The following is a 230,686-nucleotide window of genomic DNA, read 5'->3' as shown; positions in this document are numbered from 1 at the left end:
TCCAGATCGCTTTGTCTCGTAGCTGGTCTACATCAGGGTCGCCTATCGCCCTGGCTTTCAGATAAGCATCAATGGCTTTGACGCAGGTATTGACCAGTTTCTGCTGCTGACCGGAATAGAGACCCAGCATAGCCCCGGCTAAACCTTTATTGCGTTGCAACGGTGTCGAATTTCCTTCGCCTGACATGGTGTTGGTCGCATAGGTCAACTCTTCGGTTAGTCTAGCTACTTCTCGTAAAGCCGCATCACTGGTAAAGTCAGTAATCGGATTACCTAATGAGTCACGTAATTCGCCTTTCGCTATTTTGTCCTGCACCTGATACTGAGCCGCTTTCCAGAAGGATAGAATAACGGCCCGGTCGCTAGCTCGTACCCAGCGCAACCCTACATCGGAAACATCGTGTATTGCTTTCCGGGCGAAGGCGATACTACCATTCAGCGGCTGTGCTTTAATATTATCCAGCGTTGGACGACCTAGATAGGCTTCATCGGCACTGGTCAATCGGTCCAGAATAGTCGCCATATACGGACTTTCTGCCATTTCATTCAGGTAGCTGGTTTCTAGTAGCTCACCCCCAAACAGGCTTTGGGTAGATGACTGTCTAGCTAGTTTATAGCTATCGACGGCCAGTTTACCCAGATCGGTGGCTGCCTGACGGAGATACTGGTTCTCAATAATCCCCATCCCATAAGCATTCAAATGGGTTAGGAGCTGCTTAGGACCGGTCGTTAGCGAGAAGGCGAACGTACTGCGGCTAAAGCGACGCATCCAGGCTCGAAGTCCTAAATCAACACCGGCTACCTCAAAGTCAAGCACCTCTTCAGTAGGCGAACTGACTCCTCCGTCATTCATATCTTTTTCAATGGTGAGCAGGTACTGCGTCATCCATTGAGGAGCCTTTTGTAACGACTCCGCATTCCGTTTCCGCCAGCGTTCCAGATTTAACTTCGTCGCACTGTTGGCAATGTAGCGATGCTCAATGTTGGTATAGCCGCTGATTCTGGCTAGTAAATCACGGCCTATCACTTTTAACGGTGGTGATTTACGTTCGCGTAAAATTCGAGATTCTTCCAGTAACGCACTACCACTCGGCACCGCATCTCGTTCTGCCAGGGAAGTCCAGGTCTGGGTGGGATAGTAAGAATCCTCCAAGAGCAAGGGCTTTCCATTTTCAATCTCAAACAGGCCCGAGACATAGTTTCTGGCTACCGGATCAGCAAACAGAGATTCCACTTTTGATACGATAGTGCCGTGTTCGGCTTGAAGAAGCTGCTCTAGTTGATTGTACGTGGTACGGTCAATGAGTAGTGTTCGAGGTGTTTCTTCACTCGGTGCAGTATACTGATACCCGTAAGTTCCTTTCTTGAGTCGGTTCTCTTTGTCAATCGCAGAGCGAGTGGTTACCAGTTGACCATTCACCACATCGGCCAAGGCGGATGAAGTGGCTTTGGCAGGATCACCTTTACCGGTTGTGGTTAGCTGGGTTTTGATCGTAAAATACAGATCCATCCAGTCACTAACAGGCAGGTCTAGCGTAGTGGCTTTGCCATCTTCCCATCCAGATAATTGATAGGTTTTTACCTGTCCTATATCCCCAATCTTACCCGAGGGCGAAGCAAACCGGGATAATCCTTTCAGATCTTCCGTTAGCTCTGAGACGATATGGTTTCGCCGGAGCCGCACTTCTGCCGCTCTGGCATGCCAGGTCCGGCGAATGTCTTTGGTAATTCGCTGCAAGGCTGAGCCTTCGCCGAGTGATAACAAGCTTCCTATCGTTTCTATATCCAGCGCATTGCCGAGTACCTTGCGCGTCAGCACTTTCTTCTGGAACTTCACAAAAGTAGGATCACTAGACTGTGTGGTGTAGACTGCAATGGCGGCTGTGGCATCCCTTTTTTCTTCGCTCAGATTCGACAGCTGATAACTACCATCCTCGGCGATAATCGCGTTTTCATTTAATAGTTCATGATAGGCCGTTAACAGATCGGGTTCAGCTTCATAGCCGTTTCGTTTCTGGAGACTTTTCGTCGCTTGACCTTCCCAGAGCAGATCACGTAGCCGCCCAACGGGTCCGTTCCCTTTGGGTTTACCAGCAGTTAGCTCGAAGGCTAAACTAGCGAGCAGCTGGTCGTTTAGTTGCCCGGTTTGCGGATCGAGGATCGTAACGCTATTCTCACGCACTCTACGTAATCGTTCCGCCACCGATGATTCCGGCGCATATTGAAGAACGGCATCAACCATTGGCTGAAATGTCTGCCGGAAGTAGTCGGCTAATTGCTGGGGCGTTTGCTGGGTCAATAGCTTCCGTTCTGGCGCTTTGGCTTTAAATGACTCCGTGAGCTGCGTTAGGATTTGTGTATCCTGATTAGTAATGGGTCTAGCAGGCTGATCATTACTAGTCGGCGCTGGCCCATAGGAGAATCTGGTTTGCAAATCTGGCTCTGCCTGTACAGAGCCACTCAATGGCCTGCTTTCCAGTAATCGGGCGGCAACCCCACCCGAAAACTCCTGCAAGTCCATATCGGCTATTTCCTGCGCCGTTCTGTTCTCGATACCTAATTTATCTTTGATTACTGTCCAGAGTCGATCTAGCCAGCCGATAAAGCCTTTTCGGGCCGCCTGCGAGACAAAGCGCTCGCCCTGATCGCCAATCGCCGTCGCTAACGCTTCTTCGGCAAAGTATTCTTCACGTGCCTTACCTGACAAACCTAGACGATCTGCCTGCTGCTGATAGAATATATCGTTAGCTATAGCCTCGTAATAAGCAGCATTAGCCTTAGCTTTTTTAATGCCCTCTTTATATAAATCAGCTCGATTTGATTTTGCCCAGCGGTTCCAGAAGTGACCGAACTCATGGATCGGCGTATTAGCATTTAAATGATCGCTATTCAAATAAACTGTATCGCTGGTCGCAAAGCCATAGACCGTACCCTTACTCCGTAGCTGCTGACCGGTTTCAATTTCGGCTAATTCAGCAATTTTGTTCGAGTCAACGATCTGTACATTATCCGCGATACCGGCAAAGGTTTCTTTTAGTCGAGCGATTAATCCTGAGTGAAATTCTGGTGATAAGGGTATTTTAGGATTATCCGAGTAGCTAAGTAATGTAGCCTGCTGAGCCGCTAGGTCGGCTACCTCGGCTAGCCTAGCTTTATTGTCCTGTAGATTTTTTATTCGGTCGTTGTTCGCCTCAATCTGATCGTAAATATCCCGTATACGACTAGCCGTTGAATCCTCGATGTTGGATACATTCGATTGATTCGGCGACTCAAAACGAACGACAGCCTTTTTGGTAATTCGCCATACATTACCAGACTTACTCAGTTCCCCTGGCTCAACCGTAACTATTGACACGTCTCCAGAAGGAGGCAATGAGTTCGCATACTCCGTAGCATCTAAGTACGAGTAAGGATCATACAAGGCCAATTCTTGCCCATTAGTCTCCGGCGTTACCCGATAGCTAGCGGTCGTAGGCGATGTTTCGACTAGCTCATAGATGGCTGCCCGGCCCGATTCCTTGCTAACAAACGACCGATCAGAAAAACCCATAGGTACATCCCGCGTGCGAAGTCGGATAACAGGCCTGCCTGCCGGATTGAATGGGAGAACTGACTGACCTTTTCCTGCTTTCAATTGCTGGCTAAGCGATTGTGCCTGCTGGGTGAGTTGGCTCGTTTGCTGTTCCAGTGATTGAATGTCAGCTTCTAGCAAACTCTGAGCGGCTACGACCTGGGCCTGCTGAGTCAGCGTTAGGGCTTCAGATCGAGTTTCGGGGGTACTATTCCCGCCTGCCGTCGGCGCTGGATCTCCCGGCTCAGATAGCCCAGTGTCTTGGCTCGCTTCGCTAGTAGAAGCTGGTTGGGATTGAGCGTCGGCATCGTCTCGGGTTGGAGTGGTTGATTCGGATTGGTTTCCATAAAATAAGTCGATCAGTTGATTATACTGTGAATTGGATAAATGTTGTTGCTGAGCGATCTGCTCCCAGGCATCGTTACTCATTTGTGCACTACTGCTTTCCAGGTTGGCGAGTGCGCTAAAGGCATCGTACTCGGCCTGGGTAATGGGTACTGGCTGAGCAATCTGATCGATTATAGTCAGTAGTTGGGATTGCAGAGCTGGATAAGTGGCAAAGAACTGGTTGTAGTCAAGCAGGTCAATAACGCCAACCCAATCTAAACCCGTTGGCTGTAGATACTGCTCACCAATAACACGGATAAGTTGATCCTGCACAGCGATAGGCACTCCTGCCTGATCCATGCCTGTCATCAACGGTACTAATGCCTCCAGGGGTGTTGCGTCTGTCGCCTGCGCAACGAATAAATCCTCCTTGCTCATCCGTTGCTCGAACTCCTGCTGTTGGTAGTCCAGTAATTGCTGTTTGGGACTACCGTTGGTAGCAAACGACTGAACCATATCGACAATAGCCTGCATAACCTGCTGCTCATCGACTTCCTCAACCGGACGACCTAACTGCTCTTCGACAATCTGACGAGCAATCGTATCCAATGACTCGGCATTTTCATCGGCGGCTGTATAGTTTAAATACGGATTGCCACCCTTCGCACCTTTCATTAAGTTAGGATCAGCGTAGCGAGCGAAGTCAGAACGCCTGATCTTACCTTTCTGATAGAAGTACTGCAAAATAGCTTCTTGTAAATCCTGTGGCTGCCGGTCAATTACTTTTGGCTCGCCTGTTCGTTTCTCAGGACGACTTACCACATTCGCCTGCCCTTCGGCTTGGGCGGCTGCTTTGGATTCAGCGTTATCGACTGCTGTTTGTTCTGGGGCAATACTACTCCTTCCGTTTTCTTGCTGACCAGTTCCCGCTTCAGGGCGGCTGTCGTTGCCGGATTCGATTGAATCAAGCGCAGCAATTGCTTCTGATTCCTGTCGTAGTGCTGTCTCAAGGTCTGCAAGTGCTGAAATAAGCTGCTGTTCGGTATCAGCGGTGAGTTCTCCGGCGTTAAGAGCCTGTTCAATTTGGTCAACGACTGCTGACCGCTCACGTACCTGCTGGGAAGCTGCTGCTGCATTCGCAAGTAATTTGCCGCGTTCTGTTGCTGCTGCAAGCTGAGCAGGTAGCTCATCCGGTCTTGTGGTATCTGATACGGTATCATTCGCTAGTTGGTTAGCTGTTTGGTAATCGCCTGTTTGTAAGGCTTCAGATATAGCCGACTGCGTATCAATAGGCAATTCACGCAGTTTATCAGGATCAATACCCGCCTGCTGCAATTCATCGCCTAAGTAGTCTGAAATCCAGTCGGGTTGTGCATAACGGGACTCAGTAGAGTCAGCGGCACGGGAAGCCATTGCCGATTTGAGCCAGTTTCGTTTACGGGCCAAGTCCTGTTTTTGCCAGTCGGGTGCATCGGCAGGCAGATTAGCTGCTTCCTGCATATAACTAGCTTCCGCCTGACGCAGACCGTCCAGTTCATTATCCTCGTAGCCCTGCGAAAGCCTAGTACGCCAGTCGGCATAATCTTCCGTTACATCCTCGTTAGCGTCAAAGGCATTCAGTAATTCGTCATGTTGGGTCTGATCGGATATGGTTCTTAGGCTCACAACCGGACGACCTTTCGAGGGTAGTTTATAGCCCCGGAACCGCTTAATCGTTGGATCGGTATCTTCAGTCACCGAGGATTGAGCGCCATCGGTTTTAGTTTCAACCCGAAATACCTCCCGGCCATTTCCCGTATCGGCCAAAGCAAACCGGCCATCGGGTGTATCCATTGTTCGGTACAATCCAGGCTGATCGGCTTCAGTGTATTGATCCGGTTTAGCGACTACTTCTGGTTCTGACTGAACACCATTCTCCCACTGATCGGCCAATCCATCTAAATCGGATTGATACGACTTTAGTGTTTGAACGCGGGTCTGCTCATTCATTAAGCCCGATACAGACTTATTGATCGTTTCGCCAATACGCTCAGCTAACTGCTGTTTCTTGGGCAAATTCTGACTAATCAGACTCGTCGCTTCGGCTAAATCCAAGGTATCAAGACCCGGCTTTGGAAACCATTCGCCCGGTGCCCGCTCATCGGCTAGTTCAGCTAAGCGCTGCATGGGCTGGGCAACCTCAGCCTGCATTCGCTGTTGCCACTGCCGCTGCTGATTATCCAGATTATACAAGGCAAATCGCATCTGCGGATCACTTTTGGTATTGGCTAACCGGGACGAGACCCGAACCATGTCGTCCAACCCTGCACGAGCCTGCTGGTACTCCTGATCCGATAACTTGCCTTCGCTCTTTAAGCGGTCTGTTAGTCGGTAAATATCTAACCCGTCTTTGTTGTTAGCTAAATCAAGATCCGGGTTGTTATTTAGCAAGTTTCGAACGTCGGAATCTAGCTTACCCCAAACCGTCTGCTGTCCCACTAGCGTCGGGGTACGGCCCAGCATTCCGCCCATTGAGCCGCCGACGATCCCGCCCATCAATACGCCGGTTACGCCGTTGATTAATGCTTCTTTGACAGTTGGGTCAAAACCTTTGCCACCCGGTGCGTCGTAGCCGTAGTACGTGTCGGCCATTTTCTGAATAGCGGATTCGGCGGCTTGTTGGGTTAGTTCTTCCAGCCCTTCGCTAATCGCCCCACCCCGAATGTTCTGAAAAATAGCGCTACGAACTTCCGGTAGTTTGAGTTTGTCAAAAAAACGCTTACCGGTTAAATTGATTACATCTTTGAATCCCTCTTCGGTAAGTTGTTTGCCAGCCATCGACTGAAACGCTTCGGCTGCCGATTCTTTACTAAGCTGCCGGACGATAGCCGACGCTTCGGCTGGTGCTAACTTAGCGGCTTTAACCAACGCATCGGCTCCGGCAAATTCAAGGGCCGCACTGGCCGTGGAGAGAATGGGGGCTATCAGTGCCGCCTGATTGCGCGTATAACCCGCTTTTAGCGCTGCTTCTTTATAGCCAGGTAGGGATTGTAAATACCCGATAGCCCCAGACTGTAATCGTGGATCAGTTAGAATCCGGGAAATTGTAGACCCCGCACTAGCGGCTTGTCCAACCCGGCCCACCTGCCCCAGTATAGGGAGCATAGTCGTCGTTAAAAAACCCAGTGTGCTTCCGGTCATACCGGCCACGGCTTTCCAGTTGATACCTGATTTATCATCCCAGACAGCGGCCTGCGCCTCGGGACTGACGTAGTATTTGGCTTTATTGAAATAGTCGTCGGTTGCTTTGTCCCACTGACGATACCAACTCGTATCACTCGGATTGGAAATAGCCGACATAGCCAGATCGACAGTCGAGGGCAAAAAGTCAGCGAGCCCCTGCGAGAGATCGATAAACGAGTTTTTGAACTGACTACCCAGATCATTCCATCCCGTCCAGCTTTCGTTGACTGGTTGTGAGGCTCTGGTTTGTAGGTAGTTTTTATCTGGTCCCTGGTAGGCCGCCACCCGGCTGGATGCATCGGTATTACGGCGGTAGAAGTCGGTAACGTTGGCCCAGGTTGTTTCGGCTTCGTTGCGAGGGAGGCCAGCCAGGCGTTGTTCTGCTGCCGACGGATCGACACCGGTTGCCTTCATACGGGCAACTACGTCAGGAGAGTAGCGAAGCTCAGGAAGGCGGGCAGGGGTTGGGCCCGGTGTATTTTGTGGTCTTGATTGCATAAGTTGGAGTCGGAAAAAATGCGGATGCTATTGACTGCTGGTTGGTAGGAAATGGGGTAGATTTTATGGCGGCTGAAGTAAGTGCTGCACTTTTCGCCAGAATTGAGCAGGCCTAGGGAAGTCTTCCTGTACGGGGAATAGCCATAAACGAAAAGTGGTTATATGATCGGCTTGCTGCTGTTGTGGCTGCCAAACCAACACATAAGACTCATCGCCCTGTAGTTCGTCGGTGAAATAGATGTCAGTGAGTGTGGAGCGATACCAGGGAGCCCAGAATAAACACGAGCGAAAACTGGTTCTGCCCGTAGCTGCAAGGTGGACATCTGGGTAAAGCTGTTTGTCTAATGGCGGCTCGAGCCTAATCTGTTCGGTTAAAAGTGGATGGGCATCCGAGCCAGCTTGGCGTACGTGAGCGCCGAAAGCGGGTGCAAATAGATAGGTGGCCTGGTAGACAGTAAGCGGTTTCATTTAGCGAGTTGGTGGGTTTTGTCGGGGTGAGCGCTGAATGCTAAGAATATGTTGGGTATGGCGATGAACGCCCTCGTAATATGGCCCTAACTCATACCATTCCCGGCTTAGGATAGCCTGCTTGATAGTGGCTAGGGCCTGGGGAATCAGATCACGAGCAGCGGGGTGATGATAGGCCAGGAAAGCCCATATTTCTCGGTCCAGCCAGTGCCATCGGGGTTGTTGATAGGCCATAGCTATACGTAGCTGAAGGTCTACGGCATCTAGTCGTTGCCATAGTTCAATCTGAATGGGATCATTAAGCCCGTCGATAAGCGCTAACGGTGTATAGGTAGCTGGCGCAAATAGATAATCCTGAATGGTCTGATTGAGAAAAGTCGGTTGGTTCCAAGGGGTGATATTGATTGGCTTGGCTGGTCCAGGTAAATGAGATGCTTGATGCTGGTTCATTACTCTAAAGGATATAGATTCCACATTAGGGTATAAATGATACTCTTGTTCAACTAGGCCCGCCGTCCGTATCAATAGACGCTGCCGGCTCTAACCCGGCAATATTGATTAGTGCAGCGGTGTTCGATCGTTTCATACGGCTTGTTTGCTTGTTTTTAGCTGGCCGGAATCCCGCCAGTGTTGAATGATTTCTCTGAGCTTATCGGCGTACACATCGGGTACACGGACATCGAAGGCTAGCTTGATAAGAGACTCTACCTCCTGTATCCACTCGCTGCGGTCATCATCCCACCGTTGCAGACAGAATAGTACTTCTTCAAACTGACTGTTACTCCAGTGAGGCAACTGTTGTAAATCGGCTAACCGGCGCTGCTGAACAATAGCGATCTGAGCTAGCTCTGTTGAGGTCGGATTGTTTATATTAATCATGATTGAGGTAGTCAGTGAGAGTTTTGATCTTGATCGTCGGCTCTGATTGTAAAGATTCACAATCCCATAGGGCGGGATAACCATCGATACTAGAAAGGGCTCGTCCAGTAGTCTCGCAGCGATGAGCCGTCAGGTAATCAGCAATATCAAGTCCCGCCTGCCGGTCTAAGGCCGATCCCTGTCCTTCGAGGACGGTGGATACTCGAACGGTATGCCCTAAACGTTTTAGCTCCTCGGCCTTGTTGCTCCACTGTTGGAAGCCGCCCAGATCAGGAAACAGGGTAATGGAGCGGCCTGCCAGCGGCTTACATTTATCCACCGATAGATTACCTAGTCCACCACAGGCTAGCCAGATGAAGCCCGGCTCAAAGGCGGTAGCAATGATGGCCGTCTTCTCGGATTCGACAATCGCAATGGGCTTATCGATAGGCTGGTTAGGGAGTTGATGAAGACCGAATAGACATTGTTCGAGGTTGAAGTCATTCATGGATAGCAGTCTATGCACCCACTCCGGTCGATCTGGCGCATCAGTATTCTTATCCTTGAATCGTTTGCCCGTTGCCCGACTGTGATACATGATCTTACCGGCGTGGACACGGCCTTGCTCATCGATCTGCCAGAATACATCACAGAATCCCCAATGGCGAGAAACACTAAAGTTGTCATACCAGGTGCCAACCCGAAATAAGGCTAGCAATTCATCAGCTACTGGATTACCAAATAGTCTACGGAGGTAGATAGCGAAGTTGTTACGCTCATAATTGCCTAAGGTACTATCTACCAAACTCTGTTCATGATAGCTGGTAGGTGGTTTAGGTGTTACAACTATAGCTGGACGCTGACGAGGTCTGGCACTATGACTCCCTGTAGACCGAGTATTACCCAAGTATCGGCTTACCAGTTGTTGCATGGCTGTTTTCCAGTCGAGGTCATGGGCTTCAGCATAAGCCGAGATCGGATACCAACGTTTAGCTTCCTGGAAGTTCTGGACATAGGGCTTGCCTCGTTCGTCGGCAGGGTAATAGGCTTCGGAAGATTTTGTAGTTTGATCGAAGAGCCGGACAGACTGACCTTTTCGGGTCAAGCTTTGCCCAGTTAACTCCTCGAATATGGTAGTGCCATAATCAACCTCGAGTCGATCAGCACTCGATCTATTTAGGCTTATCGTGGTCATCGAAAAATAAATCTTTGTTTTTGATTACCACTTTTACCACTTTCACCACGCTTGCCTAGGCAAAAGCGCTTATTTTCATTTCAAATCGTGGTGAAAGTGGTAAAAGTGAGGTTTGAGAAAACATTTTTATTTTTTTAGCTCGTTTTAACTGCCCGAACGACATAGACTACCTTCCCGACATTTTTCTCATCGACTCGGAAACCATAGCTTTCCAGTCGCTTTCTAAAGTTGAGTTTCTTGACAGGTCGATAGCCATCTTCAGCACAGAAGGACTTATACTCTCGATACAATTCCTGTAGGGTTGTATATCGATCCAGATCAGCTTGATAAGCGTTTTCATCTATAAACAGGCGAGCTGTATCCGATTGACTACGATAAACTTCTAATTGATGGCGTACCGCAGCTGGATCGGTAAAGCGTCCTTGGGCCAGTAGTCGTCGCAATCCAGCCAATACCCAGTTAAACACGCCTGGTAATTCGTTAGCAATAATTTTAGCGGCTAGTTGTTTATCCTGTTCATGATCAGGAATGGTGACGGTAAACGGTACGATCAGAAAGCGTCTGAAATAAGCATGGGAGTGCTCAGGAGCAGCTGGTAGCTCATTGGTGTTGGCCAACAGCTTCGCATAGTCAGTCATCGTAAATGCCTGCCCATACAATAGACGAGCTTCTACAGGCTCCCCTGAAGCCAGTGCCTTAAAAACCGTAGATTCTAAATTACCTGATATTTCGCTGGCGTAGTTGAGTAACTTGTTAGCAATCTGAGCCCGATAAGCAGGCTCAGTGGTCAGTTTTTCGAACGAGTAATTACTAACGTTTTCTGTTCCCAGTAAGCCCATAATAATCTCGAAGAAAACCGATTTGCCATTGGCTCCTGACCCATAGAGCAGCATGGCTTTCTCCATTTTTAGCTGTGAGGGCGATACAAACACATAGCCGATGTATTCCGCCAGGAGTTTTTGACAATCCAAGTCGGGCTGCACCTTGTTGAGGAATTTCTCAAATAATGGGGCTTTCGCATCAGCGTCGTAAGAGAATTGTAGCTGGTGGGTGAGAAAGTCAGCCGCCTGAGGTTCGCAAAGTTGCTGGCCGTCGGGACCGAATTTAAATGTCCCATTTAAGAGATTGATCTTGATTACGTCCCGACTAATGGCAGGTGCGGGCAGATAAGCGGTTTCACTGAACTGGTCGAATAGCTTTTTGGTAAAGTCCACTGATCTTGCCATCAACCATTTAATACCCATCTGTTCAGCAGCTTGCCCCAGGAACCGTCGCAAGTCATCTTTGTCCACAACGCGCCAAAAAGCCCCATTAAAGAGATAAAAAAATGCGAATCGTCGGCATAGGCTCCAGTGATTGCGCCGGGCTATTGTTAGTACCTGCTCAGCTACCAAGACAAGATGATCGCTGACTTTAAGTTTAGTCTCCTCGTCCCTAGCGTCCAGCTTTGCCAACATTCGAAAGTCAACTTCTGTGATCTGTTTGAGTAGATTGGCCATTAGCTGCTCATGTGATATAGGCTCTACTAGCTTTTCTGTCTGTTGACTCTGTTGCTGCTTTGCTTCTTTAAATGCTTGCTTAATTCCATTTAAAACATTAACCTGAGTCTGGTTGCTTAAATCTGGCTTGACATGCTGACCTTCTGACATTTTTGAATCATCTGCATAGGGAAAACGGACAGGAATCGATTGGGTACCCGTTTGGCTATCAGCCTTTAAAATCGTATCTTCGTTCGTCATAAATGGGAATTTTTACGGGTAGCTGGCGGGGGCCGACTACCCGTTTTTGTGGTAGATCAAGCGAAGGGGGCTGTTTGAAACTCTTTTTGAAACCAGTCGTAGAAGCCTTGAAAATCGCCAGCGACAAACACGGAAGCTCCTGCATTTTCGAGATCATTGATAGCCTCACGCTGCTCCTCTGAAAGGCGGTCTTTACCTACCTTGACTTCAATGAAAACAGATCGCCCATCGACTACGGCCATCACATCTGGCAGACCGCTCCGTTGTCGTGAAGGGACATATTTTTGCAAGTCGGCCCTGAAAGTGCCAGTGCTGGCTAGCCTGGTGGCGAAGAAGCCGGAGAGATTAAGATAATCGACAACCGCTGTTGTGAGATCGTTTGCGGACTTATCGGTGTAACGGGACTTAACCAGAGCAAAGCGGGGAACATTGGCGTATTTGATAGCCTTTTGCTGATCAGCCAATTGATTGAGTTCAGAAAGAGCATTACACACGACTGCCTCCTTTCTTACCTCGAGTGAAAGATGTTTTATGCTGGTCAGCTAATCCAGAAATTTCATTAGCCGTCTTTGATTTTTTTGTGGCTAACCAAAGATCAATATCAGACTGAAAAAAGATCAGCTTTTTACCCCTACGCCCGAATGGTATTTCTCTTCGCTGTACTAATCCGTAGACAGTTGTTACAGCAGGCTTATCTGGCAGATATTCACATAATTCATGAATATCAAAGTGCAGAGGTTTTAAGGTCTGATTTCCCTCAGACTGAGATCGCAGTAAATTAGATAAATCATCTAACTTTCGGCCTAATTGATATACATAGGCAGGAAGTTGTTCGAAAGTTAATGGTATACTTTCCATTGCTCAATGACATTTAATTATGTTGAGCAATGTTATAACTTTATTCTATGCAGTAATTTTAACGAGTAACCTAAGTAAATAATGGAGTAAGAAAAGTAGTAATTATTTTAACTTCCAAGTCTGGCCACTATTTTTTGACTTAGCAAAGTTCTCTTTTACTTCATCAAAAGAGAATCCTTCAAAGTTATTAATCAATAACTTTATATACTCATCTCTAATATTAGGCCGGTCGTCTATTATCTCCCTTCCAGAGGTGCACTTTTCATAGAACTCATAAAATATTCTAATAAAATTCCACTTTCCTCCATTCCCGTAATTTGCGTTTAATTTAGGGAGATCCGTATTTAAAAAGGCTCGCCTTATAAAATGGTCTATTTCATTTTCTGTCAAAATTAGCTCACCTTGTTTATTTTGTCTTTTAGATAGTTGCATAAACCATTTCTCAACATCACGCATTGGCATATTATTGAATTGATTAATAGTTGTCTCAGTCTGTAATTCTTTAATATGAATCGTTTCAGGAATCAAACGATTCATATAGCTATGTATACTATAAGCAGTAATTCTCACAAATGTCATTTTGTCAATTATATGAAATATATCCCACGAACTTCCACTATATGTTTCACGGACACATTTGGTATAATAAGCCCATCTTTCTATAAGATCTCTCAACTTAATAATCCGAGCTATTAAATCATGAATCATTAAATGAAATAACTCACGTTGCCCAATGCTATCTATATTAATATTCTTTATCCTTAATACGGTCAAAATGCTTGTATTTAATGCTAATTCCATTAATTCATCACAGCAATGAGCTTGATTAGTAGATTTATATTTAAATATTAAAGCGTCTACCTCACAGGGCATTAGCTGCTCATCTCCATCCTTCAGTTGATTTAATGTTTTATAATGTATCACTGGGCAAATAGTTAGGATATTAAGAATAGATTGCTCAGTCAAATCACTTACTTTAATCAAATATTCATCAGCTCTTTTAGAAGCATCTAACTCATAATCTTCCAACTTTCCCATTACACTTATATTTAATCTTAGTTTATAGCTTTATTTTATCAGCAGCTTCCCGTTTCGATTGGTCAATAATCTTGGCGTAAATCTGAGTGGTTTTCAACTCTCTGTGGCCAAGCATTTTGGAGACGGTATAGATATCCGTACCCAGTGATAATTGCAGCGTCGCATACGTATGGCGGAAACTATGGAAGGTAATTGGCTTGGTAATACCCGCCTCCTTTACCCACTGCTTCAGGACTTTATTCCAGTAAGCCGAATAGGTTAAGCCCGGTAAGATCAACTGACTATCCCCTAGCCGATCTCCTAATAGGCCAACCGCCTGTTCGGAGATCGGCAGTACTTCAGTCCCCTTAGTCTTTCGCTGGGTAAAATGGATATAATAGCCGTTATTTTTATCGTGCCGAATCTGATTCCAGGTCAGGGATTCAATATCCGAATACCGTAACCCAGTCAGTGCCGAGAACAAAGCAGCCTGTTTAAGCACTGGCAACTGGGGTAGATCTGTTTTGGCCAGTAATTGCAGCTCCTCCAGCGTGAGGTATTCCCGGTGCGTTTCCTGTGTCTTTATAGCCTCTACCCTGCTTCCTAAATCCGTACTGATCAAACCATCTTTGTAGGCCTGTTTAAGGGCGGCTTTGAACTTATTGAAATACCCAACTGCTGAATTGGTTGCTAATGGCTCTCCAGTACGCTGACTAGGCGCGGTAATCATATAAGCTCGAAAATCCCGACACTTTTTCAGCGTTAAATCCGATAGCTTTAGCGACCCACCGGTAAAGTCACGTAGATAATGCAGAGCACTCTCCCACCCCTCTTTGTTACTGCCGGTTCGGCTAGTAGTTAGGCTTTCACAATACGCCACAAAACAGGTATTCTGAATTTTCTTTGACAGAAACCCATACGCACCGGACTGCACCTCGATCTGCCGCTTTGCCCGAATCGTTTCTGCTAAAGCCAGCGTTTCACTATTTTGCTGTTTATCAGCTGGCGTTTTTGGTCGGTTAAACAGATACATCCCCAAAAACTCCCGCCTGGTTGACTTACCAGTATCTGGATGAGGTATAGCTGGATAGTAGTCCAGATACAGACTGGTCCGGCCATCCGTTATCGGCTTTTTTCTAAGCTTGACCTTTATCATGGTTATTCTTCAGGAGTGGCTAGTAGCTGATCAATTCGGGATTTAGGTACATAGGCATAAATACCGCTGTACTGCTTGGGAATCTCATTGCGCCTGATGAGTTCGTAGAGTGCCTTATCGGAAATGCTGTATTTCTGCTGGATCTCTTTCATGGTATAGCATTCAGCGAGTGGTACTGGCTCTACCCGCGCCTTTTCTAGTAGCTCGGCTGGGCGATCAAACAGTCGATCAATATCAGAACGTCTAATGACGGTTCTTCGATTTAATTTGACGAATGGCAGTTCCCCCCTTTCATTAAGCCGGTAAAGACTACGGCGGCTAATACGGACAAGTCTGGCTGATTCCTCAACGGTCAGGAACTCATATTGCCGCAAATCCTCGATAGGTTTCGTTTTCTCTTCCTTAACCTGATTGGTACTGATCTCAATTTTAGCGCTCCGCTGACGGGCTTTATAGGCTCGTTTCGCGCAGGCATCACTACAGGTTTTTGTCACTGTCGTGCGTGCTTCAAATTCTTTTCCGCACTGCTGACAGATGCGCATGATCCGAATATTAGAACTCATTGTGCCAATCAGATTTAGCAGTTGTCATAGAGTGCACAATCGTGTCAGTTTGTGCCATCATTTCACCTAAAAAACGGAACTCTATAGAAATTCCGCTCTTAAGGTACATCGAAGGTACAAATCTTTACGTAACAAACCAATACTATTACTTAGTAAACAGATAGTATTATGCACAAAAAAAGCCCATTTTAGGGCTTTATATACTATATTCAAGTATGTTAATATTGGGTTGTTAAGTACGATTACTTTCCGATGCAGAACTTACTGAAGATGGAGTCCAGCAGATCATCGGTGGTAATTTCTCCCGTCAGTTCCCCTAAATGCTGGAGCGCTACGCGTAAATCCATCGCCAGCCAGTCGGGCGTAACGCCCGAATCAAGCCCGTCGATGGCTTGTGCCAGGGCATTGTCGGTACCCGTCAGGTGAGCATAATGGCGGGAATTGGTCACGACCGCACTACCTGTCTGAACGGCCGCATCCAGTCGTACCCGCGCCGACAGAGCCGACTTCAGCTCGTCCAGGTGTGTATGGCGAGCGGCCGAAATCCAGACTACTTTTTCATCAGCAATCGCTTCCAGCGTTTGCCGGGTCTCGTCGCTAATCGCATCCAGCTTATTCCCCACCAGGATATAAGGCTTACCCGATGCGCGTATTTCGTTGATAGCCAGCTGAAATTCGTCGGGCTGGCTGTTACGTCCATCGAACAGATAAATCACCAGTGCAGCATCCCGCATTTTCTGCTGCGTCCGCTCGATACCAATGGCTTCGATCTGATCGGTAGCCTGCCGGAGCCCGGCCGTATCGATCAACCGAAACCGAATACCTTCGATAAATAACTCATCTTCAATCACATCGCGGGTAGTGCCGGGGATATCAGATACAATCGCTTTTTCTTCGTTCAGCAACGCATTGAGCAACGTCGATTTACCCGCATTCGGTTTACCCACAATAACCGTCGGCACACCATTTTTTATGGCATTACCCGTTGAAAAAGAGTCGATCAACGGATGAAGCACCCGCCGAATGGTCAGCATAAGCTGCCGTAGCTGATCACGGTGAGCGAACTCAACGTCTTCTTCACCAAAATCCAGCTCAAGCTCAACCAATGCCACAAAATCAATCAGTTGCTGACGTAGTTCTTTCAACTGTTTTGAAAAGCCGCCCCGTAACTGGGTTAGTGCCGCCCGGTGGCTGGCATCGGAATCGGACGCAATTAAATCGGCCACGGCTTCGGCCTGCACCAGATCGAACTGTCCGTTTAGAAATGCCCGTTGTGTGAACTCGCCCGGTCTGGCCAAACGTACGCCTTCGGCCATCAACCGACGTAGTATCTGCTGAATAATAAATTCAGAACCATGACAGGAAATTTCGACAACGTCTTCCTTCGTAAACGATTTGGGAGCCCGAAACACCGTAATCAGCACTTCGTCGATGATACTCCCATCGGCGTTACGTATGGTGCCGAAATGAGCCGTATGAGAGGCCTGCTCCGTCAGATTTTTACCGTAAAATAGTTGATTGGTAATCTCAATACTACGTTCTCCCGATACTCGGATAACAGCTATGGCTCCGATTCCTGGCGCCGTAGCCAGGGCAGCAATCGGCTCTAATTGATACGTTGTCAAGCGGATAAATCCTGTTTGGTGTCTACAGCCGCGCGTTCGCTCCGTTGAATCGGGTCAACTGTAAACGGAATTAGAAAAAATGGGCAACCGATTCAATACGTTAACAAATCGTTTTTCAACGGGAACCGGCGGAATGGCCAGCCAATCGGCGTATTGATCGCCCAGGAAGAAACGCATTTCACCCGCTGCGAGGTTCCGAACGGCCTCCGGCCGATCCGTTTTAGTCGACTTTTCGCCATTAGGTTGCTGAGCAATGGCATCCAGCAGCGCGCTGGTTAATCCTTTACCAGCATCGGAAGGCCTAAACTGACGTCGGACAATGGCCCGATCCAGCAGATAGGCCTGACGCAGATTTTGGGGCAGGAGTTCTTCTGCTATGCCGTTTAGATATCCCACTACGTTGAAATGATGCAGAAACCCTTCTTCTTGTTCCTCACTTAACGTAGTATCCAGTTTACGCAGACCACGTAAGACAATATAGGAAAACGCCAGATTGGTACCCGCCATATCTTCCTGATTGACAGGTAGTCCCCAATCATCCTGCCAGCGGCCCGAATGCTGAACAAACCAGCGCGCACAGGCATGAATTAGCCGGACGGTCAGCGTCCGTTGGATGGCTTTACCCGTTTCCCACTCGTTACGTGTACTCACACCAAACAGCCAGTCGCCGGTTTCCTGCAGCCGTCGGGCCGTATCCTTTTTTATCCGCTCGGTTAACCACAAAACCTGAGCGCCATTAGCCCCCAGGTAGCAATACGGCAATGAAAAGCAACCTAAAATCAGGCCAATTTGCCGGCCATGCTGTTGAAAAACAGCCATACCCAGTTTCATTTTTTCCCAATCGGCCCAAGTAGGTAGCTGGTTCTGCTCCACGAAAAAATGTCGAATAGCCTCCTGCTCCGCTACGTCGGTTTCTACATGGGTCGGCTTAATGAGCCAGCTCATGAGTTGACGAATGCCCCCTACTCCTTTTGTTTTAGCAATACTATCGATAACATGATCGGCGGGCGGATCTCCCTGTGTGCGAAAGCGTTGCAGCAGTTCGTCAGCGTAGGATCTGGCGGGCTTGATGGGAACGGACATATTCCAAGCGATGAGTGTACTGACGTAACGTTTTGCTTCAGCGATTGGTTTGTCGGGATAGCTCTGGCAGGTATTTACAATTGAATCCGCAACCCGTCGTAGCCAAGTCGGATATGGTCGGGAAGTTCTTTTTCAACTTCCCGGTGTAAGCCCAGTTTATGACTGATGTGGGTAAAGTACGTTCGTGGAGCACCAATCTGATTGGCCAGTGCAATGGCCTGATCCAACGTAAAATGGGAAATGTGTGGTTGGCGTTGCAAGGCATCCAGCACCAACACTTTGGTACCATAGACCTTTTCCAGCTCTTGTTCTTCAATAAAGTTCAGATCGGTCAGATACGTAAAATCGCCGACCCGGAAGCCAAATACAGGAAGCTTATGGTGCAATACGTCGATGGGCGTAAACCGGATACCCAGGACCTCAAAGGATTCATTATCAATCTCGATGGGCGTAACGCGGGGAATACCAGGGTATTTTGTTTCAGCAAAAATGTAGGCAAACTCCCGCTCCAGCTGCTTCAGTACCGGCAACCGGCCATAAATTGGCATATCCTGCCCCGACCGGAAATTGAAAGCCCGTACCTCGTCGAGACCAGCCGTATGGTCTTTATGCTCGTGAGTAAATAACACCGCATCGAGCTGCTTCAGATCAAGGCGAAGCATCTGCTGGCGAAAGTCCGGGCCCGTATCAATCACAAAGCTACGGCCCTCTATCGCAATATGTATAGACGAACGGAGTCGTTTATCACGAAAGTCCATCGATCGGCAAACATCACATTCGCAGCCAATTAATGGTACTCCCGACGACGTTCCTGTTCCGAGCAGGGTGATGAGCATACTGGTTGATGAATCGAATGACCGGACCGCCGGTGCGGTGAAGGTAGTGCCCACGGCTATTCGCTCATTCACCGCACCGGTGGTCCGGTCATTCAAGCATTATTTGTCGGTAAGTTGATTAACAACTTCAACTAACCGGTCGAAGTTGAGCGGTTTTACCAGAACATCATTAAAACCGGCGGTTTTGAATTCTTCTTCGGTATAATTCTTGGCATTGCCCGTGATCGCCACAATAGGTACATTAGCCTTTGTAGAATCTGGTAAAGCCCGAACGCGCCGGACACACTCCATACCATCCATTATTGGCATATTGATATCTAACAGCAGAATGCTGAAATCCTCTTTCTCCAGGATTTGCAGTACTTGCTCGCCATTCTTCACAGCGGTGATATCGTAGTGCTGGAACTCAAGAATTTTACGGGCCAGATTCTGGATAACGGAGCTATCTTCGGCAATCAGGACGCGTTTGGAAGCTGACATAGGGCTTGGAAATCGTGTTATGTTTAGCGTGGTGAAATTAGCATTTTATCTGCAAACGCAAAAAGAGCTTTTCCCCCGTATACTATAATAGACAAAGCTTACCTGAATATACTCACCCGGTTAGCCCTGTTAACACGAAGTTCTATCTGGAAAAATTACAGCAACATAGTATAACAATCCAAAATTTTCCGTACTTTTAATATCCATTCATTGATCAGCATCCGGATTTCGCGCTACGTTCCGTTTTAGCTCCTCTCCGTTCCCGTAAGCTAAAACGGCAATAATTTTATCTATCCGCACCAATCGCTCCATCAGATTTCTATTGTTTCACCCTCAGTTTATCTGACCTATGAAGCTGACTGGCCCCGATGGCATTTTTGAGCTGAACATTCTGGATTATGAATGTAGCGACTCGCCCTATTTTATGGATCGCAATTGGCTTATCGTGAGTTTAAAAACGAACTATGAGCAGCATGATTATGTCCGTACCGCTTCGATCCTGTCGACCTGGGAGCTTGAATTATTGCTGAAGTGGATGCGATCGGTTGCCGACAATCATGAACTATCACCGAAATTATCGTTCGTTGACCCGGCCCTTGGCTTCAGCAACATGTCGCCCGGCCAGAATGATTACCACTTCCGAATAAAACTTAGTTCTGATGCGCTCCCTAACTGGAAGCGGGATCGAACTCCGTTTTATTTCCGCGTAGCCCCCGATAAAAGCGAACTCCAAAAAGCAATCGTTGATCTGGAAAAACAGCTGAATCGCTTCCCGATTAGGGAGTGAGGGACGTTCAGAGTTTATAGTTTATAGTTTATAGTTTATAGTTTATAGTTTATAGTGGCTGACGCGTCAGTAATTATCTGGCGTCAGCCACTATAAACCATAAACTATTTTTTCACCTCCTGCAGAAAAGCATCGAACTCCTGCTCCAATGCCTGTAGAGCTTCGCCCAGGCCGCTGGTATCGTTTACTTTCAGTTTCCCTTCGGCAGTACGGGCAATATCAGCTACGCGGGCTACACCAATTGTACCGGCGCTTCCTTTGAGGGTATGCAGATGACTTTTCACCGTGGGTATATCGCCCAGTGCATACGCATCCACCGAGCCTTTCACCAGGTCAGATGCCTCCACCACAAACTCTTCCATGATACTATCGACCAGCTCCTGGCCGCCAATATCGCGCAGTTGCCCTACGATTTCCGCATCAATAACGGGAAGCGATGGCTCGGCCAACGTAGCAATGGGCTTCGGTTGCTGAGCCGCAATTGCCTGCTGCCTGGATCGGCTGGCATCAGCAATTTCCTTCACTTTCGCGATCAGACTTTGTGCCCGTATGGGCTTGGCTATATAATCGTCTAACCCCTGACTGATGAACCGTTCCCGATCTTCGCGCATGGAGTAGGCTGTCATGGCCACGATGGTCGGTAAACTTTTGCCAAACTTTTCCCGCAGGTTCCGGGTCGTTTCTACGCCGTCCATGTCCGGCATCTGAATGTCCATAAAAATGACATCAAATCCGGCAAACTCCCCGCTACGTTTACTTTCTTCCGCTTTCTCTACTTCCCGAATGGCGGCAGGTCCGCTATCGGCCGTTGTGACGACACAACCTGCTTTCCGGAGAATTTCGCTCGCGACTTTCCGGTTAACAGCATTATCATCAACGAGCAGTACGTTCGGATGGTAGTCGCTGAAGAAATTGGCCAGCGCAATCTCGGCCACTTCGGTCGTCTGGGGTGTTGGACTAATGGCTGTTTCTTTCAGTTCGATCGTAAACCAGAACGTACTGCCCGAACCAACCTCCGACTCCACACCGACCTCTCCTTTCATCAGGTGAGCGAGTTCTTTTGAAATCGCCAGACCCAGCCCCGTTCCCCCGAACGATTTCCGCGACGACGTATCAACCTGGCTGAATGAGTTGAACAACAGATTGATATTTTCGGGCGAAATGCCAATACCTGAATCCTTTACGTCGACCCGAATTCGGTTGAATTTCCCACGCTTACTAATCAGCGATGCGTTCACCTGTACCGTACCGTTTTCGGTAAACTTGATCGCATTCGATGTCAGATTCGACAGAATTTGCAGCAATCGGGTCTGATCGGCAATCACGAACGTTGGCAAGTCTGGACTAATATGATACGTTAACTGGTTATTTTTAGAATTCGCCTGCTGCCCAAATAAGGCTATGAGCTTTTCAAAGATTTCCTGAAACGCTACCGGCGACTCGTGGAGCACCATTTTCCCGGCCTCGATTTTTGACAGATCGAGAATGTCGTTCAGGATATTCAGTAGCGTTTCCGAGGAGCGTTTAATGGTTTTAACGTAACTACGTTGTTCCTCATCGAGCCGGGTGTCGTTCAGGAGGTCTATCATGCCGATAACTCCGTTCATTGGTGTCCGAATTTCGTGGCTCATATTGGCCAGGAAGCGCTCTTTCACTTTTAGCGAACGTTCCGCTTCATCGCGGGCTTTCACCAGCTCGGCCGCCTGCCGTTTTAGTTCGGTGATGTCGCGGGCCAGCACAGCCACCACCGAATACTCGCCCTGTTCATCTTTCAGCAACAGCATATTGAACATAAACTGCCGCTCCGTACCATCTTTCCGACGCATACTCACTTCGAAATTGCGCAGGCTGTGGGTACGGCCAAGCTTGAACATGGCGTGATGAATGACACTCTTATCGACAACGAACTGGATGGCATCCTGCCCCAGTACTTCTTCGGGCGTGTAGCCCATTCGTTTGAAAACCGACGGACTGACCATGGTGATACGTCCCTTTCGATCCACCCGAACATAAATATCCTGCAGGTTCTCGAATATACCCCGGAACTTCTCTTCACTCTGCCGGGTCGCAATTTCAGCCCGTTTACGGTTGGTGATATCGCGGGCTATGCCCGATACTTCCTCAATGACGCCACCCGCCAGCAAAATCGGGTTCAAATGAAACTCCAGGTACGTTTCGCCCCGAATGGTTTCAAAGTGAAGCTCAAAGTTTTGCGGGAATCCGCGAAACGCCTGCCGGTATTTTTCGGCCAGCAGTTTGCGGTTTTCCTCCCCGATCATCTGCCAGCCCAGTTTCGGAACGCTGGCCTGGATGGTAGGGCTCATATCCAGCTGATACTCAATCAGTCGGGTATAGTTTTTATTGAACGAGGTAAGCTGTAATGCCTTGTTGATCGACCAGATCAGGTACGTACTACTATCAAAAATAGCGTTCAGCCGGGCATTTTGCTTATCGAGAGCGGCCTCCGACTGCTTACGGGCAATGGCCAGTGCCACCTGTCCCGAAATAAACTCCAGAAGCTCCAGATCGCGAGGACCGTAGATATGCGGATCATCGTAGGACTTAACCCCAATGATCCCGGTAATTTCATCCCCGATTCGTAACGGTGCCGTCAGCATCACCTGTGGCTGAAGCTGACCATAGAGGTCAATCTTATGCTCTTCGGCCAGTCGACGAATGTCTTTCTCGTAAAGGAACAGGGGTTTATTGGCATGAATCGTATACTCGGTCAGCCCATTCCCGATTTTACGTTTCGTGAAACGCATATTCCCGCCGAAATACTCATCGACGTAGTACGGAAACGACAGATAGGTTTTGCTGGGGTCATAAAGCGCAATGAAGAAGTTGCGGGCATCGATGATGTTGCCCAGCTCTTCATGAATTTTATGATAAAACTCGTCCAGATTGGTCGTATTGATCGTCCAGTTGGCAATGCTGTAATAGAGTTTCTGCGATTTTTCGGCGCGAATCCGGCCGGTTGTATCGTGCAGAATGCATCGGAAAGCAGTAGGCCGACCATTATCGAATCGACAATTGACGCTTCCCGACAGGAAGATTGTCTTCCCCGCTTTGGTTCGGAAAACAGTTTCGAAATACGGCAGTTTGTCGCCATTCTGAATTCGTTGCAGCAGCGATAACGTACTGTCGGCATAATCGGGATGTAACACGTCGCGCAGGTTCAGCGCGGCAATTTCATCCGAACCATACCCCAGCGAATCGCGCCAGGCCCGGTTTACGAAAATGAATTTACCATCCAGCGTAAGCAGTTGAATCAGATCGGACGTATTATCGACCAAATCCTGCAACTGCGCATTGGTGTTCGACAGCGCCGACGCCACCCGTCTTTTGTTGGTAACATCTTCGCCAATAAGCGTAAACGACGCTACGTCCGACTGATCGGCGTTCTCTTCTGACGGATTGATAACAAACGAGTTGAGCTGAACATTACGGACAGCACCACTACGTGTCAGTAAACTGATTTCCTTTGTTTCGGGCGTTCCCCGTTTGCTAAGCGCTTCTTCGAACTCCATCTCCAGGCGGGCCCGGTCGGAGGCAGGGATAAACACATCGAAGAAATTGTTACCAACAATATCGGACGGTTGCCAGGCTGTAACGCGGTAGGTGTATGGGTTTACGTAGCTTAGCGTACCATCGTGCGCTACCGTAACCCCAATCATATTCAGTTGATCGAGCGTCTGGCGTACATCGGTATGCGACACCGCATCAGCCGTTGTGGCCCCGTCGCGTTCGTGATGCAGCCGCTGAATTTCGGCTACTAATTCATCTTTAGTTTTTGCGGACCAGCGCATAATACAAAGTCAGTGAGTGATCGATTGGCAAGATAGGCATTCACTTATCCTACTCTCTAAATTTAAAAAAATTATTGTTTTTCGACAAAGTCCGAACGCGTTGACCCGCAGGACAGGCCTATTTTTTTGACAGGATTTACAGGAATCAGTTTGTAGAATAATCCTGTTTTACCCGGTAAATCCTGTCAAAAAAAGAGGTTGCCTCTGGTTAAACAGAACATGTCCTGTATCCAAACCTCCAGACCGATTTATCAGTCAAACGGCCATCCATTCCCATAATATTGCTTAATTTGCTCTGAATCCATCGAAACTCATGATAAAACGGTCCGTTTGGGGGTTGTTGCTTCTTGTCGTAACAGGATGTGAACCTTTTGATTTAGAGCGAAAAAGCTTCCCAGTCTGTGTTAAGCCCCAGGCAGGTATTGGTTTCACATCGGATCAGCTCGATGTAACTTTTTTTCTGGAGAATCCGCAGGGCGACATTGGTGCTATTGGCTGGGATGCGGGCGATGGCAAAAGTATAAACCGCTCAGGAACGCGTGTAACCTACAATTACGACAAAGCCGGTACATATACCGTTACGCTTGTCCTTGTCAATAAATGCGACGATACGTTTAGGGTCACTCGCCAAATTACTGTCAGTAACTGATTTATTATGCGCCTGCTTCTTTCGTTCATCCTCTGCCTTTACCTGTATTTCCCCAGCTTTGGGCAGGAGCGCGTTCGTAATATTCGGTTACGAGCACTCGATTCGGCTAATCTGGAAATACGATACGACCTGGTTAACGCACGACCCGGCGATTCTATTTATTTCGATGTTCGTAGCCGCGTCCGTGGATCATTACAAATTCTGCCTCAATTTGTTCGGGGCGATGTGGGCATGCGCGTAGTGGCTGGTTCTGACCGCCGAATTATCTGGAATGCCCTTGGCAATGGCTACCCACTCAATGAAGAAATTCAGGCTATTGTCCGTGTCAAAACAGGCGTTACGCCCACCAATACGATAGCGTCATCCCCTACTCCATCTCAACCCGATACGGGATCAGACAAACCGATCCGAACGGAGTCGCCCCAACAAACACAGCCACCTCTTACGAACCCATACACTCCTCCAACGTCAACAACGCCTGTAGACCCCGCCCTTCCTTTTAGAGACCGTTATGCCGGCCCCGCCTGGGCTTTGCTGTCAGCCGTTGCCCCAGGCGTAGGCAACATTTTTGTGCAACAACCCGGACCTAAAATTGGCCTGCGTCCGTTCATTGCAGTAGGTTGTTATGGCCTGCTTGCCTACGGAATTATTGAACGGGGAAAAGCGCAGGATGCGTTTGCGATCTATGAACAACAAAAGAACGCTACGGCAGCCGAACCCTATTATGCGACTGCCAATCAGCACCACCATCGTTACTTCCTGGCCACCCGCGGTGCTTTGGTCGTGGCGGCTGCCGATGTTGTGCTGACCTTTTTAAAAGGGTTACGTAATAATCAGCTCAAAAAAGAAGCCCGACGGCTGCAATCCGTTACGGTATCGCCCGGTCTACAGTCAGGGCAGCCGACAGCCGTTTTCCGATACTCATTTTAAGAAATTACATGATGCGACTGTTATTAATAAGCGCTGCGCTGATCATGCTATCGATTAGCAGCTTAGCCCAGTCAACCCGGCGAGAACGATCGTTTATTTATTCAGTACCCAGCGAATGGCAGAAGGTTTCACTCACGCCTGCCGCTCCATCAGGCTCAACGGCGCCACGAACCACTGCCCGTCCGAATCCACAAGCCAACGTAGCGCCCCCCGAGACGGTTCAACCAACAGCCCCATCCATTCCTGCCGAATCGACGACACCCAATTCCGGCTACTCGCAACGAACACCATCCAGCGCTCCAGTAACCCGCCCTGATCCATCTTCGGCCAGAACAACGTCGCCCGATTTTCGACCTGCTTTTACCGGCGATTTTGTCACCAATCGGAACGGCTGGAAAGCGGGTAATAGTGGTGATTATCACTATCAGATTGGCCTGGGACGCTATACGATCCGCCGACGGAAAGTTTCCCACCAAATCGCCTTCAGCCACGTGGCATTACCGGCCGATATTAACCTGAATTCGGCGGATCTGTTTACGATCAAAGTAGACGTACTGGCCGATTCGGGTAAGGTACCTACGGGTGGAGTGCTGTTTGGGGTGCGCGATTCCCTGAACTTTTCGGCCTTTACCCTGAACGGCAAAGGCGAGGCTTCATTGATTCACGTTGCAAATGGACAAACGCTCGGCAACTACATGACCGGCGAATTCTTCAATCCCGGCGTACCTGTTGAACGCAACCGGAATCGCCTGACCATTCGTCGTAAGGATAATTTCCTTCACTTTTACATCAATGAACAGGAGATTCGTACTAGCCCACAACCGTTTAAACCACTGGCTGGCAACGACATCGGCGTCATTACGTCTGCCTACTGGACATCGTTCCAGAAATTTAGTGTTACGTTAGGTCCTTGGGGGAATGATGCGCCGGTTCAGTCTGCCGCTTCGGCACTCAACGATGCGCCCACACCCGACACGGCACCAATGACCAAACCTGTCGACAAGGCAGCTTCAGGCTCAACGAACTTTATTGAATCATTCGCTACTAATCAGAATCGCTGGCTAGTGGGACAAAAGAATGGCTATGACCTCGACCTCATGCAGGGGAGCTATTACATCCAGAAAACAAACCTGACGACCCCAAATCCGGCGCGGAGCTACGTAACGTTACCGCCCTCCGTCGATTTAAATAAAGCAGAGTCGTTCACTATAACGGCCGATATGATTGTTCCACCGGGCGTTCAGATTGATGGAGGCTTACTGGTGGGGGTAAAAGATGTGAATACGTTTTGTCAGTTCCGGCTGATTGGTACCAATCAGGTATCGATAAAATCACTGACGAATGGCGCTACGTTTGCCAACTACATGCCTGGCAAACCAACTCCTTCCGGCACAAGCGTCAACCGGGAACGGAATACACTGATGATCAAGAAAGAAATGAACCTGTTACACTTCTATATCAACGGGGAAGAAGTACAGGATAGCCCCCACGTTTTCCGGAAGTTCGGCGGTACTAAAATCGGATTTATTACCAGCGCCAAAACAGTCAAGTTTCAGAACTTAAAGGTTCAGACTGAAAACAAGAACTGAAAGGGTGGTTTTTGGGTGGAATGCCATATCTTGGAGATATGGCATTCCACCCAAAAACCACCCTTTCAGTTCTTGATAAACACTTATTTACTGACCAGTTCCCCTGCCCGATTGATGGTCATCAGTTTGCCATTCAGAAAAACCGACGCCGTATTACCCCGAAATGGCGTTACAGCTTCATATTCGGGCTCAATCACCCACTCGTCGAACTCATTGATAAAGCCCCAGCGACCGTGGCTGCGTGCCCGACGCCAGCCCTGCTCGTCAATGCCTAACTCCACCTTGTCATAAGGCTTATTGCCGAATGCTTCCTCATATTTGCCAGATCGGGCATCAGCAGGAGCTGATGGCTTACTGGTTTCTGGCTCACGGGGAACCTTCTCTTCTTTAGGCTTACTACTGGTGGTCTCTTCTTTTTTTTGCGTATTCGTGGCCACCGTTTCTGACGCGTTGGACTTTGGCTCCCGTTTATCGGTTGCTACGTCGGGATCAGGTTCCGACGATCTGGACTGTTTCCTATTGCCGTAGGTTGATGACGTTCTTTTACGGGTGGTTGTTTGCTCGGTTTTCGCCTTTGGTTCGGGCCTTTCGTCTTTCTCGCTCCTGGACGTATTGCCTTTGATAAACCAGTAAATAATAGCCAGCAGGGCCAGGGCAAACAAAACGCCATACACCCCGCTTCGGTCGCGTGGTATCACCTCAACTCGAACGGTACTGAGTGGATTATTATTCACATCGAAGAGTGTGTAATCCGTGGTTTTGGTAGGCTTCACCCATCCCCGATTCTGCGGAGACAGGCCCGTTCCCAGATCATCAATCGTAACCGCCAGCAAATTCTCTACCTCCCAGGATAAGGTTACGGGTTCACCCCGATAAACCCGGGCTGGCTGGGCCGTAAACGATCGAACAACAGGCTGCGGCTCGTTAATCGCCGGGACAGGTTCTGGCCGGTACGGTTCAGGCACGGGAGCCGGTTCCTGATTGGCACGGTACAATACGTTCTGCCAATCGGAAGAGACCAACCGTTCACGCAACGTATTGCCCTGGGGCTCTTTTACAGCTTTGTAAAGATTATTGACCAGATAGGAAAAGATTTCTTCGGTGACTACCGATTCATCGGCCTTGATGGTTTCCAGCAACGCACGCAACGCCCAGGACGGAATAGTGCTTTCCGACTTATACATATCCAGCCGGGAAGCAATCTGCTGCCGAACCTCTTCCCGGCTCAACACGGGATTGACAACCGGTGCCGATACGGGAGATGGAGCTGTTACAGCGGATTCGACGTCGGTTTTGGGCGGGTCGGGAATAGCAGCCAAAATAGCGGGTAGCCAACGTTGTGTCACGAACTCACGCGAGAGGGTTAGTCGCTCAGCTTCGGTAACGATTTCGTCAATATGAATGGGGTGAAGTTTCTTTTTGTCAGCTCGGGCGTATGATTCTGCCGTCGCTTTCAAGGCATTGATTTTCGGGAAAAGGCCGCCCAGCTGATAGCTTACATCATTAACCAGGCGCATAAATTCAGCAGAGGAAATACCGTCCTGCTCTGCTTCGGTAAGCAGCCCATTTCTGCGCCATTGCCATTCTTTCAGATCGCCTTCATGCAGGACAACCTCTTCTTTAATACGTTCTTTTAGCTCGGTGAGCGTCATTGTAACAGCCTCTTCTTGTAGCATTGATTGCCGGGGGAGAGGAGTATAATTGGTTGTAAAACCTGCTCCTCACCCCCGGCAATCACCTGCTAGTATAACACATCAGGCGTAGAAACTAATTTCCGCTTTTTCAATAATATGCCATTTTTCGCCCTGTAATTGCAGTTTTCCTTCCGAAATCATATGGATACGGCTGTTTACTTCGGGCCGCGACTGGTAGTTGCAGGCATCGCTCAGGTATGAATATGGATCACTGAGGGCTAGCCGTTGCGCTTCGGGGTCGTCGGTTACACGAAACGTGGCCTGCCCCGCCCCGGTTGGCGTGATCACAAATACCATCGGACGATTCGGTGTTTCAACGAGACTGCTCACACTGAAACCACCTGGCACATCAACCGTCCGGGCATATAATTTTGCCGGGGGCGTGTTGACTGGCATTGACCGCTGCGACTGGGCAGCTTGCGAAGCAACTGACTTTTGCACGACCGGCTCCGGCACCCGTGCGGCAGGCCGTTGTTCTACGGGTGGCAATTGAGGTTCCGGCGCTGGCTGGGCAACATAAGCAGGGGCAGCTTTCCGATTGTCGGCCTGTTGTTCCCGAAGTTTAGCCACCTGATTCTCCAGATCACGTATCGTTTTCACAAACGCTTTGTTGGCCTGTTCCAGCGCAGAAACGCGCCCGCTTAACTCCCGCATTCCATCAGAATTGCCAACGGCTGATCGGCGCTCAGCGTTAATTTTCTCCCAACCCGCCTGATTTCTTAACCAGAGCAAAATCAGTCCAATCAAGGCCAGCAGCGCCAATACTAATGCCAGATACGTATAAAATGTTGGTTTTGACGAAGCCTCCGTGGTGGTAACTGGCTGTGCCTGCGTGGCAATGCTGACTGTCAGCGATAGTACTAACAGCCAGCTTTTTTTTATTCGTTGCATCATTAGTCAGCTAGGACTGATTTTTAGCAATGTATTTCGACAGTTCGTATAGCGCGTTTTTGAGCGGCAGGAAGAAGAACGTTTCCGACAACCGGGCATCCGCATCGCGCTCGATAGGCAGTTTCGCCAGCATGTAGCTATCGTGCAGCACACTGCTGCGCGTTACGTCAGAACCGACCAGGAAATCGTAGTAGTCCTGCGTCCGACGAATACCGAAATCCCCCAGGAACGCCGATACGGAGCTATTTTTCAGCGTCTTTTCGAGGAAATCCCGAACGTTACGTAGCACCGAATCATGGAAATCATTTTCGTTGCCAACCGTATCGACGGTGGTTTCGTTGTACGTGAACGTAACGGGGTGCTCAGCTTCATTGCCCCAGTACGCCGTTGTCTGATTACCCCGGTATTGGTCCCGATCCGTAGCGGTCTGATACAGAACAGCACCGTTCGCGGTTGTTTCTTTCGGGTTATCGGTCAACAGAATCTGGAAGTTTGTTGGAACGGGTTTCGTTGTGTAAGCCGCAAACAACCGCTTCGTATAGTCGACCAGATCGCCCCGCGTACCGAGCAGATTCAGGTATTGGCTTCCCCGTCCGGTAAACGTCAGGAAGCGGGGCAGATCGAGCGTAGTACCACCCTGCTTTTCCTGCGATTCAATCAGCTGCACCAGGTGGTAAATGATCGATGCGTAGTGCAGATACAATACAACCAGCAAGGCAGGCTGCTGATTTTGAATCGCTTTGGTAAACTGAAAATGGTCGTCGTACTTAAACAACAAACTCACGATGTCTTCTGGCGACATCCGGCGTTTTGGATCTAAAAACGCGTCCAGTGTCTGATCAGCCCCCGTTTTATGGCTCGATGGGTTGTTGCTACGGTACGTCAGGAAATTCGAAACGAATCCGTTATCCAATCGACCCGAAGGCGCGCCCGTTTCGTCGAGTCCCCCACCCCAGATGTCGTTAGCCGCAAACCGGAACGACGTATTGAAATAAAGCCGCTGACTCTGCGCAAAGAACATCAAATCGGACGTACCGCCACCAATATCCACGTTAACGGCATTGGCCGTGGGCAAAACGCCCTGACGCTGCAGGTAGAAATAAGGAGCCAGTGATTCCAGAATGGGTTCGTCCTGGAAATACGAGGTCGTGCCAAATACCTCCTGCATGGCTTTGTTCCACTCCGCCGTCAACCGGTTCCGCGTACGACGGGTCATGCTCGATGGAGCCAGCCACACAATTTTTGTCAGTGCTACGTCACCTTTATTCTGAACCACTTTGTGACGAATCAATAACAGCAGCGTTTCGAAGAAGGCACGCACGCGCAGATCGTTCAACGTATCGTTGGGCTTGTTTTCAAACAGCCATTTCAGAGTCGATACGTAGCGGTTATTATCGCCAACCGTAACCTGTTCAAGGTCAATGTTGAAGCCTAAATTGAGTTTCGAGAACAGATAATCGCCCCCCTGAGTGAGCCCTTCCCGCTCATAAACAGTTGTCCGTAGCGGAAAGGCGAATGGTGTTCCCAAACGCGGATTCCGACCAATCAAAGAAGGTACAAACTCACGACGTACCAACGGTTCCAACTGCTCAAAGGCACCGAAACTGCTTCGGGTACTGTATCGATCGTAGTCCCGGCTGATACCCGGACCCGAGTAGGGTTTATTGAGCAGTACCATCTGGATGTCTTCGTCCGTAACGGTCAAAGCCTCGGGATCAGGCTTGGCCCCTCCCTGATCTTTGACCAGATACGCTACGTGCGTATTCGACGTACCGAAATCGATCGCAAACGTAAACTCTTCATAGCCCCGATTTGGAATCGTCGTAAACTCAGGCACGACGATACCTCTGTATGGAATATCGTTGTTAGATAACTGAATCTCAACCAGATCGAACGCTTCGTTGACCTTGTAATAATACGACGCCGGGCGCTCGCCTACTTTGGGGCTCCGTGGCTGTGGTTTGCCGCTGGTCAGGGCGTGGCGGTTCACTACGTCTGGGAAACGGTAAAAATTAGCCTGCGTTCCCTGCGATGTGGTTCCGTCGGCCAGCAACACCGTGTACCGATTCATTATCTGCTGATCCGGGATCGTGAGTCGGTAGAATGGGAAGAATCCCATGCCAATGGGCAAATCAAGGACTTTTTCCGGCTCGTTCAATTCGTAGGTTTTCCGGAACTCGACGACCCGAACGCTTTGCCCGCGAACCGGCACTTTCAGGATTGCCGTTACGCGCTGATCGCTGATGTCGAGTGTCAGGTAATTCCGAAGATCATCCAGTGTGAAGAAGTTGAAATACTCCTTACGTACTGGCAGCAGGAAGTCGCAATCGGCCCGATTTTGCGTTCCGGTAAAGAACCGCTCGTTATTTACCTTGAACGGCATTCGAATGAGAAAATCCTCCAGAAAGTCGTCCGTCGACACAAACGGATATTGTACGTTATCAACACCCGGCAACCGACGATCGGCCAGCAATCCGCCCGCGCCTAGGTCGTTCAGCAGCGACGAGGGAATAACCGTGCGCGAATCCCACTCCGTGTTTTTGACGTAGCGGCCCCGCACGTCCATCCGCGAAGCCAGCGCCAACGGCGGCTTCACGTTGGTTTTTACGCCATTTTTGTTGGTTTCTTCTTTGTAATACGATACCGTTGGCAACATCACAAAATCGCTGTTACTTTCGACCTCTTTCAGTACGTCGTCGGCCCGAACGCTGAACAACGGTAACCCCGTAACCACCTGCAACGTACTGAACCCTTCGATACCAGTACGGATTGGGTCAAAATCGTTGAGCGTCTTGCTGGCATCAACGGGTAACGGATACGGATTGTCGCGGAATAGTTTATCCAGAAACTTCGTCAGACCGCTATTTTCGGGCAACAGGCTTTTGTACTGCTCAAACAATCGGCTCAGATACGTAACGAACGTCCGGTCTCGGCTTTCCAGCGGTACGTAATCCTGCTGAAACAGCACCCGCCCCGTACTGCTCTTGGGCGGATCGAGGAATTTATTTTGCCGCTCCTGCTCCCAGTTTGGCGACGTAAACACCAGGGTTAGTGGCGACGTACCGCCCAGCAACGCGCCTTTGTAATAGATCAGCGTAAAGGTCTGCAGGTTGGCCAAATCGTGCCGCATGTCCAACTCCAGCGCTTTGGCCAGAACCCGGTGTGGGTGCCGCCGATTAGGTGCGTTGGGCAATGGTGCTTTCTGGTTCAGGGCGCCCAGCCGGTCGGCCCGATTCCAGACCCGATACGTCAGGTCGGGGCTTCCACCGGCCTGAAATAATAGTTCAAGCAGATCGAGGCAGTGTGATACCAACACATGATACATGGTCGGCTGCGCGGGTCGCAGATCGTTCATCACGAGCCGAAAAGCGGCATCGAAAAGATACAATCGAGCAAACGGCGACGGAATCGACGTACCGGCTTTAGCAGCCAGTCCCGCCTGATTCAGCAACGTATCGGGAATATGTTCAATCCGGTTTCCAACCAGCCCAACGGTACCGCCCGTCCAGCCGAGGTGATTTTGTTCGACCACATTCGGGTCATTGTCAATGCGAAGGATATGGGGCATACTGAATAGTTTTCAGTTTTCTACTTGGAAGTTGTTTCAACGTTTACATTACGACCCTTTTTGTTATGACTCAATTCTAGAGAGTTGAAACGGTTTCATACGATGATTTTACGTCAAACACAGGAATATCAGGCAACCTGCCTACAACGTCAAACACTAAAAACTTACACCAATTGCCGGTTCAGGTCGCCGAGTTTTTGCATGCATTTGTCGGCAACGGTCATCAGCAGATGCATCAGGCGTGTTTCTGGCTGAGGATATTGAGCCAACAGTTTTGGTTCAGCATCGCCTGCTTCGTTGAGCAGGAAATTCTCGTTAATCCCTTTATCACCAAAGCCCATGAATGTTTTGGGCTCAATCTGTTTGGCACGTACCATTCCGTTGAAATCGGTCTGGAAGTTGAACGGATCGAATTTCCGGTCATTGTCCGCCATTTCACCCAGCCATTTCCGAAAGGCTTCGCCCATGAATTTGGTCAGCGCTACGAAATACGTGCTGCTGCCCAACTGCTGCTGTAGTCCCAGACTCTTGGCAAACGATTCGCGCAGATTGGCCGGTACGTATTCCGTATAAAACTTACTGGCGTAGGCAAAGCGTACCAGCGGCAACATTACGTTCCGATACGTAGTGTCGGCAAAATGAACGAAATCGAGCTGGCGATCGTCGCGCCGGAGTCCGTATTCATAGAACGTCTTCGCGCCTGCAAACTCACCTGCCCCCCGATTGGCAAAATCCAGTACCGTTTCAGCAGCCAGCAATTCCACTACGTGTGCATTGTTAGCCTGCTTGGCCCCACCCTCTACGTTGGCGTAGAGTTTCGCGCCCGGTTTATCGCCGATGTAGTACAACGAATCGAGATGAATCTGATTCTGGTAGTACGACAAAGCCGCTTTCGTTTTTGAATTGAACCGATTCTGGTCAATAGCGCTCTGTCCGTTTTCTTCCAGAGCGAAATACGGCATTACCGTAACGGCACCTTTTCGGGCGTTACGTATCGGCATTTTCTGGCTCGGCTCCTGCAATAGTTTTACCAGTTGCGGAAATCCAGAGGAACCCGTTCCACCGAAGATGGAGCTGATGATAAAAATCCGATCCGTTTCGTTGTTGAACGCGCCAACGAAGTATTTATAGAGTGCTGAATCTTCGAGCGCGTTGAAAACCACACTACCAATGTTCGGATTGCCCTTGAAACCAACCGACAAATCGAGTTTCAGCTCGGCGCTGGTTGGTTTGGCTGAATTATCGTAAAGCACTTTGAGCAACTCACGGTCGATATCGTCCATCGTGCTCACGTTCAGAAACTCTTCGAAGGTGCCCTGATGCTCGGTCAGCTGAGGCAGAAACGAATCGCCGATACGCTCCTGCGTGGTTTCACTCTGCAGCGTCCCCAGCGACTGAATCAATGTCGAAAAGAACGCTCGGGGCGCGTCGGCCTGAGTGGCAGGCGCTACTCCGTTCGGATAAGCCGCCGTTCGGATGGTGCGGTATAACTCAACCGTATTGAGCGCACGAGCTGTATCGCCATTCTGCATGTCCATATCCAGCAGGATGGGAACGATGGTAAGGTTGTCGGGCACTTTAGCCCCGGCGGCCAGCAGCATGGTTAGCGAACGTAACACCCGCGCCCCTGTACCACCGATAGCAAAAACAAAAAGCTTCATTGTCTGGAGTTTTCAGTTTTCAGTTTTCAGTTTAGAGTGGCTGACGCAGGACCGCTTCGCGCACTGAAAACTATAAACTGAAAACTATTTTTAACTGAACTTAAAACGGAGTATAACGGGCGAATTTGGAACCGCGCCGGAATAGTAGAGAAAAGCCGAAAAACAGCAATCCGGCCAGAATCAGGTTCACCCCGCCGAAACCCATCATATAGCTATCGGCCTCGGGTTCGCCGGTGGCATCTTTTGCGTAGCTAACGGCCAGCGAAAAAGCAATAACCAACGCCACCACCAACGTAACAACCCAATGGCTGGTCCGATGAAAAACGGCTTTCCAACGACCCAGCAGCAGATAGAACGTAGCGGCAAGGCCAAGCATAATAACCAGCGTCAGTAGTCCGACGGGTGTAAAAACGGTGTTGCGATAGGTAGGGTCCGGGTTTTTGCCAATTAGCAATTCATACAGAGCTGTGAACATGGAGCTGTTTATTGTTCGAGGGTGATGGTAAGGTTTATAAATGATTTATCAGAGCCGGAGCCGGTTTCATACGCATCGCGGACACCATTCATCAGATGCTGGAGCGCAAAGGTCTTACCTTCCCGGCCAGCCGCTGTTCGGTCGTCCATGGTCGATTGGTCGAGATACCACGTATCGTAGCGTACTGGCAGTTTGACCGTAACCGGCGTTTGGTTCTCGAAAAGCTGGGTTACTTTAAAGGTCAGTATATGCGTTGATTCGCTCAGCATTCTGGACTCGTTGGTTTTTAGCTTTTCGGTCGCTTTTGCGTCTACTTTATCTTTGGGCTGAATGGTTAGCAGCTTCACACCTGCATTACCGGCCATAACCGTCAGATTTTTGGTCAGGTACGCTTCTGTTTGCGCATACGAAGGCAGTCCGCTCAGATTCAGCCCAATAGAAAACTCGGCCGGACGATCGGCCCGAACACCTTTCAGATTCGTGATTCGCTGACCATCGGCATTCCAGTTTTCGCCTTGGCGGTTCAGCGTAAAAAACAGGTTATAATCCGTAATGGTACTGCCTCCGCCAAAAGAAAGCTGTTTATCGGGCTTGGTTGTCAGGCTTGCCTGCAACTTCTGATTAAACAGATTCAGCACCCGTTGTTTCCCGATAATCCAGATATAAAACGGACGTTGTTCGCCGTTTAGCTTCTGTTTTTTATTCTGGTAATCGTAATACGTACCATTGAAGGCCGACGAATAGGCATAGACCGTAGCGTTGATGGTATCTTTACTCAGCATGGCAAACTGCCGATTGATCTCGTTTTTCAGCACGCTCGACGCATCCGTTACGTTGATCTGCGGATTCTTCTTAATGTCTTCATCGGGGAATGACAGAATACAGTCCGACACCAGAATGGCGACGTTGCCGTTACGTGCTTTTTCGCCCACCTGCTTGAAAATGCTATGCAGTTCGGAACTACGGGCATTAGCTAGCGGCACCGTGGCCAGACTCGTCACAAACCGGTCGACACCGCCCTCGTAGGGCTGAGCTTCCTGGCTGATCGTATAAATAGCCAGCGGTTTACGAACCGGTTCGATCTGACTAAGTTTATTGGCAAATTCAGACACTATATCCTTAAATGCAGTGCCTCCACTCAGATAGCCGCCCATGCTGGCCGACGTTTCCAGAAAGAAATTGATCTGATTGATTGTATCGGCTTTGACCGTGGGGGTTTCTTCTTCTTTGGGCGCTAGATTACAGCTTTGCAGAACGCCAGCCAGAAAAAGGCCCGGAAGAATGGAATACCAATTTATTTTTGCGCGGACCATGAATTAAATTTTCGTCATTACGGGTTTGTGTGATGGGCAAAAGTACCAAACTACCCTATTCTCTGCCTGCCATTAGGACAGAGAGTTTTAATTTTTCTTAAAATTCTACTTAAGGTAACGAACCAGCCAGCCATTTTATGTCAGCCGGTACAGTTTAACGATGAACGGACGTTTATCTTTGTAGCCTGATTACATCCAACATGACGTTCCGCCATTTTATAATACTTTTTCTATTATCGCTTCCGATTCTTCTTCAAAACTGTGCTCAGGTTGCTCAGCCGCCCGGTGGAAAGAAAGATACACTTGCCCCCAAACTGGTTAGCAGTATGCCTACCGCCCGTCAGTTAAACTATACTGGTAAAACGGTCGAGCTGGAATTTAACGAATACGTAAACGTTGAAAATATCCAACAGAAAATAACCATTACGCCCCAGGATAGTAATACGTTCGTTGTTAAAGCCCTCCCGCTTGGCCTCCGTCTGACGTTCGCCCGACCGTTGCAAAAAAACACTACGTATACCATTAACTTCTCCGATGGTATAAAAGATATTACGGAACGAAATATTGCCAAGGATGCCAAAATTGTTTTCAGTACCGGCCCCGTCATTGACTCGCTTTATCTGAGCGGGAACGTAGTGGACGACGAGAGTCGCCAGCCAATACTCAATTTTGTAGTGGGGCTCTTTGCACCAACCGATACCCTTCCTATTAACCGGAAACGCCCAGCTTATTACGCCCGAACCGATAGTAGTGGCAACTACCGGATTGAGAACGTCAAAGCGGGTCAGTATAAAGTATATGGCTTTGATGACAAGGACTTAAATCTGGTCAATAATACCCCCGGCGAACGGGTTGCCTTTCGCGACAGCGTAGTGAATCTGAACCAAAACCGGACTAATATCGATATGGTTGCCTTTCGGGGGTATGGAAAACCACGGATCAGCCGACGCGAACGTACCGACGAAACGCTCGGACTAGAACTGAGCAGTGGCATTGCCAGCTACAAAATACGGTTCGGCAAAATGATATCTACGACGGCTGTTTCCACGACGGCTGTTTCCACATCAGCAGTGTCTACTACCGCTACATCCACGTCGGCCGCTTCCACGTCGGCCGCTTCCACGTCGGCCGTATCCACGTCGGCCACCTCTACGACGTTTGTTCCGTCGGGCGATACATTGGTTTCGTTTCTGGAAAGTCCGAAAATGATTCGGCTGTTTCGGGCGGCTAATAAAGCCGCCAGCGATACCATCAATACGGTTATTATGGCCGAAGATTCAGTCGGCAACGTAACGGAATTGCGGGAACGAATCTATTTTTCGCCGATTAAATCACGGGCCAAAGATCGTAAGCCGCTGAATGTACAGATTACTCCACCAGCCAGCGAACAAATCGATAATAATCTGGACTTTACGCTGAAATTCTCCAAGCCTGTTTTCCGATACGACACCACGTTGATCATCATCGGCTCCGACAGTACCAAACCCTTCATCTTCAAACCCGACGAATTTGTCTGGAGCAATAGCTTTAGTCAACTCAACATCAAACGAAAGACAAACCTGACGGATTCGCTCATTTTCAGACTACAGAAAGGGGCCTTCATCAGTGTTCAGGGGGATACACTGGCCCGCTACAATGCCAAATACACCTTTGCCTCCGAAGATAGTTATGGCTTAATTGCCGGGCATGTGAATCGACCCGACAATAAGTTTATCGTTGAGTTACTGGACGATAAATATACCGTTGTCCGCAGTTCGTACGGTACGCCGAACTACAGTTTCGCCCGGCTGAAACCGGGCCGCTATCGGGTTCGACTGATTATTGATGCGAATGGCAATCGAAAACGCGATATCGGGAACGTGCAGAAGGGTATTCAACCCGAAACCATTATTTACCACCCAGGCGCTGAAGAGGGCGGTCTCATTCCACTCAAACAGAATTTCGAGCTAACCGACATCGATTTTTGACTACGTTACGTAGTAGTTGACGTTATTACGTATCCTTACAGTTGGTAGACATTCCTGAATAAGCGCCAATTATTCGGCCAATGCCCCGTACCTTTGTCGTAAACCGCCGAATCAATAAACTCACCGTTGGTGTTACGCTCCCGCCGGAGATTTCGTCAGCCATTGACAATCTTATATCGTGTACGTTAAGCCTAAAAAAGAGCTTGGTCAGCATTTCTTAACCGACCTCAGTATTTCCCAACAGATCGCTGGTCTGCTGACCGGACACGGCGGCTATAAGAAGGTGCTCGAAATTGGACCGGGAATGGGCGTACTGACCCAATATCTACTAGCCGATACCCGATTTGAAACCTATGTCATCGAAATTGACCGGGAATCTGTCGATTATTTAAAACAGCATTTTCCCGCGCTGGATGGCCGTATTCTGGCGTCTGACTTTCTGAATATCCGGCCCGATCTGCTTCCCGATAAACAGCCCGACAGCACCGAGCCTTTTGCCGTAATTGGTAATTTTCCGTACAATATTTCATCGCAGATATTATTCAAAGTACTGGATATGCGGAACCGCGTGCCGGAGGTTGTCGGTATGTTTCAGCGCGAAGTGGCCCAACGGGTAGCTTCGGGTCCGGGCAATAAAGACTATGGTATCCTGAGCGTATTTCTGCAAGCCTGGTACGACATCAAGTACGAATTTACCGTACCACCCGACGTATTTAATCCCCCGCCTAAAGTGTATTCGGGTGTTCTGTCGCTACGTCGGAACGGCAAAACCGAGCTGGGTTGCGATGAACGAAAATTTACACAGGTAGTCAAACATGGCTTCAGCCAACGTCGGAAAACGCTACGTAATGCCCTGAAACCGCTCAATCCTTCCGAAGCCGCGCTTGCCAGCCGCTTTATGGATAAGCGGGCGGAGCAACTGAGCGTTGCCGAATTTGTGGAGCTGACCCAATTAATGATGAATCACGAATAATAAATGATCGATTGAACCCGGCCTCTTCATCTATCCGTACTCATTTATAATTCTTCGTCGATACCGTGACTTTTGAACTCACACAGGACTATCTTGATCATATTCAGCAACTCATCGATACGAGCGACGATACTACGTTACGTGCCGAAATGGATGAGTTATACCCTGCCGATATTTCAGGGATTTTGTATGAGTTAGAACCCGAACCCGCCCATTACCTGCTGAGTCTGCTCGATAAATCGGTTGGCGCTGAAATCCTGGCCAATCTCGACCCTACCGACCGAACCAGTTTACTGAAAACCTTTACATCGGAAGGCTTAGCGCCATTCATCAATCAGATGGATTCCGACGATGCGGTAGATTTGCTGAACGAGCAGCCGATTCAGGTCCGGGAAGAGGTGATTGGGTTACTCGAAGACCGCGAACAGGCCCGTTTCATTCTCGATCTGCTGCATTACGACGACAGTGTGGCGGGTGGGCTGATGCAGAAAGAGCTGATCAAGATCAACGTAAATCTGACGGTCAATGCCTGTATCGAAGAAATACGCCAGCAAGCCGAAGATGTTGAAAACGTTTATGCCGTTTATGTTGTCGACGATATTGGTAAGTTGCTGGGCCTGGTTTCGCTCAAGAAAATTGTGCTGGCCCGGAAGAACGCTAAAATTGCCGATATCTACGACGAAGACGTCGTTTTTGTGGAGACGTATCGGCCGGTTGCGGAGGTTGCCGAAGTAATGCGAAAATACGACCTGGATGCCATTCCGGTTGTTAATATCCAGCAGCGATTACTGGGCCGGATCACCATTGATGACGTCGTAGACGTTATTACCGAACAGGCCGAAGAAGACATTCAGGTTATTTCGGGTTTGTCGGGGGAAGTAGAAGATGACGACAACATCTGGCAACGTTCGAAAGTACAGCTTCCCTGGCTCGTGGCCGGTGCCGTTGGCAGCCTGCTGGCCGCAACTGTCATCAACGGCTTTCAGAGCGAACTTGGTAAGGTAGCCGCTCTGGCTGCCTTTATCCCCATTATCGGGTCGACGGGCGGCAATGTTGGGATTCAAACCTCATCGCTGATACTGCAAAGCCTGACCGATACATCGGGGATCAGCATGACCATGGCCAAACGGCTGTTACGTACTTTATTGGTTGCCATTATTAACGGGCTGGTGGTGGGCCTCATAGCGGGAACATATACCTTTATTATTGGCGAACCCCGGCTATTTTTTGTGGTTGCTACGTCGTTGCTGGCCGTTGTACTGCTGGCCTCTTTTATGGGAACCATAACACCCTTGCTCCTGAATCGGATTGGCATTAACCCAGCGGTTGCATCGGGCCCGTTCATTACGACGGCCAATGATCTGATCGGGATTGGGGTTTATTTTTTAATTGCCCAATGGCTACTTGCAGAGGTTTGATTATCTTGCCATTACCATGACTATCCGCTTTGCCAAACTCACCGATGCCCCGGCTATTCTCGGCATTTATGCTCCGTATATAACCGATACGTCCGTTACGTTCGAGTATATCGTGCCTACGCTGAGCGAATTTTCGGAACGAATTGACTTAATCCAGCAACAATTTCCTTATCTGGTAGCCGAGGAAGATGGGAAAATTCTGGGGTATGCCTACGCGTCGCGGCATCGCGATCGAATCGCCTACCAATGGTCGGTTGAAGCATCGGTGTATATCCACCCCAGCGGCCACCGACGAGGAATTGCCCGCACACTATACATTACGCTGTTCGATTTGTTACGTAAACAGGGTTATTTTAATGTGTATGCCGGAATAACCATGCCCAATGAGCCAAGCGAAGCGTTTCATCAGGCTATGGGTTTTAGTCTGATCGGGGTTTATCCGAATATTGGCTATAAACAAGGCAAATGGCACGACGTATGCTGGTATCAGCTAGCTCTGCAAAATCATGAGGATGTACCCGCTAAACCAAGCCCGATCCGCCGGATTTCTTTATAACCCCCAGCGGGCGTAGGCTCTTTATTTGACGCGTCATGACCGATATATACATCCGCCAATCCTAAAAAACCGTTAGTTTGCATGGTCATTCGCTACGATTAACTGATTTTCTCAACGCTGTTCTTTTGCATTAGCCAGTCTACTTCGTATATGCCAGGCTTTACTTTTCTGTTTTTACGTGTTTTTACCCCCTGCTTTTTGGCAAGCTATCTGATCGGCTGCGACGTAAACCTGCCTGGTCAGGAAAATACGTCGCCATCGTCGGGCCGGCAAGTCACGAACCTCCCTCCTATCTCGGCTCCATTTGTATACACCGTTCCCAGCGAGGAAACGCCCTGGCCGATCTACAATGGCTCCCTTATTTTTGATAAAATGATAGGTCCGGCTCACGTACAGGAATCTAGTTTTTTAAATCTGGAAGTACGTAAAGACTATGGAGCCTCTATTCAGATTTATGATAAAGTCACCAAACAAAACCTGATAAATTTCCGGGATCATGGACGCGAATCAGGCATGGGGTCGTATGGCGGTCCACGCGAATTTGCCGACGATTCGCCCAATTGGAAAGGAATCGGTTATAATCCTCTGCAGGCCGGAGACGATGGTGGAAACCCATCAATTATGCTTTTTCATGGCGTTATCAATGGCTGGATTTATACAAAAGCGCAGTGTCTGTCGTGGGCTCATAAAGACGCCCGGAAGTTGCCATTTTTCTATGAACAGTGGGTACGTCTGGATGAAAACAAGGTTCATGTTAAAGTTCGTCTGACTCATCAGCGAGCCGATAAAACCTTTTATGAACCCGAGGCTCAGGAGTGGCCGTTTATGTTTGTCAATGGAACCCGGCGTGTTCTTTTTTACCACGGTTCCAGCCCTTACACCTACGACAAAACAACCCTGAATGATGGTATTGAGAGTGAAAGCACTAAAAATATTGTTTACCGGGGTACGCCTTTTGGGATAACAGAGCCCTGGCAGGCCGTCGAAATTGCACCCAATCGCTACATTGGCATCTACGCTCCCGATTATTTCCAGGTCAATTTTCATATCGATAATATTGCCGCCAACGAAAGCTGGGAAGGCGGCAATACCATGACGTATGTTGCCCATGCTCCCGTAGTTCATCTGGACAGTGATAACGTATGGTATAAAGAATACACCTACATTGTTGGCACAGAACAGGAAATTCGCGATTACGTTTATGCCCAACCCCGCTCTCCCAAGCCCGATTTCTTCTTTAATGCTTTCAATGGCCGAAGTGGATGGTATATTTTTGATGGCGGTTACGACCAGAAAGAGCCATTTATGAGCGACAACTGGCAGGTAACCCTGACAGGAAAAAATCAGAACGCCTACAACGCGAAAATATCCTCTCCCTACGGCAACTGGAAAGCCAGCGATTTCAATGAAGTGTATGTCCGTATGGCTTATACGGGTGCCCCTGGTGCAGGTGCACAGGTTCCTTTACGTCTAACGTGGCTTATTAATCGGCAGGCTGCCGAAGGGATCGACCCGACTCATCCTGTTCAGACTGGGGTTCGCTTTCCAGATGGCTCGCGTAACCGATCTGAACAAAGCATACCGTTTATGGCCATTAACGATGGCAAATTCCATACCTACAAATTCAGTTTCGCCAATCAGCCAAAATGGACGGGAGTTATTCAGCAGTTTGAAATTGCGCACCCGTTTTCTCCTACCTACGTAACACCCGGCGAGAAGATGACTTTACAGTATTTTGGCGTTAGAAACCCAGGCAATTAAGCCATTTTAACTCCCTGATTTGGTGTTGGGCGTAACGATTGGTTACTACTTAATCAGCTACGGGCCCGATAAGGAACTGAACAAAAATCAGGCTATTAACCCCTATGTATCTGATTAGAGTTATTTATTAAATAATTTTCATATAAGTGCCCAAAATCAATATATACTAAATTACAATTTTCATTCACTATAATTATAATATCATAAGTTAATACAACAAAAAAGACAATGACTGAAACTTAACGATAATGTTGGCACTCTTTTTGTCACCTATTAGTTGGTTAATAGACCCAACTTATGAAAAAAAGAGAAACATTTACGTTAATAAAATTAACCAAGAAGACAGTTAATGTCTTAATTTGTTTATTACTTCTTCATTTTAAATACACTTTTACCTCTGCCCAGAATAATTCCCCCTGTGTAGGTTGCGCCGAAATAAATTTTCAACGGTACGCTAGCCGCCCAACAGATCCTAATACGAATCCGCCCGATGGACCTTTTAATTATCCAGTCCCAGCCAATCAAACAGACTGGCCAGGCTATAATTCCAAGATAATTTCGGGGAAACCGGTTGGCCCAGTCGAGGTGCAGGAATCCGGTGTACTACGTCTGGAAGTTCGAAAAGAATACGGTGGATCGATTCAAATTTATGATAAGATTACGCAGCAAAACCTGATTAACTTTCAGGATTTAGGCCGGGAGTCTGGTTTGAGTTCCTATAGCGGTCCCGATAGTTTCTCCGACGATGCCCCCTACTGGAAAACGGGCTACAATCCACTACAGGCCGGTGATGCCGGTGACCACCCCGCCAAATTACTGTTTCATGGCAATATCGATGGTTACGTCTACACTAAATACCAGTGTAATAGCTGGTCACACATCGATAACCGTTTACTTGAGTTTTACTACGAACAATGGGTAAAGCTAGACGGTAATAAAGTCCACGTAAAAACACGGCTAACCCATCAACGGCCCGACAAAACATTCTACCGGGCCTATTCGCAGGAATGGCCGTTTGCTATGATTGCGGGCGTTCGTTCGGTACGTTTCTATAATGGTTCACGACCATTTACAATGGATCAAACCAGCGCTTCGAATGGTGTAGAACGCATTGTGAACGGTACGTATATCGTTCACCAGCTTACGCCTTTCCAGATAACTGAGCCCTGGATCGGCACCATTATTGGAGCGAACCCCGGTGGTGGAGAGCGACTGATTGCGATGACCTGCTCTGATTTCTACCATACTACGTACAATATTAACGCCATTCATTCCTATGATTTCTCGGAAGATGGACCTACCGTAACGTACTCTTCTAATGCCCCCCAATATCACCTGGACTCCGACAATACCTGGTACAGAGACTATTCGTATATAGTCGACAACGAAAAAGAAATCCGTACGTATGTTTATTCGCAGGCTCGTAAAGACAAACCTGATTTTGCCTTTACGAAAAAGAATGGACGTAATGGATGGTATATTGTTGATGGCGGCCATGATCAGAAGGAGCCATTCCAGCGCGACAACTGGACCGTTACGTATGATGGCAAAGCCGACCCTGGCCAGCCTATTAGCGCCCGTGGAACCAAACTTTTGTCGCCCTGGGGCAGCTGGAAATCATCTGACTTTAATACTGTTTACCTAAAAATGCGGTACTCGGGTCCGGAAAAGCAGCTACGGGTCAACTGGTTGCTCGATGGCCAGGCCGCTAATGGAGTCGATAGTAATTACCCGAATCAGAATGCTGTTCGTTTCCCGCGTGGCGTCCGTAATATTTCTCAGCAATCATTGCCATTCAATGTTATCAACGACGGGCAGATGCATACCTACAAACTGACATTCGGCGGTAATCCCTTATGGCAGGGCGTGATTCAGCAATTTGAATTAACTCATAATTTTGAAGGTCCAGTCATTGCTCCGGGCGAAATAGTTGAAATGGTTTATTTCGGCGTCAATAACCCTGATAATCAATAAGCAAATTCGCGTTAAAAAGCTAATGGGCCAGCAGAGATCGATCTCTGCTGGCCCATTAGCTTTTTAACGGAGTACTACCGTAAAGTACTCTGTAATACAGGCTTTACCAGAATCATAAATTGCACTTTCCAGGCATAGACTGCAACGAATTTTCGGCAGGCTGCGTAGAGACGAATAAGCCCTATTGATTGCAATTTTCCAAGAAAAACACAGCTTGTCGTCTGATTCCTGGATTTTATATAATTTTTCAATTTTTAGTAAACCTTGTTGATTAAACATCTGTTTAAAACAAATGATGTACTCCTACATTCCCACTAAATGACTTTACTAGTACGGTCCTTCGCTCTATTCAGCCTTCTACTCGTTGGATGGCCAGTGGCGATTATGGCCCAAACCTCCTACACCATTAGCGGCCGGGTAACCGACGCAGCCACTGGCGAAGGTATTCCTTTTGCCAGTATTGCCTTAAAAGGATTAACAAATGGTGCTACGTCCGACGTTGATGGTCACTACGTATTACGTACCAAACAGCTTGCCGACTCGATTCTGGTTCTGAGTCTTGGCTACCAGACCCGTTCTTTTGCTACAGCATCGATTGCGAATCAAACGATTGACGCTCAGCTGGTATCAGCAGCTACCAAACTTCAGGAAGTTAGGGTCTACGCTAAAGGGGGCGATCCGGCCTACCGGGTTTTGCGCGAAGCCGTGCGTAGACGCGACCAATACAATCCAGCCGAACTATCAGGGTATCAGTACGATAGTTACACTAAAATCGAGGGATACATCAATAACTTTAGCAAGCAGCGGAAGAAAAACCGCAAACCGGGACCTATCAATCGGCTCCTGGGCAAATTGCCCGCTATAACCGATGAGAACGGTTTACCGGCAGTACCAGTCTTCATTTCCGAAACGTTTTCTAATTTCTTTTCCCGGAACAACCCTCAAAAAGTAAAGGAACGAGTGCTGAAATCGCAGGTAACGGGGGTTGGCGTTAGCGATGGTGGCCTCATTTCTCAGCTGACCGGTGCTTCTTTCCAACAATATAACTTTTACAGGAACTCAGTATTTCTTCTACAAAAAGACATTCCGTCGCCAGTGGGTGCCCAGTGGGAAACCGTTTATACCTTCCGACTAAAAGATACCGTTCTGGTCAACGAAGCCGTTTGTTACGAAATTGAGTTAACGCCCAAACGTCCCACCGACCTGGCCTTTACCGGTACAGTGTGGATTGATACCTTAAAAATGGCCCTGGCTCAGGTCGACGTAAAAGTCGACAAACGCGCCAATATCAATTTCGTTGACGAGCTTCATATTGAGCAAAGCTGGGAAACGTTAGAATCGGGTGTTCGTTTTCCCGTACAGACACAGGTTAGCATCGACACCGACCAACCCGCTCCCCGTGCGCCCGGTGCACTTATCCGTTTTTTCACGACGGCCCGTAATATTGTTGTCAACGAGCCCAAAGATGTTGGCTTTTATAGCCCCGCTATCGAGTTAGCCGACGATTATAAGGTAACAGACCCAACCTACTGGAAAAGCGTTCGGCCCGATGACCTCTCGCCTTCCGAATGGCGGGCCATGCAGGTTGTTGATTCGGTACGTAACGTGCCTATCATCAAAGTGGCCGGTGAAATCATAAAACTTGGCGTATTAGGCTATAAACCAATCGACAAACTCCATATCGATGTTGGTCCTCTTTTGTATTCATACGCTAACAACGATATTGAAGGCAATCGATTTAGGCTGGGGCTTCGGACCAACACGGGCTTTAGTAAAAAATGGCTGCTGAGCGGCTATCTGGCTTATGGCACGCAGGACCAGACGTTTAAATATGGCGGCACCATCGAGTATATCCTGAGTCGAAAACCCTGGACTGTGATTGGTGCCCGCCATACCTATGATCTGGAACGGGTTGGTGTATCGGCCGATAATATTGGCAACAACTCCATTTTTGCCGCTTACTCCCGATTTGGTACTATCCGGCGCCCCTACTTCCAGGAAGAAAACCTGGTATACTTCCGACGCGAACTGGGCCGTGGATTTACTCAGACAGTAGCCATGCGTAACCGCACGTTTGAGCCGCTATTTCCGTTTGCCTTTCAGCCCCAGATACGCGATCAGGACCAGTCGATACGTAGTAACTACCGGGTTACGGAGTTGATTTCGGAAACTCGCTTTGCACCCGATGAGATTATGCTTCAGAACGACAACGTACGAATTAGCGCCGGGGCCGTTCGCAAACCAATTTTCACGCTACGGTATACGCTGGGTATCCGCGAAGCCTTGGGGGGCGACTTTACGTACCACCAGATTGCGTTCAACATGAAACATTCGTTCCGGATGGGAATTCTGGGAAGGTCTTATTATTCGCTTGGCGCTGGTATTATTCCGTCTACGGTTCCTTACCCGCTGCTGTATACGCCGTTGGGGAACGAGTCGATTTTCTACGTAGGCAATGCCTATAACCTGATGAATTATTTTGAGTTTATTGCCGACCGATGGGCAACGGCTCAATTTGAACATAACTTCGGTGGGCTACTTTTTAACCGGCTGCCTTTATTACGTCAGCTTAAATGGCGGGAATTCGTTACGGCAAAAGTTTTCGTCGGCAGCGTATCGTCAGCCAATATGGCTATGATTCCGGCTACCGACAGCCAGGGCCAGACCGTAGAAGGCTTTAGTTCGTTGAACCGTACACCCTATATTGAAGTAGGCTATGGCATCGACAATATTTTCAAAGTGCTACGTGTCGATGCCATTCACCGGCTAACCTATCGCGACAATGTCAGCAGAACCGGCATTCCTGTAACACCATTCGCCATTAAAGTATCAGGTTGGCTGGCGTTTTAATGGCGGCATAATACCCCGCAGCTGCGGGGTATCTCCTACTACTTCTTCGTATCCAGATTAGGCAAGAAGGCCGTCAGAATACCTAGCAACGGCAGAAATGCACAAACGTCAAACACATATGTAATGCTGGTATAATCGGCCAGTTTACCCAGTAAAGCCGAGCCGAGCCCACCCATTCCGAAAGCGAATCCGAAAAATAAGCCAGCAATCATGCCCACTTTACCGGGAACCAGTTCCTGCGCATAGACGATAATTGCCGAAAATGCCGACGAAATAAGTAAGCCTGTACAGATCGAGAGAATCGTTGTCCAGAACAGGTTAGCATGCGGCATTAGCAGCGTGAAGGGAGCCGCGCCCAGAATCGATATCCAGATAATGTATTTCCGCCCAAATCGATCCCCCAGCGGTCCACCAGCCAACGTACCAACGGCAATGGCCGCCAGAAAGATAAATAGGTGAATCTGAGCACTTTTTACGCCTAGCTGAAATTTATCCATCAGGTAAAACGTGAAATAGCTCGTCATCCCGGCTAAATAGAAATACTTGGAAAAAATCAGTACGAGCAGAATCAACAGCGACAGGATAACCCGGCGCTGGCTCAATCCTGACGAAGCCGACTCAACTGTTTTATTCACTTTTGGCAAAGCGACTGTTTTATACCACTTCCCAATTCGAGTCAGCAAAATAATCCCAATAAGAGCTGCTACACCAAACCACATCACGCTACGTTGCCCATACGAAACAACCAGCAATGCGGCCAACAATGGCCCTAGCGCACTTCCGGCATTGCCGCCCAACTGAAAAATTGACTGCGCTAATCCACGCTTGCCACCCGAAGCCAGATAAGCAACGCGCGATGAATCGGGGTGGAAAATAGATGAGCCAATACCAATCAGACCTACGGAAGCCAGAATCCAGAAAAAACTAGGCGAAAGGGCCAAACTGACTAAGCCCAACAGCGAAATACCCATACCAATTGCCAGCGAGAACGGCTTTGGATGCCGGTCGGTATACAATCCTACAAAAGGTTGCAAAATGGAAGCCGTTAGCTGATACGTTAGCGTCACCAGACCAATGTCGGTGAAATCGAGGTGAAAGTCTTCCTTTATAATTGGGTAAATTGCTGGAATGACTGCCTGAAGCATATCATTCAACAGGTGAGCAAAGCTAATAGCGTACAGAACGGAATAAGCCGTTTGTTGTACCATTTGTTTCGGTTCTGCTTGCAACGTTGGTTTACTCATCATATCATCTGATGACTTAAAGTAAAAAATTAATGGTTCAAGATCTGGGTTGCGTACAAGAGTGTTTTTTCTTCGTCGCGTTCGCTGATGCTCTGAAACAGAGATTTATGCAGCTCATTCGTTTGAATAAACGATTGAGTATCTGGATAAATCTGTAAAAACCAATCCTTCAGTTGCGACGAGAAAGCCTGGTATAGATCGATCAGAATATCGTTGCCGGAGGCTTTCGCGATGCTCAGGTGAAAATTAATATCGGCCTGTACACACTCTTCCAGCAAACCCGCCTGCGCTGCCTTGCCGCGCTGAACAAGAAATTCTTCAATTATAGCCAGCTGCTCTTCCGTACGATTAACAGCCGCTTTTTGCGCAATCTTGACTTCTATTAACTGCCGTACTTCATCAATATCACGGGCCTTCGCTCGCTTCAGCCGTTGCTGCAACGTTTCATTATTAGCCGAATATTCCTCAACAAATGTCCCTACGCCTTGCTGTACACGTAGCATTCCTGAATTAGCCAGCATCCGGATTGCTTCACGTATTGACGAGCGGCCAACGCCAAACTGTTTCATGAGTTCAGGTTCGGTTGGCAACTTTTGATTCACTACGTAGTGTCCCGATTGGATGTAAGCACTAATCAGACTAGCAACCTCGTCCGCTAATGATCGTTTTTGTATGGGCGTATTCATCATATCATCTGATGATCTCAAACAAAGGTAAGTCGTTTTTTTATAACGACAACACCTCTTATACGTATTGGGTTTTTTAATTACGCAGCAGCCAGACTCAGCGTGTAGTTTCGGCTTTGTTTAATACGTCCGCTACTGTCAGATTTTCCAGCGAAGGAGCAATCAGATCGGCCTGCGTCAATACGTCAGGCGAACCAAGGCCCACTACAAACATACCGCCCCGTTTACCGGCTTCAACGCCTGCCACGGCATCTTCGAACACCACGCACTCATCGGGGTTGACGCCCAGCTCGGCCGCACCTTTGGTAAACACTTCCGGATCAGGTTTGCCTTTGGAAATTTTCGTACCGTCGATAATTACGTCAAAAGCTTCCGACATACCAATTCGCTCCAGAATCAGCGGAGCATTCTTACTGACAGAACCCAGCGCCGTCAGCAGGTTGGCTTTGCGAACCTGAGAAAAGAAATTGGCCACGCCCGGCAGAATATCGTCGGACGTCATACGGCTCACCAGTTCGAGATACCACTGATTTTTCTCTGCTGCCAACTCATTTTTTTTCTCTTCCGGCAAGGTCAGACCGCCATGCTCCAGAATAATATCTAACGACTCCATGCGGCTTACGCCTTTCAATCGTTCGTTAAACTCTTCCGATATATCAAACCCCAGTTCGTTGGCCAGGCGTTTCCAGGCCTGATAATGATAAATGGCTGTATCAACAATGACCCCATCGAGGTCAAAAAGAAAGGCTTTAATAACACTCATAAAACTAATTTCGCACAGGTTGTCTACAAAGGTAGATGTTTTTTGATGCGTAAAACCTACGTTTGTTTACTTCGCTAGCTCCAGCACCAGCGCCGTTTTGGCGGGCAATTTTATCAGTTTAAGGTCCTGAATTACCTCATCGGTCAGGACATTACGGGCCGACGAGAAGCCTTTCATACGCTCTGTAAAGCGAACGGTATCGAGCGAAATTTCCTTGTCGTTGGTGTTCGTAGCGACCATTACCGTTTTATTGCCATCGTATCGGAAGTAAACATACGTACCATCCTGCGGCAGAAACTGCATCAGCTTTCCGGTATGCATAACCGGGTTATCCCTCCGGTACGTAGCCAGTTTTCGAACAAATTGAAACGCAGCCTTTTCGCGGTCGTTACGTCCCGAAGTTTCGAACTTATTTTCTTTGTCGCCAGGAAAACCGCCCGGAAAATCCCGACGCACTTCGGCATCGGACGGGTCTTTAAAATTCTTCATCAGGATTTCGGTTCCGTAATACATTGACGGAATGCCCCGCGTCGTAAGCAGCCACGTAAGTCCGATTTTATACTTGTCGAAATCGTCGCCGATGACCGATAAATAGCGGTCGGTATCGTGGTTATCCAGGAACGTCACCAACGTTGAAGGGTCCTGATAAACAGCATCCTGCGCCAAAGCCTGATAGAATCGATTAACGCCATCGTCCCAACTGAATTTCTGTTTCAATGCGTCCAGCATGGCTGTGTACACCACAAAATCGAGCCCGCCCGGCTGGTTTGATTTAAAGGCGAAATCAATTTTGTTACGTGTGTAATACGCCTGATCCACTACGTTATTCACCCACGATTCGCCAAAAATATGAATCTTAGGATACTCATCCATCAACGCCTGATTGCAGCGATTCATAAACGGCTGATCGTTATACATATACGTATCGACCCGCCAGGCATCTACGCCAAAATTTTCGACCGACCAGATGGCGTGCTGGATTAAAAAATTAGCTACAAACGGATTACTCTGGTTTAAATCGGGCAGGAAAGGCACAAACCAGCCATCCAGCATAACCCGGCGGTCGCTCTCAGCTCCGTACGGATCGGTAACGGATTGATATTTATAGGACGTATTCGTATAGGTCGGCCACTGGTGAAGCCAGCTTTTCATCGGCGCATCTTTCAAAAACCAGTGATTAATCCCAACATGATTATAGACCGCATCCTGCACCACTTTCAGACCCATAGCATGGGCTTTTTTGACGAACGCTTTGTAGGCATCATTCCCACCTAACCGCCGATCAACGGCGTAGTGATCCGTAAACCCGTAGCCATGATAGGCCGAACGCATAGCCCCCCCTTCGTTGGTCAAGGGCTGGTTATTTTCCAGAACCGGCGTAAACCAGATGGCTGTTACGCCCAGATCTTTCAGGTAGTCGAGATGCTGACCAGCTCCGGCCAGATCTCCCCCGTGCCGATAAAACGGATTCGAGCGGTCGGCATTCGGGTCGGCCATATCGGCAAACTTGTCGTTGCTTTCGTCGCCATTGGCAAATCGATCGGGCATGGCCAGATAAATAAAATCGGCGGCCGTTACGCCCTGCCCTTTCGGCGCTTTATCACGCACCTTCAACTCGAACGATTGGTTGATCGTTTGCGCCCCCCGCTTGCCAACGATACGTAGCGTACCGGGTTTAGCTGTCGACGAAATGGTCAGATCCAAGAAGGCGTAATTTGGATTTTCGACCGTATGCGTCTTCAGCAGTTTTACGCCGGGATAGGTAATTGTATAGGCTAACGTCCCGGCATTCGGACCATAGACCAGCAACTGTAGGTTCGGGTTTTTCATACCTACCCACCAGTTCGTCGGATTGATCCGCTGGATAGCAGGCGACTGACCCAGGCAGGTTACAGCAATTGGAATAAAAATGAGGAGATACAGAATAGGTCGTTTCATAGGTCAGCTATAGTATACAAGTCGTTTTTCCGGGGCATATCAGAGAATAATGCAACAAGAACGCAAAAATAACCCAAGTTTTTCGCCGAAAAAGGCCATAATTTTGTATGTCAATTCCGTCAATCACCCGTAACGCACTTCTCCCGGCGCTATGAATACTACGTCTGTTGTTCCAGTAATGGACAAACTGATTATTTACCAGATTTTTACGCGCCTGTTTGGCAATCAGAATACAACCAACCGATTCAACGGTAGTATCGAGGAGAACGGCTCCGGCAAATTCAACGACATCAACGATGATGCCTTACGGGCTATCAAACAGTTTGGCGCATCGCACGTGTGGTATACGGGTGTTATCGAACACGCAACCCAAACCGACTATTCAGCTTACGGCATTCTTCCCGACGATCCATCGGTTGTAAAAGGACGGGCTGGCTCACCCTATGCCATCAAGGATTACTATGACGTTGATCCCGATCTGGCGGTTAACGTACCCAATCGGATGGCCGAATTTGAAGCACTGGTTGAACGCACGCACGTACACGGCCTGAAGGTACTGATCGACTTCGTGCCGAACCACGTAGCACGTCAGTATAAGTCCGATGCGAAGCCCGCTAACGTAGTGGATTTGGGCGCGAATGACGATACGTCTGTCCGATTTTCCATCGAGAATAACTTTTACTATCTGCCGGGCGAAACGTTTGTTTCACCCGAAAAAAGTCAGGAAGCAACCACTAACGCGCTACACGAATTTCCGGCTAAAGTGACTGGCAGTGGCTCCATCACCGCTTCGCCTGATATAAACGATTGGTACGAAACCATAAAGCTAAACTACGGCTTTAATATTTTTGAGGGTGGCCAACAGTTCGAGCCCGTTCCGGCAACCTGGAAACAAATGCTCGACATTCTGCTTTTCTGGGCCAACAAAGGCGTCGACGGGTTCCGATGCGATATGGCTCACTACGTACCAATTCCGTTCTGGAAATGGGCCATTTCTCGGGTGAAGCAACAGTTTCCACGCATTCTCTTCATTGCCGAAATTTACGACCCGAACCTATATCGTCCCTTTATCTTTGACGGAGGATTCGACTATCTGTACGATAAAGTAGGCTTATACGATACCCTCCGGGAACTGATGGAGGGACACGGTTCATGCTATAACATTACTCGGGTCTGGCAACAGGAATCCGGTGAATACGCTCAGCATATGCTACGTTTCCTGGAAAATCACGACGAACAACGGATCGCTTCCCGGTTTTTCGCCAATGATCTCTGGTCCGCTGTTCCCGCCATGACCCTATCGGCCACGATGCATACGGGCCCTTACATGCTTTATTTCGGCCAGGAAACTGGCGTTCGGCCTGAAGAAGCGGAAGGGTTCAGTGGTGACGATGGCCGTACTACGATTTTCGATTATTGGGGAATTTCTGACTGGCAGGGCTGGATCAATAAAGGTCGTTATGATGGGCTGGGCCTATCGGACGAACAGCAACGGCTGCGGTCTTTTTACCAGCAGTTAAATTACCTTGTCAATGGTTCCGATGCTATCCAGAATGGCTATTTCTATGATCTGCAATATGCCAATGACAACGGGCAGAGCCCTGGTTATGACGCCCAACGACTCTACAGTTATTTACGCCATACTGACCGACAGAAGCTACTGATTGTCTGCAACTTCTCGATCAATACGACGTACGAAACCACCATCAGGATTCCGGGTCATGCATTCGAGGTAATGGGTCTTTCGCCGTCCCGGACGTTTACATTCACCGATATTTTCCTGACCAATTCGGAAATAGACGCTGTGGGTACTATGGGCGTACCGGTAGTTTTACCACCACGTAGTGTGCGCGTTTTAGAAATTAAGTAACATTTCGCTACTTTTTGTCTTCTTCACCGTCTCTACTGCATTAACCTAGACGATTACCGGTAATGGTAAAACTATTTACAGCCGTTTTTCTGCTATTCTCGTCATCGGCTATCCTGGCCCAGGAGCTAGCGCCTACTGATTTAAAAGCTGTCACGGTTAATGGCGGTAAGACTCCCGCCGAAACGGCTATCAACATTGGCAAACAGCTGATGGGACGCCCATACCGGCCACACACGCTCGACGAAAATCCAACGGAACAGTTGGTGGTGAATCTGCGTGAATTTGACTGTACAACGTACCTGGAAACGGTTCTGGCATTATCGCTTGCCTGGCACGACTTACCCGCGTCTGACAAGAACAATCAGGTATTGCTCGATCAAACGTTTCGTAAGTTCCTGACCAAGCTTCGGTATCGCGACGGACGTATTGATGGCTATGCCAGTCGGCTGCATTATTTTTCGGAATGGCTGCTGGACAATGAACGCAAAGGGTTACTGACCGACGTAACGCGCGACATAGCTGGCAGTTTATCGGTATCGAAACCGCTGTCTTACATGACAACGGCAACGTATAAGTATCCTCGTTTAACCGACCCTGCCATTTACAAACAGGTTGCTCTGGCCGAATCGGCGCTGAGTCAGCAATCCTTTTATTTCATTCCCAAAAAGAACATACGCCAGGCCGAAGCTAGCCTTCGGGAAGGGGATATTGTGATGTTGACGGCCGCCCGGCCCGGCCTCGATATGCGACATGTGGGTCTGGCTGTTCGTCAGGCGAACGGACGAATGCATCTGCTCCATGCGTCGTCCGATCAGGGCGAAGTGGTTATTACGTCGTATCCACTGAGTGACTACGTACTGTGGCACAAACCCTTGTCGGGCATCAGAGTAGCCCGACTTCGTCCGGCAACCCTCCTGACCACAGCAGCCGTAAACGGCGACGAATAAACTACGATAACTGATTGTTTTTAAACAGGCCGATCGTCCAGAACGACTCGGCTACGTGTGCGTTTACGCCGACTCAATATGACGTTTCGAAGCTCGTAATGAATACCCTGCACCCTGGCCGTTTCCCGATAATCCTGTAGCATGTTATAAATATCGTGATCGATAAAAGGGGCCTTCGTTCCATCAATGAGCACTTCATCGCCGGGCTGAAGCAGTCCGAGTGCTTCTTTCAACTGCGGCTTGCTCAGGAAATACAAATCTTTCTCGAACTCAATGAGCACTTTCCGACCATCTCTAAACACGCTGAACGTCGACTGAAAGTTGGTATAGAGTACAAACAAAATACCAATCACTGTTCCCAACGCAATCCCAATCAGCAGATCGGTGAAAACAATTCCTAAAACGGTGATGATAAAGGGAAGAAACTGGCTCCAGCCGTCGTGATATGTTTTTTTGAAAATAGCCGGGCTAGCCAGTTTATAACCAACCATGATCAGCACAGCCGCCAGGCACGACAGCGGAATAAGATTCAGGATGGGCCCACCCAAAAATACGGCCGTTACTAAAAAAAGGCCGTGTAAAACAGTTGACATGCGTGTTTTGGCACCACCGTATATGTTTGCCGATGTACGTACCACTACGGACGTAACGGGTAAACCGCCAACCATCCCCGACAATACGTTCCCGATGCCCTGCGCAATCAATTCCTGATTGGTCGATGATACGCGTTTGGCGGAATCAAGTCGGTCCGAAGCCTCTAAATTCAGTAATGTTTCCAGACTGGCAACGAGCGCAATCGTGGCCGCAATGCCATAAATTTTCGGATTGGTTAAAACACTGAAATCAGGAAAATCAAAGATCGAAAAAATGGGTTGACCAGGTGCAATCGTGGGTATCTGCACCATATGCTGATGCGCTTTGGTGCCCATATACCAGTCGGGTACTGACACGCGAAAAAACTCGTTCAGTCCAATACCGATAAACACCACAACCAGCGCCGAAGGAAAGTTCTTAAAGAACGTTTTTGTGCTGCGGCTCGCTATACGTCCCCAACCAATCAGAAAGATCAGCGATACCAAACTAATAACGACTGCTCCTGTGCTGGCGGTTTCAATAGCTCTGTAGATCTCCGAAATCGTGTTTTCGCCGTCGGCCAGCTGCTGAAACTCAAATTCCCCCTCATAGTCGTTATCCCGGCCAAGCGCATGCGGAATCTGTTTCAGAATAATGACGATCCCAATCGCAACCAGCATACCTTTGATGACACTATCGGGGAAAAAACTGCTGAATCGACCTGCCTTGATCAACCCGAGCAGAAATTGCATTACACCCGCCAGCACTACGGCTGTCAGAAATGCGTCGTAAGCGCCTACTTTTGCAATAGCATCGGCCACAATCACGGCTAAACCCGCAGCTGGCCCGCTTACACTGACTTCTGAACCCGATAACAATCCAATGACAATTCCTCCGATTACCCCAGCAACCAACCCTGAGAAAAGAGGAGCACCAGAAGCCAGGGCAATACCCAGGCATAATGGCAAAGCAACCAGGAATACCGACAGCCCCGACGGCAAATCCTGCCGGAACAAATTCAGGTTATAGGTCCTTAAAGTTCTAACAGGCGAAACGCGTTGCATGAGAAAAAGTGTTTCTGTAGGGATTTGATCGTAGAAACTACTTAAGCAGTACGGCAGCCTAATTTCTCATAGAAACCAGAATTTGTTCAGATAACAGGCAAGCAAACGCACTGTAATCGTTTTGTCTCTGGAAGAAATAAGCAAATCTGAAGCTGCGAAACTACCTAAAAGATCATACTCAATTAAAACAGAGTTAAAAGCGAATTAAAACCGTATTAATACTCATTGCTTTGATAAATTTTTCATCCACCGAACTGGCATTCATTCAGGCACATCTTAACGATGATGTTCGTCAGCTTTTGCTACGTCCGGGTGCCAATCCGACTAAGCTGGATCTTCCTAAACTAGCAGCCCAAATAGCGGCCCGACAAAAAGCCAAAGAGAAGTTACCGACCTGGTATGCGGATGAATCGCTGGCTTTTCCACCTGCATTATCCGTAGAACAGGCTTCTTCAGAATTAACAGCGCACTATAAAGCCTCACTGGTTGGTGGCGATCTGCTGGCTGATCTGACGGGCGGTATGGGCGTTGATACGTGGGCATTTGCCAAACAGGTTGAGCGGGTAGTCTATGTCGAACAACAAGCTAATCTGGCCGAACTGGCTGCCTATAACCTTCCCCGACTAGGCACAAAAAACGTAACGGTATTGACCGGCGATGGACTGGCAAGTATTATCGACTATCCATCACCAATCAGTTGGGTGTATCTGGACCCGCACCGACGTAACGACCAGGGCGGAAAGGTAGTCCAATTGAGCGATTGTGAACCCGACATTTCCAATCCAGACATGCTTAACCACATCCTGGCAAAGACGGAGCGAATTTTAGTGAAGACTTCGCCGTTACTTGACATAGATTCGACCGTCCGAAAACTTAATCAGGTCAACTCAGTCCATATCGTAGCGGTGCAGGGAGAAGTTAAAGAAGTGTTGCTGGAAATAGGTCGCCATATCATCGATACAGATGCGGTTACGGTCACGGCGGTCAATCTGGCGGCTGGAGGTAACGTAGCGTTCCAGTTCAGCAAGGGCGACGAACGTACTGCCGCTGTTAAGCTGAGCGATCCTTTACAGTATATCTACGAACCAAATGCTGCCATCTTAAAAGCGGGCGCTTTTCGGCTGGTCGCATCGCGCTATGGCTTGTCAAAGCTAGCTCCTAACAGTCATTTATATACGAGCCATACGGTAGTGCCTGATTTTCCAGGCCGGATTTTCATACTGGACACACTCGTTAAGACGGATCGAAAAGCGTTACAGGAACATATTCCGACCATGAAAGCGAATCTTACCACCCGAAATTTCCCTCAGTCAGTGGCTGATTTACGTAAAAAACTGAGACTTAAAGAAGGTGGCGATACGTATGTTCTGGCAACAACTCTTCAGAATGGCGATAAACGTCTGCTAGTAACCAGAAAAGCCCTTTAACCCCAATACAACTATATACTAATAACAGAAAAATACCCCAAACACTATACAACCATGAAACATGTACTTCGCGTAACACTGGCGTTTTTTTTCGTAACTCTAGTCAGTTCGGCTCAGGCACAAACGGTTTATGCCGGAGAAACCACCGTCGATAAAGCTAAATTAGCTGGCCTTTACTTAACCGTCCAGGGAGATGGTAAACAGATCGAAAAAGATTGGGAAGAAAAACTGAAAACATTCGGTCGTCTGAGTGCTTCGCGCGGTACGTATCGCGTAACCAACGCCGACATTCCGGCCATTTCGCCCGAACCAATCAATCTGGTTAGCACCGTGAAATCGGCCAAGACCTCGGCCACTATTTTTACGTCGTTCGATCTGGGGAGCGGTAATTTTGTGACGACCGGCAGTAATGGCTACTCGGCCGCCGAAAGTCTTCTGAAAGATTTTGCCACCAAAAGCTCGTTTAACCAGGAAGTTCGACTGGTTGAGGGAAGTTTTGACGAAGCCCAGAAAAATCACCAGAAAATGGTCAAAAAGGGAGAGCAGCTTCAGCGGTCTATCGAACAGAATGCCAAAGAAAAAGAACGCCTGCTGAAACGAATCGACGAAAACGCCAAAGAACTCGAACAGCTTCAGAAAGACGTTGAAACCAACAAGATAGACCAGACCAACGCGCTTACGGAGCTGGAAAATCGGAAGAAGAACGTAGAAGCAGTAAAAGCGAAACAACCGTAATCCGTAGCTACTAGAGCCAAAAGCACAGGTCTTGCTATTGAATAGACTTCTATTCAATAGCAAGACCTGTGCTTTTGTTATCAGTTTCCTTCCTTATAAAAAACCCGCTTCACCCGCTCGCTGACCCCGGTCAGTATCTCGTACGGAATAGTGCCTATCTGCTGAGCCAATTCGGTGATCCGTAGTTCGTTACCGAAAATAATGACATCGTCGCCCTCGGCCGCCGACGCGTTCGTTACGTTGATCATCGTCATATCCATACAAATATTCCCTACCGTTGGGCAACGGGTTCCATTGACCCACACCGAACCAACGCCATTGCCCAGTCGGCGATCAAAACCATCGGCATACCCAATAGCCAGCGTAGCGATTCGGGCGTCATGATCCAGCACACCCCGCCGACTATAGCCGACTGATTCGCCCGCTGGAATCGTCTTAATCTGGCTAATCACTGTATGCAACGTACCCACCGACCGAACGGCGTCTTTTTCGATCTGGCTGGATTCGACCCCGTAAAGGCCAATGCCCAAACGAACCATATCGAGTCTATAATCCGGGAAACGCACAATGCCCGCCGAATTGAGTAGGTGCCGAATTGGTTTGTAGCCTAAGCCCGCTTCGAGCACTGCCGTAGCCCGCAGAAACGTATCATACTGGTGCACAGAGAACGCATTGAACTGCGCATCGTCAGCGCCTACCAGGTGACTGAAAACGGTTGCCACTCGTACCTGTGGATACCCTTTCAGATACTCCACTACGGCCGGAATTTCGTCTTCCAGGAAGCCAAGCCGATGCATACCGGTATCGACTTTCAGATGAAAGGGGTATGGATTTTCCGCGCTACGTTGTCCATTCTTGTCAATAAAATCAGACCATTCGCGTAATAACCGCATGCTATATAATTCTGGCTCAAGACCAAACTCAACCAACGTAGCAAACGTCTCGGGAGCCGGATTCATCACCATAATCGGCAAGTCGATTCCATTCTGACGTAGCGAAACACCTTCATCAGCATAGGCAACGGCCAGATAATCAACCCGATGAAATTGCAACAATTGAGCCACTTCGGCGCTCCCACTCCCATAGGCAAACGCCTTCACCATCACCATCAGTTTAGTATCCGCCCCTACCCGTTCCCGGTAATAATTCAGGTTATGAGTCAGCGCATCGAGATTGATTTCCAGGACCGTACCATGCACTTTCCGCTGCAACCGATTCACAATTCGCTCGAACGAAAACGGTCGGGCTCCTTTCACCAACACATCACTATCGTGTAGGCTGTTGATTGGAAAATTGGTCAGAAACTCATCAGTAGTCGCGAAAAACTGGCTCGTACTGGCGAAGAAATGACGATTATGGCTCAAGACCGGCCCAATTCCGATAAACTGGTCAATATCATTGGCTTGCAACAACCTGGCCACCTGTTCATACAGATCGGCCTCACGCTGGCCCGACTGAAGCACATCAGACAATATCACAACGCGTTTGTCGCGGGAGCTTTGCTGGTTCAGGAAACGTAGTGCAAGCTGTAAACCAACCACATCGTTGTTGTACGAATCATCGATCAGTACGCAATTATTGATGCCTTCTTTCAGTTCCAGACGCATCGAAACCGGACGTAGTCGATTCAGGCGGCTTTGTAACGTATCAGCATCGTAGGCCCGAATCGTCAGCATCGTTACCAGACAATGAATCAGATTGTCAACCGAAGCCGGATCAGTAAAAGGCAATGTCAACGTAACAGTAGTAGCCGGGCCGCGAAGCGTAAGCCTATCCTGTTGCCGTTCAACCTGATAAACCGCTTTCTTGCCCGTTAACGACCACGTAATAAACCGCATATCGGCATTAACCGCTTTCAACAGCAGATTAGCTTCCTCGTCTATTTCGGCGTAGTCGTTGCAGTAGATAAGCGTATTGGCATGAATAAACAGCCGTAGCTTTTCGGCAATTTTCTGTTTTCGGGTCCGAAAGCCTTCGTCATGGGCCGTTCCGATAGTTGTAAAAATACCAATGGTGGGCCGGATAATAGCTTCCAGCGCCTGCATCTCATGCGGTCTGGAAATACCCGCTTCGAAGATGCCCAGCGTATGCGTATCATTTAATTCGTGAACCGACAGCGGTACGCCCAGTTGCGAATTATAACTCTTAGGGCTTTTTACTACCGCAAAGTCATCGGCCAGCAACTGCGCCAGCCACTCTTTCACAATGGTTTTACCATTGCTCCCCGTAATACCAACAACCGGAATACGAAACAGCCGTCGGTGTGCTGCTGCCAGCTCCTGAAGCGTTTGTAAACTGCTGTCGACCTCCACAAACTGCGCATCGGGATAATTCAGTAAGTCGGCTCGACGATTGGGCGTTAGGGCCGTTCGTTCGACCACAAAATGACGGATTCCCTTCCGATATAACTCGCCAATAAACTCATGCCCGTCGTGATGCTCGCCCTGAATGGCAAAAAAAACAGACTGATCAGCCGGGGCATTGGTCGCATTGCCAATCACCTGCCTGGAATCAGTAATCCACTGAAAATTATCTAATTGAAGTACTTGCGTTGTCATAATTCTCCAGTAACCCTATTGGCCACTTTGCACCGCTTAATGGCTATCACATCCAGCCTCGTCGTTTGAAATAAATCACTTCACCCACGGCAATAACAAGCATGGCCAATAAAACCCAAAAGTACCCGGTTCTGGTGTGAAGTTCGGGCATATTATCGAAGTTCATGCCATAGATTCCGGCAATGAATGTTAACGGAATAAAAATAGCCGACACGATGGTTAACGTTTTCATGACCGAATTCATGCGGTTATTCACAATGGAATAATACACGTCCATCAGTCCGGAAATAAGTTCGCGGTAGGCATCGAGTGTTTCAATAATCTGATTGATATGATCGGCCAGATCGCGTAGATAAGGTAACGTAGCGTGTTTGATCAGCGTCGACTCTTCTCGAAGTAAAACGCCGACCACATCGCGCAGCGGGTAGACAGTCCGCCGAATAAAGGCCAGTTCACGTTTGAGTTTATAAAGCGTAGCCAGCGTTTGCTGATTAGCCTGCTGATTCACAATGTGCTCCTCCAGTTCGTCCATTTTTTCGCCGATGCGTTCCGTAATCAGAAAATAATGATCTACAATAACATCCATCAGCGCATAGAGCAGATAATCGGCATCGTTTCGGCGCGTCTTACCCGACGATGCTTTGATGCGTTCGATAACGGGCTCAAAAATATCTTTCGTGCGCTCCTCCTGAAACGAAATCAGATAATGTTGACCCAGAATTAAACTCACGTGCTCCACATCAAGCTCCTGCTGCTGGCGATTATGGTGCAGCATCTTGAGCGTAACAAACACAACCGTATCGTCGTAAAGATCGATTTTCGGTTTTTGCTCGGTATTCATTACGTCTTCCAGAATCAGCGGATGCAGATGGTACTGCTGCCCAATGGCTGACACGACCTGAGGTTCATGAATACCGTCCACATCAAGCCAGTTTACGTAAGGCGTTCCCGGTATCGGGAGCGTACAGGAACTTAGCTTCGTACCGTCTTTTATGTGATATTCCCGTTCATTATATTCAATTTTCTTGATTTCGGTCTGATGCTCAATTTCCTGCCCAACGTAGGTGAGCGTTCCGGGCGACGTTCCGAGCGTTTTTTCAGCCGAACGATAGTGTCGGTGTTTCGACATAGACAGTTTTACGAAAGAGTTTTCCGGTTTGCGATTGAACCGGTACCAGTGTCAGAAATAGCGCTGACGAACCAGTAAATAAATAGGATGCAACCCTCTTCTTTTTTCTGGAATCAAAGATAAACCAACTACCCGGTGCTTTGTCTAATGTTCTAAAAATCTACCTGCAACATCCTCATGTTTCGCCTTTCTCTACTCCTCGTTATTCTCCCATTGCTCATCGGAGCATGTAGCAGTGGGCAAACGGCCCTAAATCGGGGCAATTATGATTTGGCGGTAAAAAAAGCCTCTCAACGACTTAATCAGTGGCGCGGCCTCAGCAAACGCGGTTACACCAAAGCACCACTGGTCCTGAAACAGGCGTTTGTTCGGGCCTATGAACAACATCAGAACACCATTCGCAAGCTATCGGCTTCGGCACCACCCGACGCTTTTCGCTGGGAAACCGTCCACAAAGAATACGAACAATTACAGACCCTAACCGACAACGCCCGTAGCTGCGAAGCCTGTGCCGACTGGTTAGCGGCCTACCCCGCTTCTTATGCTGACCGCAAGGACGAAACACGTCAACTGGCCGCTGCCGATCGGTATGAGGTGGCCGAACAGGCGTTTGCTTATCGGGAAGAGAATCGACTGGCAGCCAGGGATGCCTTTGTTAATTATCAGAAAGCGCTCGAATGGGTTCCCGGTTTCCGCCAGGCCAATGCCAAATCGCAGGATGCGTTGCCCTTCGCCATTCTGCGCGTGGTTGTTGAACCGCTGGCTCCCACCAATGAGATCAGCCAGCGGGATAACCACGAATTAGAAGACATGATACTACGTCAAATCCGGTCCGATGAAGCGCCTTCCCGTTTTGTTCGGCTCTATCAGCCCAACGAATACGCTGGCGATGGTTTCCCAATTCATCAGGCCGTTCAGATGCAGGTGACTGACTACGTTCCCTACAGCGATAACACATCGTCGTCGACCACAACTGTCTATAGTAATCAAACCTACAAGGTTGGCGAAAAGAAAATTAACGACTCTACTAAAGTCGACATCATGGAACGGGTTAGCGGTCAGTTGACCACGTACCAACGGACCATCCGCGCCGAACTGACGCTACGTATGCGTTCTATTGATACCCAGACTGGTAAATCCGTTTGGGAAGACTCCGTCTGGGAAACCCGCAACTGGCAAACTCAATGGCAAACCTTTACCGGCGACGATCGGGCATTGAATGGGAGTTCACTGGCCAGCGCCAGCCTGTTTGCTCCTTCCCGCTGGAGTCTGTACGACAGTATGCGTGACGAACTGGCCAGCGATGTTGTCCGACGAATTCGTTCCAACTACGCTAAGGATCAATAAGGCTCCAGAACGTAACGGGTCCAAGTAATCCCGATGGACGGGCCTCCCAGCGACTGGCGTCATATGGCTTGTAACGGATATCGACAATATTAATGTCGTAAAACTTTTTCCAGCCCGGATTCTGTCGATCATACAGCCGCATGTAGTTGGCCGATACGTTCGTTACGTCAATTTCCAGCTGATTTCCGGTTGCTTTCAACAGGCGGGCCGGTATTGACAGGCGGTAGGGCAAGCACCAGGCCGTTCCGACCGACTGGCCGTTTACGCGAACCTCGGCAACTTCCCGTACATCGCCCAAATCCAGTACGTAGGAAGTCGTAGCCGACTGACTAGCCGGAAAATCGAAGGTAGTGCTATACCGGGCCGTTCCCCAGAAATACCTAGCCGAATCAGACAAACTCGTCCAGGAGGTCAGTTTAGGCAATGTAGCCGACGTACGAAGATCGGGTCGGCCCGACAAAAACTGGATCGTCCATGAATTGGGCAGTCGTAGTAGTTCCGTCGATTTACCAGTAGTTTGCGGGCTACGTCCACTAGTTATGGCCGGTGCGCCCGGCATAACGGAAATGAAACAGGATTGTCCTGGTTCCAGCGCCAGCCACACCTCATTTTTGCCGTCTTTACCGTTCCGAATGGGCAACGTAGTAGTTTGATCCGTTAAAGCATCATACCGGCTTGCCAGACCGAGTACCGATAATGGAATCCAGCCCTGCCGAAATTTATTAGCCAGATTCGCGATGAAATACTGGGTTGTATCGCCCCGTCGCTTTCTAATAAACGCCAGTCCTTGCTCCGCCCAGCTTTCTACCCGAGTAGTAGATTGACGTAGCGTCGTAAACACATCGTTGCTGACTTGTACGGACTTCAGTTGTTGAAGGGCTTTACCAATACGGACCAAATTGGCCGAGCGTTCGTCATGTTTGTGGAAACCCGGTACTTGTTGTGGCATAGCACCGTCAAAAATAATGCGTGCCCCTTGCCGGGCGAGTCGGTCCAGTTGCTGAAGTGTTTGTTCGGGTAGATACGTAGCGTGGGGAATAAGAATACACTGAAATACGGCACCGCCTGGGCTCAGAATACCACCCTTCGTTACGGATAGTTTCCTGAGCAGGTCGTCCGATACGTAGTCAAACGAATAGCCGCGCTGTTGCAACTGTTCGCACAATTTTCCAAATGGCTGGGGCAGTAACCATTGCTCCACGTGATGCACTTCTAACTGGTGAATTCCTCCAGCAGAACGGGTCCGAGTAGCCCACAAATCATGAATGGGAAAGTAGACGAGCAGATCGTTATCGGGTTTACTCGCCTGAAGCCGCGTCTGACAGCGCTCAATATATCGGTTCAGCAGGGGCAGATGAGGCCAGAAATGCGACGAAGGACCATAGTTGGTCGACGCATAAAATACCCATCCGGGCCAGGGCTCGGCGGGTGGTGAATAGGGCGTTCCGTGGTAGAAAATATGGTTGATGCCAGCCGTAAACAATTCGTCAACCTGGGGTTTTATCTGCGACAGCGCCACCTGAAAATGATTTGCCAGCCACGTAGTCGTTTCAGAGCTTACCAGCGGCTTTCCCAGCACATGCGCAGCCGACGACGCGAATTTCATGGCCAACGTATTGGGCATTCCAAAACGATCGACCTCATAATCCGGATCGACCCGAAGGCCCGGAATGGGGAATTGGCTGGACCCAAACGACTCGGTTTCCGGAATATCGGCTTCGGCATACAGATCGATCAGATTGCCGGGTGATCCGTGCGCCTGATTTCTACTCAGGAATTTGTGGTTGCGAGCCCAGCCAGTCCAGGTAGTTGTAAACCCATCATGCAGCAATTCGGCCAATGTCTGGTGGTAATCCTGATGAACCAGTATACTCGCTTTCGACTGCGTTGTGTCCAGAAAAGCGCTTAATTGAGTAGTCAGATCGTAGCCACGGCGCTTGTTGAACTCATCCAGAAAATTGGCCGACCAGTTGGCCCCAAATACCTCATACGAATCATTATAGACCGCTCGCGGTCCGTCCGCAAGGGTAATCAACGTAGAGTCGAACCGTTTCACGTACTGGTCCATCGCCCGCTTACTGAAATAATCCAGAACCAGTCCTTCGCCACCCGGTGCCGCCCGCTTGACCTGTTGTTTGGTGAGTTCTGTAACGAGTTTTCCATTATCGACTTTCCAGCGTTTGGCCGCTATTTCAGACGTAACATTCGGGCCACCAAAAGGCCAGCCAGTACCCAGTGTCAGATCAACGCCCATACCCAGCCGTCTGCCCGCCCGAACGGTATGCGCCAGCATGGCCAGCCAGCGATCGCTCAGAAACGGAATAAACTGCTTCTCGTATCCCTTAACACCATAAATCGGAATGATATGGACGCCACCCAATCCAGCCTGCGCAAATTGCTCTAGCTGATAGGTAATGTCTTTTTCGTTGGCGGCACTCCCCATCCACCACCAATACGTCCAGGGTTTTGCGGTTTGAGGGGTTGTTTTTACCTGCCCGGTTGCGATACCGAACGATCCAAAAACAATACCTAGAACAACAGCCAGTACCAGATGTCGCATAAATAAAGAGGAGCAGTTAATGATGGGGATAGTCAACGGGCTATCTCCCCCTAAAACCGACAAAACGAACAGCTCTACTTATCGGCAGGAAACAGTAGCGCGTCTTGTCAGCAACAATCAGCCCATAGCTTCGACATGGTCGTAGACCGTGACCAATTCATAATGTTGCTACCAATAAACTTACACTGCCCCGTAGTATACAACTACAGCCATTTTACGCTCCATTTATACAGATTATCACAAATCAATGTTCTGAGCGATTAAGTCTTTGGATACTTAAAAATAAAATAACTACCCAACAAAACATACTACAATCATTTATGATTAATACCTATTAAAAATTTTATATTAAATGATTTCTTTTAATTAATTTCAATGTTTTAATAGTAACAACTAATGACTTTTCATTGTAAACAGTAAAAAATGAAGAAACTTCTATATGTCACTTATGCAATAGCTTTAACGTCTATCGGATCGTTTGTTACGTTGACCAACGATTCGTATGTAAGCCGCATAATTCAATCCACACTACAGACAACAAACAGCCTGCCAGGACGTATTGAAGCCGAAAACTATACCGCCATCCAGGGTGTACAGACGGAATCAACTGACGATACGGGCGGAGGACAGAACATCACCTCCATTGATACGGGCGATTGGCTGGATTACGCTGTAACGGTGCCGCACGATGGTGTTTACACGTTCCATTTTCGGGTAGCCAATGGCTACGGCGAAGGATCAAAATTCGAACTACGTAAGGCCGATGGCTCGGTTCTGAGCACCGTTGATGTACCACGAACGGGTGGTATCCAGAGTTGGCAGACAACGGGAGCTACCGCCCGCCTGTCGGCCGGAGCGCAAACACTACGTATCCACGTCGTAAAAGGCGACTGGAATCTGAACTGGTTCGACGTAACGGAAAGCCGACCATTGCCCGGCAAATTCAAGGCCGAATCCTTCGACGTAGCCACCGACGTTCGGCCCGAGCCAACCTCCGACGAAGGGGGCGGCCAAAACGTAGGTTATATCGACGACAACGACTGGATGGATTTCAATGTTAATGTAGCCTCGGCGGGCAGCTATAAATTCCAGTTTCGGGTAGCCAACAGCTACGGCCAGGGCCTGATTGAGATCCGCTCCGAGTCGGGAGCCGTACTTGGCAGTGTCGACGTACCACGGACGTACGATTATCAAAACTGGACAACCATCAGCACCACCGCTACGTTGCCAGCCGGTAGTCAGGTACTCCGACTATATGCGGTGCGCGGAGCCTGGAATCTCAACTGGTTCAGCGTGTATCAGGCCAATTCACTTCCCGGACAGGTCGAGGCAGAGAGCTACGTTGGCATGCAGGGCATTCAAACCGAAAACTCGGCCGACACCGACGCTACGCCGAACGCCACCTCCATCGATGATAACGACTGGATGGATTATAACGTAAACGTTTTACGTGACGGTGTATATACCTTCCATTTTCGGGTGGCCAACGGCTACGGTGACGGCGCTAAATTTGAACTGCGCAAAGCCGATGGTTCGGTTCTAAGCACCGTCGACGTACCACGAACGGGCGGCCTGCAAAGCTGGCAGACCATTGGCGCCATTGCTCATCTGTCAGCTGGTACGCAAACGTTACGTATCCACGTCGTGAAAGGAAACTGGAATCTGAACTGGTTCGACGCTACGGAGAGTCGGCCATTGCCCGGCAAATTCGAAGCTGAATCCTTCGACGTGGCCACCGACGTTCGGCCCGAGCCAACCTCCGACGAAGGGGGGGGCCAAAACCTCGGCCACATCGACGACAACGACTGGATGGACTTCAATGTCAACGTAGCGTCGGCGGGGCTGCATACCTTTCAGTTCCGGGTGGCTAACAGCTATGGCCAGGGTCTGATTCAGATTCGCTCCGAGTCAGGCGCCGTACTTGGCAGTGTCGACGTACCACGGACGTATGACTGGCAAAACTGGACAACCATCAGCACCACTGCTACGTTGCCAGCCGGTAGTCAGGTACTCCGGTTGTATGCGGTGCGCGGGGCCTGGAATTTCAACTGGTTCAACGTAACAAAAGGAGGCATTGAACTGGCCCCGGCAACAATCAACTTTGCATCGCTCCCCGCTAAAACCACCGACGATGGTGAGTTCACGCTGGCAGCAACGAGCAACAACACCGAAGCTCCTATTACGTTCACCTCCTCGAATCCATCGGTTGCAACAATTTCTGTTACGTCAGGCGTCTGCAAGGCCACAATTATGGGGGCTGGCACCTGTACCATTACGGCTTCACAGGCAGCGTCGTCGTCTTTCCAGGCGGCAACAGACGTAGTACGCGAACTGGTGGTCACGGCGTCATCGGTTGTTACGCCCGCCAACAAAATTCCAATTGACGGGAAGCGCTGGTATCAGCTAACCAACGCTACGTATACACTGGAAGGTTTATTCGATGGCGTAACCAACGTAAACGTCGAAACGGGCTGGGGCAAAGTCCTGTCTAAATACGATGCGTATTACCCGCTGCTGGATGGTGAATCCATGACCATCCAAAGTATAAAGCTGTACGACTTCACGGGTTCATTCCCCGACAATCCCGTAACGATTTCCGTCATTACGGATCAATGGCAACGGATTCCGATCGCTACGTTTACGGGCGAGGAATATGATACGTGGGTTGGTCCATATCCCAATAGGCATACGTCGGGTAATGCCAAATTCAACCTCGACCAGCCGGTTAGTAATGTCCGGTATCTGGTAATCAACACGGGCGGCTCGTTCCCGACAGAGATTGAGTTTTACGGTTCGTATTCGGCCGGAGCCGCTCGTACCGCAGCGCCTGCCAAGTCGGTGAAGCTCAAAGACATGTTCGGGGTCAATGCGTACGAATGGAATTTCGAGGATGGCAATACGCCCTGGCAGATCAACGAAGACAAGATGAAAATTGTCAAAAGCTTCTCCGGCGTTCGTCATTACATGGACTGGAACAAGCTCGAACAGCAGGAAGGCGATTATTCGTATAATCCTACGATGAGCGGAGGCTGGAACTACGATGCCATTTATGAACGCTGTAAAGCGGAAGGAATTGAGGTGCTGGCCTGCCTGAAAACGCTGCCCGACTGGATGGTCAATACGTATCCCGACGATCAACGCGATGCCGAAAACGTGCCAGTCCGGTACGGTAAAGACTTTGCCGACCCGCAATCGTACATCGAACAGGCGAAAGCGGCTTTTCAGTACATGGCCCGCTACGGGAGCAATACCAACATCAATCCAGCGCTACTGCATGTTAACAGTACTCCTCGCTGGACGGGCGATACGCCCAACTCCATTAAGATTGGCCTGGGGCTGATCAAATACATTGAATGTGATAACGAACGGGATAAGTGGTGGAAAGGACGCAAAGCCTATCAGACCGCACGAGAGTACGCAGCCAATCTGTCGGCCTTCTACGATGGGCATAAAAATACGATGGGCGCGGGCGTAGGTGCCAAAAATGCCGATCCAAACGTAAAAGTGGTTATTGGTGGCCTGGCGTCGGCTTCGATTGGTTCCGATTACATAAAGGGTATGATTGACTGGTGTAAGGAGTTCCGGGGGTATAAGCCCGACGGTTCGGTGAACCTTTGCTGGGATGTGATCAACTACCACATGTATTCCGACAATACGTCGTCGTCGCAAAGCGGTAACTCAACGCGGGGAGCGGCCCCTGAAGTCAGCCCTATTGACCGGATCGCTAAGGATTTCCGCCAGACTGCCCATAACCAATCGTACGACATGCCGGTTTGGGTTACCGAAGCCGGATATGATGTGCATCAGGGAAGCCCACTACGCGCTATTCCGATAGGCAACAAATCGGCGCTCGAAACGCAGGGCGACTGGGTGCTGCGAACAGCCTTATTCTATGCTCGTCAGGGAATCGAAAAAGTTTATTTCTACCAACTCTACGACGATAATCAAACGGGCGGCATGTTCGGTACGTCGGGACTGGCCAACGGCGACAACATCACTCGTCGTCCGGCGGCCGACTATCTCTACCAGACCAATAGACTCTTTGGGGAATATTCTTACAAGGAAACACTCGTTGGTAACCCCATCGTTGATCGCTACGAGCTGAATGGCAAATCGGCCTATATGCTGGTTGTACCCGACGAAGTAGGACGCACAGCTACGTATACTCTAGATCTGGGCGGGGCAGCTCAGGCGCAGATTTATCGTCCGAAAACAGGGGCTAACAATATGGATCTGGAAGTGGTAAACACAACCAACGGTCAGCTTCAGCTTACGGTTACCGAAACACCCATGTTTGTGGTAGCCGGTTCGGTAGCGCCCAACGCACGAGTAGCGGCCAATCTGGTAACCGAGCAACAAAGTCTGGAAAATTCGGTCAGTGTTTATCCCAACCCAACGACCGACGTCATTACCATCCAGATCGAACGCTCCAGCAATTCGTCTATTCATGTAAACCTGTTCGACGCTGGCACGGGCCGCATTCATCACCAGGTTAAGATTTCCAAAACGGGCGGTCAGTTCTCGTCCAGCATCGACGTAACGCACCTCCCCGTTGGTACTTATATTCTGGAGATCAAACAGGATGACGAACGGGTTATGAAGAAAGTCTTGAAATCGAACTAACTTGTTCGACACGGACAAAAACTCCTCTGAAACGTTTCAGAGGAGTTTTTTTGTCTGTTCATCTATGGTTGCATCGTGGTCGGGCCGATCCTTAAACACGCATAAACAGAATGTCGTAGTTATACTTGATCATTCGGTAAACGTGACGTAGCATCACCAACAGCTGATTTTTCGTTAGGGAGCCTAAGGACTGCTTATACGTACTGGGTTCTTCCTGCGTATTCTTCTGTCTGAAAAGCTGCTGATAGTTGGTATAAAAAAGCCCGCGTCCTTTGTGCTGAATGAACGAAACGCACATTCGGTATTCGGTTTTATCGGGTTTGATTCCTTCCACGTACCGGCCAAACTTGTCGAAAAAATTGCTCCGCCGAAGATGGGGATGATCGCTATAGTAATACACTTTGGTGTATTTACGAGCCCAGGCCGGAATATACATCTCCGAAAAATCGGCGTTGTAAGGCTTCAGATACGGATATCGGATGTACGAATAATAGCGAATAATATCGAACTCAGGGTGTTCCTTAAACAAGGTCAGCGACTCTGCAAACGTTTCCGGAAACTCAGCCACGGGTTCAAAATCCTCCTGCACATAAAGCGTATACGGCGTTTTAACCGCATCCTGCCCTTTGTTGAGATTATGGCCCAGCCCTTTGTTGTGGGGCGTGGTGATGAGTCGAAAACCATAGTTGCTCTGTAGCTCCTTCAGATGCTGACTATGTTCAGCTTTACTCCCATCGTCAGACACGACAATATCGCCGAATTGACAATTCAGCCGCTCAAAAACCGCCAGCAAATTCTCCAGCGAATGGCTGCGGTTATAGTGAGTGATTAATAACGTAACGTCCGGGAAATTATACGTTTTCATTGACTGGACTACTAGAAATCTTATGACTTAAGGCGCTCTTAGCGGACCAGCATTACCTGCCCACTGCGCGTATACTGTTTTTCCTGATTGAGCTGATCAACAACACGATAGTCAATAGTCCAGGCATATACTCCCGTCAGGCATTGCTGGTTTTTATACGTACCATCCCAGTACTGACCGGCCTGTCGGGTAGAAAATAGTACGTTCCCCCAGCGATCATAGACCCGAAAGGAATAGCTCGTAAACGTACCTGCGTGCCTGACCACTAATTGGTCGTTAACTAAATCGTTGTTAGGCGAAAAGGCATCCGGTATATATACATCGTCGATATGACAGTTCTGTGAAACGACCTCTACCGAATCACGGTACATACAGCCGTTCAAGTCGGTTTCCAGCCAGTACATACCGGGTGAGTTGATGCTTAACTGACGATTCGTGCTCCGATCCGACCAGACAAACGTAGTGCCCGACGGTAATGATCCTGGTACCGAAATCGTCTCCGTTTCGCCTTCGCAAAGCAGTATATCATCGCCCAGACTAAAGGAAGCATCAGGTCGGCCGTTCACAATCAGCACATTCGATTCCGTCGAGCATTGTGATCGTCCCACAGCATCTGCATTGATTGGCTGGGCATTCCGCAACCGATAATACGTCCGCCCCACCAGCACCGGATTAATGGTATACGTCGCCTGACCCGAACCAGGTGCCGTGGTCCAGTTCTCATTATCAATACTTTGCTGCCACAGATAGGCCGGATTAGGATACCCAGCAGCTGCGCCAACACTCAGCGCTAATCGGGTGTCGGCACAAACGGTTGTTTCGGTAGCGGATGAACCCGTAAACTGAATCGTAAGCTGCGGATGAACCGGTCGAAAACCGATATCATCGATGGCCAGATCATTACCGCAACCACCCAGTCCCTGATTGATGAGCTTCACCACTACGTCGTTCGTATTGTTCTGAATCACAAACTGCATCGACAACTGAACCCAGGTAGGCGTTGTTGTCCGTGGTACGGCGGGCTGCACAACTTCCCGGATGAGCGTACCATCGGCCTGCTCTACGCGCATGGCAATAATCGGATTCCGTAACCTGAATTCATCGCAGGGGCCGGGTTCCATAACTTTGTTGATATTCAGCACCCACAAGGAAAACTCATACGTAACGCCAGGGCACAAACCCGACGCCCGCTGGCTGTAAAACTCACTGGGCTGATAAGACGCATTGACCACAAACATATTCCCCCGTACATCGCCGGGCGTATGATCCTCTGCTACGTAGAGCCAGGCCTCTCCGTGGCAACGTGCCGATACCGTATCCATTACGTTGTATTCCCCATCGTTAGGGCAGGCAATAGCCCGATACGAAAAGTTAGTTTGCCCCTGTGGTAATGCCCCCTTTGGTCCGGCTCCAAATGTTTCGCAGATGATGGAGCCGGGGCTACACTGCCCCCACGTAACAGTAGTTGCCATCAGGAGCAGAAGCCCAGCAATAGCGCTTGTTTTCGCCGACAACGTAGCGTGGCTCGCAATGAATACTAGGCAAAAACGAGGCAACACAGACGGTTCAGGAGTTTAACGATGTTTTGGTATCGTGGGGTGGCTGCTCAACAAACATACTGCTCAGACGACGTAGCTCGATACCGATTTTCGAGAACAGCGTTTTCGAAAAACTACCATCTTTCTCAAGCGTACGGGTTCCGGTCCAGGCGCGGGCATTCGATGCTTTCACTTGTTTAACCGCTCCGTACTTCATCAGATCGAAGCACATACGCCCATCTTCACCCCGAATCTTATGCATTACGTACCCAATCTGAAGAGCCGATTCCCTCAGGTATCCAATGCTTATACCATAAGCATTCAGGTGTGGCCGTTTCATGTGCCGAACTTCGGCAATTGCATCTTTGAGCGTTTCGAGAACCGTTAATTTCCAACGCGAAAACCCAGGTGATGGAATAAACGAATAACGACCATACACGCAAACCACACCGGGTTGACGTAACACAGTCATCATTTCATTCATCCAGTCTACGGGATATAGACTGTCGGCGTCAGCCGTCAGAATATAGTTCCCTCGGGCCTCCTCCAATCCTTTCTGACGAGCAGGCCCCCACCCCTGAATTGGCTGAAAAACAGACCGTACATGAAGTTTGTCCAGCGTTTTCTGGGTCTGGTCAGTCGAGTTGTTATTAACAACCAGAATTTCAAACGGAATGTCGGTTTTTAGTTTGGCCAGCGACGCAATACTTCGCAATACGTTCACTTCTTCATTCCAGGCCGGAATCACGACGCTTACTTCAGGCTTGGAGTGATCGTATCGGTCCAGATCGCGGTTAATTGCGTCGAATACCGATTGCGGAATATCATCAAACGAATTGTATGGGAATGAGATCTGGTTAACCCAGTCTGGTGCTTTGAAGAGATTCATAGATTTTTCAGTGATAAGGGCCGGAGCCAGACGAGAATCAACCGGCCTGACAGGTAGATTTTGCTGGAGAAACAGTTCAACATAGCGATACGTAAAGACAGAAAGCAGATGCGTACAGAGCAGGCAGACAACCACAAACGTCAGTTCTCCGACGGTTGAATACGGTAATTTGACAAGCTTAAAAAGCAGCAGATCTAAAGCTGCCAGAACGACTGTATGATTCAGGTAGTAGGAGTACGACAATCGCCCTAGAAATTCCAGTCGGTCGGAGGCCAGCAGCGTCGAAAAGACGCCAGCTTCGCGCGAAAAAACGATAATTACGACCGCAAACAGAAACGGCATCAGCCAGCTTTCGGCATGCGTAAATGAGCTAACCAGAAAAATAGTCAGGCCAAAGAGCCCTACTTCCAATACCGAAAATTGCCATTTCGGTAACTGTAACGGCAACTGCCGATTTAGCTTATAAGCCAGCATCCCGATCAGAAAACTGTACAAACACCGGAAGAGGCCATAATCATAGGTATAAATAATATTGCCGTGATGGCTACCAATAAACCAGGCTAATAGAGCGAAGCTAACCGTACACATCGCCAGCAGATTTTTGCGAAACAAAACCAGAGCGAGCGCCCAGACGATGTACGTATAAAATTCGACGCTAATGCTCCAGCTGGGCCCGTTCCAGGTAACTTCATTAAATAGTCCCAACGACTGCGTTAGGGTCAGGTTGCTGATAAAGGCTGGCCACGACTTGTTCGGCGCAAAGACCGGGTTCGAGAGATGAACAACGTAGTGATCCACTACGTACCGGAAAATTTCAAACAGCAAAACCAGTATCAACGTAAACAAATGAAGCGGGTATAGCCGTTTGAACCGCCTGATCACAAACGGCTTAACGTCGCTTAACGCGTTGATTTTTTTATAGTTGCTGTGCGTCATTACAAATCCAGACAGCACAAAAAAGAAATCAACGAAAATATCGCTCTTGCTCACAAAGGCATTACCCGCCAGCAAATCCAGATGCTGCAAATGGAACAGGATTACCATGATGGCCGCCATCCCCCGAAATGAATCAACCGCTCGAAATCTCATAGCAACGATCGTTAACTAGCCCGTTCAGGCCATAGCTTTATAGACATCCAGTGTCTGATCAATCGATTTCTGAAGCGGAAAATCCGCCAGTCGTCTGGTCCCATTGGCTACCAGCTGCGTCTTAAGCGTCGGATTGTCGAGTGTTGATTCCAGCTTATCGATCAGATCGTCAACATCGGTGGGTTTGAAGTAGACAGCCGCATCGGTAGCGACCTCCCGAAAACAATCGGTATCACTCAGCAGGATAGGGCAATTGGCCTTGAACGCTTCCAGAATCGGCAAGCCAAAGCCCTCGTACAAAGACGGATACACAAACAGCTGGGCGTTCTGATACAAGTAGTTCAGCTGTTCGTCGGTAGCGTTGATATGGCGCACCCGCTCCGTCAGTCCGAGCCGGTGAATGAACTCCCGGTCGGCCACTTCCAGCTTGCCGCCCCCCGTCAGAATAACGTGCAGATCAGGTCGCCTGGCAGCAATTTTCTGAACAGCATTCATGAACAAATAGAAATTCTTGTAGCCACTCCGGTCGCCCACATACAGGAGGTATTGTTCCGGCAGATCGGCAACCGGCTGCGTCTGCAACGGTGTATCGATGTCGATACCGTGGTAGATCATAACCACTTTTGCCGGGTCAACATTGAAGCAATCCAGCAAATCGTTACGTGTTGCATTCGAAATAGTGATGATGCAATCGGCGCGATTAATATTGATACGTTTCTGCTGCGTAAGCGGGTCCTGCGACCAGAAGTATTCCGGCAACCGCTCATGGGTCATGTCATGAACCGTAACAACCAGCGGTTTTTTCAACGGCTTAATAAAATAAGGGTCGTAATACGTCGGATGGAATACGTCGAAATCTAACTTCTCCAACAACCGCTTGCAATACAATTGATTAAGTCTGTAATCGTACCGTTCATTCCGATTCAGAATCGTATCGCAGAATTTCCCTTTCATGGGCAGCGGTTCGTTTTTGATATAGTGATTTCTGGCGTGCATCACTCCCAGCTGATACGTTATATCACTCGTGTGCTTTATTCCCTGGATAATGTTGGCGAAATAGCGGCTGATCCCTCCGTATTTCTGCGTACTGAATTTCTGGTGATCAATGAATACCTTAATCATGGAACGGCAGAGGTTTGGCTGTGCTTCTTGTTTGATGGTTGTTTAGATAGCCAGCCAGGCAGCGGGTAGTAAATCTTTCGTATTCCAGGTTGGTTGTTTTTTGTACCACTGTTTAGGCGTTATAACCAGTTTGTTTTCTCTCGGATTTAACCAGGCACCCCACCAGCTAAATGAACTGTTCGCGATGATGTGGTGGTAACATCGGCTCATCAAGACCAAATCAGCGACATCACTATCGGGTCCTGAATTTTCCACGAAGACAGTATTGGTTGGCAAAACCAGGTTCTGTCGGACCCATTCCTTATCATCGCTGAATACAAAAAGCGTAGGATTATCGACCTGAGTCTGTAGCTGCTCCAGCGCCTGGGTGTAATAGTCAATGCCAACAAAGCCGAACGTTTTACTGAACTCAGGGTGATTCACATAATCGCCCCGCCGAACATGCATTGATACAGGCACGGGAGTTCCAGCAATCTGCGCGGCATAGCCGTTGAATTCTGGACTTGGTATAGTACTCAGCGTTAACTCCCGACGAATGATTTCGGCGCTACCACAGAAATAAGTCTCTGATTGCCAGAAGCCATCCAACGTAATACACCGGGCACGAGCAGTTAATACACTCTCATCAACATGAAAATGCTTTTCCTTCAAAAACAGGCAAAGTGGTGGTAAACTGCGGTTAGGCAATAGTTTCGTTGCCTTGGATAAATACTGAACAAAGGAGTCCTGCAACTCCCGATACGGAATGGAAAAATGGCTAAGTTTAAAGACTCTTGGTGTGTCTGTTTCGTACTGATAGCGGTAATAACTAAGATCCAGATACAACTCAGTATGGTTCTTCAGCGAAAGCTGTCGGGCGGCTGCATACTGAAAAAGCTGGTTGCCTAAGCCGCTGGTTATCCTACTAATAATCATATTGGCATTGCTTTTCAGTATCAATCTATTTATCAGATCTCCATCATAGTAACTACAACAATCAAAAATAAAAAATAATTAACTTATACTTAGTAGAAACTACTAAATAATAGCAAAATAAGAGCCTATTTATTGAAAAAATTAGTATTTGTCGGCCAGATAAGTTAACACTTCGGCTCGGTTACGGGCATGGAGGATTGTTGCGCCCGATAATTTTGGAAAAAGGGTAGCATATTCGTTGAAATGATGCTCCATACCCCAGTTCGGATCAGAAAGAATAATGTTGTTGCCGCCGAAACAGCTGGCTAATGCGGCCGTGCCCCCATGCATCGAAATAAAATGATTGCAATTGGCGTAGACCATTAGTTGAAGATGGTTGTAATTCCGAACCAGCGATGGGCAATACTGCTGATAGAGATCATCCATCAGAATAACACCTGGGTGGTTCTTCCGTAACCACTCGTGCTCGTTCAATTGCAGAGTCTCGCTATTATCCTGAACAATTTGCGTTGGCAACGGCCGATTGTATACAATCTGATATCTATCGCCGTATTGCTGAATAATTTGTTCGAGCGTAGGAATATCCAGAAAGTTGATGGGCGGCTGATCCCATTCAATATTGTATTTATTGGCAATCAGCAAGATGGGTTTATCGAAGACGAATACCTCATTCCGATAGTGTTCCTTGAACGGCACCGGAGCCCACTTCCGAAAACTGTAGGAATTGCTATGGGTCATGTTCGGCACATCGTAATGCGCGTACGATTCGGTCCAGACGCGTTTATCGAATCGCTCTTCGTGATTAGAGCTGAAAAAGTAAAAATCGCTGGTATTCTTCGCGCCGATTGTTTTTTGCAACGTACCGTTCAGGTGGTGCCAGTAGGCAAACGGCAATACGTAGCGCAACTCCTGATCAAACTCCCCGTGATAACTAATTACTTTATACGGTTTTTTCAGCACATAATCCTGAACAACGTAGCGCCCCTGAACCAGCTTGCAGTAATAATTATCGCGCACAAAGTATGGCAGATCTTTGCGGAGGTTAGGGTATTTCAGCCGGGCTACTACGTATAAAGACTTCAGAACCAATTGCTGTATCAAACTCATAATCAGACGTTTTTGCCAAATGTTTTCAACTCCGCCAATGGAATTTTAAAACGTAGCGTCAGGCCAATAAACAGTATCCCGCCCAGAATTATTTCGACCGCCGTATTGACTACATTTACGGAGTCGGCAAACGATTTATAGAGGGCGATGGCCCCTACCATGACCAGACAAAATACGACCGGTTTGGCAATATTCCGGCCAAAGTCAGCCAGGAATGATCCTACCAGCAAATGAACCATCCGGAAATTGATGATCAGATTCACCGCCGTAGCAATCAGAAACGCGTAGGCAATACCCGTTACTCCCCAATAGTTGCCAAAAATGTAGATAAGCGGAATTTTTACTACCAGGGTTATTACGTTCAGATAAAACAGCAATTTGGGTTTTCCTTTCGAAAAAGCCAGCGTAAACAACGGATGACTCAGGTAGGTAAAAATACTAATGAATACAAAAATTCGGATCAGCAGAATGGTGGGCTCCCAGCCTGGTCCGTAAAATAGCGGCACTACGCTATCGGCCGTAATAAACAAACCGGCCAGCAACGGCAGGTTGATAAAACTCATTAAATCCAGAATGGTCAGATACGATTTTTTTAACTCATCCGTATCATCTTTAAACTTCGCCAGAATTGGATAGGCCACCTGCAATATAATGGGGCTCAGGCGGTTGATCGGAAAAACCGCCAATTGTGACGCCAGCGTATAATAGCCCAACTGCTTCACTCCCAGCATACCACCAATCAGAATATTGTCGGAATTGGCCTGAATAAACCCCACCAATCCATCGCCAACATTGTATAGCCCGAACCGAAGATGGTCTTTAATTAAGCTAAGATCGAATTTCAGAAGCGGAGAAAACAACCGAATACCATATATCATCTGAAGAACCGATTTAGCCGTTTGCTGGGCTAACTGTCCCAAAATCAGGGCTAATTCAGCAAAGCCGTTGTAAGCCAGTAGGATCGTAACGGCCGTTCCGGCAATGGTTCCGGTGATATCGATACTCGCTACGGCTTTGAACCGTAAATCTTTCTGAAGCAAAAACAGGTAAATCTGCCCGATATAAACAATGATAAAGTAGAGTGAAGATAGCTTGATAACGTTTTCGAGTCGAGGTTCTTTGTAGTAGGCAACCACCAGCGGCCAGCTAAAAAAGACAATAATACCGATAACCAGACCAAGCCCGAGATTTAAGAGATAGATGGTTGATAGTACCAACCGATCTTCTTCCTGCTTGTAAATAATGGAATTCGAGAATCCCAGATTGGCAAAGATGTTGAAGAAAGCGATCATCAACGTACTGACGCTTACGATGCCAAAGACCGATGGCTCCAGCAAACGGGCCAGAACAGCGACCTGCCCAAATTGAAAAACGGTAGAGATGGCCGTGGATGTACTCATCCACTTGCCACCACTGATTGCCTGTTGTTTATGACTCATGTAAACTAACTATCCAGAACTTTTTCATTGGAAGAAACGCCGGGGATCACCACGTTGGGCTCAGCATAGCGTTTGGTGCGAACAAGTCCAGGCTGAATATCACCAACCGTGGGCGCATCGTCGGCTCCTCCTTCTACTTTATTCAGTGCAATTAGTACTGGATGTTTAGCTGCTTTCGTATACAATCCGAACAACTGTTTATCACGACGCCCCCATAGTGTATGTACCGTAAATACCATCAACGAAACGGCACTCCGACTCACCAGATGCAACGGAATTGGTGTGCCAACGAGGGCGGGCAATTCCAGAATAATTTTATCAAACCGAGTCGTCGACAACGTATCATCGCCATTGAGCAGATCCTCCGGCTCCCGCACATTCATAAAGTTGGGATGCAGTTCGTATGGAATGAACGAAATACCTTCCTGCTCAAATTTACGATCTTGTTCCGATAAACGAGGATAACAGTACGCTACGTTCTCGCCCGATTCGGCATAGAGCCGGGCCAAACCATGTGCAAACCAGGTTTTTCCCTGCTTTTCCCGCAAACTAAATAATGTAATCAATGGCGGACGACCCGGACTGTTCTGATGCTCGATCTCAATATTGATGGCATTACCCAACTGCTCAAACATACTAACTGCAGCCCGGCTAGCTTTTGAATTGACTGCAAATTTTTTGACTGTTGGAAACACCGCCGTTATCGGGCTGCCAATACGTTGCTCGGCCTGCTCCAGCGTATTGATGCGTTTATCGGCCCAAATTCGGATAGCCGCCAGCAATAGGGCAATAACAAAACCCGCTCCTGCTCCAATAGCCATAAACAACAACCGTTTGGCGGGCTGGGGCGAAAACGGAAAAACGGGAGGATCGAGTACCGACAAAGACCCATCGATAGCAATATCCTGCCGGTGGGTATTCGCCAGATTCAACGACTGAACCAGAGCCAGATACTCTTTTTCTGCTACGTCCATATCGCGGGTCAGTTGCCGCTGTTCAGACTCCAGGGGCGGAAACGACGATGACTCTTTCTGGTATTCATCCAGCCGTTTTTTCACTACGTCCATCCGCGCCCCCGACTCCTCAAACTCCAGCACTTTTGCCAGCCACTCATTCACCAGCTTCTGTTTAGGAACAGATTCGGCCCCGTTATCAGCAACGAAGTAGTTTTTTGCAATTTGCTTTAATTCTTCCGAAGCCTTATCAATTTTTGCCTGATACCGATCCAGCACTGGTTGGGGTTGCCCATTCGCCCGCGCATTAATCAACTGCGATTCCGCTTCGGTCAACTCAGCCTGTTTATCGGTCAGAGCCGTATTGATTTTCAATAAGCTGCCGCCCTGGGTCATCCGGTTGTTTAAGGAGTTCATCGCTACCTGCGCAGCCCGGTTCCGCATCACTTCGTCGTTATATTCAGTTACCAGTGCCTCGCGCGTGGCCGAACGGGTTTTTAGCTCATCGTCAAAGTTAAGAACGTTGTGCTGTACGTTGAACGCCCGCAGCTTGGACTCCGCATTATCAAGACGGCGTTTAGCCTCTTTGGTTTGCTGATCGTAGTACGAAACAACCGGATTCGTTTCCCGGCTCTTTAGCGACATGTAGCGTTCATTTAACTCAGACACGGCCAGATTGAGCGTTTGCTGCGCTACGGCCGGATCAGGAGCTTCGTATTCCAGGTCCAGCATATCGCTGGCACCTTTCCGCACTGCCTTTAGTTTCTTGCTGATGTAACCAGGGGAATAATACGAATCGTCTTTAAGCATTAAAGTCCGAATCGGATTGTCGGTCTGACTACTGGCCAGGCTATCCACCCGACTTACCGTAAACGCCGGATCACCTACCTTAATCAACGACTGACGTAAACCGGCCGGAACTGCCTTCTGTAATTGCAGAAAACTCTCTACCGACAGTTGCTGCGGAGTGGGCTTTGTCAGCTGTAAATGCTGGGCCAACAGCTTAACCCCTACATTTTGTAGCGTTTGATTGGAGTTGAGAGTCGTCAGAATGTTATCAAACGCATTGCTAACCCCGGAGTAATCGGTTTGAAACCCTTCCTGCGCCGAACGTAATGAATAGCCAGACGTAATACCCGTATAGATCGTAGCCTTTGTCTTATATGACTTGGCTTCGTTACGCATGAAATAATACACAGCTCCCGCTCCCAGGCACGGAAAGAGAATAAACCAGATGAGATGCTGCTTCAGGAGCCGACCAAATCCTTGGACTATCATAGGGTTAGTTGCGTTTCAGTTGGCTTATTGGCACGCCAACGGCCAATTCGAGCGCGTAGATGCTTTTAATGAAAATGGTTTTCGCCTGTTCAACCGTAGACCGGGTTTCGGCATACCGGTTACTGTTGAAAGCGTGCGTTTCGGGCGTTATTTTACCCTGCTGCAATTCTACTTCTGCAATCCGAAAAGCGGCCAGTGACGCCTGATCGTCGCGAAGGCGAACCTGCAAAATGCGCTGCGCCAGAATCAGATCCTGGTACGTATTAAAAAGCTCCTTTTTCAATTGGATTTCAGCCGAGCGTTTCCGTTCTATGGTTGCTTCATAATTCGCTTTCGCCAGCCGGATCTGCTGCGGGCGACCAAACAAGTCGTGCAGGCTAACGGCTACGTTAACCCCAACCCGGTACCCATTGGAAATCTGGCCCAGTTGATCGCTTACGTTCGTACCTGTTGACAAAATAGCCTGGTTACCAGTCGAATAGTTGGCATAACCCGTAGCGTTCTGAAGAACCTGAAGTTTAGATAACTGAAGAGCCGCCAGTTGAGAGTTTGAGACCGCCCCTTCAAATTTGACCAGCGGAGAATAGGCCAACGCCAGCTTATACATTTCCTCAAATGATACCAGTTGAACGGATATATCCTTGTTGAAATCAAACGTCATACTATCCAGCGGAGCGCCCTGTGCTGAGGCCTCAAGCGGCTGAGTAGGCCTGTTAGACGCATTCGGAGATCCCTGTCCATAAGATATAGTACAACCAAAGAAACACAATCCAAATACGATACTATTCAGATGAATTAAAAAACGAATTCGGTCTACTTTTACTCGATCCATATCCTTTTACAAGCCGAATAAAGTTATAATTAATTAATGATCACGCCAAATTGTTTACAAATTTCGATTGGTTACACAAAAACTCCAGTTACTCGTAACTGTTTGATCAGACCAACGTTCATATAACGGAGAAAAATTAGTACAATCGACGGCGATGAATGGGCAGCAATCTAAACAACCTGCCCTTGCTTCCAGGCCTTAGGAACTTGCTGGATCACAGCCTCAAACTCGTGCGCTCGTTGCTCCCAGGAGTTAGCCTGCGCCATAGCAACCCGCTGCTGAATCCGTTCTTCACTCGTATCAGACAGGGCATGGCGGAGCCCTGATGCAAAAGCTTCCGGTGTATCAGCCAGTTCAATAATTGTACCAAAATCGTCCAGAATGGAGAAGGGAGTCGATACCACGGGCAAGCCGGCCGCCAGATACTCGTTTATCTTTAGCGGATAAATAGTGTATGTATGGGCATTGCATACAAATGGAATAATACCTACGCTAAGTTTGGCCAGAATGGGGGGCAAATCAGCGGGCTGGTGTGGGGGAATAAACGTTACGTTCGCATACGTCGCCAATCGACGGGGAAGATCGGGTTCGTGGACTTCGCCAATGAACTGAAACTCAACATCGGGCATAGTACGGACGCAGTATTCCACCAGATCGATATTGATCCGATTATCGGCCGAGCCCAGATAGCCGACAATCGGCTTCTGCGGTGGTTGCTGGCTGGCCAGCTGCCGAGTTTTATTGAACAGATCAAAATTGGCCCCGTTTTTTACGCAGAATGTTTGCGGCTGTATCAGCGATTTGGCCTGCCGTAAGGTTTCCGACGTAGTAACGACGGCGTCGACCCGGCGGAGAAAGGCTTCTTCATACCGCTCGCCATGCCGGCTCATCCAGCTGCCTGCTGCGGTAATTTCATCAAAACAATAATAGATGGTGGCGCACTCATTCAGCTTTCCCAATAAAGGCAACCCAATAACCGGATTATAGGCATTGATCACCAATGGTCTATGGATAGACAATCGTCGCATCACACTCCGGAGGTTGGCAATGAGTCGGTCGGTATTCCAGTGCAGTAACTGATCGTGTGGTTTGGCGGATAACCAGTTCAGTGGAATCATTAGTGGTGGCGTCCATAGATACAAATCGCCACCGTTGGCAACCGGCATTTTTTTCAGGGGATTGTTTAGATGCATGATCTCCTTTACGGGTACATCCTGCTGGCCCATAACACCTTTCGCAAAGTCCTTCACGGTATAGAAATAATCGACAAACAACACCCGGTGTCGCGCCGACAGTTCTGTCATGAGTTGAACGACCGCTTTCTGAAAATCGCCTTTCCAGGAAGTTTGCGTAATACAGATAATGCTATCAAACTGTTTCATATCGGTCGGGCGCGGTAAGCGAATGACTTTTCGTTACTGATTCGGCTTTAACGGGCGTAGTATCCCAGCGATAACAGCTAACGACCAGCATTGTACTGATAAAAATGACACAGTTGGTTGGGAATTGTCCTAATACGGGATTGGAATACCCCATAAAGGCCAGCCCAACAAATTCGGCCAGAAATCCATACATAATCTTAATTAACCAGGGGTCTTTTAACTGCCAGACCCGACGAATCCCAATGCCCACTACGCCAATCAATATCAGGATATACAACGTAACGCCCACGCGACCTGTTTCCATCCAGAGTTGAACGTACCAGCTATCGGGAGCTATCTGGGCGGCCCAGTGCCAGGGAGAAAACCGGGTCCCCCCATCGGTGGTTGTTCCGATTCCGGCCCCAAACGGCAGGTCGCGCAGATACGTCCGCATTTTTTCCTGGTTCTGTAACCGCAGAATAAACGAGGGGTCGTTCATAGGTGTCAGCGCCGATCGCATCCGCTGAACCTGATAGTTGGAACTACCCACGCTGGTATACATCAGCAGCAGAACAAGCGGAGTAGCCACAACAACCCCAATGATTAGTTTCTTGAAGTCACGCTTTAAAAGCAGGTAGAACGGGAATCCTGCAATCAAAACAAACAGGGCGCTACGTGTTCCGGAAACGGCGTACCCCCAGAAATAAACTAACGCCAGACAGGCAAAGAACACCTTTCGTTTCAGACTTTGTTCTTCAAAAACCCAGATGACGGCTACCAGCGTTGCGCCCGCCATTTCGGCCCCAAACTGAGCCGCGTCGGAATAGAACGAAAAGCTTCGAAGCTGACCGAATAGAATATGAGTCGTAGCGTTGCCCATATCCAGCCACAATTGCTCATTAGGCGTCAGCCCAATATACTGCTGTTTAAACGCCCAAAGCGCAGCCAGAAAGGACCAGGTTAACCACGTAGTAACAAAGATTCGGATATCGTTACGTGTCAGCGGTACGACCAACACCATACAGGCAACCTGAATCCAATGCAGCGAAAAGGGGCGCACATGTAAAAACCAGGCGGGTCGATAAGGCGCTTCAGGATTGGCAAGTTCGATCACACAATACAGAAACCAGATACCGACCAGCACAAAAGCCGGGCTTCGAAGACGATGCCACTGCATTCGCTTTCCGTTCAGGAATAAACTGAACAACGTAATAAACAATACGCCGTCCACTAAAAGTCCCGTTGGAATTGCTGAAGGTATAAATCGGGAGAATCCGACAATAAAGCTTAGCTGAACGTAGACGAACAGGGAAAATCGGGGCTCTTTCAGCATTGACCCGATAATAACCAGTACGACAGGCCCCAGAATTGCCAATACGCCCCCTACTGGTCCTAATCTACTGACTAAAAAACCGACCCCAACCGTATACAGACACCCAATTAGACTATAAAGCAGAAAATGGCCTGACGATCTGTTATTGAGTAAAGTAGCCAGTGATGCCATAATACGTCGTCAGTTTTTCGGAGCCATTAACTAAGTGCGTCAACCGTATCAGCCCGGCGAACTTTTTCCCACGTTCCTGATTGATTTCCCCGCAAGTAGCGTACCAAACCAGCTAACGCGCAGACGTTCATGAAAGTAAAATAGAACGGAACGAACAGCAGTTTCCAGCGTAGCTGGCGTTTCTCCAATAAATAGCCCACCCAGGCGGCTCCATAAAACAAAATCTGGCCGGCCAGCAATACGCCCCACCCATTGTTCCAGCCATCGCGAATGACGAGTCCGGCGTTCAGCAGCAAAATCAATGGTAAACAGAGTGGCGTTACAGCCCAGCGCATAACCCGGTGAGACACGTACTCAAACGTAAGAACACCGTAGCGAAACGGATTAAGCAGTTTTTTTAACCAGACAATCGACTGAAACCCTCCGGCGGCTATTCGAATTTTGCGTTTTTGCTCATCCATGATGGAAAATGAAGGCCGTTCCAGCGCATAGGCTTCGGGTTCGTAGGCAACTCGATACCCTCGTCCGGCAATCAGGAGAGAAATCATAAAATCGTCCAGAATCGTATTAGGCGATACAGGTTCGTACAGCTCCGTCCGAACGGCAAATAGCTCCCCGGCAGCCCCCACGATCGTATGTAACTCAGCATCCCATTTTTTGAGCTGCGACTCATATTTCCAGTACAATCCTTCGCCAGACCCGGCCGCCGATTCACTATCCGTTGTTTGAATCCGTTTTTCACCAGCTACCGCCCCTACCCTGGGATCACGAAAATGACGAACAATATTGCGAACGGCATCCAGATTTAGTTGGGTATTGGCATCCGTAAAAATAACGATGGGCGTTTTGATCTGCTCCATAGCCCGGTTCATGGCGGCTACCTTACCCCGTCGTTCAGTGCCGCCCATCACCTCCACTACGTCGCCGTAGTTGGTTTGTAAATACTGATCAGACGTATCGGTTGAGCCTTCGGTGACGAACAGAAATCGGGTGTGTTCGCGCGGATAGGTTTGCGCCAATGAATTGGCCACTTTGGCAGGCAGGCAACTCGCTTCATTATAGGCCGGAACAATCAACGTAACGTCAGGCATATACTCGTCCGATACATCAGCAACGGCCGGACGTTTTGGACGCAACCGAATCAACGCCCATACCACTACGCCGTAGCCAAGGTACGTATATACGACAAGGGCTATGCAGATGATCAACAACAGTTCCATACGTGTAAAGTCATAAACCAGATCAGGCTGCCACGGCTACGGGTGCTGGCTTTTCTAATGATCGCTCTGGCTGATGAGTCAGATTCCAGACAACAGCATCTTTAATGGCCTTCAGATACGCAGGCTGCCAGCGAATCGTATGCACCAATAGCGCTTTGGGAATAGCTATTGAAAAGTAATATATATAAAAGACGAGCAACGATAAACCGGTCACATTCCGACGCATAAACCACAACCGATTTCGGGTATGGTAGTACACTTTCATAGGATTCATCTTCCCTACGCTCATCGATTCGCGATGGAAAATCAAGGCGTCGGGTTGATAGTAAATCAGAAAGCCTGACCTTCGTATTCGTGCCGACCAGTCGAGCTCTTCATAATACAGAAAAAAGCTGTTGTCCAGCGACCCAGCCCGTTCCAGTACTGCCCGGCTTACCATCATAGCCGCCCCGTGGGCAAAATAAGTTGGTCCTGGTTTATTGTATTGGCCTTTGTCGGGCTCATTCAAGCCAATCGCCCAGGTTCGTCCTGTATATTCACTTAATGGATGATAGCCCGCAAACTGAATCACCTCCGGCTGATCATAATATCGAATTTTGGGGCAAACAACCCCAATCGTTGCATCCTGACGGAAAGGCTCCAGCAGCTTTTCCAGCAAATTGGCGGTAACAATCGTATCGTTATTCAGGAGAAAAATATAATCCCCTTTGGCATACTCCAAGCCCAGGTTATTACCGCCCGAGAAGCCGAGATTGGTGGGACTGACAATTACCCGTACATGCGGGAAGTTTCTATCCAGAATTCGGTCGGTTGGGTCTTCGATCGATCCGTTATCAACAACGATAATCTCAAAATTAGGATAGGTCAATTGCCGGGTCGATTCCAGCATATCGCAGGTTACCTCCGCCTGATTGTAATTGACCGTAATTAACGAAATAAGAGGATAGTCCTCTACACGTTTTCCTTCTGCCATACCGCCTTAAGTGTTTTTAGAAGGATCAGCATATCGGTTTTAAACGAATAGGTTTTTGCGTACAACACATCGAGTTGAATACGTTCCAGATCCGACACCTTTGCCTTACCTCGCTTAGTCACTTGCCAAAGCCCTGTTAAACCAGCCGGCGCTGCAAATCTACGAGCATATCCGATAGTTGTGAGTTTTTCTGCTTCGTAGAGTGGCAAAGGCCGGTTACCCACAAACGACATGTCTCCTCTCAGAATGTTAAACAGCTGGGGTAATTCGTCGATACTGGTATTACGCAGGAACTTACCCAGGCGCGTCACACGGGGATCTTCCTTAAACTTGGAGAACATAGCTTTTGCATTCTGTTCTTCCATATACAGGACTTCGCAGATTTGTTTCTGATCCATGTATAACGGTCGCTGGCACTCCGTACCGGCCAATCGGCACGTATCGCACAGGCCATCATCCGCTTTTTTGACAGGAGCAGCATTATACATATTTTTCGACGCCATGCTCGCCAGCATCTGGTCGGCATCAGTCCGCATAGTGCGGAACTTATACATGTCGAATATTTTAAAACCAGTACCCACTCGCTTGGAGCTGTAGAAAATAGGCCCTTTCGAATCCAGTTTAATCAGAATAGCCACAATGAGTAACAAGGGCGAAATCATGAGTAAAATAAAAAACGAGAGAGCAATATCGAACAACCGTTTTCCGATGGGAATTCGGACAGATGCCGACTTATGCGTTACGTGGCTGCTGCGACTATATTCTTTTTTCTGAATCAGGTAATTCAGCCGAACGCGTAAGTCATCTTCAGAATAATTGTAGGGGAAAGCATCGATAACGTGACCGTGGTAGGGTTCTACGGACAGATCAATATCGTGCTGATTAGTCAGTAGTACAACCGGTAAATGGGCCAGATTCCGCTTCAGCGACAGGCTATTCAAAAATAGCTTACTATCTAGCGTATCGTTGTAAAGCACTAAATCAACTGACTGCTGATCAGACAAATGGGCCAGGGCGGCCTGGATGTCAGCAACCTGCACTACCTCTATTTGTGAATCAAATGCTTGCTGAAACGCCTGCACCTGCCGATTATCTTTTTCGACGTAGAGCACCCGAAACGGTTGAACACTTTTTTCTGTGGCCTGCATGGTTATAACTTTCTCAAATTGCGTCTAGGTTAGAGAGTGATCGTAATCAGGAAGCAGACCCAGGGTTATTGGCTTCTGCCCGACGTAATACGGCCATGATTTTAGCCTTTACCTCAATCGGGTTGAATGGTTTTACTACGTAGTCGTCAGCGCCAAGTTTGAGAAAATCGATTCGGGTTGCACTGTCGGAATAAGTCGACAGGATAATGATAGGCATCTTATGGAAAAGTGGACTAGCCCTTAACGTGCGTATAAGCCCTTTCCCATCCAGATGAGGCATCTGAATATCAGACAGGATAATATCAACAGGATTCCCTTCTTCCAGCCAGCTTACCGCTTCAATCCCGTTTTCCTTGGTAACTACATCGAAATCGTCCTTTAACGTCTGCCGTAAAACTTTACGAATAAACGGATCATCCTCTGCAATCAAGACGTGATAAAGTGACTTCATTTTCTATTCTTAATTAAGCTTTATTGAGCTTGGTTCTCAAAACGCATGATTGAGTCCCTTCAGGTACGTAAAGGTAATTAATTGTTTACCAATTTCTAAGTATTATCAATAAAAGCAACAACTTTATTCCTTAGAAGAAATAACAATTAAATTATCATATTAAATTAAACTAATAAAAAAACAACATAATCCTAAAACAACAAATCATCATTTGTAAATCTAATTCACTAAAAACATTAATAGTAAACTTATAATTAATATAAGTTTAACTGAAATAGCGATATAATTACTATAAATCGAGCTTATCTGGATTTTTGGGCATTAAATAAGTTCGCAGAAATATTTATCTAAAATCTATCTGTAAATAAAACGTTGTATTAACAAAGGCATTCACAACAAAGAAAACCGAGTAGAATTACCTATAGTGTCTACCTACCTATATTGGCATCCCGAAGTGGCTACTGATTGGTTAAAAAGATTATCATTTGTAATGTTTCTCGAATCGCTGAATCTTTGCACTACCAAAAGCGGCATTCTGGTTTTAGTACCATAAGCGGCTCATTTGGTATAATCAGGCTGCTTTTCCGTTTTTATTAGATTCCTGCCAGCCTGAACCCTGCTCCAATTTTCGACAAATTGGGCTAATTACTGACCGGGCAGCGTAAGAATCTGTCCGATCTCCATGCTATAACACGATTCGCTTATGTGGATGTTAATTGCCCGTGGTATTCTAAAACTGCGGTTATTCTGGCTTAGTATTCTCATTCTGATGACTATCGGAATGGCATATCTGGGCTCCCGTTTGCAGCTTTCCTATCAAATTGCCCGTGTCCTGCCTTTATCAGATAGCACTCAACAGCATTACGAAGAATTCAAACAGCGATTCGGGATCGATGGCTCTGTTATGATCGTTGGCTGGCAGGATAAACGCTGGTTTGACCTGCCCGTTTATCAGGCCTGGTATGATATGACAGAAGACGTTCGAAAGCTAACGGGCATTAAAGATGTCTTATCCACTAGTCGGTTATACACGATTGCAAAGAAAGATACGAGCTGGGGCATCAACCAGGTCGTAACTGAACGACCACGCACCCAACAAGAGGTCGGCTCGCTACAGGCCCGCATTTTATCGTTACCTTTCTATGATGGGCTATTGGTCAATCCAGAAACACAGTCAACCTTAATGGCCGTTTCGCTTGATGAGAAAAAAGTAAACACCAAGGAGCGGTTAGGCATTGTAGCTGCCATTCGGGAGCGGGGCGAAGCGTTTGCGAAACAAACCGGTATCGACGTTCACTTCTCTGGCCTTCCAGCCATTCGAACGGAAGTTACAAAGCGAGTTTCGGGCGAAATGAAGTTGTTTATGGCCCTGGCAGCCATAGTAACAGGTCTGGTTGTCTGGATTCTGTTCCGATCATTTAAGGTAGTCGTTATTTCGCTTACCGTCGTTTTGATGGGCGTCTGTTTTGCGATTGGTACGTTATCGCTGTTCGGCTACGAAATTACGATGCTGACCGGCCTGGTTCCTCCCCTATTGATTGTAATTGGCGTTCCGAACTGCGTCTTTCTGGTCAATAAATACCACGCAGAATTGGCGGAACATGGCCAAAAGCAACTCGCTTTAGAAAATGCCATCCGAGAAATCGGGCTGGCCTCCTTCCTGGCCAACGTAACAACAGCAATTGGCTTCGGCGTATTTTACTTCACAAACAGCCGACTTTTAGTCGAATTTGGCTTAGTAGCCGCTGTGTGTGTACTGGCTGTTTATGTCATTTGCCTGCTAATGGTGCCCATTATTCTCAGCTATTTACCCGCTCCTAACATTACCAATCAGGAGTCGGCAAAGACAGGTATGTGGCAACGTATCCTGGTTCGGGTTGATAGTTGGGTGCATCATAAACGACCTGTCGTATATGGTATCATTACAGCCATTACGATCATCAGCGCCATTGGTTTGCCTATGATTCGGGTTGAAGGCTTCGTGATTGACGATCTACCTAAGAACGATCCGGTCTATACCGACATGCGCTTCTTCGAAAAGGAATTTAAAGGAGCGCTCCCTTTTGAAGTAACAATCGATACGGGAAAACCCAACGGTGTTTTCTCAGGAACCGGCGAAGCGCTGTATAAAATCAGGGCGATGGAAAAAATTATCGCTCAATACCCGGAGTTTTCGAAACCTCGCTCGCTGGTCGATGCCATTCGGTTTGCGTATCAGTCTTATCGAGGAGGAGATGCCAAATACTACGTACTGCCACCAGCAATGGCGCTACGTGATCTTGCCGCCGAAGCGCCCATTGGCACTAAATCGTCGAATCTGGCCCGGTCTTACCTCGACAGCACCAAACAGGTGGCCCGGGTAAGCTATCAGATGGCCGACATTGGCTCTATCCGTATGCAGGAATTGCTGAGCCATTTGCAACCTCGTATTGACTCGCTGTTCCGTGATACCAACTACAAAGTCAACCTGACTGGTCACAGTCTGGTATTCCTGAAAAGCAACGATTACTTATTGGGTAATTTGTATGAGAGCCTGGGAATTGCCATCCTGCTCATTGCGCTGGTTGGTATGGTTCTGTTCCGCTCTGTTCCCATTATTCTCCTGTCTAAGTTACCCTGCCTGATCCCACTTTTGGTAACGGCTGGTATCATGGGCTATGCCGGTATTCCATTCAAGCCCTCCACCATCCTGATTTTTAGTATAGCCTTTGGGCTTTCTTCCGACGGGACGGTCTATTTCCTGACGAGCTACCGTCAGCAACTGGAGAAAGGACTGGCACCAGGAGCGGCCATTTCTTCGGCCATTCAGGAAACGGGCGTTAGCCTGATCTTTACGGCCCTGATTCTAGCCGGTGGCTTTTCTGTTTTTGCAGCCTCTGGTTTTGGCGGAACGGCAGCGCTGGGTGTTTTAGTAGCGACAACTGTCCTGATGGCTTGTCTGACCAACCTTATTCTTCTGCCAGCTTTGCTGCTAAGTCTGAAACGGTATCGCGTATAACAACAGCAAGATATTGGCTAATGGCTTTCAGACGTTGAATACTAGATACTGGACCAAGACCAGGCAATAGGCCAATAGCCGACCGCCTGGGAACCCATTGTTTATAAGCTCCTATTAACCTCCAGTATCGGAATCGCGCAACGCACATGGCCAAAAAGAAGATATTAATTGTTGAAGATGACCGCCGTATTGCTCAGAACATAAGTCGTGGGTTATTGGACGAAGGTTATCTGACCGAAGTAGTGTACGAGGGGTTAAACGGTCGTCAGGCTGCGTTAAACTCAGCCATCGACCTGTTGATTCTGGATCTTAATTTGCCCGGTCTGAGCGGCTTCGAAGTGTGTCGTTCCGTTCGGATGGAGCGGCCACATTTACCCATCATTATTCTGTCTGCCCTGGGGGAAATCGAAGACAAAGTGGAAGGATTAGCTTTGGGCGCTGACGACTATCTGGTAAAACCGTTCGACTTCCGGGAGTTGATTGCGCGGGTAGCAACCTGCTTTCGCCGATCAGCACTTACAAGTAATACAGTGGAAGCGGAAGAAATATGGCAGGTCGCCAATCTGACCGTCAACGCAACGACTAAAGAAGTTAGGCGGGGCGACACCCTCATCGATCTTACGGCCCGCGAATTTGCGCTGCTCGAATTCATGATCCGCAATAAAGGACGGGTTCTTCCAAAAGCCGATATTGCAGAAACGGTTTGGAGTCTTAATTTTGATCCAGGCACTAACGTCGTTGAAGTGTACATCAATTACCTGCGCCGAAAAATTGATCGAGATTTTGACCCAAAACTAATTCATACCCGTCCGGGTATGGGCTACGTTCTGAAAGAAGAGCGAGACTGATTCGTCGCTTGGCCTCCCTTAACCCTGCTCCTCTATGTCTATACGGAACCGCATAGCGCTGCAATTTTCCATAATCGTTGCCTCGATCCTGATCGTATTTTCGGTGGTTATTTACGTCGTATCGGCGACCTACCGGCGGGAAGAGTTCTACGAACGGCTCAAAAACAAAGGACGTACTACGGTTCGGTTTCTGGTTGAAGTCAATGAAGTAGACCAGAAACTGCTTAAAATTATCGACCGTAATACGTTAACCGCGCTTATCAACGAAAAAGTACTCATTTTCGACTCGCGTAACCACCTCATATACAGCAGCGTAGACGATCAGATTATTCACTATAATGCTAAACTGCTGAACGAGGTTCGTCAAAACGGAGAAGTTGAAACCTACAGTGGTGATAATGAGCTGGTGGGGCTGTTATACCGGCAAAATGGTCGTGAACTCGTAGTTCTGTCATCGGCCTACGACCGGTTTGGCAGAAGCAAAATGGAAAATCTCCGGCTTACGCTGGGCTGGGGCTTATTGGGAGGACTAAGTATTACGATTGGACTGGGGATATTCTTTGCCGGGCAATCGTTACGTCCTATCAGCCGCATCAATGAACAAGTTTCGGCCATAACGGCCCGTAACCTCCGTCAACGGCTCGATGAAGGAAACCGCCAGGACGAAATTGCCCGGCTGGCTATTAACTTTAACGACGTGCTCACCCGGCTAGAGCAAGCTTTTGAGCAACAACGTAGCTTTGTTTCGCATGCATCTCATGAATTACGTACGCCATTAGCTGCGCTTAAATCCGAAATTCAGCTGGGGCTTCGCCGTCCGCTTACCGTACCCGAGCACGAAGAGGTTCTGGCGAATCTTCTCCAGGACACCGACCGACTGATTAGCCTGACTAACAGCCTTTTATTCCTGGCCCGCACACTGGAATCCATTCAGAGTGTCCCATTCCAGATTGTTCGAATCGACGATATCGTGTTTCTGGCCAAAGATGAACTGCTCAGTGCCAAACCAACGTACCGGATTGAAATTGACTACGAAAATATCCCCAACGACGAGAACGAAACTCAGGTAACGGGGAATGAAGATCTACTCAAACAGGTTTTGCTCAATCTGTTCGACAATGCCTGTAAATATTCGCCAGATCATACGGCTCGCGTCCGTATCAGCACAGACCATCAATTCTGCCGAATTGCCGTCCATGATCAGGGCATTGGTATTTCAGAAGAAGCGCAGCAACATATTTTCGAGTCATTCTATCGAGCCAATAACGCCATGAATTACGATGGCTTCGGCATTGGTTTGTCGATTTGCGCCAAAATTATTGAGCTACACCAGGGAGAAATTTCCGTCACCAGCCAGCTACAGGCGGGCAGTACGTTTACGATATCGCTAGCGCATATCTGATGCTTGGCTATTGGCTTTTTCAACGGTCAAGAATCGGTTATTGAGAACTATAAACCATAACTAATACAGGCATCATCACTTTTCTAATCATTTTCTAATGTTTTTCTAACTCTCCCCTAAGTCACTTCTAAGTCCGCTGTAATAGCCAGAAACGAACTTTGCTACCGTATTTAATTGAATCAAATGCGATTGCGGTTCACGTTCTTCTGTTTCTTATTTATTTTTTATCATCTGAGGGGTTCCTCAGCCCCTACGCCATCCGGTATGGCGCAGGATTCGCTTACTCTCACTCTTCAGCAAGCCGATAGCCTATTTCTAAAAAATAACCTTCAGCTCCTGGCCGAACGATTTCGCATCGACGCCAGCCAGGCCCAGGTAATACAGGCCAGCCTCTACGACAATCCGACCGTCAGTGTTGAATTGAGTACGTACAACAACGAAACCAAGCGCGTACTGGACGTAGGTCGTCAGGGCCAGAAAACGGTGGCTATTGAGCAGTTGTTATATACCGCCGGGAAACGTAACAAAAGGATTGCGCTGGCAGCAGAGGCCGCTCATCTGACAGGTCTGGAGATGATGGATCTGTTACGTGGCCTTCGTTTCGACTTACGCACCCGGTTCTATTCCATTTATTTCCAGCGGCAGACGCTGGCCCGATTCGATCAGCAACTCGCTACGTTGCAAACGACTGTTTCGGCCTACGAAAAGCAATATGGGAGAAACAACGTTTCATTACGGGAACTACTTCGCCTGAAAGCTCTTCTCTTTCAGCTGAATAACGACCGGACCAGTATTATTTTTCAGCTGGCCGATGACGAGCGGGCACTACGGACGATTTTGTCGGTTGAATCGCCTATCCGTCCCATCGTCAATGAACAAACCTTAACCCGTTATCGGCTGCCCGTTCAGCCCGACGATACGTTACGCCAGATGGCACTACGTCGTCGGCCCGATCTGCTGGCGGCCGAATCGCTTACGCGTCAGGCCGAACTCAACTACAACCTCCAACGAGCCCTGGCCGTACCCGATGTGCGCGTTGGCGGAGCCTACGATCAGGCAGGAAGTTACATCAACAACTACGTCGGTCTCTCGCTGTCGACAGATATTCCGCTCTTTAATCGAAATCAGGGTGCTATTCGGGCTGCGAAAAGCCAGATCAGCTACCAGAATCAACTGCAGAAACAGCGCATCATTCAGATTAGTAATGAAGTCAGTACGTCGCTGCAAAAAGTTCGGGAGGTTGAACGGCGAGTACAGACTCTCGAACAGGAATTCAGCGAGCAGTTCGAACTGCTTAACCGGGGTGTGATTACCAACTTCCAGAAAGGTAACATTACGCTGATCGAATTCGTCGATCTGATCGAAGCCTACAATGACAGCGTACAACAACTGAATCGGCTTAAAGCTGATCGGGTTAGCGCTTACGAAGAATTGAATTACCTCATTGGCGAAGACTTATTCAAGGAATAACATGAACATCAATAAACGTCACATCCCGCTGTTGGCACTAGGCTTTCTGGCGCTTGCCTCCTGCGAACCGAAACCCGCACAAGAAGAGGAAAAAGCCTTCCGATTGTCGGACACAATGCTGAGCCGTATTAAGCTCGATAGCGTTGTTGCGCAGCCGGTACGTAACGAAATGACACTAGTAGGCAAAGTAGTGGCCGACGAAAACCGGGTTATCAAGGTTTTTCCGCTAGTGGGCGGTAGTGTGGAAGAAGTAAAAGTCGAACTGGGCGATTACGTTCGGAAGGGCCAAACACTGGCTTCGATCCGGTCGGGCGAAGTGGCCGATCTGGAACGGCAAAGCATTCAGGCCAATGCCGATCTGTTGCTGGCCGAAAAAAACCTACGGGTTGCACAGGATCTGTTCGAAACCAAACTCAACTCGCAGCGCGAGGTCATTGCGGCTCAGAAAGAAGTAGAACAGGCGCAGGCTGAAGTCAATCGAATTAAAGAAGTGTCGCGAATTTACGGCATCGGCAAATCATCCATTTATACGGTTAAAGCGCCTATTGATGGCTACGTGATCGAGAAAAATGTGAACCGCGATATGCAGCTACGTTCCGACAACGCCGACAATCTCTTCACCATCGGCCAAATCAGCGAAGTCTGGGTACTGGCCAACGTCAATGAAAGCGATATTGGCCGGGTCAAACAAGGGATGGAAGCGTCGATAAAAACGCTCAGCTATCCCGACGAGGAGTTCAAAGGGCATGTCGATAAAATCTACACGGTTCTTGATCCCAATACCAAAGCGATGACGGTACGTATTCGCCTGGATAACAAAAGCATGAAGCTAAAGCCCGAAATGCACGCAACCGTTACGCTACGGTATACGGCAGGTGGGCAACTGGCAACCGTTCCAGCTAATTCGATCATTTTCGACCGCTCAAAACGCTTCGTCCTGGTCTATAAAGGGCGTTCTGACATAGAAACGCGCGAGGTCGACGTACTGAAATCGTTAGGTAACGTTGCTTACATCAATCAGGGTGTAAAACCAGGCGAAAAAGTCATTTCCAAAGACCAACTGCTGGTCTACAATGCGCTGAATAATTAAGCGGAGGGAAACCTATGAACAAACTCATCAATAACATAGTCGGCTTTTCGCTTAAAAACCGATTTTTTGTCTTTTTCATGACCGGGGCGCTGGTAATAGCGGGTGTGTACAGTTATCTGAACACACCGCTGGAAGCCTTCCCCGATGTTACCAATACGCAGATCATTGTCGTCACCGAATGGAACGGCCGGTCGGCGGAAGAAGTCGAACGGTTTGTAACAGTACCTATCGAGGTCGCCATGAACTCCGTTCAGCGGAAAACCAACGTGCGGTCAACCACCATGTTTGGCCTGTCGGTATTGAAGGTCATTTTTGATGATGGTGTCGATGATTTTTTTGCCCGGCAGCAAGTCAATAACCTCCTGCGTAACGTATCACTTCCCGAAGGCGTTGAGCCCGAAATTCAGCCACCTTATGGCCCAACGGGCGAGATTTTCCGCTATACACTGGAAAGTAAAGATCGCGACAGCCGGGAATTGCTAACCCTGCAAAACTGGGTAATCGACCGTCAGCTACGTAGCGTACCGGGCGTTGCCGACGTAGTGGCCTTCGGTGGACGCGAAAAAATGTACGAACTACGGGTCAACCCAACCCAGCTAACGAAATACGATATTACGCCGTTGGAGGTCTATCAGGCCGTTACGCGTTCCAATATTAACGTTGGTGGCGATGTGATTGAGCGGAATGGTCAGGCTTACGTAGTGCGTGGAGTTGGGCTGCTCACGTCCATTCAGGATATTGAGAATATCATTATCGAAGAAATGGGCGGAAACCCGGTTCTGGTCAAGAACGTAGCGGAAGTGGCCGAATCGAATCTACCGCGCGTTGGCCAGGTGGGTCTGGACGCTAATGACGACGTAGTGGAAGGCATCGTTGTACAGCGAAAGGGCGAAAACCCCAGCGAAGTATTGGCACGGGTAAAAGACAAAATTGAGGAGCTAAACACGCGCATTTTACCGTCAGACGTAAAGATGGTCACCTTCTACGACCGCGATAATCTGATCGAGTTCTGTACGCATACGGTGCTGCACAATCTCACGGAAGGAATCGTTCTGGTAACGGTCATTGTCTTCCTGTTCATGGCCGACTGGCGCACAACCTTCATCGTGTCCATCATTATTCCGCTGGCGCTCCTGTTTGCATTTATGTGTCTGCGGCTGCGGGGGATGTCGGCCAATCTGTTATCGATGGGAGCCGTCGATTTCGGGATCATTATCGATGGAGCGGTGGTAATGGTAGAAGGCGTTTTTGTTACGTTAGACCATATGGCCCATCGAGTCGGCATGAGCCGGTATAATCGGATGGCCAAACTGGGACTCATTCGCAAAACGGGTGGCGAACTGGGGAAAGCCGTTTTCTTCTCCAAGCTGATTATAATTACAGCGCTGCTGCCTATTTTCTCGTTCCAGAAAGTGGAAGGCAAAATGTTTTCTCCCCTGGCCTGGACACTCGGATTTGCGTTGCTGGGCGCTCTGCTGTTTACGCTGACGCTGGTACCCGTGTTGTGCTCCATCCTGCTGAAGAAAAACGTACGGGAAAAGAACAACCCCATTGTCAATTTCTTTGAACGTATCGTTATGCGAGGATTTGGCTGGTGTTATCGGAATCGCCGGTTAAGTTTAGTAGCCGCAATTGGTTTCATGGGTGCTACGTTCTTTTCGTCAACTATGCTGGGAACGGAATTCCTGCCCCAACTAAACGAAGGAGCTCTTTGGGTTACGGCCGAGCTGCCCATGAGTATGTCGCTACCCGAAAGCGTTGCTATGTCAAAAACCATCCGGCAGGATTTAAAATCGTTTCCAGAAGTAAAACAGGTGCTTTCGCAGGTGGGTCGTTCGAACGATGGTACCGATCCTAATGGGTTCTATTTCTGTCAGTTTCAGGTCGATCTTCGCCCGAAAGATGAGTGGACACGTTCGATCACGACTGAACAGCTCACCGACGAAATGGACGCCAAGCTGCGAAACTATGCCGGTGTACTGTATAACTACTCGCAGCCGATCATCGACAACGTAGCGGAGGCCGTAGCCGGATACAAAGCCAGTAATGGTATCAAGATTTTTGGCCCCGATGTGTACGAGCTTGAAAAGTACGCCAATCAGGCGATGGAAGCGGTGAAAGACGTTGACGGCATCAAAGATTTAGGTATCATCCGTAACGTAGGGCAACCCGAGATGAGCATTTTATTTCACGACCACAAAATGGCGTTATACGGCGTGTCGACCGCCGATGCCCAGGCTGTGATCGAAATGGCCATTGGTGGCAAAACGGCCTCCATTCTGTACGAAGGCGAACGCAAATTCGATATCCGCGTTCGTTTCCTACCCGAATATCGCCAGAGCGACGATGATATTATGCGACTGATGGTACCCACCATGAGTGGCGGAAAAATTCCGCTGAAAGAGATTGCCACCATCCGTCAGGTAACAGGACCGGCCTTTATTTATCGTGACCTGAATCAGCGGTTTATCGGTGTCAAATTTTCGGTACGTGGCCGCGACCTTGGCAGTACCATTGCTGAAGCTCAGCGACGAGTAAGCGAAAAATTACAGACGGAGAAAGGGTATTCGGTTGAATGGGTTGGTGAATTCGAGAATCAGGTTCGGGCTACCGATCAGTTAGGCAAAGTGGTACCAATCAGTATTGCCGCCATTTTCGTCATCCTGTTCATTACGTTCGGAAATGCCAAAGATGCCGGGCTCGTATTACTCAACGTACCGTTTGCGCTGATTGGCGGTATTCTGGCTCTACACGTAACGGGCATGAATTTCGGTATTTCTGCCGGAGTTGGGTTCATTGCCTTGTTCGGCATATGCGTCCAAAATGGGGTTATTCTGATTACTGTTTTCAACAAAAACCGACAGGAACGTATGCCGCTGGATGAGGCTATTCGAGACGGCGTTCAGTCGCGCGTTCGTCCGGTAGTCATGACAGCCCTGATGGCCGCTATCGGTCTATTCCCCGCTGCCATTTCAACGGGTATCGGTTCCGAAACGCAGAAGCCCTTGGCGATTGTTGTGATTGGTGGTCTTATTACCGCCACCGTCCTGACATTGTTGGTTTTCCCAATCATCTACCGGCTTTTCTACCATAAAAAACGGGCAATAAAAGCAGGTACCGAAATAGCAGAAGTAGTTTGATAAATAAGAAAACCCACCCCCATATAGTAGGAGTGGGTTTTTAGAGGATGATCGTGCAACCCGCCCTTTATGAGAGCGGGTTTTGCCTTTTTACCAGCCGGGGTTCTGCTTCAGCGCCGGGTTCAGAGCGATTTCGTTGATGGGAAGCGGCCACAGATAATCTTTTGCCGGATCGAATTTGCGGAAACTAGCCTCCTGAACCAGTATGTAATTATCCGATGTCAGTCGAACGGCAGCTACTGTTCCAAATTCTGACTTGAAGAAATAGTTACCCAAAACAGGTTTTGGCAATTCTGTTTCGGCGGTTTTCCAGCGGATCAAATCCCAGTAACGGAAGCCTTCCTGAGCTAATTCCACCCGGCGTTCCCGACGGATTTCGTCCCGAATAGGTAAGCCATTGGCCGTTGCAAACGCATTGGTCAGTTTGGCTACTCCCCCACGCTGACGCAGACGATTCACGGTTAAATCGAGATCGGCATCACTGATTGAACCGTTTAATTCATAAAGAGCTTCAGCATACGTAACAAGTACTTCGGCGTAACGTAGTATGGGCCGGTCGATGGTCGATGCCTGCGTGTTCCAGTCATCAATGTTCGACGTTTTGCGGAACATAAACCCGGTTTTATTGAAAACCAGTGGCGCAATATCAAAGATCGGTTTCGTCGTCATCATGGGGTCGCCCTTCTTCATGAACGTATCGCTCATGCGCGTATCGCGATCCACAAAAACGTCGGTCGATACAACGGGCGCTTTGTATAAAGGCGACTTATTGATCGGGAGTCCATCTTTATAGAGATAAGAATCAGCCAGACTTTTGGTTGGGTTCATGTTTCCAGTCTCCAAGGTTCCCCGATAATAGCTGTGCGTGACAACTCGCTCCGTTAACGAGACACCGTATTGCCGAACGATAATGTTTTCCCGGTTTTGGCGGCCCTCGCCTGGCAATTGCCACAAGTCAAAATATGACCCGGTGTAGAGTTCATGCTGTTTACTATCAATGACAGCTTTAGCCGCATCGACTGCAGCCTTCAGGTGTTTGGTTGGCTCGCCATAGTTATGGTACTTCGAGCGTGTTCCTTCAAACAAGGCAACCCGCGCCTTAAACGCCAGTGCAGCCGTATTACTAATCCGACCATAGTCGGCTGTGCCTAAAGCCGTTGGGGTTGGCAGCTTCTGAGCTGCATAATCCAGATCCTGATAAATCTGATCGAAAATAGCAGCACGCGGACTAGCAGGTTCGTTTAACTCAGCAGATGTTTCGTCCAGGGTTTTCAGTATGAGTGGTACGTCGCCAAAGCGCTGAACCAGATTATAATAACCAAAAGCCCGAAAAAAACGAGCCTCGGCTACGTAGCGGTCGATAATTGACTGAGCCGTATTAGCAGCGGCTCTAGGCGCTTTTTCGATAAGGTTGTTAGCTGCCCGAATGAGCAGATAATTAGCCGTATAGTTAGCATCAGTAGCCGGAGCCAGACGAGACCCATCACTGATGCTATTAGATGCTAATCCAAAGGCGTCATCCGACCAAACATCCTCGCTGGCATACGTAACGTTATACGTCGTGCTATATCCCTGCGGAGTTAGTGTACCAAACGTTGGCAGATACGTATACAGGTAATTGGCTGCAAATTTGAGGTCGCCTTCCGAGCGCCAGTACGTCTGGTCGCTGATGGCCGTTTCGGGAAGCCTTTCCACTTCACAAGCTGGTAACCCTACCAACATGCCCAATGAAATAGCGGTATATTTAAGTAGTTTATTCATTGACGTTATGAATTCGTTCTTCGAATGACAATCGATTAAAAGGAGATATTTAAGCCCATTGAGGCTGTAGCAAAAAACGGATAGTCGTTCTGTACGCCATCGCGTGTCTCAGGATCATAATATCCCTGGAAGGCTTTCAGGCCCGAAATGGTGAATAAATCCTGCCCCGAGAAGAAGAGCCGGGCCTGATTGATACGTGCTTTCTGCGTCAACGTAGCAGGCAGCGTATAACCGAATTGAATGTTTTTCATCCGAATATAGCTGGCATTGAGCGTCCACTTATCCGACGCCAGGTAGTTATGCGTAGCTCCAACATATGGGCGGGGATACAATGCATTTGGGTTTTCGGGCGTCCAGTAGTCGCTGTGAATGGCTAACGCCTGTTTCCACGTAACAAGTAATGGGGCAATAGACTCTTGATTGGCCCGATAATTCCGCTGGCCTACTCCCTGTAGGAAAACGGTAAAATCAAATCCTTTCCACTGTGCACTCAACGTGAAGCCATACTGATACCGTGGGGTGGTTGTACCCAGCAACAACAGATCGCCATGATCAGCCACCGAGCCTTTACCGACCGTAATGCGACCATCCCCATTCTGATCGATGTATTTCACGTCACCAGCACCCGATCGGTTATCCTGAAAGGCCCAGTTTTTCACTTCATCAGCGGTCTGGAAATAACCAGCCGTCTGATAGCCCCAAATGGTATTAATCGGGTAGCCTTCGATCAGATTGTTAGTTCCGGCTCCCACCACCGTACGGCCCGAATAGCTTAACAGTTTATTATTGTTGTCCGACAGGTTAGCCGACACCGAGAACGTGAAGTCTTTACCGACCTGACCACGATACCGCACTTCCGTTTCCCAACCCCACGACTTTAACTCACCGTTGTTTTGTCGTGGTGTACCAATACCAATCGTACCTGGCAACTGCATGGGCGTAAGCATGTTGCGGTTATATTTTACGTAGTAATCGCCAGTAAACTGAAGTTTGTTCTGGAAAAACCCGAGGTCGATACCGATATCGCTGGTTTCAATCGTTTCCCAGGATAATACTGCCGACGGAATCGAATTCTGGTAGAGATAAGAGGCTCTGGAATCGCCCAGCACCAGGTTGGATCCACGGCTCAGTTGGCTTAGATAATCATAGTAACCAAGGTTATCTCCCAAGGCACCACCTAAACGACCCCATGATCCACGAAGCTTGAATTCAGTAAATACGGGTAATGCGCGGGCAAACCATTCTTCGCGTTGCATATTCCAGCCTGCCGATACGGATGGGAATACCTTCGTCCGTAAACCAGGTGCCAATTTAGAGCTTTCATCCTGCCGAATCGTAGCTTCAAACAGGTACTTGCCATCATAGTTATAGTTGAACCGACCAAATACGGACTGGAATGCCCGCGCTCTGACGTACTCGCTATTCGTTTTTGTTTTATCGTCGCCCAGATTCAACGTTGGCAAATCATTACTAACCAGGTTCGTCGATCTTGTTGTTACGCCTTCTTCCCGATAATCCTCCCACTGATAACCGCCCAGAATGGTAAAGTTGTTCTTTTCCCCTACTTTCCATTCATAGGTTGCCAGAAACTGCAGGTTTGTGTTCCGTACTAATTCATTGGTAACCTCATAAAAGTTGGGGTTGTTGGCATAACTCAAAATCCGTGATTTACCCCATAGTGGTACAGTGCGCGAGAATATTTGCCGATTGGCCGGCCTATATTGGACCCCGGCCACGGCACGTAGTGTTAGGCCTTTCACGAAATTGGCCGCCTGCAAATTCGCCACTCCATCAAACTGGCGTTTGTTGTACGTGTTATAGCCTCCTGATTCCAGGATACCATAGGCCGTTGCTGCCGAACCAGCTCCATTATAACGGCCTTCCGGCGTAAAGAACGGCGTTCTTGTCCGCAATCGGTAGACCTGATAAAGCAACCCCTCTCCATCAACACCAGCCGATGACTGCTGAATACGTTCGAGCGTGTAGGATAGTCGAGTATCGAGACTCAAGTGTTTGGTAAGCTGGGCACCCAGATTTAAGCGTAGATTATAGCGTTTGGCATTATCAGGACCCACTTTAAAAACACCCTGCTTATCGTAGTAGCCTGCCGATAACATAAAATTAACCTTATCAGAACCGCCCCGTGCCGTGAAGTTATGGGTCTTCATCGACGTATATTTACGTAACAACTGGTCGGACAGTGACTGCTGGTTATAATACAGATACGTACCTGTATCGGCTGGATTCACTACGTATGGAATACCATCACGGATACGTTGTAGGTCTTCGTCAGTATATTCAGGTGCGCTGCCTGAGTTTTTGCGGGCCAGGTTTGAAAACAAAGCCTCATCTAGCAAACTCATCCGGCCCGGTACGTTAATGGCCCAGTCAGTACCGTACTGCGCCAGATAATCGAACGTAACCTTTCCTGCTTTCCCTTTTTTGGTCGTGATCAAAACTACTCCGCCTGCAGCCTGCGCTCCGTAAATAGCTGCGGCAGCAGCATCCTTCAACACGCTGATATTTTCAATATCGTTTGGGTTCAGCGTATTCATGGTTTCGATGGGAACGCTCACCCCATCAAGCATCACTAACGGATCAACGTTACCGTTGGCTGACGTAACCCCCCGAATCTGAAGTCGAACTCCGCCCGCGCCCGGCTGACCACTCTGGCGGGTAACTGTCAATCCCGGTGTAACGCCTTGAAGTGCATTTGCCAACGTAGCAGTCGGTCGGTATTGCAATGCTTTCGAATCGACCGTCGAAACGGCTCCCGTCAGGTTCACTTTTTTCTGTGTACCATAACCGACCACGACCACCTCGTCCAGTGCTTTGTCGTCGCTTTGCAACTGGACATTGACCACCGAGCGGTTGTTTACGTCGATCTCCTGCCGGACGTAGCCGACAAAGCTGACAATCAGGACCGCGTTACCGTTTGGCACATTGATTTTGAACTGCCCCGTAGCGTCGGTCGTGGTGCCGCGTGTCGTTCCTTTTAAAACAACGCTAACGCCAGGCAGAGCCTCGCCTTTATCGTCTGTTATTTTCCCGGACACCAGTTGGTCAGCCATAATAGCAAAAGCAGTTCCTCCAGAAGCCATGCGCCATAGGAGCAAACTGATTATACTTAGCCTAAAGAGTAAGTAGAAATTTGTTTTTTTCATAGGATGATAAACGATTATAATAAAGCGGTTGGAAAACAGTAGGGAACAGGTCAACGGCGTACCAATCAGGACAAAACCTACTTAAGTAATAGTACTATAGAGCATTCAGTACGTGTCATGGCGAGCACACTCGATGAACTAGTATGGTATTACTTATTGAAAAAATTCAAAATATGTCCTTAGGTGGCCGTCTCCTTGCTATTAAAACATACCCCCTACAGGTCATCTACTCATCAAAAAAATAGGAATAGCTTAGATAAATATAGAAATAACACAATTTTTATACTAAAAAAATCATAAAAACCGAATGCAAACGTTGCCGCAAACGTTTGCATTCAGAAAAAAAATGTTAAAATTTTTTCGATATTTATTAAAATAGTCTTGGAATAGCGTATTTGACTCGTTGCTATACTTTGCCCAGAGCTACTACCATTTCTCTACGCTACCTCAAAAAAGTTATATTTACCTTTAAGTAAATCAACGAGAAATACTCATAAGGTGTCAGAAATTGGAGCTATCAAAAATCGATTAAGTATAAATTCTGCTACCACCTATATATCCGTCGTTCATAGGCCCGTTAGATACGATTTAGGGAGTAAGAAGTAGACTCCCAAAAGGACGATACGTTATTTTTGGAGTCTACATCGTTATTTAGTTGGCATAAGAGCCTATAATTTCTCAATCATGAAGCGTTTACAAGTATTTCTCTTTCTCTCAGTTGGACTTATGGCGTGTGAGGGCGGAGTTTTTAAGAAGAAAAACTGCAAAACCTGCGAAACCTTAACCTATAATGCACAGAATACGCAACCCAGCCGGATCGAGAATAGAGTTTGCGGTGACGAAGTCGATGCCTACATTACGTCTAACAACATCACTACCAGTAGTCTGACGGTTGTTACGACCTGCAAATAGCACCCTGTAAATCAAATTCGTCTCCCAATAGCCTGGTGCTACGTTGGGAGACGAATTTGATTTATGCCGGTACCACTTGTTACGTACTATCAGATTCTGGGTTTATTTTCCAGCAAGTTCTTTCGACACTAACTTGGTCAATACCCATTCGCCAATGTGTTCTCCCTGCCGGGTTCCCTCTTCTACCCCATCCCGAAAATGAATACCGCCATAAACCCGGCTAATCGATGCTTCCTGATACGCCTGCTCAATGGATGAAAAGCTGCGCACACCATGTCCGTATGGGTATTCAGTCGAATCGGTAAACGCTACGTTGGCGCCAACTAAATGCGCAATTACCTTTCCAGCAGCCGCCGAAATATCGCTGTGCCCGCTAACGTATTCCGGGAATGCCGGGGTTTCCAGAAACGGGCGCCAGCGAGGATCTATATTGGCATTGATGACGGTTTCAGGCCGTATGCGAACACTGCTGTACTTTTCGTCCCAACAGGCTATAAACGAATCGAACATGGCAATAGCCGACAAAGTATATAGCTGGGCCGCCTGTATCATTGTCAATTTCTGCTTACGAGCCAATGTGGTCGCAATAGCCAGCCAATGACCTGGGGGTGTCATTTTTTTACTGCCGAACATAACATGCCCTGATACGTTCGTCACGAACGCATTATCGTCCCAGAAATAAGCAATCGCCTGTTCCGTTTTATCCTGCCGTTTGCCAATCGTGTAGACCTCCTGCGTTAACTTCCAGAAAGGGCTATTATGATCCAGATCGTATTTGGCGGGAGGTGGACACCGAAACTGCTGCGCCGAATCCAGCGTAAAGGTTCGAACCGTATTCCATTGTGGCTCACAGGCATCGGCATAGGCCGGTGGCGTTGGTACCCAGGTACCTGGTTTATTCGTAACAGTATACCGAAAACCACGTGTTTCTTTATAGTGATCTTTACTGGCATAGTCCAGTACGTGTTTAGCTACCTGCTCACCGTATTGTATCGATCGCTCATAGACATCATCCGGAATGTTCAACGACTTCAGACGCGGCTGGAACTCCTTGTCGAAGTCGTCCCACATATCGGCTGAGAAGGTTAAGGCCCGGCCTACCGTCATAAACGCCTGTAAGCTAGCCAATGGAAAGCAGTACTCCTGCCCCGGTTTAGGCGCAGGCGCACTGCTCGATCCTCTGACTTTACCAAGCAACGCCGGATAGTCCGAGTAACCGGGCCGAAGTGCTTCGTAAGTCGCCAGATAGGTGTACCCATAAATCCGACTGGCAACCGGCGGCTTGAAAATATCATGAATCATAATATCGGTAAGCTTTTTCGAGCAGTCGTAGAGTAGTTGCGGATCAGAAGCCAGCGCGTTGTATTGCTCAGGCGTTGCTGTTGGCCGACAGGCAGTCAAGCCAAACAGCAGTACGATGATTGTTGATAGAAATTTCATAAAGTATAGCCTATAGTGAATCTGGGGCATTCAAGAAATGCCCAACGGGGAATAGCAAGCCAGAACCTACGCTAGAATGGCGGGTTAGCTTGACAGAAATCCAGGAAATTCAAGGCTACTTTTGTGGCGGGGGCGATGCAGGAGAATCTACCCCATTGCATAGGTCAGCATTCAGATCGGCATAGCTGATTGACCGCTCAATAACCGACACAGAGGGCAGGTCTAGTTGGCAAACAATCGGTAAAAGGTACGTTGTAAATCGATCTTTAAGCAATTTTAGCAAACGCCCTACCGGTGTTTTAGGCGATTCAGACTGATCTGTGTTATCTGTAAACTGTTGTAATTGATCAACAAGCTCAAAAAACCGTTCTTTCGCATTTTGATTGGTTTTGAGCAACGTATAAAGCGTATCATTCGCATAACGTTGATGTACAACATTGTAAAACTCATTACCGTCCTGAATCAGGCCAGCGCGTCCGTCTTCGTTTTCCCAAGGCGATACGTACGGTAATGACAATGGCAATTTGAGCAGTTTCCAATGATCATTCGTTGAAACAGGCGTTGCCGATTCGTAGGTATCCTCCAGTGTAAACACAGCCAATGGCAACCCTATCAGATGATAGAGTAATAAAACTAATAATCCGGTGGCTGTAAATGACTTCAGGGTCTACTCCAATTAACCGCAGTTGAAAAAAGCAACTCTACCACTAAACATACTTTCTCTACAGGCACATTGGTGGTAAATAGCCCTGTTTCCTACTCGTTTTCGACTTCTCGATTAAAGTCCAAGCCCTGCGGATGACGCGGCCATAAAAAAACCTGACAGCCGTATTACGGGCTGCCAGGCCGGTTAAACTACTTCGATGCTGTAAGCATGATGAAGAAGTGTACACAAATATACAACCGTCTAGTAAATATGACAATATGTTTTTCTCACATATATCAGATTTACAGACTATAAACACAGCTAAAAGAGACGGAATAGTACGTTCAGGCTACAGAAGATAGTACATTACGACTACTCGTAGGGCCAAATTTATTCCGGCTATCGTAGGCAAGTCCAAGGCCAACGCTGGAAAGTTTATTCTCATCGGCGATGGCGGCATTAGGGAATAACTGCCTGAATGCCATCTGCACGGTACGAACTTCAGTTGTGCCTCCGGTCAGAATGACCAGCTCGATGGCTTCTTTTTGAATACCTGCCTCCCGAAGACACTGCCTGGCCGACTCCATTATTTTTTCGATTTCTCCGTCAATCGATTGCTCGAATAAAGTCCGTTCGATTTCAATTGAAAAATCGGGTTCTATAAAATCAAATCGGGCATTGTAGGCTTCCTGCGTTGAGAGGGCAATTTTAGTTGCTTCGGCCGACGCTAAAAGCGAATGTCCCGTCTCATTTTCCAGCACCGACACCAGCCGTTGAAACCGCTTTTTGTCATGCGACTGGTGTAGAATCTGACGCATTTGCATGATCAGCTTTGGTGTATAGAGAAAGTTAACTTTACTCCATTCGGCCAAATCCTGATAGGGCTTTATGGGCACGTCGAGTTGCTTTTCACCATACGTACTCCGGTAACCAAGTTCAGGCATAATGGCGGTCATACTTAATTCTTTATCGAAATCGTTCCCTCCCACCCGAACGCCGGTATTCGCCAGAATATCTGACGAGCGATCGGTTTTCCGGCCCGACTGTCTGGAGAGTCTGATTACTGTAAAGTCGGACGTACCACCACCCAAATCGGCTACAATAGCCAGTTTTTCGCCCGTTACGTTTGCTTCATGCGCAAATGCTGCCGCAATGGGTTCGAACTGAAAATCAATGTATTTAAAGCCAATACGCTGGGCAATAGCCATTAATTCAGCCTGAGCCCTGGCATCGGCCTGTCCGTCGTTATCAACAAAATGAACAGGACGCCCCATCACTACCGCTTCTATTTCTTCACCAGCGACGGCATCGGCTTTATCTTTTATGTGTTTCAGGAAAGAAGCAATGATGGTGACAAAATTCATCGACATGCCATTTACCAGCGTGCCCTGTTTCATGAGAGACGTACCCAGTACGCGCTTTAAACTACGCATAAACCGCCCCTGATTGCGATCAAAGAACAAATTCACAGCCTCTCTACCATAGAACGCTTTATTATTTGTACGTTGAAAAAAAAGGGCGCTGGGAATCGTTACATGCTCCTTTTCTACAGGAACCAGGCTTATCTGGCCGTTCTGATCAATGGCAATACTCGAATTGGATGTACCAAAATCAATTCCGCACGAGAGTGTAGTCATTCCGGGTAGGTTTCGTTAAAATGGAGAAGAGTCCTTCAGTTTCTGGCCTTATGGAAGCATGGAGTTCCTTCAGAAAAAGGGGCGCAAAATTATTTCAAAAGGGTGAGCTTTCAAACAAATTTTCATCTATAATAACGTGCAGATCACCAATCGCTCAAAAAGAACGTAGCAGTTAGTGCAAAAGTCGTTTACGTACTACGTCTATATAACGCGTTTAACAAAGGAAATCCGCCGAGCCAGCATGCTAACCAACCAGCTGATTAGTAGGGACAAGACAAATACAAGAGTGAATTTCAGAAAAACAGGTAAAGCAGCGGAACGTAGCGCAAATTGCAGCCACGTAACAAACCCGTAATGCACTATATAAATACCGTATGCATTATCGGACAGGTTATCCCAGACCTGGAGCGGCTTATTTACTTTTTGTTTGAAGAAAGCCAGGCAGGCGCTGATACTGAACAGGCAACTAGCTACAAACGCTACATCGAATAGCAGATAGCCAACTACTGGTGTAAACAAACCTTCACTGACCCAGATTGCGCCACTACGTGATACCAGCACAAACAATAAATAAAAAATAAGACAGAATGCTCCCCAGAATGTCCAGTCTCTTCCCAGAAACTTCTGCGCTTTAAAGAAGTAGCCTTGCCAGTCTACGGCGCCCAGACAACTCCCCAACAAAAAAAACAGGAAATAGAAAAACAGCCGATTCAACTGAAAATCAAAAGGTCCCCAATCGCCAATCCAGGTATACTGACCTACCCATAAACTAACCGGTACTAAGTTTATGGCAACTAACCCATAACTAATCAGCCCCAAACGAAAAGGTTGTCTATTTAGCCTGCCAAGCCAATGACCAAAGGCGGTAAAAAAGGAAGGCGTTACGCTGAAAATAAGCACGATAACACCATCGAATACGAGCAATAGCCATATGAACCAGGGAGGTCCTACTGGCCATTGCTGGTGATAAACATAATCGTCAAGAAAGTTAAGAAGATTAGTAGAATGGGTCGCCAGGTAAAAGGATGGCCAATACGCCAGTGGAATCAATACAATCTCGGCAACTAAAAAAGGAATACCCAACCGAATGAATCGATCTCTTATATAAGCCTTCGCCCCTTTTTTTACTAGCCCCCTATAGACAAATAAGCCACTGACAAAAAACATCAGGCTCATGAAGTAGATATCATTAAAGCCAATCAGAAAGTCCAGAGCGGCCCATCGATTGTCATCTACAACCGGCGCTGTGGAATAGATATAGTGTGCTGGGTCAAAATGAGCGAACGTTGGATAGGCTAAAGCGGCATGATGGGCCACTACTAAAACAGTAATAAAAGAACGTAAATAATCCAGCCAGATCGCTCGCGTGTTGTCCATGTGTGAAAGGAATTGTAGACCAGCTACTCAGTCCTATCAATGACAAGGTAACACTCAAAAAGCTGCATACATACCCGTTAATTTCCCTTTCCCGGTAAAGAGAACGCTACGTAGTACCAATGCTGGTTACGGTTGTCCGGCTGTGAACAGACTTTGTCCGTATCTGGACATAAGCCAAAACAAGACACAAACATAAATCACTAACAATCAACTACTTAATTTATTGGCACGTACTTTGGTTTATGTATACCGAACAGATAAACAACACCAAAACTACAACAACAATGCTACCATTAATGAGTAAACTCGCCCTTTCGCTGCTGATGACGTCAACGGTTTTGACCGACCCTACAACACCCAAATCAACCTCCGTTGAAGCAAGCGCCTTTGTAACGATTGACAAGCAGGTTCGCGTATCAGTAGTAAAGCCAGCCGATACGTCGGTCGACATTTTACTTCGTGATTCAGAAAACCAGGTGGTCTATCGTCAAAGCCTTAATCGGAAAGACGAGAAGTATGCCGTCAAACTGAACGTAGAGCAATTAGCGGATGGCAAATATGAATTAGAAGTCAGGTCGGCCAAGAACAGTATTCGCAAACAGCTGGATTTATCGACCAAACCGGTTCAGCAAACCAACCGGGTTATAGCCATGTACTAACTTCAATAAGGTAGAAACTCAACCGTAAGCAATGATGTCCTTCAACATACCCTCGCTTTTACGTATTGACAAACATGTCGACTTGTTGATCGTTCGTTTTCTGAATTATATCTTTCCCGACGGAACAACGACCGATCAATCCTTTTTTTAGGTTTCAGGAAATCGACTAACCAGTCAATCGATGAGTTTCTACCTTGTTGAAGTTAGATTAACACCGTAGCATCACTACGGTGTTTTATTATGTGCAGCCTTACATGGGTAAGTAGACCGTAAAGGTAGAGCCTACTCCGGGTACACTAGTGGCCGTTATTGCACCCCCGTGGTTAGCAGCAACTTTCTGACAAATCGCCAGTCCGACGCCGGTTCCGGCAAATTCGTTTTTACCGTGTAATCGCTGAAAGACCTGAAAAATCCGGTCTGTGTATTTCTCGTCAAAGCCAATCCCGTTATCAATAACGTCTATCTGGCAATACATATCGACCTGACGTTCAGGATTAATAGACGCGGGCAGATCGATTCTTGAAACAAGCTGGGATTTAATCTGAATGAATGCGGGGCGGTCTGCCTGACGGAACTTGAGACCATTGGCTATTAAATTCTGAAAGAGTTGTTGAAGCTGTAGACCATCGCCCGGAATAACCGGCAACGTATCGACCTGAATGGTTGCCTGACTTTCTTCAATGGCAATCGATAGCGTATCCAACACTTCACTAACCAGTTTGCCAAGCGATACGGGCGACGTTTTAACCTGATTCGTAGAGATTCGGGAGAAGGCCAGTAAATCCCGAATCAACGCAGACATTCGACTAGCCGCTACCTGCATTCTGTCAATATATACAATATCTTCTTCACCGGCCGATGCGTAACGTGATTTAAGCAGGTCGCCAAACTGCTGAATTTTCCGCAAAGGCTCCTGCAAATCGTGACTGGCAATGTAAGCGAACTGTTCCAGATTGCGATTGGAACGTATCAAATTCTGGTTGACTTCTTCCAGCTTCGTATTAGCCGCGGCAATTTCCTCGCTGGCCGCCATTAATTCTTCGTTGGTAGCCGCCAACTCCTCATTGATAAAAGCCAGCTCTTCATTCCGCTGCGTTAGTTCTTCAGTACGTTGCTGTACCTGGCCTTCCAGGGCTAATTGAATTTTTCGTTGTACTGTTACGTCCTGAGCCGTTCCGCTTAACAGCTTGGGTTGACCATCATCGTCTCTAAAAACTAGCGCCTGTACATGAATGATACGCACTTGCCCCGTCGAACGATTAACGACAGGATGTTCATTCTCATATCGTCCTGATGAGTCAGGCAGGATAACAGCTTCAATGGCGCTGGCAACGGACTGTCGATACTGTTCGGGTACTGACAGATAGAGTTCATCCAGTTCTTTTTTATCTTCAGACAAACCCAGCCATTCCATAAATCGCTTCGAGTAATGAAACGTTCTGGTAGGAATGTCCATACTCCAGGTCGCCAATTCCGCTAGTTCTACAGCCGCCTGAAGACGCTGCTGGCTATTTTCCAGTGCCTGCTTAACCAGTATAAGATCGGTAACTTCGGCCGCCGTATTCAGTACGCCATACACTTGGCCATCACTAGTATAGAGCGGTGTAAAGCTGTAATTGAAATAAAAGGGTTTCAGCTTTCCATCGATAGTTAACTCTATACGCTGATTACGGGCATGAAAAGGTACCCCTGTCGTAAAGACCCGGTCAAGCTGATCATAGACATGCTGGTTTTCCAACTCCGGCAGTAGCTCCGCGTATCGCTTGCCGACTACATCATTGCCCTTTCCCCACACATCAATAATAGCCTGATTAGCTAGTTTAATGCGCATCTCACTGCCTTCATATACACCAATTGGAAACGGAGCACTGGCTACCAGACTACGTAGAGTTTGTTCATTATCGGCTAATCCTTCCAGCGCTCGTTTATGCTGAGTAACATCACTGGCCGTCCCGAACCATTCAATAATTTCACCCTCATTATCCAGTACTGGTACAGCCCGCGAAAATGTCCAGCCTATGGTTCCATCGAGTCGTTTAACCCTATGCTCCAGGGAAAAAGGGGATTTTGTGGTGATAGCCTGTTCGATTTTTGCCTGAACATAAGCCCGATCTTCTTCTGGAATATAGTCGATCTGCCAGGAAAGCGTAGGTACGTCGGTACTGGATAAGAAATTTTTACCGCTCAGACTCCGCATCTCGCTCCAGTCTGCACTCATCTTATAAAATATATCAGAACTGGTGTTAACATAAAGCTGGAAGCGCGTTTCAGCATCAATCAGCCGCAGCTCCAATTGCTTACGATCGTGTATGTCGATGCAGATGCCAACCCATTTTTCAACCACGCCATGCTCATTCAGAGCGGGAGCAGCTCGCAGATTAGTCCATCTCCAGCCGCCATCTGGCCTGCTAAATCGTAGCTCAATAGCCAAGGCAACCTGAGTAGTCAATGACACAGTCCACGATTGTTGTGCATGCTCAAGGTCATCGGGATGTACGGCTGCTAGCCAGCCTTTACGCTGCCATTCATCTACTTTCTGACCGGTATAGGTTCGCCAGGTAGCGGAATCGCCAATTGGCCTACCGGTTTTATCCGTTTCCCAGACAGCATCAAGGAGGGACTCCAGCACTAATGTATAAGGCTCAGATGACGCCGGTGTTTCCCGATCAGAATGTAGTTCAGAAGAGTCATTTATATTTAGATGCTCAGTCGACATAAGCACAGAGTATCAATCCGTTGAGTTTGTAGGCAAATAACCGATGCCTACCGATAAAGTTACTATACTCATCAAAACTATGATTTTGACAGAAGGTTTCTGGGTACGACTCAAAGACTAAGTGCCATTAACATCGTTTCGGGTCTATCCATGCAATCCAGCGAACGAGACAATTCTCACCCTGACCAAGCTTTTTGTTGGTTCGTAGGCACTACCTGAATTGCTGTTTGACGACTTTAATGGGCTTGTTCTGGTTGGCAATTCCTGACTAATCTTTTTCGGAGGATAGTAGGATTTATTCGCCAGCTACAGCAGGTTCAGCAGGCGAATTGCCAAGGGGAACGAACTCCTGCTTTCCCTCTTTCGGGCCTCTACGACGTTTCTTTCGGCGTTTAGGCTTGCTTGCTTCCTGACCAACAGGCTGAGCGGTTGGCACTTGTTCAGTTGTGGCAGCAGCTTCCACAGGTGATTCCAACACACCATTGACATTCGCTCCAGGTTCTGTTTTCACCTTACGCTTGTCCCGTTGACGGCGATTTTTACGTTTTTCCCCCGATTGAACCGTTCCAGAAGTAGACGCGCTTTCACCCACTTTTTTACGATCGGCCTCACCACGACGTCCCTTACCACGAAGCCCACTAAACCGGCGAGGATCAAACACGGGCGACTTACCCATTTCCAATTCTTCCGTAATCGACTGTTTTTCGATCTCACGTTCGATCAGCTTCTCGATTTTCACAATTCGATTCTGATCCTGATCGCTGATGAACGTAATGGCCGTGCCTTTGGTAGCCGCGCGAGCTGTACGACCAATGCGGTGAACGTAATCTTCGGCATCGCGCGGAATGTCGTAATTCACTACGTGGGTCAGATTATCAATGTCGATTCCACGGGATAAGACATCGGTTGCCACGAGAATTGGAAAGCTTTTATTCTTAAAATCACGTAGCACAATTTCCCGCTCGTCCTGGTCAAGATCCGAACTGATTCCTCTGGCTTCGTAGCCAAGTTTATTCAGGGACCGAACAATGCTATTTACTTCTGATTTCCGCGACGTAAATAACACCATACTTTGCACCGGAGTAGGGCTATTTTTGATCAGGTGTACCAGAAGTGGTAGTTTCTGAGCATCGTAAGCCATATAGAACTGCTGATCAATTCCGGCGGCTGGTTTTGAAACTGCCAGCCGAATTTCCTCGGGATCAGTCAGAATACGCTTCGAAAATTCCCGTATTTTGTTGGGCATTGTTGCCGAAAAAAGCAAGGTCTGCCGTTTGACAGGCAGCTTGGCCACGATATTGAGTATATCGTCGGAGAAACCCATATCCAGCATCTTATCGGCCTCGTCGAGCACGAGGTAATCGATTTTGTCGAAGCTTACATAGCCAAGCTGCATGTGGGCGATAAGCCGACCGGGTGTCGCAATAATGATATCGGCTCCCGTTTCAAGCGCTTTTCGTTGTTTATCCCAGTCGTCGCCTTTGCCACCACCATAAATGGCAATGCTATTGGCCTGAACGAAGTAGCCAAACCCTTCGACCTGTTCATCAATTTGCTTAGCCAGCTCACGCGTAGGCACCAGAATAAGTGTACTGGTATGGTCATGGTCGGCATGAGAGATCCGATCCAGAAGCGGAATCAGATAAGCAGCCGTTTTACCGGTACCCGTTTGCGCACTGGCAATAAGATCGTGTCCGGCAAGGATTTTTGGGATGGCCATTTCCTGGATAGGCGTGGCCTTTAAGTAGTTCATGGCGTCCACTCCGGCCAGAAGGTCATCGTGGAGATTAAATTCCTGAAATGTCAAGGTAGCAGCTAAATGTTGGTGAAAAACCGCTGACCTTTGTTCCCTGGCCAGCAAACCGTTGAATCGGCAATCCGATTGATTTGAAACAAATATAACAAAAAAACCGACTAATTAAAGAGCAATTTTAACTTTCTCTCCTGGATACCCTGGTATTTACCACTCATTATTACCTATCTTTGCGCCCATGATCTCCCAGCGGGCAACCCTTTCTCCTTTTCGACATCGTCGACATCTTCACGGCTACTAAGCCGACGTTTCCCGCATATCCTGTACTTTTGCCCCCAAATTAAGTTGCCAACCTTCCACTAATTAGTGGTTAGTTCCATTCACAATCAACGAACTAAGGACTGTTTTTCAGTGAATCACATAGCCAAAGTCGTCAATTATACATCCAGTAATGTCTTCTGTATTACGTATTGCCCTGCAAAAATCCGGTCGGCTGAGCGAAGATTCGTACCAGCTTTTCAAAGAATGTGGTATTCGCTTCGATTACGGAACCGGTAAGCTCAAGTCCATTTCATCAAATTTTCCGGCCGAGTTCCTTTTCCTCCGCGACGACGATATTCCTGGTTACGTTGAAGATGGCGTTGCCGACCTGGGCATCGTTGGTGAAAACGTAGCGGTCGAAACCAATCGGCAGGTAAACACTATTCATAAACTTGGCTTCTCAAAATGCCGCCTGTCGATAGCTATACTACGTGGCAACGACTGGTCGGGTATTCAGGACCTGGAGGGGAAAAATATTGCTACGTCCTACCCTAACCTCCTTGGTACGTATCTGGCGAGTCAGGGGGTTACGGCCAATATCCACGAAATCAGCGGCTCCGTCGAAATTGCCCCGAGCATTGGACTGGCCGAAGCGGTCTGTGATATTGTGAGTTCGGGCAGTACGTTGCTGAGCAATGGACTGAAGGAAGTGGAAACAATTTTCCGCTCAGAAGCGATCCTGATCGCTCGTCCGGAACTTCCCGCTGAAAAGCAAACCCTGGTCGATAAGCTCCTATTCCGGATTAAAGCTGTACAGGTTGCCAAAAACAATAAATACATTGTTCTGAACGCACCTAACCATGCGCTGGATCAGATCACATCTCTCCTGCCAGGTATGAAAAGCCCAACCGTAACGCCACTGGCCACGGAAGGCTGGAGTTCTGTTCACTCGGTTCTGAACGAAAACGAATTCTGGGAAAATATTGAAGCCATTCGGGCTGCCGGTGCTGAAGGCATTCTGGTTATTCCAATCGAAAAGATGATTTATTAACAATGACGTATGCCCTGCTGAATAAGTATGCCAACGGCTGATGTTCAGTAGGGAAACTGTCATGACCCGTCCTGTATGAAGATTATTTCTTTCCCCGAACGCGCTACGTGGCCCGCTTTATTAGCTCGTCCCGTCCAATCTACGGAACAGATCGAAGCTGCGGTGGCTCCTATTCTTGCTCAGGTCAGACAAGGTGGCGACGCTGCCCTCATTGAACTGGCCCAAAAGTTCGATAAAACCGATCTGACAACCAGTGGCCTGGCCGTGTCAGTGGCCGAACTCGACCAGGCCGAAGCGCAATTGAGCCCTGAACTAAAAGACGCCATTCGGCAAGCGTATCAAAACATTCGAACCTTTCACGAGCGCCAGAAACAGCCAATTGAAAAGATCGAAACAATGCCGGGCGTAGTGTGCTGGCGACGTAGTGTCGGGATCGAAAAAGTAGGTTTGTACATTCCGGGTGGGACTGCTCCCCTGTTCAGCACCGTGCTTATGCTGGGCGTTCCGGCTCAACTGGCGGGATGCAATGAAATTGTGTTATGCACGCCCAGCAATCACCCTGCCATTTATTTTGCCGCTAAACTGGTTGGGGTTACTAAGGTCTTCCGGATCGGTGGCGCACAGGCGATAGCAGCCATGGCTTACGGAACCGAGTCTGTTCCACAGGTATATAAAATCTTTGGACCGGGTAATCAATACGTAACGGCCGCTAAAATGCTGGTGGCCAAAGAGGGAATGGCCATCGACATGCCCGCTGGTCCTAGCGAAGTGGCCATTTATGCCGACGATACCGCCGTTCCGGCTTTTGTTGCGGCCGATTTACTCTCACAGGCCGAACATGGTGCCGATAGTCAGGTCTTGCTGGTATCGACCAGCAAGCGTCTTGTCGAACTGGTCAATCTGACCCTACCCACTCAACTGAGTAAGCTCCCTCGAAAAGATCTGGCGGCCAAAGCACTGGAAAACAGCAAGGCTGTATTGGTCGAAACGCAGGCCGAAGCTATTGATCTGCTGAATACCTACGCGGCTGAGCATCTTATTCTAAGCATTGGCAATGCGGAGAACGTAGTGGATCAGATTATCAACGCCGGATCGATTTTTCTGGGTAACTACACCCCGGAATCGGCTGGCGATTATGCATCGGGAACAAATCATACACTGCCAACCAATGGTTTTGCCCGCGCATACAGTGGCGTTTCGCTGGATAGTTTCGTCAAGAAAATTACTGTTCAACACATTACGCCTGAAGGCATACAGCACGTTGGGCCCGTAGTAGAAGCTATGGCCGAAGCCGAATCGCTGATCGCACATAAACGAGCTGTAAGTTTACGATTAGCGAGTTTAAACGAAATCAATCCCGCTTGAGATTACCTCTGATTCCATGCTTGATCTTGCTGCCATTCGACGCGACACCCCCGGTACGCAACACGTAGTGCATCTCAATAATGCTGGTGCATCGCTGATGCCCAAACCCGTTATTGACGCCATCACGACGTATATAGCACTGGAAGCACAAACAGGCGGCTACGAAGCGGCTGATTTACAAAAAGAGGCCATTCAGCAATTTTACAGCGCGACCGCCGAACTGCTCAACACCAGCGCCGATCACATTGCAGCAACCGGCAACGCAACGGATGCCTATGCTCGCGCCTTGTCCTCCATTCCATTCGAGCGGGACGATGTGATCCTGACAACGGTCAATGACTACGTATCGAATCAGATCGCTTTCCTATCTCTGCAAAAGCGGTTTGGGGTGAAGGTCCTTCGGGCTGAAGAGGATTCATTGGGCGGGGTTTCGGTCGAGGATATGGCCGAGAAGATTAAAACGCTACGTCCTAAACTCGTGGCGGTTACGCACGTACCGACAAACTCCGGCCTGGTTCAGCCTTTGGAAGCCATAGGCCAGCTTTGTCAGGAACATAACGTACTGTATCTGGTCGATGCCTGTCAGTCGGTGGGACAGCTACCGATCGACGTAACCTCGATCCACTGCGATTTTCTAACCGCAACCTGTCGTAAGTTTTTGCGTGGACCGCGAGGCATGGGCTTTTTGTATGTTTCCGACAACGTACTGTCGAGCGGTCTGGCCCCTTTATTCGTTGATTTGCGGGGCGCCACCTGGGAGTCGGCCAATACGTACGATCTGCTACCAACAGCCCGGCGATTTGAGTATTGGGAGTTTCCGTATGCGCTGGTGCTGGGGGCCGCCGAAGCGCATCGATACGCGCTCAATGTTGGGCTAGATGCTATAGCGGCCCGTAATGCCGAACTCGTTACGTTGCTAAGAAACCAGTTAAGCCAGCTTCCAGGTGTTCAGTTACTGGACAAGGGCGAGCGTCTATCGGCCATCATTACGCTTATCAGCGATCGTAAGTCAGCAGCCGATTTAAAAACTGCCTTACGTAACGAACAGATCAATACGTCGTTAAGTCCGCGCGAAGCCGCTATTCTGGATTACGACAATAAGGGAATGAAAACGGCAGCTCTCCGTATTTCACCACATTATTTTAATACAGAGCGTGAAATCGATACGTTGGTCGACTCGCTGAAACGTCTGCTGTCATGAAACACCTGGCTGATCTGCTGCTGCTGGGCGACCCACGCTTATACCAGACCTGCGAACCGGTGCAGGAAGCCGAACTGCCCCTGGTTCGGGAATGGGTGGCCGATTTACACAACGTAATGGAAGAAATTCGGGCTAAATATCAGTTTGGGCGCGGCATTGCAGCTCCTCAGCTCGGCATCATGAAACGCCTGGTGTATCTGAACGTAACGCATCCACAAATCATCATCAATCCTGAACTGGTCATGGTTAGCGACGATACCGACGAACTCTGGGACGACTGCATGAGCTTCCCGAATTTGCTCGTCCGTGTACGCCGACACCGCAGTCTGACGTTGTCTTACCGGGATGAACACTGGCAGACCCACACCTGGAACGTAACGGACTGGGGTGTTTCAGAACTCATCCAACACGAATACGACCATCTAAACGGAGTGTTGTGTACCATGCGGGCCATCGACGATCGCTCGTTTCAATGGCGCCCAACTCCTTAAGAATATCACACCGTATAACTGTAACTTGTTAACATATGCCCGTTATTTCTCTTTTCTATGGCCTAATCGTTTCATTATATTATTTTGACAACAAGCAACACAAGCTTCCTCATATTCACGTTAAATATGGAGAAATGGAGGGTGTGTTTGCGATCAACGACGGAGCCTTACTTGAAGGGAGTCTTCCTAAAAACAAAATCAAACTAGTCGATGCCTGGATCGAAATACATCGCGAAGACTTATTAGCCGATTGGCAATTAGCCATATTGGGCCAGCGTGTATTTCCTATTGACCCATTAAAATAACCGACTATGAACCCAAGAGTCACTAAGGTTAAACCACTACCAGATTTCATGTTAGAGCTTTGGTTCACCAATGAAGAACATAGAATCTTTGATGTAAAACCGTATCTATCAATTGGTATTTTCCAGGAGCTTCAGGATAAAAACTTGTTTGTGCAAGCCAAGCCTTTCAATGGAACTGTAGTGTGGCCTAATGAACTGGACTTTGACCCAGACAGACTCTACCTTGATAGTCAGCACGTTGCATACAACACTCACTAACTCGTCCGGTATCTATTGCCAGATCAATACTACAACTATGTTTTCGCTTACGAATCTTCTCCGCCCACACATACTGACCATTACGCCTTATTCGTCAGCCCGCGATGAATATACTGGCACAGAGGGCGTTTTTCTGGATGCCAACGAAAATCCGCTTGGGTCCGCTACGTCGCAGGGCGAGTATAACCGATATCCCGATCCTCATCAGGCGGCTATTAAACAGCGCCTGGCTCCGATCAAGGGCGTTCGGTCCGAACAGATTTTTTTGGGGAATGGCTCCGACGAACCGATCGATCTGCTCGTTCGCGCTACGTGTACGCCCGGCAAAGACAACATCCTGATTATGCCGCCGACCTATGGTATGTATGAAGTATCGGCCCATATCAATGATGTTGAGCTCATTAAAGTACCCCTAACGACCGATTTCCAGGTCGATTTGGAGGCCGTATTAGCCGCCATTACACCCCAGACGAAGCTCATCTGGCTTTGTTCGCCCAATAATCCGTCGGGTAATTTGCTGCAGGCCGATGCGATCCGGTCTATTCTTGAAAGAGCCGAGCAATCGTTGGTGATTGTCGATGAAGCATATATCGATTTTGCCGCTACGCCCTCCTGGACAACCGAGCTTGACAATTACCCAAATCTGGTTGTTTTACAGACTTTTTCCAAGGCATGGGGACTGGCAGCACTACGTTTGGGTATGTGTTTTGCTTCCGAAGAATTAATCGGTGTTCTCAACAAGATTAAACCGCCTTACAACATCTCTGCCCCTACGCAACAACTCGCGCTGGAAGCCATAAGCCGCGAAGCAGAGAAGAACGAAATGGTGACTAATATTTTAGCTGAACGTCATACTTTGGCTGAGAATCTACGTTCTTTGCCATTTGTACGGCTTATACACCCGTCCGATGCTAACTTTTTGCTGGTTCAGTTCGATGATGCCAAAGCAACCTTTGAGTACCTGATTAACAAACAGGTTATCGTTCGCGACCGATCAAAAGTTAAATTATGTGACGGCTGTCTACGCATTTCAGTTGGGACCAGGACCGAAAATGATCGGCTGTTAGAGGAACTTCGGGCTATGTCTACCTATCCCGTATCAGCTGACTTGCCGCTCGGAACGGGTGATGAAGCCACAAAACCTGAATTAGTGTCGAATACGTAGCGTGCTATCGTTTCTATGAGAAAATTACTTCTGCTTTCAACGTTCGTTTTAGTGGGCTGGCTGGCCACACCCAACACAGCAAACGCCCAGTATAACAACTGGTCTGTTGGCTTTCGGATCGGTGAACCGTCCGGCGTAAACGTCCGCAAATACTTTGGCGATAGTCACGCCTTCGACCTCAATATTGGTACGTATGGTGGTTTGTACGGCACCAACCGCAGCTACCGGAATGGTATTTATAAAAGTGTTGGCCTCACCATACAAGGGCATTTTTTATGGCACACGGCTTTGACCAAAAGCGAGAGCATGCGAGCTTACTATGGCTTTGGTGGTCAGATCAATAACCGTCGATACTACCCCCCTCGTCTGAACGGCGAATACGAAAATGCGCTATCACTGGGCGGGTCGGGTATAGCCGGTCTGGAATTTTTTCCGGCCAGTAAACCTTATTCCTTTTTCCTGGAAACGGGCGCTTACGTTGAATTACTTCAGGCTCCCTTTTTCCTGAACCTGAATACAGGCTTAGGATTACGCTATAATTTTTAACGGAGAAAGGGGTTACCTTTTCTCCCTTTCGACCAATGTTCAAGATATATAGTTCTTCGGCGGGGTCAGGCAAAACCTATACGCTCACCAAAGAATATCTCAAGCTGGCGCTTCGGCCCAAAGAGCAGGACGGCTATTTCCGTCATATTCTGGCCGTAACGTTTACTAACGCGGCTGCCAATGAGATGAAGAACCGTATTCTTGACCGTCTTTCCGACATTGCCAGTGGGAAAGAGCTCCCTCTCCTGGACGAATTGGCGGTTGAACTACATGGTGTTACGCCAGGCAGCGATGCCATGAACGTAGCAAAAGGCCAGCTACGTCAAAAAGCCGCTGCCGTTTTCAAAACTATTCTGCACCGTTACGGTGATTTTAGTGTAACCACCATCGACTCGTTCACGCAACGGGTTGTTATGGCGTTTACCGATGAACTCGGTTTTCCATACTCGTTTGAGGTGGAGATGGAAACAGACGAAGTACTCGAACTGGCCATCGACAATCTGATCGAAAAAGCGGGAACCGACGAGACGGATGAGATCACCACCATCCTGAGCGAGTACTATACCCACGCAGCCGCCGAAGGCAAAAGCTGGAACCAACTCCCCGAACTGCTCAAAGAGTTTGGCCGAAACCTGACCTCCGATCAGTTTTACGAATCGGTTAACGCGGCCCAGGAGCTATCGCCCAGCGCGTTACGTGCCATTCGGGTTCAATTACTCGACTACACGCAACAGATAGAAGCTACCATTGTTGGCCACGGGCAACGAGCCTGGAAGCTGATTACGGATGCCGGTCTGGACGAAGCTGACTTCAGCTACGGGGCTAGTGGCGTGGGCGGTTATCTGAAAGCTGTTGCCGAAGGAAACGCAAAAAAAGAAGCCGGAACCCGCGTTTACAACGCGCTGAACAATGGAGACTGGTACGGAAAGAAAACGCCGAAGCCCGTCCAGGACTTGATTAACGGGATGGCCGACGAACTGTGCGATTGCATTGCTCAGATCAATGATATTCGGGAAGAAAATAGCCGACAGTTAACCTTATTCGACTGTTTGTTGCCACACCTTCAGAAACTCGCGCTTCTGAAGCAGATGCGGATTGAGTTCGATGATCTACTCAGAAAAGATGGCCGGGTTCATATTTCGGAGTTCAACAAGAAGATTCTGAACATTGTCGCTTCGGAACCAGTACCCTTCCTCTACGAACGACTGGGCACAAAATATAACCACATTCTGATCGACGAATTTCAGGATACGTCGCGGCTACAGTTCGCGAACCTATTGCCGCTGATTGAGAATGCGCTGGGTGCTGAACATTTTAATCTGGCCGTGGGCGATGGCAAACAGGCCATCTACCGATTTAGGGGTGGCGATATGGACCAGATTGTGTCTCTGCACCGGAAAGATCTCGACAGTCTGAAACAAGCCCACAATCCCGGCTCCTGGACTGCCGACCGGATCGATATGCTCAACGGTCATTTGCAGGACGAAATGCTGGACACAAACTGGCGCAGTGCCAAACCCATTGTTACGTTCAACAACGACTTTTTCGAGTTTACAGCCCGCAAATTTGAGCACCAGCATCCCAAACTGGCCGACGTATTCGATATTAATCAGCAATTTCATCAGAAAACTCCGCCCAAAGCCCGCCAGGAAGGACACGTACAAGTCGACTTCGTAGCCAAAGATGAGTTTACGGATCGGGATCTTACCGCTATGATGCTTGATAAAACCATTGAGCATCTGGAAAAATCGCTGGCAGATGGCTATAACTACGGCGATATTGCCATTTTATGTCGCAAAAAATCGCACGCGAAAGCGCTGGCCAACGAACTGAATGCCCGCCAGATTCCGCTGGTTTCGGCCGATTCGTTGTCGCTGGAATTTTCCGATCCGGTGCGTTGGATCGTGACAATCATGCAGGTTCTGCAACAACCCGATCACAAACTACTCCGCTATGAACTGTTGTATCTGTTTCACCGGGTTGTACAAGGCATTTTTCCTGATGATACGTTAACGGAAGAACTTCGGCGGATAGCCGAAGGCGATCAGGCTGGTATTTACACGTACCTGACAGCCCAGGGCTATCCATTAGATCCGTATGCGCTGGGTCAACTCAACCCCTACGAACTGGCCGAACGACTAACCGCCCAGTTTGACCTGTTTAGTCAGGCAGAACATAACCCCTTCCTCTTCCGCTTCCTGGACGAAGTATTAACTTTTAATCAGAAGCGGAGCGGTCACCTTAGCGATTTTCTCATTTACTGGGAAAATGTTCGCCAGAAAGTATCGGTAGAAGGCAATGCCCGTAACGCTGTCAGTATACAAACCATTCACCGGTCGAAAGGACTGGAATTTCCCGTCGTCATTATTCCGTTTGCCAACTGGAAAGTTGAACCCATTAGCGATAGCACCATCTGGCTTGATCTGACATCGATCCGGTCCGACATGCTGGCTCATCAAAATGACCTGGGACAGCTTACCCGCCTTTCATCCGCTCCGGTCAATACTACCAGTAAACTACGTAGCGCTCCGGTAGCCATTGCCGCTCAGTATGAAGAGGAGGTTACGCGTACGTTTCTGGAAAATATGAACCTATTGTACGTAGCGTTTACGCGGCCAACCGATCGGCTTTACGTCATTAGTGAAGCCAAAGAATTCGGGAAAGGGCAGCCTAACACGATCAGTCACTGGCTCCATGCCTTTCTGCGCGATAGTGACGTTGCCCGAAATTGCGGCTGCGCCTGGCAGGATGGCCTCTACTCCTACAACATAAGCCTTTGCAGCAGCTCTTTCTCGCATCAGGCCATCGATGTAGAATTAGACGAAATTGTGCTGGATGACGTGATCAGCGGCCATCGGAAACAGGATTTACAGCTACGTCGGCAAGCCGATCGTGTCTTCGATGTCGCTACGTTCGAACGAACCCGCGAGCGTGATCGGAAGTTATGTGCCGCCCTCAGTCTGATTAAAGGCCCCGGCAGTCTTGATAAAACACTCCGAAAACTGGTTAGCGAAGGGTTGGTACGGCATACGGAACAGGACGATATCAAACAGGCACTGCTAGCCATTATTTCTCACCCGGATTTGGCGGCTTTATTTGACGATACGTTACGGATCGATACGGATCGCAGCATTCTGAGCAATAAACGGGTTCATGGAGCCCCACACCGGGTTGTATACTATCCAGATGGCAGTATCGTTCTGGTTCAATACGAATCGATCCCTGCCGACACTAGTTTTTCTGAATCTAAAAGCCCGGCGGATTCGTTACGTTATTTCACGAGTTTATACCGCGATATGGGTTTTCCGGAGGTTGAAGGCCGATTAGTTTATTTAGCCGACGTACCCACTGTTGTGCGGGTCATTTAACAGCTTACTACATTATGCGTTCAGGATTTCGGTTGACTCGCTCAACACCTATTTTATTCGTATGGTTAACGTTACAGTCGCTAGTTAGCTCAGCCCAATCTGTTGATTCTCTAAGCGTATCGACCCAGTTCCCATCCCCTTACCAACTCAAAACAGGGCGCGAAATAGCACTGCTTGGCACGGGGGCTGTAACCTTTGGTGCCTCTGTTTTACTCAACCGGGCTGTTGACCCACTCACTGCCGCCGACGTAGCAGCCCTGGACCGCAATACGATTAACGCTTTTGATCGGAGTGCCACCCAACACTGGAATCCGACCATTGCCCATATGAGCGACGCTACGTTATACACCAACGCCGTGCTCCCCGTTGTGCTTACGCTGGCGACCAAACCGATGCGTAATGATATGAAAACCATTGGGGTCATGTATCTGGAAACGTTGTTGTTCTCCAATGGGGTCGAAAGTACGGTGAAAGCACTGTCTCGACGGCCGCGTCCGTTTGTCTTTAATCCCGACGTAGCATTAGAAGAAAAGCTGACGCGCGATGCCCGACAATCCTTTTTTTCCGGGCATGCCACTACAGCCTTCGCCACCGCGGTGTTTACCAGTGAAGTATTCCGCCACTATTTTCCGCAATCGAAGTGGAAGCCCGTTGTCTGGGTTGGCACCCTGGGTCTGGCCAGCGCTACCTGCGTTATGCGCTATGCCAGCGGAAGGCATTACTACAGCGACTTGCTGGTGGGCGCTGCTTTTGGCTCACTGGTGGGCTGGGGCATTCCTAAATTACACGAAGTGAAGAACCAGAAAAGCTGGGGACGCCGACTCAATATTCAGCCCTGGAGCAGCGGTTCGGCCAACGGGTTATACGCTCGATGGCAACTATAGTAAACATCCCTGCTTAATCCATACATTTGCGTCGTAAACACCGTAGCATTGAAGCCCCGCCGTCTATTTATTTCGTTCCTGCTTGTTCTGACGTTCCCGCACGCATACAGTCAGGATACGCTTTCGCAACCAGAAACCCGACTCCGGCCCAATCCATATCGGCTGAGTTGGAAAACCGACGGAATCTTAATGGGTGCTGTCGGTATTACGGGTGCCACATCGCTTATACTGGAACAACAGGTAAAACCGTTTACACAGGCCGATCTGAGTCGTTTCGACAGGAGTCAGGTGAATGCTTTTGACCGTGGTGCTACGTATAACTGGTCGCCTAATGCATTTACGCTTAGCGATCAGGCCCTGACCGCTAACTTTGTTGCTACGGGCTTACTAGCTTTGCCGACCTTGTTTCGGCATAAAGGCTGGGCAACCGTACCCTTGATGTATATTGAAGTATTGGCCTTGCCAACGCTTTTTCAGCAAACGGTAAAAAACATTGCGCTACGTACGCGTCCGTACGTATATAATCCGGATGCCCCACTCGATCCGAAACTAGCCCCCAATGGTCGGCAATCCTTTTTTTCAGGACATGCCGGAACTGCCTTTGCTTCAGCCGTTTTTGCAGCCGAAATCTTTCGCCATTATTACCCGAATTCCAAACTAAAACCAGTTGTCTGGGTAGTTATGCTTGGACTTGCGTCGACCACAAGTCTGATGCGCTACGAAGCGGGCTACCATTTCCCCAGCGATATTCTGGTGGGAGCCGCTGTTGGCGCGTTTGCCGGTTGGGGCATTCCCAAATTGCATGAGGTCAGAAAAGAGTCCGATGCAACAACATCGCGAGTACGCGTTCAACCCTGGTATAATGGCTCGGCCACTGGAATTAACGCCCGGCTGTTGGTGTTTTCGCGATAATACGATTGATCCTGACATGGCCACTACGTTTATTTTGATTGGACTTTTTATTGCTTCGATTGGCGTAATGATCTGGCGCTTCGAATGGGTAGGGCTCTTATCGAACGTAGATCAGGCGAGGATTACCAATAAAAAAGGCCTGGCGGGCTGGGCTGGTAAATGTTTGTTAGTTTTAGCCATCTTTGCAGGCAGCACAGGTGGTATTTCGTGGTTTATACCCACCGAACGTGGTCAGTTGATAGCCTGTATTACGTTCATACTCTTATCGCAGTTTCTGATGGTCATCTATTTAAGCGGCCTTCAGCGATATACCAAGTAAAGGTTTAGCAGTTTTCTGAATGACTAAGATTACCGATCATATTAAAGCCGCTAACGGCAAACCGATTTTTTCGATTGAAGTAATTCCGCCAATTAAAGGGGATAATCTCAAAAATCTGCTCGACAACATCGAGCCCCTGATGGAGTTTAAACCGCCTTTTATTGACGTTACGTACCACCGGGAGGAATACATTGAACGTCCCCTCCCCGACGGCACCATTCAGAAAATTGTGACCCGCAAGCGGCCGGGTACGGTTGGCATTTGTTCGGCCATCATGCATCGTTTTGGCGTCGATCCGGTACCTCATGTACTTTGTGGCGGTTTTACCAGAGAGGAAACGGAAGACTTTCTAATCGATCTGCACTATCTGGGTATCGATAATGCGCTCGTACTACGTGGCGACCCAGCTAAACCGTTCACTACGTTCAAGGCGAAAGAAAATGGGTATACGTACGCCAGCGAGCTTGTCGAACAGGTTGCGAATATGAATCAGGGCATTTATCTGCACGAAGAAGATACACCACTGGCTCCCAGCAACTTCTGTATTGGCGTAGCAGCCTACCCCGAAAAGCATTTCGAAGCCATCGACCATGAGACTGATTTTCAGTACCTCAAACTGAAAATCGATAAAGGAGCCGACTATATCGTTACGCAGATGTTTTTCGACAATCAGAAGTATTTCGATTTTGTCAAACGCTGCCGGGAGGCCGGAATTACCGTGCCAATTATTCCGGGCTTAAAACCAATCAGTACGCGAAAACAGCTACAGATTTTACCTAAAATTTTCCACCTGGACATTCCTCAGGATTTGGCAAAATCCATTGAAGCCTGCGAAAACGATCAGCAGGCACGCCAGGTTGGGGTTGAATGGAGCATTCAGCAGTGCCGGGAATTGATAAGCCAGGGCGCTCCTGTTCTCCATTTTTATACGATGGGCAAAGCCGATAATATTATGAAAATCGCCCGTGAGGTATTCTGAGCCAAATAATATGCCAATCAATAACTTAGTGAACAATAAGCTGGAAAATACTTACCAACTTGCTAAGTTATTACTATCAATTATCGCCTGATTTAACCTAGTATATGAATCGTACCCTTGTGGTATTGCTCGTGTTTGGCTTAGCCTCCCAGGATTTGTTTTCACAACGTATCACTGGAGACACTACCTATAAGCAACCATACCGTCCGCAGTACCACTTTTCGGCCCGTGCTAACTGGATCAACGATCCTAATGGCCTGGTCTATTATGATGGTGAGTATCACCTATTTTACCAGTATAACCCCTTCGGTATCCATTGGGGACACATGACCTGGGGCCACGCCATCAGCCGGGATTTGGTCCATTGGCAGGAGCTGCCACCAGCCATTGCCGAAGAAAATTCGACCATGATTTTTTCGGGTAGCTGCGTCGTTGACAAAGCGAATACCAGCGGTTTCGGGCAGGATGGTCGTGTACCGATGGTTGCTATTTATACTGGAGCTCAGCCAGGTAACCAGAGTCAGCACCTGGCCTACAGCCTGGATAAAGGCCGAAGCTGGATAAAATATACGGGCAATCCGGTCATTGATCTAAAACAGAAAGATTTTCGCGATCCCAAGGTTTTCTGGTATGAACCCGCTAAACATTGGGTCATGATCGTGTCACTACCGACCGACAAAAAAGCCTTATTCTATAAATCGTCCAATCTGAAAGACTGGACCAAAGCCAGTGAATTTACGGCTCCTGATAGCCCTGCTACCATTTGGGAATGTCCTGATCTGGTCGAAGTGCCGGTTGATGGGACAATGGAGCGGAAGTGGGTACTTTTGTTGTCGATGGGAAACAATGGCCCCGCCGGAGGCTCTGGTATGCAATACTACGTTGGTCGATTTAACGGATCAGCCTTTGTTAATGAATCGAAACCGGGTGAGGTCCGTTTCGTTGACTGGGGCAAAGATTATTACGCGGCCGTTACGTTCAATAACTTGCCCAGACGCGGTAATCGGGGGGCCATCAGTATTAGCTGGATGAATAATTTGCAATACGCCAACGATATTCCTACGAGTCCGTTTCGGGGTGCCATGTCGCTGCCCCGCGAGCTTCGTCTGGCCAAAGTTCCTACCCCTGCTACTCATTACGAACTTCGCCAGTTACCCATTCAGGAACTGAAACCATTGCTCAGCACAAGTTTTCAATGGACAGGTACCGACGTAGCACAGCTTAACGAAAGTATTTTGAACAATGGGCTACTGGGCGATACGTATTGTCTTCAACTCGAACTGGAAGCAACAAAAACCGGCGTTGGTGTTCGCGTAAAGAAAGAAGAAGCATCCAAAGGGAAAGGAGACGAAACCGTTATCGGCTACGATCCGTCCAGGCAACAGGTTTACGTGGATCGCAGCCGATCGGGCAACGTATCATTCAAAAAAGAATTTCCTGGTCGATTTACAGCTCCCCTTAAACCACAGAACGGTCGAATTTCGTTACAGATTTGGGTCGATCGGTCGTCGGTTGAAGTGTTTGGCAATGATGGAGAGGTAACGCTTACCAACCAGATTTTTCCTAAACCGACGAGTAAAGGGATCGAATTTTTTGGGGAAGGCCTACGTTCTGTGTTGATTCGATCCGTTGAACCAATCTGGAAATAAGAGCCAGTTACTGGAAAGACATTCGGGAATCAGGCTCCCATGCAACCGTAACACCTTAAATTTTCTTAATTTAGGCGACTCGACGGTCGAAACCATTATTTTTGTTTCTATTAACACGATCCCTGAATGGCTCGTACAAAAAAGAAAGTAGGTGCATATCCCAGCGGCATGATCCTATTTAGTCTGACGCTGGCATTGTTTTTAATCGGATTTTGTGGACTACTGGCTATTCAGTCAAAACGAGTAGTTACCTATATCCGGGAAAATTACGAAATGCGGGCGTTTCTGGATAAAGATCTCAGCAATACGAAGATGACGAAGCTATCGAAAGCTATTGCTGAAAAACCGTATATTCTTAAAACTAACGGTACGGCTCAAATGACCTTTGTTCCGAAAGACGAAGCAGCCAAAGAGTTTATTGCCGAAACCAAAGAAGATTTTTCGAAGTTTTTGGGCGAAAATCCGCTACGTGACAGTTACCGGATAAAACTCAACGAGGAGTATTTCGAAGAAGCGAAATTGCAGGAGGTAAAGCAGGATCTGGAGGAACTGGACGGCATTTTCGAAGTTGTCTATCAGGAAAATCTGGTCGATAATATCAATCGGAATATCACCAAGATCTACGCTGTAATGTCGGCATTTGCACTGATTCTGTTGCTGATTATCGTTGTTCTGATGAACAATACGATCCGGCTGGCCTTGCATTCGCAGCGTCTGCTGATACGCAGCATGCAGCTGGTTGGAGCTACTAACGGCTTCATTACCAGGCCGTTCCTGGGTCGTGGCATGTGGCAGGGTTTTATAGCCGGTGCCATTGCGGTGGTACTTCTGTTAGTGGGTTTACAACTGGCTATTCATAATCTACCTGAATTGGCCATGTTTCAGGACCCGCAGAAAATTACGTTCCTGATGATTGGGATTATAGCGCTCGGCGTTCTGATTGGCTTTCTGAGTACATTCCAGGCTGTTAATCGTTATCTTGGTTTAACACTGGACGAATTATATTAATAGCTAGCAACCCAATCAGCAGCTCTGTTGTCAATGAATTAAAAACACAGGCTGATTCTCAGGGTTACATAACCATACTAACTGACTTACGAACATGGCAAAAGACAAACCATATAGTTCAGCAACGCTAACGCGTGAAGAACCAGCAAAGAAGGCTCCGGTCACTACTACTCCCGCAGCCAAAACTACCCGGATGCCTATCGGAGAAACCGTTCGTCGCGACAATGCAGCAGCACTTCCCTTTGGCCGTCAGAATTATGTCATGATGGTTATTGGTATTGCCGTTATTCTAAGCGGTTTTTTTATTATGAGTCTCGATAAGGAAGAATTCGGCTTTGGTTTCCTTGGCTTAACCTTAGGCCCAATTGTGGTAATGGGCGGCTTCGTACTCGAATTTTTTGCCATTCTTGCCAAACCAAAGGCCTAATTATTTATCGGGGATAACTAGTAAGGTTTATAGTTTGTGGTAGACGGCTTGTCGTTTGAGAGGCCATGCCGTAAGTTTGTCCGATATAGATGAACGACTCGCCACAAACTATAAACTACTAGCTACTATTAATGGATCTAATTCACGCTATTGCGCTGGCTATTATTGAGGGATTAACAGAGTTTCTGCCAATCTCGTCAACAGGCCACATGATTATTTATTCGTCGCTGGCAGGCATAGCCAGTGATGAATTCACAAAGCTCTACACGGTCGACGTTCAATTTGGGTGTATCCTGTCGGTGCTGGTCCTATATCACCGGCGTTTTATGACCAGTGCTTATTCCGGCAACTTTAAGGTTCCCAGCTACCTACAGTCGTTTCCCCCGAAATGGCAACCTATGCTGGATTTCTACAGTAAAATTTTCATTGCCTTTCTGCCTGCTGCTGTCATCGGCTTCCTGCTCAATGACTTTATCGATTCTCTGCTCGAAAACGTGGTGGTTGTAGCCATTACGTTATTAGTAGGCGGCATTATTCTGGTATTCATCGACCGAATCGTGAATCGGCAACCCAAAGACGGCGACGTAACGGTTCCCGATGCCATTCGAATCGGTTTTTTCCAGTGCATTGCCATGATTCCGGGCGTATCGCGGTCGGCGGCCACTATTATTGGTGGTATGTTTCAGGGACTCACCCGCACGCAGGCCGCCGAGTTTTCGTTCTTTCTGGCTGTGCCAACCATGGCTGCGGCTTCTAGCTACAAATTACTGAAAACCTATAAGCTCCTTCAGCCTTCCGATTACCAGACACTACTTATTGGCAACGCGATTGCATTCGTTGTGGGTATGCTGGCCATTCGTGGGTTTGTCGGTTTTTTGAATAAATACGGCTTTAAAGTATTTGGTTATTACCGCATCATTTTAGGGCTGATTCTATTAGGCTTAGTAGCAGCTGGCGTTAAGCTGGACGTTATTTAATACCGTATTACAGTAATACTTCAAGAGGCATAAAGACCACGGGAAGAATCTTGCCGTATCTTTGTGCCTTCTTTGCTTTTGTTTCGTGTCTCAACAAACCGCATCACCCCAATCCTCCGGTCAGACGGATCCCGGTCAGGTCATTCTGATTGACAAACCGCTTACCTGGACGTCTTTCGACGTAGCCAACAAGCTTAAGTATGCCTGTAAGTTCAAAAAAATAGGCCATGCCGGTACGCTCGATCCACTCGCTACGGGCCTTCTGATACTTTGTACGGGTAAAATGACCAAACAGATCGATCAATACCAGGCTCAGGAAAAAGAATATACGGGCACCCTCGTGTTCGGTAAAACCACCCCTTCAGTTGATCTGGAAACCGCTTTCGATGCCGAGTTTGATACGTCGGGAATAACCCCGGAACAAATAAAGGAAGCAGCCACTAAGCTCACGGGCGATATTCTTCAGGTTCCGCCTATCTATTCGGCAGTACGTGTAAACGGTGAGCGTTTGTATGAAAAAGCCAGACGCGGTGAAAGTGCCGAAGGTATTCCCGGCGGTATTAAATCGCGCCAGGTTACGGTATCGGTTTTTGAGGTCAATACCGATCGGTTTCCGGAAGTTGATTTCCGTATCGTTTGTTCAAAAGGAACCTATATTCGTAGTCTAGTACGTGATCTGGGCCTATTGCTTAACAATGGTGCTTATATGAGTAGCCTTCGCAGAACCCGAATTGGCAATTTTCGAATTGAAGACGCCGATAGTCTCGACAGCTTTATCACTACGTACCGTTCAGCCATTTCTCCAACTTTATGATAGTTCATCGCGGTCTCGACGATATTTCTCCGCTTGCTAACGCTGTTGTTACCAGTGGTACATTCGACGGAGTCCATCTGGGCCACCAGAAAATCCTGTCGCGCTTAACCGAAGTGGCACAAAACAGTGGTGGCGAGTCGGTACTTATTACGTATTGGCCCCATCCACGCACGGTCGTTTCCAACGATAGTCAGGATCTAAAACTGCTCACTACGTTAGATGAAAAAATTGAACTGATTGAGCAGGCAGGGGTTAATCACCTGGTCGTTATTCCGTTCACCCGGTCGTTCTCTGAGTTAACCTCCGAACAGTATATCCGCCAGATTCTGATCGAGAAAATCGGTACCAGCAAGCTGGTCATTGGTTATGACCATCGGTTTGGGCGCGACCGAGAAGGCGGATTCGATTACATTCAGGCGCACCAGGATGAGTATGGTTTTGAGGTAGAAGAAATTCCGCGCCAGGATGTAGAGGAAGTTGGGGTCAGTTCATCAAAAATCAGAGCTGCCCTTCAGGAAGGCAACATACATACCGCAAATCTATTCCTGGGCCGTGAGTATAATCTTACCGGTACGGTCATAAAAGGACAGCAGCTTGGACGTACTATCGGCTATCCAACGGCCAATCTACAGGTCGATGATCCCATTAAATTGGTTCCGGCCAATGGCGTTTATGCCGTTGACGTCATTCATGCCGGTCAGACATATGGCGGCATGTTGAATATTGGCTTCCGACCAACCGTAGCCGGAACGTACCAGACTATCGAAACCTACATTTTTGATTTCGATAAGGATATTTACGGCGAACACATGACGCTATTGTTCCGCGACTTTCTCCGTCCTGAGCAAAAATTCGATGGTTTGCCAGCGCTGGTTACCCAGCTAAAGTATGATGAAGAAGCCGCTCGAAACATTCTACAAATGTGAGTTAGTGAATAATAACAAAGCGTTGGTTTCTTAGCGGTCAACTAAATCCTGCTCATCTATTTTCCGTACCTTCGCCTTCCAAACCGCACTACGCGATTTATCATCAACCGAACTGTTATGCAGCAAAAAATCCGGCGTGAAGATGCCCTTGATTACCACGCAAAGGGCCGTCCGGGTAAACTTGAAGTCATCCCGACCAAAGAATACAGCACCCAGCGCGACCTCTCTCTGGCCTACTCACCAGGTGTAGCAGAACCGTGTCTGGCTATTGAAGCGAACCCCGACGACGCTTATAAATACACTGCCAAAGGCAACCTGGTAGCCGTTATCAGCAACGGAACAGCCGTACTGGGCCTTGGCGACATTGGTGCATCGGCCAGTAAGCCTGTCATGGAAGGCAAAGGGCTGCTCTTTAAGATTTATGCGGATATCGACGTATTCGATATTGAGCTAAATACAAAAGACATCGACGAATTTGCCCGAACAGTCAAGATTCTTGAACCTACTTTTGGTGGTGTTAACCTCGAAGACATTAAAGCGCCTGAGTGTTTCGAAATCGAAGAACGGCTCAAGCGTGAGATGAACATACCGGTCATGCACGACGATCAGCACGGAACAGCGATTGTTAGTGCGGCAGCGCTGCTCAATGCGCTTGAATTAGTCGGCAAGAAGATCGAAACGGCACAGTTCGTATTTCTGGGTGCTGGGGCAGCAGCCATTTCCTGTGCTCGCCAGTACGTAGCGTTAGGTGCAAAGCTGGAAAATATCGTGATGTTTGACGTCAATGGCCCGCTACGTACCGACCGCACTGATCTTGGCGATATCATGCGGCCTTTTGCAACCAGTCGTGATATTAACACCTTAGAACAAGCATTTGTCGGTGCCGACGTATTTGTCGGTCTGTCAAAAGGAAATATCGTAAGCCAGGATTTGATTCGCTCGATGGCCAAAGATGCTATCGTTTTCGCCATGGCTAACCCGAATCCTGAGATCAACTACGATGATGCTATGGCTTCCCGGCCAGATATCATTATGGCAACCGGTCGTTCGGATTATCCTAACCAGGTGAATAACGTACTGGGTTTCCCCTACATTTTCCGGGGGGCGCTCGACGTTCGGGCTACCGAAATCAACGAAGCCATGAAGCTGGCAGCGACCTACGCACTGGCCGAACTGGCCAAGAAGCCGGTACCAGACATCGTAAACCTGGCTTACGGAGAAGATAACATGGTCTTCAGCCGGAAATACATTCTGCCAAAGCCGGTAGATCCTCGTCTGTTAGCCACCGTAGCACCCGCCGTAGCCAAAGCCGCTATCGAATCGGGCGTCGCGCGTCAACCGATCACCGACTGGGAAGCCTACGAACAGCAGCTTGCTCGACGACTGGGCCAGGACAACCAGATTTCGCGCGTGATTCTGACCAAGGCCAAATCGAATCCGAAACGAGTTGTTTTTGCCGATGCTGAAAACCTCAAAGTATTAAAGGCAGCCCAACAAGTTCGCGACGAAGGCATCGCCTATCCTATTCTGTTGGGAGAAACGTCGAAAATTCAGCAGATCATCAAGGATAATAGCCTGGACCTGGGTACTATTCCAATCATCGATCCCCGCGCCCCGGAGCAAAATGAGCTGATCGAGCGCTTTGCCAACGTCTACTTCGAAAAGCGTAAACGGAAAGGAGTAAACGCGACCGAGGCCCGGAAAATGATGTATTACCGGAATTACTTTGGTGCCATGATGGTCGAAACAGGTGAAGCTGACGCACTTATATCGGGTCTGACACGTAGCTATCCAGATACCATCCGGCCTGCCCTGCAAGTGATTGGGAAAGAGCCGGGTGTACAGAAAGTAGCCGGTATGTACATCCTGCTGACCAAGCGCGGACCGCTATTTTTCTCTGACACCACCGTAAATTTCAATCCAACAGCCGAAGAAATCGTTGAAATCACGGAGATGACCGCTAAAACGGTGGAGCGATTTAACATCAAACCTCGTATTGCGCTGGTCACCTATTCGAACTTCGGTAGCGCTAAAGGCGAGGATGCGGAAAAGATGAATCGCGCAGTTGAGATTCTGCAACGGAAACATCCTGACCTGGTTGTCGATGGCGAAATCCAGGCTCACCTGGCGTTCAACACAGAATTACTTCAGCAAAATCACCCGTTTAGCAAACTCGTAGGCGAAGGGGCCAATACGCTTATCTTCCCGAACCTGTCGGCAGCCAACATTGCTTATAACTTAATGTCGGAAGCAGCTGGTTTCGATGCTATCGGGCCTATTCTACTTGGCATTCGCAAACCCGTGTACGTACTACAGTTAGGCTCATCGGAGCGCGAAATTGTCAATATGGTAGCCATTGCCGTAGTAGAAGCACAAGGAAAATAGTTTTCAGGGTTCAGTTTTCAGTTTCCAGTTTATGGTTTATAGTTTATGGTTTATACGGGGCCGCCCGAGCGGTGGCTGACGCCAGATACTTGCTTACGCGTCAGCCACCGCTCGGGCGGCCCCGTATAAACCATAAACTATAAACCATAAACTATAAGCTGAAAACTATAGACTAACATTATGTCACGCATATTAACTGGAATTCAAAGCAGTGGTCGGCCACATCTGGGCAACATTCTGGGCGCTATCAAACCCGCCATTGAGCTATCTAAACAACCCGGTAATGAGTCTTTCCTATTCATTGCCGATCTTCACTCACTAACAACCCTGAAAGACGGACCAACCCGCAATGAATATATTCAGGCGGTAGCGGCTACGTGGTTGGCCTTTGGACTGGATACGGCTAAAAATACGTTCTGGCGGCAATCGCGCGTGGCTGAGCATACGGAATTATGCTGGTATCTGAACTGCTTTACACCGTTCCCGATGCTCAATAATGCTACGTCATTCAAAGAGAAGTCGGATAAATTGTCGGATATCAACGCGGGACTTTTTGTGTATCCGGTACTGCAGGCTGCCGATATTCTGCTGTATGATGCAGAAATTATTCCTGTCGGGAAAGATCAGCGCCAGCATATTGAAATGACGCGCGATATAGCCAGCACCTTCAATCGGCAATACGACGACGAGGTGTTTGTGTTGCCAGAAGCCCGGATCGATGATCGGTTGATGACTATTCCGGGCATTGATGGACAGAAAATGAGTAAGTCGTATAACAACTACATCAACATTTTTCTGCCCGAAAATGAGCTTTGGAAGGTCATCAAGAAAATCAAATCCGACTCTACCCCACTCGAAGAGCCCAAAAACCCAGATACCGACATTACGTTCCAGCTCTATTCGTTAATCGCCAGTGACGAGCAAACAGCAGAGTTACGTAGCCTTTACAAAGGGGGAAATTATGGATATGGCACAGCCAAGAAAGCTTTTTATGAGCTTATTCTGACCACATTTGCCACCGAGCGGGAGCGTTACAATTACTATACGATTGACAACCCCGATGCCTTGGAAGCCGAACTACAGGCTGGCGAAGAAAAAGCTCGGGCAGTAGCCAGTAAAACCATTGCCCGTGTGCGTGAAAAACTAGGATTTAGTTAACGAATAGTTTTATCAGACCCATAGGCAACGTAAGGCCTATCTAGCGATCTTTTACAGCTAGATAGGCTTTTATATTAAGACTTGTATCGAATTCATGTAGTCAATTAACCATGAAAAAAATAGCAGTTCTTGACTATGATCCAGAATGGCCGGTTCAGTTTGACGAGCTAAAACAGATAGTTGAGGCTCAGTTGAGCGGGCTTATTCTGGGTATAGAACATGTAGGCAGTACAGCAGTTGTTGGGCTGGCCGCCAAACCAGTCATAGATATTGACATTATTATTGACGATGTAAGCCAGTTCAACAAGATCATCCCCAAACTCGCCGACTTAGGCTACGTATTTCGCGGAGACCTTGGCATTCAGGATCGGTATGCGTTTTCGGCTACGACCGACTACACTCCTATCACGCCAACTAGCCGGAAATGGCCTCGTCACCATCTATATTGCTGTGTTTCGGGATCTCCTTCGTTAGAAAACCATTTGATTCTCAGAGATGCGTTGAGAAATAACCCGGTCCTGGTAAATGAATATGCCTTGCTGAAAAAACAACTGGCCGACCTACATCCGTACGATATGGATGCATACATAGAAGGAAAGAGCAGCTTTATCGGACAAATACTAGAGCAAGGCGGTATGTCGCAAACAAAAATTAACGACATTGAACGACAGAACAGAAAGAGCGTTTAACAGATGCATCATTAACTTATCTATCTATTGTATCAACACGATCGCAAAAAGAAATAGCCCTTGGCGTCGACCAAGGGCTGTTGTATTAGTACCAGCCTAACTCGGTTAGACTATGTAAAAAATAAGGCTTCAGTTATCCGGACGTGGGCATCCCGGCTACAGCGTAAGATTATTTATTAAGCAAAGCAGCGGCTTTCTCATCAACCATCCAGACTAAGTCGCCATCGGCTGGCTTGATTTCCTGTGATGGGTATTTGTCGGGATTATAATCTCCTTCCAGCACTTCTTTCAGAGGTTCGGCTTTTTTAGGACCCGCTACCAGAAATAGGACACAAGCCGCCCGATTAACAATGGAGGCTGTTAACGTCAGCCGATACATATTCTGCTGAGTCAGGAAGTAAGCCTTTGTCCAGGCTATTTTCTCATGAACGACTTCGGTGCCGGGAAACAGCGACAGCGTATGTCCGTCATCGCCCATACCCAGCAACACCAAATCGAATGTTGTGTCATTACCTTCCCCAAAATACTCGTGCAGGACACGATCGTAATCAGCGGCAGCCGCATCTGGCTCCAACTCGGTACGCCATACATGAATCTGATCTTCAGGCGTATAAACATGGCCTAGCAACGTATCGTAAGCCATCCCGGCATTGCTTTGCTCATCGTCGATTGGGACGTAGCGTTCATCGCCCCAAAACACGTGTAATTGCGCCCAGGGAATCTGCTCACGATAAGGCGATTTAGCCAACAGTTCATGCAGCGCTTTAGGCGTACTACCTCCCGACAAGGCAATCGTAAACCGGTCCTGCTTTTTCAATACGTCTTTAATCCGATTTGCGATAAAATCAGCGGCCGTTTTTGCCAGATCAGTAGGATTCTTGGTAATGATAAGTTGCATTAGGAAGCGTTTTCAGTTCTTAAGTTTATAGTTTTCAGTTTATAGTTTTCAGTAGCTAACGCATCAGCACATATCTGGCGCAAGCTACTGAAAACTATAAACTGAAAACTCTTTCAAACTTTATTTGGTCGTCCACTCGAAACCGTCTTTCTCGATCAGGTCTATAGCGGCCTGAGGGCCCCATGAACCCGGCTCATAATTGGGGAAATCGGTAGGTGTTTCGCTACCCCAGGCTTCAATAATCGGAGTTACCACCTTCCAGGCGGCTTCTACCTGATCGGCGCGCATAAACAGCGTAGCGTCGCCCGTCATAGCATCCAGCAACAACGTCTCGTACGCTTCCGGCTCCTGGCCATCATAGGCCGTTTTATAACTGAATACCATTTCAACCGGATCAATAGCCAGTGTCTGGCCGGGACGTTTTGCCTGGAAACGCAGGCGAATATCCATCGCAGGCTGAATACTGATAATTAACCGGTTAGCCTGCCATGTACTGGTTGCTTCTGCCGAAAAGGCATAGTTTGGCGCAGGTTTGAATTGCACGGTAATGACCGTTGTTTTCTCGGGCATCGACTTGCCGGTACGTAGGTAAAATGGTACGTTTTCCCAGCGCCAGTTATCGACAAATAGCTTCACGGCAGCAAAGGTTTCGGTAGCCGAGTTAGGATCGACTCCTTCTTCCTCCCGATAACCCGGAATCTCTTTATCTTTTACTTTACCCGGACCATATTGGCCCCGAACCGCTACGTTGTTTACCTGGTCGGGCTGAATTCGGCGGATCGCATTCAGCACATCTACTTTCTTGTTCCGAACTTCGTTCGCTTCAAAGCTAATTGGCGGTTCTGTAGCGACCATACAAAGCACCTGAAGCAGGTGATTCTGGATCATATCGCGCAAAGCGCCCGATCCTTCATAGTATCCTCCCCGGCCTTCCAGACCCACCGTTTCTGCGGCCGTGATCTGAATATGCTCCACGTAACGACGGTTCCAGATTGGTTCAAACAAGGAGTTGGCAAAACGTAGCGCCAGAATATTCTGTACGGTTTCTTTACCGAGATAATGGTCGATTCGATAAATCTGCTCCTCGGCAAACAGCCCCCCTAACAGTGCGTTGAGTTCCTGAGCCGTTTTCAAATCATGGCCAAACGGTTTCTCAACCACAATCCGAACGTGCGTCTTGTCGCCACAGAGTGGAAGTTTTGCCAGATTGGTCGCAATACCCGGTACCAGCTGCGGAGCCACGGCCAGATAGAACAATACGTTAGGATCTTCGCCCCATTCCTCTTTCTTCGTATTGACGAAATCCGTAATTTTTGAGTATGCGGCTTCATCACCACCATCCATCTGTAAGTACGAGATCTGAGGAGCAAATTCGTCCCAGGGGCCATCTTTACGCCGAGAAAAGTCTTTCACTCCTTCCAGAAGGCGCTCACGGAAACTTTCGTCCGTATAGTTGCTTCGTCCGATGCCAACTACGGAAAAGCTTTCAGGCAAATACTTATCGATAAATAAGTTGTAGAGCGCGGGAGTCAGTTTGCGCAGATTGAGGTCTCCACTTCCACCAAAAATAAACAGTACGGTAGCGTGAGGCCGCTGATTAGTAGCTGGGATCATTTCGTAAACAGGTTGTTTTCAAACCGAAAGTCGGTGCAAGATACCGGCGTCCATGTTGCTGAACAAGTTTCGTTCATTAAGGATTCAACATACTCTACGATTCTACTACTTTTGAGTGTTATTAATCACTTACTAATTACGCTATGAAAATCGCCATAGGTTCTGATCACGCCGGTTTCCGCTATAAAGAAGCCATTAAAAAATTTCTAACTGACCTTGGCCACGACGTTGTCGATAAAGGTACGTATGCCGAAACACCATCGGTCGATTACCCTAAATTTATTCGTCCGGTTGCTGAAGCCGTTGCTGCTGGCGAGGTAGAACGTGGTGTAGTATTAGGCGGTTCAGGTAATGGCGAAGCAATAGCGGCTAATCGGGTAAAAGGCGTTCGATGCGCTTTATGCTGGAACGAAGAATCGGCACGCCTGGGTCGTCAGCATAACGATGCAAATGTGATTTCCATTGGTGAACGCATGATGTCGGAAGAAACCGCCCTGAAACTTGTTCAGATCTGGTTAGACACCCCCTTCGAAGGGGGCCGCCACCTGGCTCGCATTCAGGAACTAGATCAGTAGAAGTTGACGTATGACGTATGAGGTGGGATATATGGAGTGTACAGGACTATACTTCATACATCCCACCTCATACATCATACGTCATACACCCTACATCATACTTCATCCTTAATTCCGCCTATGGCTATTCTTTGGAAGTACCTGAAGCCGTACCGGGGCTTAGCGGCTTTGGCGTTACTACTGGCTGGCGTAGCACAGATTCTGGCGCTGATTGACCCCGTTATCTTCGGAAAACTCATCGACGAATATGCGACCAACCCAGGCTCAAAAACAGACTCGGAAAAAATCAATGGCGTTCTAAAACTGCTGGGACTGGCAATTGGGGTAGCTATTTTGTCGAATATCACCAAAGCGTTTCAGGAATACCTGACTCGTCTGGTTGTTCAAAAATTTGGTACGGATATTTTTAACGATGGTCTCAAACAAACGTTACGTCTGTCGTATCAGGAATTTGGCGACCAGAGTAGTGGCGCTACGTTGTCTATCCTGCAAAAAGTACGTACCGATACGGAAAGATTCGTCAATTCATTCGTAAACGTACTGTTTTCGTCTATCGTTGGCATGGGCTTTTTGATCTGGTATGCCATCACCAAACACTGGGCGCTGATCCCCGTTTTTTTGATTGGTGTTTTGGTGCTGGGCAGTTTAACGGGGTTGCTCAGTAAACAGATCAAAACAACACAGCGGTCAATCAATCGGGAAACAGCCCTATTGTCGGGTGTCATAACCGAATCGCTCCGCAATGTTGAATTAATTAAAAGCCTGGGGTTGACGTTTCCAGAAATACGGCGATTGAAAGAGCAGACAGGCCGAATTTTCGAACTGGAAATGTTCAAAGTAAAGCGAGTCAGACTGTTGTCGTTCTGGCAAAGCACTACGCTCAACGTACTCAAACAATCCGTTTTATTTACGTTACTATGGCTGATTTTTCGCAACGCACTCAGCACAGGCGAGCTGATCTCCATGCAGTTTATTTCTGTATCGATCTTCAATCCGCTTCAGGAGCTGGGTAATATCATTCTGGCTTATCGGGAAACAGAAGCGGGTCTGAACAATTTCGATCAGTTGATGCAGAAACCCATTGAACGTAACCCGGAATCGCCGATTGAAGTGGGCCCAATTGACCGGCTACGCTTTAAGGACGTAGTGTTCCGGCATAAGGGAGCCAATCAGAATGCCATCGACGGCGTATCGTTTGAAGCAACGCTGGGCGATACCATTGCCTTTGTAGGTCCGTCGGGATCGGGCAAGTCTACGATGGTGAAGCTACTGGTAGGTCTCTACCGACCCGTTGACGGCGAAATCTACTATAACAACATCTCGACCAAAGACATTCGATTCAATCCTATGCGTCGGCAGATTGGTTTTGTTACGCAGGATACGCATCTTTTTTCGGGAACCATTCGCGAAAATCTGCTTTTCGTTAAACCAGACGCCACCGACGCAGACCTCCTCGACGCGCTGGATAAAGCGGCCTGCGACCATTTGCTGGCTCGTTCGGAAAAAGGACTCGATACGCAGATTGGCGAAGGCGGTTTAAAGATGTCGGGCGGAGAAAAACAGCGATTGTCCATTGCCCGCGCTCTGGTACGGCATCCGCGTCTGCTTATTTTTGACGAAGCTACGTCTGCCCTGGACTCCATTACCGAAGAAGAAATTACGGCTACTGTTCGCAGCGTATCGGCTATGCATGAACAGATTACCATTTTGATTGCCCACCGATTGTCAACAATTATGCACGCCAATACCATTTTCGTGCTCGAAAGAGGTAAAATTGTAGAAGCGGGCAGCCACGACGCACTTGTTGCCCAGAAGGGCCTTTACTACGCGATGTGGCGTCAACAAATCGGCGAACGTAAAACAGGAATCGTTCAGGCATAATTCATGAATCGACGGACTCGGCAAGTCAACTATTTTCTATCTGGCCAGTATTTTTCCAACGGCCTGCGTACTACGCTATCTATTCTGTTGCCGTCACTGCTGATGGCTCAGCTTGGGCAGCTTCAGATGGGAATGGCGATGTCGATGGGTGCGCTCAGTGTAAGCCTGAGCGATGCGCCCGGCCCGGTTCAGCACCGACGTAATGGTATGTTTGCCACCGTGGCTTCTGGCTTCGTCGTCGCCATCGTGACCGGGTTTGCCCGGATGAACGATTATACGCTAGGCCTGGAAATTCTGCTCTTCGGCTTCCTGTTTTCGATGCTGGCCGTGTATGGAAACCGCGCTACGTCTGTTGGAACGGCAGCGCTGCTGATCATGATCCTGACACTCGACCGTCCACTCGACGCAGCGGGGATAGTTCGGGAGGCTCTTCTGATTCTGGTAGGGTCAGTATGGTATACTGTTTTTAGCTTGCTGGCCTCACGGCTTCAACCCTACCGCTCATCGCAGCAGGCTCTAGGGTTATGCATTCATGAAATAGCCAAATTCATGACGATCAAAGCCGACTTTTATAACACCGCCACCGATCTGGACGTCGATTACCGACGACTGGTTACGCAACAGGTAACGGTCAGTGAAAAACAGGACGAAGTGCGGGAGTTGCTGTTCAAAAGCCGACGATTTGTGGCCGAATCCACCAACAGAAGCCGATTATTGGTCCTGCTGTTTGTTGATGTTGTCGATCTGTATGAACAAATCGTAACGATGTATTACGATTATGCAGCCATACGCGAACGATTTGGGCACACAGGAATTCTAAACACCATTGCCCGACTGATACGTCGGCTATCAACTGAGCTCGATCATATTGGACTAGCGGTTCAATCCGTTGTTCCGTCGCGCAAACCAATCGATTTTACACATCCTCTAAATAAGCTCAAAGAGGAAATCGATCATCTTGGCGATCGTGAAGGCAGTACGTTGGTGTTAAAAAAGATTCTGGTAAGCCTGCGGAACATAAGCCAGCGACTGGCCACCATGCAGGCCCACGTTGCCGCTCCGCACACTAGTGCTACGTCGCTGGACGACCTGGAATACGGGCGTTTTGTGTCCCACCAGGAAATTGATATAAAGTCTTTTGTCGATAATCTGAGCCTGAAATCGTCCGTATTTCGGCATTCGGTTCGGGTAGCGCTGGCCATGTTGGTTGGCTTTGTTGTCACGAAATTTCTGGACTACGGCCACCATAGCTACTGGGTACTGCTAACCATATCAGTGATTCTTAAACCCGCTTTCAGTCTGACCAAGCAACGTAACATCGAACGGATTATCGGTACGTTTGCCGGTGGCCTGATTGGCGTTGCCATTCTACGGCTTATACCGAACCAGACGGCCCATTTTGTTTTGATGGTTCTGTTTATGATTGGTACCTACAGCGCCCAGCGAGTCAACTACATCGTGATGGTCATTTGTCTGACCCCCTTTATTCTGATCCTTTTCAACTTTCTAGGCATCAGCTATTTTGGTGCCGCCGAAGAACGTCTGCTGGATACGATTCTGGGCGGAATCATTTCATTCATGGCCAGTTACCTAATTTTTCCGCGATGGGAATCGGAGCTCCTCAGCAAACCACTCCATAATACGCTAGCCGCCAATGTCCGGTATGTGCAGCTCTTGCTCGACATTTTATCGGGCAAGGGTGTTACGGTGGTTGACTACAAACTGGCTCGCAAAGATGTCTACGTAACGTCGGCCAACCTGGCCGCGGCTTTCGAACGAATGGTCTCCGAGCCGAAACACAAGCAACGTAACGAGCGTACGATTTATAAGTTTGTGGTGCTGAATCATATTTTATCCGCTAACGTAGCCACCATTACGTCAACACTAGTCAACGAACCAACCCAAACCTATGCAACCACGGTCATTCGTCCCGTCAAACGGGCGCTCTTCTCGTTGAATGAGGCTTTACGTCGACTCGATCATCCTATCGACCAGGGTAATTCAGAAACCCCGCTCAAAACCGCCAGTGCCGATGCCATTGGCCTGACAAGTATTTCGGCTGACGACAAGCTCCTAAACGAACAGCTCAATTTTATTCAGCAAATCAGCAACGATATTAACAAACTGGCCGACCAGATTAACGATTAAAGAAGGGCTAGTTTCAACGTTTGTTCTTCCAGATAAACCTTGTAGGCAACCTGAACTTTTTGCAACCTTTCGGTTTGCAATGTACCTCTATCCATTGCTAGCAGGATCGCGACAATGTCATAGTCGAAGTGGACCGTTTTCTCAATAATGGCTGGTGTGTAACTAAGCTCATTAATCGCCAGTTCGAGCCGTAAGATTTCCTGTAAATAAGGGAATTTTAGAGTCCCCACTTCTAGCTTGGCCAGTAGAAATTGCCCAAATGCGAGTACTTCTTCCTTGAACTGAAGAGACGAATCCGGATAGCTCTCCCAGAACTCTTCGGCCAGCGTAATCAGTTCATCGCCCAGTAAGGTAGCCGTTTGCGTAAGTTGGGTATAGAGCGGTGTTATTCGATTCATACGATACAGCGAGCAGCATATAGACATTCCTTTTTGCCTTAACACCGACCGCAGCCTGGTCTTCTCTTTTTCCGTCAGTGCAAATTGATCAAATACCGATGGTTCATCGGCAATAGCCTGTTTACATAGCTGGGGAGATGCGATCAACGTGGCAAACGCAAGCTGAAAATCAGGCGAGTTCATGATAGTATGGCTGAAGAGTGTACTTATTCCAAATCGCCTTCGCCATCTCTATTTGCTTATTCAAACCATCGAACCGAAGAAGCGGGAAATAAGACTCGTGAAATTCAAACGTAATGCCCCGCAAATTGGGAGCCTTGCTAACGGCATAATCCAAAAGCTCCCATACTTCATCAGGACACGGACCAGCATGCGAATCCATATACATCCCTCCCATCTCATTACCACCAGCTATATGCATTTCGACTACCTTATCCATTCGTAATTCATCGATGTACTGCCTTGCTTTCAGTTTATGATTAACCGAATTGGCGTATAGATTATGAATATCCAACAGAATATTAGCCTGATCATTCGTGCTAACTAACTGATTAATAAAGTCTGTTTCCGAATAATCCTGATCGGGGTATTCGACGAAATAGACATTGTTTTCAATCAGAAAGGGGAGTTCTATCTGTTCAGTTATAAAACTGATCTTTTCACGGAGCATAGCCAGATAGTCCTTGTCATAAGGTACAGGAATAGCAATACCTGCATTATGGTCATGGGGGCCTTTGGTTGGTAGTTTGATAAAAGAAAGATGATCGCTATGCCAACGAAAACGGTAGCTTTCATTCATTTCTTTCATAAACTGAATATACCCTTTATCGAAGTAATTCAATGTTCCCAGCGACATGCCAATGTTGTGAGCAACCAATGGCACCTGTTTGGCCATCCAGTTCAACTGATGCCTCCACTGAGGAAGATCAACAAAACGCGGATACGCGTTACGCCCCTCATCGGACCAAAACATATCAGGAATAATCTCAATGTAGTCAACCTGTTCAATATTATGTTCCAGATATTCAGGCAGTGAGGCATTATAGAGTAGTCCTACTCCTAACTTTTCGTTTGTATTGTCCATGAGTCGTTTAAGCAGAAAGACGACGCTTGCTTCTTCGACAGCAAGCGTCGTACAGTTACATATGGACTTTCCCAGCTGTAATATCTACGGGTAATACCCGTTCAAATCGCTCTCTAATAATTAAGTGCTGCCCTGACAGACAGGCACCACAGCCAGAAGGTCTAAATTTACCGATCAGATCACCTAACGTAATCTTGCTCAGTTCTTTGGACGTCAGCCCTGCTGGTAGCAATATTTCCAGCGAATTACCTTCTTTAACATCCCGGAACCGGATTTCCCCTTTTTCGTTTGACATTGTTTTATTTGTTAAAGGTTTGACTAACTACTTGTATTCGCATTCTTGATGAGTTAGTCGGAGAGTCTCTGGCTGTTGGTAACAAAAACTTTTTTTGTGATGCCTATAGCTTGCCAGCGCCAGCGAATGAGTTCACCTATATCGACCAGAAAATTGAATTATAAGTCACTCAACGTCAGGAACCTGGAAATAGAAATTACAACGACCTGATTTCGTGGGCTGGCTATTTAAGGGAAGCAGGAATGCTAAACGAAGATAAATTGGGATAATGAACAAGGGCCAGGTAGTCCTTTATGTCCACCTGGCCCGAATTGCCGTCTAGCAAGATTAAAAACCTAACTCAATACGTTAGAAAATATCCCTGTTTTAGTTACTAGAGCGGTGTCGAAAACCGGTAATTAGTACCAGTTGACAGTATAGTATAGGCTCGTTCTCGCCGTAACGAACGCTACGTATTGAGCCCACAACGTAGCTTATTACTTTTTGCAATGAAAAATGAGCAAGCTTAGCCGTTACATTATCTTCTATACCAACGTAATGCCATCCTGCTGCAGCAGTATCTTACGCTCTCTGTATAACGTACCGACTGCCTTTTTGAACGTTTTCTTACTCATCTCCAGCGTTTTATAAATCAGCTGAGGATCGCTATTATCGGTGAGCGGCAAAAAGCCGTTGTTTGTTTTAAGTGCATCAAGAATTCGCTGCGCATTGGGTTCAACATGCTGAAAGCCTTCCTGTTGCAGCCTTACGTCCACCCGGTTATCGTCGCGAATGGTTTTAATAAAACCGGGCATCCGGTCGCCGGGCTGGATAGTCCGGAATACTTCGTTATGGTAGAGCAGCCCCTGATACCGGTCGTTGATGATTACGTTAAAGCCCAGATCAGTCCGTTCATAGACCAGCAGATCAACCTCATCGCCTTCATACAACTCTGACACGTCCGGGTCCAAAAACCGGCTTATTTTGCTGGACGCTACCAGCCGTTTAGTACGCTGATCGAGGTATAAAAACACGACGTACCACTGCCCGACAACCATGGGTCGGCTCTGTTCCCGGTGTGGCACAAACAAATCTTTTTCGAGCCCCCAATCTAGAAAAGCGCCAATCCGCGTAACAGACACCACTGGTAACGGCGCAAACTCGTTCCGCATGATGTGGGGTGTAAGCGTTGTAGCAATGGGGCGATCCTCCGAATCAGTGTAGATAAACACATCGATTTCCTCGCCGTTGGCCAACCATTCCGGAACGTATTTGTTAGGCAATAAGACATCGTCATTAGGGTTGCTGGAATCTGGCTCACCCAGAAAGAACCCCACACTGGTTTCGCGCAATGCCATAAGCCTATTTATACGTCCGATTTCAATCATAGCTCAACATATAGAATTGTAGTCCGACAAAAGTAGCGATAAATCCTCGGCTGGGTAGTTGACGACGGATAGAATCATCAGCAAACCTGACAAACGACATGGTAGGCGAACGACGTATTAAATTAATTTGAAGTCTCGGCAAATCGCTATACACGAAATCATCGCCTTGTCGATTTACCATTAAACTCAATTATTGTTTTATGAAAACCATATTATTTCCCACCGATTTCAGCCAATCCACTACCCCCGCCCTGGCCTGGGTCAAAATGCTTGCTCACCAATACAAAGCTACGTTAACGTTACTACATGTGTATTTACCCGCCCTGCCCATCGTGCCAGACCCCAGCCTGGGTGGTTCCATTTCGCCCGAAACGGAACTAGAAATTGAGGAAATCAATCGAAAACAGCTGGACGAATTAGGTAATACACTCCGGGAAGACGGACTAACTGTTCAGACGAACTGGCAAATCGGCAACGTCGACGAGCAAATCCTCAACGTTGCCCATGACGTACAGGCCGACCTGATCGTTACAGGGCGCCGGGACCTAACTTCTTTTTTCGATCGAATCACCGGAACCTATGCCTCCGATGTGGCTAAAAAGGCAACCTGCCCGGTTCTGATCGTTCCCGATTCAGCAGCTACCGAATCATTACAATTGAAAAAAATAGCCTATTCTACGCAGTTGGAAGAAGACGATCGCGCTACGTTACGATCGGCGCTTACGCTGGCGAACGAGTTTAATGCTTCCCTTCAGTTGATTCATATTAATGCCGACAATCAGCCTAATGTGTTTAACAACGATGATATGCTGGCCGACCTTCGCCATGAATTTGGCGAATCAGCTTTCGGCATTGACTACGTAACAGCCCGAACCGTCAGCGACGGCTTAACCGATTATCTGGACAAACACCCTACCGATCTGCTGGTCATGACTACCCGTAAACGCGATTTTCTGGACAGTCTGCTCAAACCAAGCATTACGGGTCGAATGCTCACTCATTCATCAGTTCCATTACTGGTGTATCATGCCTGACACTCGGTAAGAATACAATTCCAGTACGTTCATGACGCGCTGACCAGGGTCGGTCAGCGCGTCACTTTATGCCCGAAATCTTCGGTTTTACCCAGAAAAATCACTATTTTTGTTTAATACCTTTCAACAAAAATCAGTGAAGACAGCCTCCGCAGCAAAGCCACAATCGAAGAAAAACGAAACTCCCCTTAACCGCCAATATAACCAGATCAAAGCTAAATATCCCGGTGCGTTGCTGCTCTTCCGCGTCGGCGATTTTTATGAAACGTTCGGTGAAGATGCCGTGAGAGCCAGTAAGATTCTGGGAATTACACTCACCAAACGTAACAACGGCGGCTCGAACGAAGAACTGGCCGGATTTCCGCATCATTCGCTCGATACCCATCTACCGAAACTCGTTCGGGCGGGCGAACGCGTCGCCATCTGCGACCAGTTGGAAGACCCGGCCCAGGCGAAAGGCATTGTTCGCAGGGGCGTAACGGAATTAGTAACGCCGGGGGTTTCCTTCAACGATAACGTACTCGACACCAGACGTAACAACTATCTGGCGGCCATTCATTTTGGCAAGGGTGAAGACCAGTTTGGGATCTCCTTTCTGGATGTTTCGACGGGCGAGTTTCTGGCTTCGCAGGGAAACTCAGCTTACGTAGATAAACTGTTGCAAAGCTTTAACCCATCGGAAGTATTGTATTGCAAGCGCAATCGGGCTGAGTTCGGTGGGTTGTTTGGCGATAAATTCCATACGTATACGCTCGAAGACTGGGCTTTTACCTACGATTTTGGATACAACTTTCTAAAGCAGCATTTTCAGACAACATCGCTAAAAGGGTTTGGTATCGAAGGCCTTCCCGACGGCATTGTTGCGGCAGGCGTTATTCTGCACTACCTCAACGAAACCGAACATAAAGACCTGCAACATATTACGCGGGTTACCCGACTAGAAGAAGATCGCTACGTCTGGCTGGACCGATTCACGATTCGTAATCTGGAACTAACGGCTCCTCAACAGGAAGGGGGCGTTCCGCTGATTCAGATTCTGGATCAGACCGTTACGCCTATGGGCGCCCGCTTATTGCGGAAATGGTTAAGCCTGCCACTCAAAGAAAAAGCATTGATTGATGAGCGGCTAAATATGGTTCAGTTGCTAACCGACGATATCGATCTCTCGGAGGTACTGGTGAATCATCTGCGACAGATTGGCGATCTGGAACGGCTGGTATCGAAAGTGGCGGTCAGACGTATCAATCCCCGCGAACTCTTGCAGCTCAAACGGTCGCTGCAACACATTCTGCCAATCAAAGAATGGTTGATTACCGTTCTGAGTCAGCATGAATCGCCATCGCTGAAAAAATATGCGGATCAGCTCAATCCTGTTTCGTTTCTGCTGGATCGTATTGAGGCCGAACTCCGCGAAGACCCGCCGACGCTTATGAATCAGGGCAACATGATCAAGCCCGGCATTAATCCTGAACTCGACGAATTGACAGCCATTGCTTATTCGGGCAAGGATTATTTATTGCAGTTGCAGGAGCGCGAAGTGCAACGTACTGGAATCAGCTCCTTGAAAGTCGCTTATAACAAGGTATTTGGCTATTATCTGGAGGTCACTCACGCGCATAAAAGTCGCGTTCCGGACGACTGGATTCGTAAGCAGACACTTGTTAACGCCGAGCGCTATATTACGCCCGAACTGAAAGAATACGAGGATAAAATCCTGAACGCCGAGGAGCAGATTTTCCAGATCGAAGCCCGTATGTTCAATGAGATGGTGGTGGCCGCTGGCGAATACGTTGGAGCCATTCAACAGAACGCCCGTGTGTTGTCGGTACTGGACGTTTTATCCTCGTTCGCGAACGTAGCGGTCAAAAACAAATACGTTCGTCCTGACATCTCCGAAACCAAAGTCCTCAGCATCAAAGACGGTCGCCACCCGGTTATTGAACAGCAACTTCCTCCCGGCGAACCATACATCCCGAACGACATCTATCTGGACGACCAAACGCAGCAGATTATCATTATTACCGGTCCGAACATGGCGGGCAAATCGGCACTGTTGCGACAAACGGCCCTGATTGTACTCATGGCTCAATCGGGTAGTTTTGTGCCAGCATCGGTTGCTGAAGTAGGCATTGTCGACAAAATTTTTACGCGGGTTGGTGCTTCGGACAACCTATCGAGGGGAGAAAGTACGTTCATGGTCGAAATGACCGAAACGGCGAGTATTCTGAATAACCTGAGCGAACGTAGTCTGGTGCTGATGGACGAGATTGGACGCGGAACCAGTACCTACGACGGCGTATCGATTGCCTGGTCGATCATTGAATACCTGCATAACAAAACCGATTGCCGCCCTAAAACGCTGTTCGCCACGCACTACCACGAATTGAACGATCTGGCGGCCGATAACCCACGTATCAAGAACTTCAACGTAGCGGTGAAGGAAATGGGCAATAAAGTCATTTTCCTGCGTAAGCTAAAAGAAGGTGGCTCTGAGCACAGTTTCGGTATCCACGTAGCACAAATGGCGGGTATGCCGGGTCAAATCGTTAGCCGGGCCAACGAAATTCTGAAAAAACTAGAGTCGTCGCACCGGCGCGAAAACGATCGGGAACGCATTCGCGAAGCTGTTCCCCAGGAGCGTGAGCTGGCACTACGTATCATTGAATCGAGTGATCCGAAATCAGAGGCTATCAAGGAAAAGTTACGGGCTATTGATGTAAACCGGCTAACGCCTATCGAAGCTTTGCTGAAACTGAATGAGCTAATGAAACTTCTTGAATAAATTTTAGTAAACAACTCTAATGGACTTAAACGTATTAACGGCTCCGCTGACGGTGCAGGAAATTGAATGGCGCGTACAGAGCCAGACCAAAGATGGTCAAAAAATTATCGTTGTTCCCTACATCACCAATCGCTGTGTCATGCAGCGCTTTGACGATCAATTTGGTTGGGCTGGCTGGCAGAATGAAATCAAGGAGATTGACGGCGGTTTTTTGTGTACCATTACCGCCGTTTTGCCGGGAGGAGAGATTGTCAAAAAAACCGACGGTGCCAGCCGTACATCCGTTGAACCCGTAAAAGGAGGTATCAGCGATGCTATGAAGCGGTGTGCTGTTCAGTTCGGCCTGGGGCGATCGCTGTACGATTTTCCGAAAGTGCTGATTCAGACTACCGACAAATATATTCCAGACTGGGCCAATCCCCTGCTGGACAAAATGGTCGACAAAATCAATTCGGGCGGCACGGTCCGGGACGTAGTGGTATTAAAACCCGAGCACGCAAAATCAGCATAGATACGTATCAAAAACACCCAGGCCCTTTCTGTGAAGTAAAGGGCCTGGGTGTTTTTGATACGTATTAACTGCCCTTCTCAAGAAGCGGCTCTGCAAACTAATTTAGTTTTCACTATTTTCCACCACCCACTGAAGCTGGCGATCCCATGCCCTGCGACAATGCCAGCAATTTTTCGCTAAGTGTTTGGATAGCTTTTTTATAGCGCGATTCAATGTCGGGCAAATTAGCCGTCGATTTTAGGGACGCTTCATACAGGAAGCCAGGCAGCATCCACGAAGCATAGCCACTGTTTGGGTCCGACGATGCATAAAGCGACCGATACCAGCCACCAAACGCGTTGCCTTTCGGATCAATAAACGAGCGTTCCAGCAAACGAAGCTCCCGATTTAGTTCGACCAGTTTGTCAGTACGTCCCGTTATCAGATACGTCTGCCGAGCGGTTTCGCAGGCATCCGCATTTTTTTTCAGATCAGCCACCACAGCCAGCATCGGCTCAATGGAGTAATTGGGCGAGTAGGCTTTTATTGCTTTTTCAGCCGCTTTCAGGTGAATAGCCAGATCGGCCGGGTAACGGGCCACATCAAAAGGGACCAGATCGGCATTAGCCAGTCGAAGCGTCATTGTTCCCACAACCTGCTCCATCATTGGACCCATTTTATACGTAGGATCAGCAAATTTATCGTAGAAATAAAGGTCGTCGTATTGGGAGTGGTAAAGCGTTGGCCCGTTCATACCAGCACTCAACGACGGGATGCCAATGTGCATATAGGGCGCAATATGGTCCGAACCTCCGCCTAAATTGCCAATACTAGGTTCGCCAGACAATACAGCTGGCGCCGAGGAGCCCGTTACCCGGGTTGAACCAACTTCGGCTTTCTGACCCATCCAGTGCTGGTAAACCGTTTTGTTTGAATCAGGATACTGAACAGCCTGCGTCGCTTCGATAATTAGCTTTTTCATGGATGGCGATGCACTGGCCCCGAACACCCGTCCCGACACAGCGGCATCGTAGTTCATATACGCTACTGCTTTCTGCGTTAACTCATCCCGGAATTGCTCGCTCCACTCCGCCGACCCAATAACGCCGGGCTCCTCGGCATCCCAATGGCACACCTTAATGGTACGGCGGGGGCGCTGTCCGGTTTTTGCCAGTTTGCCCAACGATTCGGTCATACTTAGCAGCATGGCCGTACCAGAGTTAGGGTCAGTAGCCCCGTAAGACCAGGCATCGTAATGGCAACCGGCAATGATCCATTCATCGGGAAATTCAGCGCCAGTCAACGTACCAACCACCTGGTAAATTCGCTGAATCGCATTTTCCTGCTTTACCATCAACCGAACCTTCAGGTCTTTCCCCCCTTCCAGACGATACGTATACGGCAAGCCTCCCTGCCAGCCGGATGGAACGGCCTTGCTACCCGTCATTCGCTTCAAAATTTCAGTAGCCGACCCGTATGGTAAAGGCGTTACGGGAATCTTATGCAAGCCAACGGCATTCTGATCCAGGCGCTTAGGCGTATTTTTGGCATCCATCGGCAAAGCTGCTTCGCCTGGCGTTAGTGGGTCGCCCGTATACGGTGTTGTTAACAGCGAGCCACGCTGAATGACACTCTCACTGTAATAAGGCCCTTCAGGGAACGTCAGTCCACGCATATACCCCGAATCGGCAGGATCGGTAAAGATAATGACGCCAATCGCACCGGCGGCCTGCGCCCATTGCGCTTTATAACCGCGAAAATTTCCGCCATACCGGGCCAGAACAATTTTATCTTTCACCGAAATGCCCAGCGCTTTCAGTTGCTCAAAATCTTCTTTCCGACCGTAGTTCGCGTAGACAACCTCAGCCGTTACGTCGCCGGAGCCTGACCAGGCGTTGTAGCCAGGAGTTAGCCGGGGGTCGCTACTGTATTTATCCTCCTTAAACAGAAATTCACGAATATTCAATGGTTGCCGGATAGGCTCAACCAGTTCGACGGCAATCTCGCCCGGACCTTTGGGTAGTAATACGTCGTGGGGATAAATATCGACCTGCCAGCCCGCTTTACGCATGGTTTCAGCAATGTAGTCACGCACCTGCTCATTCTCTTTAGAGCCGGTAATATGCGGAACGCTACTTAACTTCTGAAGGTGCTGCTTAAAAGCAGTTGGCGATTGTTTGGCTTTAAATTCGGTTTCAAGTTTTGTTTGGGCTTCCTGCCGGGCCGGAATAAAGCCCGATAAGGACTGAGCCTGTACAGCCAGTACGCTCAATCCGAGAGCAATTGTGCAGCTGGCCGTTTTAAGTAGAGGATAATTTTGCATAATAATCAGGTTATACAGGCGCTAATATCGGAATTTAGTGCGGCAAATAATGATTTTTATAGTTCATTATTCCGAATACCTCATAAAAATACTGATCATCTTAATGACGATACCAACAAAAAAAGCGGTGCTGAATAAGTCAGCACCGCTTTTCACGAATTAACCAATCGGTTTGTTATGGAACCATTGACTGGACCAAACAAAATGTCTTATTTCTGGAACGACCCAAACACGTAATCCCAGATTGGCGTAGAAACACCGTAGTTGCTTTCAGTATTTTTGTAGTGGTGGACACTGTGATTGATCCACAACTGTTTAAAGAAATTCTTAGGTGGCGCGTAAGCGTGTACAATAAAGTGAACGGATAGATAGCCCGAATAGCCTACCAGAAAACCGGGGAAAAATGCATAAGCAGCTTCGCCCATCAGCAAAAAGAAAAAGCCAAAGAAACCACCAGCTACGAAAATAGCCAGTGCGGGCGGCATAGCCAGACGAGTTTTGTCCTTCGGATATTCGTGGTGAACACCGTGGAACGTATATTGAATTTTGGCCCGTTTGGGTGTTGTTGGTGCCAAATGGTATAAATAACGGTGCAAAACGTATTCAAAGAGGGTAAATACAAGCAAACCGGTCGCAAATAATCCGGCAATTTTACCTGTACTCATATCGGTATACGTAAACGCATACCAGCCTAAAAACGTAGACAGGACCAACCACATTGAAATGGGGACCATAATATGCGTGCGCGAAAGAGCTTCCAGTATTGGGTTATCAAATAGCTTTTTAGTGCCGCTATTTTTAGGCCGGGTTTTACCATGACCGGCCATTGTTTGCAACTTCTCAGTAGTCGATTCCATAAAGCAGATACGTTGACAAAAAAAAGTAATTGTGCAAATCTACAACGAAAACAAATCCGTTGTTTTAAAGATGGTAAACTAAGTTTACCATCTTGGTTATGTCTTACTGACCTCTAACTGATCAGCCACTTTTTCTGACATGGCCAGAACACTCCCTTTGGGTATTAGTGGTTTAATAATCAGACGAAGTGAATTACTGTAAGTCAGATAGTTAAACATCCAGTTCAAAAAGATAGCGAGTCGATTTTTAACACCGACAATTGCCATTAGATGCACAAACAACCAAGTTAGCCACGCAAAAAATCCCTGAAATTTAAGAAATGGCAATTCGACTACTGCCAGTCCACGGCCAATCGTAGCCATTGTTCCAAGGTCATGATACGTAAACTCGGTCATCGACTCATTACGAACCAGATGAAGAAGATTCTTAGACAAGTGCAATCCCTGCTGAATAGCAGGCTGAGCAATCTGGGGATGACCATTGGGCCATTTCTCCTCCGTCATCAAGGCTACATCGCCAATGGCAAATATATCGGTGAAGCCCTGAACCTGACTGTAGCGATTAACGATCACGCGTCCTCCCCGACCAAGCGTTTCTGGCGGTAAACCGTTTAAGGGACTTGCTTTAACACCCGCCGTCCAGATCAGATTATTGGTACGTAACGTAGAACCGTCGTTCATCGTCACAATACGTCCGTCAAAGTCTTTTACTCTCGTATTCAATCGCACGTGCACCCCGAGTTCCTGCAAGTACTCCAGCGCGTGTTCCTGCGATTGAACCGACATCGGCCCTAATAATTCTCCCCCCGATTCGATTAAATGAATATCCATCATTTTAAAATCGAGTTCAGGGTAATCTTTGGGCAATACAGTACGTCGCATTTCGGCCAGCGTTCCGCAGAGTTCTACCCCCGTTGGGCCACCACCCACTACCACTACGTCCATTAACCCTTCCTTTTCATCGTCGGTTACGACGCTCAACGCATCTTCAAAATTCTGTAACATCCGATTCCGAAGAGCAATCGCTTCGGCCACCGACTTCATCGCCAGGCCATTCTGAATAATGTTCTGCTGATTGAAAAAGTTGGTTTCGGCTCCCGTAGCCATTACCAGGTAATCGTACGTAATAGGCCCAAGCTCCGTATCGATCGTTTTCTCGGCAGCCCGGACACCCGTAACGGCAGTTACCCGAATATGAACGTTGGGGTTATCGCCAAACACCGCCCGAAGCGGAAACAGAATAGAGTTAGCTTCCAGTCCGGCCGTCGCCACCTGATAATACAAAGGCTGAAATTCGTGGTAGTTGTGCTTGTTGATCAGCACAACCTGAAATTCCTTTTTGCGGGACAACTTACGAGCCAATTTCAGCCCGCCAAAACCTGCGCCAACAATAACAACGCGTTTCCGATCTGTTTGCGGTATGTTTGGATTCATGCGTTTTTAGTCTACAGTTTGAGGTTGTATCTTTCTGTTACGTAGTCTATACATAACTAAAAAACAGTAACCATTCACTAAATAACTTTCTCAATAGACCGGGTTTCCTGCAGTACCCGCTCATAATAAGCCTCGTAGAGTGGCAAGATACGGGATAACTCGAATTCTTTTGCCCGCGCCAGTGCATTTGCCTTGAATTCGAGCAGATGGTCATCATCTAATACATATAACGCATTTTTGACCATATCCGCTACGTCGCCAACCGGACTCATAAACCCAGTTACGCCCTGCACATTCAATTCTGGCAGTCCACCCGCATTAGACGTAATAAGTGGCACCTCACAAGCCATAGCTTCCAGGGCCGCCAACCCAAAACTTTCGTTCTCGGAAGGCATGATAAACAAATCGGCTACCGACAATACTTCTTCAACGGCATCCAGTTTCCCCAGAAAACGAACCTGGTCGTAAATGCCCAGATCGCGCACAAGTCGTTCGATACGAGCCCGTTCGGGTCCGTCGCCTACCAATAACAGTTTGGCGGGAATCTGCTGTTGAACATGATAGAACGTCATTACGGCGTCATCGATACGTTTTACCCGTCGAAAATTGGACGTATGAACGATCAGTTTTTCGCCGTTCGGACAAATGGCTTTCTTGAAATGCTCCTTCTGCTGACGCTGGAAACGGGTCAGGTCAATAAAGTTAGGAATTACCTCAATGTCCCGACGGATCTTAAAATGAGCGTACGTATCCTGCCGAAGATTTTCGGAAACCGCCGTTACGCCATCCGATTCATTGATACTGAACGTAACAACTGGTTCGTATGACGCATCTTTACCAACCAGCGTAATGTCGGTTCCGTGCAGCGTTGTTACAACCGGTACGTTACGTCCCTGCGAACGGAGTATCATCTTGGCCATATAAGCCGCCGATGCGTGCGGGATAGCGTAATGAACGTGCAGTAAGTCAACATTTTCGTTCGTCACTACGTTAACCATTTCGCTGGCCAGCGCCGACTCGTAGGGTGCGTACTGAAAGAGCGGATACGCGGGAATATTTACTTCGTGGTAAAAAACATTCTCATTGAAGAAATCAAGTCGAGGAGGTTGCTGATAGGTTATAAAGTGAATCTGGTGGCCATTTTTTGCCAGTGCTTTACCCAATTCGGTGGCGACAACGCCACTGCCCCCAAAGGTGGGGTAGCATACAATACCGATTTTCATGAAATAAGCCCTAATGAGCCGGGATCGATTTGTTCGAACAACACCAAACCGATACGAAAAGAATCCCAACAGCATACGATTTGATAACAGCCACCTGGTCCGTCAGCTTTTTAGTAAGACAATTGATCCTCAATTTCCCCTACATACCCGTCTTATCTAATTATAGAAAACCGTTACTTTTGTAAAAAAACCGCCATGACTACGCGCCAGCCTATACCCTTTTCGGCATTCGCTCTGGGCTTTCTCCGATTGATCCGGGTGCAGAACTTGCTGATTGTGGTATTGACTCAATTTCTGGCCCGTATTGTGCTGGTAGGTCCTCGCGAAGCCTGGCCCAAACTGCTCACCGACCCGACCATCTGGCTGCTTTCGCTGTCGACGGTTTGTATTGCGGCAGCCGGATATATTATCAACGACTATTTCGATATAAAAATCGATCTCGTCAACAAACCCGAACGCGTTATTATTGGTCGCTACCTGAAACGTCGGGTGGCCATTGGTACGCATCAGTTGCTGAACGTAATTGGCTGTCTGATTGGATTGTATCTCAGCAAATGGGTCTTTTTAACTGATGTTATTTCGGCTTCTTTGCTGTGGCTTTACTCGTCTCATCTAAAACGTCAGCCCTTTATCGGGAATATCGTCGTATCGCTCCTGACCGCTTTATCACTTATTGTGTTGGCCGTTTACTATCGGCAGAACGCCGAAATGCTGCTCATCTATGCCCTGTTTTCGTTTGGTATTTCACTCGTTCGCGAAATTATCAAAGATATGCAGGATGTACGTGGCGACGCTCGGTTTGGTTGCCGGACGTTGCCGATCGTCTGGGGATTACGTCGGACAAAATACTTGCTCTACGTACTGATCGGCTCGTTTATTCTCAGCATGTTTCTCATCGCCGATTCGCTTAGTAATCTCCGGCTTGGCTTTATTTTCCTGATTCTACTCATCCCGATTATCTGGCTGACCTACCGATTGGTTGTAGCCGACACCCGGCGCGATTTTGGGTATCTCAGTAATCTCTGTAAACTCATTATGCTGCTCGGTGTGGTGAGTATGGTCTGGGCGTAAAAGTACATTTTCCAGTTATTCTGTTCCTCAGGTTGTTGTTTTTCGGCCTACCCGGATGTTGACATCCAGGCTACGTATCACGCCGTTTACTCAAAGGTGTAATGAATAATCAACGTCTCTTCTACATTTGTTTTCATATACATATTCTGATCTATCCTGTATTATGAAAACAGTTATTACTACGTTACTGTTCGTTACTACGTCTCTGGCTGTTCAGGCTCAGGAGTGCATGGGCATTGCCTTTAAAACCGGCATGAGCTTCGAAATGAGCACGTTCAGTCCAAAAGACAAACTAACCGGTAAAATAAACTATCAGGTTAAAGATGTCCATAAAGAAGGAGGTTCAACCGTAATGGATATTGTGGCGCAGTTTGAAGACGAGGACGGCAAGAAACGTGATCCTTATCCTGTTCATTACACCTGCACCGGCGATGAGCTGATTGCCGACCTTTCGGGGATGGCGCTGGGCATGCAGAGCAACATGAAGGATATGGAAATGAAGCTGAAAACAAACAAGCTAACGTATCCGGGAAAACTAAGTGTTGGCCAAAAGCTGTCGGATGGTCAGATGGATGCCGACCTGTTAAACGGTGGTAATACGATGGCAACCATGAGCATGACCATGACGAACCGCCAGGTAGAAGGGCAGCAATCGGTAACCACGCCAGCTGGTACGTTCGATACGTATAAAGTGACCGCCGACATGAATTTCGAGAATCGAGTCATGGGTATAACCATTAAAAAACCCATGCGCGTCGTGAGCTACCGGACCAATAATCAGATCCTGGATATTAAATCGGAGACTTACAACAAGAACGGTAAACTCATGGGATACACGCTCTTAACGAAAGCGAACTAAGTAAGAATAATATTCCTGGAACAAGTAATTGGATTAAACGTAAACCTTACGCAACTTTGTTGCATAAAAGAGGGTTACGGATTAGTGCGGCTCTTCATACGGCCGCACTTTTTACTAGTTCATGAAGACAACTATTCTTTCTCGCAAAGCTGATTATGTCGGCATTACAGGATCGGTACTCTGCATCATTCATTGCCTGATTACTCCTGTCTTATTGATGTCGACGGCCCTGCTTCAGGACGAACATCTACGATTTGGCTACCTGAGCTTAGACTATATTTTTATTGGGGTCAACATTGTTGCGGTTTATTTTGCTACGCGTCACTACGCTCCTCCGGCTATCAAAAAAGCGCTGTGGGGTTTTCTAACCCTGTTCGCAGTCGCTATTTTCCTGGAAGATGTCGATCCCGTTTTCGAGCACATCGGCTATCTGGCTTCGGCTGGTCTGGTGATCTCTCATCTCTTCAATATCCGCCAGCACAAGCTTCAGCACAGCCATTAAACCGGGATTTAGCTGATTTTTGGATAAAACTGATTTTGTTAAGCAGTAGGACGTTTCAGAGAGTCAAAAACAAATTCTGATTGATCCCTAAATCAGCTAAATCCTGCCGGGCCGCCCGGCGGTTCTAGTTGGCGCTCAATTTCCGGTTGGTCAGGAACGTATTGTCGGTAAGGGTTTTGAGGAAGCTGATGATTTGTTTCTTTTCGGTATCTGTCATAGCAATACCTAACCGACCGTCTGCTTTCAGCAATGGATCGAGTGTTGGGCTATCCTTCACACCGGATGTGTAATGGTCCAGAATCTGTTCTAACGTACTGAAACGGCCATCGTGCATATAGGGAAACGTACGCTCAACATTCCGCAGACTAGGCACTTTGAATTTTAACCTATCCACTTCGTTCTGCGTGATAATAAAACGGCCCTGATCATTTATACTACCAACGGGCAAGCCATTGTTCCGGTAACTATAATCCGTAAATAAATCCATGGCATGGCAGGTGGCGCATTTCTGCTTAAATAACGTAAGCCCCGCCAGCTCATCCGACGTAAGCGTCCCGCCCGACTCGTTCCGTACGTATTTGTCATAGCGCGAATCGGCCGACACCATTGTTACCACAAACTGCGCTATCGCTTTTAGAAAACGTGCCGTCGTAACCGTATCCGATCCAAAAGCGGCAGTAAACATACCCGGATATTTAGGGCTCTGCTGAACACGCGCCAATACGTCGGCAAACTTCATGTCCATTTCGACTGGGTTGGTCAGTGGAGCAATCGACAACGTATTCAGATCGGTGACACCACCATCCCAGAAAAACTCGCGGCTCCAGGCCATATTTTGAATACTCGGTACGTTCCGAGGACCAAATTTACTGTCGATACCATGACTCAGCGCGTGGTCTGAATGAGCGAATCCGGCAAACTGCTGGTGGCAGAATCCACAACTAATCGTGCTATCGCGCGACAATTGCGGGTCATAAAACAACGCCTTGCCCAACGCCACTCCCTGCGTAGTAAGCGGATTCTGACTGAGATTATAGACTGGGATGGGGAAATTGGCTGGTTGAGGAAATGGAACAGCAGTTGGATTAAATACAACCCCACCTGGATTGGTCGAGGTTGTGTCTGGGTTTGGCGTTGGCTCATTCCCACCGTTTTTCGTCTGGCAGGAAACCGCCAGTGCAAACAGGAGCAGACTAACTACAAGTCCAATATATTTGATCGTATAGATCGTCTGACGCGTCATAGGTTCGCCTGAATCTGTTCGTAGCTAAACATACTGGCGTAATTATCGGCTATATTAGTCGAGAACGTATCGAACATCACCGACGGATTCTGGGCAATACTTAATGTGGTCGGCCCATTAAAAAGCTTGAGAATATCGGTCTTTAATCGAAGCTGCGGTTTAACCGACGGATCAACTTTTACTAGGTTTCCATTAAACGGAACCGTTACCGTACGCAGGTTATTGATCTTTTTGGTACCTCCTCCGCCAAATCCACCAATATGGTAGAAGAACGTATTGTTCTGTGTTGCGGGTGCCGATGCTGATTTTCCTTCCAGCTTCACGAAAATATAACCTGAATTCCAATCCCAGTACATCCCATCGTTTAACGCGGGATCAAGTACGCCCGTGCGTAAACTAATATCAGCCATACTACGGGCACTATCGACCCCAACCAGGAACGTAATACCCGTATAATTTCCCGCCGGTATGCTGGCTAATGTCATGGTTTGCGAATCAGGTTTTTCGGCGTCGACCATAAAATAACTGCTACTCTGGGGTAACGTATACTCCGTACCATCTTCCTTTTTCAATCGGATATTACTCACAAAATAATTGAATTTGGATACCGAAAACGACTCGCCAGCCGCATTCTGATACGTACCGGTATTTAACGCAAGATTCTGACTCCCTACCACATTATCGAACGCCAGGGATAACGACCCTACAGGTTCCGGTTCTACGGACGGATTGACACTATTACAGGCAACGATGATCAGACCACTGATCAATACCGAAAAGACAGCGACGAAGAAGTAGTTTTTCATGTGAATCTCCCTGATTGCTTTATAAATAATACGTTGGTTTATGGCGCTACGTTGCGGTTATCAGTAAGCGCCGGAAGCATTACTGATCGATATCTTGATCTGGTAGCCATTGTCAGATCAAAACCGTAGAATTCCTACCAGTTTAGCCTAATTCATAGAGACTAAAACTGGCTACAATCGCAAACTGTGAGCAATTCAGTCATATGCATAACGAATTACCCACCGTTCTATTTTCACGCTACGTTTGTTTCTCGCTCCCTAAAATCGTTCTTAATCATGATCGCTTTTCAGGGGAAGCAGTTGCGTGACGATGGCCGTTTTCTGGCCAGCCTGTGTCTGTTCATACGCCATCAAAATTCCTTTTTCGGTTGCCAGTGCTGTCGGGTACGTTGCATCGACCGTTTCAGGCGTTACGTAACGGACTGGGCTAGCTTCCTGCCCGGCCACCATTCGAAATCCAATCCGCTGAACAAATGACCCCATTTCGCCCGAGCCATCTTTAGAAACCGCTTCGTCCCACAGCCAGATAAGCTGGTCGGCCGTTGCCGTTACGTAGGGATGCCGGGCCCGAGTCGTGGGAATAATCGACAGGAGCTGCCCCACCCCTAGCTGAGCCAACCGAACACCAGCCGAATTGTCTACCCCCGAAAACCATGTTACGGCCATGCCGTTTTTTGTTTCAGCCACCACGGGTCCGGCATGCGGACAGGCATTGACGCGCCAATGATCCGCAAATACCGGCTGCGGTTTGCCAAATGTTTTACCCCCATCTGTCGACACCGCCGTACTGATATCCCGGGATGCGATCTCCCCTTTCTGAGTCGACGGTAGCAGATCGCGGTAGGTTAGATGAATGTTTTTCTTTGCATCCACAAACACGTTCGTCCGGCAACACTGGCAGGCATTGTCATCCACTACGGTAGCCGACCCGAAACCAGCCCCTTTGGTTGTCTGAGCAAACAGAACTGGGCGCCCTTCCCGATTCGGCAGTTTTTCATCGAGCCACACAATGCCGATTTCACCATTGGGCAGGCGAGTAACATCTGAAAACGATCGGGTTGTTGGACGAGCTTTTTTCCCCGGCGACGTATCCTGATGAACCGAAATAGGCTCTGACCACGATTTCCCCTGATCCGTCGACAGGGTGTAAAGCAAATCGCCAGCAAACCGCGATTCGGGCGTGGGCTGCTGCACTTCGAAAACAGCTAGAACGGTTCCGTCTGCTTTGACCGCCACTTTAGGCATTCCTTCGGCGTGGGTCGAAAATGTGGCCGGTGTTTTTACCAGTTTTTTTTCGCCAAATGTCCGCCCGCCGTCCGTGGAGAGGGCGTAGTAAAATTTACTCGTCTGTTCACCTTTTTCAACCCAGCTTAGTAATGGATTACCAGCCGCATCGGTCGTCAGACGGGGTGTCGACGCACTAGATTGAGGATTAGAAACCACCGCCGAAGGCACTGGCACTACGTCAGAAACGGCCAATAACATGGGCAACAAAATGGCATAAATCATAGTCTATGAGTGATTTACGGGAGCGAGCAAGCTCGCTCCCAACTGTTTTTATTTTCCCGAAAACGTATATTGGATACCACACACAAACGTGCGCGGAGCAGCCGGTGTGTAGGTCGTGCGATCAGTGCTGTTGTTACCACGGGTTGCATTAGTCGCGAAGAGCGTATTCGTTACGTTCAGTACGTTGGTAAATACCTCAAAACCTTTCCACTGATAACCCGCCCGAACGTTTGCAACGTCATAACCGCCATACCGAACCGTATTGATTTGATTCTGATACCATCCTGCTACATGCTGCCACTCGGCCGATACCCGGAAGTGTCGAAACCAACCCGGATAGTAGCTGATTTCCGTATTCCAGAGCCAGCGCGGGACTGTCGGCATATCCTTTCCGTCTACCTGCTGAACAGCATCGGACGCCCGCTGACTAAGCGTAAAGTCAACAAAGCGGTGGATGGCATGGGTGCCGCCCAGTCGGAAAAACACCTGCTTCGATGGTCGATACGTAACGCCTAGTTCAACACCCCGATGTAGCGTTTTACCCGCCGACTGGTAATCGTAAGAATTATCCGGCTGCCGAATATTGAGCAGTTCGTTCCGGCCATTCATCTGGTAGATGGCGCCATCAACATACACTTTGTTACGTAGCAGCGACGCCCAGCCACCAATTTCCAGATTGTCGAATTGAGCAGGTTGCAGATTATAGTAGAACAAATCTCCCGACGGAGCAGGCGTCGTACGTTTCAGGAAAATAGACGTCAACGCCGGTGGTGAAAACCCTTTAGCGAAATTCGCGTAGAGGCCTTTGCCCTCGCCCAAATCGTAGGTTGCCCCCACTTTAGGCGTCACCTGACTATATGACTTGCTGCCCGAACTCTGATCCAGCGCATTGGTATAATCAAAAGCCATCCGGTCGTAGCGCAGCCCGGCCGAAATCCGCAGCTTAGGCAGTGGCTCAACATCATATTGCAGATACGTAGCGGTATTATGAATGTCCGCCTGATAGTTAGACAATTGAATATCAGGTCGCTCCCGAAGCTGGGTGTATTTCAGCACCGATCGTTTATCGGGTCGTAGTTCGGCCGCCAGTTCTGTTTGATACGCATAGTACGTATTGGGCGACAAATCCAGCGTAGCGCCCACGATTAGCTTACTGTTGAGAAAACGGAACCGCTGAGTATGTTGCGCGATAAAACCGTAGCTCCTGAAATCGTTGCTGTTGATCTGGCCCGTAGCCGTAGCTGATCCTGTTGTCCATCGGATGGAATAGGTCGGATTCTGACCAACCGAATTGCTACGAAGAAAAGCCGTAACAAACGTCTGCGCCATTCCATTTTTCCAGTCATGCTCAAGCGTCAGGCGGCTACGTAGCGATTCTGTTTTGCGATACGTAAAATCGGTTGTGCTGACGTAGTTTCGGGCGAAAAAAGCCGTACTGTCTACACTGCCGCTGGTTTGCGAGTTATAATCGTTGTAGGAGAACGTACCGGTTAGCCGGGTTTGGGGCGTAAAGGCATATTCGAGCCGGGTGAAATACGACGATTTATCGTAATCGGAACTGGCCATCCAGGAATCGCGCTGACGAGAGACAAAGCCGCCGACGTAAATCCCGAATTTGCCCCGTTGCGCGCCCGCTCCTACCTGAAGCCGCTGATAGCCCCACTGATCGACCTGAATACCCAGCCGGGCCGTCGGGACCGCCGTTGGTCGCTGCGTAATAAAGTTTACGGCCCCTCCTACGGCTTCTGGCCCATACACAGAGGCAACCGGCCCTTTGACCACCTCAATCGAACTAACCGTAAACTGATTCATTTCGAGCAGGGCATTGTGGTTAAAAACGCCCATTGGCCGGATCGGCACCCCATCTTCCATGTACAGGAAATAGGCATTGGTCGTTATGGGCTGCCGGATTGCCATCATGTGCTGTTCGTTATTGAGGTTCACCATCAATACGCCCGGCGTTTTATTGATGACTTCGTAAATACTCGTCGGCTTGGTTTCTTCGATGAGTTTGGGCGAAAGCTTTGAAATGGCAATCGGCGTTTCAGTACGTAGCGCGGCTTCCCGGTTGCCCGTCACCACCACGGTTTGCAGATCTTCAATGGCAGGTTCAAGCGCGATCGTAACCGATTGCCTACCGATGACGGCTACATTACGTTTCCGGTAGCCTATCGCCGATACCGTCAGTTCCGACGTAGTGGCTGGTAACGAAAAACGACCATTGGCATCAGTAACCGCTCCGGATTTACCGTCCGGCGTTGTCAGGCTCACACCTGGCAGCGGTTCTTTGGTTTGTGCATCAAAAACAAGCCCTTTTGTGCCCGTCTGAGCTGACGCGCATAGAGCTACCACAGCCCATAGACAGAGAGCTGTGAACAACTTATAAGTTTTCACTATTGATTCGTTTAAGTCAGAAAAAATAACGTAGTACGTTCATAGACAGTCTGCTATGAGCGTACTGTTCGTGCGGCAAAATATGCCGTCTGACTTATAGTCGGGGAGGGCGGAAAAGGCTCATCAATGGCGATTGATAAGCCGAAACCTGATAGTCGATGCAGTCAGCAGATTGCAACAATATCCATTCGGGATCAAAGGCAAACGCCAGATGATCTTCACAAAATAACTGCAGAACAGGGCTGTTCTGAACGCGCTGGGTGGTTTCTTTATCCTGCCGGTCCTGCTGGGCTTTCAGCCGTTTGGCCAGGTAACACTGCCCATCACAGTGCAGTTGAGGCTTGCCCCGGTTTTCGCACAGAACGCGGGCAATATAGTCCTTGTTGACCTGATAATACGCGATTGTTCCCCACTGACTCAGCGTTGGCAGCAGTGTGGCAAACAGCAGTATATAGAGAACAAGTGTCCGCATTAGCGATGAAATCAATAACGAGCGTTACTCATATTCTTTCCGCAGCACATTGATGTCGCGGATAAGCTTTTGAGTACCATCCACTGTAGTACCATCATACATACCCCGAATGTGCTTTTCTTTATCGATCAGCACAAAAGCGCCACTATGCATATAACCGCCCGGTGCGGTTGAATCTTTACCAGCCGTAACCAGATAATGATTCTCGCCAATGTCGTAGATTTTCTCCCGATCGCCGGTAACGAATTGCCACATCTTCCCCGTCACGCCCATATCCTGCGCGTACTGTTTCAATACGGCAGGCGTATCGTGGTCGGGGTCGATGGTATGGGACAGGATGCGGATATCGGGATTGTCCTTGTACATTTTGTACACATTCAGTAGGTTCTTTTTCATGATCGGGCAAATGGTCGGGCAGGTCACGAAGAAGAAATCCGCTACGTATATTTTCCCGCTAACGTCTTTCTGAGTTACCGTTTCGCCGTACTGATTGGTAAAGGAGAAATCAGGAATAGTCGGATACACCTGTTCTTCGACTTGCTTTCCATCAACCACTTTCCTAGCCATCTCCGGCTCACCCAGATAGGGTAGTTTCACATCCGCCGAACTGCACCCGCTGAACGTAGCGAGTATAATCAGGCACACTAAAAGCTGGATCGATCGCATACTTATTTCAGATAGGTTTGGGCATCGGTTATGCTCTTCCGCATTAACTGACTCATCGCGTTTACCTTCTGATGCTGGTCTTTTAAGTAGTCCAGCGCTTTATCTTCACTCAGCGTTTTTAACGTATCACCATTATACTGATGCATCCAAGCCATCATACCTTCTTCGGCTTTGGTCAGCTCCGCTGTAAGGTTCCGGCCTTGCTCTTTGCGTTGCGTAAGTTCTTTTGAGGCAGGTTTAGCATCCAGTTCGGTTAATTGCTGATTGATCTGTTTACGAAGCCGCATGAGGTCGCTCATGGCAGGCATTACGCTATCGTGAACCGCCATGATTTGTTTTTCTACATCAGCAATTGCCGACGAACTAGTGGTGGCCTGCTCAGTCGATTCGGCCGAAGAACCCTCACTGCCAGTTGATGAATTGGATTGGCACGCCACCAAAGCGAAGCCTAAGACAATAGTTATAGCTGTTTTTACTTGATTCATATGGATAAAATAGGAAACCACCGCCCTGTTTTGCAGGGTCAGTACACATTGATTAATAAAACCAGGAGACGTTTTTAACGACTAGATTATAATCATGGGATTGTTGGCTGTATTTACGATACAGCCACAAAAGTCCACTGCCATCTTAAACCAGCAAACCAGGAGGACGTAGTAAGCTGCTGGAAGGGGCGCTGTAGTGCGCCAGTACGTAACGATATACGGGTTGCTGGCCAACTTTAGCCGGTGCACCAAACGTAAACTGAAGACCCGATTCGCAGAAGAGCTGGATTGGCGCGATATTCTGAACGCGCTGGGTAGTTTCTTTATCCTGCCGGTCCTGCTGGGCTTTCAATCGTTTGGCCAGATAACACTGGCCATCGCAATGCAACTGCGGCTTATTCCGGTTTTCGCACAGGACGCGGGCGATGTAGGCTTTATTGACCTGATAATACGCAATGGTTCCCCACTGACTGACTGTTGGTAGCAGCGTCGCGAAAAGGAGAAGATAAAGTAGCGCATTTCTCATGACTCGGCAAAAGTACGGCAGGATCGTTATACTTCACGAATTCTACCGAGAAACTTCACGTCTTTCGGCTAAATACGCAACAATGTTGCATAAAATAGTATATTTACCGAAAACCTACTCCAAACACTATGCGTTACGTTGTTCTTGGCTGCTTATTGAGCGCATTGGTTGCGTGTTCCGGGAAATCGGAAGCCGACAAAACGCTTCTCGACGAAGCCGCCCGCTACCATACGGAAGCAACCGACATTCAGGAAAAGCTGGAACCCTCTATCGATCAGATCGACTCCGTCCGAACCTTACTTGCTCAAAAAACAACGCCTGAAGCGAAAGCGACGGCCCAATCGCTGGACAGTCTGAAAACCGCCTTCGAAGAGTGGGAAGCGAATCTGGTGGAGGTGCCCGGCATGAAACACGAACACCATGAACACGGTGACGGTGAACATCATCATCACCACCATCATAACAATAACGACACCAAAGATTTACCCGCCGATCAGATGCGCGATCTGCAACGCGAGTTCCTGGCTAACATCAAGCAAATTCAGGAGCAAACCCAACAGGCACTCGAACGCGCGAAGGGGCTGTAGGTTTGTGGTTTATAGTTTTCAGTTTATAGTTGACTGACGCGTCAGATAGTATTATGCGTCAGCCAACTATAAACCCTAAACAGGAAAACTATAAACCCAAAACTCACTCATTAACAGCCAGCCATAGCATTAGTCCGATGCCCACAAGCATACAAACGCTCTGCAACCACGAACGACCCGATTGCGGAGTTCGGTGTAATTCGGGAATCAGGTCGCTAGCCGCAATGTAAATGAATCCGCCAGCGGCAAAGGGTAGTATATAACTCAGATACGTATCAAGCCATAATCCGGCCAGGAGAATGACACCAATCCCCAACAGGCAGGTAAAGGCGGCAAGCAGATTATACAGCAGCGCCCGGCGAATCGTGTAACCGCCGAACAACAACGTACCAACATCGCCCACTTCCTGCGGTAACTCATGCAACAATAAGCCCGCTGTTGTTGCCCAACCAGCCGCCGGGCTAATCAGGAAACTCCCGCCAATCAGCGTTCCGTCAATGAAATTGTGTAGCGCATCGCCCAGCAAATTCATGGACGCCAAGGGTTTTACGGCCTTAGCCGTCTCCAGGTGCCGATGATGCCGCCAGCGAATCGCTTTTTCCAGATTGAAAAACAGAAGGATTCCCGCTATCACCTCCAGCATAACCGTTTGCAGGTCGTTGATACGCTCCAATGCCTCAGGCAAAAGATGCAGAAACGCATCGCCCAACAAAACGCCGGTTGACAAACTAATGCCTAATGGCAACAATCGACGTAACACCGCCGGGGGAATTACGTAGGCAAATCCGCCAATAAGCGCGACGGCACAGACCGCCAAACCAGCCAGACTGCTATGCCCCCAAAGCTCCCATTGCGATAATTGCCCAATCAATAGCATACGTCCCATCAGGTGATAATTTTGGCGGAGGGGAGTGCTTGGCATTCAACTAGTACCCAATCAAGCGGGCAAACCCGCATCAGAAGCCTTTAGACACTCTCCCTCCCGCAACAAGACCGAAGGTGTGTATGAAGTATGATATATGGCATACAAACATTACATCATAGATCTTATAGCATACTTCATACACACCAACCCACATTACATGCTTTCGGGGAAAGGATCTTTGAAGCTTCCCCCTGTTTCCATATGTTTCAGTTCCAGTTCAGAACACAAACAGTCCTGCAATTCTTTTGTGATTTGCTGGTGGTTCAAATCCTGCCCTATAATCACCAGCTCGTTTTGACGATCACCAAAAACGCTTGTGCCAACGTGCTTCGATCGACTGTCGGTTTTGCAAAAACGAACCGTAGCGAACCCGCTCACTGAAAGGCATCGACGCCCACCAGACACCCGCATGCTCAGCGCGAAGACTACCTCCAGCCTGACTAAAATTGAGCGCATCATTTGGGCGCGAAGCCAGCCAGAACAGACCTTTGCTACGTAGGATACCAGCCGGGAAATTCTCGTTCAGATAGTTCCAGAAACGAACGGGGTGAAACGGTCGCCGATCCCGAAAAACGAACGACGTAATGCCGTACTCTTCGGTTTCGGCTGTATGCCCCTTGCCGTTTTTCTGATCTTTTAATTCCTGAATCCAGCCAGCCGATTGAGATGCCTCGTCAAAATTGAAAAGGCCAGTATTGAGTATATGAACCGGGTCGATCTTTCCAAACTGACTGTCGATCAGTTTCGCTTTCGGATTCAGTTTATGCAGTATGGCTTTTAGTTCACCTACTTGCGTTGGGCTAAGCAAATCTGTCTTATTCAGGATGATAACGTCCGCAAACTCAATCTGATCAGTTAACAGATTGACAATCGTTCGGGTGTCGGTAAATTCATCGTTCAGGTTGCGGTCCAGAACGGTATCGACACTACCAAAATCACGGGAGAAATTAAAGGCATCAACGACCGTAACAAGCGTATCGAGCCGGGCAAAACGCGACAAATCGATTCCATTACCCGCTTCTGGTTCAAACGTAAACGTTTGTGCAACCGGTAGCGGCTCCGAAATGCCCGACGACTCGATGAGCAAATAATCGAATCGACCTTCCCGCGCCAGCTTATCAACTTCCAGCATCAGGTCTTCGCGCAGCGTACAGCAAATACAGCCGTTCGATAGTTCCACCAGCTTTTCTTCCGTGTGAGAAAGCGCTCCTCCCTGACGAACCAGTTCCGCATCGACGTTAATTTCGCCCATGTCATTAACGATCACCGCCACTTTCAGGCCCTGGCGATTATTCAATACATGGTTCAGCAGTGTAGTTTTTCCCGCGCCCAGAAAACCGCTTAGCACCGTAACGGGCAAACGTCTGTCGGTTGCCTGCTGCTTATTGGATGATAGTGTTTGACTTGCCATGGGACAAAAGTACGGCCTATTTTTATTTTTGCAACATTGTTGCAAAAATAAAAATAGGCCGTACTTTCCGAAAGCTTCGGTATTTAATGGCCTATGGGCTCAGCCACCTCAACCACCTTTTTAGGCTTTGTAATCTTGCCGACCGTAAGTCCCTGAACAACAATAGAAAAGACCACAATAAAATAAGTCATGGCCAAAAACAGATTTTTGTTTAGACGTTCATCAATAGATAACGCCAACGCAACCGAAACTCCGCCCCTCAGGCCGCCCCAAACTAAAATCGTCATGGTTTGGCGATCAAACTTTGGCATGAATGGAATAATTCGAGTTGGCCCCCAAATAGACAGGAAGCGAGCCAGCAAAACAACCGCAATACTGATCACGCCGATTAGCCAGTATTTTGTAATATTTGGAATCAGGAGCAGTTCGAATCCGATAATCAGGAACAGTATCGCATTCATAATTTCGTCGATCAGCTCCCAGAATTTATCCAGATAGTCGCGGGTGTTTACCGAAATGCGGGTGGCTTTCCCGAAGTTACCAACCACCAGACCAGCTGCCACCATTGTCAGCGGACCCGAAATATGCATAGCCCGGGCAATCAGATAACCACCCATTACAACAGCCAGGGTAATCAGGGCCGATACGTTAGCGCTATCGATTCGCTGCATGGCCCGCGACCCAATGAAGCCCAGCAAAACCCCCATACCGAAGCCTCCAAGTGCTTCTTTTATCAATAACCAGGAAATATTTGTAAACGATAAATCAATATCCGACCCTTTCGCCAACTCGAGCAGAACGACAAAGACAACAACGGCCACCCCGTCGTTAAACAGCGATTCACCGGCCACCTTTGTTTCCAGCGATTTGCGTACACCCGCTTTTTTCAGAATCCCCAACACCGCGATGGGGTCGGTAGGTGAGATTAGAGCGCCAAACACAAGACACTGAATCAGAGGAACATTTAAACGAAATAAGGGCAGGATATAATAAACTATAGAACCAACAAGTACGGTAGATATAATAACACTAATAGTAGAGAATACAATAATAGGGGCTCGTTGCTCTCGCAAGTCTTTGAGTCGAACATGAATAGCGCCCGCAAAGAGGAGGAAGTTTAGCATAGCGCCCATCAGGATTTCCGTAAAATCGAGGTTGGCGATAAACCGGGAGAAGCTGGCAAAGAGGTTTGGAAAGATATTACCGGTAATTACCAGTGCTATCGATACCAGCATCGCCATCAGCATAATACCAATTGTGGAAGGTAATTTTAAGTAGCGCTCGTTTACATAGGAGAAAATAGCCGTAAGGACAATGAGAACTGAAAACGAATAATATAATTCCATATAATAACGATTAGAGTAAACTTATAAATCGCATTATACTAAAAAGAGCTGACTTTAGCCAGCCAGCTCTCTAAAATAACCGTTTAATCAGTCTATTTTAAGGAAATTTAAGAGAATGGACGATTCTGGCCGTAAACCAGCTTTTTGCTACGTTTAGCAACGTTATCGCTTATCAATCTCATCGATAACGTACCGAATCTTAGCTTGATCTGCAGCCTTTAACAGGGTTATATTATCGATAAGTAGGCTTCGTATAACCTGCCATTGATCCAGGCGCAGGAGCAACACTTCAGTCATAAAATCGACAGTCTCCCGTTTCGTTACGTCGGTTTTCGAGTCGGTTGTGATCGTAAGATTGGGTTTTATCGCATTGATTAGCTGTGCGGAAAGCTCATTCCGGACGTATTGATCCAGGGTATGCAGTGGCACACGGCCTTCGGTATCTGCTTTTTTGAGGGTTGTAATGGCTCTGAATTTCATTGTGCTATTCACACCAATTACCAGCATGGCTCACAAAATGCGGATAGGCTTTTTGTCTTCATCCAGGGCAACGAACGTAAAGGTGCCGTGAATAGCCTGATGTCTTTCCATAGAATACATCTCTTCTACATAAATTTCAACGGCAATTCGAATACTGGTATTCCCAACATGGTCGATCCGGCCAACCAGCTCAATAATCGTTCCGGCTGGAATAGACTTGGTAAAATTGATTTTATCGCTGGACACCGTAACCATTCGCTTTCGCGAAAAACGGGTAGCCGTTATAAAGGCCACTTCATCCATCATTTGCAGGGCAGTACCCCCAAAGAGTGTATCGTAATGATTCGTTGTGTTCGGAAAGACAGCTTTAAAAATTCGCGTTTCGGCAGCAGCAATTCGTTCGGCAATAGAAGAAGACTCATTAATGGCCATGCAGCAATTGATTTACTTTTTTCTGGTGATTAAGCTGATTGTATTCTGATCGAAGAATCCGCAGGCAATCGGCACACAGGCACCCCTGATACAACGAACTAATGTATTGTCGCTGAGCATCTGTCAAGGTAAGTGATTGGCATTGACACAAGTTGATACTGTCAACGCGACATTCAAATGATTGATGACAGCGCGGACAAGCCGTATGCTCGTGTTTAGTAGGGAGACCTATAGCCATAGCCAACGGTAGTTTTTAGTTCGACAGGTAAAATTAACGCAAGGTTTTGGGTTTATAGTTCTTGGTTTATGGTTGGCTGACGCGTTAGTAATAATCCGGCGTCAGCCAACCATAAACCAAAAACGATGAACCCAAAACCCACTACACCGACTCAGCGACCAGCTCCCTGGCTGTTTGAGCGGCCAGCACCATGTTTTTCAGTGCTTCGGTTGTTTCCGGCCAGCGACGCGTTTTCAGTCCGCAGTCTGGATTGACCCACAGGTTTCGTGCGGGCAACACGTTCGACGCCATCTGAAGTAACTCAACCATTTCCTGGACCGTTGGTACGCGGGGACTATGAATATCGTAGACGCCTGGCCCGATTTCGTTTGGATAAGCAAACCGGGAAAAGGCATCCAGCAGCTCCATCTGCGATCGCGATGTTTCGATGGTGATTACGTCGGCATCCAGATCGGCAATAGCACCGATAATGTCGTTAAACTCCGCGTAGCACATGTGCGTGTGGATTTGCGTATGATCCTCTACTCCGGCAGCGGCTACGCGAAACGCCATCACAGCCCAGTTCAGATACGTATCCCAGTTCTCGCGACGTAGCGGTAAACCTTCCCGGAGTGCCGGTTCGTCGATCTGAATGACGCGAATACCTGCTTTTTCCAGGTCAACCACTTCGTCGTGAATAGCCAGCGCCAGTTGCAGACACGTATCACGACGCGGCTGATCGTCGCGCACAAACGACCATTGTAAAATCGTGACGGGCCCCGTGAGCATTCCTTTCATCAATTTATTCGTCAGCGACTGCGCAAACTGCGCCCAACGTACCGTCATCGGTGCTGGTCGATGTACATCGCCGTAGATGATTGGTGGTTTCACGCAACGGGAACCGTAGCTCTGTACCCACCCATTGTCGCTGAACGCAAAGCCATCGAGCAATTCCCCGAAATATTCGACCATGTCGTTTCGTTCGAATTCGCCGTGAACCAGCACATCCAGTCCAATTTCTTCCTGCCAGCGAATGGCTTTTTCGGTTTCTTCCCGAATAAACGCTTCGTACTGTTCCAATGTCTGCTCGCCTTTTTTATACTTCGCCCGATTCAGCCGAACAGCATCAGTTTGCGGAAACGACCCGATGGTTGTGGTTGGAAAAAGCGGCAATTGCAATTGGTCGTGCTGAATAGATTGCCGTTCGGCGAACGCACGTTGCCGTTGTGCGTCCTGGTCGGTCAATTGCCGAACACGCTGCTGAACAGCAGGCCGGTTGATCATCACCGACGTTTTTCGAGCTTCGATTGCTGACTGGTTTACGGCGAATGCTACGTTCGCCGTTACGTTGTCTGACTCCTGAACCAGCGTCGCCAACGTAACAACCTCATCTAGCTTTTGTCGGGCAAACGCAAGCCACTGTTTGATTTCGGGCGCTAGTCCCTGCTCATTGGTTTCGTTGGCTAGATCGCAGGGAACGTGCAGCAACGAACACGATGGAGCGACAAACACGCGATCAGTTCCTAACGTATCAACAACCCGCTGAATGGTCGCTTTCGATTTAGCCAGATCGTTGATCCAGATGTTACGTCCATCCACAACTCCCAGCGACAATCCCATCGACGTATCAACGAAATCGGTATTCAGAATATCGTCCAGCTGACTGGAGCAACGTACCAGATCCAGATGAAGCACATCGACTGGCAAATGCAGTGCCAGCTCCAGATTTGAACCGTAGCAGTCAAAATAAGAGGCCAGCAATAGTTTCAGCTGCGGAAATTCGCTACGTAGCCGACGATACGTTTTGGCAAAGGCTGACCGCTGATCGTCCGTTAAATCAAGCGCTAGCGTTGGTTCATCGAACTGAATCCACGTAGCGCCCTGGCTTTGTAAGCGAGTCAGTATTTGTTCATAAACCGGTAAAAGCCGATCCAGCAAATCGAGTCGATGAAAATCCTCTCCTTTTTCTTTACCAAGCAGCAGATACGATACGGGCCCCAACAACACGGGTTTCGCTACGTTGCCAAGCGTCTGTTTTGCTTCCCCAAACTCCTCGAAAACCTTTTCCGAGAGCAACGTAAAGGACTGATCAACTGTAAACTCTGGAACAATGTAATGGTAGTTTGTGTCGAACCATTTGGTCATTTCCATCGCCTTCAGATCGAGGCCGTTCTGCTGATAACCGCGTGCCATCGCAAAATAGAGCGTCAGCCAATCGGCAGACGGCTGGTCACGTAGCGCCTGAAAGCGCTCAGGAATGGCACCGACGGTCAGCGACATGTCGAGGACCTGATCGTAGAATGAAAAATCGTTGCAGGGAACCAGCGTAATACCAGCCTGCTGTTGGGTCAGCCAGTTGTCGTGCCGGATTTGCCGACCAACATCCTGTAGTTGCTGACGTGTGATTTTGTTGGCCCAGAACTGTTCGCAGGCCCGTTTGAGTTCGCGGTGGCTACCGATTCGTGGATAGCCGAGATTGTGTGCGATCATGCTGTTAACTGGATAAAATGATTGATCGCGTTCGATGCCGAACTCCATACACCCATCACTCTATCAGAACGTTAATCAACACGACGCACCCTTTCCGGCTCCGGGGAGAAGCCGAAAAACGAAAGGATTGTCAATGGTGATGAAGCCCAATAGCGTGTAGGCGCAATCAGCAAGGCTAAGGCAAGTCTCCTGGCTTGTGACGGTATCTGCCATCCTTCTCACTCCGCTTTTTGGAACAATGGACATTGAGGGCAAACCCTTTTCTAAACGGTCACATACAGTAGCAACGTCTGCTCGTGATTCTCACACGATTCCTTTTTCATTTCCTGAACCTCTCAGGAAAACCGGTAGCCTGTTTGACGGAAAACAAAGAACGTTGGGTCAAAATAACCGTATAGAATCGGCAAAAGCAAAGAAAAGTACGTAGAACGATTGTCAACGAAGAACTTTCAGGACATCATCGTATGAATACAGAATCTTACCCCTAATCAGATATAATCAATCATTACCTCACCAGTTTCGCTTACTTTTAAGGAGTTATTTATATCCTTCCTATGAGCCGAATCTGGCATCTTCGCATTCGCAAAACGCACCGATATCTGGGCTTATTTATTGGTATTCAGTTCCTGCTCTGGACAGTCGGGGGTCTGTATTTTAGCTGGTCTAACCTCGATTCTATTCACGGCGATCATCTTAAACGGCCAGCGGGAGCCATGCCCATGAGTCTATCGCTGGTTTCTCCATCCATCCCCCTGCAGGCATTACGTCAACGACCGGGCGTAGATTCGCTGATCAGTATCCAACTGATTGACATACTGGGCAAACCGACGTATCAGCTAGCCTATTCCATGCAGCACGGCTCGCATTCGATGACCCATACGCAGTTGGCCGATGCACAGACGGGAGCGCTACGTCAACCACTGTCCAAAAGCGAAGCGATGACCATTGCTCAACAGCGATTTTCGGGACCATCGGCCATCGAACACGTTCAATACCTGACCAACACCAATGGCCATCACGAATACCGAAAAAAGCCATTACCGGCTTATGCCATAACCTTTCGACAACCCGCTCACGCAACCATATACGTAGCAGCACAGCTCGGCACCGTTCAATCGGTACGTACCGATCCCTGGCGTGTATTTGATTTTCTATGGATGCTCCACACCATGGATTACGAGGGCCGTGACGACATGAACAACAGCCTGCTACGGGTGTTTTCTATCCTGGGACTGTTGACGATTACGTCGGGGTTCGCGCTCTATTTTGTGTCATCCCCTAGTTTTCGGTCCCGGCGCAAAGCGAAGCAGTTCGCATCGGCTATTGCCGTTGGAAAACGAGTTCGTAACCAATAGTAGTTACAGCTCCGTGATCACTTACGAATCAATCCACAAACAGCGGATTTGTCTTTTTAGTAGGATCGGGAGGAGCCTGACCAATCATTTCCAATAAGCTGGCTTCAATCGTCTGACTGATCTGGTTTAGCGCCAGATCGTTGGCTTCCATTCCGAAAGGCTCTTCAATTTCATTACCGATAGCATCCAGCGCGATGAACGTATACCCAATAAAAACAACAATCAGCGGAGTCATCCAGCCGATACTATCAACTAAGCCAAAAGGCAACAAAAGACAGTATATATAAACCGTTCGGTGAAGCAATACACTGTAGGTATAGGGAATAGGCGTATTGGCGATACGTTCACAGCCACCAACAATACCCGAAAGCTCATTCAGATTACGGTCGAATGCCAATAACGTAGTGGAATCGATACGGCCTGCCTCTTTCCCCTGCTGCAACCAGTTTCCCATCTCAACCAATAGCATAATTGGCTTAAACCGGGCAGCCTGAATGGCTACGGCGAGCGAATCGGGTAACAATCGCTTCAGATCAGGAGTCGGGTCTGTTTGTCGGAGCTGATGCTTCAGCGAAAAGGTAAATGCAATGAGTAGTCGAACAAAATAATCGATCTCCGGTGAATTCCGGGGCAGGTTTCCCATCGTAATGGCCTGCCTGACTAACGAACGGGTATCAATCACCAGCGCCCCCCACAATTTACGACCTTCCCAGAAACGATCGTAACTGGCGTTATTTCGAAACCCCAGAAAAATAGCCAGCGCAATACCCATAATGGTAAATGGAGCGGGCGTAAGCGGAATCTTAAACTGAAAAACAAACCCATGTCCATACACTACCGCTACCGAAAAAAGCAACAAAAAAATAAGTCTGGGAATTAGAGCAGGAAGCACCGAACCTCGCCAAACGAAGAGCATGCGAAGCCAGTTGTATTTCGGACGTACGACCATTCAAACAGGTAACTTTTGGCTAAAAAATGCAATAGTAGCAAAAAAGGGAACGTACAAAAAGTTGATTTTAGGCAACTTTTTGACTACCTGTTGCATTAGCCCGTCCCTTACCTTTGTTGCCATGAAGGTAGTCGTTTACGTCTTTTCGTTATGGATTCTGCTGCTCTCCGGCCTTCCCTGCCCGGACGCAGACTGCCATGCTCACGAACGTGTTACGGCGAATACGGCTACGTCTCAGCATACCGACGAACAGGACCATAAAGCGCCCTGCAGCCCATTCTGCCACTGTGCTACGTGCCTGGGCTTTTCGGTACCGTTGCCCTTCGGTTATACACGTCCTGCCCAGTCAATGACGGCGGGGCTATCCCAACAAATCTTTACGTACCTCTCTCCGTTTCTGGCCGACGTAGCGCGCTCAGTCTGGCAGCCGCCTAAATTGTAATCGTTTTTCATGGATTTTTTCAGGACCGATCCTCCATCGGTTATCTATTCCATTGTATTCATTCATACACAATGAAAAACGTTATTGTATTTCTATTACTTTCTACAGCCGCTTTCAGCCAGGACACCTTACATATTTCGGTTCGTCACGCAAGTACCAATCAATCCATTCCGGGAGCCACCATCTTGCTGATTGGCAGCACGAACGGAGCCGCTACCGATACGTCGGGCTATGCACGGCTGTTACTGCCATCGGGCGGTCCGCATCGATTGCGGATTTCGGCCGTTGGTTTTAAAAATGCGAACCACACGCTACCCAATACGCCCCAGGACACACTACGTATTGCCCTTGAACCTTCTGAAGAAGAGTTGGAGGAAATTACGGTTTCGTCTACCCGCAGTGGCCGTAATGTTGCCGACGAACCAACCCGCGTTGAGGTAATCGACGCCGAAGAGCTGGATGAAAAAGCCAATATGAATCCCGCCAACATTGCGGTCATTCTGCGGGAAAGCCCCGGTATTCAGGTGCAGCAAACCTCCGTTATGTCGGCCAACGCTACGTTCAGGATTCAGGGGCTGGACGGGCGTTATACGCAGCTGTTGCAGGATGGCCTGCCGCTCTACAGCGGATTTTCGAGCGGTCTGAGTCTGATGCAGGTGCCGCCGTTGAATCTGAAGCAGGTTGAAGTCGTAAAAGGCTGTCAGTCTACGCTCTACGGTAGCGGGGCCATTGCCGGTCTTGTCAATTTAGTAACCAAAGACCCGACTCGCGAACGCGAACTATCGTTTCTAATCAATGGTACGTCGGCGCTGGGGCTTGATCTGAACGGATACTACGCGCATCGAAACGACAAGGTTGGCGTTACGTTCTATGCAACCCGCAATCTACAGCGCGCTTACGACCCGAACAACGATCAATTTTCCGACCTTCCCCAAACCGCCCGGACCACACTTCAGCCGAAGTTTTTCTGGTATCCGAACGCCACTATGACGGTTTCCGCTGGCGTTATCTGGAGCGACGAACAACGGACGGGTGGCTATCTGCCCAGCATTAAGAGCGAATCCAGTTCGGGCTATACCGAAGCCAACGACTCCCGGCGTTTCGCTACGCAATTTCGGCTGGAAAAGCGCTTTAGCAACGATGCCGTTTTAACGATTAAAAACAGTTTTAGTCGATTCAAACGCGCCATTATTCTACCCGCGTATCGGTTCGATGGGTTGCAGGGATCGTCGTTCGCCGAAGTGAGCTATTTTAAACATTTGCCTACATCAGACTGGGTTGTCGGCGTAAATCTCTGGACCGATAATTTCCGCAACAATAGTCCGCTAAACGTAGCACCTTCCGCTATGATCTACCGGCAGACCATTGGCGGTATCTTCGTTCAGAACACCCTTACGCTCTCCGACAAATTTAGTCTGGAAACGGGTCTGCGTAGCGACGTAGTGAACACGGACGTCATCAATCCAACGGGCAACGGCCCCGCCAAGTTTTTTTTACTCCCCCGCTTTTCACTGCTTTATCGGGCATCGGAACAGTGGTCGAGCCGACTTGGTGGCGGTCTGGGCTACAAAGCCCCTACCCTGTTTACGGAAGATGCGGAACGGATGTTGTTCCAGAACGTCGATTTACAGTCGATACGTAGCGATCAGACCGAATCATCGATGGGCTTAAACTGGGACATTAACTACCGCACGGAACTTGGTGACGCAACTACTCTGTCGATCAATCAGTTATTTTTCTATACGCGATTGAATCGTCTGACCGTATTAAGTCCAACGGGCCTGGCGCAGTTTCGTACGGCCAATGGATATTTGAGAACACAGGGTTTTGAAACCAATGTTCGATTGGTTCATCATGATTTCCACGCGTTTGCCGGTTATTCGTTTATCGATACGAAACGCCAGTTCGACAACCTGACGGGCATGATTCCCCTAACGGCGAAGCATCGGCTTTACTTTACTACGTTGTATGAAACGGATAAGCTAAAAACAGGCTTTGAGGCTTTCTATTCGGGGCCGCAGCAACGTACCAATGGGACAACAACCCGTTCGTACTGGACGCTTGGTTATATGCTTGAAAAGAAATGGAGTTTTGGTCGATCCAAAGGCAGTGTGTTTATCAACTTCGAGAATTTCCTCGACGTTCGGCAATCGCGTTTCGAAACGCTGGTCAATGGTACGCCAACCCAACCTACCTTCGTTACGGATATTTACGCGCCAACGGATGGCCGAATCATCAACGGCGGTATTAAACTAAAACTGTAAACGTAGCGTGGACTTCCAGTCCACGTAGCCACGGACTAATTCATGTTGAACTAATTGTCGCGAATTTAGCCTGCGGCTACGCGGACTGGAAGTCCACGCTACTCAAATAAATATGGCACACGATCACTCGCACAATCACGCCGGTCATAGCCACGGCCCAACCGTTTTAACGTCTGTTAATCAGGCGTTGATTATCGGGGCCGTCATGAACACGCTCTACGTAGTCGTTGAGTTTGCGATGGGTTTTTATTACAACTCCCTGGCTCTGACGGCTGATGCAGGCCACAACCTAAGTGACGTAGCGAGTTTACTACTGTCGTTGCTGGCCTTCCGTCTAGCCAAAGTTCGGCAAACGCCCGGCTTTACGTACGGCTACCGAAAAAGTACAGTTTTAGCTTCACTGACGAATGCCGTTATTCTGCTCGTTACTGTAGGCGCTATTTTGTGGGAAAGCCTCCAGCGGTTTCGCCATCCCGAACCAGTAGCCGGTGGAGCTGTAGCCTGGGTGGCGGGCGTTGGCATTTTGGTCAATGCGGGCTCTGCCTTACTTTTTCTACGGAATAAAGATCACGATTTGAATGCCAAAGGCGCCTATCTTCATCTGGCAGCCGATGCGCTGGTATCGCTGGGCGTCGTCATTGCGGGGATACTGATCAGCAATACCGGCTGGACCTGGATCGATCCGGTGATTGGATTGGTTGTAGCAGCTATCATTCTGGCATCTACCTGGCAATTGCTAAACGACAGCTTACGGTTGTCGCTCGATGGCGTACCTACTACGATTGATACGACTGCCGTTATCAACGACTTGCGCGGTGTTTCTGGTGTTCAGGATGTTCATCATGTACACATATGGGCGATGAGCACCACCGAAAATGCACTCACGGCACATCTGGTCTTAAAACCTGGCCTGACCGACGAACAAGTTGCCGCGCTGAAACACGATGCGCGCCATCGTCTGGAACATCAGAACATCAGCCACGCGACCCTCGAAACCGAGATCGTCGCCGAGGATGACTGCGAAGCAGAAGCCTGTTGATCTACTTTACAGCCCACCGGCTATTTTTATTCCTGCCCCAGTACCGAATATCAGTTTTCCGTCCGTATCATAGCGGACGGAAGCTATGGTAGCCGAAAATCCATTGGGTATTGAAATCGTGTGTTTGATTTGAATACGATCTGTTGCTATCGGAATTCGTCCACACGACCACACAGTCGGGTCGTTCCAGTCTCCCGACCGTATAGTATAGGTTCCCAACTGGCAATCATCAACCGTTTTGAACGTAGCGGTTATTGGAAAATCAGAACCACCCGAACATTGGCTACGTACCTGCCATTCATAGCCCGTGCTGCTGTTCAGGCCAGTCAGCGAATAACTGAGACTAGAAATTCCCGAAACAGTATGCCAGGTCGAAGATCCTGTTTGCCGCCATCGAAGCTCATACGCTACGTTCTCCTCCGACTTGTTCCATTTAAGCTGGCTGGAAGTCGAGGTTATGTTCTGGACCTGAAGGGCTGTCGGCGAATCGCAGCTTGTCCGGAAAACAGATGAAGGGTCAAAATCAGGCTGACATTCAGATGCGATCTGCCATTCATACAGTGAATTATTCGACAATCCAGTCAATGTATAGGGCGACGTAACACCAGTCGGGGCATACGCCCAGGCCGTCGCTCCCTGCGCCCGCCATCGAAGTTGATAATTCATCAGAGGCTTTACTGTCCATAGTAAGGAAGCACTACTGGATGTGATCGGAGAGGCTGTTTTTTCTGAGGAATATACATCCCAACAGGACACAGAAAATGTATATCCCTTACGAAATGCCTCTTCACTATCCGTTGAGCAACTAGCCCGGACCCGCCATTCATATTCAGTTCCCATACTGAGTCCGCCAAGAATATAAGGAGACGTAATGGCTGGTACACTAATCCATACTGAAGTTCCCAAAGGCCGATACTGAAGTAGATATGACGACTCTAATCCAGACCAGGTTAATTGCGCCCGGTTTGGACTAGAGGTATAGACATCCAAATTTTCAGGTTGACTGCAACTGGCTGTAAATCGCAGGGCGCTCGTATAGATAGTAGTACCTGTTGATTCACAAACCGTTGCAACTGCCCATTCATACGTAGTGCCCGTTTGTAACCCTGTTAACGAATAAGTCGTAGATGTTACATTGTTAATGCTTGTCCAGCCAGCTTCTCCTACCGCCCGATAGCGAATCGCGTAGGCAGGACCTACTCCGCTCCACCGCACTGTTGCCACACCTGACGCTACATACAACACCTCCGGCCCTGTTGGCATTTGACATACCGTCCTGAAGCTCGATAAATAGGTTGTCTGACTTGTATTTTCTGAGCAAGGCGTCTGAATTCGCCATTCATATAGAGTGTTTGCCTGTAAGCCAGTTAATGAATAAGTTCCAGCAGTCACACTCGATACAGAACTCCAGGCTGTTACGCCCATCACTCGCCACTGAACAGTAACAGGTGTTCTATCGAAATTTGTAAACCAGGATAAACGCGCGGACTGCGACGTAATCATACTTACCTGCAAACTCCCTACCGGATAACAATAGGTTGTAAATGAGCTAACTGGACCATAAGTCACTCCATTGTCAGAGCCTAAATAACCTACCCGAACTTCATAGTTAGTATTTAGTTCCAGGTTTGAAAGCATATAAACTTTTGTAGTGATAGGCCCGCTTGTAGCCCAGCTACCGTCGACTTTTCGCCATTGCACCCTGTAGGTTGCATTGATGGATTCGTCGCCCCAACTTACAGTAGCCGATTGTGCTGTAATGGTATTGACAGACACATTCAGCAGTTTTGGAGTAGAAAGCGTTGAAAATGAGATCGGATATCCCCAGGTTGTTCGGTCAGACAGGGAGCATACCGAACGTACCCGAAAGCTATAGTTAGTACCAGGTGCCAATCCCGTCAGTATGTAACTCCCTCCCGTCAGATTAGAAACCTCCTGCCAGTCCTGGCCATCGTCTACGTTTCGCCATTGCAAGTCAATAGGCGCGTTGTCTGCGTTAGGGACCCAGACTATCCCCGCCGTTTGCGAGGTAATCACGGATGTAGTCCAGTTATAGGGAGTTCCACAAGCCGTTTTAAACGTAAGTATGCTGGAGATTAGCTCTTCATTTCCACAAGACACTTTAACTCTTGCTTCATAGAAACTGTTGTTAGCCAGGCCTGTCAGTGATAAAGACGTGGCTGTTAAACCAGTCCGTTCCGACCAGACTACCGCTCCCTTAACTCGGTATTGTACCGTAAAGGTAGCCTCTGATAGCAGTCCATTTACATACCAGTAAAGTTGAGCCCGGTTTGCCCCTATGCTGTTTGTGAATACACTGTTAATGGTAGCGCACGCTGTCTGAAACGTTTGTATGGGCAAAAAATCGGACAAAAAATCACCCCCGCAGTCCGTAGCAACACTCCATTCATAGCGCGTATTATTCGTTAAACCTGTTAAGGCATAGGTCTTATCCAGTACGGCTTTTTCGTTCCAATGTAGCGTTCCGGCCACACGCCAGCGCAGTCGATAGCCGTTTTCCTGACTGCCGAACCACGTTAACACAGCCGACGTATTACCCGCATTGACACCGCCAGGAAACGTGGCTGGACAACTTAGTGAATGCCTATAAGTCGCTAAATAGTTTTGTGACATCCCTGATTCGCAGATCGAAACTACCTGATATTCGTATATACTGCCAGCTACGAGCCCAGTCAGCGAATAGCTTTTTCCAGTTATACCCGATAGGATCGTCCATGTTTCCGATCCCGCAACCCGATACCGTAGCTCATGTATCCTTGCGGCCGACTCGGCATCACTTAGCTCCCAATACGACCAGGTAAGCCGGATAGAAGTTGCCGACGTAGTGGTTGCTATAACGGTTGGGTTATGACACAGCAATGTATAGGTTCTGATTGCCGAAAATTCGCTGACGACTCCCGCCGAACAAAGCTGCCGAACCCGAAACTCATAGCTGGCACCGGAAGGAAGACCGGAAATCTGATACGATTTAGCAGTTATACCACTCACTTCGTTCCAAACCGAAGCCCCCACTTGCCGCCATTGTAGTTCATAAGTCGATAACAAAGTTGGCCCACTCCAGGAAATTACCAACGTTGATCCCCCCAGCTGAGATCCGTACAGATAAATAGGTATGGTGCAGGACGTAGTGAATGAGGCCCCGTCCACAAAATCGGAATACACAGAGTCAGAACAGCGTAGCCGTATACGCCAGACGTAGGTTTGCCCCGGCTGCAGGCCATAGAGTGTATATCGCTTTGGGCTGACATAATCAGAGCCGATTTCACTACCGTCTGGTCGCACAGTAATCCAGTCAGTGTTTGTAACAGCCCGGTATTGAATCTCGTACTGCCTGGCATTGCCCGAAGTATGCCATTGCAGCTCAGCCCAGTTTACATCAGTATTTGTGACGCTCGTTTCCAGGATTGGCTGATTGCATTGTGTAATAAATGTTTGAATAGCCGAAAAATCAGCCGCCGAACACGTTGACCGAACCCGCCATTCGTAGGTTGTATTTCCCGCTAATCCAGTTAGTGAATACGATATTGACAGATTGAAAACTGAAGTCCAACCAGTAGTCCCAGCAGGTCGGTATTGAAGTTCATAAGGCCCATTGGAGTAATAGTCACTATTCCAGGTTAAGGTTGCGGAAGAATAACTCACATTCTGACTAGCGAAGTATGCGGGCTGCTGACAACGTATCGTAAAACTGGTCGGGTATGTATATTCAGAAAGTGAGGTTGACGAACATGCTTTTCGTAAACGCCATTCATACGATGAATTATTGGCTAATCCGGTTAACTTATAACGGGTTGTAGTAATGCCCGATACGGTTGCCCAGTTAGTTGTATTTACTAGCCGCCATTGTACTTCGTACGTTCCCGGTGCAGTATCATTCCATACCAGATCAATACTGGTATCTGTCATATTCTCCTGACGTACTACCGTAGCCGCTGTGCAAGGGATAATCATGGATTGCCCGGTCACAAATTCAGAGTATTCGGTAGAAGAACACGTTGACCGAACCCGCCATTCGTAAAATATGCCCTCTGTCAACCCTGTAATGGTATATTCTCTACCAGAAATACCCTTCTTTGACTGCCAGTCTAGCGTTCCAGCTACTCGCCATTGTACCTCAACCAAACTGATCGTATTACTGTACCAGGAGAGCTGCAATACCCCATTACTACCAGCGTAAGCATAAGGGGATGAAGGAGGTTCGCATCGCGTCATTATCGTTTTTATCGGTGAATAAGCCGACACTGAACCACCCGCACAAACAGTCTGAATCCGTAACTCATAGCTTGTATTATTGATTAAACCTCCTAAACTATAATTTGGACTCACTCCCAACGCTGTGCTCCAGGCCGAAGCCCCTACTTGCCGCCATTGCAGATTAACCGGACTTATCGATTGCCATTCTAACGTAGCATCGTTATACGTTACCGAACTTACCGTCAAATTAGCAGGTTCAGGACAACGCGTTCGAAAGGTTTGGATATTGGTATAATCCGACTTCGACGTAGCCGAGCAACTTGACCGCACTTGCCATTCATACGTCGTTTCATTGGTGAGGCCTTTGATCGTATAGTCTGTTCCTGAAATGTTTTCGACAACATTCCAGGTTGAGGCTCCCACCTGTCGCCATTGTAAATCAAAGCGAGTTCCCGATACCTGACTTGTCCATATTAATTCTGCGGCATCTATGCCTACATTTCCAGCAAAAAGATTCAGCGGACTCAAACAAGGCGTATTGAACACCGTACCATTCACAAAATCGGAGTAAGCTCCATTACCACAACCTTTGCGAACCCGCCATTCAAAATAGGTATCAAGTGGCAGACTAACCAACGTAACATAACTATTAACGAGATTTTCTATCACATTCCAGGAAGTAGCGCCAACAGGTCGCCATTGTACCTCATACGTTCCTGGTCCATAAAATCCACCCCACCGTAGCTCCGTCGACTGTATATCGATTCGGTTAGTAGACAGATAGTCTGGTTTTATACAGTTCGTCTGAAACGATGACGAACTGGAAAATGACGACGTATCACCCGTTGCGCAAATAGTCCGCACTCGCCATTCGTAGGCTGTATTATTGACTAGTCCCGTTAACGAAAGCAAGGTCGTATTTACGGGCGACTCGATATGCCATGACGCATTGCCAGCCGAACGCCATTGCACCTGATACGTAGGCTGGTTACTGCCCGCGTATGTCCAGTATAAACTAGCCGACTGATGGTTTATCTCTGACACATACGGATACTGGGGTGCTAGACAATCAGCGTTTGCCGAGCTGATACATATACAACAAAATACAACTAAGAACGTAACGTAACGAAGATACATAGACGGGTGGGATATACTCAGCTAAAAAGCTATCATCAGGATGAATATTACAACTAATTCACATCGATTAGACACATACAACTTTATATTTTTTTTCCGGCAACTACCTGAAACTTTTCTAGCTGACAACTCTGCCACTTACCCTGTTATTCCAACTAAAATGATGCGTCTTTCGGCTAAGAGGAACCTTCGTAAATGCAACTCCGTTGCACAAACAGACTATTTATTCTACATAAAACAAAACACGACCAGGATGGAACAGGAACAACAATTCGACGCAATCATTGTCGGGGGAAGTTACGCGGGGTTGAGTGCCGCGTTGATTCTAGGGCGTTCACTACGTAAGGTTCTTGTGATCGACAGCGGAAAACCCTGCAACCGCCAGACTCCGCACTCCCATAGCTTTCTGACTCGCGACGGTGAAACACCCGCCCAAATTGCGGCTGTTGCCCGCGAACAATTGCTAAAGTACCCAACCGTTTCGTTTCTGGCCGATCGGGTCATTGATGCGAAAAAAACGGTAGATGGTTTTGTCGTCAGGACAATTACGGATCAACAGTTCGACGCAAAAAAGTTGATCCTGGCAACGGGAGTCGAAGACAGTATGCCAGCCATTCCAGGCTTTGCAGCGTGCTGGGGTATTTCGGTGCTTCATTGCCCCTACTGCCACGGTTATGAGGTTCATGGCCAACAGTTGGGGATTATTGCTAATGGCGATACTGCATATGAAATGGCCTGGCATATTCAGCATTGGAGTCCCAACATGACGCTCTTTACGAACGGACCGGCAACTATTTCAGACGAGCATCGGCAGATCATTGCAGCACTCAATATTCCCATTATCGAAAAAGAAATCGCGGCAATCGAGCATCAGCATGGGCAATTAAAAACGCTGCGTTTTACCGATGGGACTGACCATGTACTAGATGCCGTGTTCAGCCGGGTAGCGTTCCGACAACACAGCGATTTAGCCCAGCGATTGGGTTGCAAAATCGACGAACCAGGTTATATCAGCGTTTCGGCTTTTGGCGAAACCAGCATTCCGGGCGTTTATGCAGCGGGCGACAACAGCTCACCGATGCGTCAGGTACTCGTAGCCGCTACCAAAGGCAATCTGGCCGGGGTTATGATCAACAGAACGCTCATCGAGGAAAAAATTGCGGCCTTATCGGCGCAGACGGCAAATTAATTGACGAATACCTACTGCTAAACTAGCAAAACGGTACGTAGCCATGTGGCGAAATCTATCATGTAAAAACCGAATTGAGCATTCTCAACCGGTAAAAAAGTGATAGATTTCACCCATGAAATTTTCGTTCCGAAACGATCAGCCCGAACTGGCTATCGACATCTTACGCGAGGTTGGCCAATGGCTCGTCGACAATGAGCAGGAATTATGGGAGCTTGACACGCTGACCCTCGATAATCTGGTTGACTCCTTCACGCGCGACAAGCTCTACGTTATGTATGCGGATCGGGAAGACGGCTTGGCGCCTGAGCCCGCTGCCGTATTTATTCTGCAGTGGGAAGATCCTCTTTTCTGGCCCGATACTCCCGCTCATACGTCGGGGTTCATCCACAAATTAGCGATCCGGCGGCAGTTTGGCGGCCAAAATCTGTTTGCGGCTATCCTCGATTTCTGCCGGGCCGAATGTCTTCGAAACGGGATTCACACATTACAACTCGAAACCGATGCAATCCGGCCAAAACTGGTCGCCTATTACCAACAATATGGTTTCCAGCCTACGTATCAACGTCAAATTCATGAGTTTGGTCAAACCTTCCTCTGCCAGTTTTTTGTCATGACGTTTTAACGGATTTGTGCTGCTCCTGACTTCCATTTTCGTAGCGTAGTGTGCGATTAAGAAAGCCAGATGGTCAATCAGTATCATACGCGGATCGCTACGTTGTCCGTCAGCAACCGATCACTCAAAAGGTTTACCTGTTCGTGGTTGGGATAGTTATTTTAGTAAAGCATAACTATCTGTAAACATGGCTACTGTTCTTAATGCTCTCCGAGTTACTGGAACCTCTTACGCAAGCACCTCTTTTCTCACAACGATTCTGGTCGTTAGTTGCTCATTGCTGGTCGGTTGTTCCAAATGGAATCTTGAGCCTAAAGAAATAGATCCAACTAATTCGAACTTACCTGCTGTGAGCGTTCCAACAACTGATGTCTTCACAATAACTGGTCGAGGGTCGGTTATCAGCTTTACGTTCACGGTTACCCCAGCGCCCCGTACGACCATAACCGAGTTAGGTGTATGCTATTCCCTAACCAATAAAACACCTTCCTTAGCCGACCCATCGGGAACCAGCTCGGTTGTTAAAGCAAGCGGCACTGCGTCACCGAGTTCTGTCGGAGTCAACGGTGCTGCTAAGGGAACGTACTATTTTAGAGCCTATGCCCAGCTACAAGATGGCCGGGTTAGCTATAGTCAGGTCGGCACCGTTACGTTATAAACGTATTTTTCAACCGTTGAAACTGTTTAAACGTTCTAAATTATAGGCAGCGATTTTGTCCTGCTGACGCAGGACAAAATCGCAATTGGAAATCTATCGATAAAGGTTTAAGCAGGTTCCTTTTTAGAAGTTTACGCCCGTTGTGATCGAAAACCCCTCCGATTTTACCTTAACCCTGTTATACTCAGTTGAGAATTGATACCCAGTAACGTAACGCTCATAGTTCAGGGTAATCGGAATACTGACTTTGGGCAGATCAATCATAAGCCCCAGACCTGCCACACCACTTAGTGCGGATTTATTTGACGAGCTAAGATTGCTGTATAAGACTGGACATGGCCCTATAAAACAGTTCATGATAATTTCCTCCCGAAACTGGCCATCGATAAGATAGTTGTAGCTCCCTCCAATCTGGAAAAATAAGAGTTTACGATGCGGCAAAAAGTAGTTCCGATACAGGAATGGCAGCTTCAGTGTACTCAGACTTAACGCCGGAGTTTCTGAATAATCGTTACGTTTCAGGTCTTTGACCTGCGTCCAGGATGGCTGCATATGCAACGAGGAACGGCTATTCAAACGATACTGGAGATCAACTCCAGCTAATACATTGATTTGAGATTTGTAATGATATGGGTACTGCGTTCTAATAATAGGATAAACTGCGTTAGCTCCGGCAAAAATGCCAAATCCAAACCGATTGGCTGGCTTCTCAAAAGGCTGTGCCTGGAGCGTACTAACTACCAGACAACTCATTAATGCTGCAAGTAATGGACTGTTCATGGCTGGATACTTCTTTTACTGATTGCTTCATAAAACTACTATTTTTAATCAATCACTGCACACGTAGCAACGTTGATCCCACAACAGGACGGCCTTCCGCTGTGATCCCCTGCACACTTATTCGCACCGTTCGGACTACGTCCGATAGCGGAAACTGTAGCTGGCAGTTGCCCTGCCCATCTGTTTGCATGAGCGGTTTCCAGTACATTACGTCCCGCCGGTCGATACGGGACGTAATGTCCACCTGAGACTCACCTGGAGCCACCTCATAACGAGGTACGTAAAAATCGCGCTGAACGGATGGATAACCAATTAGTTGTATGATTTTCGACCCTGTTTTTTTATTCTCGGCTGACTGCCCAGGCCGAAATACTTTTGAATAGAAGGCAATGACTCCGTTGCCACCCCGTACACCATAAATCCCGGATGTTGAAGCATTTTTCAGCAATTCAATCCGTTCAATATCATTTGGATTAAAGGTAAGCAACGCTGTACCATCCGTATCCTGAATGGGCATTCCATCGAGTAAAAACAAAGGCTGCGGACTACTTCTGAACGAGCCCGCTCCACGAACAACCACCTGATAGCTACCCGTTAAAGAAGACTGAGTAACCGTAACGCCCGCCAGCCGACCACGTAGCATTTCATATAAATTCGCAAATCGCGGAGACTTATCATCAAACAGCAGGGTGGCATCTGCTTCCCCGTGTAAACTTCTTCGTTTAATATCATCCGGTCGCTCATCGATTTTACGGGCCCGAACTGTTACTTCTTTCAGCACTTTGATTGTTTTGTCGCGGTAAAAATCCGCGTTTTCCTCCTGTCGAATGCGCATCGCGTCCAGTTGTGCTCGTAAAGCGGCCCAATCCGGCATCCCAAAGAGCGTGTCGGCATCCCACGTACTGCCAGACGTTTCCAGCACAAAATAGGCCTTCTCATTGATAATCGGCTTCAGCTGTATATCCGTGATCTGTGTAATCAGCCGCATGGTATCGGCAATGGCCAGGCCAGCCAACCGGAATCGCCCTTTCTCATCGGCTCCGGCCGACTTCACAAACGACTCTCCCTCTTTGGTGGATGCCAGAATAAACTGAGCGCCAGGCAGGGGTACGTTTTTTGCGTCCAATATTCGGCCCTTGATCGATACTCCGCCCAGTAGTTCGGTTTCGGGCGTACCATGCACACGTCGCCACCCCTGCGTTAACAGGAGATCGTCCAGAGCACGCCGGGTTTCGGGGGAATTATCAGTAAAATACAGATTCGGCTGTTCAACCCGCCCCCGTAACTCACCCGTCAGCAGTAAATGGGTTCGAATCGTAGCCGAAGCCGTATCATCAGATACCTGATCGGCATCGGTTATCGACGCCGACAAGGCTGCTAACGCGGGTAACCCATCATCGTTCAGCGTAATGCTCAGCCTCGCCCGCTCTCGTGGCTGATAGCGGGGTTTGTTCAACGAAAACAACACCCGAACGGGCGTTACGTGTTCCGGCAAAAACACCAGCCGTTCGCCCTGCGGACGCGCTGCGGCATCATATAACGTAATCTGATTGACACCGGCCGGGAGCATCGCCATCGACAGACTAACGCGTGCCATTCCATCCTGGAGTAAAATTTTTCGTTGATCTACCAGATGGCCTTGTTGCTGGATCAGGATGTACACAGAATCCAGTTTGGGTCGATTAGTTCCTGCTACCGAAACCCATAACCGGCTACTATCGCTGACAGCATCGACTGAAAAAACTAATCCATCTGACTCAGCGGGTAGCAACGTAGCCGATCCAACCAGGTTAGGAACGCGTTCCGACAACGCAATCGCCTGCACATGATACGTTCGCCCGGCAACGGGCGTCATCACTAAACTACCGATTCCCAACGCATTCGTCGTGAACCGGGCCACTTCTGCCCCCAAATCGTCGATAAGCTGGCCGGTAACTTTCCGGCCTAATCCATCCGGCGCTACCGCTTTGATCCCCAATCGGGCCGGAATGCCAGACACCCAGCGCCCTCCCTCTGGAAGTACCCGAATGTCCAACGGCTTCTTCACCGTATCGGCCCGAGCTGTGGCAGGACGTTCCAACAGATTATAGACCGCAATTTGCCGACTAAAGGCTGGTCGGTGCTGCCCATCATCCTCATCCGTATACGCCCGAACTTGATACGTACCCGCCGATAACGTATCAGACAACCGAAAATCACCAGTTGCCCGGCCATCCACTACTTTCAACCACTGGTGTTGTACCAGCCTTCCTGAGCTAGTTAACAGATCGACCTGAATAGCCGTTTCCCCTGCGGGCCGACGATTTGTATTGGCATCCAGTAAATAAGCACTTAACCATATCCTGTCGCCAGTCGCATACACGGGCTTATCGATATGGAGAAACAATGCTGGTGCCAGGGTTTGAAATTTCTCTTTAAATGCCGTCGCAATTCGGCCTAGTCGGGCATCGGGTGGCAGGAGTTTTCCCTGCGTAATCACAGACTCGCCGGTGGGCGACGATTTATCCGCCTGATCGGGATTCCAGTCGGCGGGGAGCATCGTCGATAAGCGATCATCGCTCAGCGAACCTTGAATTTCTGCACCATAGGGCAACGTAACGGTTCCATCTGCGGTCAATTGCATTTGACCATTAGGCAATCTAATCTGTGTATAGGCATAACGGGCATCCGTATACGGCGAATAGGTGGATACCGAAGGGGTATAGAAAACAACCAATGGCAGATGCGAAACCAAAAGTCGCTCAAACCCTAATCGCCCTGGCCGAATCAGGTTTTTGATCGTTAACGGCATTAAATGCCCTTTAGGCGACACTGATCCGGCAAGCGTGATACGTCCTGCTGGTGTTCGGGCAACCGGAGCGGTCATATTTTCCTGATAGACCAGAAAACCTTCCTGCTCATACGTACTATCGATCAGACTAGCCATCAGATGGCGTGTAGAACCCAGATAAGCTCGCATTCGATTCCGGCGAAATCGGTTTGCCTGCCGCTCATCGTTCGGTTTTAGTTCTTCGAATCGCGTTGAGCCTGCATAATACACTTTCTGGAACGTACCATCGAAATGCATCAGATCATACCAGAGTTTATAGCCAAGCGCATGGTTCTCAATAACCAGCGGCTCTGTTGCCGTGGCGATTAAATGCCCGTTCTCTTCCGTAAAACTGAGCACATCGCTGTTGATGATTTCGCATTGACCACCAAACGGTTCGCCAAGAAGCTGTTTCTTGAACTGTCGGAGTTGCCGCTGCCATTTTTTCAGATTACCGCGAACGGTCACCGCAGCCAGCACCTGATCACTGGGTTTTAGACGAAAATTAATGGTCTTAGGCTGATCATCATCGAAGCGTAGCGTACGCCGTTCAGGCTGGTAGCCCAAAAACGAAGCCACAACTTCAACGTTGCCCAACGGTACGTTCGGCAACGAAAAATGCCCCTTCTCATCGGTTAAGGCACCTCGCGTCGACCCATTCAGATAGACATTGGCAAACGGCATAGGCTTGCCCGTAGCGGCATCGACAACGTAACCCGATAGCGTTGTTGTTATCTGCGCCAAAACAAGCTGATTGGCTCCAGCGATCAGGCCAGCTACTAAACCAACGATGAGAAGCCAGCGTATCATGGCAAACGGGTCAACAGTCGCTTTCTAAAGCGCCATAAATCAGCATTTTACTTATGATCAGGCAATGTCAATTAGCGGTACCGATTCTATGTTCTCGCCCGAAAATGCAACGGGTTTCTCAGCGAACAGTAGCTTGGTGGCAGCCCATGTTTCCCGGAACAGGTCGCTACGTCGGTACGCTTCCAGTGCGTCTACTGACTCCCAAAGGCTGTACGTCATACGCACAGTTGGATGATCTGGATCACTGAGCAACTGAAGGTGTCGATTACCGGGGAAAGCCCGAATCTGATGCTTCGAGTTATTAAAAATAGTATGAAAGTCAGGCAGTTTATCTTCCTGAAACGTCATACGCACGATACGAACAATCATTTTTAGTTTTGTTTGTTACCCACAGAGGCACGGCGAACACAAAGAAAACAAATGCGCGGCATTCCCACTCTGTACGTCTGTGGTTGGCTATAACAGTTTACCAACAATGCCCACCCTGACAAGACGAATGAGCCGATTTTTAGCTCTGACAACGTTTAGAACTTTGTCGAAGCTTACTCAGAAATGATCCTATTGGAAGTGAAGGAAATACAGGAGTTTTCTCCAATCGATAACCTACCTCCGAATGGCTCAAACCAAACTGGGTTTCCTGATTAACGTCAATGTTGAGCTTTTACGGAATGATATTCACAGAAAAATTAACGGAAAGCTTACCGAATAGGCTAACAATACCAGCACAAAAGATAACCCAACGTAACAAATTCCTGTTAAAATTGTGGCGCTGTTTAACCAGCACTGATAACGTATCAAGCGTTCATGCTCAATTGCAGTAAAAACGCTGTGTTTATTAAATAAACCCTATTCAATGAAATACCGACTATTTGGCCGAACGGGCTGGGAGATTTCCGAAATTGGTTACGGCATGTGGGGCCTTGCTGGCTGGACAGGCTCCGACAAAGAAGAGGTGCTACGTGCCCTTGAACGCTACGTAGAGCGCGGTGGCAACTTTTTCGATACAGCCTGGGCGTACGGCGATGGTGTTAGTGAAGAAATACTGGGCCAACTTCTTAAAAATCACCCCGACAAGAAACTATACGCAGCCACCAAAATTCCGCCAAAAAACCGCAAATGGCCGTCCAAACCAGACTATTCACTGGACGATGTGTTCCCGGCCGATTACATTGTTGAATACACCGAAAAAAGTCTGAAAAATCTGGGCGTCGAAACCATTGACCTGCAGCAATTTCATGTCTGGGAAGACAGCTGGGCCGACCGCGACGACTGGCAGGAAGCCATAACGAAGCTTACTCAGCAGGGCAAAGTGCAGGCCTGGGGCATTTCGGTCAATCGCTGGGAACCCGACAACAGTCTTAACACGCTACGTACCGGCCTCATCGATGCGGTGCAGGTCATTTACAATATTTTCGACCAGAACCCCGAAGACAATTTATTCCCGCTCTGCCGCGAACTGAATCTGGGCGTTATTGCTCGTGTCCCCTTCGATGAAGGCACGCTGACCGGTACGTTCACCAAAGAAACTACCTTCCCGGAAAACGACTGGCGGTCAACGTATTTCGTTCCCGAAAATCTCAATGCCAGTGTAGACCATGCCGACGCACTACGTCCGCACATACCAGCCGGAATGACCATGCCCGAAATGGCGCTACGTTTCATTCTGAGCAACCCAGATGTTCATACAACCATTCCCGGTATGCGCCAGCTACGTAACGTCGAGGCCAACACGGCTGTGAGCGATGGCACTGGTTTGGCGCCTGAAGTCCTGCAGGAACTTAAAAATCACCGCTGGGATCGCACGCCCACAGAATGGAGCCAGTAGACTATTCTCCCAGGCAGCCGAAGTGCTGCCTGGGTAATTATTATGAAAATTCTCCTGATTGAAGATGAGCCCGGCTTACAGAGCGCCGTTCAGCACTACCTGACCCGCGAGGGCTACACTGTTACCACTGTGGACACGTACCGCCAGGCCGCCGAGAAAGTCCATGATTACGATTACGACTGCCTGATTGTTGATCTGATGCTTCCCGATGGGAACGGCCTCAACCTGGTGCGCGAGCTTAAAAAACAGCAATCGACTGTCGGCATTATTGTTGTAACGGCCAAAGACGCGCTGTCAGACAAACTGACGGGACTCGATGCCGGAGCCGACGATTACCTGACAAAACCTTTTCACTTATCGGAGCTCAATGCGCGACTACGGTCGGTGCTGCGACGACGATTGTTTGGCGGACAGGCAACCATTCAGGCGGGCGAGCTCACGCTATGGCCTGATCAACAACGGGTCAGCATACACGACACCGATATTAAACTGACCGGTAAAGAGTACGAAATCCTCCTGTTTTTTATCGCTAATGCCGACCGGCTGTTGTCTAAATCAGCCATTGCTGAACACGTGTGGGGAGATGCTATGGATATGGCCGACTTGCACGAATTTCTCTACACTCACGTTAAAAACCTACGCCGGAAACTGGTAGCGGCCGGCTGCCCTGATTATATTCAGAACCGCTACGGAGCAGGTTATATTTTCTCGACCCGGCCATGATCAGCCTGTTTAGTCAAACCGCCCGCAACTTATTACTGACGGCGCTGGCCATCGCCCTGATTGGGTCGCTCGGTTTCTACACGCTTATTCATCGAACAATCCGGCACGAAGTCGATGAAATTCTGGAAGCTCAGATCAGTCAGACCGAACGTCAATTACAACACCAGCTCCCGGCACTATTAGCTGGACGTAACGACAACCCCCGTATTATGCTAACGTCGGAAGTAGTCCGGCCAACCTTCAGCGATAGTACGTTGATCGATTCGTTGAACGACCAGCAGCCGATTCCGATTCGCCAGTTGAAGAAAACCGTATCGGTTGGTAATCAGCTGTATTTAATGACTGCCCAACTGCCTTATTACGAATTCAACGAACTGGCCCGCGAGATGTCGGTTGGGGTGATTCTTGGCTTTCTGATTCTGATGGGTCTATCTGTTACCATCGGCTTGAGCATGTCCCGTCGTTTGTGGCGTCCCTTTCATGCTACCGTTGAGCTGTTAGGCGACTTTCGGCTCGATCAGCCAGTCAATCCCGTTTTGCCAGCCAGTCGGATTCGGGAATTTAGCCGCCTGAATCATTCGCTGAATGAGCTGATGCAAAAACTACGTCGTCAGTTCTCGTTGCAGAAACAATTTACGGAGAACGCATCGCACGAGCTTCAGACGCCACTCGCCGTAGCCACTGCCGAGCTGGACTTGCTGATGCAGTCAGAACAGCTAACTGAACAAGACCATGACCATTTGCAACGAGCCACAACGGCAATCAGTCGGCTGAGTCAGTTAAACCGGTCGTTGCTGCTCTTGACGCAGGTCGAAAACGATCAATTTTCCGACGATGCTCCGCTCGACATAAGTACCTTGCTCCAGCAATACGTGGGTGAATACGCTCCCTTTTTTGAACACAAGCAACTAACATTCCGTGCCTCTATTGCCGATGGCGTATGGCTACGTATCAACCGACAACTGGCGGGCGTCTTGCTGACTAATTTGCTCAAAAATGCAGTTCGGCACGGCCGGGCGGGTGGCGAAGTGATGGTAGAGCTAACAGCTGCTACGTTGGTAATCAGCAATTCGGGCGAAGTACTGCCTTTCCCGGCGGATACCCTATTTAATCGATTCGTCAAGGACCCGGCCCGACCTGATTCCACTGGTTTGGGACTAGCCCTTGTCAAACAGATTTGTGATCGATACGGTCTCCTACTCACGTATACCTACGACGTAGTGACTAGCAGGCATTCATTCCGGATCGATTTAGTACCGCAAGCCGTATAACGCTACTCATACGTACTAGCCTGTGAGCTTATCTTCAAATTCTCTTCAAAATTCACCCCGAAACTTGCGGATAAATTTCCGCAAGTGATGAAAACGATATTCTTCCTGCTTTTATTCTCCATCGCCCTGGTCCCGGCATTCGGCCAAACCAACCGAATCATTCGCGTTGACGACAGCACTACGCACGAACCGGTGATCGGCGCAACTATCCGCACACTACCAACCGTCAAACCAGTGATAGGAGCCGTTACTGACGTTCATGGCATAGCTACTATTTCCGGCTTACCGGCCACCATTACTGAACTGACTGTCAGCGCTGTTGGATACGAAACCAAATCGTTTCCCGTACAATCAGGGACCGATACGCTTGTCGTTCACCTCAAAGCGGCCGAAGAATCGATTGATGAAGTGACCGTTACGGCTACACGTACGAACTCACGTATTGATGATTTACCGATTAAAGTCGAAGTGCTTGGTCAGGAAGACATGGACGAGGAAAGCGCCGTAGTACCGGGCAACATCAGTAGTATTCTGGGCGATATTTCCATTATTCACACCCAGCGAACGTCGGCAGTCAACGGCAATCAGGCCATCCGCATGCAAGGGCTTGATCCGAAATACACGCAGATCTTACGGGATGGACTGCCCCTGTACGAAGGCTTTTCGGGCAATCTGGGCGTATTGCAGATCCCTCCTCTCGATTTAAAGCAGATTGAAGTCATCAAAGGATCTGTTTCAACCTTATACGGAGGTGGGGCTATCGGTGGCCTGATCAACATTGTTTCCAAAGCTCCAACTTCCGAAAAACCTGAATTTACGGCCCTACTGAACCGATCCAACCTGAAAGAAACAAACCTCAATACGTATTATTCGCAGCGGTACGGTGCCGGAAAGACCGGCCTGACGTTATTTACGGGCTACACCAATCAGCAGGCGGTCGATGTAACGGGTGATGGTTTTACGGATAGTCCCGAAATCAAGCAGTTCAATTTCCATCCTCGTTTTTTCTGGAATCCTTCTGAACATACTAAAGTCGATGTTGGCTATGCCTTCACGACAGAACACCGCGCGGGTGGTTACCTACCCGCTCTTGAAGGCACCCAGCCCAATGCCTACCAAAACACCACTGACCTGCAACGGCATACCGTTGATTTTAATGCCAGTCAACACACATCGGCCCATAACTCATTAACAGTTAAAGGGGCGCTGAGTACATTTCACCGGCAGAATACCGATTATCAGAAACTATCGGATGGGCGGCAATCGTCTATCTATCTGGAAGCCAACGATCTTATACAACTCGGGAAGCACCAACTGATTGGCGGAGCGAACCTGACGGTGGAAGCCTTTCGTAAGAATCCCGACAGCACCAAACTGGTAGATTACACCTATAGCACCCTTGGCGGATTCATGCAGGATGATTGGCAGCTCAGCGAAAAAGTAGCGTTGCAGGCTGGCTTGCGTTTCGACCACCACAACACATTCGGCAACTTTTTACTACCTCGCCTGTCGGTAAAACTCAAGCCATCGGAACCGTGGACCATTCGCCTGAGCGTCGGTACGGGATACAAGACTCCCAATCTGTTTATCAACCAGACACCCGGCGCACCGAATGTCAGCCTCATCTTCCCGCGCTTGCTGCCAATCGACGTAGCGAACGTGAAAGCCGAACGGTCGGTAGGCACCAATATCGATGCAGCCTATTCGAAAACCTTTGAAAGCGGATTCTCCATACAGGTCGATCAGGCGTTTTATTACACCTATGTCAACTCACCAGTCGTATCCTCTTTTTCGAGCCTATCGAGCACTCTGGGCGCCTACACGCAACTGACCAACGCACCCTATAACCTGTTTAGCCTCGGCACGGATACGTACGTTCGGCTGGAATACAAAGCCTATGAGCTGTATTTCGGTTACAATCATACCCTCGCTCGTCGCGATGGACCAACGGATAATACGTACCTGCCACTCGCTCCGCAGGACAAATTTTCGACTACGTTAGCCTGGGAGAATGAGCACTTTCGGTTTGGTATCGAAAGCAGCTACGTTGGTTCTCAGTATCTGTATAACAATCAGAAAGTGGCCAATTACTGGTTTTTTGCCGGGGCCGCTGAATACCACTACAGCGATCATTGGCGGCTGGTACTGAATGGAGAGAATTTGTTTAATGTACGGCAAGCCAACTACGAAACCGTTGTAACAGGCTCCGTTACGCAACCTAGTTTCCGCCCTGTCTGGGCTCCTCTCGAAGGAAGAATTGTCAATCTTGCCTTAAAATATACGCTGTGAAGTATGCTATATGAAGTAGGATGTATGAGTTGATACATCCTACTTCATATAGCATACTTCCTACATCCCTTAATATTCCTGTTCCAGCGGATGGATCATAAACTCGTCGATCACGACGTGGGCAGGGCGACTGACCAGAAACAGCATCGACTCGGCCATATCGCCAACTTGCAGATAATGTTTCGAGGTTTCGTGACCGTGACCTTTTTCGTGAAAATACGAATCGACCAGCCCCGAGTAGACGCCGGTTACTTTGATGCCAAACGGACGAACTTCCTTACGTAACGCCCCCATGAATGCTTCCTGGGCGTATTTGCTGGCCGTATATAGCGAGCCACCGGCAAACGTACGTTTTGCTACGTCGGAGGCAACCACTACAATATGGCCCGATCCCTGCGCCTTCAGAATAGGTAAAGCCGCTTTCGTCAACAGAAACGTACCTTTTACGTTGGTTGCCATCAGTTTGTCCCATTCCTCGACACTGATTTCCTCTACCGGTTTGAAGACGCCGTAGCCAGCATTGTTAATCACTACGTCGATCCGATTGAACTGATCTTTTGCCATTTTCACGACAGCGTTCATATCGTCTTCGTTGGCTACGTCGCCGGAAACAGCAACAATTTTACCCCGTACCGATCCCTGAATGGCCTCGGTTGCCAATTCGTTTAAGTCATCGGCATTACGGGCCGTAACGATCACATTGGCTCCATGCTGAGCCAGTAACATAGCCGTGGCACGGCCAATTCCCCGGGAAGCCCCCGAAATGATTATGGTTTTATTTTCGACGTTCATGATGGTTATCCTCAATCGCAAAGGTCGTAAACGATTTAGGCAAAAACGCACAAAGCTAAAAATGAGTTACGACCTTTATAGCCACTTCACAACAAAACGCCTATGCACGAATCACTAACCGATAAACTAAACCAGCTTGAGCAGAAATTTGCGGCTATGGGGCAGGATATGGCCTCTTACCTCGAAGGCTTGCTTCAGGCCGATTATCTGACGTACTGGGACTACATTCATCTCGAAACACTGCTATCGCTCCAGAACCCTAAAACTGCCTATCCCGACGAGCTGATTTTCGTTACGTACCACCAGATCACGGAGCTATATTTCAAGCTGATTCTGCACGAAGTCGATCAGATCGCTCATATAGAACCGCTAACAGCTGCGTTTTTTACGGCTCGAATGGGACGTATCAATCGATATTTTCAGTTGCTGGAAGAATCATTCAGCATCATGATTACCGGCATGGAACGCGAACAGTTTCTAAAATTTCGGATGGCCTTATTGCCGTCGAGCGGGTTTCAATCGGTTCAGTTTCGGCAGATTGAAATTGTATCGACCAGTTTCCGGCATCTCCTCATTGGTGCCCCCGAAGAGCCCGAACATATTGCCGATCTCTACGAGTTCATGTATTGGAAACGGGGAGCAACCGAGCTGGCCACCCAGCAGAAAACGCTGACGCTACGTCAGTTCGACCAGCATAATGGAGCCAAACTGATCCGTCTGGCCGAAGACTATCAAGCCAAAAATCTCCACCATCGCTACCAGCAACTGGAACGTAACGGCCAGATTACGCCTGATCTCGTGGCGGCTCTACGTGAATACGACTGGCGGGTTAATGTGCGCTGGAAGCTGGCTCACCTACGGTCGGCGGTGCAGTATCTGCACAAAGAACCCGAAGACATTCGGGCTACGGGCGGCACAAACTGGCAAACGTATCTGCCGCCCAAACAACAACAGATTATATTTTTCCCTGAACTGTGGTCCGACGACGAACGTCAGAACTGGGGCCAATCGGCCGGGATTCCTAGTAAGCCCGATTGATCATTAATTTTTGTCATTCCGGCGAGAGGAGGAATCTTTGGAGTATGCAAAACAAGGAAGCTGTTAAACTTTTTCTTTGATAGAATTTTTGTCATTCCGACGAAGGAGGAATCTTCGAATTATGCACTAAAACAACCTTTGGGAGTAGGTTCCTCCTCTCGTCGGAATGACAAAAATTTCACATTTACCGCTGATTTTTAAAATACCGGATCATTTCACCGTATCCCATGCCCATCGATAGACCACGCAGTGATTTAGCGATTCGGCTGGCTTTGGTTTCGGGCGTTTTGGCTTCCTCAATCCATTTACTGAAATAGTTCTGGTGTCCTTTGGGTAAGGTTTCGAAGAACTTTAGGGCGTCGGGGTCGTCCTGCAAACACTCGACAAAATCGGCAGACAACGACACCGGTGAATCATCGGCTTCAATAGCCACCTTAACGGATGCTCCCTCTTCCTTGCGGAGTCTCCGGCGCATGGTTGCATTCACCGGCATAATGAACGCCCCCTCTCCCATTGGTACCAGGGCGATCTGATTGATGACGAAATCATCGAGCGTTCCTTTCACCCGAAAGGTTGTTTTTTGTCCAGGCTTCATCGCCGTCGTTACGTCGATGGGGATTTCGATGTAAGTCCACCCGGTTTTTTCACCTTTTTTATCAAATTTCTGTAGAGTGGCGGTAAAGGTTGACATATAATGGATTGTCTGCTTCAATATCTGGACAACGTTGACTGGAGTGATTCTTTCATCTCCTTAACCAAGTTTTCTGGCTGCAATACGGTCAGATGTTCGCCGTAACTACGTAAATGCATCAGCAAATCGCGGTTGGGGGCCAGACGAAGCCGAACAACGCACTCCTCGTCCGTATCCCGAACAACCTCCTGCGTCTGGTGAATAGGCTTCGCTTTTACGTAACGGCCGAACAGGGGCGAAAACCTCAGTAGAATCTCTTCGACAGGTCCGCTACTGTCGGTAATGCCATAAATATGCTCGAACAATTCGCTGACGTTCGTCAGCACATCGTCAGGAACAGCGCAGGGATCGTTGGTAATATCGAGATCGCTCATCCGGTCGAGCGCAAAGGTTCGTTCTTTACCACTCGGCTCGTCGTAACCAATTACGTACCAACTGTCGGCTACTTCACGTAGCAAAATCGGGTGCAGCAGCCGCAATTTCGGGATTTCGGCAATTGCGCCCGCTTCGATGGCCGTTTCATGTTTGCGATAGTGAAACGTAATCTGCCGGTTTTGATTGATGGCTCGAATCAGAACGGGAACGTAGTGCCGGTTTCCGCCCAGAATACGCTCCTCTACGTACACGACCCGGCGTGTGAGCGTTTCGGTTTTCACTTCCCGAATAATATCCAGACTCTGCCGCACTTTCTGAAGCGCATTCGCCAGTTCACCAGCCACGGATGCGCCCTGCGTAGCCGTTAGTACTTCGCGTGCGTAGTCAAGCGCTTCCATATCATCGGGCGAAAGCATGAGCCGTAGCAACCGAAACTGCGGATCGGTGTAGTAATAGCCGTTACGTCGTTTGTCGTAGGCAATGGGCGCGTCGTGGTCTTCGCGCAAACGCTGAATATCTTTTTCCAGCGACGACATGGATCGAATCCCGCATTTATCGCGACAAACATCGAATAGTTTCTTCTTCGAATACTGCCGTGGATAACGGCTGATGATTTCGTCGATCAGGCGGTAACGTTGAAAAGCGGAGCGAGTTATAGGCATTTTTTTAGTAGGGACGCGACACCTCGCGTCTCATTAGCGTCAGCAATAAAACCATTCGGCCAGGAGACGCGACGTATCGCGTCTCTACGGATATCGCAAAAAACAGAAAAAATTTTTCACAAAAAAAGATGAACGTAAAAAGATTACGTTTTACCGGGTAGAACTTTGTTCTGTGAATTTTAAACAACGATACTAATGAACACTCTATTTCGCCCCAATCAAAACCGCGCCGGAAGCTCATCACCAACCCTGTTTCCAGCTATGAACGCAACAACGCAATGGACGGCATCGGCTGTTAACCCTCGTCCATCGAAACGTGCTACGTTATCGGCAGGCCAATTGCTGGATATCGAACTGGGTCTGTTTCTATTATCTCAACTCCTGCCAACAGCACCTCCCGACGAACTTCCTAGCTTATTGGCCGACAATAACGCGTCGTTTCTGGAGCGACCAACCTGGACACCCAAACAGCTAAAAATTCTGAATCGGGGCCGGATGATTCTGAGTCATATTCAGCAACGTACCGTCTGGTCAGCCATGTTGGATGCGTATACCAACATCCCCGACCGACTTCAGGCTTACGACATCAGCGCCGACCGCAGCCGCTTCTGCGAAAAAACCGTCGGATTCTTCCGCAACCGGATTTTCACCCTGAAGCAGATGGTGAGCTAACGTTCTCCTTCAGCCTTCCCTTTCCCTCTCTGCATTGCTGACTTTTAGCAATGACACCCTCCTATTGCCCCACGGCTAAACTACAACCTCCTTTCCCATGCTCGGCACTCTGATCCAACAGGTAAGAAATTACGCTAATCCATCCCACGCGCTAAAGAAATTGCAGGATACTCCTGCGCCAGCACCCCAACCAGCCACAGCCACAGCGGCTACGCCAGCCCAATTGCTACGTACCGTAAAGCTGATTATGGTAACGGCCGAAAACAACAACAAATACTATGAAATGTATGAGCAGGAAAATGGAACATTCACCGTTCACTACGGGCGAGTTGGCGGTACAAAAAGCGTAGCCACCTATCCGTTAAACCAATGGGACAAAAAATTCCGCGAGAAAGTCGCGAAGGGCTACGTCGATCAGACGCATTTGTATGCCGATAAGTCCAGCACTACCGATGCCAGCAGCATTGCCGACCCGGCAGTTCGTAGCCTGATGAGCCGGCTAATGGACTACGCGACTCAGTCCATTTTTCAGAATTACGTTGTTACGGCTCAGCAGGTTACCCGCAAGCAGGTCGATACCGCTCAGCAACTGCTCGACGAACTGGCGGCTACACTCAGTCAGACACTGGACCTTACCACATATAACACCAAACTACTTGATCTATTTAAGGTAATTCCCCGAAAAATGGGGAAAGTGAATCAGCATCTGGTTACGCACATTCCGCAAAACGCGGAAGAGTTACAAAAACTGCACGACCAGCTGGCCAGTGAACAGGACACGCTCGACGTCATGCGCAGCCAGGTCGAACTTAACCAGTCGAAAACCGACGCCGACCTGCCCCCACCGAACCTCCTCGAATCGATGAACCTATCGGTTGAGCCCGTTACCGACAAACGTGTCCTGACGCTGATCAAGCAGATGATGGGCTCCGATGCCGATAAATTCGATGCTGCTTTCAGTGTTCGGCATCATCGTACCCAGCCCGCTTTTGATACGTATGTCGACCAGGCAAAAAATAAGAAAACACAGCTCTTATGGCATGGTAGCCGCAGCGAAAACTGGCTGTCGATCCTACGTACGGGATTGGTGCTACGTCCGGCCAATGCCGTTATTACGGGCAAAATGTTTGGCTACGGCATCTATTTCGCCGATCAGTTCAGCAAGTCGCTCAATTATACCTCGCTTCACGGTGCTAGCTGGGCAAACGGTCGGCAGAAGGAAGCCTACCTCGGCATTTACGAAGTTCACGTAGGCAAACAGCTGGAAATCACGCAGCACGCAGCCAGCTACCAACAGCTTGACAGCGATGCACTTGCCAAACTAGATCCTGCCTACGATTCCGTATTCGCTAAACGTGGAGCCAGCCTTCAGAAAAACGAATTCATAGTCTACAATCAGTCCCAGTGTACAGTTCGCTACATGGTTAAAATCAAAATCTAACATGAACGCATCACTCAAGCAAATTACCCCCTCGATTGTTTGTCTGGCCGCCACCACCTTGATTCTAGCCGAAGGCGCCACCAGTTCGCTGATTGTGAAGCAGTATTTACGGAATCGGGGTTACCTGGCCTACCAGTCCGAAATATCGAAATGGCTATTGACGGTGGCCTTGCAGCAAGGGTGGGCCATTAACGATAATGGTATGTTCAAGGTCTACTACTTCCCTACCCTTCAGACCTTGCCTCAGTAACAATACAGTGGTTTGCACCGAGCCGTATTTACGTTAATCGTGGTACGGCTCAATTTTTTTCCTCTCTCCGATAACCAACACTCAACGCAGCACCAGCATGCTTTTGTGGACACTACGAACAGAAATTCGACTCATGCAACTAGGAATCATACTGTACCGATACGTCTATTGGGCTCACATAAGCCTTTTCAGATCAGTCGTCTGCCAATCCCGCTCATTCTGCTGGAGCTGCCAGCCCCTAGCGCGATTGCTTGCTCAGAAACTATCGCGTCAGTTTTTGAGAATTGCGCTGACAATCAACTAAAAAAATCAAAAAAATTTCGCACAAAAAAGATCAACGTAAAAAAATTACGTTCTTCTGGTTGCAACTTTGATATGAACAACGAACAACATAATAACTAATGAACGCTCCATTAACCTCCGTCTATTCCACCCCAACCCGCCCGGCCCTGTCCAGCCTGTTGCGCTGGCAGGAGCCGCTGGCAACTCGCCTGCGCTACCGCCACGCGTTGCCGGGCATGGTGGCCAACCGGCTGCTTAACGTAGAGTTAGGACTGTATTTGTTAGCCGAATTACTGCCGTTAGCCCCGGCCCAGTCGCTACCCGATCTGCTCAATGGCCAGGGCACTATCTTTCGTCAACGTACTATTTGGTCGCCCCGTCAGCACCGCACGCTGAGCCAGGCGAAGGCCTTATTGGCTCCCTATCGGGATCGCGCGATATGGTTCAAGGCACTGGATAAATACGCTACGTTGTCGCCCGAACTCCGCATTTACTCGCTGAAAAACGGCGGAGGCTGGAATCCCGACGTCAGCAGCTACGTCATGCGCGAACGGTTAAGTTTATTCCAGGAAGCGCTGGCTTAATTTTTTCTGACAGGATTGACAGGATTAATTTACAGGGAAAAGCCTGAGTGAATAAATTGCATACATCCTGTAAATCCTGTCAGAAAAAATGAATCGCCGGAGTTTCATCAAAACCAGTTCTGCTGTTTCCGTATCAGCTACGTCGTTAGTTACTGCCTGTACGTCTTCCGAATCCGAAAAATCGGAAAACAGCGCTACGTCCTTTACCGACAATTTTGCCCTTAACGAATTAACGATCAACGACCTGCAACAGAAAATGCAGTCGGGCGAGTACACATCCGAAGCCATCACCAAGCTGTATCTGGAACGTATTGAGGCTATCGATAAAAAAGGGCCACGCCTGAATGCGGTGATTGAGGTAAACCCTGAAGCCATCGCGATAGCGAAAACGATGGATGAAGAACGGAAAGCGGGAAAACTCCGGGGGCCGATGCACGGCATTCCGGTACTCATTAAAGATAATATCGACACTGGCGATCAGATGATGACCACGGCGGGTTCGCTGGCGCTGGATGGACATAAAGCCGCTACGGATGCCTTTGTAGTGGCACAGTTACGAAAAGTGGGCGCCGTGATTCTGGGCAAAACCAACCTAAGCGAGTGGGCTAATTTCAGGTCATCCCGTTCCAGCAGCGGCTGGAGCAGTCAGGGTGGGCAAACCCGAAATCCCTACGTACTGGACCGTAATCCGAGCGGGTCGAGTTCAGGATCAGGCTCCGCAGTTTCTGCCAATTTATGTGCGGTAGCTGTCGGTACCGAAACCGATGGTTCTATTATTGCGCCATCGTCTATGTGCGGAATCGTCGGAATCAAACCGACCGTGGGACTCGTCAGTCGTAGTGGCATCATTCCGATCTCACACACCCAGGACACCGCCGGACCAATGGCACGTAGCGTAACGGATGCGGCTATCCTACTGGGTGCCTTAGCAGGCGTTGACCCGACCGACGCCGTTACGCTCGAAAGCCGTGGTAAAAGTGTAACCGACTATACCCAATTTCTGAAGGCAGAGAGCTTATCTGGCAAACGTATCGGCATCGAGAAATCGTTTCTGGAAGGCCACGAAGACGTAGTGGCCTTGTACAAAGCCGCTATTGATGTATTGAAAAAGCAGGGCGCTACGGTTGTTGAGGTGGAGTTACGAAAAGGTCTTCGGGATACGGGCGGGGCCGAATTTACCGTACTACAATACGAATTTAAAGATGGCCTGAATCGCTACCTCTCGACAGCCAATGCGCGTGTAAAATCGCTGTCCGACGTAATTACTTTTAACAAAGAAAACGCGGCCAAAGCAATGCCGTTCTTCAAACAGGAAACCCTCGAAAGTAGCGAAGCCAAAGGCGACCTCACCAGCAAGGAATACACCGAAGCGTTAGCCAAAACCCGCAGCTGGCGACAACGTATCGACCAGTTGATGAGCGCTCAAAAACTAGATGCCATTGCGGGTATCAGCATTGGCCCCGCCGGTTGCATCGACCTCGTCAATGGCGATTACGATACCGGTTTTTACTTCTGCCAACCAGCTGCCATGGCGGGCTACCCGCACCTGACCATACCGATGGGCACCGTTCACGGCCTCCCCGTCGGCTTCTCCCTCATCACCGGAGCGTATCAGGAAGGCCCGTTGCTGGCAATGGGTTACGCCTATGAACAAGCTTCCAAGAAGAGAGCAAAGCCGGAGTTTGTGGGGGGAGTGATTTAACACTTTATAACCTATACTATGCCGACAACGTCATCGATTCTTTATAAACTGGCCAACTTGATCTCAACCATCGGTCATCCACTACTGATGTTGTCGGTATTTGTTGTATTTGTTTCTTTCCAACAGCTACCGATTCAAAATGCAGTACTTATTTCTGGACTACTGATTGGTGTTGTTGTACTACCGGTTTGCCTACAGAATTATCGGAAAGTCAGACAAGGCACGTACACTAATTTCGACGTATCAGACAGGCAGCAACGCAGTGGCTTTTATCCTGGTTTGATTGGACTTGTTGCTTTGGTTACAGGAATTTTTATTGCCACTAATCAACCTCTGTCGTTTTGTTACGGTATGAATGCTACGTTGCTACTCTTGGTGATTTCATATGGTGTAAACTTCTTCATCAAAGCATCACTCCATACGTCACTTTCCTTTTTTCTAGCCTGGGCGATTGGGTTAATTAGTCCGCCTTTGGGCGTAGCCATGGGTATTATGGCTGTAGCGATTTCCGCATCGCGACTGGTTCTCAAACGACACTCCTTGATTGAGGTAGGAACGGGTGCGCTGATTGGGCTGATTATCGGCGCTTGTTTTTACAGACTCACCAATACACCCTTCCTACAGTAAATTTATCGGGATTAGGCTGTATTATCACGTCAACTTGATTCCGGCCATTTCGGCAAACATGAGCAGAAAGGCAGCGCCGATAAAGATTACTGTCAGCACAATGAATGGGCCAAACCACGTAACGCCACCTTTTTCGCTGATCAGCTCAATTAGTCGCTCTTCTGACGCCCCCGCATGCTCTGACAGGATTTTGTTGATCTGGCGATTGGCGAACTTTACGTACATCTGATTGCTGATGAAGCCGATTACGGCATTGGCCAGTAAGGATATAATAACCGAGGAATTATCATTTGGATTTCGCGGCCCCCATAGCATCGCTTCAAGCAAGTTCTGGCCAAAAATGATGGCAGCTGTCAGGAAGGCTTGCCAATACATTTTCCGATAGCCCATCCAAAGAATTCCGGCCAGAAAAGCAATGCCATTAAACTGTATTTTTCGCTCCTGCACGTCCTCTGCAGCCCGCAAGTAATAGTCTGCCTGTGGACCAAAAAAATAGGGCAGATATGGATTCATAATCGGTGTTGTCTTAATTTGTCAACTGGTTTATGCCTGGATTCTTTACTTTTTTACCGTCGATACTTTCCCCAGCCACAACAGGCTATCAACAATCAACTGGTTTTGCGCTTTATTGGTGAACGTAAACGACAATTCTTTATTCGTTCCGTTCTCGTAGTCAATGTCGTTATGTCCCATATTCACGTAGATCATGTTGAATTTTTTATTAGTCCAGACCACCGGATAATAGCCGTTATGCCATATTTCATGCGGTTTAGGGCCAGTTCCCAACGGAAAACTGCTGGGGTCGATGGACAGTAGTATGTCGATATTCGGATTTGTGCGTAAGTCGTTTTCCCAGCGATACCACTCGTTGGGCGCTGATTTGAACGTAGCAGGCACCTGTTTTGTGGCCGGATGTTTTCGATCGTCGACCCGCAGAACCGCCGATGTAGGGCGCCACGTATTGCTCTTGTACTGTCCCGATCCAAGAAACTGCGTATGATACCAATCCCAGTTCTGCGGATAGGTTGAGGGCGTCAGGGCAAAGGCCGCGAAGTGAAAACCCAGCCAGGCTCCGCCCGACTCCATATACTGCTGGAAAGCAGCCCGTTGTGCAGGCTCTTCCGGCCGCGTGTCTAAAAATAATACAACCTGATACGTCGATAGAAATTCTGCATTGAGGTTGTTCCAGTTGCTGGTGGTATCGTAGGTAAAGTGATATCGGGCCGCCATTTCAGGAAACCACCGATTGGCTTCGTGCACGTAGCTGATATGCGCTTTATCGTTTTTAGCTGTGTAAAACGCGATAACGTTGAATTGGCTTTTCTTTCGCTGAGCAAACGATTGGGAAGGCAGACTGAAGAATAAAACGGCAAGCGTCAAATACCTGACGAATAGACGAAAATAGAACACGGATTCTTATGATTTCTATGATCAATCATGATAATGTCATAAAGATCATAACAATCTGCGTTCTATTATAAAAACAGTCAAAACAATTCATCGAACGTAACACTTACGTAGTACATCCCGCCAACTTGGGCCAGCCCATAACCCTGCGCGTAGTACCTATTCGTCAGGTTGGTCCCTCCTAGTTTTAGCACTGATTTATAGGCCGGTAGCCGATACGAAACCTGGGCATCCAGGCTACTCCAGGATGGTAGCCAGACATCGCCCGCCGTTACACCCTGTTCATACCACATCTGGCTCGTCCAGCGATACGTAACAGCGGCCCCCAATCGATCCGTCAGTCGGGCGTTGTGCAGGCTCAGGCTGTACCGACTTTCGGGTGAGTTAAAGTAGTTACGTCCTTTTTGTACCACTTCGGGATTGCTCATTTTCCGTTGGCTGATCGGGAAACCGGCGTTGTCGTTGACGATGGCTCCCTGCGCATCCCGCAACGTAACGGTGCCTACCTGATACGTATAATTTCCGCTAAGCGTGTAGCCTCTGCCGATGGTGTAGCCCAATGCCACGCCAAATCCATTCACAAACACGTCGTTCCGGCTGTTGGTGTGGATCGCCAAAATCCGATTGTCGTTTCGCTGTAAGTCATCGAGTTCATCATTGAGTGGCTGATAGAATCGCTGAACCCTGATCAGATCGGTATATTTACTATGGAAATAAAACGCATCGACAGATAGCTTGTTCTGAATGACGGCCTTGTAGCCAACTTCCCAGGTTTCTAGTTTTTCAGGAGTGATATTGCCCGGTTTATACGCTCGGCCGAGGAGTTGTGTTTCGGTTAGTTTGTTCGCCAAAAAATCCGTTACGTCTGCTTCCTGATAGACCGGTTTACTGATTCCATCGGCAGACGTAGCAGCCAGACGAAGACCGCCCACTTCCCGACCTTCGCTGGTAAGGGCTCCACCAAACAACTCCCCCGGCGTCGGATTTCGGAAAGCCGATTGCCAGGATGCCCGGATATTATGCACCCCAGCGATCACGACGGCCGAAAGTCTTGGTGTAAAGCTCCCCTGCAAATACTGATTTTTATCGTACCGAAGCGCCAGCGTTGGCTTCACAGCCAGTGTAGAACCAATTTTCAGCTTCTTCGATACCTGCATATAGGCTCCGTATTCATCAATCGTGTATTCCGATCCGTTCGGCTGACGACTAACTAATGTACCGCCGGTATTCAACGCATAATGTCGGACACTCCCTCCCACGATGACCTCCGCTACGTCCAGCAAGCTACTCAGGTTATACATACCTTCGTAATGCCAGAGTGCGGAGTTGTCCCGAAAACGCGTACCAACCTGACCGCTACGTCCGGGCAGGCTATCGGTATTATACGTACTGGTGAACCGATCCCGAGCGGCCATAAAGGCGGCCGATCCGGGCAGATAACGCCCCCGGTCGGCTTCGTTACGAGCCAACCCAACACTCACCTTATTATCGATGTACACCTGACCAAACTCGGTGGCCCACTGGTTCAGCGGTTTCCAGTCGTTATTGATGGCAACGGCTGTCTGGCCAATAGACCAGCCTTCGGCTTTTTGCTGGGTAGTGTACGCACGAAGAAAGAAGTTGTCGCCCCGTAACTCTGCCTTAAACTGGCTACGTCGATAATCAGGAAAATACTGACGACTGTTGCCCGTGCTGATCAAATTACCATTCCCGTAATACCAACCGAACGACGCTTCCGTATTACCCGGCAATTTATAGTGCAACGCTACGTTAGCCCGGTTGTTAAATACCTTGCCGTTATTACCCAGCAACGCCAATTCCGTATAGCCGGTCCGCGTAACAAGTTTATTCTGCAACGATGCATTGGCGTAGTTCGCCGGAAACGTATAAGCCCCTCCGTTATTGATATCGTCACCATACGTGTTAACCCCGTCGTACTGGAGATTTCCAGCCGGATTAGTATCAGGAATAAAACCAATCATCGTGGCTATATTACCCCGAAACCCACTGGTCACGAAGAAGTTGCTACGTTCCCGAGTCGATCGATCCGTATAGTCGTCGGCAACAAAATCGGTTCCGCTAACATGCTGAATGTTCAGCTTAATCGCCAATCGATCTGTCAGTTCCCTGGCATACCGAATGGCCACATCGCCGAATGCGTTAGGACCGAAACCCGCTTTACCAACATTGTTCATGCCTGTTTTTACCTGGGCGCTTAGCCCCTGATGCGTGAACGGATTTTTGCTGGTTGTGGTCAGCAGCCCTTGCATGGCATCGGGTCCATACAGCGCCGACGATGCGCCAGCTACCAGTTCGATACGTTCAACGTCCAGATCGGGCAACCCTGCTACGTTGCCAAAGCCAAATCCCAGCCCCGGCGATCGGTTGTCCATCCCATCCGTTAACTGTAAAAATCGATAATTGGTAGTCGACCCGAACCCGCGAAGGTTAACGGATTTAAACAGGATACTCTGCGTCATTAGGTCTACGCCGGTAGCATTTTGCAACCCATCGAAGGGAGTAAAGGCAGGTGACTGCCGAAATTGCTCTGGTCCGAATTTTTGCACCGTTACACTCGCTTCCCGGCTATCTTCAATCACACGACTGGCCGCAACAATCGTCTCGTCGGTTGTGATCGTTTCTGCCATTAGCTTTACAGAAAGGCTACGAAAGTTATTGCCCCGCACGGCTACGTCCTGCCGACGATACCCAATAAACGACACGCTCAGCGTGATAGGTAAGGATTCTGTAGTCGGCAAAACAAAGCGTCCGTCGGGTTGAGTAATCGTACCGATTTTCGTTCCCCGAATAATGACTGCAACGCCAGCCAGGGGTTGTTCAGATTCGTCGGTAACTATGCCCTCAATGGTTAACTGAGCCCGCGCGCTGACGGTTGTCAACGCCAGGATGAACAGTATAGAAAGCTTCTTCATAGGTGAGTAATTAATGATACAATACGCCTGTAGTTGGATACAATGACTACAAAAATACGAAAGCTGTCTACGTTACCTTTTTTTAACGTAGACAGCTTTCGTATTTCTCCGAAAAATTAGGCTACAGCCTTTTCCAGACGCTAGCAGCCGTATTGCTCACCTCCAACTAAGCATACTAGCTCAATTTTGGTCGTACCACCTATTGAGGCACTCGTAACATAGGCTGGCTTCCCGCACCCGATGACGATACGTTTCTTGACGCCTGACCACTACCAAGTGTTTTTCGAAGACCCAGGTAGCCTCCGACCGAGTTTTGTAGCAATTTACCAGTATCCAGGGCCAGTGAGGTATTTAGCTGACAGCGACCCAATCCAGGCAGGTAGACGGGGCCATTCAGGGTTACGAGTGCTGAAAACTGGTTCGTTCCGGCCGGATAGGGCGTGTCGTAGGTACCAAAATTCTGACTGTAGGACAGTTTGGTTTGCCAGTGAATTTGCTGGTTTAACTGGCCCGCCAAACCCATATGCCAGAGAGCAACCCGGTTATTGACAATAGCTCTCGAAACGGGCAAATCTGGATTTACCTCCGCTTGCGGTGTCAGAAAAGGCGTACCAATCGTACGTCCCTGATACGTCCAGCCATCCTGATACTGCGAGTGGTTAAAGTAATTATTTCGTCCCCGTCGCTGTGGATCATCGATTATAAACTCGGGGCCACCCTGGCTTTTCGAATAAAAGAACTCCACCAGAAAGCGATCTACTGACCACCGGCGATCGGAAGGCGATTTGCGTTGCAGGCTTAACCCATGCAATCCATCTACAATATTCGTCAGGTAATAGAGCGCCCCCGTTTCATAGAGACTCTGCCGATACCCCATAAGTTGCCAGGAACCCAGTCGAACGTCGAAGCCCAGATCAAGAGTCCCTAAGTGGTTCCCGATCCGATTGCCCTGATCAATTGAAATAACGCCCTGCGGTGGGATATAACCCGTCCCGGATGTTCCCGTAACGACGCGGTAATAGGCATCCAGATTGGAGGCAAACTGACCATCCAGGTTATCGGACAGACCGGGAACGCCGACCAGACTTGGTGCGTAACCTCCCCACTGCACTTCATGATTACCCCCCAGATACGCGTGGAATCGGGCATGAGGTTTCCCTAACCGCATATAAAATGCTTTTTGATGCAGGTAACTATTCCTGACAAATCCATCGGTAAACCAGCCATGATTGTAAAACGTATTGATGGCTACAAACCCTTTCGTGAACCCAATTGGTACGTAGCCAATGGTGCCGATCTGTATCTTCGGCAATGGCATAGCATTGCCCGACCACGCATAGGAACCAGATGTTAACAGCGTATCCACCAGGCCAGCAATACTTCTTCGACGGCCTACGTAGAGTTCAATTGGCCCCCAGCGTAGTTTCCCATAGGCTTCTGGTAGCAAAACCTGACTCTGTAGGCCAGTACTGCCAACCAGTTCCAGACCAAGGCCCCAGTCAAATCGACGTGACTTTGTTAGACTATCGACATTCGTAGGTTGGCTGTAATCCAGCACAAATCCGAGCCGGGCCAAACCGGTTGACCCTTTTAAGGGAACAATACCCGATTGGTTAGCCCGAAGCCAAAACGGCATAGGACCAGTTACCGCATACCCGCCCAGTTCGGCATAACCGGTTGTTGGCCGTACCGTGGGAGTTGTTTGCCCATAAACCAGACTCAGCCAGCACGAGTGACACCCGATGATCACCAGAAGTAATCGGGTTCGGCTAGGAAATAAAGTAGTCAGTGTGTTCAATTGAGTTACGTGTTAGAATAGGTTCCATTTGACATTTTATTCATTTCGAGCCATCATCAGGCATCGTTCCATTGCTTTATGGGAAACGGAGTCAACATATAGCCTGCTCCTACAATGGTCTGGATGAGTTTATCGACGAAGGGGTCGTCGATCTTCTTCCGTAAATACTTTATGTATACTTCGACCCGGTTCTTTTTCCCTACGTCCGTTTCCCCCCATACACGATTGACGAGTTGAGCCGGGGTTAGAATCTGATCCGGAAACTGCATCAGAACAGCCAGTAACTGACATTCCCGATCCGTCAGAATAATCATCTGGTTTTGCCGGTACGCCAGGCGATCCGTCAGATTAAGGGATAACTCTCCCTCGCGCAACCAATAGGGTTCTTTAGCGATATTTTTCAGAAAAAGTGCCCGGACTACCTGCTTAAAATTGTCGGCCGGACAGGGCCAGACCAGATACGTATCGGCCCCTGCCTGTAAGCTAGCCTCACGCTCCTGGGGCCGACCTGATGTACCCAGAACCAGGAACGTGACGGGCAACCCCTGTTGACGAATCTGACGGATTACCCAGAACGCATCCTGACTCGTTCGGTCGATGGCAATAATGATCACCTCAAAGGCCTGATCCTGCGCCAATTGCCAGGCTAACCGACTGTCGGATACCGATCGAAATTGATGACCTTTGCCAACTAGCAGCGCCCCTATGATGGCTATCCGATCAGGATTATTATCGATCAATAAAATACGCATAACCGTTTGTTTCGTGATTGGTGATACGAATCGCGTTTAAAGGATCACTTAGTCCAGCGAGGGCGCTATTTCCGTTTTCCGGTAGGCATAATAAAAGATCTGCGGTAAGACCAATAGGCTAAGCACCATACAGACCAGTAACCCACCGACAATCATGATAGCCAGCGGCTTTTGCACCTCCGACCCGATACCCGTCGATAAAGCAGCGGGCAACAAGCCCAATGATCCCATAATAGCAATCATCAGGACCGGGCGAATACGCTCCTTAACTCCAATTGTAATGGCTTCAGTCAGCGTTTTCCCTTCTTTGAGGTAGCTTTTCATGACCGAAATAAGGATGATGCCATCGATCGTTCCCACGCCAAAAAGAATGATAAAGCCGATACCGGCCGAAATCCCGAAAATGGTATGGGTAATCCATAAGGACAGGAAGCCACCGATAAAGGCAAAGGGAACCGTTATCAGCGAAAGCAGCATATCCTTGATCGTACCAAAGTTGGTGAACAGTAGAAAGGCAATCAGCAACAACGAAATCGGAACAATGACAGCTAACCGAGCCGTTGCCCGCTGCTGGCTTTCGAACTCACCCGCCCACTCCAGCGTATACGATTCGGGCAGCGTTACGCGCTTGGCCACCACCTCCTGCGCTTCCGAAATAGTACTACCTAAATCCCGCCCCCGCACCGAAAATCCAACGGCAATGTAGCGCGAGGACCCTTGCCGATAAATAAAGGCTGGTCCAGTATGGAAATCGATGTCTGCAATTTCGGAGAGTGGCACTTTCGTGTTGCCGGGGCCGGGCACCAGTATGTTACGAATTTCCCGCTCTGATCGTCGGAAAGGCTCCTCATACCGAATTCGGATATCAAAGAGCCGGTCTTCTTCGTAAAACGTGGAGGCCGCTTTACCACCAATCGCCATTTCGACGACGGCCTGGGCATCAGCCATACTAATCCCGTAACGAGCCATGCGACTCTCACTCAGACTTATTCTGAGTTCGGGCAATCCGATGTTACGTAACACATTAATATCTTCAATACCCGGCACGGTTCGGATGGCGGCAGCAATGCTATCGGCCGTTTGTTCGAGTTTCTGCAAATCATTGCCATAGACTTTTGCCACTAGTGCGGATTTTACCCCGGCTACGTATTCTTCGACGTTATCGCTGATGGGCTGGCTAAAGGCAAAAACGGCACCGGGAAAAACACGAAGAGAGTCTTCCATTTTCTGAATCAGCTCTTCTTTGGTGATCGAGCCGGTCCACTCCTCCTCGTCCTTGAGTTGTACGTGAAACTCAATGTTGAAAAAACCTGTGGGTTCCGTCCCGTCTTTGGGCCGACCCGTTTGCGTCAAGACAAAACTAACGGGTTGAAATTCCCGAATCCGGGCTTTCATCTCATTGGTTAGCCGCACCGACTCCTTAAGATTGACGCTGTTGGGCAACGTGGCCCGGATGTAAATCGAGCCTTCGTTCAGCTTGGGAATAAATTCCGTTCCAATACGGGTAAACCCAACTAAACAGACCATGAACAGGGCCAAAAAGACGCCGATGGTCAGTTTACGATACCGGCTTACGGCCGTAAACACCCGAAAAATGCCACGCATCAGCCAGTCCGTTGCCTGATTGTGCCGATCCACTACGTTTTTGCTCAGCATCAGTTTACACATAACCGGTACGTATGTCAAACTCAGAATGAGCGAACCCAGCAGTGCATAACCCAGCGTAAAGGCGAGCGGTGAAAACATTTTGCCTTCTACCCGCTGAAACGTGAAGATAGGCAGTAGCGCCACGATTAGAATCACCTGGGCAAACAAGATCGACTTCCCGACCGACTTGGCCTGATTGGTGATCAGCTTTGTTTTCGGCATGGCGTTGAATTTCTCCATACCCATCTCCCTGGCTTGCCGATCCATTCCCACAAATACGTGTTCGACAATGACCAGGGTCCCCTCCAACAATAAACCAAAATCGACAGCACCAATGGAAATCAGGTTGGCCGACAGCCCCTGGACACGTAACATGATCAGGGCGAACAAAAAGGCCAACGGTATTACCGAAGCCACAATGAGCATGGTCCTCCAGTTGTAGAGGAAAACAAATACAACAATGGATACCAATAAAACCCCTTCGATCAGGTTATGCGTTACGGTGTTGATCGTTTTATCGACCAGAACCGTACGATCCAGGAAGGGCTCAACCGTAACGCCTTTCGGCAAGATCCGATTATTAAGATCCTCAATGCGGGTTTGCAGCCGCCCAATAACTTCGCTGGGGTTCTCACCACGTAGCATCAGCACGATGCCTTCCACCACATCTTCCCGGTCGTTCAAACCAACCTGCCCCAACCGGGGCTTTCCCGTAATGGATACCGTAGCGACATTCTTAACCAGAACCGGCGTATTTTTCGCGTTGGTAACCAACAGATTTTCAATGTCGGAGACCTTTTCCAGCAAACCAATCCCCCGCACTACGTAAGCCTGATTGCCCTTCTGGATCATATCGCCACCTACGTTCAGGTTGCTACGTCCAACGGCTTCGAAAACATCCAGAGCCGTCAGATCATAATTAGCCAGTTCAACCGGATTGACCCGTATTTCGTAGATTTTCTCCTCTCCGCCAAAACTGATCACATCGGCTACGCCCGGTACGGACAGTAGTTCTCGCTGGACCGTCCATTCCTGAATAGCCGAGAGTTCCTGGATAGGCACGTGATCCCCTTTCAGTACGTAGCGAAATATTTCACCCGTAGCGCCATAGGGCGGTTCTACTTCCGACTCGGCCCCCTCCGGCAAATGAATATTCCGCATCCGGTTGGAAGCATACTGCTGGGCATAAAAATCCGTGATATCGTCCTCGAAATTAACCGTCACCACCGACAGCCCAAACAATGAAATTGAGCGAACATCCGACTTACCGGGTATCGTATTCATTTCCCGGGTGACGGGCAACGTAACGAACTTTTCAATTTCTTCCGCACTTCGCCCCGGCCACTGCGTAATGATCCGGGCCCGGGTTGAGGTTACGTCAGGATAGGCCTCAATTAAGGTGTGACGGACCGCTACGATACCGCCCGCCACCAATAAGAACGTAAAAAACAGAACAATTAACGGGTTGTTGAGCGAACCCTTAACGATACTTCCAATGAGTTTTTTCATGCGTAATGGGCTAAATCCTACATCCTATTGACCAATGCAATGGTTGTGCAGGTGCTTAACGCTCCTTTAGTTTGGTATATATGAGCAGTTGATTCTGACTAATGACACGGTCATTTTCGGCTAGTTCCCCTGGCTTTACGTAGTAAAAATCCTGATCACTGCCTAAGGGCGTAAGAACCATATCGGTAACCGCACAATCAGTCTTGTGGAGCAAAACATGATAGGCATTGTTATCGAAAATGACAGCCTGTTGGGGTATAGCAATCGCCTGCTGCCGGGTTGGCTGATAGACCCTCACATTCACCATCATGGATGGTTTCAATTTCAGGGCGTTGTTGTCCAGCTCAATCACGGCCTTCACCACCCGTTCTTCGGCATCAAAAACATTGGCGATTCGATTGATCGTCCCCCGAAAAACTTCATCGGGATAAGCCGTTGACGTAATATCAACCCGCTGCCCCGCCTGAACCTGGCCTAACTGTGTAGAATATACGTTGGCTAATACCCATATTTTTTTCAGGTTAGACAACACAAACAAATCATCCTGCCCGGCGTCGATCTGTGAACCCACGGTTAGATTTTTCTCCACCACATAGCCACTAAAGGGAGCTCTCACCGTAACCAGGCCATTCTCGATATTGCCGCCCTGAATCCGCAGGGTTTCCTGGAGCCGATCAATGGCCGCCTGCGCAATAACAACCTGATTACTGGCTTCCAGCAGATCTTTATCCGATGCTACGCCATCTGTATGCATGGCCCGCGTAGCATCCTGTTGTCGACGAGCCCGTTGCAATTCGGCTTTTGCCTGGAGCAGTTCCGACTTTTGTGTACTCAGTTCCGGCGTCATCACTTCTACCAAAACCTGTCCTTTTTGTACGTAATCGCCTATATTGAAGGTTACTTTCCGTACGATACCGCTGGCCAGAGACTGGTAACGGAAAATGTGGTCCTGGTCGTAGCTGACACTACCGGTCAATTGCAGTTCGTTATTGATGAACCGGCTGGTTACGGGCGTGAGCGTAATCAGTTTCTTAAGCTCAGGACTAATCACGCAGGGGTTTGTGGTGGTCTCGGCTGGCGTTTCAGCCGTTTGCTGGCAACTGACCAGCCAACTACACAGGAATAGGTAATAACAGATGTATTGTTTCATAATTGCGTCAAACCAAGTGGTTGCGTGGATGCATAATCTCGTCTAAAAATCTGATCCTGTCAGGTAATTCAACTCATTGCGTCTCAGTGAGATGGTACGTAACAGATCGAAGTAATTGGCCCGCCCTTCCCGAAAGGAGTCAAAGAGATCCAGAAACTCCAGCAAGCTCAGATTCCGCTGGGCAAAACTGCGACTGACTCCCTGGGTGAGATTCTGTAGTTGATCGATGTAGGTAGCGTCAATCGATTCCAGAAACTGGAGAGCCTGGGTGAGGTCTGTCCATGTTTTCACCACGGCATTGTCTACCTCCGCTAACTTATTTTTTTCCAGAATGGCGGCTTTCTGTACCTCCAGCTGGGCTACTTTGATATTGCCTTTGTTTTTATCGAATACGGGCAGAGCCATGGAGACACCAGTTCCCAGAAAATTGAGCTGCGTATTCCCATTTCGGTCATACATCAGGCTGGCAGTCAGATCCGGTACCCGGTTTGCCCGCTCAAGTCTTAGGCTGGCTTCGCTGACCCGCCGTTCCTGAGTCGCCACCTGTACACTCGCATTCTGGGTGTGGGCCAACGCCAGCAAATCGGCCAGCCGAAGCTCTTTCAGCCTGGCAAGCGACGGATCAGCCAGACTGTCGGCCAACACCAGATAACTCGTCGGCGGAAGGGCCAGCAGCGTTTTCAGCGACTGTTGCTGCTGGGTTACCTGCTCCTGAATATCCTGAATGCTTTTTCGAAGTGACAATTGCAGGGCCGTAAAGCGGTATAGATCCGTCCGGGAAATATTACCCTGGCGAAACTGAGATTGCTGAGCGGCCAGCAGCCGGTTGACTTCTGTGAGCTGAAATAATCCTTCCTGACGAGTACGCTGGAGATACAGTAAATCGGCCAGGCTCTGGCGCAACTCTACCTTAAGCGCCTGCATGAACTCGATAAACGAACGTTCCGCTAACTCTTTCGTTTGCGTTTGAAGCACAATATTTTTTTTCCGCTTCCCCGCCGTATAAATCAATTGATCAAGCTGCACCGCAAATTGCCGGTTCCGCCAAAAATTACCGAACAGCGGTGGCGATTCTTCCGCCGTTGCATTCACGTACAGCTGCACTTGATCCAATGTCAGGACGGGGTTCGGCCACACTTTTGCCTGAAGAATCCGAGCATCCCCCTGATCAATCTGTAACCGGTTTGCCAGGAGGGGTAGGTTATTTTGCAGAAAAATACCCTCCACCTGCTGCGGAGAGTAAGTAAGTGTATCCACCGCCGATTGTGCCCATCCCCATGAACTGAGGAGGAATCCAATCAACAAAGTAAGACTAGTTGTTAAGCGTTGCATGAAGGCGTCGAACAAAACGTTTTCAGCCTGCAAAACTAGGGGGGTGTGATTATAGCCAGATTTAAACCAGATTAGAAAACGATGAGAGCCGACGTATCATCGAGCAATCCTTCATAGAGCTGGTTGGGGCGGAAAGGTCAGCTGAACCGTAGTGCCCTCCTTACTCGAATCGATCTGAAGTACGATCCTGTGCAGGTCAAGAATTTGCTTGGTTAGGTATAGTCCAATACCCTGACCAGCAATGTGCCGGGACTGGTTGCTCCGGTAAAACAAGTCAAAAATTAATTTTTCTTCGGCGGCTGGAATGCCTGGCCCCTGGTCCTTCAGCACAATTGTCAACTGACCCGCTACTGCTTTAACCAGGATGGCTACGGGCTTAGGCGTTGAAAACTTCAGCGCATTGTCGAGCAGATTAGACAGCGCAGTAAACAACAAATCCTTATTACCGATAACCGTCAACAGCGACTGATATCCTTCCATATCCTCAAAATCGATGGTGACGGTCCGTTCCGGCTGTCGGATCTGTGTTTTTTCCAGCACAGTCCATAAGATCTCATCGAGAAGCACAGGCTCCATTTTTTGGTCGATCGGCAGCGACAACCCGGATAACAGTAATAATCCCTCAACGATGGATGTCAGATGCAGGGCGTCTTTTTCCAGCGCCTGAAGTAGCTGCACATATTCCTCATTACTCCTGGGCTTTTTGAGAGCCACTTCGACATCGCCAATAATGACAGCCAACGGAGTTTTCAGCTCGTGGGACGCATTTTTAAGGAAGCTACGCTGTATTTGAATGCTTTCTTCCAGCCTGGCCAGAAACACATTAAAAGTGGAGATAACTTCACTCAGTTCGTCGGGTTTGCCGGATGGAACTTCCAGACGGGTATGCAAACTATCGGCGGTAATCGAATGGACCTGACTGATCACTCGGGAAAAAGGCGTAAAGGTATGCCGCGCCAGCCAACCGGTCAGCAGGTAATTTATGGCCAGCCCGACAACGAAGAATACGAACAAAGATCCTTCCAGCAAGGTGAGCTGCGACTGTCCTACCGTATTTTTCCCGGAGGAAACAATAAGAAAATCACCTTCGTTATCCGCATAGAACATCCCCACCAATAGTCGATCCTGATAGGTAAATTCAAGATGGCGATCCCGGTTTATTTCCTCCAGAAAATGCCGCGGAACCTGGTAAGGCAAACTATCATTGACGACTAGTTGATACGTCCGGGCATTATAGAGCTGTATTGATTCATCGGCTATACGCCGGTACTTTTCCTCGATACGTTGATAGCGGGAATTATTCAGTTCATCTTTTTCCAGATAAAAATACGCGGCTGTATAGGCCCGGTCCAGCAGCTTTTTGTAGTAAAGATCCGTCGAGAGCTGTTTAAACAAAAAATAAGTCCCCAGTAAGACAAAACCCAGGATACCGCCGAAAATCAACGCCGACTGATTGGATAATTTACGTCTCAGACTCATTGGCTTTTTGTTTTAACATATAGCCTCGGCCTTTGATGGTATGAATCAGGGGTTGGGAAAAACCTTTGTCCAGTTTATTCCGCAGGTAATTGATATAAACATCGACATAATTCGATGTCGTATCAAAATGAATATCCCAAACCGATTGGGCGATCGTAATGCGGGACAAAACCTTTTCCCGGTTCCGCATCAGAAAGACCAACAAATTAAACTCTCTGGGAGTCAGTATCAGCTCCTTCCCGTCGCGGGTAACACTCTGCTGCTCAATATTTATCTCGACCCCGGCATATCGATAGTAATCGACAATTCCATTGCTGTATTCGACCCGTCGGCGCAGCGCGTTGATACGGGCGACTAATTCTTCAAAAACAAACGGCTTCGACAAATAATCATCAGCCCCACATTGTAACCCTTTTACTTTTTCCTCGGGCGTATCGAGCGCACTGAGCATAATGATATGGGTGGTATTCTGGCGCCTGCGCAAAATGGAGCAAACCTCGAAACCGTCGATGTCCGGCAGCATAATATCCAGAATGATCAGATCATAGTCATTGATCGTGGCCTCATCAACGGCGGCTTTCCCCGTCGGAACCACTGTAACCTGATTCATATTTTCCTCCAGACCTTTTTTGATAAAGGCGGCAACCCGGCTATCATCTTCCGTGACCAAAATCGAAATCATATACAAAAATAGAATAAACTAATCGATGATTCGAGCTACCATTGTGGAGATGTCTACGATTCATTACCGACGTAACAACAGAGTGGGCTTCTCAGTAACCTACCGTTGACTGGTACGTTACTGAGAAGCCCACCCCCTATTCCGATCAGTAAGCTATGTTGAGTTAACGATCGGTTCGCGAACCGTTAGAATGTATACCGCAACGTAACGCCATAGGTACGCGGATCGCCAACAATACCAGCGTAGTGTCCGGCGCTTCCCGGAGCCGCTAGCAGTTGCTCGTAGTAATTGGTGTTGAGCAGGTTTCTACCCCACAAAAAGATCGAAATTCCGTTTGACGCTCTAAAGCCAACGCGACCATTCACCAATGTATAGCCATCGATATTCAGGTATTGAGAAGGTGATGGACTTGAGGAGAACGACGACCGATAGAAGCCATCCAAACCAAAAAAGTAATTTCCTTTTAAACTGATCAGTTTACCTCTTGCCGTTAGCTCACCACCTACTGAACCAGACCATTTCGAAATACCGGGTAAAGCCCCACCTGAAATATCTTTGAAGGCTTGCTCACCGCCGGTTTCTTCGAGTGGCACAGGCGCATTTTTGAACGTAACGTATTTTCCATCAGTATAGGCAAACGCTCCATTCAGCGTTAAAAAGTTAGCTACGCGGATATTACCATCAACCTCTACCCCAACAACCCGAACTTTCTCGGCATTAGCTAGATAGCCTCTGTTCACTCCTGGCTCTGGCGTCTGCACCTGTGTCTGGTAATCCTTGATTTCGGTATTGTGGAACACTACGTTCAGGACAGACCGGGGGGATGGTTTCGTTTTGATACCAAATTCAACATGAGTAACAAACTCAGGTTTTACACGGGCCAGATCCAACAGCACCTGCCCGTTCGCGGTTGGTAATCCACCGATATTGACGCCAACCGGCTTGTAGCTCAACGAATAGGTTCCAAAGGCATTGATGGCATTATTCGCTCTGTACTGAAGCGTCAGCTGTCCCGAAAAATTACCTTCCGATACGTCGGTATCGAACGCCTGATTAGAGTACACTCCGTTTTTCAGCGCAATCAGAGCCGGATCGGTCGTTTGCAGACCACCGTAGGTTTCACGCTTGTAATTAGCAATTTTCTTATCGTAGTTGTACCGGATACCAGGCAGAATGTGGATTCGGTCGGTTATTGACCAATCGGCCTGTGCAAAAACGGCTAAACCGGTGCTACGGATGCGATTGGTTGTACGAATACCGAAGTTATCGAACAGACCGGGCGTTTTCCACAGAGCACTGGTTGAACTTTGGGCAAAACGCCACTGAGCAGACCCCGCTTCTTCGGTCTGCACAGGGTCCGATTTCAAATCCTGCCAAAGCCCAAACAAACCAACAACGCCACTCAACCGAGACGAAACCCTACCGGAGTACCGGATTTCCTGCGACCATTGATCGTGCACCGAGTTACCCGCCGAAATCGTAAAGACCGGAATGCCCAGATAATCGCGGTCATTCAGCGGAGTCCATTGCCAGTAACGCCATGCCGTAGTAGACGTTAACGTACCACCACCCAGTTTGATGTCTGCGTTGAGCGATACGCCCCCAAGCTGGTTGTCGGCTTTTGATGGTGTATCCAAATCAACAATACGTTCAAAAGCACTCTTGTACGGAATCGTATAATTCAGGTCGGCAATGATGGCGTTGAACTGACGATACGCAGCCCGTTTGGTCGGCACAACGCCCGCAACCGGCCAGCCATACCCGTTCGGTTTCTGATCCGACACATCGGCAATCAACGTAATCTTTACATTATCGGATGGCGTGTAGAGAAGTTGTCCCCGCACACCAATGTTGTTAATATCATTGATAGGCAGCTGAGTGTGAACGTTATAGAACGTACCGTTACGTTGCGTACCCGTAAACGATACCCGCGCTGCCAGCTTCTTGCTCAATGGCCCGGTCAGCGACCCTTTGGCCTGAATGAATCCATAATTACCATAGCTCAATTCGAACGTACCGCTTGGCACAAAACCAGCTGCGCGGGTTGTGATGTTGAACGCACCGGCTGTTGTATTCTTCCCAAATAAGGTTCCCTGTGGTCCACGTAGTACCTCAACCTGTTCGATGTCGATAAAATCGAGGGCCGTAGCAGCCGGACGGGCGTAATAAACCCCGTCGACATAAAAGCCAACGCCCGGATCGATACCGTCGTTGGTTAATCCATACGTAGAACCTAAGCCACGAATATTGAGTGTGGTGTTACGTGCATTGGACGCGTAGAGCTGAACGGTAGGCACTAATTCTTTTAAGCGGTTCACGTTGAACGCACCGGCATCTTCGGCACGGGTTCCACTAACTATAGAAATCGGAATGGGAACATCCTGCGCCGACTCCTGCCGACGCCGGGACGTAATGACTACGTCGGCTAATTGGTTCGCGCCTTCTTCAAGCTGGATCTCGGCGTTGTTATCGTTTATGATTACTTCTTTGGTCTGGTAACCAACGAAAGAGACAACAACAGCGAAAGGAAGTTTTTGCCCTGTAAGTAATTTAAACTCCCCGCTCTGATCAGTTGTACTCCCGTTGGTGGTGCCTTTGATAGTGACAGTAGCGCCAATTAATTGTTCTTTGGTGCGGGCATCGATAACTTTTCCAGAAACGGTTGCATTAATGACAGGAGCGTTCTGTGCGGATAGGGAAAAAGGAATTATAATTATTCCTATAGACAAAATAGATTTTAAAAAATGCTTCATTACAGATTGTGTTTGGTAGTATGCGTGTGTACATGCTACAAGTTAATTCACTCATTCTCAGAAAAATCCAAGAAGGTAAACCGTTACGTAGCATATCACCCTATGCTCTCTGTTAATTCTCCTAATACTCCCGGTATTAGATAGACTATTAGTAGTTATAATCTATTGAATTAATAGAGTTCACAAAGAAACACTTCTTCTTCTGTCTTTTCCAAATAGTATAGCAGAAAAAATAAGCAAAATGGCTGATTTACGAAGAGCACTGCTGCTGTC

172 protein-coding genes, 1 pseudogene and 1 riboswitch (1 of these 174 cut by a window edge) are annotated in these 230,686 nt (G+C 48.5%); of the genes and pseudogenes, 75 read left to right on the top strand and 98 right to left on the bottom strand.

What is annotated here, in order from left to right:
- From GK108_RS10245 to GK108_RS10175, 15 genes are all read right to left on the bottom strand, one after another.
- On the bottom strand, positions 1 to 7,618 hold the 5' portion of the coding sequence (locus GK108_RS10245) for a hypothetical protein (protein WP_163946809.1). 464 nt of this gene lie to the left of the window's left edge; the window shows 7,618 of its 8,082 coding nt (coding positions 1-7,618); the start codon lies at positions 7,616 to 7,618; the stop codon falls past the left edge of the window.
- 63 nt (positions 7,619 to 7,681) lie between these two features.
- Positions 7,682 to 8,086: a hypothetical protein gene (locus GK108_RS10240; protein ID WP_163946808.1), complete on the bottom strand. Its 405-nt coding sequence runs from the start codon at positions 8,084 to 8,086 to the stop codon at positions 7,682 to 7,684.
- Positions 8,087 to 8,536 carry a hypothetical protein gene (locus GK108_RS10235; protein WP_163946806.1) on the bottom strand — a complete coding sequence of 150 codons (450 nt, stop codon included), beginning with the start codon at positions 8,534 to 8,536 and terminating at the stop codon, positions 8,087 to 8,089.
- Positions 8,537 to 8,668: 132 nt separating this feature from the next.
- Positions 8,669 to 8,965, bottom strand: a complete 297-nt coding sequence (locus GK108_RS10230; RefSeq protein WP_163946805.1) for a hypothetical protein — start codon at positions 8,963 to 8,965, stop codon at positions 8,669 to 8,671.
- Complete coding sequence (locus tag GK108_RS10225) at positions 8,958 to 10,139, bottom strand: DUF6371 domain-containing protein (RefSeq protein ID WP_163946803.1); 1,182 nt, start codon at positions 10,137 to 10,139, stop codon at positions 8,958 to 8,960. The genes GK108_RS10230 and GK108_RS10225 overlap by 8 nt, the downstream gene beginning before the upstream one ends.
- A 134-nt stretch (positions 10,140 to 10,273) precedes the next feature.
- On the bottom strand, positions 10,274 to 11,878 hold the full coding sequence (locus GK108_RS10220; protein ID WP_246224783.1) for a DNA primase family protein: 1,605 nt from the start codon (positions 11,876 to 11,878) through the stop codon (positions 10,274 to 10,276).
- 56 nt (positions 11,879 to 11,934) lie between these two features.
- On the bottom strand, positions 11,935 to 12,342 hold the full coding sequence (locus GK108_RS10215; RefSeq protein WP_163946801.1) for a VRR-NUC domain-containing protein: 408 nt from the start codon (positions 12,340 to 12,342) through the stop codon (positions 11,935 to 11,937).
- 22 nt (positions 12,343 to 12,364) lie between these two features.
- Positions 12,365 to 12,736 (bottom strand): helix-turn-helix domain-containing protein, encoded by a 372-nt coding sequence (locus tag GK108_RS10210; protein ID WP_163946799.1) that lies wholly within the window; start codon positions 12,734 to 12,736, stop codon positions 12,365 to 12,367.
- Positions 12,737 to 12,838: 102 nt separating this feature from the next.
- Positions 12,839 to 13,774: a hypothetical protein gene (locus GK108_RS10205; protein WP_163946798.1), complete on the bottom strand. Its 936-nt coding sequence runs from the start codon at positions 13,772 to 13,774 to the stop codon at positions 12,839 to 12,841.
- 22 nt (positions 13,775 to 13,796) lie between these two features.
- Positions 13,797 to 14,909: a site-specific integrase gene (locus GK108_RS10200; protein ID WP_163946795.1), complete on the bottom strand. Its 1,113-nt coding sequence runs from the start codon at positions 14,907 to 14,909 to the stop codon at positions 13,797 to 13,799.
- A gap of 2 nt (positions 14,910 to 14,911) precedes the next feature.
- Entirely contained in the window at positions 14,912 to 15,472 is a 561-nt protein-coding gene (locus tag GK108_RS10195) for a helix-turn-helix domain-containing protein (RefSeq protein WP_163946793.1), read from the bottom strand.
- A 242-nt stretch (positions 15,473 to 15,714) separates the two neighbouring features.
- Positions 15,715 to 17,097, bottom strand: coding sequence for a tRNA uridine-5-carboxymethylaminomethyl(34) synthesis GTPase MnmE (mnmE, locus tag GK108_RS10190; RefSeq protein WP_163946789.1), 1,383 nt, complete (start codon positions 17,095 to 17,097; stop codon positions 15,715 to 15,717).
- 54 nt (positions 17,098 to 17,151) lie between these two features.
- Entirely contained in the window at positions 17,152 to 18,180 is a 1,029-nt protein-coding gene (locus GK108_RS10185) for an oxygenase MpaB family protein (protein WP_163946786.1), read from the bottom strand.
- Between the two features lie 74 nt (positions 18,181 to 18,254).
- Positions 18,255 to 19,016: an MBL fold metallo-hydrolase gene (locus GK108_RS10180; RefSeq protein ID WP_163947016.1), complete on the bottom strand. Its 762-nt coding sequence runs from the start codon at positions 19,014 to 19,016 to the stop codon at positions 18,255 to 18,257.
- Between the two features lie 99 nt (positions 19,017 to 19,115).
- Positions 19,116 to 19,496 carry a response regulator gene (locus GK108_RS10175; RefSeq protein WP_163946783.1) on the bottom strand — a complete coding sequence of 127 codons (381 nt, stop codon included), beginning with the start codon at positions 19,494 to 19,496 and terminating at the stop codon, positions 19,116 to 19,118.
- A 349-nt stretch (positions 19,497 to 19,845) separates the two neighbouring features.
- Between GK108_RS10175 and GK108_RS10170 the strand changes: the two genes are divergently transcribed.
- Entirely contained in the window at positions 19,846 to 20,283 is a 438-nt protein-coding gene (locus GK108_RS10170) for a WapI family immunity protein (RefSeq protein ID WP_163946780.1), read from the top strand.
- 104 nt (positions 20,284 to 20,387) lie between these two features.
- Here GK108_RS10170 and GK108_RS10165 read toward each other — a convergent pair whose 3' ends face one another.
- Complete coding sequence (locus GK108_RS10165) at positions 20,388 to 24,092, bottom strand: PAS domain S-box protein (protein WP_163946777.1); 3,705 nt, start codon at positions 24,090 to 24,092, stop codon at positions 20,388 to 20,390.
- 313 nt (positions 24,093 to 24,405) lie between these two features.
- Between GK108_RS10165 and GK108_RS10160 the strand changes: the two genes are divergently transcribed.
- The 3 genes from GK108_RS10160 to GK108_RS31150 are packed head-to-tail and all read left to right on the top strand — an operon-like array spanning position 24,406 to position 27,260.
- A complete protein-coding gene (locus GK108_RS10160; protein WP_163946773.1) occupies positions 24,406 to 24,741 on the top strand; it encodes a PKD domain-containing protein in 336 nt (111 codons plus the stop codon).
- A 6-nt stretch (positions 24,742 to 24,747) separates the two neighbouring features.
- The gene (locus GK108_RS10155; RefSeq protein WP_163946770.1) at positions 24,748 to 25,671 is read left to right on the top strand and encodes a hypothetical protein; all 924 of its coding nucleotides are present in this window, start codon (positions 24,748 to 24,750) and stop codon (positions 25,669 to 25,671) included.
- An 8-nt stretch (positions 25,672 to 25,679) separates the two neighbouring features.
- Positions 25,680 to 27,260 (top strand): hypothetical protein, encoded by a 1,581-nt coding sequence (locus tag GK108_RS31150; RefSeq protein ID WP_212592769.1) that lies wholly within the window; start codon positions 25,680 to 25,682, stop codon positions 27,258 to 27,260.
- Positions 27,261 to 27,343: 83 nt separating this feature from the next.
- Here GK108_RS31150 and GK108_RS10145 read toward each other — a convergent pair whose 3' ends face one another.
- From GK108_RS10145 to GK108_RS10120, 6 genes are all read right to left on the bottom strand, one after another.
- Positions 27,344 to 28,936: a WG repeat-containing protein gene (locus GK108_RS10145; protein ID WP_246224782.1), complete on the bottom strand. Its 1,593-nt coding sequence runs from the start codon at positions 28,934 to 28,936 to the stop codon at positions 27,344 to 27,346.
- A 78-nt stretch (positions 28,937 to 29,014) separates the two neighbouring features.
- The gene (locus GK108_RS10140) at positions 29,015 to 29,848 is read right to left on the bottom strand and encodes a hypothetical protein (RefSeq protein WP_163946767.1); all 834 of its coding nucleotides are present in this window, start codon (positions 29,846 to 29,848) and stop codon (positions 29,015 to 29,017) included.
- 7 nt (positions 29,849 to 29,855) lie between these two features.
- The gene (locus GK108_RS10135; protein ID WP_163946765.1) at positions 29,856 to 33,413 is read right to left on the bottom strand and encodes a hypothetical protein; all 3,558 of its coding nucleotides are present in this window, start codon (positions 33,411 to 33,413) and stop codon (positions 29,856 to 29,858) included.
- Between the two features lie 164 nt (positions 33,414 to 33,577).
- Complete coding sequence (locus GK108_RS10130) at positions 33,578 to 35,074, bottom strand: hypothetical protein (protein ID WP_163946761.1); 1,497 nt, start codon at positions 35,072 to 35,074, stop codon at positions 33,578 to 33,580.
- 100 nt (positions 35,075 to 35,174) lie between these two features.
- The gene (locus tag GK108_RS10125) at positions 35,175 to 35,549 is read right to left on the bottom strand and encodes a hypothetical protein (RefSeq protein WP_163946758.1); all 375 of its coding nucleotides are present in this window, start codon (positions 35,547 to 35,549) and stop codon (positions 35,175 to 35,177) included.
- Positions 35,550 to 35,557: 8 nt separating this feature from the next.
- A complete protein-coding gene (locus GK108_RS10120) occupies positions 35,558 to 36,862 on the bottom strand; it encodes a hypothetical protein (RefSeq protein WP_246224781.1) in 1,305 nt (434 codons plus the stop codon).
- Positions 36,863 to 37,062: 200 nt separating this feature from the next.
- Between GK108_RS10120 and GK108_RS10115 the strand changes: the two genes are divergently transcribed.
- Positions 37,063 to 38,829 (top strand): Ig-like domain-containing domain, encoded by a 1,767-nt coding sequence (locus GK108_RS10115; RefSeq protein ID WP_163946754.1) that lies wholly within the window; start codon positions 37,063 to 37,065, stop codon positions 38,827 to 38,829.
- Between the two features lie 25 nt (positions 38,830 to 38,854).
- Here the strand turns inward: GK108_RS10115 and GK108_RS10110 are convergent, their stop codons facing one another.
- Positions 38,855 to 38,992 (bottom strand): hypothetical protein, encoded by a 138-nt coding sequence (locus GK108_RS10110; protein ID WP_163946752.1) that lies wholly within the window; start codon positions 38,990 to 38,992, stop codon positions 38,855 to 38,857.
- Positions 38,993 to 39,007: 15 nt separating this feature from the next.
- Between GK108_RS10110 and rsmA the strand changes: the two genes are divergently transcribed.
- The 6 genes from rsmA to GK108_RS10080 all read left to right on the top strand — a co-directional run bounded on the left by rsmA (position 39,008) and on the right by GK108_RS10080 (position 48,361).
- Positions 39,008 to 39,802, top strand: a complete 795-nt coding sequence (gene rsmA, locus GK108_RS10105) for a 16S rRNA (adenine(1518)-N(6)/adenine(1519)-N(6))-dimethyltransferase RsmA (RefSeq protein ID WP_163946749.1) — start codon at positions 39,008 to 39,010, stop codon at positions 39,800 to 39,802.
- A gap of 65 nt (positions 39,803 to 39,867) precedes the next feature.
- Positions 39,868 to 41,220: a magnesium transporter gene (gene mgtE / locus GK108_RS10100; RefSeq protein WP_163946744.1), complete on the top strand. Its 1,353-nt coding sequence runs from the start codon at positions 39,868 to 39,870 to the stop codon at positions 41,218 to 41,220.
- Between the two features lie 16 nt (positions 41,221 to 41,236).
- A complete protein-coding gene (locus tag GK108_RS10095; RefSeq protein ID WP_163946742.1) occupies positions 41,237 to 41,776 on the top strand; it encodes a GNAT family N-acetyltransferase in 540 nt (179 codons plus the stop codon).
- 198 nt (positions 41,777 to 41,974) lie between these two features.
- Positions 41,975 to 43,537: a hypothetical protein gene (locus GK108_RS10090; protein ID WP_163946740.1), complete on the top strand. Its 1,563-nt coding sequence runs from the start codon at positions 41,975 to 41,977 to the stop codon at positions 43,535 to 43,537.
- Positions 43,538 to 43,834: 297 nt separating this feature from the next.
- Complete coding sequence (locus GK108_RS10085) at positions 43,835 to 45,511, top strand: hypothetical protein (protein WP_163946737.1); 1,677 nt, start codon at positions 43,835 to 43,837, stop codon at positions 45,509 to 45,511.
- 318 nt (positions 45,512 to 45,829) lie between these two features.
- Positions 45,830 to 48,361, top strand: coding sequence for a DUF5686 and carboxypeptidase-like regulatory domain-containing protein (locus GK108_RS10080; protein WP_163946734.1), 2,532 nt, complete (start codon positions 45,830 to 45,832; stop codon positions 48,359 to 48,361).
- 38 nt (positions 48,362 to 48,399) lie between these two features.
- On the opposite strand, the gene GK108_RS10075 is transcribed toward GK108_RS10080, so the two are convergent.
- From GK108_RS10075 to GK108_RS10060, 4 genes are all read right to left on the bottom strand, one after another.
- Positions 48,400 to 49,569 (bottom strand): MFS transporter, encoded by a 1,170-nt coding sequence (locus GK108_RS10075; protein WP_317166507.1) that lies wholly within the window; start codon positions 49,567 to 49,569, stop codon positions 48,400 to 48,402.
- A 65-nt stretch (positions 49,570 to 49,634) separates the two neighbouring features.
- Positions 49,635 to 50,312 (bottom strand): FadR/GntR family transcriptional regulator, encoded by a 678-nt coding sequence (locus tag GK108_RS10070; protein ID WP_212592768.1) that lies wholly within the window; start codon positions 50,310 to 50,312, stop codon positions 49,635 to 49,637.
- A 76-nt stretch (positions 50,313 to 50,388) separates the two neighbouring features.
- Positions 50,389 to 51,054 carry a beta-phosphoglucomutase gene (gene pgmB / locus GK108_RS10065; RefSeq protein ID WP_163946728.1) on the bottom strand — a complete coding sequence of 222 codons (666 nt, stop codon included), beginning with the start codon at positions 51,052 to 51,054 and terminating at the stop codon, positions 50,389 to 50,391.
- A gap of 66 nt (positions 51,055 to 51,120) precedes the next feature.
- On the bottom strand, positions 51,121 to 52,992 hold the full coding sequence (locus tag GK108_RS10060) for a glycoside hydrolase family 13 protein (RefSeq protein ID WP_163946725.1): 1,872 nt from the start codon (positions 52,990 to 52,992) through the stop codon (positions 51,121 to 51,123).
- A 151-nt stretch (positions 52,993 to 53,143) separates the two neighbouring features.
- Here GK108_RS10060 and GK108_RS10055 point away from each other — a divergent pair, with 151 nt between their 5' ends.
- Both GK108_RS10055 and GK108_RS10050 read left to right on the top strand, forming a co-directional pair.
- A complete protein-coding gene (locus GK108_RS10055) occupies positions 53,144 to 54,862 on the top strand; it encodes an alpha-amylase family protein (protein ID WP_170305391.1) in 1,719 nt (572 codons plus the stop codon).
- Between the two features lie 62 nt (positions 54,863 to 54,924).
- A complete protein-coding gene (locus tag GK108_RS10050) occupies positions 54,925 to 55,809 on the top strand; it encodes an N-acetylmuramoyl-L-alanine amidase-like domain-containing protein (RefSeq protein ID WP_163946722.1) in 885 nt (294 codons plus the stop codon).
- 20 nt (positions 55,810 to 55,829) lie between these two features.
- On the opposite strand, the gene GK108_RS10045 is transcribed toward GK108_RS10050, so the two are convergent.
- Positions 55,830 to 57,446, bottom strand: coding sequence for a SulP family inorganic anion transporter (locus GK108_RS10045; RefSeq protein ID WP_163946720.1), 1,617 nt, complete (start codon positions 57,444 to 57,446; stop codon positions 55,830 to 55,832).
- A gap of 230 nt (positions 57,447 to 57,676) precedes the next feature.
- Here GK108_RS10045 and GK108_RS10040 point away from each other — a divergent pair, with 230 nt between their 5' ends.
- On the top strand, positions 57,677 to 58,873 hold the full coding sequence (locus GK108_RS10040) for a THUMP-like domain-containing protein (RefSeq protein ID WP_163946717.1): 1,197 nt from the start codon (positions 57,677 to 57,679) through the stop codon (positions 58,871 to 58,873).
- Positions 58,874 to 58,927: 54 nt separating this feature from the next.
- A complete protein-coding gene (locus GK108_RS10035) occupies positions 58,928 to 59,608 on the top strand; it encodes a hypothetical protein (RefSeq protein ID WP_163946714.1) in 681 nt (226 codons plus the stop codon).
- A gap of 80 nt (positions 59,609 to 59,688) precedes the next feature.
- Here the strand turns inward: GK108_RS10035 and GK108_RS10030 are convergent, their stop codons facing one another.
- Together GK108_RS10030 and corA are read right to left on the bottom strand one after the other, a co-directional pair.
- Positions 59,689 to 62,166, bottom strand: coding sequence for a bifunctional UDP-N-acetylmuramoyl-tripeptide:D-alanyl-D-alanine ligase/alanine racemase (locus tag GK108_RS10030; protein WP_163946711.1), 2,478 nt, complete (start codon positions 62,164 to 62,166; stop codon positions 59,689 to 59,691).
- Between the two features lie 46 nt (positions 62,167 to 62,212).
- Positions 62,213 to 63,295, bottom strand: coding sequence for a magnesium/cobalt transporter CorA (gene corA / locus GK108_RS10025; protein ID WP_163946708.1), 1,083 nt, complete (start codon positions 63,293 to 63,295; stop codon positions 62,213 to 62,215).
- A 177-nt stretch (positions 63,296 to 63,472) separates the two neighbouring features.
- On the opposite strand from corA, the gene GK108_RS10020 reads away from it, so the two are divergent.
- A complete protein-coding gene (locus tag GK108_RS10020) occupies positions 63,473 to 64,642 on the top strand; it encodes a hypothetical protein (RefSeq protein WP_163946705.1) in 1,170 nt (389 codons plus the stop codon).
- Here the strand turns inward: GK108_RS10020 and GK108_RS10015 are convergent.
- Positions 64,629 to 67,085, bottom strand: coding sequence for a glycosyl hydrolase (locus GK108_RS10015; protein WP_246224795.1), 2,457 nt, complete (start codon positions 67,083 to 67,085; stop codon positions 64,629 to 64,631). The genes GK108_RS10020 and GK108_RS10015 overlap by 14 nt on opposite strands.
- Before the next feature lie 540 nt (positions 67,086 to 67,625).
- Here GK108_RS10015 and GK108_RS10010 point away from each other — a divergent pair.
- Positions 67,626 to 71,825 carry a carbohydrate-binding protein gene (locus tag GK108_RS10010; RefSeq protein ID WP_163946698.1) on the top strand — a complete coding sequence of 1,400 codons (4,200 nt, stop codon included), beginning with the start codon at positions 67,626 to 67,628 and terminating at the stop codon, positions 71,823 to 71,825.
- Positions 71,826 to 71,916: 91 nt separating this feature from the next.
- Here the strand turns inward: GK108_RS10010 and GK108_RS10005 are convergent, their stop codons facing one another.
- The 15 genes from GK108_RS10005 to GK108_RS09930 form a co-directional block, all read right to left on the bottom strand.
- The gene (locus tag GK108_RS10005; protein ID WP_163946695.1) at positions 71,917 to 72,690 is read right to left on the bottom strand and encodes a glycosyltransferase family 2 protein; all 774 of its coding nucleotides are present in this window, start codon (positions 72,688 to 72,690) and stop codon (positions 71,917 to 71,919) included.
- A gap of 38 nt (positions 72,691 to 72,728) precedes the next feature.
- Entirely contained in the window at positions 72,729 to 74,249 is a 1,521-nt protein-coding gene (locus tag GK108_RS10000; protein WP_317166506.1) for a gliding motility-associated C-terminal domain-containing protein, read from the bottom strand.
- Between the two features lie 7 nt (positions 74,250 to 74,256).
- A complete protein-coding gene (locus GK108_RS31260) occupies positions 74,257 to 76,206 on the bottom strand; it encodes a glycosyltransferase (RefSeq protein WP_246224780.1) in 1,950 nt (649 codons plus the stop codon).
- Between the two features lie 24 nt (positions 76,207 to 76,230).
- A complete protein-coding gene (locus tag GK108_RS09985) occupies positions 76,231 to 77,328 on the bottom strand; it encodes a glycosyltransferase family 4 protein (RefSeq protein ID WP_212592767.1) in 1,098 nt (365 codons plus the stop codon).
- A gap of 42 nt (positions 77,329 to 77,370) precedes the next feature.
- A complete protein-coding gene (locus GK108_RS09980) occupies positions 77,371 to 78,243 on the bottom strand; it encodes an alpha-1,2-fucosyltransferase (RefSeq protein ID WP_163946692.1) in 873 nt (290 codons plus the stop codon).
- 141 nt (positions 78,244 to 78,384) lie between these two features.
- Complete coding sequence (locus tag GK108_RS09975) at positions 78,385 to 79,350, bottom strand: hypothetical protein (protein WP_212592766.1); 966 nt, start codon at positions 79,348 to 79,350, stop codon at positions 78,385 to 78,387.
- Between the two features lie 2 nt (positions 79,351 to 79,352).
- Entirely contained in the window at positions 79,353 to 80,789 is a 1,437-nt protein-coding gene (locus GK108_RS09970) for an MOP flippase family protein (protein WP_163946690.1), read from the bottom strand.
- Positions 80,790 to 80,794: 5 nt separating this feature from the next.
- Positions 80,795 to 83,020: a GumC family protein gene (locus GK108_RS09965; RefSeq protein ID WP_212592765.1), complete on the bottom strand. Its 2,226-nt coding sequence runs from the start codon at positions 83,018 to 83,020 to the stop codon at positions 80,795 to 80,797.
- A gap of 4 nt (positions 83,021 to 83,024) precedes the next feature.
- A complete protein-coding gene (locus GK108_RS09960; RefSeq protein WP_163946687.1) occupies positions 83,025 to 83,852 on the bottom strand; it encodes a TolC family protein in 828 nt (275 codons plus the stop codon).
- 170 nt (positions 83,853 to 84,022) lie between these two features.
- Positions 84,023 to 85,234: a glycosyltransferase gene (locus GK108_RS09955; protein WP_163946684.1), complete on the bottom strand. Its 1,212-nt coding sequence runs from the start codon at positions 85,232 to 85,234 to the stop codon at positions 84,023 to 84,025.
- Positions 85,221 to 86,717 (bottom strand): O-antigen ligase family protein, encoded by a 1,497-nt coding sequence (locus GK108_RS09950; RefSeq protein WP_163946682.1) that lies wholly within the window; start codon positions 86,715 to 86,717, stop codon positions 85,221 to 85,223. Before GK108_RS09950 ends, GK108_RS09955 begins: the two co-directional genes overlap by 14 nt.
- A 26-nt stretch (positions 86,718 to 86,743) precedes the next feature.
- Positions 86,744 to 87,937, bottom strand: a complete 1,194-nt coding sequence (locus tag GK108_RS09945) for a glycosyltransferase family 2 protein (protein WP_163946679.1) — start codon at positions 87,935 to 87,937, stop codon at positions 86,744 to 86,746.
- A gap of 22 nt (positions 87,938 to 87,959) precedes the next feature.
- Positions 87,960 to 88,910 carry a glycosyltransferase family 2 protein gene (locus GK108_RS09940; protein ID WP_163946676.1) on the bottom strand — a complete coding sequence of 317 codons (951 nt, stop codon included), beginning with the start codon at positions 88,908 to 88,910 and terminating at the stop codon, positions 87,960 to 87,962.
- On the bottom strand, positions 88,889 to 90,058 hold the full coding sequence (locus tag GK108_RS31475; RefSeq protein ID WP_163946673.1) for a sugar transferase: 1,170 nt from the start codon (positions 90,056 to 90,058) through the stop codon (positions 88,889 to 88,891). The genes GK108_RS09940 and GK108_RS31475 overlap by 22 nt, the downstream gene beginning before the upstream one ends.
- Before the next feature lie 46 nt (positions 90,059 to 90,104).
- A complete protein-coding gene (locus GK108_RS09930) occupies positions 90,105 to 90,509 on the bottom strand; it encodes a response regulator transcription factor (RefSeq protein ID WP_163946670.1) in 405 nt (134 codons plus the stop codon).
- A 703-nt stretch (positions 90,510 to 91,212) separates the two neighbouring features.
- On the opposite strand from GK108_RS09930, the gene GK108_RS09925 reads away from it, so the two are divergent.
- From GK108_RS09925 to GK108_RS09900, 6 genes are all read left to right on the top strand, one after another.
- A complete protein-coding gene (locus tag GK108_RS09925) occupies positions 91,213 to 93,507 on the top strand; it encodes an efflux RND transporter permease subunit (RefSeq protein WP_163946667.1) in 2,295 nt (764 codons plus the stop codon).
- Between the two features lie 146 nt (positions 93,508 to 93,653).
- Positions 93,654 to 94,355 (top strand): response regulator transcription factor, encoded by a 702-nt coding sequence (locus tag GK108_RS09920; RefSeq protein WP_163946665.1) that lies wholly within the window; start codon positions 93,654 to 93,656, stop codon positions 94,353 to 94,355.
- A gap of 34 nt (positions 94,356 to 94,389) precedes the next feature.
- On the top strand, positions 94,390 to 95,757 hold the full coding sequence (locus GK108_RS09915; RefSeq protein WP_163946661.1) for a sensor histidine kinase: 1,368 nt from the start codon (positions 94,390 to 94,392) through the stop codon (positions 95,755 to 95,757).
- Between the two features lie 183 nt (positions 95,758 to 95,940).
- The gene (locus GK108_RS09910) at positions 95,941 to 97,227 is read left to right on the top strand and encodes a TolC family protein (RefSeq protein ID WP_163946658.1); all 1,287 of its coding nucleotides are present in this window, start codon (positions 95,941 to 95,943) and stop codon (positions 97,225 to 97,227) included.
- Position 97,228: 1 nt separating this feature from the next.
- Positions 97,229 to 98,317: an efflux RND transporter periplasmic adaptor subunit gene (locus GK108_RS09905; protein WP_163946655.1), complete on the top strand. Its 1,089-nt coding sequence runs from the start codon at positions 97,229 to 97,231 to the stop codon at positions 98,315 to 98,317.
- Between the two features lie 14 nt (positions 98,318 to 98,331).
- The gene (locus tag GK108_RS09900; RefSeq protein WP_163946652.1) at positions 98,332 to 101,457 is read left to right on the top strand and encodes an efflux RND transporter permease subunit; all 3,126 of its coding nucleotides are present in this window, start codon (positions 98,332 to 98,334) and stop codon (positions 101,455 to 101,457) included.
- A 90-nt stretch (positions 101,458 to 101,547) separates the two neighbouring features.
- Here the strand turns inward: GK108_RS09900 and GK108_RS09895 are convergent, their stop codons facing one another.
- Together GK108_RS09895 and GK108_RS09890 are read right to left on the bottom strand one after the other, a co-directional pair.
- Positions 101,548 to 103,218, bottom strand: a complete 1,671-nt coding sequence (locus tag GK108_RS09895) for a RagB/SusD family nutrient uptake outer membrane protein (RefSeq protein ID WP_163946649.1) — start codon at positions 103,216 to 103,218, stop codon at positions 101,548 to 101,550.
- Between the two features lie 35 nt (positions 103,219 to 103,253).
- The gene (locus tag GK108_RS09890) at positions 103,254 to 106,382 is read right to left on the bottom strand and encodes a SusC/RagA family TonB-linked outer membrane protein (RefSeq protein ID WP_170305390.1); all 3,129 of its coding nucleotides are present in this window, start codon (positions 106,380 to 106,382) and stop codon (positions 103,254 to 103,256) included.
- Positions 106,383 to 107,066: 684 nt separating this feature from the next.
- Here GK108_RS09890 and GK108_RS09885 point away from each other — a divergent pair.
- Positions 107,067 to 107,294 carry a hypothetical protein gene (locus GK108_RS09885; RefSeq protein WP_163946645.1) on the top strand — a complete coding sequence of 76 codons (228 nt, stop codon included), beginning with the start codon at positions 107,067 to 107,069 and terminating at the stop codon, positions 107,292 to 107,294.
- Between the two features lie 102 nt (positions 107,295 to 107,396).
- Here GK108_RS09885 and GK108_RS09880 read toward each other — a convergent pair whose 3' ends face one another.
- From GK108_RS09880 to GK108_RS09865, 4 genes are all read right to left on the bottom strand, one after another.
- The gene (locus tag GK108_RS09880) at positions 107,397 to 108,734 is read right to left on the bottom strand and encodes a vanadium-dependent haloperoxidase (RefSeq protein WP_163946642.1); all 1,338 of its coding nucleotides are present in this window, start codon (positions 108,732 to 108,734) and stop codon (positions 107,397 to 107,399) included.
- Between the two features lie 115 nt (positions 108,735 to 108,849).
- The gene (locus GK108_RS09875; RefSeq protein WP_317166505.1) at positions 108,850 to 109,329 is read right to left on the bottom strand and encodes a hypothetical protein; all 480 of its coding nucleotides are present in this window, start codon (positions 109,327 to 109,329) and stop codon (positions 108,850 to 108,852) included.
- Positions 109,330 to 109,724: 395 nt separating this feature from the next.
- Positions 109,725 to 111,017: an Hsp70 family protein gene (locus GK108_RS09870; protein ID WP_163946639.1), complete on the bottom strand. Its 1,293-nt coding sequence runs from the start codon at positions 111,015 to 111,017 to the stop codon at positions 109,725 to 109,727.
- A 201-nt stretch (positions 111,018 to 111,218) separates the two neighbouring features.
- Positions 111,219 to 112,394, bottom strand: coding sequence for an acyltransferase family protein (locus GK108_RS09865; RefSeq protein WP_163946636.1), 1,176 nt, complete (start codon positions 112,392 to 112,394; stop codon positions 111,219 to 111,221).
- 284 nt (positions 112,395 to 112,678) lie between these two features.
- Here GK108_RS09865 and GK108_RS09860 point away from each other — a divergent pair, with 284 nt between their 5' ends.
- On the top strand, positions 112,679 to 113,053 hold the full coding sequence (locus GK108_RS09860) for a hypothetical protein (protein WP_163946634.1): 375 nt from the start codon (positions 112,679 to 112,681) through the stop codon (positions 113,051 to 113,053).
- Positions 113,054 to 113,303: 250 nt separating this feature from the next.
- Here the strand turns inward: GK108_RS09860 and GK108_RS09855 are convergent, their stop codons facing one another.
- Positions 113,304 to 115,769 carry a PAS domain-containing sensor histidine kinase gene (locus GK108_RS09855; RefSeq protein ID WP_163946632.1) on the bottom strand — a complete coding sequence of 822 codons (2,466 nt, stop codon included), beginning with the start codon at positions 115,767 to 115,769 and terminating at the stop codon, positions 113,304 to 113,306.
- A gap of 295 nt (positions 115,770 to 116,064) precedes the next feature.
- Positions 116,065 to 117,522 carry a DEAD/DEAH box helicase gene (locus GK108_RS09850; RefSeq protein ID WP_163946971.1) on the bottom strand — a complete coding sequence of 486 codons (1,458 nt, stop codon included), beginning with the start codon at positions 117,520 to 117,522 and terminating at the stop codon, positions 116,065 to 116,067.
- A 451-nt stretch (positions 117,523 to 117,973) separates the two neighbouring features.
- Here GK108_RS09850 and hisG point away from each other — a divergent pair, with 451 nt between their 5' ends.
- From hisG to GK108_RS09740, 22 genes are all read left to right on the top strand, one after another.
- Positions 117,974 to 118,834, top strand: coding sequence for an ATP phosphoribosyltransferase (hisG, locus tag GK108_RS09845; RefSeq protein ID WP_163946629.1), 861 nt, complete (start codon positions 117,974 to 117,976; stop codon positions 118,832 to 118,834).
- A 75-nt stretch (positions 118,835 to 118,909) separates the two neighbouring features.
- Positions 118,910 to 120,199: a histidinol dehydrogenase gene (gene hisD, locus GK108_RS09840; protein ID WP_163946627.1), complete on the top strand. Its 1,290-nt coding sequence runs from the start codon at positions 118,910 to 118,912 to the stop codon at positions 120,197 to 120,199.
- A gap of 16 nt (positions 120,200 to 120,215) precedes the next feature.
- The gene (locus GK108_RS09835) at positions 120,216 to 121,400 is read left to right on the top strand and encodes an aminotransferase class V-fold PLP-dependent enzyme (RefSeq protein ID WP_163946625.1); all 1,185 of its coding nucleotides are present in this window, start codon (positions 120,216 to 120,218) and stop codon (positions 121,398 to 121,400) included.
- Entirely contained in the window at positions 121,397 to 121,891 is a 495-nt protein-coding gene (locus GK108_RS09830; protein WP_163946623.1) for a peptide deformylase, read from the top strand. The genes GK108_RS09835 and GK108_RS09830 overlap by 4 nt, the downstream gene beginning before the upstream one ends.
- 35 nt (positions 121,892 to 121,926) lie before the next feature.
- A complete protein-coding gene (gene dhiT, locus GK108_RS09825) occupies positions 121,927 to 122,196 on the top strand; it encodes a type II toxin-antitoxin system toxin DhiT (protein ID WP_163946620.1) in 270 nt (89 codons plus the stop codon).
- Between the two features lie 6 nt (positions 122,197 to 122,202).
- Complete coding sequence (locus tag GK108_RS09820) at positions 122,203 to 122,454, top strand: DUF2442 domain-containing protein (protein WP_163946617.1); 252 nt, start codon at positions 122,203 to 122,205, stop codon at positions 122,452 to 122,454.
- Between the two features lie 37 nt (positions 122,455 to 122,491).
- The gene (gene hisC, locus GK108_RS09815; RefSeq protein WP_163946615.1) at positions 122,492 to 123,619 is read left to right on the top strand and encodes a histidinol-phosphate transaminase; all 1,128 of its coding nucleotides are present in this window, start codon (positions 122,492 to 122,494) and stop codon (positions 123,617 to 123,619) included.
- 15 nt (positions 123,620 to 123,634) lie between these two features.
- Positions 123,635 to 124,165 (top strand): hypothetical protein, encoded by a 531-nt coding sequence (locus tag GK108_RS09810; RefSeq protein WP_163946612.1) that lies wholly within the window; start codon positions 123,635 to 123,637, stop codon positions 124,163 to 124,165.
- Positions 124,166 to 124,200: 35 nt separating this feature from the next.
- Positions 124,201 to 127,533 (top strand): UvrD-helicase domain-containing protein, encoded by a 3,333-nt coding sequence (locus tag GK108_RS09805; RefSeq protein WP_163946608.1) that lies wholly within the window; start codon positions 124,201 to 124,203, stop codon positions 127,531 to 127,533.
- 14 nt (positions 127,534 to 127,547) lie between these two features.
- Positions 127,548 to 128,417: a phosphatase PAP2 family protein gene (locus GK108_RS09800; RefSeq protein ID WP_163946605.1), complete on the top strand. Its 870-nt coding sequence runs from the start codon at positions 127,548 to 127,550 to the stop codon at positions 128,415 to 128,417.
- Positions 128,418 to 128,465: 48 nt separating this feature from the next.
- Complete coding sequence (locus GK108_RS09795; RefSeq protein ID WP_246224778.1) at positions 128,466 to 129,329, top strand: phosphatase PAP2 family protein; 864 nt, start codon at positions 128,466 to 128,468, stop codon at positions 129,327 to 129,329.
- Positions 129,280 to 129,648: a hypothetical protein gene (locus tag GK108_RS09790; RefSeq protein WP_163946602.1), complete on the top strand. Its 369-nt coding sequence runs from the start codon at positions 129,280 to 129,282 to the stop codon at positions 129,646 to 129,648. The genes GK108_RS09795 and GK108_RS09790 overlap by 50 nt, the downstream gene beginning before the upstream one ends.
- 19 nt (positions 129,649 to 129,667) lie before the next feature.
- Entirely contained in the window at positions 129,668 to 130,627 is a 960-nt protein-coding gene (metF, locus tag GK108_RS09785; protein WP_163946598.1) for a methylenetetrahydrofolate reductase [NAD(P)H], read from the top strand.
- A 104-nt stretch (positions 130,628 to 130,731) separates the two neighbouring features.
- The gene (locus GK108_RS09780; RefSeq protein WP_163946595.1) at positions 130,732 to 132,276 is read left to right on the top strand and encodes a glycoside hydrolase family 32 protein; all 1,545 of its coding nucleotides are present in this window, start codon (positions 130,732 to 130,734) and stop codon (positions 132,274 to 132,276) included.
- 126 nt (positions 132,277 to 132,402) lie between these two features.
- The gene (locus tag GK108_RS09775) at positions 132,403 to 133,284 is read left to right on the top strand and encodes a cell division protein FtsX (protein WP_163946591.1); all 882 of its coding nucleotides are present in this window, start codon (positions 132,403 to 132,405) and stop codon (positions 133,282 to 133,284) included.
- Between the two features lie 94 nt (positions 133,285 to 133,378).
- Complete coding sequence (locus GK108_RS09770) at positions 133,379 to 133,711, top strand: DUF3098 domain-containing protein (protein WP_163946588.1); 333 nt, start codon at positions 133,379 to 133,381, stop codon at positions 133,709 to 133,711.
- A 131-nt stretch (positions 133,712 to 133,842) separates the two neighbouring features.
- Complete coding sequence (locus tag GK108_RS09765; protein WP_163946583.1) at positions 133,843 to 134,688, top strand: undecaprenyl-diphosphate phosphatase; 846 nt, start codon at positions 133,843 to 133,845, stop codon at positions 134,686 to 134,688.
- 85 nt (positions 134,689 to 134,773) lie between these two features.
- Entirely contained in the window at positions 134,774 to 135,502 is a 729-nt protein-coding gene (gene truB / locus GK108_RS09760; RefSeq protein ID WP_163946580.1) for a tRNA pseudouridine(55) synthase TruB, read from the top strand.
- Positions 135,499 to 136,428, top strand: coding sequence for a bifunctional riboflavin kinase/FAD synthetase (locus GK108_RS09755; RefSeq protein WP_163946576.1), 930 nt, complete (start codon positions 135,499 to 135,501; stop codon positions 136,426 to 136,428). Before truB ends, GK108_RS09755 begins: the two co-directional genes overlap by 4 nt.
- Positions 136,429 to 136,545: 117 nt before the next feature.
- The gene (locus tag GK108_RS09750) at positions 136,546 to 138,813 is read left to right on the top strand and encodes an NADP-dependent malic enzyme (protein ID WP_163946572.1); all 2,268 of its coding nucleotides are present in this window, start codon (positions 136,546 to 136,548) and stop codon (positions 138,811 to 138,813) included.
- A gap of 180 nt (positions 138,814 to 138,993) precedes the next feature.
- Complete coding sequence (trpS, locus tag GK108_RS09745) at positions 138,994 to 139,971, top strand: tryptophan--tRNA ligase (protein ID WP_163946569.1); 978 nt, start codon at positions 138,994 to 138,996, stop codon at positions 139,969 to 139,971.
- A gap of 110 nt (positions 139,972 to 140,081) precedes the next feature.
- Positions 140,082 to 140,660 carry a GrpB family protein gene (locus GK108_RS09740; RefSeq protein WP_163946566.1) on the top strand — a complete coding sequence of 193 codons (579 nt, stop codon included), beginning with the start codon at positions 140,082 to 140,084 and terminating at the stop codon, positions 140,658 to 140,660.
- A gap of 169 nt (positions 140,661 to 140,829) precedes the next feature.
- Here the strand turns inward: GK108_RS09740 and pgl are convergent, their stop codons facing one another.
- Both pgl and zwf read right to left on the bottom strand, forming a co-directional pair.
- A complete protein-coding gene (pgl, locus tag GK108_RS09735; protein WP_163946563.1) occupies positions 140,830 to 141,558 on the bottom strand; it encodes a 6-phosphogluconolactonase in 729 nt (242 codons plus the stop codon).
- A 120-nt stretch (positions 141,559 to 141,678) separates the two neighbouring features.
- Positions 141,679 to 143,172 carry a glucose-6-phosphate dehydrogenase gene (zwf, locus tag GK108_RS09730; protein ID WP_163946560.1) on the bottom strand — a complete coding sequence of 498 codons (1,494 nt, stop codon included), beginning with the start codon at positions 143,170 to 143,172 and terminating at the stop codon, positions 141,679 to 141,681.
- Between the two features lie 143 nt (positions 143,173 to 143,315).
- On the opposite strand from zwf, the gene GK108_RS09725 reads away from it, so the two are divergent.
- From GK108_RS09725 to GK108_RS09715, 3 genes are all read left to right on the top strand, one after another.
- A complete protein-coding gene (locus GK108_RS09725) occupies positions 143,316 to 143,747 on the top strand; it encodes a ribose-5-phosphate isomerase (RefSeq protein ID WP_163946555.1) in 432 nt (143 codons plus the stop codon).
- A 120-nt stretch (positions 143,748 to 143,867) separates the two neighbouring features.
- Positions 143,868 to 145,628: an ABC transporter ATP-binding protein gene (locus GK108_RS09720; RefSeq protein ID WP_163946552.1), complete on the top strand. Its 1,761-nt coding sequence runs from the start codon at positions 143,868 to 143,870 to the stop codon at positions 145,626 to 145,628.
- Positions 145,629 to 145,631: 3 nt separating this feature from the next.
- A complete protein-coding gene (locus tag GK108_RS09715) occupies positions 145,632 to 147,776 on the top strand; it encodes an FUSC family protein (RefSeq protein ID WP_163946547.1) in 2,145 nt (714 codons plus the stop codon).
- Here GK108_RS09715 and GK108_RS09710 read toward each other — a convergent pair.
- From GK108_RS09710 to GK108_RS09695, 4 genes are all read right to left on the bottom strand, one after another.
- Positions 147,773 to 148,357, bottom strand: coding sequence for a hypothetical protein (locus GK108_RS09710; protein WP_163946543.1), 585 nt, complete (start codon positions 148,355 to 148,357; stop codon positions 147,773 to 147,775). The two genes, GK108_RS09715 and GK108_RS09710, sit on opposite strands and share 4 nt — an antisense overlap.
- Positions 148,344 to 149,258, bottom strand: a complete 915-nt coding sequence (locus GK108_RS09705) for a DUF692 domain-containing protein (protein ID WP_163946539.1) — start codon at positions 149,256 to 149,258, stop codon at positions 148,344 to 148,346. The genes GK108_RS09710 and GK108_RS09705 overlap by 14 nt, the downstream gene beginning before the upstream one ends.
- Positions 149,259 to 149,313: 55 nt before the next feature.
- Entirely contained in the window at positions 149,314 to 149,553 is a 240-nt protein-coding gene (locus GK108_RS09700) for a hypothetical protein (protein ID WP_163946536.1), read from the bottom strand.
- Between the two features lie 524 nt (positions 149,554 to 150,077).
- Positions 150,078 to 150,920, bottom strand: a complete 843-nt coding sequence (locus GK108_RS09695; RefSeq protein WP_163946533.1) for a CvfB family protein — start codon at positions 150,918 to 150,920, stop codon at positions 150,078 to 150,080.
- Positions 150,921 to 151,120: 200 nt separating this feature from the next.
- Here GK108_RS09695 and GK108_RS09690 point away from each other — a divergent pair, with 200 nt between their 5' ends.
- The 3 genes from GK108_RS09690 to GK108_RS09680 all read left to right on the top strand — a co-directional run bounded on the left by GK108_RS09690 (position 151,121) and on the right by GK108_RS09680 (position 155,247).
- Positions 151,121 to 151,954 carry a universal stress protein gene (locus GK108_RS09690; protein ID WP_163946530.1) on the top strand — a complete coding sequence of 278 codons (834 nt, stop codon included), beginning with the start codon at positions 151,121 to 151,123 and terminating at the stop codon, positions 151,952 to 151,954.
- 136 nt (positions 151,955 to 152,090) lie between these two features.
- Positions 152,091 to 154,736: a DNA mismatch repair protein MutS gene (gene mutS, locus GK108_RS09685; protein WP_163946527.1), complete on the top strand. Its 2,646-nt coding sequence runs from the start codon at positions 152,091 to 152,093 to the stop codon at positions 154,734 to 154,736.
- A gap of 19 nt (positions 154,737 to 154,755) precedes the next feature.
- Complete coding sequence (locus GK108_RS09680; protein WP_163946524.1) at positions 154,756 to 155,247, top strand: Rad52/Rad22 family DNA repair protein; 492 nt, start codon at positions 154,756 to 154,758, stop codon at positions 155,245 to 155,247.
- Positions 155,248 to 155,359: 112 nt separating this feature from the next.
- Here the strand turns inward: GK108_RS09680 and GK108_RS09675 are convergent, their stop codons facing one another.
- The 4 genes from GK108_RS09675 to bshA form a co-directional block, all read right to left on the bottom strand.
- Complete coding sequence (locus GK108_RS09675; RefSeq protein WP_163946520.1) at positions 155,360 to 157,549, bottom strand: M28 family peptidase; 2,190 nt, start codon at positions 157,547 to 157,549, stop codon at positions 155,360 to 155,362.
- A gap of 209 nt (positions 157,550 to 157,758) precedes the next feature.
- Positions 157,759 to 158,406, bottom strand: a complete 648-nt coding sequence (locus tag GK108_RS09670) for a sterol desaturase family protein (protein WP_163946517.1) — start codon at positions 158,404 to 158,406, stop codon at positions 157,759 to 157,761.
- Positions 158,407 to 158,502: 96 nt separating this feature from the next.
- A complete protein-coding gene (locus GK108_RS09665) occupies positions 158,503 to 159,840 on the bottom strand; it encodes an NAD(P)/FAD-dependent oxidoreductase (protein ID WP_163946514.1) in 1,338 nt (445 codons plus the stop codon).
- Positions 159,841 to 159,917: 77 nt separating this feature from the next.
- The gene (gene bshA / locus GK108_RS09660) at positions 159,918 to 161,063 is read right to left on the bottom strand and encodes an N-acetyl-alpha-D-glucosaminyl L-malate synthase BshA (protein ID WP_163946965.1); all 1,146 of its coding nucleotides are present in this window, start codon (positions 161,061 to 161,063) and stop codon (positions 159,918 to 159,920) included.
- Between the two features lie 195 nt (positions 161,064 to 161,258).
- Here bshA and GK108_RS09655 point away from each other — a divergent pair, with 195 nt between their 5' ends.
- The 3 genes from GK108_RS09655 to GK108_RS09645 all read left to right on the top strand — a co-directional run bounded on the left by GK108_RS09655 (position 161,259) and on the right by GK108_RS09645 (position 163,495).
- Positions 161,259 to 162,134, top strand: coding sequence for a geranylgeranylglycerol-phosphate geranylgeranyltransferase (locus GK108_RS09655; RefSeq protein WP_163946511.1), 876 nt, complete (start codon positions 161,259 to 161,261; stop codon positions 162,132 to 162,134).
- 163 nt (positions 162,135 to 162,297) lie between these two features.
- Positions 162,298 to 162,993 (top strand): TapB family protein, encoded by a 696-nt coding sequence (locus GK108_RS09650; protein WP_163946508.1) that lies wholly within the window; start codon positions 162,298 to 162,300, stop codon positions 162,991 to 162,993.
- 121 nt (positions 162,994 to 163,114) lie between these two features.
- Positions 163,115 to 163,495, top strand: a complete 381-nt coding sequence (locus GK108_RS09645; protein ID WP_163946505.1) for a MerC domain-containing protein — start codon at positions 163,115 to 163,117, stop codon at positions 163,493 to 163,495.
- Positions 163,496 to 163,619: 124 nt separating this feature from the next.
- Here GK108_RS09645 and GK108_RS09640 read toward each other — a convergent pair whose 3' ends face one another.
- The 8 genes from GK108_RS09640 to GK108_RS09605 form a co-directional block, all read right to left on the bottom strand.
- Positions 163,620 to 164,738, bottom strand: a complete 1,119-nt coding sequence (locus GK108_RS09640; RefSeq protein WP_163946502.1) for a cytochrome-c peroxidase — start codon at positions 164,736 to 164,738, stop codon at positions 163,620 to 163,622.
- Positions 164,735 to 165,544 carry an MbnP family protein gene (locus GK108_RS09635; RefSeq protein WP_163946499.1) on the bottom strand — a complete coding sequence of 270 codons (810 nt, stop codon included), beginning with the start codon at positions 165,542 to 165,544 and terminating at the stop codon, positions 164,735 to 164,737. Before GK108_RS09635 ends, GK108_RS09640 begins: the two co-directional genes overlap by 4 nt.
- A 270-nt stretch (positions 165,545 to 165,814) precedes the next feature.
- Positions 165,815 to 167,053 (bottom strand): sialidase family protein, encoded by a 1,239-nt coding sequence (locus GK108_RS09630; protein WP_163946496.1) that lies wholly within the window; start codon positions 167,051 to 167,053, stop codon positions 165,815 to 165,817.
- A 48-nt stretch (positions 167,054 to 167,101) separates the two neighbouring features.
- On the bottom strand, positions 167,102 to 169,447 hold the full coding sequence (locus GK108_RS09625) for a TonB-dependent receptor (RefSeq protein ID WP_163946492.1): 2,346 nt from the start codon (positions 169,445 to 169,447) through the stop codon (positions 167,102 to 167,104).
- Positions 169,448 to 169,541: 94 nt separating this feature from the next.
- Positions 169,542 to 169,919 (bottom strand): hypothetical protein, encoded by a 378-nt coding sequence (locus GK108_RS09620; protein ID WP_163946489.1) that lies wholly within the window; start codon positions 169,917 to 169,919, stop codon positions 169,542 to 169,544.
- 24 nt (positions 169,920 to 169,943) lie between these two features.
- On the bottom strand, positions 169,944 to 170,585 hold the full coding sequence (locus tag GK108_RS09615) for an SCO family protein (RefSeq protein WP_163946486.1): 642 nt from the start codon (positions 170,583 to 170,585) through the stop codon (positions 169,944 to 169,946).
- A gap of 2 nt (positions 170,586 to 170,587) precedes the next feature.
- The gene (locus tag GK108_RS09610) at positions 170,588 to 171,070 is read right to left on the bottom strand and encodes a hypothetical protein (RefSeq protein WP_163946483.1); all 483 of its coding nucleotides are present in this window, start codon (positions 171,068 to 171,070) and stop codon (positions 170,588 to 170,590) included.
- A gap of 145 nt (positions 171,071 to 171,215) precedes the next feature.
- A complete protein-coding gene (locus GK108_RS09605) occupies positions 171,216 to 171,596 on the bottom strand; it encodes a hypothetical protein (protein WP_163946479.1) in 381 nt (126 codons plus the stop codon).
- Between the two features lie 128 nt (positions 171,597 to 171,724).
- Here GK108_RS09605 and GK108_RS09600 point away from each other — a divergent pair, with 128 nt between their 5' ends.
- Positions 171,725 to 172,183: a hypothetical protein gene (locus GK108_RS09600; RefSeq protein WP_246224777.1), complete on the top strand. Its 459-nt coding sequence runs from the start codon at positions 171,725 to 171,727 to the stop codon at positions 172,181 to 172,183.
- Positions 172,184 to 172,286: 103 nt separating this feature from the next.
- Here the strand turns inward: GK108_RS09600 and GK108_RS09595 are convergent, their stop codons facing one another.
- The 7 genes and pseudogenes from GK108_RS09595 to metE all read right to left on the bottom strand — a co-directional run bounded on the left by GK108_RS09595 (position 172,287) and on the right by metE (position 179,484).
- Positions 172,287 to 173,105 carry a ZIP family metal transporter gene (locus GK108_RS09595; RefSeq protein ID WP_163946477.1) on the bottom strand — a complete coding sequence of 273 codons (819 nt, stop codon included), beginning with the start codon at positions 173,103 to 173,105 and terminating at the stop codon, positions 172,287 to 172,289.
- 156 nt (positions 173,106 to 173,261) lie between these two features.
- A pseudogene (locus GK108_RS09590) lies at positions 173,262 to 174,519 on the bottom strand (GTP-binding protein).
- An 83-nt stretch (positions 174,520 to 174,602) separates the two neighbouring features.
- Positions 174,603 to 175,865 carry a cation:proton antiporter gene (locus GK108_RS09585; RefSeq protein ID WP_163946474.1) on the bottom strand — a complete coding sequence of 421 codons (1,263 nt, stop codon included), beginning with the start codon at positions 175,863 to 175,865 and terminating at the stop codon, positions 174,603 to 174,605.
- A gap of 162 nt (positions 175,866 to 176,027) precedes the next feature.
- Positions 176,028 to 176,345 (bottom strand): hypothetical protein, encoded by a 318-nt coding sequence (locus GK108_RS09580; protein WP_163946470.1) that lies wholly within the window; start codon positions 176,343 to 176,345, stop codon positions 176,028 to 176,030.
- A gap of 30 nt (positions 176,346 to 176,375) precedes the next feature.
- Positions 176,376 to 176,777, bottom strand: coding sequence for an acyl-CoA thioesterase (locus GK108_RS09575; RefSeq protein ID WP_163946467.1), 402 nt, complete (start codon positions 176,775 to 176,777; stop codon positions 176,376 to 176,378).
- On the bottom strand, positions 176,767 to 177,015 hold the full coding sequence (locus GK108_RS09570) for a cysteine-rich CWC family protein (RefSeq protein ID WP_163946464.1): 249 nt from the start codon (positions 177,013 to 177,015) through the stop codon (positions 176,767 to 176,769). Before GK108_RS09570 ends, GK108_RS09575 begins: the two co-directional genes overlap by 11 nt.
- Positions 177,016 to 177,156: 141 nt before the next feature.
- Positions 177,157 to 179,484 carry a 5-methyltetrahydropteroyltriglutamate--homocysteine S-methyltransferase gene (gene metE, locus GK108_RS09565; protein ID WP_163946461.1) on the bottom strand — a complete coding sequence of 776 codons (2,328 nt, stop codon included), beginning with the start codon at positions 179,482 to 179,484 and terminating at the stop codon, positions 177,157 to 177,159.
- Positions 179,485 to 179,646: 162 nt separating this feature from the next.
- Positions 179,647 to 179,849: riboswitch (cobalamin riboswitch) on the bottom strand.
- A 189-nt stretch (positions 179,850 to 180,038) separates the two neighbouring features.
- Here metE and GK108_RS09560 point away from each other — a divergent pair.
- Entirely contained in the window at positions 180,039 to 180,839 is an 801-nt protein-coding gene (locus GK108_RS09560) for a hypothetical protein (RefSeq protein WP_163946458.1), read from the top strand.
- A gap of 28 nt (positions 180,840 to 180,867) precedes the next feature.
- Here the strand turns inward: GK108_RS09560 and GK108_RS09555 are convergent, their stop codons facing one another.
- Entirely contained in the window at positions 180,868 to 181,788 is a 921-nt protein-coding gene (locus tag GK108_RS09555; RefSeq protein ID WP_163946455.1) for a bestrophin family protein, read from the bottom strand.
- A 121-nt stretch (positions 181,789 to 181,909) separates the two neighbouring features.
- Here GK108_RS09555 and GK108_RS09550 point away from each other — a divergent pair, with 121 nt between their 5' ends.
- The 3 genes from GK108_RS09550 (at position 181,910) to GK108_RS09540 (ending at position 185,533) form a co-directional block, all read left to right on the top strand.
- Complete coding sequence (locus GK108_RS09550; RefSeq protein WP_163946452.1) at positions 181,910 to 182,230, top strand: DUF6660 family protein; 321 nt, start codon at positions 181,910 to 181,912, stop codon at positions 182,228 to 182,230.
- A gap of 71 nt (positions 182,231 to 182,301) precedes the next feature.
- Positions 182,302 to 184,494: a TonB-dependent receptor gene (locus tag GK108_RS09545; RefSeq protein ID WP_163946449.1), complete on the top strand. Its 2,193-nt coding sequence runs from the start codon at positions 182,302 to 182,304 to the stop codon at positions 184,492 to 184,494.
- 112 nt (positions 184,495 to 184,606) lie between these two features.
- Positions 184,607 to 185,533: a cation diffusion facilitator family transporter gene (locus GK108_RS09540; RefSeq protein ID WP_163946446.1), complete on the top strand. Its 927-nt coding sequence runs from the start codon at positions 184,607 to 184,609 to the stop codon at positions 185,531 to 185,533.
- 6 nt (positions 185,534 to 185,539) lie between these two features.
- Here GK108_RS09540 and GK108_RS09535 read toward each other — a convergent pair whose 3' ends face one another.
- On the bottom strand, positions 185,540 to 190,885 hold the full coding sequence (locus tag GK108_RS09535) for a fibronectin type III domain-containing protein (protein WP_246224776.1): 5,346 nt from the start codon (positions 190,883 to 190,885) through the stop codon (positions 185,540 to 185,542).
- A gap of 253 nt (positions 190,886 to 191,138) precedes the next feature.
- On the opposite strand from GK108_RS09535, the gene GK108_RS09530 reads away from it, so the two are divergent.
- The 3 genes from GK108_RS09530 (at position 191,139) to GK108_RS09520 (ending at position 193,348) form a co-directional block, all read left to right on the top strand.
- Positions 191,139 to 192,074, top strand: coding sequence for an NAD(P)/FAD-dependent oxidoreductase (locus tag GK108_RS09530; protein ID WP_163946437.1), 936 nt, complete (start codon positions 191,139 to 191,141; stop codon positions 192,072 to 192,074).
- A 115-nt stretch (positions 192,075 to 192,189) separates the two neighbouring features.
- The gene (locus tag GK108_RS09525; protein WP_163946434.1) at positions 192,190 to 192,699 is read left to right on the top strand and encodes a GNAT family N-acetyltransferase; all 510 of its coding nucleotides are present in this window, start codon (positions 192,190 to 192,192) and stop codon (positions 192,697 to 192,699) included.
- A gap of 178 nt (positions 192,700 to 192,877) precedes the next feature.
- Positions 192,878 to 193,348 carry a hypothetical protein gene (locus tag GK108_RS09520; protein ID WP_163946432.1) on the top strand — a complete coding sequence of 157 codons (471 nt, stop codon included), beginning with the start codon at positions 192,878 to 192,880 and terminating at the stop codon, positions 193,346 to 193,348.
- Between the two features lie 123 nt (positions 193,349 to 193,471).
- Here GK108_RS09520 and GK108_RS09515 read toward each other — a convergent pair whose 3' ends face one another.
- The 3 genes from GK108_RS09515 to GK108_RS09505 are packed head-to-tail and all read right to left on the bottom strand — an operon-like array spanning position 193,472 to position 198,116.
- Complete coding sequence (locus tag GK108_RS09515; RefSeq protein ID WP_163946429.1) at positions 193,472 to 194,128, bottom strand: PorT family protein; 657 nt, start codon at positions 194,126 to 194,128, stop codon at positions 193,472 to 193,474.
- Between the two features lie 52 nt (positions 194,129 to 194,180).
- A complete protein-coding gene (locus GK108_RS09510) occupies positions 194,181 to 197,747 on the bottom strand; it encodes a carboxypeptidase regulatory-like domain-containing protein (RefSeq protein ID WP_163946424.1) in 3,567 nt (1,188 codons plus the stop codon).
- 57 nt (positions 197,748 to 197,804) lie between these two features.
- Positions 197,805 to 198,116: a putative quinol monooxygenase gene (locus GK108_RS09505; RefSeq protein WP_163946421.1), complete on the bottom strand. Its 312-nt coding sequence runs from the start codon at positions 198,114 to 198,116 to the stop codon at positions 197,805 to 197,807.
- 484 nt (positions 198,117 to 198,600) lie between these two features.
- Between GK108_RS09505 and GK108_RS09500 the strand changes: the two genes are divergently transcribed.
- The 4 genes from GK108_RS09500 to GK108_RS09485 all read left to right on the top strand — a co-directional run bounded on the left by GK108_RS09500 (position 198,601) and on the right by GK108_RS09485 (position 203,855).
- Positions 198,601 to 199,572 (top strand): aldo/keto reductase, encoded by a 972-nt coding sequence (locus GK108_RS09500; RefSeq protein WP_163946417.1) that lies wholly within the window; start codon positions 198,601 to 198,603, stop codon positions 199,570 to 199,572.
- Between the two features lie 42 nt (positions 199,573 to 199,614).
- Positions 199,615 to 200,295, top strand: coding sequence for a response regulator transcription factor (locus tag GK108_RS09495; protein WP_163946414.1), 681 nt, complete (start codon positions 199,615 to 199,617; stop codon positions 200,293 to 200,295).
- A complete protein-coding gene (locus GK108_RS09490; RefSeq protein ID WP_212592761.1) occupies positions 200,292 to 201,566 on the top strand; it encodes a sensor histidine kinase in 1,275 nt (424 codons plus the stop codon). Before GK108_RS09495 ends, GK108_RS09490 begins: the two co-directional genes overlap by 4 nt.
- An 87-nt stretch (positions 201,567 to 201,653) precedes the next feature.
- Positions 201,654 to 203,855, top strand: coding sequence for a TonB-dependent receptor (locus tag GK108_RS09485; RefSeq protein WP_163946411.1), 2,202 nt, complete (start codon positions 201,654 to 201,656; stop codon positions 203,853 to 203,855).
- A 69-nt stretch (positions 203,856 to 203,924) separates the two neighbouring features.
- On the opposite strand, the gene GK108_RS09480 is transcribed toward GK108_RS09485, so the two are convergent.
- On the bottom strand, positions 203,925 to 204,647 hold the full coding sequence (locus GK108_RS09480) for an SDR family oxidoreductase (RefSeq protein ID WP_163946408.1): 723 nt from the start codon (positions 204,645 to 204,647) through the stop codon (positions 203,925 to 203,927).
- A gap of 102 nt (positions 204,648 to 204,749) precedes the next feature.
- Between GK108_RS09480 and GK108_RS09475 the strand changes: the two genes are divergently transcribed.
- Positions 204,750 to 205,685, top strand: coding sequence for a tryptophan 2,3-dioxygenase family protein (locus tag GK108_RS09475; RefSeq protein WP_163946405.1), 936 nt, complete (start codon positions 204,750 to 204,752; stop codon positions 205,683 to 205,685).
- A gap of 184 nt (positions 205,686 to 205,869) precedes the next feature.
- On the opposite strand, the gene GK108_RS09470 is transcribed toward GK108_RS09475, so the two are convergent.
- Positions 205,870 to 206,376: a YdeI/OmpD-associated family protein gene (locus GK108_RS09470; RefSeq protein ID WP_163946402.1), complete on the bottom strand. Its 507-nt coding sequence runs from the start codon at positions 206,374 to 206,376 to the stop codon at positions 205,870 to 205,872.
- A gap of 17 nt (positions 206,377 to 206,393) precedes the next feature.
- Complete coding sequence (locus GK108_RS09465) at positions 206,394 to 207,413, bottom strand: helix-turn-helix transcriptional regulator (RefSeq protein WP_163946399.1); 1,020 nt, start codon at positions 207,411 to 207,413, stop codon at positions 206,394 to 206,396.
- A 195-nt stretch (positions 207,414 to 207,608) separates the two neighbouring features.
- Between GK108_RS09465 and GK108_RS09460 the strand changes: the two genes are divergently transcribed.
- The 6 genes from GK108_RS09460 (at position 207,609) to GK108_RS09435 (ending at position 212,971) form a co-directional block, all read left to right on the top strand.
- Positions 207,609 to 208,085, top strand: a complete 477-nt coding sequence (locus GK108_RS09460; RefSeq protein WP_163946396.1) for a pPIWI_RE_Z domain-containing protein — start codon at positions 207,609 to 207,611, stop codon at positions 208,083 to 208,085.
- A 97-nt stretch (positions 208,086 to 208,182) separates the two neighbouring features.
- Positions 208,183 to 209,526 (top strand): ADP-ribose polymerase, encoded by a 1,344-nt coding sequence (locus GK108_RS09455; protein ID WP_163946393.1) that lies wholly within the window; start codon positions 208,183 to 208,185, stop codon positions 209,524 to 209,526.
- A 1-nt stretch (position 209,527) separates the two neighbouring features.
- A complete protein-coding gene (locus tag GK108_RS09450; RefSeq protein ID WP_163946390.1) occupies positions 209,528 to 209,776 on the top strand; it encodes a hypothetical protein in 249 nt (82 codons plus the stop codon).
- Between the two features lie 401 nt (positions 209,777 to 210,177).
- Entirely contained in the window at positions 210,178 to 210,642 is a 465-nt protein-coding gene (locus GK108_RS09445) for a pPIWI_RE_Z domain-containing protein (RefSeq protein WP_163946388.1), read from the top strand.
- 88 nt (positions 210,643 to 210,730) lie between these two features.
- Positions 210,731 to 212,344: an amidase gene (locus tag GK108_RS09440; protein ID WP_163946385.1), complete on the top strand. Its 1,614-nt coding sequence runs from the start codon at positions 210,731 to 210,733 to the stop codon at positions 212,342 to 212,344.
- Between the two features lie 18 nt (positions 212,345 to 212,362).
- Positions 212,363 to 212,971, top strand: coding sequence for a phosphatase PAP2 family protein (locus GK108_RS09435; RefSeq protein ID WP_163946382.1), 609 nt, complete (start codon positions 212,363 to 212,365; stop codon positions 212,969 to 212,971).
- Positions 212,972 to 212,995: 24 nt separating this feature from the next.
- Here GK108_RS09435 and GK108_RS09430 read toward each other — a convergent pair whose 3' ends face one another.
- The 11 genes from GK108_RS09430 to GK108_RS09380 form a co-directional block, all read right to left on the bottom strand.
- A complete protein-coding gene (locus GK108_RS09430; RefSeq protein ID WP_163946379.1) occupies positions 212,996 to 213,484 on the bottom strand; it encodes a DUF2628 domain-containing protein in 489 nt (162 codons plus the stop codon).
- 45 nt (positions 213,485 to 213,529) lie between these two features.
- Entirely contained in the window at positions 213,530 to 214,324 is a 795-nt protein-coding gene (locus GK108_RS09425) for a ThuA domain-containing protein (RefSeq protein WP_394366275.1), read from the bottom strand.
- 134 nt (positions 214,325 to 214,458) lie between these two features.
- Positions 214,459 to 217,311, bottom strand: a complete 2,853-nt coding sequence (locus tag GK108_RS09420) for a TonB-dependent receptor domain-containing protein (RefSeq protein WP_163946373.1) — start codon at positions 217,309 to 217,311, stop codon at positions 214,459 to 214,461.
- Positions 217,312 to 217,510: 199 nt separating this feature from the next.
- Complete coding sequence (locus GK108_RS09415; RefSeq protein ID WP_163946370.1) at positions 217,511 to 219,109, bottom strand: capsule assembly Wzi family protein; 1,599 nt, start codon at positions 219,107 to 219,109, stop codon at positions 217,511 to 217,513.
- 56 nt (positions 219,110 to 219,165) lie between these two features.
- Positions 219,166 to 219,861, bottom strand: a complete 696-nt coding sequence (locus GK108_RS09410; protein WP_163946365.1) for a response regulator transcription factor — start codon at positions 219,859 to 219,861, stop codon at positions 219,166 to 219,168.
- Positions 219,862 to 219,909: 48 nt separating this feature from the next.
- A complete protein-coding gene (locus GK108_RS09405) occupies positions 219,910 to 223,017 on the bottom strand; it encodes an efflux RND transporter permease subunit (RefSeq protein WP_163946362.1) in 3,108 nt (1,035 codons plus the stop codon).
- 55 nt (positions 223,018 to 223,072) lie between these two features.
- The gene (locus tag GK108_RS09400) at positions 223,073 to 224,167 is read right to left on the bottom strand and encodes an efflux RND transporter periplasmic adaptor subunit (protein WP_163946359.1); all 1,095 of its coding nucleotides are present in this window, start codon (positions 224,165 to 224,167) and stop codon (positions 223,073 to 223,075) included.
- Between the two features lie 42 nt (positions 224,168 to 224,209).
- Positions 224,210 to 225,499 (bottom strand): TolC family protein, encoded by a 1,290-nt coding sequence (locus tag GK108_RS09395; protein WP_163946356.1) that lies wholly within the window; start codon positions 225,497 to 225,499, stop codon positions 224,210 to 224,212.
- 111 nt (positions 225,500 to 225,610) lie between these two features.
- Positions 225,611 to 226,978 carry a HAMP domain-containing sensor histidine kinase gene (locus GK108_RS09390; protein WP_163946354.1) on the bottom strand — a complete coding sequence of 456 codons (1,368 nt, stop codon included), beginning with the start codon at positions 226,976 to 226,978 and terminating at the stop codon, positions 225,611 to 225,613.
- Positions 226,962 to 227,660 (bottom strand): response regulator transcription factor, encoded by a 699-nt coding sequence (locus tag GK108_RS09385; RefSeq protein WP_163946351.1) that lies wholly within the window; start codon positions 227,658 to 227,660, stop codon positions 226,962 to 226,964. Before GK108_RS09385 ends, GK108_RS09390 begins: the two co-directional genes overlap by 17 nt.
- A 185-nt stretch (positions 227,661 to 227,845) precedes the next feature.
- Complete coding sequence (locus GK108_RS09380) at positions 227,846 to 230,413, bottom strand: TonB-dependent receptor (protein ID WP_163946348.1); 2,568 nt, start codon at positions 230,411 to 230,413, stop codon at positions 227,846 to 227,848.
- Positions 230,414 to 230,686: the final 273 nt, after the last annotated feature.

It is taken from the genome of Spirosoma terrae, from assembly GCF_010435915.1.
GTDB lineage: Bacteria > Bacteroidota > Bacteroidia > Cytophagales > Spirosomataceae > Spirosoma > Spirosoma terrae.
The sequence above is the reverse complement of the archived record's forward strand: the minus strand, read 5'-3'. Positions and strand labels throughout refer to the sequence as shown.

Bases quoted from the DNA above. Each gene is read 5' to 3' on its own strand.
- GK108_RS10240 (WP_163946808.1), bottom strand. From the start codon at position 8,086: ATGAAACCGCTTACTGTCTACCAGGCCACCTATCTATTTGCACCCGCT.
- GK108_RS10235 (WP_163946806.1), bottom strand. From the start codon at position 8,536: ATGAACCAGCATCAAGCATCTCATTTACCTGGACCAGCCAAGCCAATC.
- GK108_RS10230 (WP_163946805.1), bottom strand. From the start codon at position 8,965: ATGATTAATATAAACAATCCGACCTCAACAGAGCTAGCTCAGATCGCT.
- GK108_RS10225 (WP_163946803.1), bottom strand. From the start codon at position 10,139: ATGACCACGATAAGCCTAAATAGATCGAGTGCTGATCGACTCGAGGTT.
- GK108_RS10220 (WP_246224783.1), bottom strand. From the start codon at position 11,878: ATGACGAACGAAGATACGATTTTAAAGGCTGATAGCCAAACGGGTACC.
- GK108_RS10210 (WP_163946799.1), bottom strand. From the start codon at position 12,736: ATGGAAAGTATACCATTAACTTTCGAACAACTTCCTGCCTATGTATAT.
- GK108_RS10205 (WP_163946798.1), bottom strand. From the start codon at position 13,774: ATGGGAAAGTTGGAAGATTATGAGTTAGATGCTTCTAAAAGAGCTGAT.
- GK108_RS10200 (WP_163946795.1), bottom strand. From the start codon at position 14,909: ATGATAAAGGTCAAGCTTAGAAAAAAGCCGATAACGGATGGCCGGACC.
- GK108_RS10195 (WP_163946793.1), bottom strand. From the start codon at position 15,472: ATGAGTTCTAATATTCGGATCATGCGCATCTGTCAGCAGTGCGGAAAA.
- GK108_RS10185 (WP_163946786.1), bottom strand. From the start codon at position 18,180: ATGTCCGTTCCCATCAAGCCCGCCAGATCCTACGCTGACGAACTGCTG.
- GK108_RS10180 (WP_163947016.1), bottom strand. From the start codon at position 19,016: ATGCTCATCACCCTGCTCGGAACAGGAACGTCGTCGGGAGTACCATTA.
- GK108_RS10175 (WP_163946783.1), bottom strand. From the start codon at position 19,496: ATGTCAGCTTCCAAACGCGTCCTGATTGCCGAAGATAGCTCCGTTATC.
- GK108_RS10170 (WP_163946780.1), top strand. From the start codon at position 19,846: ATGAAGCTGACTGGCCCCGATGGCATTTTTGAGCTGAACATTCTGGAT.
- GK108_RS10165 (WP_163946777.1), bottom strand. From the start codon at position 24,092: ATGCGCTGGTCCGCAAAAACTAAAGATGAATTAGTAGCCGAAATTCAG.
- GK108_RS10160 (WP_163946773.1), top strand. From the start codon at position 24,406: ATGATAAAACGGTCCGTTTGGGGGTTGTTGCTTCTTGTCGTAACAGGA.
- GK108_RS10155 (WP_163946770.1), top strand. From the start codon at position 24,748: ATGCGCCTGCTTCTTTCGTTCATCCTCTGCCTTTACCTGTATTTCCCC.
- GK108_RS31150 (WP_212592769.1), top strand. From the start codon at position 25,680: ATGATGCGACTGTTATTAATAAGCGCTGCGCTGATCATGCTATCGATT.
- GK108_RS10145 (WP_246224782.1), bottom strand. From the start codon at position 28,936: ATGCTACAAGAAGAGGCTGTTACAATGACGCTCACCGAGCTAAAAGAA.
- GK108_RS10140 (WP_163946767.1), bottom strand. From the start codon at position 29,848: ATGATGCAACGAATAAAAAAAAGCTGGCTGTTAGTACTATCGCTGACA.
- GK108_RS10135 (WP_163946765.1), bottom strand. From the start codon at position 33,413: ATGCCCCATATCCTTCGCATTGACAATGACCCGAATGTGGTCGAACAA.
- GK108_RS10130 (WP_163946761.1), bottom strand. From the start codon at position 35,074: ATGAAGCTTTTTGTTTTTGCTATCGGTGGTACAGGGGCGCGGGTGTTA.
- GK108_RS10125 (WP_163946758.1), bottom strand. From the start codon at position 35,549: ATGTTCACAGCTCTGTATGAATTGCTAATTGGCAAAAACCCGGACCCT.
- GK108_RS10120 (WP_246224781.1), bottom strand. From the start codon at position 36,862: ATGGTCCGCGCAAAAATAAATTGGTATTCCATTCTTCCGGGCCTTTTT.
- GK108_RS10115 (WP_163946754.1), top strand. From the start codon at position 37,063: ATGACGTTCCGCCATTTTATAATACTTTTTCTATTATCGCTTCCGATT.
- GK108_RS10110 (WP_163946752.1), bottom strand. From the start codon at position 38,992: ATGGCTGACGAAATCTCCGGCGGGAGCGTAACACCAACGGTGAGTTTA.
- GK108_RS10095 (WP_163946742.1), top strand. From the start codon at position 41,237: ATGACTATCCGCTTTGCCAAACTCACCGATGCCCCGGCTATTCTCGGC.
- GK108_RS10085 (WP_163946737.1), top strand. From the start codon at position 43,835: ATGAAAAAAAGAGAAACATTTACGTTAATAAAATTAACCAAGAAGACA.
- GK108_RS10080 (WP_163946734.1), top strand. From the start codon at position 45,830: ATGACTTTACTAGTACGGTCCTTCGCTCTATTCAGCCTTCTACTCGTT.
- GK108_RS10075 (WP_317166507.1), bottom strand. From the start codon at position 49,569: ATGGTACAACAAACGGCTTATTCCGTTCTGTACGCTATTAGCTTTGCT.
- pgmB (WP_163946728.1), bottom strand. From the start codon at position 51,054: ATGAGTGTTATTAAAGCCTTTCTTTTTGACCTCGATGGGGTCATTGTT.
- GK108_RS10060 (WP_163946725.1), bottom strand. From the start codon at position 52,992: ATGAAACGACCTATTCTGTATCTCCTCATTTTTATTCCAATTGCTGTA.
- GK108_RS10055 (WP_170305391.1), top strand. From the start codon at position 53,144: ATGAATACTACGTCTGTTGTTCCAGTAATGGACAAACTGATTATTTAC.
- GK108_RS10050 (WP_163946722.1), top strand. From the start codon at position 54,925: ATGGTAAAACTATTTACAGCCGTTTTTCTGCTATTCTCGTCATCGGCT.
- GK108_RS10045 (WP_163946720.1), bottom strand. From the start codon at position 57,446: ATGCAACGCGTTTCGCCTGTTAGAACTTTAAGGACCTATAACCTGAAT.
- GK108_RS10035 (WP_163946714.1), top strand. From the start codon at position 58,928: ATGAAACATGTACTTCGCGTAACACTGGCGTTTTTTTTCGTAACTCTA.
- GK108_RS10030 (WP_163946711.1), bottom strand. From the start codon at position 62,166: ATGACAACGCAAGTACTTCAATTAGATAATTTTCAGTGGATTACTGAT.
- corA (WP_163946708.1), bottom strand. From the start codon at position 63,295: ATGTCGAAACACCGACACTATCGTTCGGCTGAAAAAACGCTCGGAACG.
- GK108_RS10020 (WP_163946705.1), top strand. From the start codon at position 63,473: ATGTTTCGCCTTTCTCTACTCCTCGTTATTCTCCCATTGCTCATCGGA.
- GK108_RS10015 (WP_246224795.1), bottom strand. From the start codon at position 67,085: ATGGGGAGTGCCGCCAACGAAAAAGACATTACCTATCAGCTAGAGCAA.
- GK108_RS10010 (WP_163946698.1), top strand. From the start codon at position 67,626: ATGAAGAAACTTCTATATGTCACTTATGCAATAGCTTTAACGTCTATC.
- GK108_RS10005 (WP_163946695.1), bottom strand. From the start codon at position 72,690: ATGAAAACGTATAATTTCCCGGACGTTACGTTATTAATCACTCACTAT.
- GK108_RS31260 (WP_246224780.1), bottom strand. From the start codon at position 76,206: ATGAGATTTCGAGCGGTTGATTCATTTCGGGGGATGGCGGCCATCATG.
- GK108_RS09985 (WP_212592767.1), bottom strand. From the start codon at position 77,328: ATGATTAAGGTATTCATTGATCACCAGAAATTCAGTACGCAGAAATAC.
- GK108_RS09980 (WP_163946692.1), bottom strand. From the start codon at position 78,243: ATGATTATTAGTAGGATAACCAGCGGCTTAGGCAACCAGCTTTTTCAG.
- GK108_RS09975 (WP_212592766.1), bottom strand. From the start codon at position 79,350: ATGAGTTTGATACAGCAATTGGTTCTGAAGTCTTTATACGTAGTAGCC.
- GK108_RS09970 (WP_163946690.1), bottom strand. From the start codon at position 80,789: ATGAGTCATAAACAACAGGCAATCAGTGGTGGCAAGTGGATGAGTACA.
- GK108_RS09965 (WP_212592765.1), bottom strand. From the start codon at position 83,020: ATGATAGTCCAAGGATTTGGTCGGCTCCTGAAGCAGCATCTCATCTGG.
- GK108_RS09960 (WP_163946687.1), bottom strand. From the start codon at position 83,852: ATGGATCGAGTAAAAGTAGACCGAATTCGTTTTTTAATTCATCTGAAT.
- GK108_RS09955 (WP_163946684.1), bottom strand. From the start codon at position 85,234: ATGAAACAGTTTGATAGCATTATCTGTATTACGCAAACTTCCTGGAAA.
- GK108_RS09950 (WP_163946682.1), bottom strand. From the start codon at position 86,717: ATGGCATCACTGGCTACTTTACTCAATAACAGATCGTCAGGCCATTTT.
- GK108_RS09945 (WP_163946679.1), bottom strand. From the start codon at position 87,937: ATGGAACTGTTGTTGATCATCTGCATAGCCCTTGTCGTATATACGTAC.
- GK108_RS09940 (WP_163946676.1), bottom strand. From the start codon at position 88,910: ATGGCAGAAGGAAAACGTGTAGAGGACTATCCTCTTATTTCGTTAATT.
- GK108_RS31475 (WP_163946673.1), bottom strand. From the start codon at position 90,058: ATGCAGGCCACAGAAAAAAGTGTTCAACCGTTTCGGGTGCTCTACGTC.
- GK108_RS09930 (WP_163946670.1), bottom strand. From the start codon at position 90,509: ATGAAGTCACTTTATCACGTCTTGATTGCAGAGGATGATCCGTTTATT.
- GK108_RS09925 (WP_163946667.1), top strand. From the start codon at position 91,213: ATGTGGATGTTAATTGCCCGTGGTATTCTAAAACTGCGGTTATTCTGG.
- GK108_RS09920 (WP_163946665.1), top strand. From the start codon at position 93,654: ATGGCCAAAAAGAAGATATTAATTGTTGAAGATGACCGCCGTATTGCT.
- GK108_RS09915 (WP_163946661.1), top strand. From the start codon at position 94,390: ATGTCTATACGGAACCGCATAGCGCTGCAATTTTCCATAATCGTTGCC.
- GK108_RS09910 (WP_163946658.1), top strand. From the start codon at position 95,941: ATGCGATTGCGGTTCACGTTCTTCTGTTTCTTATTTATTTTTTATCAT.
- GK108_RS09905 (WP_163946655.1), top strand. From the start codon at position 97,229: ATGAACATCAATAAACGTCACATCCCGCTGTTGGCACTAGGCTTTCTG.
- GK108_RS09900 (WP_163946652.1), top strand. From the start codon at position 98,332: ATGAACAAACTCATCAATAACATAGTCGGCTTTTCGCTTAAAAACCGA.
- GK108_RS09895 (WP_163946649.1), bottom strand. From the start codon at position 103,218: ATGAATAAACTACTTAAATATACCGCTATTTCATTGGGCATGTTGGTA.
- GK108_RS09890 (WP_170305390.1), bottom strand. From the start codon at position 106,382: ATGAAAAAAACAAATTTCTACTTACTCTTTAGGCTAAGTATAATCAGT.
- GK108_RS09885 (WP_163946645.1), top strand. From the start codon at position 107,067: ATGAAGCGTTTACAAGTATTTCTCTTTCTCTCAGTTGGACTTATGGCG.
- GK108_RS09880 (WP_163946642.1), bottom strand. From the start codon at position 108,734: ATGAAATTTCTATCAACAATCATCGTACTGCTGTTTGGCTTGACTGCC.
- GK108_RS09870 (WP_163946639.1), bottom strand. From the start codon at position 111,017: ATGACTACACTCTCGTGCGGAATTGATTTTGGTACATCCAATTCGAGT.
- GK108_RS09865 (WP_163946636.1), bottom strand. From the start codon at position 112,394: ATGGACAACACGCGAGCGATCTGGCTGGATTATTTACGTTCTTTTATT.
- GK108_RS09860 (WP_163946634.1), top strand. From the start codon at position 112,679: ATGCTACCATTAATGAGTAAACTCGCCCTTTCGCTGCTGATGACGTCA.
- GK108_RS09855 (WP_163946632.1), bottom strand. From the start codon at position 115,769: ATGTCGACTGAGCATCTAAATATAAATGACTCTTCTGAACTACATTCT.
- GK108_RS09850 (WP_163946971.1), bottom strand. From the start codon at position 117,522: ATGAACTACTTAAAGGCCACGCCTATCCAGGAAATGGCCATCCCAAAA.
- hisG (WP_163946629.1), top strand. From the start codon at position 117,974: ATGTCTTCTGTATTACGTATTGCCCTGCAAAAATCCGGTCGGCTGAGC.
- hisD (WP_163946627.1), top strand. From the start codon at position 118,910: ATGAAGATTATTTCTTTCCCCGAACGCGCTACGTGGCCCGCTTTATTA.
- GK108_RS09835 (WP_163946625.1), top strand. From the start codon at position 120,216: ATGCTTGATCTTGCTGCCATTCGACGCGACACCCCCGGTACGCAACAC.
- GK108_RS09830 (WP_163946623.1), top strand. From the start codon at position 121,397: ATGAAACACCTGGCTGATCTGCTGCTGCTGGGCGACCCACGCTTATAC.
- dhiT (WP_163946620.1), top strand. From the start codon at position 121,927: ATGCCCGTTATTTCTCTTTTCTATGGCCTAATCGTTTCATTATATTAT.
- GK108_RS09820 (WP_163946617.1), top strand. From the start codon at position 122,203: ATGAACCCAAGAGTCACTAAGGTTAAACCACTACCAGATTTCATGTTA.
- hisC (WP_163946615.1), top strand. From the start codon at position 122,492: ATGTTTTCGCTTACGAATCTTCTCCGCCCACACATACTGACCATTACG.
- GK108_RS09810 (WP_163946612.1), top strand. From the start codon at position 123,635: ATGAGAAAATTACTTCTGCTTTCAACGTTCGTTTTAGTGGGCTGGCTG.
- GK108_RS09805 (WP_163946608.1), top strand. From the start codon at position 124,201: ATGTTCAAGATATATAGTTCTTCGGCGGGGTCAGGCAAAACCTATACG.
- GK108_RS09800 (WP_163946605.1), top strand. From the start codon at position 127,548: ATGCGTTCAGGATTTCGGTTGACTCGCTCAACACCTATTTTATTCGTA.
- GK108_RS09790 (WP_163946602.1), top strand. From the start codon at position 129,280: ATGGCTCGGCCACTGGAATTAACGCCCGGCTGTTGGTGTTTTCGCGAT.
- metF (WP_163946598.1), top strand. From the start codon at position 129,668: ATGACTAAGATTACCGATCATATTAAAGCCGCTAACGGCAAACCGATT.
- GK108_RS09780 (WP_163946595.1), top strand. From the start codon at position 130,732: ATGAATCGTACCCTTGTGGTATTGCTCGTGTTTGGCTTAGCCTCCCAG.
- GK108_RS09775 (WP_163946591.1), top strand. From the start codon at position 132,403: ATGGCTCGTACAAAAAAGAAAGTAGGTGCATATCCCAGCGGCATGATC.
- GK108_RS09770 (WP_163946588.1), top strand. From the start codon at position 133,379: ATGGCAAAAGACAAACCATATAGTTCAGCAACGCTAACGCGTGAAGAA.
- GK108_RS09765 (WP_163946583.1), top strand. From the start codon at position 133,843: ATGGATCTAATTCACGCTATTGCGCTGGCTATTATTGAGGGATTAACA.
- GK108_RS09755 (WP_163946576.1), top strand. From the start codon at position 135,499: ATGATAGTTCATCGCGGTCTCGACGATATTTCTCCGCTTGCTAACGCT.
- GK108_RS09750 (WP_163946572.1), top strand. From the start codon at position 136,546: ATGCAGCAAAAAATCCGGCGTGAAGATGCCCTTGATTACCACGCAAAG.
- trpS (WP_163946569.1), top strand. From the start codon at position 138,994: ATGTCACGCATATTAACTGGAATTCAAAGCAGTGGTCGGCCACATCTG.
- GK108_RS09740 (WP_163946566.1), top strand. From the start codon at position 140,082: ATGAAAAAAATAGCAGTTCTTGACTATGATCCAGAATGGCCGGTTCAG.
- pgl (WP_163946563.1), bottom strand. From the start codon at position 141,558: ATGCAACTTATCATTACCAAGAATCCTACTGATCTGGCAAAAACGGCC.
- zwf (WP_163946560.1), bottom strand. From the start codon at position 143,172: ATGATCCCAGCTACTAATCAGCGGCCTCACGCTACCGTACTGTTTATT.
- GK108_RS09725 (WP_163946555.1), top strand. From the start codon at position 143,316: ATGAAAATCGCCATAGGTTCTGATCACGCCGGTTTCCGCTATAAAGAA.
- GK108_RS09720 (WP_163946552.1), top strand. From the start codon at position 143,868: ATGGCTATTCTTTGGAAGTACCTGAAGCCGTACCGGGGCTTAGCGGCT.
- GK108_RS09715 (WP_163946547.1), top strand. From the start codon at position 145,632: ATGAATCGACGGACTCGGCAAGTCAACTATTTTCTATCTGGCCAGTAT.
- GK108_RS09710 (WP_163946543.1), bottom strand. From the start codon at position 148,357: ATGAACTCGCCTGATTTTCAGCTTGCGTTTGCCACGTTGATCGCATCT.
- GK108_RS09705 (WP_163946539.1), bottom strand. From the start codon at position 149,258: ATGGACAATACAAACGAAAAGTTAGGAGTAGGACTACTCTATAATGCC.
- GK108_RS09700 (WP_163946536.1), bottom strand. From the start codon at position 149,553: ATGTCAAACGAAAAAGGGGAAATCCGGTTCCGGGATGTTAAAGAAGGT.
- GK108_RS09695 (WP_163946533.1), bottom strand. From the start codon at position 150,920: ATGATTGAAATCGGACGTATAAATAGGCTTATGGCATTGCGCGAAACC.
- GK108_RS09690 (WP_163946530.1), top strand. From the start codon at position 151,121: ATGAAAACCATATTATTTCCCACCGATTTCAGCCAATCCACTACCCCC.
- GK108_RS09680 (WP_163946524.1), top strand. From the start codon at position 154,756: ATGGACTTAAACGTATTAACGGCTCCGCTGACGGTGCAGGAAATTGAA.
- GK108_RS09675 (WP_163946520.1), bottom strand. From the start codon at position 157,549: ATGCAAAATTATCCTCTACTTAAAACGGCCAGCTGCACAATTGCTCTC.
- GK108_RS09670 (WP_163946517.1), bottom strand. From the start codon at position 158,406: ATGGAATCGACTACTGAGAAGTTGCAAACAATGGCCGGTCATGGTAAA.
- GK108_RS09665 (WP_163946514.1), bottom strand. From the start codon at position 159,840: ATGAATCCAAACATACCGCAAACAGATCGGAAACGCGTTGTTATTGTT.
- bshA (WP_163946965.1), bottom strand. From the start codon at position 161,063: ATGAAAATCGGTATTGTATGCTACCCCACCTTTGGGGGCAGTGGCGTT.
- GK108_RS09655 (WP_163946511.1), top strand. From the start codon at position 161,259: ATGACTACGCGCCAGCCTATACCCTTTTCGGCATTCGCTCTGGGCTTT.
- GK108_RS09650 (WP_163946508.1), top strand. From the start codon at position 162,298: ATGAAAACAGTTATTACTACGTTACTGTTCGTTACTACGTCTCTGGCT.
- GK108_RS09645 (WP_163946505.1), top strand. From the start codon at position 163,115: ATGAAGACAACTATTCTTTCTCGCAAAGCTGATTATGTCGGCATTACA.
- GK108_RS09640 (WP_163946502.1), bottom strand. From the start codon at position 164,738: ATGACGCGTCAGACGATCTATACGATCAAATATATTGGACTTGTAGTT.
- GK108_RS09635 (WP_163946499.1), bottom strand. From the start codon at position 165,544: ATGAAAAACTACTTCTTCGTCGCTGTCTTTTCGGTATTGATCAGTGGT.
- GK108_RS09630 (WP_163946496.1), bottom strand. From the start codon at position 167,053: ATGATTTATGCCATTTTGTTGCCCATGTTATTGGCCGTTTCTGACGTA.
- GK108_RS09620 (WP_163946489.1), bottom strand. From the start codon at position 169,919: ATGCGGACACTTGTTCTCTATATACTGCTGTTTGCCACACTGCTGCCA.
- GK108_RS09615 (WP_163946486.1), bottom strand. From the start codon at position 170,585: ATGCGATCGATCCAGCTTTTAGTGTGCCTGATTATACTCGCTACGTTC.
- GK108_RS09610 (WP_163946483.1), bottom strand. From the start codon at position 171,070: ATGAATCAAGTAAAAACAGCTATAACTATTGTCTTAGGCTTCGCTTTG.
- GK108_RS09605 (WP_163946479.1), bottom strand. From the start codon at position 171,596: ATGAGAAATGCGCTACTTTATCTTCTCCTTTTCGCGACGCTGCTACCA.
- GK108_RS09600 (WP_246224777.1), top strand. From the start codon at position 171,725: ATGCGTTACGTTGTTCTTGGCTGCTTATTGAGCGCATTGGTTGCGTGT.
- GK108_RS09595 (WP_163946477.1), bottom strand. From the start codon at position 173,105: ATGCCAAGCACTCCCCTCCGCCAAAATTATCACCTGATGGGACGTATG.
- GK108_RS09585 (WP_163946474.1), bottom strand. From the start codon at position 175,865: ATGGAATTATATTATTCGTTTTCAGTTCTCATTGTCCTTACGGCTATT.
- GK108_RS09580 (WP_163946470.1), bottom strand. From the start codon at position 176,345: ATGAAATTCAGAGCCATTACAACCCTCAAAAAAGCAGATACCGAAGGC.
- GK108_RS09575 (WP_163946467.1), bottom strand. From the start codon at position 176,777: ATGGCCATTAATGAGTCTTCTTCTATTGCCGAACGAATTGCTGCTGCC.
- GK108_RS09570 (WP_163946464.1), bottom strand. From the start codon at position 177,015: ATGGCTATAGGTCTCCCTACTAAACACGAGCATACGGCTTGTCCGCGC.
- metE (WP_163946461.1), bottom strand. From the start codon at position 179,484: ATGATCGCACACAATCTCGGCTATCCACGAATCGGTAGCCACCGCGAA.
- GK108_RS09560 (WP_163946458.1), top strand. From the start codon at position 180,039: ATGAGCCGAATCTGGCATCTTCGCATTCGCAAAACGCACCGATATCTG.
- GK108_RS09555 (WP_163946455.1), bottom strand. From the start codon at position 181,788: ATGGTCGTACGTCCGAAATACAACTGGCTTCGCATGCTCTTCGTTTGG.
- GK108_RS09550 (WP_163946452.1), top strand. From the start codon at position 181,910: ATGAAGGTAGTCGTTTACGTCTTTTCGTTATGGATTCTGCTGCTCTCC.
- GK108_RS09545 (WP_163946449.1), top strand. From the start codon at position 182,302: ATGAAAAACGTTATTGTATTTCTATTACTTTCTACAGCCGCTTTCAGC.
- GK108_RS09540 (WP_163946446.1), top strand. From the start codon at position 184,607: ATGGCACACGATCACTCGCACAATCACGCCGGTCATAGCCACGGCCCA.
- GK108_RS09535 (WP_246224776.1), bottom strand. From the start codon at position 190,885: ATGTATCTTCGTTACGTTACGTTCTTAGTTGTATTTTGTTGTATATGT.
- GK108_RS09530 (WP_163946437.1), top strand. From the start codon at position 191,139: ATGGAACAGGAACAACAATTCGACGCAATCATTGTCGGGGGAAGTTAC.
- GK108_RS09525 (WP_163946434.1), top strand. From the start codon at position 192,190: ATGAAATTTTCGTTCCGAAACGATCAGCCCGAACTGGCTATCGACATC.
- GK108_RS09520 (WP_163946432.1), top strand. From the start codon at position 192,878: ATGGCTACTGTTCTTAATGCTCTCCGAGTTACTGGAACCTCTTACGCA.
- GK108_RS09515 (WP_163946429.1), bottom strand. From the start codon at position 194,128: ATGAACAGTCCATTACTTGCAGCATTAATGAGTTGTCTGGTAGTTAGT.
- GK108_RS09510 (WP_163946424.1), bottom strand. From the start codon at position 197,747: ATGATACGCTGGCTTCTCATCGTTGGTTTAGTAGCTGGCCTGATCGCT.
- GK108_RS09505 (WP_163946421.1), bottom strand. From the start codon at position 198,116: ATGATTGTTCGTATCGTGCGTATGACGTTTCAGGAAGATAAACTGCCT.
- GK108_RS09500 (WP_163946417.1), top strand. From the start codon at position 198,601: ATGAAATACCGACTATTTGGCCGAACGGGCTGGGAGATTTCCGAAATT.
- GK108_RS09495 (WP_163946414.1), top strand. From the start codon at position 199,615: ATGAAAATTCTCCTGATTGAAGATGAGCCCGGCTTACAGAGCGCCGTT.
- GK108_RS09490 (WP_212592761.1), top strand. From the start codon at position 200,292: ATGATCAGCCTGTTTAGTCAAACCGCCCGCAACTTATTACTGACGGCG.
- GK108_RS09485 (WP_163946411.1), top strand. From the start codon at position 201,654: ATGAAAACGATATTCTTCCTGCTTTTATTCTCCATCGCCCTGGTCCCG.
- GK108_RS09480 (WP_163946408.1), bottom strand. From the start codon at position 204,647: ATGAACGTCGAAAATAAAACCATAATCATTTCGGGGGCTTCCCGGGGA.
- GK108_RS09475 (WP_163946405.1), top strand. From the start codon at position 204,750: ATGCACGAATCACTAACCGATAAACTAAACCAGCTTGAGCAGAAATTT.
- GK108_RS09470 (WP_163946402.1), bottom strand. From the start codon at position 206,376: ATGTCAACCTTTACCGCCACTCTACAGAAATTTGATAAAAAAGGTGAA.
- GK108_RS09465 (WP_163946399.1), bottom strand. From the start codon at position 207,413: ATGCCTATAACTCGCTCCGCTTTTCAACGTTACCGCCTGATCGACGAA.
- GK108_RS09460 (WP_163946396.1), top strand. From the start codon at position 207,609: ATGAACACTCTATTTCGCCCCAATCAAAACCGCGCCGGAAGCTCATCA.
- GK108_RS09455 (WP_163946393.1), top strand. From the start codon at position 208,183: ATGCTCGGCACTCTGATCCAACAGGTAAGAAATTACGCTAATCCATCC.
- GK108_RS09450 (WP_163946390.1), top strand. From the start codon at position 209,528: ATGAACGCATCACTCAAGCAAATTACCCCCTCGATTGTTTGTCTGGCC.
- GK108_RS09445 (WP_163946388.1), top strand. From the start codon at position 210,178: ATGAACGCTCCATTAACCTCCGTCTATTCCACCCCAACCCGCCCGGCC.
- GK108_RS09440 (WP_163946385.1), top strand. From the start codon at position 210,731: ATGAATCGCCGGAGTTTCATCAAAACCAGTTCTGCTGTTTCCGTATCA.
- GK108_RS09435 (WP_163946382.1), top strand. From the start codon at position 212,363: ATGCCGACAACGTCATCGATTCTTTATAAACTGGCCAACTTGATCTCA.
- GK108_RS09430 (WP_163946379.1), bottom strand. From the start codon at position 213,484: ATGAATCCATATCTGCCCTATTTTTTTGGTCCACAGGCAGACTATTAC.
- GK108_RS09420 (WP_163946373.1), bottom strand. From the start codon at position 217,311: ATGAAGAAGCTTTCTATACTGTTCATCCTGGCGTTGACAACCGTCAGC.
- GK108_RS09410 (WP_163946365.1), bottom strand. From the start codon at position 219,861: ATGCGTATTTTATTGATCGATAATAATCCTGATCGGATAGCCATCATA.
- GK108_RS09405 (WP_163946362.1), bottom strand. From the start codon at position 223,017: ATGAAAAAACTCATTGGAAGTATCGTTAAGGGTTCGCTCAACAACCCG.
- GK108_RS09400 (WP_163946359.1), bottom strand. From the start codon at position 224,167: ATGAAACAATACATCTGTTATTACCTATTCCTGTGTAGTTGGCTGGTC.
- GK108_RS09395 (WP_163946356.1), bottom strand. From the start codon at position 225,499: ATGCAACGCTTAACAACTAGTCTTACTTTGTTGATTGGATTCCTCCTC.
- GK108_RS09390 (WP_163946354.1), bottom strand. From the start codon at position 226,978: ATGAGTCTGAGACGTAAATTATCCAATCAGTCGGCGTTGATTTTCGGC.
- GK108_RS09385 (WP_163946351.1), bottom strand. From the start codon at position 227,660: ATGATTTCGATTTTGGTCACGGAAGATGATAGCCGGGTTGCCGCCTTT.
- GK108_RS09380 (WP_163946348.1), bottom strand. From the start codon at position 230,413: ATGAAGCATTTTTTAAAATCTATTTTGTCTATAGGAATAATTATAATT.